Raw genomic sequence first — 230137 nt, 5'->3', positions numbered from 1 at the left:
GCGGAATTGAGGGTCAGCGTGAAGCGGTGCGTGTATTGGGCGGCAGGCCGTATGCGGTGAAGATCGCATCCTGCTGGCCACTCGAGATAAGCTCGTCCAGTGCATTCTGCATGGCGACAATGGTTTTCGCCGGCATAGCCTTGTGGCAGGCAATCCCGTAGGTTTGCCCGTCCAGCAGCATCGCCTTTTCGATCGGCTCCCCGTCCTTCAGCATACTTTCATAGATCTTGACGGAGGTCGGCATCAGGTCGATGCGGCCGCTCTTCAGCTTGCCGAGCGTGATCGCGATATCGGCGGCAAGATCGATGTCGGTAAAGCCGTGTTCCTTGAGGACCCCCACGGCGAAGTCGCCGCGCTGTGCGCCCACGCGCTGGTGGTGGGCGGCCTCCAGCGTCGTGGCGGCAAGTTTGTCGCCCTTGCGTTTGACGATGACCATCTGGTCTTTCAGCAGTGGCTCGACCCAGCGAAACGTCTTGTCGCGCGCACGATTGTGACCGGTGGTGAAGACACAGTGATCCGGTTGCCGCTCCGCCAAGGCAATCGCACGCGCCCAGGGCATGATCTCGATCCGGTAGGAGAGACCGACGGAAGCAGCGATCCGATGGACCTGCTCGACGGCGATGCCTTTAATCGTGTCACTGTCGGTGTAGCTGAAGGGCGCGTACTCTTCCGTGACAAAGGTGACGTCGCCCGCGTTCACTGGTTGCGACAAGAGGGTGGCGATCGCGAACGCAGTGGCAAGCATTTTCACAGATAACATTCCGATTTCCATTCTCATCGATCAGAGGCGCGTGGCCTCCATTGCTTCCGTCTGCTCGGCGAACCTATCCAGTTCGCGCACCAACTCGTCGAAGGGCAGGGGTTCACTGAACAGATAGCCCTGTCCTAGGTCTACGCCCATCTCCTCGAGCGCCTGTCGTTCGATCTCGGTCTCGATCCCTTCGGCAATGACGACGCAACCCATTTGATGCGAAATCATCCGGATGCCCTCAATCAGGGTCCGGCTCTTGGCTGCAATATTCTGTTGGCTGCTGCCCAGCGAGCGCACGAAGGATTGGTCGACCTTGACGATATCCACCGGGAAGCGGTTCAGGTAGCTCAGCGATGAGTAGCCGGTTCCAAAATCGTCCAGCGCGATCCGGCATCCAAGCGCGGTTAGGGCGTCCAGCGTTTGGCGGATAACGGGATTGTCGAGCATCAACACCGCTTCGGTGATCTCGATGACGATGCGCGATGGTATCACACCGTTCTCCAGCAGGAGTGCAGCGAGCCGGTTCGGCAGGGTTGCGTCGAACTGCAGGGGAGAGAAGTTCACGGCAAGATAGCTCTCCGACATTCCGTCCAGTCGCGAAATGGCCGCGAGATCGCGGATTGCCTTCTCCAGGATGACATCACCGATCTTGCCGATGGCCCCGTTTTCCTCGGCCACGCCGATGATCTCAGCAGGTGAAAGCATCCCCTTCTGCGGATGGTTCAGGCGCATCAGCGCTTCGAAACCGGCAACGTGAGCGTCGCGCAGGCTGACGATCGGCTGGAGATAGGCGTCGAACCCGTCCTCGCGCAGCCCCTCTTCAATGCATTGCTCGATTTCCAGCCGCCGGCGGGCGATGTCGACGATGTTGTCGTTGAATACCTGGGCACCATTCTTGCCACCGCGCTTTCGCGCATACATCGCCATGTCGGATTTCTGCAGCAGGTCAGCCGCCGTTGCTGCGTGGTCCGGATAAACGGCGATGCCGATACTGGCGCTGACGTTCAGTCGGCTGCCATTGATGAACACGGGTTCCTTCAGCGCCGAGCACAGACGGGCGCTGATGTCGATGGCGAGTTGTTTTGCATCCGGTGAGAGCAGGAGGACGGCAAACTCGTCGCCGCCGAGCCTCGCCACGACGTCATTGAAGCGCAACTGCTCGCGCAGGCGATTTGCAACCTGGCACAAGACCTCATCGCCGACGGCATGGCCGAGATTGTCATTGATCCACTTGAACCGATCGAGGTCGAGGAACAGGCAGGCGAGTTGCTGATCCTCCAGCTCGGCTTTTCGGATCAACTCGCCCAGCACGGACTCGAACCCCTGTCGGTTGAGGAGCCCAGTGAGGTGATCGGTAATCGCCTGGCGGAGATTGCGGCTTTCGGCTTCCTTCAGGTCCGTGACGTCCGTCATCACCGATAGCGTCGGTTCGGTTCCAGCTTCGTCGATTGGGAGGCATGTTTCGAGCACGAGCACGTCCATGACCGTTGCGTCGGCACGATGAAAACGCACTGTCACTTCGCAAATCCCTGTGCCGTCCGATCCTGCCAGGTGACGATCGCGGTAGACCAGGTGATCGGCGGCGTCTACGAATTTGGTGAAGCTGTGGCCGATGACGGCCTCGCGGCTGTAGCCGGTGGCAACGAGCCAATAGTCGCTGACCGCAGTGATGCAATTGTCCCGATCCGTCGAGAAGAGCATTGCCGGCGTCTTGTTGTAGATCTCGGTCGTGCGCGCATGCGCAAGCTTAAGTTCGTTCTCCTCCTGCTCGAGCCTGTTCTGCATCTCGTTGAAGTTATGGGCGAGATGGCCCATCTCATCGTTCGACGTCCAATCCACATGGTGGCGCGAGCCGAGCCTGCGCGTCGCTTCGATTGCCGCTGTCAGGCGCATAAGCGGTTGGATGATGGTGATGCGGTTGCCAATGATCGCGGCGGTAAACAGCGTGCCGACAGCAAAGAGGAAGATCGCGAAAATCGCCAGTTCGTCGCCGGAGAAGCGAGAGAATGGCCCGTCTTTGGCAATTGAGATCTCCGCGGTGCCGACCCTGCGGATGCCTTCATTGGTTCGATGAAGGATGTCGGCGGTAACGACGGACTGGACTTCGCTTGCTTCAGGCTCGACTTCCGGTTCCCGGATATTGATCAGGCCCGAAGTGTCGCGGATGTGAACGTAGTTTATGTTGGCGCCAGCCCTCAGCGTCTCGACGATCTGAGCTATGCTGTCCAAGTCGAAGTCCCAGATCGGCTTGCCGAGCGCCTGGGCGTTGGCTTGCATCAGCACTTCAGTGTTCTTGAGCCTCTCGCGCGCGACGCGGTCCGACGACAGGACGAGGAAGAAAAAGAAGAGCGGCGCGACGAACACGAGGAGCGCGCCAATGACGATGGCGATGAACCGGCTCTCCACCGAATGCATCTTCATCCCGTGTCCTCCACGGTCTTCTGCACGATTGTTGGCACGATGGCCTTCCCCTGTTCTTTATTTGAGCTTTTCACCTATTTCTTAAATGTTGTTGAAGGGCAGGTGCGGACACGAAAAACCCGCCTCCGTTTCCGAAGGCGGGTTCGATAAGGTAAACAATTGCCGAATGATTACTCGGCCGTTGCTTCGCCTTCAGCTTCTTCTTCCTTGGCAGCAGCCGTGCCGACGATCGTGGCGACGGTGAAGTCGCGGTCAGCGATGACCGGGCTCGTACCCTTCGGCAGCTTGATGTGCGAGATGTGGATGCTGTCGCCGATTTTCAGGCCGTCGAGGTCGACGGTGAGGAATTCCGGAATGTCGTTGGCCGGGCAGTGCAGCTCGACGTCGTGGCGAACGATGTTCAGCATGCCGCCGACCTTGATTCCCGGGGACTTCTCTTCGTTGACGAAGTGAACCGGAACCTGGACGGTGACCTTGCTGTCGGCCGATACGCGCAGGAAGTCGACGTGCATCGTGAAGTCGCGGACCGGATCCAGCTGGTAGTCCTTCGGCAGGACGGAGATCTTCTCGCCGTTGACGTCGATCGTGGCGACCGTCGTCATGAAGCCGCCGGCGTGGATGCGCTGGGTGACTTCCTTCGTCGACAGAGCGATCGAAATGGGGGCCTTCTTGTCACCATAGATGACAGCCGGGATAAGACCGTTGCGGCGAAGTTCACGGGAGGACCCCTTACCAACCCGTTCGCGCGTCTCGGCCTTGAGCTCGTAGGATGCGTGGCTCATAGCATTGACCTTTCAAGTGTTACTGGAGAGTTCCGTCGGGCGCGGCACTGGGCCTCGGCCGTCCGAAACTTGAGGATTTCAGGAAAACCTCATCCACCTTGCCTCCAAGGGTGTCTAGGCGGACGCGCGTCGCATAGCCGACAATGCCGGGAAATGCAAGGGCAGCCGTCTGTCTTGGCCTCGCGGAAGTCTTACACCTTCCGCGCTTTGCGAGCCGCGACAAGGCGGGTCAGTCCCATCATCAGACCGCCTGCAAGCAGTCCCCAAAAGGCGCCGGAAATGCCGCCGAAGCTGACACCCGAGGCCGTGATGAGGAAGGTGAGGGCGGCGGCTTCGCGCGTCTCGGATTCCTTGAAGGCGTTCATCGCCGACCCGGCAAAGGCGCTGATCAGCGCGAGGCCGGCCACCGCCTGGATAAGGATCGGCGGCGCGAGACTGACAAACGCCGTGACTGCGCCGGCCAGCAGGCCGAAAATTACGTAGAAAATGCCGGCATTGATCGCTGCCCAGTAACGGCGGCGGGGGTCGGGATGCGCATCCTCGCCCGCACACATCGCCGCCGTGATCGCAGCGAGATTGACGGCATGGCCGCCAAACGGGGCGCTAAGCAGCGAGAACAGGCCGGTTACGGCAAACAGCGGGCCGGGCGTCGGCTCGTAATTGTTGACCTTCAGCACGGCGATGCCCGGGATGTTCTGCGAGGCCATCGTGACGATGAAGAGGGGCAGCGCAATGCTGACAAGGCCGGCGAGGTTGAAGACCGGCGTGACAAGCTCCGGCTTCGGCAGCAGGTCGCGGGCGACCGCCGCAAGTGCATCCTCGGGAATATCGATGCCAAATGCGAGAACGAGCACAAAGGCGAGGAGGGCGGCCGGCACGGCATAAAGGCGGTTGATCGCACCGACGACGACCCAGGTGACGACGATCGGCAAACCAAACAGCGGATTGAAGGCGATCGCCTTGACCGGCGCGAAGCAGAGGCCGAGCAGGACACCTGCGAGCATCGCATTGGCAAGGGTGGCAGGAATTGCCGCGACCATGCGCCCAAGCGGCTTCCATAGACCCGCGGCGACGATCAGGGCGGCGCACACAAGAAAGCCGCCGACGGCGGCACCGAACCCACCTTCGACGACGCCCGAACTGGCAAGCAGTGCAGCACCGGGTGTCGACCAGGCGATGGAGACCGGCAGGTGCGTCCAGACGCTGAGCATGACCGCGCAAAGACCCATTGAAACCGAAAGCGCCATCAGGCCCGATGCGGCCTGAGCCTCGGTCGCGCCGACGCCCGTCAGGCCGTGCAGCACGACTGCGAAGGAACTGGCGAAGCCGACGAAAGCGGTCAGCAGGCCCATGAAGAGCGCTTGTGCGGAGAAATCGCGTAGCATGGCGTGAGGCGGAGTTTCAGTGGACGGGAACCGCGGTCCTAGCACAACTTGGTGCGGAAACGAAACGGGTGCCGGCGCCAGACTTTTCAGACCGCGCGCCGGGCCAATTCGTTATCGGCGGCATTCGCCTGGACGCATCACGCGGAAATCCGCAGCCCGAGCCTCGCAAGCGTTTGAGAATGTGCGCCGCGTGCCGCCGCGCTCCGCACAGACAGGTGCGAATTCTCGGGTGCAAGCCCGGTTAGGCGCCGGCTCGCGCCGGCATTCGCCGCGATTGACGACCCGAAAGCCCTCGCTCCTCGCCGTGCAGGCGTTGGCGAAGGTTTGCTGACGTCCACCCCGTTCGGCACAGACGGGCGCATATTCCATGGTGCAGGCGCGGCTCGGCGCCGGTTCGCGCCGGCATTCGCCGCGGCTGATGACGCGAAAGCCGTCGTTTCTCGCCATGCAGGCGTTGGCGAAGGTCTGCTGACGCCCGCCTCGCTCGGCGCAGACGGGATTAAATTCCCGCGTGCAGGCGCGGTCCGGAACCGGCTCCCGCCGGCACTGCCCGCGATGGGCGATATCGAAGCCGCGGCTACGCGCCTCGCAGGCGTTGGCAAAGGTTTGGAGGCGACCGCCGCGCTCGCCACAGACGGGAGCATATTCCATCGTGCACACTGAGGGGCTCGGTATCGGCCGTCCGCCGCCGACATAGCCGGGAGAGGTTTCCACAGTACAGGCGGCGACCAGCGGAAGAAAAAGAAGGACTGAGTGCCGTTTGGCTGCACGCCCGAACGCCGGAAGTTTCGCGACAAGCCTCGAGATTCGGTGTCCCATCAGCATCGAAAGCCTCCTTCTTGTTGATCTTCGTCTGTACTTCTGCCGCCGACAGGGCAACGGCCATCGTATACGCATACGAGGTGAATTCGGCGGCCGGTTCAATGGGCTAATATTGAGGATGAGCGCCGAAGCTTCCTTGGCGCCGTCCGCGTATGGAAAGCCTGCCGCTGCCGCGCAGACTGCGCGGCATGCACTCGATCAACCGTTGCCGATTGAGATGTGCTGCCTCAATCGAAGAGGCTGGAAACGGATTCTTCGGCAGCGGTGCGGTTAATTGCTTCGCCGAGCAGGTTTGCCGTCGTCAGCACGCGGATGTTGTGTGCGGACTGGACAGCCGTCGTCGGCTGGATCGAGTCCGTGATCACCAGTTCCTTGAGCTTGGACGAGGTGACGCGGGCAACAGCACCGCCGGAGAGGACGCCGTGGGTGATATAGGCGGTGACGCTGGTAGCGCCGTTCTTCAGGAGCGCTTCGGCAGCATTGCAGAGCGTTCCGCCGGAATCGACGATGTCGTCGATCAGGATGCAGTCCTTGCCGGAGACGTCGCCGATGACGTTCATCACTTCGGACTCGCCGGGACGATCACGGCGCTTGTCGACGATCGCGAGCAGACAGTCGAGGCGCTTGGCCAGCGCGCGGGCGCGTACCACGCCACCGACGTCGGGGGATACGACCATCACGTTCTTCTGGTCGTAGTTCTCCTTCACGTCGCGCGCCAGGATCGGCACGGCGTAGAGGTTGTCGGTCGGGATGTCGAAGAAGCCCTGGATCTGGCCGGCATGCAAGTCGAGCGTCAATACGCGGTCGGCGCCGGCTTCGGTGATCAGGTTGGCAACGAGCTTTGCGGAGATCGGCGTGCGCGGACCGGGTTTGCGGTCCTGGCGAGCGTAGCCGAAGTAGGGGATCACCGCGGTGATGCGGCGGGCGGAGGAGCGCCGCATCGCATCAATCATGATCAGGAGTTCCATCAGGTGATCGTTCGTCGGGAACGAGGTCGACTGGACGACGAACACGTCCTCGCCGCGCACGTTCTCCTGGATCTCGACGAAGATTTCCTGGTCGGCGAAGCGGCGTACGCTGGCGCGACCCAGGGGGACATTGAGATAGTTGCAGATCGCTTCGGCCAGCAGCCGGTTCGAGTTGCCCGCGAAAACCTTCATCTATGGTCCGCCTGTCTGATGGCCTACGAGAATGCTGATGGGCGCCTTTTAGCGTCCCCGGGCGTGAATGCAAGTCCTGTGCCGCATGGTTTTTCCATTCTTTCGCATGTGCAATACCCAGCAGGGTTGGGCGACCGCAATCTGAACCACCGCAGGTTATGCGAGTTACACTAGCCGCCCGTCTGCTCGCGCCAGCTGACATATTCCTGAATCGTTCGCTGGGCTATGGCTTCCATGGTGCTTGCAGGGACTGCGCGCCAGGGATCGCTTGCAGTGGCGTCGACACTGTCCTGCCCCTGGATGCGGTGAAGCCGGCCGCCGGAGCTGTCGAGCACATCCCAGACATAGACGACGGTGGTCTTACCCCTGTCCTGCATCGCGGAAAAATAGCCCTTGAGGATATAGCGGCTGGTATTGTCCGACGAACTCTTGATCGTCAGGCCACTGGCGCGGGCCTGGGCGCCGAGCGTCTTCGAAAGCGGGGTCACCGCCTCGACGGGGGCGCCGATGATCGGCAGGAACCGAATACTGTCACCGTCGGTGGCTGGCGTGAGGGCGGCAGTCTGCGTTGGCTTGGCCGACGTCGGAGCTGTGTTTTCCTGTTCGCCCACGACCAACCCGCCTTCGCCGCTCGCAGTGGGATTGGTCTGGTTGCGGGCCAGCGCATCGGCCTGTGCCTCCAGCGTGCCGCTCGAAGCCGACCTGCCAGCCATGGAATTCGCCTGTGCACTGCCAACCGGCTGGCTGTAGGCGCTGACCTGATTGAGATCGCGTTGGGTGACAGGCGAAGACGTCTGAGTGCCGCTGCCGACGTCGACCTGTGGTATCAGCGCATCCGTGCTGTTGCAGCCCGCAAGCGCTAGGAGAAGGCCGGCCAGAGCCAGCCATGGCTTCAGCTGATGCATCCGTTTCCGTCCGCCGTGCGGGAGGTTGCGTTGTCGCTCCGTTCCCCGGACGAATTTATGCTTTGCAGTGACGTAGCGTGTCAATTGCAGGATTTCGGGTGTGCGCAACCACCTGTCTCACACGCTGATGAAATCAAGGCCGTAGCGCGACAACGCCTTCGGCGTATCGGTCGTCGTCAGGTAGGTCTGGCCGAGCGTCATTGCAGTGTTCGTATCGGAATCCATGATGATCATGTGGACGAACAGCGACATGTCGGGTTGGATTTCCTGTGGATTGCCGACGTGGAACATCTGATGCTCCATCCAGGAGGGGGAAAAGCGGGCGCCAAGCGAGTAGCCGCAGGCGTTCAGCCGGTGCCGCGCGAGCCCGCGCTCGTCCATGATCTTCGCATGGGTGTCGAACACCGTGCCGAACGTATTGCCGGGACGCAGAACCATCTCGATTGCCTGTATCGTGTCGCGGCAGGCGCTGAAGAGTTCGCGGTGGCGGTTGGACGGCTCGCCGATGATGACGGTGCGCATCATCGCGGCGTGGTAATGCGCGCTCACGCCCGCCCATTCGAGGGTGAGCTGGTCGTTTGCGTCGAGCTTTCGCCGGCCCGACTTGTAGCGGCACAGCAGCGCGTCGATGCCCGAGCCGATAATGAACTCATTTGCCGGATAGTCGCCGCCTCCGGCAAGAACCGCACCTTGCATCGCTGCCAGGATTGTCGCCTCGTCGGCACCGGGTCCGATCAACGGCAGAGCGGCGTCCAGCGCGTCGTCGGCAAGCGACGCGGCTTTCTCGACATATGCCAGTTCCGCCGGGCTCTTGACGAGTCGCAGCCGGCTGACGAGCAGCGACGCGTCGACAAGCTCGCCGAAGCTCTGCAACTGATTGTCCAGAAGCCGTGCATTTCTGCCGGTCAAACCGTGCGTGTCGTATTCGACGCCGAGCCGGCAGCCGAGCAGGTCCAGGTCCGAGAGCAGATTCTTCAGGTCCATCGCTGGATCGGCGTTGGCGCGATCGATCCAGATCTCGATCTTGGCGATATTGGATGTCTGTCGCGCCTGCCGCAGATCGGCCGAGCGGGTCAAAAGCACCATGTCGCCATCGGCTTTCACCACCAGCGCCTGGAAGAAGCAGTAGCCGAAAGTGTCATAGCCGGTCAGCCAATACATGCTTTCCTGGGCGAAAAGCAGCATGGCGTCGAGTTTCTCGTCGCGCATCTTGGCGGTCAGGCGCTGCAGCCGGTTGGTGTATTCCTCGCTGTCGAATTGCAGTGCCATGCTTGGCTCCCTCGTCCTGTTCCCGGTCAGTCCCGCAACATGATTGCCGAGATTTGCCGTCCATAGTCGGGCTCGTTGCGGTGCACGGTCCGCCGATAAGAGAAGTAGTCCGCCTCCGTCGGGTAGGTGCAAATATCAAGATTCTCGGCTTCGATACCGGCTTCGGCAAGCCTTTTCAGCGTCAGGCCCGGCAGGTCGAACATGGCGTGGCCCTGCCGTTCGGACGGAGAAAAGAAATCCGCATAATCAGGATTTGTTCCGAGGAAGCGTTCGACGAATTCGGGGCCAACCTCGTAGTGGCGGCGGCTGATCGATGGCCCCAGGCCGGCAACGATCGTCTGCCGGGAGGCGCCGAGGGCTTCCATCGCTGCGATCGTATTCTCCAGCACGCCCGTGAGCGCGCCCTTCCATCCGGCGTGGGTCGCGCCTACAACGCCGGCTTCAGGATCGGCGAAGAGCACCGGTCCGCAATCGGCGGTCAGTACGCCAAGCACGAGGCCGGGCGTTGCCGTGACGAGCGCGTCCGCCGACGGGCGTTCGCCGGTGTAGTGGCTGCCGACGGTAAAGACATCGGGCGAGTGGATCTGATTGACCGTCGCCAGCCGGTCGGGGGCGGTTCCAAACCATTGGCCGACGCGGGCACGGTTTTCGACCACGCGCTCGCGCACGTCATTCGAGCCGAGGCCGACATTGAGACCGGCATAGATGCCGTCCGAGACGCCGCCATGGCGCATGAAATAGCCGTGGAGCACGGATTTTCCGGCGGAACGGGCGATCAACGGGCTCTGGACTGGGGAAAGCACGGCATTCATCCTTCATCGCTTCGAAAGAGTCCCTGGATTGTTGCAGGGCTTCGGCGGGGCTGCGGACAATGCGGCGTCCGATTCAAATCGCGGCGATGTTGACCGCCGTGATCGGGGCTGTCAATCCGCCCGGCGGAACGGTGCCAGCGGCACTTCGGCGCTCGTGACGGCGAGAACCTTGAAGAGATCGCCCATGTTCCCGGCGCCCGAACCCGCCAGTCGCTCGACGTCGGCGATGATCTGCCGTTGCAGATTTTCATCGCGTCCGCGGCCCAGCGCCGAGGCCCGGTCGGCGAGGCCAAGCCCCATGAGAAAGTCCCCCTGGTGCTGCGGACCATGCACGCGCAGCCCAGTTTCGCGGGCAACCTCGGCGAGGCGCTGGAAGTCGACGTGGCTGGTCAGATCCGCCTCGCCGGGATGGGCGAGGGGAGGATCGAAGGCGTGGCGCAGCACGGCCTGCAGCGTGTCGCCAAAACCACTTGCGACATGTCCGTAGTCAATGACCAGCGCCGTTCCACCTTGCATGCGCAAGCGTTCGCTGATCGCCGCCATCACCGCCTCGCGTGCCGGCGCAAATTCGTAGATCGCCCCAGGGCGCTGGTTCCTGTGTCCCTCCGGAAGCAGCGTTGGATCGATGCCGGCGACGCCCGCAGCAAAGGTCAGTTCACCGTCAGCGTCGAGACCGACCATGCGCTCGCGAAAGCCGCTCTGGGTGCGGACGAACTGCCGGATCGGGATCGCGTCGAACAACTCGTTTGCCGCCAGAAGCAGGAACCCGGCCGGCATTTGGTCGAAACTTTCGTGCCAGGTGACGCGTTCGGCGCGCGCGCCGAGCGTCTGCCGTTGCACCGCCTGCAGTCGTTCGCTCGTTTCGATCAGATGGAAGGTGGCATTGTCGTAGAGGGTGGGGGCGAGCCTGGCGATCACGCGCAGCATGTCCGCCATCATCGTACCGCGGCCAGGGCCGATTTCGGCAAAGCGGACGCCCTGCGGCATGCCGTGCTTCTGCCAGGCGTGCACCATGAAGACGCCGAGCATTTCCCCGAACAGCTGGCTGACTTCGGGGGCGGTGATGAAATCGCCTTCGCGTCCGAAAGGCTCGCGCGTGCGGTAGTAGCCATGTTCGGGGTCGGCGAGGCAGAGCGAGAAATAGTCAGTGACGCTGATCGGTCCATTCGTACGGATCAGCGCCTTGATCTTTTCTGCAAGCGGCGTCGACATGGACGGCCTCCCTAAAGCATGTCTCCCGAAAGTGGGAACCGGTTTCGGGACAAAGACATGCGAAACAACAAAGACCTAGAGCATTGCCACCCGCTTGGCGCGAAGCATCGCCCAAAGGCCGAGCGCCAGCATCGGCAGCGACAACAGCATGCCCATCGTCAGCCAGCCGCCGAAGAGATAGCCGATCTGCGCATCCGGCTCACGGAAGAACTCCACGAAAATGCGGCAGAGTGCGTATCCTGCGACGAACAGGCCCGTGACGAAGCCAGGGCGCTTCAGCGCCTTGAACGCGTATACGGCAATGGCAAGGACAGAAAGGAGGACGAGCCCTTCCAGGCCGGCTTCATAGAGCTGGCTCGGATGGCGCGCGAAGGGGCCGGCGTTTGGAAAGACGAAGGCCCATGGCGCACCCGACAGTTTGCCCCAGAGTTCGCCGTTGATGAAATTGGCGATGCGCCCGAACAACAGCCCGATCGGAACGACGGCGGAGACGATATCGAACAGGTTCCAGATCGCTATGTTGTGCTTGCGAGCAAACAGGATCATGGCGATGGCCGTTCCGGTGAAGCCCCCGTGGAACGACATGCCGCCGTTCCAGATCTCGAAGGCGCGCAGCGGATTGTCCACGATTGCTGCGAAATCGTAGAACAGGATGTAGCCGATGCGGCCCCCCAGCACGATGCCGAGTGCGGCCCATACAAGGAAGTCGTCGAGTTGGGCGACCGTCATGGGCGGCGTGTCTTTGGCCCAGAGGTCGGCGCGCGACACCAGCCTTCGGGCGTAGAACCATCCAAGCAGGATGCCGGCGACATAGGCCAGCCCGTACCAGTGGACGGCAACGGGGCCGATCGAAAACGCGATCGGGTCGATGTTCGGGAAGGCCATGACGGCGAGAAGTTCGGCAGATGAGATCAAGGTTTCTGGTCCGGTTGGCTTGGGCGGAAGATGGCGTCCGGCCATGGGATGGTCAAGCGGGATTTGCCATTTCAACAAATGCTCTCAGCGGTTTGCGATGGCACCCGATGCGATTCTTCTTGCATCGAGTGGTTTCAACCCCTACCTCAGAATTCGGACGCGGCACGGGCCGCAAGCTTAGATCCGCAAGCCGAGGAGGGCCGGACCATGACAACCGGAACCAGTCGAATTCTCGACGACTTCGCCAAATTGATGACGGACGCCGCGGGCGCAGCCCAGGGCGTGCGCAAGGAAATGGAGACCGTCTTCCACGCGCAGGCCGAGCGCTTCCTGAACGGGATGGATCTCGTCAAGCGCGAGGAATTCGAGGCCGTCCGGGAGATGGCCGTGAAAGCGCGTGACGAGAATGACGCGCTCCTGAAGCGCATCGAGACGCTCGAAGCGCAACTGGCTTCAGGCAAAAAATAGCTGTTTCCGGCTCTTTCACTTCCGTTACGTGAGGCTGGCGCGATTTTGGTTCGCGGCGGCCTCTTTTTTTGATCATTTTTCGCCCCTGTGGACATCGTTAAAAAAGCCTTACCGCAGAGTCGGTTAAGGTGCCGGGCTGAATCATTTTGGCAACCTCTGTCCACAACATGAGCGACAAAATCGCGGCATGGGGGCTGGTGTCGTGACTCCGCCATTATACACTGATTTTAAATGATGATTCGAAACAGGCGCCGCCAGCTTGGGGCAGGGTTGTTGAGTTAGGCTCTAGCGTCGCCACGCAATCATTCAGTGTTGTTTTCCGGGTGGGTTGCCGCGTTTGTGTCGTGCGTGATCGCGATGACGCGCGCCTCCCGGTCTAGAGGGTGCCGCATGAGCCTGATGGAATTGGAAATCATACGCCAGTCGAACCCGGTCGACATGATCGAGTTTGTCGCTGCGAACAACGACTGGTCGTTCGAACGCTCGGGCGAGGACGAGATCGCCATGACGGTCGAGGGCAAGTGGACCGACTATCATGTCTCCTTCTCGTGGATGGAGGAATTCGAGGCGCTGCATCTCGCCTGCGCCTTCGACATCAAGGTGCCCGAAAGCCGTGTCAATGAAGTCATCCGGTTGCTGTCGCACGTCAACGGCCAGGTGCTCATGGGGCACTTCGACCTGTGGCGGCATGAGGATGTGGTGATTTTTCGTCAGTCGCTGCTGCTCGCCGGCGGCGCCGAGCCGACGAACAGACAGGTTGAAGTACTACTCTCGAGTGCACTCGATACCTGCGAAGCCTATTTTCAGGCTTTCCAGTTCGTCGTCTGGTCAGGTATGGAGGCGCAGGCCGCGGTCGACGCGGTCATGTTCGAGACAGTCGGAGAAGCATAGTCATGAGCGCGGAATCGGTTGGGCCCATCGTTCTTGTCGGGGCCGGCAATATGGGGGGCGCAATGCTCGCCGGCTGGTTGAAGAGCGGCATTGCCGGTTCCTCGGTGCTGGTCCTCGATCCCGGCCCGTCGCCGGTCATGCAGAAGCTGATTACCGACAACGGCGTTCGTCATGAGACGTCTGCTCCCTCGGATCTCAAGGCCGGCGTTCTCTTCATCGCCGTGAAGCCACAGATGATGACTGCCGTTCTGCCGCCGCTGAAGGGGCTCGTTGGATCGAAAACGGTCGTCGTATCGGTCGCCGCCGGCACGACGCTTGCCAATCTCGAAGCACATCTGGGGCAGGCGTCGATGGTGCGTGCAATGCCTAACACGCCGGCGATGGTTGGTCGCGGCGTGACCGGAGCCTTTGCCAACAGCCGCGTCAGTGATGTCCAGCGCGATCAGGTTCACGCGCTCTTGAAGGTCAGCGGCCCAGTCGAGTGGGTCGCGACCGAAGCCGATATCGATGCCGTCACCGCCGTTTCGGGCAGCGGGCCGGCTTATGTCTTCTATCTCGTCGAGTGCATGGCAGAGGCAGGTCGCAAGCTCGGCCTGCCGGCGGACCTCGCCATGCGTCTCGCACGGGAAACCGTCTCGGGGGCTGGTGAGCTTCTTCACCAGTCCCCCGACGACGCTGCAAAGTTACGCCAGAACGTGACCTCGCCGGGCGGCACGACGGCTGCGGCGCTGTCGGTCCTGATGGCCGACGATGCCATGCAACCTTTGTTCGACCGCGCGATTGCCGCCGCGCGCAAGCGCGCCGAGGAACTGGCCGGCTGATTGCCCAGGCGGATCCGGTTTGCGCGTCCTGCAACGCGGGAAGTCGGTCTGCCTTCTGAATTTTGGAGCCATTTATGTCCGAAACCATTTCCTATGCGGATTTCGAGCGAGTCGACATCCGCGTCGGCACGATCGTCGAGGCGGCCGAGTTCCCCGAGGCGCGCAAGCCGGCCTATAAGCTCGTGATCGATTTTGGCCCGGAGATCGGCCTGAAGAAGTCTTCCGCGCAGATCACTGTGCACTATTCTCCGGAACAACTGGTCGGCCGTCAGGTTCTCGCTGTCGTCAACTTTCCGCCGCGCCAGATCGGTCCGGTGCGCTCCGAAGTGTTGACGCTTGGCTTTACCGACGAGGCCGGCGCCATCGTGCTTGCCGCGACGGAGCGCCCGGTGCCGAATGGGGCAAAGCTGCATTGAGGTCGTTCGTCTAGCAACTTCTGAAGTTCCGGCGCGGCATTTCATGAACGAGGATTGAGCTTTGGATTTCGAACTCGTCGCGCGCTTCATACGCGTCTCGTGCCTGCCGCGGGCTGCCCAGGTGGCTCAGGAATGGGAAGCGACCCATGTGGTCTCGCTGCTTGATCCGGAACTCGACGATTGTCACGTGCCGGTCATCGGCACGGCAACCCACCACGTCCTGCGCGTTCGCGACCAGGAAGACCCGGGTGCAACGAACCATTTTCCAGACCTGATCGCCTCTCTGTTCGAAACCTTGCGCCCGATCGCTGATCTGGACGACAGTCGCATCCTCGTCCACTGTCATGCCGGCGTAAGCCGTTCGACTGCGATGGCCTACGCGTTTCTCGCCCATCGCTTTGGCGCGGGCCGGGAAGGTGACGCCTTCGCCGCGCTGTTGATGGTCGTGAACAAGCCCTGGCCGAACCGCCGCATCGTCGAAATCATCGATGCCCATCTCGGGAGAGAAGGGCGGCTTCTCGAACCGCTCGACGCGATGCGCAGCCGGCATCCTTGCCGTCTTGACGCCTATCATCGCTTCAACGCACGCCGCGGCCTGTTCTCGACCTACAGCCGATAGCGAGGGACCGCTTTAGGCGGGAATCCGCACGGTCGCTCGCAAGCCTCCCATCGGGCTGTCCGACAGTGTCACGTTGCCGCCGTGGCTGCGGGCAATGTCGCGGGCGATGGCAAGGCCGAGGCCGGTGCCGGAGGAGTCGAGGTTGCGCGCCTCGTCGAGGCGGAAGAACGGCTTGAACACGTCATCGCGTGAGCGCTCGGGAATGCCCGGCCCATCGTCGTCCACCACGATGGTCAGCCATTTTGCGCTATGACGGGCGTGGACGTGCACCATGTTGGCATAGCGCAGCGCATTCGAAACGATATTGCCGAGAAGGCGTGAGAACGCATTCGGCCGCACCATGACCTCATCCGCGCCGTCGATTTTGCTGGTCAGTTCCTTGTTGTGGAGCTCCGCCTCCATCTCGAATTTGTCGAACAGGTCGCTCAGTCGAAGGCAGCCGACATCCTCCTCGGACTCGCCACGAGCAAACGAGAGATAGCCTTCGAGCATGCTCTGCATGTCCTCGACGTCCTTGTTCAACCCCTCAAGGTCGGAATTCTTGCCGGCGAGCGCGAGTTGCAGCTTGAAGCGGGTGAGTATGGTGCGCAGATCGTGGCTGACGCCGGTCAGCATCGCGGTGCGCTGTTCCATCTGGCGTTCGATGCGTTCGCGCATCAGCATGAAGGCAAGGCCGGCGCGCCGCACCTCGTCGGCCCCGCGCGGGGCGAAGTCGTCGGGCATCTTCTGCCCTTTGCCGAAGCTTTCGGCCGCCCGCGCTAGCGCCAGGATCGGCCGGATTTGCCCGCGCAGGAAGAGGATCGAGATCGTCAGCAGAACCAGCGACGTGCCCACCATCCAGACGAGGAAGATGTGGGTGTTCGAAGCGTAGGTGTGGCTGCGCCGCGCATAGACGCGCAACGTCCGGTCATTGTCCACGAGGATACGGATTTCCACGAGATTGCTGTCGCCAAGCGTGTCGATCCAGAATGGCCGCTTGATTTGCTTTGTGATCTGCTCGCTGAGGATCTGGTCGAGGATGTTGAAGAATGGCTTTGGTCGCGGCGGCGGCAACTCGTGGCCCTTCTCTATGACGACGTTGAGATCCATTCGCTCGCGGGCTATCCGGATGATCTCGCTGTCGTCGCTCTCGTTTGGAAAGGTGTCGATCAACTCTATGATCGCGGCGATGTCCCGGGTGACAGCCATCGACAAGCGCTGCGTGACGAGTTGCCAGTGGCGCTCCATAAAGACGAAGGCAACAACCGACTGCAGCAGCACGATCGGAATGATGATGATCAGGAGCGAACGGGTGTAGAGCCCTGTCGGCAGCTGCCGGCGCAGCCATTTCGCCAACCGCCTCCACCCGGCAAGCGGTGCCCCTTCGATGTCACGCTTGAGATTCTCGTATGTCGTCATGTCGGCAGTACGCCTGTTGTGCTTTCATGTATGCCGTCGCCCCGAAACCGCGCGCTATTCTCGCGGCACGTGTCAGTCGGTACTCAACCTGTATCCGATACCGCGTACCGTCTGTAGCCAGACCGGATTCGTTGGGTCATCCTCGATCTTGCGCCGCAGGCGGTTGATCTGAACGTCGATCGTCCGTTCCCCCACGTCCGTCTCCTCGCCGATCAATTCGTGGCGCGGGATGGTCTCGCCTGCGCGCAGCGAAAACAGCAGCATGATCTCCTGTTCGCGGTCGGTGAGCCGGATCGGATCGCCGCCGCGCTTGAGTTCCTTTCGCACGATAGAAAACGTGTATGGCCCGAACATGACCTGTTCGATCATCGGCGTCTGCGGCTGGGAGTTGCGCTTCAGGATGTTGTTGACCCGCAGCACCAACTCGCGCGGCTCGAACGGCTTTGCCAGATAGTCGTCGGCGCCAGCCTCCAGACCCTCGATGCGTGCCGTGGATTCGGTCAGCGCCGTTAGCATGATGATCGGCACGGTTCGGATCGCGCGAAGGCTTTGGGTCAGTTGCAATCCGCTTTCTCCAGGCATCATCACGTCCATGACGATGAGGTCGAAGTCCAGACCCTGCAGCTTGCGGCGTGCCTCGTCCGCATCGCTGGCCACGGTTACGCGAAATCCCTCGCCAGTCAGGTACCGGCTGAGCAACTCTCGAATGCGTTTGTCGTCGTCGACGACCAGAAGGTGCGCGGCATCGTCGGAGAGCCTTTCATGTGTCGTCATCTCGATCCAGTCCTGCCTTGTCAATCACTTCGCGCGTTCTGCATGCCCTCGAGAAAGCGCGTCACGGCTTTGCGGTCTTCAGCGGACATTCCGTCGAAGGCGCGCGCGATGCGCTGCTGCTGCGGTTCGGCCAGCGCCAATGCGAGTTCGCGACCGGTGTGCGTCGGGTAAAGCCTGCGCTGCCGCCGATCCTCCGGCCCTGCCACCTGTCGAATATAGCCCGAATCGATAAGCTGTTTCAAAACCCGAGCGAGGCTTTGCTTGGTAATCTTCAGCGTATCGAGAAGATCGGCCACCGTCATGCCTGGCTCGCGGTTGACGAAGTGGACGACCCGGTGGTGCGCCCGACCAAACCCGCTCTTTTCCAGGATCGCATCCGGATCGGAGATGAAGTCGCGGTAGGCGAAAAAGAATCCCTCGATGACTTCGAAGTCGATACCGCCTTCGTCGGTCAACGGCTGGTCGAAGAACTCGATCGTGCTCTTGCGTTCCGGCGTTTGTCGTCCCACGCGGTCATTTCCTTTCGTCATCTCAATGTCATGCGCAATATCCGCAAAAATACGTCAGTGTTATTGACATATTTTTACACCCTTGCTACTCGTTCGTCCACAACTTGCCGACCGAGGCAGCCGTCGCAGCGCCGCTTTCGCTCGTGTCCGCAATGCGATCGCCACCGTTTGCAAGCGGTTTCACGCCAGTACTGGTTAGACCCTATCTGGCGGAACAATCAACATCAAGAATGGTGCTTCGGCACCGAGAGGAAGGCATCATGGCAGTTCCCTTTGATCAATTGGAAGGTCAGATCTGGTTCAACGGTGCGTTCGTTGATTGGAAAGACGCGAAGATCCATGTGCTGACGCACGGCTTGCACTATGCCAGCGCGGTATTCGAGGGTGAGCGCGCCTATGGTGGTCGCATCTTCAAGCTGACCGAGCACAACCGTCGCCTGCACCGCTCCGCCGAGATCCTTGGCTTCAAGATTCCCTACAGCGTCGAGGAACTGGATGCTGCCAGCATCGAACTCCTCAAGCGCCAGGGTTTCTCCGAGGCCTACGCCCGTCCGATCGCCTGGCGTGGCTCGGAAATGATGGGCGTCGCGGCGCAGAACAACCGCATCAACGTCGCCATCGCCATCTGGCAATGGGGCAGCTATTTCAATCCGGCGGAAAAGCTGAAGGGCATTCGCCTCGACATCGCCGAGTATCGCCGGCCCGACCCGAACACGGCGCCGTGTGAATCCAAGGCGGCCGGCCTCTACATGATCTGCACGATCTCCAAGCATGCCGCCGAAGCCAAGGGCTATGCCGACGCCATGATGCTCGACTATCGCGGGCAGGTGGCCGAAGCGACGGGCGCCAACATTTTCTTCGTCAAGGACGGCGTCATCCATACGCCGAAGCCGGACTGCTTCCTCAACGGCATCACCCGCCAGACCGTAATCGAGCTTGCGAAGCGGCGCGGCTACCAGGTGGTCGAGCGGGCCATCATGCCGGAAGAGCTTTCCATTTTCAGCGAATGCTTTCTCACCGGTTCGGCCGCCGAAGTCACCCCGGTTTCGGAGATTGGCCCCTATCGCTTCACGCCGGCAACGGTCTGCGAGACGCTGATGAACGACTACATGAAGGAAGTCTATCCGGTGGCTGCTGCGGCGGAATGACCGGGTAAACGAAAGGCGGCAGATCGTAAGCCGCCTTTCTCTTGCGGTTGGAGTATCAGGCCTGCTTGCGGCCAAAGACTGCACCGGCGATTGCCTGAAGTATGCCGCCGCCAATCAGGCCACCGAGGCCGTTGGCGACGAGGTTGGAGAGACCGGCCTCTCCGCCAAGCGCCTGAAGCAGCAGGCCGCCGCCGACACCACCGATGGCGCCGACGATGGTTCTCACGATCATGCTGGTCGCCTGCTGCTTCAATATGGCGCCAACGGCATTGCCCCCGATGGCGCCGGCGATGAGTTGAGTGATGAGTGGCGTCAATGCTTCCATATGCACTCCCCCGTTTGGTCGTGCCGGAAGCGCGTCTTGAGCCTTCCGGCAGTGACACGTGAAGCTGATGCAGCCGGCAGCGTTGTGGCCGACTCGCCAGCGCCGAATCCCTTCAGCAATGCCAGCGTGGTTGCAAAACTTGCACCTGTCAATTTGACCGGGAAGTTGCCCACTGAAATCGTGGGAGAACATAAAAGCGGCCCGTAAACGGGCCGTTTTAACGTTGTTTTACCGCGGGATAGCGAAAGCGTTCCGCTTATTCGGCGGCGTCGTTGAAGACGCCACGGCGGATCTGGTCTTCCTCGATCGATTCGAAAAGCGCCTTGAAGTTGCCCTCGCCGAACCCTTCGTCGCCCTTACGCTGGATGAACTCGAAGAAGATCGGCCCGATCACGGTCTTGGAGAAGATCTGAAGCAGGATCTTCGTCATACCGCCGTTCACCACGCCTTCGCCGTCGATCAGGATTCCGTGCTGCTTCAGCCTGTCGAGTGGCTCCTCATGACCATGAACCCGCTCGTGCGACTTCTGATAGTAGGTCTCCGGCGGACCGGGCATGAATTTCAGACCGTTCTCCGCCAACTGGTCGGTGGCCGCATAGATCTCGTCTGTTCCGACGGCGATATGCTGGATGCCTTCGCCGTTGTACTTGCGCAGGTATTCCTCGATCTGGCTCCTGTCGTCGGTCGACTCATTGAGCGGAATACGGATCTTGCCGCAGGGCGAGGTGATGGCGCGCGAGACGAGGCCGCTCATCTTGCCGGCAATGTCGAAGAAGTGGATCTGCCGGAAATTGAAGAGTTCTCGGTAAAATGCCCACCACTTGTCCATGTTGCCCCGAAAGACGTTGTGGGTCAGGTGGTCGAGATAATAGAAGCCGACGCCCGCAGGTTTTGGGTCGCGTTCGCCGATCCACTCGAACTCGGCGTCATAGGCTGAGCCGTTCTCGCCGTAGCGATCGATGAAATAGAGCAGCGAGCCGCCTATGCCGACGATTGCCGGCGCATCGATGCACTTGTCGGTCCCCTCGTATTCTTCCGCGCCCATGCCGACAACGTGCTTCAGTGCATGCTGTGCGTCGACCACGCGCCAGGCCATCGATGGTGCGCACGGCCCGTGCTTGTAAACGAAGCGGTCGGCGAATGAGCCTTGTTCCGCGTTGAGGATGTAGTTGATGTCGCCCTGACGCCAGACGGAGATGTTCTTTGTCCGGTGTTTCGCGACCTTGGTGTAGCCCATTCGCGCAAACAGTTCTTCGAGCTTCTCAGGTTCTGGATGGGCGAATTCGACGAATTCGAATCCGTCAGTGCCTGCTGGGTTCTCTGCTGTGATTTCGGCCGGCGGGGCATCGTGCGGGAATGGGCCCATGAGTTTTTCCTCCTCGAAAAACTTGATCGAACGCAATTATGCGTCGGATCGCGCGCATGATGCTTGCAATGTGAGTGGCTATTCGCCTTCCGATGCAGTATTTGTGCATAATGGCAGAAGAAGGAGACGTAATCGTGCATCTTGATACGTTCGATCGTAAATTGCTGACGTTTCTTCAACAGGACGCGCGCCTAACCAACAACGAACTCTCCGAGCGCATCAACCTCTCGCCGTCGCAATGTTCGAGGCGTCGGGCGCGGCTGGAGGAGGAGGGGATCATCCGCGCCTACCGGGCCGAACTTGATCGCGAGAAACTCGACCTTGGCATCGTCATTATCGTGACGGTGACGCTCGCCACGCACAACCGGGACAATGCGCAGCGTTTCGGACGCCTGATTTCCAGCCTGCCGGAGGTTTTGGAGGCGTTCTCGCTCACCGGAGAGATGGACTACATCATCAAGGTGGTGGTGCCGAACCTCAAGGCGCTGTCCGCTTTCGTCAATGACGTGCTTTTGCCCCACGAGTCGGTCGCGCACGTGAAGACCGCGATTGTGCTCGACACGCTGAAGGAGACCACGGCACTTCCTGTCTAGCGAATAGACCGGCGGCGTGAACGTGTAACCGTCGGAACAGAATGGCTCGGATGGACATTGTAGGTTGCATGCATGCAGCTTGTCGTACCATCGAGCCGAAGGGACAGGACAATGGACAATCAGATGCTTGCCGAGGCTGGCACCGTGGCTGCCCGCCTGCGTGTTGTGGTTTATGCCTATGCGGCCGCCAACATCGTGGTCGCAGCGCTCCTTCTTTCCACTGTGTCGCCGACACCGGTTGCCCAGACCGGGCAATCGCTTGCGGGCGATGAGATCGCCAGCCTGCGATAGGTTGCGTCTCGATAGACGACCTGTGTTTCGCGAAATCGCGGATGAAACGTGGCATCCCGCCGGCCGAAGCTCTATATGCGATGCAGCAACCAATTCCGAGCGAGGACCCCATGGGCATGCTTCAGGCGGGCATCATTCCCGTCACCCCCTTTCAGCAGAATTGCACGATTCTTTTCGATATGGACACGAAGGAAGGCGTGATCGTCGATCCCGGCGGCGACGTCGAGACCATTCTCGACGTGCTCAAGAAGAACGGCATCACGCTCAAGGCCATCTGGCTCACACATGGCCATATCGATCACGCCGGTGGTGCGAAGGAACTGAAGGAGGCGCTCGATCTCGAGATCATCGGTCCGCACAAGGACGATCTGCCGCTGCTCCAGCGACTGGAGACCCAGGCGGAGAAGTTCGGTGTCGCCATGAAAGTGCAGAATGTCGTGCCCGACCGCTGGCTGGAAGATGGAGACCACGTTTCGTTCGGAGAGCATAAGTTTGAAGTCTATCATACGCCGGGACACGCACCCGGCCATGTGATCTACTTCAACCGTGCCCAGAATTTTGCCCATCTCGGCGATGTGCTGTTTCGTGGTTCGGTCGGACGAACGGATCTGCCCGGCGGCAACGAGCGAGTGCTGCTCGAGTCGATTCGCGACAAGGTGCTGCCGCTCGGTGACGATGTCGGCTTCATTTGCGGTCACGGTCCCGGCGGCAAGATCGGCGAGGAGCGCCTGACGAACCCGTTCCTGCGCGGGATCTGAGAAAGCAGCAGCTATCAAATACGAAAAGGCGGATGGGATGCCATCCGCCTTTTCTATATCCAGTCTTCGGTATCGGCTTAGCCAGCGACGCAGAAGTGCTCCAGGCCGTCATAACCGACAAAGGTGCCGGAGCGCGGATTGAAGGAGCGGTAGGTACCTTCGCAATAGCGATACCATTCGGGGCTCCAGGGCTCGAACGCTGCGACCGGTCGATAGACGCGTCGTACCGGGCGATACTCAGGCTCGACATAGACCCTGCGCGGTGCCCGATACCCGTCGTCATAATAGGTGGGTCCGGAATTGGCGATCGCGCTGCCAACGATCACGCCGGTGACAAGGCCCGCGGCGCCGGCTGCCCAAGCAGCATCGTTGTTGTGGTGGTGATGACGGTCGCGCGCTTCGGCGATGCCGGAGGCGGTCAGTGTCGCTGCGGTAACTGCTGCGGCAAGTGCAACCGTTTTGAAGAACCCGTTCATTGCATACGTCCCTATTTTCGGTCGTCAGGCCGATCGTTGAATGACGAGGAGTCTAGGAACGGGAGGATGAACGCGTGCTGAACAAAAAAAGAGCCCGGCAAAAATGCCGGGCCTGAACGTCATTGAAAATGGAGACCGCCTCAGCCGGCGATCTGCAGATTGACCGCTTTCGGGCCCTTGCCACGGCGATCGGGTTCCGTCTCGTAGCTTACCTTCTGGTTCTCAGCGAGGCCGTTCAGGCCGGAAGCCTGTACGGCGGAAATGTGTACGAAGATATCTGCGCCACCGTTGTCGGGCTTGATGAAGCCAAAGCCCTTTTCGGTGTTGAAGAATTTTACAGTGCCAGTTTCGGCCATGCGTCAGGTCCTTTTCTCTCTGCCCGATATGTTTGGCGGCGGGCAGCATTTCCAGTTTGCCCCGAGGGGCGTGAGGCAGGCAGTTTCGATGTGAGGAAAGGGTCCTGTTTTAACCGCAGCCAGCCAACTGGCGTCCCAAGGAACGCATCAGCAAGGCCGCCCGGAATTTTTGTCGCGTCTCCGGCGCGCTATTATTCAAGGTCTTCCCATGTTCGTAAATTGCCCGAACAGCGGAAGATTGCTGTGTTTATCTTGAATTGGCAAGCAAAAGTTTCAATTTGCTGATATGCCGCCTCACTTCGGCCAGTTTTCAGGCTGTTGCCCAAAAATCTTGCAGAATTTCGGCGAAGTTGTAGGACTAATAGGCGGGCTATATTGGCGATGGATCGCTAATCGCGGGTTAGATCATAGAATTAGTCGACGAATTTTATTCGCATGTTCAGTAATGAGTCATTTATGCAGCCGCGGCGGCGCGTTCCTTGCCCTTCAAGAATTCCGGCACGAGCTCCGTTGCGAGCATTGCCACAAAGATGATGGCGCATCCGGCATAGCCCGCCAGGCTGATGCTCTCGCCGAGCAGGAGCACGCCGAAAAGGGCGGCAAACAGCGCTTCGCTCGACAGGAAGATCGCAGCCTGCGGCGCGGTCGTGTAGCGTTGCGCAACATTCTGGCAGATGAAGGCGAGCCCGCTCGCAAAAAAGCCGGCAAAGAGGATCTCCGGCAAGGCACCCTTGACCGCCGAAAGGCTGATTGGCTCTACCAAAGCGGCAACAGCACAGCCGAGCACGGCACAGACGGCGAACTGCACCATCGACAGTGCCAACGGCCGCCCCGAGCGGCCGGCGAATGTGCCGACGCTGATCATCTGGATGGACCACAGGAGCGCGCAGAGAATTGTCAGCAAATCGCCGACCGTCAACGTCGAGAAGGTGCCGCCGCTTAGGAGGAAAATACCGGCGGTCGACATCGCTGCGGCCGGCCAGATGACCCAATGCGGGCGCTTGCGCAGGATGAACACGGTCAGGATGGGGGTGAAGACGACGTAGAGTCCGGTGAGAAAGCCGGAATTGGTGACCGAGGTGGTGAGCAACCCCACCTGTTGCGAGGCCGCAGCCAGAAAGAGGGCAAGCCCGGTTAACAGGAAACCGATCTTGTCTGCGATGCGGACCTGCGCCTTGGCGCGCTTCTTTTCAGCAAGGGCAAAGGGCAACGCCACCAATGTCGCAACCGCAAATCGCAGGCCAATGAACCACATAGGCCCCAGCGTTTCCATCGCCGTCGATTGCGCAATGAAGCCTACGCCCCAGATGGCACCGGCAAGCAACAAAAGAAAGTTCGCCTGGAGGCGCGTCATGATGGCCCTCGATGTGGGGGATACGGATGCCGATCCGTTAGCAGGCACCCGGAATTTGAGCAAGACCCGAGAGGCGGCACGCAGCCTCCCAGTTCATTATTGGCAGCTTTTGGTTCGCGTTATTGGGAGGAGGGGGCGCGGTAGAGGCGGAGCAACTGCCCGTTGCCTTCGTCCGTCAGTAGAAGCACTGCTCCGTCGGGCGCCACTCTGACATCGCGGAAGCGCCCGTACGCACCGTCAAACATCCGTTCCTCGCCGACGATGGCGCCCGACTCGTCACGCTCAAGCCGCACGAGCATCTGGTATTTCAGCGCGGCGACAAGAAGATTGCCGTCCCACTCCGGAAACATCGCGCCGCGGTAGACGGCGAGCGCTCCCGGAGCGATCGATGGGTCCCAGTAGTAGGCAGGCTGCTCGTAGCCGTCCTTGGCTGTTCCTTCGCCGATCTCAGCACCGGAGTAATCCTTGCCGTAGGTAATGACCGGCCAACCATAATTCTTGCCTGGCTGCGGATAGTTGATTTCATCGCCGCCGCGTGCGCCGTGCTCGACGGTGACAAGCCTGCCGTCCTTGGGGTCGATGTCGATGCCTTGCGGATTACGATGGCCTTTCGACCAGATCTCCGGCAAACCGACATCGTGCCCGGCAAAGGGGTTGCTGCCGGGAATGCTGCCATCGGCATTGATATGCAGGACCGACCCGGCGTGATCGCGCGGATCCTGCGCACGCGCGCGGTCTCCCCGGTCGCCGATGCCGAAGAACAGACTTCCATCCGCGGCAATGGCGATGCGCGAACCGAAATGTTGGCTCTTGCGAGAGGACCTGTTCATCGTGAAGATCTGCCGGAAGTTTTCAAGGCTTTTCTCGTCGGCGGCAAGCGTGGCACGTGCGAGGGCTGTTCCGGTGCCGCCAGAGCCCGGTTTGCTATAGGTCAGATACAGGGTGCGGTCGGTCGCGAAGTTGGGCGAAAGAGCCAGGTCGAGTAGCCCGCCCTGGCCTCGCGCAAACACACGGGGGACGCCATGGATCGGCGCAGACACCTTGCCGTTGCGGATAATGCGCAGGGACCCAGACCGCTCAGTGACGATATAGGCGCCATCCGGGAGAACCTCGACGGACCACGGATGGTCGAGACCCGAGGCCAGCGCCTCGACCAGCAGGCTCGCCTTCTTGCTGGGAAACGCTTGCGGCTCGGCAGCAGTTGGCGTGAGCAGCATCGCATTCAGGATGAGTGCCGCGCCCGCCAGTCGGCTCGTCCGTCTCGATACTCTGCTGATCCCGCTGCTTATCATCCGGTTCTGCATCAATTCTCCCTTCCTACATAATTGAAGCGGGAGACATGCGTTTTCAAGATGCCTGTGCCACGTAGCGGCCGACATTCGAGAATGGGGTGTGCGCGTCTTCAGGCCTCGCTGCGCCAGGGGGCTGCCGATGCTGGCGAGCGGTGCATCCCGCGGCTGAACATCTGGCTGACACCTGCCACAACGATGAACCCTGCCAGTCCGAGCGCGGCCGCCAACCGCTCATCGATCGTGGATGAAGCGTCGTGCTCATTTCTCTTGATGCTCGCAGTTGTCGTCAGGTCGACCGTGGCGTCGGTGTCGGCGTGATCGAAAGCGAGTGACACATGCGTCTCGCCGATTTCGCCTTGCAGAACCGTGGGCGTATCGTCGAAGGAATTGGCTTGGGCGACATTCATCAGGCCGACGATCATCAGCACGCAGGCGGCAAGTGCCGTCACGGTGATGTAGAAGACTGCACGGCCTTCACGTCTCCGATGGTCCCTTGCAGGCTTTTCGTCGTCGATGAACATCTCCCTGTCCCCTGGCTCTCGCGTCCGATGGGCTTGATGCCCGGTTGGGTGGCAGAAGGCACCCGGAAATCGGCGCTAGGGGGACTGAAATGCGGCACGTCCCGACAGTTGTTGTGGTCAAATCATGGCAGTTGCAAATAGTCGAACCGCTTGCCGATTTCCGCGAATACTTCGCCACACTCGCACGTTTAAGGGTGCTCCAAACGGGGCTTGCCAACACGCAACATTGGTGTCGTTGCGAGCCTGCGCCGGGCTTCAGGCGATGCGGCGTCCAAACCGCGGGACGGTTCGCTGCTGCCTGCCCTCGTGCGCGAGGCGCAGGGTGCCGTCTGGTGCGGCGTGTGCCGGGTTCGCGGCCGGACGGCGTGGTTCTTCCGGGAAATCGAGATTGAGGGATGTCGGCACAATCTGCGGCCGGCCCAACAGGTAGCCCTGCATCAGCGGCATTCCTATTTCCCGGCACAACTCGACCTGCGCGTCGTCCTCCACGCCCGGCACGATCGGGCGGATTCCTTCGCGTTCGAGTTGGGCGACGATCACCCGCATGAGCGCGACGCCGGCGGTATTGTCGGCAAACCGATGCACCCAGATGGGATCGAACTTCAAGAAATCGGGGCGAAGACGCGATAGCCGGTTGAGATCGTGATCCGTCGCCGCGTACTCGTCGATCGCCACGAGAAAACCCGCTTCGTGCAACTGTCTGGCAAATCGCTCCAGCACATCCGGATCGTCGCCGGGCAATTCGCGAATTTCACAAGCAATGCTCGAGGGGAACAGGTTCGCCTCGTGCGCCGCAAGCCGCATGCGATCGATTTCCTGGCGGATCGCGTGGGGAGAATCGAACAGGTCGGGCTGCGAATTGACCAGTAAGGTCACGCCCTTCCGCCCCAGAAGACCGGTATTGAGAATGTGAAGGCTGCGACAGAGGCTGTCCACCATCGGCCGGTCCTCTTCATCGATCAGCGTGAAGAAGTCGGACGAAGGGATCGGCATACCGTCGCGGCTGACGCGCACAAGCCCTTCGATCGCCTCGAGTTCGTACCCGAGCTCGCCCGTCTCGCGCAGGATCGGCTGAAGTGCGGACTGGAGAAGGTAGGGACCATGGACGGCTGAAGCGTTACCGTCGTCGTTTCTTATGAGGTTGGCGAATATGCTGCGTTCTGTCATCTGCGGTCATCCGGCGCGTTCCAGCCCTGCCGGTCGCTTCAAAACTATAGTTCTACACACGTTAAACTGTCTTAAAGAATTCCGATCGAATGCCGCCAATCGACGGCTTTACAGGCATTCGATGTGTTTTGGTGAGATGGTGAGGCACGGCGCATTCCCGGCATTGATGACGTCGATGAAACTTATTCATCTGGCCGCCAAATAGCGCCGAAGCGCGCGTTTTTTCGGCGCCGAGCCTTGCAAGGCCCGGCTAGTTTGGCCATAGACCTTACCGTCATGGGCCCTTGAGAGGCGCTCCATGGCCTCACGCTGTCTTTGAACCCGAAAACGGACAACCGACCATGGCCTTTCTTGCCGATGCCCTTTCCCGTGTGAAGCCCTCCGCCACCATCGCCGTCTCGCAGAAAGCGCGCGATCTGAAAGCCAAGGGCCGCGATGTGATCGGCCTTGGAGCCGGTGAGCCGGATTTCGACACGCCCGACAATATCAAGCATGCCGCGATCGACGCGATCAACCGCGGTGAGACGAAGTACACGCCCGTTGCCGGCATTCCCGAACTGCGCGAGGCGATCGTCAAGAAGTTCAAGCGTGAAAACAATCTCGACTACACGCCGGCCCAGACGATCGTCGGAACCGGCGGAAAGCAGATTCTTTTCAACGCCTTCATGGCAACGATGAATGCGGGCGATGAAGTCGTTATCCCGACACCTTACTGGGTCTCCTATCCAGAGATGGTGGCGCTGTGCGGCGGCACGCCAGTTTTCGTAGCCACCACGCAGGAGAACAAGTTCAAGCTGAAGCCGGAAGACCTCGACCGCGCGATCACGCCGAAGACGAAGTGGTTCATCTTCAACTCGCCGTCCAACCCCTCGGGTGCTGCCTATACGCACGACGAGCTTAAGGCGCTGACGGATGTGCTGTTGAAGCATCCGCATGTCTGGATCCTGACGGACGACATGTACGAGCACCTGACCTATGGCGACTTCAAGTTCGCCACCCCGGTCGAAGTCGAGCCGAAGCTCTACGACCGCACCCTGACGATGAACGGTGTTTCCAAGGCCTATGCCATGACTGGCTGGCGCATCGGCTATGCCGCTGGCCCGCTCAACCTCATCAAGGCCATGGACATGATCCAGGGTCAGCAGACGTCTGGCGCCTGCTCGATCGCCCAGTGGGCCGCAGTCGAGGCGCTGAACGGTCCGCAGGATTTCATCCCGGCAAACAAGAAGATCTTCGAAGGTCGCCGCGACCTCGTCGTCTCGATGCTCAACCAGGCCAAGGGCATCGAGTGCCCGTCGCCGGAAGGCGCTTTCTACGTCTATCCGTCGTGCAAGGGCCTGATCGGCAAGACTGCGCCGTCGGGCAAGGTCATCGAGACCGACGAGGACTTCGTCTCCGAGCTTCTGGAAGCCGAAGGCGTCGCCGTTGTCCACGGTTCGGCCTTCGGCCTCGGCCCCAACTTCCGCATTTCCTATGCGACCTCCGAAGCCCAGCTCGAGGAAGCCTGCAAGCGCATCCAGCGCTTCTGCGCCGCCTGCAAGTAAGCGCTTCTCCTGTTCTGAAAAGCCCGCCAGCGATGGCGGGTTTTTTGTCGGGCGGTTTTCAACCTGACGTCAGGTTACGCCATTCGCAATCCGATTCAGCCTTCTTGCATCGAGATTCCAGTCGTTGGCGCAAATATCTGATTTGGCTTGCTAAAGCCCGATCACGGTCAGCATGACGAAGGTTGTGAAGAGGATGAAGTGGGTCATGCCCTCGATCGCGTTCGTCATGCCGTCGTTGAGGTTGATCGCCGCGACGACGAGGGTGATGACGGTCATGACGCTCTGCACCGGCGTCATCGCCATGATGAAGGGTTGGCCGGTGTAGAGCGCGATGGCCTCCATCACCGGCACGGTCAGGATGACGGTCGAGAGCGAGGCGCCCATGGCGATGTTGACGACCGACTGCATCCGGTTGGCAAGTGCCGCGCGCATCGCAGTCAAGATTTCGGGTGCTGCCGAGATCGCCGCGACGATCACGGCCATCAATGCGGGTGGGGCGCCGCTGCCCTCAAGGCCGGTGTTGAGCGTGGCCGCCATCGCCTCGGCGAGCGCGCCGATGACGACGACACCGGCAAGGATGACCAGAATCGAGGGCAGGGCGGGCTCGTCGGCCTCTGGATGCTTGTCGAGTGGCCCGCGGAGGTCCGCGCGCGGATAGGCATAGCTGAAGAAATAGCTGTGCCGGCCAACCTGCAGACGCAGGAAGAGTGTGTAGAGCGCGACCATCGCGCAGATTGTAAAGGCGGAATAGAGCTTCCAGTGCTCATGCGGCACAAATTCGGGCACGATCATCGAGATGCCCATCGCCGTCAGGATCATCACGCCGTAGGTCCGGCTCGAGTCGTCGTTGTACGGCTGCTCGCCGTGGCGCAATCCGCCGAGCAGTGCGGCAAGGCCAATGATGCCGTTGATGTCGAGCATTACTGCTGCGTAGATCGTGTCGCGCACGAGCGTCGGCGATGTCGCCACCTGCATCATGATGCCGAGCACCACCACCTCGACCAGCACCGCCGAAAGGGTCAGGATCATCGTCCCATATGGATCTCCGACCTTGACCGCCAGCACTTCGGCGTGGTGGGCGACTCTGGTGGAGGCAAGGATGATCGTCGCGACGAAGGTGAAAGCGGCAATCAGGGCAACGGTGCGTCCAGCCGCCAGAATGTGGTGTTCCGCGGCGTAGGCGGCGATCGCCACGAGTAGGGAGAGGAGAAGGAGGTGCTCCTGTCTGGCGCGGCGGAGTTTCGTCACGATCGGTTTCCGTGCCTGCGATCAGCGCTTGGCGAACGTCTATCCTCGGAAAGATAACGCTGCTGCAATGATTGGCAACGGGAATGGGGGCGGCTGGGTGGCAAATGCCACCGCGACTGTTTCTAGTCCATTTCGGACATTGGGCACGTCATGGCCTTTGCCATTTGACTAAAGGCGCAGGAATGGAAGCAAATTCGCGCGAGCGAGCCAACTCGGCCGCTCAACCATTAGCGTCATGCGAATGCGCCGCGAAATGTTCGATAAAGGCTTCCGATGGACCGGTCAGAAGGGCTTGATGGGATTGAAGGGTAGCGTCGTCCCAAGACCACCACTGCACCCGGAGCAAAAGAGCTATCTCTTCCGGAGAAAAGCGATACTTGACGACATGGGCAGGATTTCCGACGGCAATACCGTATGGGGGCACGTCTTTGGTCACTACGGCCCCGGCGCCGATAACCGCGCCATGACCGATCGTCACGCCGGACATTATCAGCGCATTGCGGCCGATCCATACGTCATGACCCACCGAAATCGGTCCCTTGGTCGTCACGTTGCTTTCCGTTGAACCGAACACCCGTCGCGCAAGAGGAAATGACGAGATCCTGCTCAAGTCGTGATCTGCCATCTGCACAAACACGACGTGCTCGGCAATGGAACAAAAGCTCCCGATATGCACCTGGCACTCGAAGCTCGATCCATGGAAATGCGCGGGGGTCACGCGGTAGGTATACCGGCCGATCGTGACCCCGCGTGGAAGAGCAGCGGGCTTCTTCCTCAAGCCCAACCATGTTCTCAGTTTGCGAAAGGGTGCCATCGTTACAGTCCGTCGCCTGATGATTGTCGAAACGTGCTGCGCCCTTGCAGGTGGCTCGGTTCGTAAATTATTCCCACATCCATCCACTTGCCACAGAACCTTCATCCGGCTGCATGAGATCCTCGGCGGTTTTGCAGGCGAGAGATGCCGACCGAGCTCTGATAAGACACTGACCTATTTCAGTTGCGGAAGACGACGCAGGCGCCGCCGGCCTTGCGGATCTGGTTGCAGAGGTCATCAGCCTCCTCCCGTGTTTGCCGGCCGATGCGGGCGGTGAAACGGGGGCGGAGACCGAACGCGGGCAGGCGCTCGCGGTGGATGAATGGTTTTTCGGTATTCAGAGGCGGGGGCAGTCGCTCCACCGCCATCGTGAAAAGACGATGGGCGGCCGGTTTGCTGAAGTGGGAGGCGAGCTGCACGCCCCATGGCGCCCAGGTGCCATCGTCAGTCGAATAAATGATCTCCTTCATCTGCCGGCTCTCGGCGAGTGCGATGCAGGCCTCGATGAAGGGCCTATCCTTGTCCAGCGCCAGATTGAGCTTGTCCGGCGGACTGTCCTTCCATTCTTCCGCCGAGTGGGCCGTGATGGCCATCACGTAGGCACGTGTCTCGAAGGGCAGGGTGCCTTTGGCGAGAAAGCTCGTCAGTCCGCCTTCGCCGGCATTATAGGCGGCGGCCGCAAGGCCGAGATTACCGAAGCGGTCGCGCAGGTCTGCCAGATACTCCGCAGACTTGCCGAGGGCATCCAGCGCATGGAAACTGTCCCTCAGACCGCGCAGCTTTGCCGTACCCGGCATGAACTGAGCTATACCCTCCGCCCCCTTCGGACTGACCGCATTCGGGCGGAACAGGCTTTCGCGCCAGATGAGCCGGGCGAAATATTCCGGCGGCAGTGCGTTGTCCAGGGCAAAACCCTCGATCGCCGTGCAGATATCGCGATTGAAGGTCTCCGGCCGCACGCAGAGGCGCGCTCCGTCAGCCAGGTGCGTGGAGTAGAGGCATGGGGGAGGCGCACGCCATTCCGGCTGTGCGAACGCAGTTTGTGGAGCGAGGGGGCTGGCCCCAAGAGACATCGCCAGCCAAGCCGCGTGCTGAAACGACAAGGCTTTCCTGCACGAAGTCCTGCGCCGCCGCTTTTTCGCAGACATCGCTTCGACCCTCGAGGCTCAGACGTTGTCCGAATTGATAGCATCGAACGGGCAGGAGGAGGAAGACCGAATGGCGAAAACGGTCTTAAGCCTTCCTGTCAGAAAGGGCAGGCGCAGTCGCCTGCGTCCGCCCCGAGCGCGCCTAAGCGACGTTTTCCAGCGCTGGATAGTCGGTGTAACCCTTTGCACCGCCGCCGTAGAACGTTGCCTGGTCGGGCGAGTTGAGCTGTGTGTTCTCACGCAAGCGCTCGACCAGGTCCGGGTTGGCGATGAAGAGCTTGCCAAAGGCGACGAGGTCGGCATAGCCGCTCTGAACGGCTTTCTGTGCCAGTTCCCGCTCGTAGCCGTTGTTGACCATCCAGACGGCCTTGCCGCCCTTGTCCCGATATGCCGCCTTCAGCGCAGCATAGTCGAACGGCGCGGATCCCTGCTGGTGGTCGCGTGCCCCGCCCGTTGCCCCCTCGATCAGGTGGATGTAAGCAAGATCGTTTGGCAGGCCCGAAACCACGTGGTTGAAGAGAGGCTGCGGGTCGGGGTCGAAGGCGTCGTTTGCGGGCGTCACGGGCGAGATGCGGATGGCGGTGCGACCGGCGCCGATCTCGCTGGTGATCGCATTCACGACCTCGAACAGGAAACGTGCGCGGTTCTCGATCGATCCGCCATAGGCATCGGTACGGTGGTTGCTGCCGGAACGCAGGAACTGGTCGAGCAGGTAACCGTTGGCGGCGTGGACCTCTACGCCATCGAAGCCGGCGTCGATCGCCGCCCGCGCTGCCTTGCGGTAATCCTCGACAATGCCGCCAATCTCGGAAATTTCGAGTGCGCGGGGCTCGGAGGTTGGCGCGAAGCCGCCGGTGCCGTCCTCGTTGAGGATGTAGGTCTTCGATTTCGCTGTTATGGCCGAGGGGCCGACTGGTTGGCCGCCGTTCGGCTGCAGGCTCGTATGGGAGATCCGGCCGACATGCCACATCTGCACGACGATCCTGCCGCCGGCGCGATGGACGGCATCCGTCACGTTTTCCCAGCCGGCGAGTGCCTCGGGTGTGTAAAGGCCCGGAACGTCGGCGTAGCCCTGTCCCTGCTGCGTGATCGCCGTGCCTTCGGTGATCAGCAGCCCGGCACTGGCACGCTGTTCGTAGTAGGCGACGTTCAGCGTGTTGGGCACCGCCTTCGGCGAACGGTTCCGCGTCAGCGGCGCCATGACAATGCGGTTGGCCAGCTGAATGTCGCCGGCGGCAATGGGGTCGAAAAGACTGGTCATGGGATTTCCTTTTCGGCTGGGAGAGCGAGCAGACGTGGGAGGCGGTTGCTCAGGGAAAAGCGCCTTGTCAGAGCGTCGAGTTGATGTGCTTCAGGAATGCTGCGATCGTTTCCTCGTTTCGCTTGTAGAAGATCCACTGGCCGACGCGCCGCGTGGTGACGAGGCCGGCCCGCTGCAGGACGGCGAGATGGGCCGAAACGGTCGACTGTGACAGGCCGCAGCGTTCGAACTGGCCGGCACAGATGCCCATGTCGAGGGGGTGCTCCTGTGTGCTGAAGTGCAGTTCCGGCTCGCGGAGCCAGTTCAAGATCTGCGTGCGGGCCGGGTGGGCCAGGGCTTTGAGGATTTCGTCCGCGTCCATCGTCGTCTCGCTTCGTCGCATCGCGATGTAGCGATACATATATCGAGAATTGGCGATATTTAAATCACAAGCGCGTGAGTGCGCCAGTGCAACGAAAAACGGTATGGTGGAGCAAGTGCCTCGGGGCACTCGTTTCACCATGTCGTCCTACCCGCTCGCAACGGGCTGGGGATCGGACGTCAGTGCGTTTTTGTGCCCGATCGCATCCGAACCGCGCCAGATGCCCTCTGGAATTCCGCCAGGACGTCAGAATTGTTGCAGAAGGCGACATGGTCGGTTACGATCGTTCCATTGCGGATGCTTCGCCGGCAGGCCGCCTTGTGAGAGCACGCCGCGCAGACGCGCGTCATGTCGTTGAAAGCTGTTCTGTCCTTGTGCTGAAGCGCTTCGGCGTTGATGCCGAGAGCCGTCATCACGTTCCCAAGCTCATCGGCGGCATGTGGTCCTCGTCCGACCACATCGCAAAACTGCTCGGATGTCAGCCCGCAGTCCGCAGCGATCGTACCGATTTCCCTCGGCCCGAGCTGGGTCAGATTGCGAAGCATTTGCGCACTGTCGCGATAACCCTTCCAGCGGGCGGCCATCATTTCGAATACGTGCATCAGCGAGTGGTCCAACATGGCGCTCCTCCCTTGTAGAGGCACTATGTATCCCCCGGCTCCACCTTTCTTTGCGCAAAATCAAGTGGGCGCGGCAAAGCCGTGGCCGAGTGCCATCGGTCATGCCCCACGAGGTAGCAAAAAAAGAGGGCCACAAGCGGAAGCTTGGGCCCTGTAGGTGTGAAGGTAAAAACCTCCAGAGGGGAACAGCCGACGCGGCGGTACTGGGAGGAGAAAACCGCCAAACGCATCGACTGAGGTGGATATGGGGCAGGCGGATCGACATTTCAAGGGAGCGAAATGCCGCATCGCGAAAAGTAGTGAGAAAAGTATTTCGAAGGCAAAAAAAGAGGGCCGCAAGATGAACTTGGGCCCTTTATAGTTGTGAAGGTAAAAACCTCCAGAGGGGAACAGCTGCTGCGGTGGCACTGGGAGGAAAAAGCCACCAAAGTGCATCAGCTGGGTGCGATATGCTGCTTTTCTGGGCAGACATCAATCATTTAATGTGCATGCCAGCCATGCGGTAGGCGCAGACCTATCGATCCAGCCCCGCGTTGCCCGCGTCAGAAGTTCCAGTTGCGCGCTTTCGAGACGATGAAATCGCGGAAAACCTTCAGTTTTGCGGCGTTCTTCATCTCGTGCGGGTAGCAGAAATAGGTGTCGAACGAAGGAACGTCGGCATTCGTGACCAGTTGCAGCAGGCCGGGATCGCGGCCGACGATATAGTCAGGCAGCATCGCGATGCCGATGCCCAGCAGGCAGGCACGCTTGATCGAGGTCAGGCTGTTGATCTGCAACACGGAAGGGCGCGGGTTATCCGAATCGCGACCGGCGATCTGCAGCCAGTTCACATCGAGCAGGTAGTTCGGCGCTGGCTCGCCGAAGGTGATGATCTTGTGGTGGTCGAGATCATCGATCGACTGCGGCTCGCCGTAGCGGTTGATGTAGGAGGGCGCGGCGTAGACGTGCATGTGCACGGTGAAGAGCTTGCGCTGGATCAGGTCCGATTGCTGCGGCTCGCGCAGGCGGATCGCACAATCGGCGTGGCGCATGTTGACGTCCAACTCCTCGTTGTCGAGCAGAAGCTGGACCTGCATGTCCGGATAGAGCGCGAGGAACTCCTGCACCTTATCGGTCAACCAGCCCTGGCCGAGGCCGACCGTGGTCGTGATCCGAAGCTTGCCGCTCGGTTTCTCGGTCGTCTCGGTCAGTTGTACCCGCACGCTTTCGAGCTTCATCAGCACTTCATGCGCCGTGCGATAGAGGATCTCGCCCTGCTCGGTCAGGATCAGGCCGCGGGCATGGCGATGAAAGAGCTTGATGCCGACATCCTGCTCCAGCGCGCTGACCTGACGGCTGATGGCTGATTGTGAGAGGTGCAGCTTGTCGGCTGCATGTGTGAACGAGCCGGCCTCGGCCGCGGCATGAAATATCCGCAGCTTGTCCCAGTCGAGCGCCATTCTTTTTTACTCCCATATGACTTCAAGGCGGGGAACCGCTGGTTTCCCGCCTCGGTTGCTAATGTTCTGTTCCCACTCCCGCGATCGCGGGCCGGAAGCCCGCCTCACGTTTTATTGGCGGCTTCTACTCGGCCGCAATTGCGACAGGCATATGACCTGCCAGGTACTTTTCCGCTTCCAGCGCGGCCATGCAGCCCATGCCGGCTGCGGTCACTGCCTGGCGATAGATGTCATCCGTCACGTCGCCCGCGGCGAACACGCCTGGCACGTCGGTCGCCGTCGAATCCGGCGCGGTCCAGAGATAGCCGTTCGGCTTCTGCTTCAACTTGCCGACGAAAAGCTCTACCGCCGGCGCATGGCCGATGGCCACGAAGACACCATCGGTCGCCATGTCGGTCACAGCTCCGGTCTTGGTGTTTCTCAACCGAACGCCGTTAACGGAGGCGGGCATCGGCGGCTTTGCCTCGGCGCCAAGGTATTCGATTACCTCGTGGTCCCAGATCACTTTGACATTCGCCTTGGCGAACAGGCGTTCCTGCAGGATCTTTTCCGAGCGGAAGCTGTCGCGGCGATGGACGACCGTGACAGACTTTGCGAGGTTGGAGAGATAGAGCGCCTCTTCCACGGCCGAATTTCCGCCGCCGACGACGATCACGTCCTTGTTGCGATAGAAGAAACCGTCGCAGGTGGCGCAGGCCGAGACGCCAAAACCCTGGAATTTGTGCTCGGTCTCGATACCGAGCCACTTCGCCTTGGCACCGGTGGCGATAATCAGCGCGTCCGCCGTCCACTCGGCGCCGCTGTCGGTGCGAACGCGGAAGGGGCGAACGTCGAGGTCGACCTCGGTGACGAGGTCGTTGACGATCTCGGCGCCGACATGCTGGGCCTGCTGCAGCATCTGTTCCATCATCCACGGGCCCTGCACGGGTTCGGCATATCCCGGATAATTCTCCACGTCCGTGGTGATCATCAACTGGCCGCCCTGTTCCATGCCGGCGATCAACACCGGTTCCAGCATGGCACGCGCCGTATAGATGGCGGCGGTGTAACCGGCCGGGCCGGAGCCGATGATCAGAACCTTGACGTGACGGGCAGACATGGCTGCTCTCCTTGGCATAGCTCGCCCGGGCTCCCGGCAAGCGCCGGCGCGGACTGTGTCGATTGTGACGCTCATTTATGAGTGCGGCCTCCCTATATTCAAGGGCAAGGCCGCACTTGCCAACAGGCTTGGCGTAAGCCGCGACATTTTTGTTCATGTTGATGCAATTATCTTATGTTCCTCGGACGTTTCTGGTAATGCGCCCTCTAATCAATCAAGGAAGCAACCCGTGTTTCGCGCCGAACTCGACGCCATCGACATCAAGATTTTGAAGGAACTGCAGGCCGACGGCCGCATGACCAATGTGGATCTCGCCGCCAAAGCCGGCATCTCCGCTCCGCCCTGTCTGCGCAGGGTGCGCAAGCTGGAGGAGGCCGGCATCATCGAGGGCTACCACGCGATGCTGAACGCACCAGCGCTCGGCTTCGACCTCGTCGCTTTCTGCATGGTCGGCCTGAAGCATCAGTCGGAGGCCAATCTCAAGGCCTTCGCCGCCGCCACCGCCGAATGGCCGCTCGTCCGCCAGGCCTGGATGGTCTCCGGCGACAGCGATTTCCTGCTGCACTGCGTCGCCGAAAACCTCACCCGCTTCCAGGATTTCGTCATCGAGGTGCTGACGGCGAACGAACACGTCGACACGGTCCGCACCATGCTGACGATCCGCCAGGTCAAGAAGCTGGGGTTGGTGGAGGTGTGAGGGGGTGCTGTGCTCCATGGCTGCCCTGTGATCCGCGAATGAAAGACCTCACGGTATGCTAACCCCCCAAAATACGTTGATCTGCATTTTTTCCTACAACATGGGGTCAACGCTTGATCGTTGCATCGCGTCGACGCGTAAGATGTGCGCTGGCTTTCCGACCGTCATCATCGACGACCAGAGCGAGGATGAGCAGACGCTTCAGGTCATCGATAGCTATCGTAACTATTTTGACAGGATCTTCGTTTCAGATCAGCCCAAGGCGGGTCGAAAGCATGGAAACCTTTACGACAACGTCCAGAAGATGTGCGCCTATGCCACTGAGCAGGGCTTCGAATATCTGTTTATGGTGCAGGACGACATGCAATTCGTTCGGCGCCTGGATACCGAGATATTGGCACAATACGACCGGATGTTTGCATATGACGACAAGGTCCTTCAGGTCGATCCGCGCTTTCTGCGCAAGGCCTATGACTACGAAATCATTGCCGATTGCAAAGCCTACCGATTCCGGGCCGGCGACTATCGCGGATCTTATGCGGACGTCGGTATCCTGCGTCTGTCTACTCTGAACGCACTGGGCTGGAAGTTCCTCGATTCGGAGTCGGAGAACAAGAGGGCACTCAGCGCTCTCGGTTACCAACGCCTGTTTCCCTTTGCGCCGGTGGTGATGCATGTGCCGTTTCCGGTTTCCTACCGAAACGGTCGCCGGCGATCGTCGCTACTGCCCTTCAACCGCGGCAGCTATTCCTATCATGAGTTGACGCCCAAGGAGCAGCACGCGATGAACACTCGCCCGCTGGAGGATATTCCCTACTTCCGTTCCTATCTCAAACCGAAAAACATGTTGTTGGCGCGGGTGCTCTACCATCTCGTTACGGAAAACTCCGCTCTCCGCTGAGCCTGTTACGAAACGACGTGGAGTGCTGGAACAATGTACGCCTATCTCCGTCAGAAGGTCGAAAAGAAGACCCGAAAAATCATCGGGCATCTGAGGCGGCTTCTCGACATCGAGTACCGTTCCGCTCTCGGCGAACGGGAGCTCTTCGAGCTGTTGGAGGGAAAAAGCGTTGCACTGGTTGGCAATGCCAGTCGGCTCGCTGACGACTGCTGCGGTGAAGACATCGACGCACACGACTTGATCATCCGCTTTAATCGTGCGCCGATGCCAAATGCACGCTCGCACGGTACCCGGACCGACATGATCGCAACGAGCATCCCGCTCGAAAGAACGCTGATGGAAGGCAGGGGCGCGCGCCACCTGTTGTGGATGTCCCCGCCCCAAGATGCAATACCGCGTTGGATCGCTCGTCTATCAACGCTCTTTCTGTATTCGGCGGAGCATCATGGCCGGTTGCGGGAGAGGATTCGCAGTCGACCCACGACCGGCCTGATGGTAATCGAACTTCTTAGCCGTTCTGGCTGCCGTAAAATCGACCTCTACGGGTTCGATTTCTTCGCGAGTGCTTCCCTGTCGGATAATCGCGCCCGCCGGTCTTCTCCGCACAGTGGCGCGGCGGAGAAACGCTACGTCATGGATCTCATCGCGTCCGACCTGCGCTTCTCGCTCAACTAGGGCATGTCCCCGAAAGCGGAAACGGTTTCGGGAAAAAGATACGCAAAAAACCGAAGGCTTGAAATGCGGCCAGCAAACACGAAAGCCACCGTGGTGGTTGCCGAGCTGAAGTACGGGGGCTCGCTTATGCCGTGCCGTTGACGGCTATCTCCTTCAGGCGATCGAAGAGGCGTGCGGTTCGGTTGTGGCTCATCGTAAGTCCGGCGGTGATCGCTCGCTGTTCTTCGTCGGTGAAAGCGAGCTCGTCCGGTGCCTCAAGGTGCGTGGCCACTTGATCCTGCGTGACCAGGCGTCGTTTCCCGAGCCCAAAGTCCTCGAGTAGTGCCTCGATCTTCCAGGAGTTCGAGCCGACGGCAAGAAACGGCGTACGCGTGAAGAGGCAGAAACAGATCGCGTGGAAGCGGCCCGTTACGTGTAGCCTGCCACGCCGCAACGCTGCGATGAATTCCGGCTCGCTGCGGCTGTACAGCACGCGGTTCTCGCTAAGCGCAAAGGCACGGGCGTGCAGTTCAATGTAACCTTGCCGAAGAAGCCGCAGCGGCAATGGGAAATGTGGCTTACTGGGTTTGATCGTCCGCAAAATCGGCAGGAAATAGGCCTCCGGATGCATGTCGCGCAGCGCCAGCAAGCTGGCTGATACGTTGCGTGACACCGAGTCGCCAATCAGTAAGCGATCGCGAACGAGCATGCCTGGTCGCGGCTCGGCGCCAGCGGAAAGCGAGAGATCCGGCACGACATCGACCGAAAGTCCGCTGGCCTCCGTTACCGCCGCGGCGCTTCTCGAATCCCGTGTCGATATCAATGACATTTTTTCCAGATAGCGGCCCCAATGCTCCGGATTGTCCTGATAGAGTGCATTTATCAACGCCACCGGCTTGTTGGCGCGGGCCGGATGGTTGACCACTTTCAGCAGCCTTTCGCCATGGCGGCTGCCATGATGCAGCGTTCCCTCGCCGTTGATGACAATGAGGTCGCTGTTTGCCATGGCTTCCAGGAAGGAACGGTTCTTTTCCCAGTTCGTTCGGACCATGCTACGGGCAAGCACGGTGATGCCGCGAACCGCAAGGTTCGCCTCGATCATGCGCATGACACGGACGCAGCCAAAATGATTGTCACCCCGGGTGTCGTTCAAGATTACTGCGTTCAGGCTCACTCACTGCGTCTTTCGGGTAGATGAAATTGCGTTGGCCGGGCTTGCCCGTCCGGAGTGCTTTATAGTGGCTGCACGGCAGAAACAACGATGCGACGAAATGCTGCGTGCTTGCCATTTGCTCTTCGGTACCCCGTGTTAGGCCGCGATCGGTTGTCTATTGGCCGACGCGCCGCTATAGCGGGCCATGTCGTTTTTGTCCGAACGTCCCTTGCGCCGAACCCTTGTTAAGCTGGCATGCGAGCTGTTCCTCGGCCGGCGTCGGCGGCACGCGCAGCAATGGCTGCCTCATCTCGCCTTCGGAGTGGCCGAAACAGACGGGACGAGGCCGATCCTTTATCGCAACCGCCGTGTGGGTACATTGCGCCCGGCCGCGATCCTGAAAAGTCAGAGCGGCGAAGAGATCTACATCGTCGGCTCGGGGCCATCGGTCAAGGATACGAGGGTCGAAGTCTTGCCCGAGCGGTCGGCAATCCTGCTCAATGGTGCCGTGACGCTGTGCAACGACGCGATTGCCGATCCTCTCGCGGTGGCGGTTGAAGACGAGCGCTTCATCTGGAAACGGTTCGACTTGTTGAAAAGAAAGCTCGCACCGGGCACGATCCTGCTTCTATCCGTTTCTGTCATTCGTGCGATCTGTGAGATCGATCCAGCGTTTCTGCACAATCGGTCGATCATATTGATAGACGACCTGCGGAAACCATATGGCGCCGAAAGGTGCGACTTGCGCGCGCTGGCGCCACTGCCTTTCGTGGTCGTGGATGAGAAAAGAGACGCCGGAATCTCGCTGGATCCGGACCGAGGCGTATTTCAGGGCGGGTCGGTGGCAATTTCCGCGCTTCAGTTCGCAATGTTTTGTCGGCCGCGTTCGATCGGTCTGATCGGTATCGATATTGCCAATGCCGATCAGCCGCGGTTTTACGAGATGGACGGGAACGTCGCATCATCCGGGGTGGTGCGCGGGGCGCCGCGGATTATTGCGCATTTCGTTCTTGCGCAGCAGGTCGCTGGGACTCAAGGCATAGCGATCGTCAATCACTCGCCCCTCTCAGCGCTCATTTCTGCCGGCTTTCCCTACGACGACAACTTTGCGCGCGGTGTTGCCACCGGATAACCGAGTGCTATTCGCGGCCTGCATCAATCTATCTGACGGTGAACAATGATCCTATCTCCGGGTGGCCTTCTGGCTGAGGAGTCCTTCATAGACTTCGCCGAGCGCGCAGGCTTCCTTCTCAAGCGCAAAGTTCGCGTGCACATGCGCCAGTGCTTTTCGGCCGGCGTGGATCGTTGCGTCCGGATTAGTGATGTAGCGTTCTATCGCTGTCGTGAGTGCCGTACCGTCACCGGCGGGCACGACGCTTCCGGTCTCGCCCTCGATTGTCATTTCCGCATAGGCCCCGGCATCCGACGTCACGACTGCCGTCTGCGAGGCCATCGCTTCCAGAGGTGTCAGGCCGAAACCTTCGTTACGCGAGGGGGCGACATAGAGTGTCAGGCGGCGGTACCAAGGCTTGATGTCGTCTACCTCGCCGAGAAAGACGATGCGGTCGGTGAGACCCGCAGCCGCGATCTCGGCCTTCAAGCCGTCGCCGAAAACTGTGTGTTCCGGCGTGATGCGGCCGGAGATCACGGCCGTCCAGTCAGGATAGCGCGGCAGGAGCTCGATCATCGCGCGAACAAAAAGGTCAGTGCCCTTCTGGTGGCGCACGCGACCGAAGCAGCCGACGAGGTATTTTCCGGGCAGGTCCGTTGCCGCGATCGTGTCGTCGGGGCCAGCGGGCGGGTGGAAGCGCTCAAGGTCGACGCCGTGCTGAACGACCGTGTGCGGAACTTCGAGGAACGAGCCGGAGCGGACGCTCGTCGCGATCACTGCATCCATCCGACGGATGAGGAACTTCGTGTAGCGGCTATGGCGGCGCTGGGCGGCGGACGTGAAGAGCAGCTTCAGCGGCATGCGCAGGACGTCGCGCAAGAAGATTCCAGGCAGCATCTCGGTGTTGCGGCGGGCGTGCCAGACGCGATGGCTGCGGCCGGCCGGCAGACGCCAGAGGGAGAGGAGGTCGCGGAAGCGGATATGCGGCAGGTCCGCCGGCAGTCCGGGGCCAAGGGTCGCCACGCGCTGACCAATGGCCCGTTGCATCGGTACCAGTTGGACGATCGTCGAGGTGACGCCGGAAAGGCGCCGCTTGAAGTTCGGCGCGATGACGTCGACATCGGCGATGTCGACGCGTGCCGTGCGCTTATCCATGGAGGCCGTCATCAGAAGGGCATTCAGCCCCAGGTGACGGCGAGGATTTCGTAGGCCTTCGAGCCGCCCGGCGCATTCACTTCGATCGAATCGCCGACTTCCTTGCCGATCAGGGCGCGTGCAATCGGGGAGGAGATCGAGATACGGCCGGCCTTCACGTCGGCTTCCTGGTCGCCGACGATCTGGTAGGTCTTCTCTTCCTCGGTGTCTTCGTCGACAAGCTTCACTTTGGCGCCGAACTTGACCTTGTCGCCGGACATCTTCGACAGGTCGATGACCTCCGCGCGGGCAACGAGATCTTCCAGTTCGCTGATCCGGCCTTCGTTGTGGCTCTGCGCTTCCTTGGCGGCATGGTATTCGGCATTCTCCGAAAGATCGCCATGGGCGCGCGCCTCGGAAATTGCTTCGATGATCCGCGGGCGCTCCTCCTGCTGGCGCCAGCGCAGTTCTTCCTGCAGCTTGACGAAACCGCCCTGAGTCATCGGTACCTTTTCGACCATTTTATCCTGTCCTTCCAATCGCGCCGTCCGGCTTTCCACTGGCACGCACGCAAAATAAAACGGTTTCCGGGGCATTACTCCCGGAACCCGCAGAACTGTTTGAACGGCGCTTATAGCAGAAACCGGCGAACAAAAGCCAGTTTAATCGGTGGTGGCCGACAGGCTATGCAAAGAACAGCGAGGGCTTCCCGTAGCTGTCTGCCTGTGAACCGGCGTCTTTTCCCCGCGATTTTCGTGCAACCACCGGAGAACCTTGGCGGCGTGGCGTGTTGCATGCATTTCTACATGCCGCCGCACCAACGCCGCCCAGGTTACAATTGGGCTCAGAAGTAGCTCTGCAGCGGGTGCACCTCGAGCTGGCCTTCCTTGAGTGCCTTGATCGCCTGCGCTGCGGCTTCCGCGCCGGCCATGGTCGTGTAATAGGGCACCTTCTGCATCAGGGCGGCGCGGCGCAGGGACTTGGAGTCCGAGATCGCCTTCGTACCGTCCGTGGTGTTGATGACGAGTTGGACCTGGCGGTTGCGGATCGCGTCCTCGATATGCGGACGGCCCTCCTGGACCTTATTGACCTTGGTCGCCTCGATGCCGTTTTCGCCGAGGAAGCGGGCGGTGCCGGAGGTGGCGAGCACCTTGAAGCCGATCGAGGTGAGGATGTGTATGGCCGGCAGCACGCGCTCCTTGTCCTCGTCACGCACAGAGACGAAGACTGCGCCGTCGCGTGGCAGGTCGACGCCGGCGCCGAGCTGCGACTTGGCGAAGGCAAGCGGGAAGCTGGTGTCCAGGCCCATGACTTCGCCGGTCGAGCGCATTTCCGGTCCGAGCAGCGTGTCGACGCCGGGGAAGCGGGCAAACGGGAACACTGCTTCCTTGACGGCAATGTGTTTCAGCTTGCGTGGATCGGGCTTCTGACCGTAGGCCGAAATCGCCGCATCCAGCGTCTCGCCGGCCATGACGCGGGCGGCGATCTTGGCGATCGGCGCGCCGATGGTCTTGGCGACGAAGGGCACGGTGCGCGAGGCGCGCGGGTTGACTTCGAGCACGTAGATCGTGCCGTCCTTGATGGCGTACTGCACGTTCATCAGGCCGCCGACGTTGAGCGCCTTCGCCAGCGCCTTGGTCTGGCGTTCCAGCTCGTCGACCATTTCCGGAGAAAGGGTGCGCACCGGCAGCGAGCAGGCCGAGTCGCCCGAGTGGATGCCGGCTTCCTCGATGTGCTCCATGATGCCCGAGACGAACACGCTTTCGCCGTCGCAGAGCGCATCGACGTCGACCTCGACGGCGTTGGTCAGGTAGCTATCAAACAGCAGCGGGTTCTTGCCGAGCAGCGTGTTGATCTGGCCGGTCTTGTCGTTAGGATAACGCTGCTTGATGTCCTCAGGAACGAGACCCGGAACCGTGTCGAGCAGGTAGGTCTGCAGCATCGATTCCGAATGGATGATCTGCATGGCGCGGCCGCCGAGTACGTAGGACGGGCGCACGACCAGCGGGAAGCCGATTTCGGCGGCAACAAGGCGCGCTTGCTCGACCGAATAGGCAATGCCGTTGTTCGGCTGCGTCAGGTCCAGCTTCTGCAAAAGCTTCTGGAAGCGGTCGCGATCCTCGGCGAGGTCGATCATATCAGGTGCCGTGCCGAGGATCGGGATGCCATTCTTTTCCAGCGCTTCGGCGAGCTTCAGCGGTGTCTGGCCGCCGAACTGGACGATGACGCCGATGAGCGTGCCGTTCGTCTGCTCGGCCTTGAGGATCTCGATCACGTCTTCGGCCGTCAGCGGCTCGAAGTAGAGGCGATCGGAGGTGTCGTAGTCGGTCGAGACCGTTTCTGGGTTGCAGTTGACCATGATTGCTTCATAGCCGGCGTCCTTCAGCGCGAAGGCGGCATGGCAGCAGCAATAGTCGAACTCGATGCCCTGGCCGATGCGGTTCGGGCCGCCGCCGAGGATGACGACCTTCTTTTGGTCGGAGATGCCGGCTTCCGAGCGCGTGGCGCCCGCGAACGGGGTCTCGTAGGTCGAGTACATGTAGGCGGTCGGCGACGCGAATTCGGCCGCGCAGGTGTCGATGCGCTTGAAGACCGGGCGCACATCGAGGCTGTTGCGCAGTTCGGCCACTTCCTTCGGCCGCTTTCCGGAAAGCGTGGCAAGGCGGGCGTCGGAGAAGCCCATTGCCTTCAGCATGCGCAGGTTTTGCGCGTCTTCCGGCAGGCCATGCTCGCGGATGCGCGCTTCCATGTCGATAATGTTCTTGAACTGGGCGATGAACCACGGGTCGATCTTCGAGGCCTCGTGCACCTCCTCCGGTGTGAAACCCATGCGCAGTGCTTGCGCCACCATGCGCAGGCGGTCCGGCGTCGGCGTGGAGATCGCGGCGCGCACGGCATTTTTGCCGTCGCCATCCTCGTAGCCGGGGATCTCGATCTCATCGAGGCCAGTGAGCCCGGTCTCGAGGCCGCGCAGCGCCTTCTGCAGCGATTCGGCGAAGGTGCGGCCGATTGCCATGACTTCGCCGACCGACTTCATGGCGGTTGTCAGCGTCGGCTCGGCGCCGGGGAACTTTTCGAAGGCAAACCGCGGAATTTTTGTGACGACATAGTCGATCGAAGGCTCGAAGGAGGCCGGCGTCGCACCGCCGGTGATGTCGTTTTCCAATTCGTCGAGCGTGTAGCCGATCGCAAGCTTTGCTGCGATCTTGGCGATCGGGAAGCCGGTCGCCTTGGAAGCCAGCGCCGACGAGCGCGAGACGCGCGGGTTCATCTCGATGACGACGAGGCGGCCATTGGCGGGATTGACGGCGAACTGCACGTTCGAGCCGCCGGTCTCTACCCCGATCTCGCGCAGCACCGCGATCGAGGCGTTGCGCATGATCTGGTATTCCTTGTCCGTCAGGGTGAGGGCAGGGGCGACTGTGATCGAGTCGCCCGTATGCACGCCCATCGGATCGATGTTTTCGATCGAGCAGATGATGATGCAGTTGTCCGCCTTGTCGCGGACGACCTCCATCTCATACTCCTTCCAGCCGAGTACGCTTTCCTCGATCAGCACTTCCGTCGTCGGCGAGGCATCGAGGCCGGAGTTGACGATCTCGAAGAATTCGGAGCGGTTGTAGGCGATGCCGCCGCCGGTGCCGCCGAGGGTAAAGGACGGGCGGATGATGGCAGGAAGGCCGATTTCGTCGAGCGCCTGCGCGCCGATCGCCATGGCGTGGCTCATGTAGCGCTGCTTGCGGTCGGTCTCGCCGAGGTTCCACTGGTTTTCCAGCTCGTCCAGCGCCTTGTCCAGCGCATCACCGGCGAGTTCGGTCTTGAGCTTCGCGCGCTCGGCCTCATGCACCTTGCGGTCGTGGTCCTTGATCTCGGTGGCGTTGGCGAGCAGCGACCTAGGCGTTTCCAGCCCGATCTTCGCCATCGCCTCGCGGAACAGTGCACGGTCCTCGGCCTTGTCGATTGCGGCGGGCTTGGCGCCGATCATCTCGACATTGTAGCGCTCGAGCACGCCCATACGCTTCAGGGAGAGCGCGGTGTTGAGCGCCGTCTGGCCGCCCATGGTTGGCAGCAGCGCGTCTGGGCGTTCCTTGGCGATGATCTTGGCGACGACTTCCGGCGTGATCGGCTCGATGTAGGTCGCATCCGCCAGCCCCGGATCGGTCATGATTGTTGCCGGGTTGGAGTTGACGAGGATGACGCGGTAGCCTTCCTCCTTCAGCGCCTTGCAGGCCTGGGTGCCCGAATAGTCGAATTCGCAGGCCTGGCCGATAACGATCGGCCCCGCGCCGATGATGAGGATCGATTTGATGTCTTGGCGCTTGGGCATGGCTCTATCCGTTCTCGTACGCTGCGCGAAAAACCGGCCAGGGTGGGAGATCACCGGCCGGGGCGCGAAGGCTATCGTCTTTAAAGGCTAGAAGCGGCTTATAGGCAAATGCCAGCCGGAGAGGAACCCCGAAAATGATGGAAACGGGAGATTCTCCAAAGGTGTTCTTAAACAGGTGTGACGCTACCACCTCCCACTCGCTCGACCGGATGGGCGCTTCGTTATCGGCCGACGACGAGCCCGGCTGGTTAAAGCAACCAACTCGGTACTTTTGCGTTCTGCAAAGACCTTATAAGATGCGTCCGGACATCGTGCAGGAGTGCCGTCGCGGCAAGGGAGTTCGATCATGGAGTGGAAGGGCCGCCGTCAGTCCAGCAACGTCGAGGATCAGCGTGGTGCCGGTGGGGGCGGGTTGGGCAACAGCCCGTTTGGCCGGGGAGGCGGCTTCCGAATCCCGATGGGCGGCGGGCCGCGCCGTGCGGGCGGCGGTCTGAGCTTCGGCACGATCATTTTCCTGGTCGCGCTCTATTTCATCCTGCGGATGATGGGTGTCGACCTGCTGCAGGTGCTTGGCGGTAGCGGCGGGCAGGTGAACCTGCCGGGATTCGAGCAGACCGAAAGCGCGAGCCATGCGAATTCGCCCGCGCAGGAGGAAACCAAGCAGTTCATGGCGACCGTGCTCGCGGAAACCGAGGATGTCTGGAACGGCATTTTCCAGGCGAGCGGCGCCCAGTACGAGGAGCCGAAACTCGTGCTCTTCGCCAATTCGATCCAGTCGGCCTGCGGCTTTGCTTCGTCTGCGTCCGGTCCCTTCTATTGCCCGGGCGACCACAAGGTCTATCTCGACATGGCCTTCTTCGATGAATTGGCCAACCGGTTCGATGCCGCCGGCGATTTCGCCCAGGCCTATGTCGTCGCCCACGAGGTCGGCCATCACGTCCAGAACCTCACCGGAGTCCTGCCGAAATTCAATCGTGCCCGCCAGCAGATGAGCGAGGCGGAGGCCAACGAGATGTCGATCCGCGTCGAGCTGCAGGCCGATTGCTATGCCGGCATCTGGGGCAAATATACCGAGCAAAAGGGATTGCTGAGCGCCGGGGACCTCGAGGAGGCCTTGAACGCCGCGGTCCAGATCGGCGACGACACGATCCAGAAGCGCATGCAGGGCTATGTCGTGCCGGAGAGCTTCAACCACGGCACCTCCGAGCAGCGCCAGCGCTGGTTCAAGCGCGGCTTCGACAGCGGCCGGGTGCAGGACTGCGACACGTTCAGTGTGGGTACTCCCTAAAGCTGACCGTGTGACCACCGCGAGCTGGCCGCGCACGCCGGTGAAACAGCGCAACGGAGCGAGATTTTCTATCGGGAGACTGGTGGCCGCCTCCTGTTGCCACTCTAGTTGGTCGAAGCCCAATTGATGGTTTTCATCACGAAAATTCAAATGTTCACGGATTGTTTCGCGCCTCTTTCTGCATTATGACGCGGTTTCCATGATTTGCCTGCGGCTTTTGCGCTGGGATGCCTCCGATGAACGATGAAAGAAACGTCCGCCGGGGCCTCGGCCTCGTCCTCGTCTTCATGATCATGTTCCTCGATGTTATCGGCATTGCCATCATCATGCCGGTGATGCCGGCGTTTCTGGAACAACTGACCGGTGCGGACATCGGTACGGCGGCGATCGACGGGGGATGGCTGCTGTTCGTCTATTCCGCCATGCAATTCCTGTTCGCGCCGCTCATCGGCAATCTGTCTGACCGGTTCGGCCGGCGGCCGGTCCTGCTCGTCTCCGTCCTGACCTTTGCCATCGACAATCTGATCTGTGCGCTCGCCACAAGCTTTTGGATGCTGTTCGTCGGCCGGGTGCTGGCTGGGATCAGTGGCGCGAGCTTCGGTACGGCCGCCGCCTATATCGCCGATGTCAGCACCGACAAGACGCGGGCGAAGAATTTTGGCCGTATAGGCATCGCCTTTGGTACCGGCTTCGCTCTCGGCCCCGTCATTGGCGGCTTGCTCGGCGAGTTCGGACCGCGCGTTCCGTTCTATGGTGCGGCACTTCTCGCCTTCCTCAACTTTGCTATCGCCTGGGCACTGCTGCCGGAGAGCCTGCAGGAGAAGCATCGCCGCCGCTTCGAGTTCGCGCGCTCCAATCCGCTCGGCGCCCTGAAGCAGATGCGCGGCTACCCCGGTCTCATCTGGGTGATGCTTGTCTTCTTCTGTTACTGGCTTGCCCATTCCGTCTATCCGGCCGTCTGGTCTTTCGTCTCGGCCTATCGTTATGGCTGGTCGGAGGGGCAGATCGGGCTATCGCTCGGCATTTTCGGCGTCGGTGCCGCCCTCGTCATGGCATTCCTTCTGCCGCGGGTCGTGCCCGTGCTCGGCGAATGGCGAACGGTGGCACTTGGCTTGTCGTTCTCGGTACTCGGACTTGCGGGCTATGCGGCAGCATGGCAGGGGTGGATGGTCTATGCGGTCATCGTGATGACGACGATCGAGAACCTGGCCGATCCGCCGCTGCGCTCGATCGCAGCCGCCAAGGTCCCGCCCTCGGCGCAGGGCGAGCTGCAGGGCGCGCTTTCGAGCCTGTCCAGCATCACCACGATCATCGGTCCGCTAATCTTCACGCAGATGTTCGGCTTTTTCACCGGACCTGCGGCACCCTTTTCGTTTGCCGGTGCGCCCTATGCGCTGGCCGCGGTCATCCTGCTGTCGGGCGTCGCGGTGTTCGTCCTGAAGGTTCGGGGGCGACCGGGCGAGGGGGCGGAAGCGGTCGAAGCGGCGACCTGAGGCCTTTTCGTTTCAATGCATTTTTGCCGGAATCGGAGTTCGATCCGGCGATATCCGCTTCAATTTCGCCGAATTCTTTCTCGAAAGAGTGCGCTTTCGCGCCACTTTTACATTTTTGATCGATGAATCAACGCAAATCGATTGATCGGCATGCGCCGATATGGTCGGAAGCGACCGAAAGGTAGCAGAATCATGCACACAATCGCAAAGCGCGAAGACAACAGTTGGGCGGCTCATGTCCGCGCCACGCTCACCCTTGGCGTCCCGCTAGTCGGTGCGCAGCTGGCCCAACTCGGCATCCACACGACCGATGTCGTCATCCTCGGTCGGCTGGGTGCTGCGCATCTGGCGGCGATGGTGCTTGCGGGCCAGTTCTATTTCACCATCTTCATCTTCGGCTCGGGTTTTGCCACGGCCGTCATCCCGATGGTCGCGCAGGCCTATGGCCGCGGCGACGTGGTGTCCGTCCGTCGCTCCGTGCGCATGGGCATGTGGGCGGTACTGCTCTATTCGCTGCTGACTGTGCCGATCTTCTCCTATGCGGAGACCATCCTGCTGTTTGCCGACCAGAAGCCGGAGGTGGCAGCCCTTGCGCACAAGTACTTGGCGATCGCCCATTGGGGCATGCCGCCGGCCTTGCTCTTCATGACCCTGCGCGGGCTCGTCAGCGCGCATGGCAAGGCGGGGATCATCCTGCAGATCACCATCGTCATCCTGATCGTCAACGCCATCTTCGCTTATGCGCTGGTGCTCGGCCATTTCGGCCTGCCCGCACTCGGCATGGAGGGGGCGGCGATCGTCTCCTTCGGCGTAAACCTGCTGTCGTTCATTCTGATCGTGGCCTATGTCCAGAGCCGGCCGGAGATGCGGCGTTATGAGCTTTTCGTGCGCTTCTGGCGCGCTGACTGGCCGGCCTTCTTCGAGGTGCTGCATCTCGGCCTGCCGATCAGCCTGACCATTCTCGCCGAAGTCAGCCTGTTCACCGTTGCCTCGCTCTTGATGGGCTCGATCGGCACGATCGAGCTTGCCGCACATGGCATAGCCATGCAACTCGCCTCGATCGCCTTCATGATTCCGTATGGCCTCGCACAGGCAGGAACTGTTCGTGTCGGCGTGGCGCGCGGTAAAGGCGACCACGTCGGCGTGGTCAGGGCATCGATTTCTGTAACCGTCGTCGCTTGCGTGATTGCTGTTGCCGGCGGGGTGCTCTTTGCGCTGATGCCGACGACGCTCGCCGGCATCTTCCTCGACCGGCAGTCACCTGAGGCGGCCCAAGTGCTTGCCTATGCCGGGCCGCTCGTCGTCATCGCCGGCATCTTCCAGCTTGTCGACGGTCTGCAGGTGATCGCCGCCGGCCTCTTGCGCGGGCTGAAGGATACGCGCGTGCCGATGATCCTGGCGCTGATCGCCTACTGGCCGATCGGATTTGCCTGCGCATGGATTTTCGCCTTTCCCCTCGGCCTGGGCGGCATCGGCGTCTGGCTCGGCTTCCTCTTCGGGCTCGCCGCCGCTGCCGTCATGCTCTGCTGGCGATACTACGTACTACTGTCGCGGGAGGGGCGTGAGCAGGCAGCCTAAGCTGCGGTTCTCTTAGCCGTTTGCAGGCCACCTCGAACGAAAAAGGCCCGGAGCGTGCAACCGCCCCGGGCCTTTCAAAATTCTGCTCTGCCGAAGCGCTCACGCCCGTTCGGGGATCGCTTCTTCGCCCTTCTTCTCGCGCACCAGGTTGATGAAGCGGCGGAAGAGGTAGTGGCTGTCCTGCGGGCCGGGCGAGGCTTCCGGGTGATGCTGTACCGAGAACACCGGCTTGCCGGTCAGCCGCAGGCCGCAATTGGTGCCGTCGAAGAGCGAAACGTGCGTTTCCTCGACGCCCGCCGGTAATGAGTCGGAGGCGACGGCGAAGCCGTGGTTCATCGAGACGATCTCGACCTTGCCGGTGGTGTGGTCCTTGACCGGATGGTTCGCGCCGTGATGGCCCTGGTGCATCTTCTCGGTCTTGGCGCCGACGGCAAGCCCGAGCATCTGGTGGCCGAGGCAGATGCCGAACATCGGGATGCCGGACTTGATCAGGTCCTGGATCACCGGCACGGCGTACTCGCCGGTCGCGGCCGGATCGCCCGGGCCGTTGGATAGGAAGATGCCATCCGGCTTTTGCGCCAGTACTTCATCGGTGCTCGAGGTTGCCGGCATCACGGTGACCTTGCAGCCGAGGCAGGCAAAGAGGCGCAGGATGTTGCGCTTCACGCCGAAGTCGAGAGCGACGATGTTGTACTTGGCGTCGCCGTCTGCGAGGTCATCGAAGCCTTCGTTCCAGACCCAGGGCTCCTCGCTCCAGCGCGAGGATTGGCCGGAGGAGGCCACCTTGGCAAGGTCGAGGCCGACGAGGCCGCTCCAGGCCCTGGCTTCCGCCTTCAGCGTCTCGATGTCGAAGACACCGCTCGGGTCATGGGCGATCACCGCGTTCGGCGCGCCGTTCTCGCGGATCCAGGCGGTCAGCGCGCGCGTGTCAATACCGCAAAGGCCGATGATGCCGCGAGCCTTGAGCCAGGCGTCGAGGTGCTTGGCGGCGCGGTAGTTCGAGGGATCGGTGATGTCGGCCTTGAAGATCACGCCGACTGCGCCGTGACGCGCGGCCGGTGTCAGGTCTTCAATATCTTCGTCATTGGTTCCGATGTTGCCGATGTGGGGGAAGGTAAACGTGACGATCTGGCCGAGATAGGAGGGGTCGGTCAGGATTTCCTGGTAGCCGGTCAGCGCGGTGTTGAAGCAGACTTCGGCCTGGACCTTTCCGGTCGCGCCGATGCCCTTGCCTTCGATCACGGTTCCGTCGGCAAGAACGAGTACGGCCGTCGGCTTTTCGCTGGTCCAGGGGGCGGTTGAAGTCATGGTCATCCCTTTTCCGGCGCGCAGACCGGCTCGCCTTGAAAGGCGTCGGGTCAGCCGCCATTTAATGTCGCAAACGTGGGCGCGCGGAAGTTCCGCGGCAAGGCCACTACATGCAAATTTCGTGCAGGTGCCGGAAAATAGACAAAGCAGGGCCCTCGGTCAACCGCTCCCTGTGAATTGACTGGAAATATAAATCCATTTAATTCAAAGCTTTAGGTGATCAATTTGATCACTTCGGCATTGCTGGTCTATGAGAGCGCACGAACAGGAAGACAAACAGGACGCAAAAGCGACCCGCCAAGACCAGCTGCGGGTGTCGTCCAGCGGAGAATTATGATGCGCGAGCAATTCGCAGAATGCCTCAAGAATGCGCTCAAGGCCAAGGACGCGCGCCGTGTTTCGACGGTGCGTCTGATCCAGGCTGCGATCAAGGATCGGGATATCGCCAATCGCGGCGCCGGCAAGGATCCGGTCGATGATGATGGCATCAAGCAGATCCTGGCAAAGATGATCAAGCAGCGCGAAGAATCGGCGAAGATCTACGAAGACAACGGCCGCCCGGAGCTCGCCGCTCAGGAGCGTGAGGAAATTGCAGTCATCAACGGCTTCCTGCCGGAGCAGCTTTCCGAGGAAAAGGTGCGCGAACTCTGTGCCGGCATCATCAGTGAGACCGGTGCGCACGGCTTGCGCGACATGGGCAAGTGCATGAATGCCTTGAAGGAGCGCTATCCGGGACAGATGGATTTCGCCAAGGCCTCCGGCGTGGTGAAGGACCTGCTGAAGTAATTTCGGTTCAGGTGGCCGGCCTCGATTGCCGACTTTGCCGGGAATTTGGGGCACCGGGTGCTGAAGCTTCTGTCATGATGATGCGGGGGAGCACGCGGCTGAGTTGCCGTTTCAGGCGGCCGGTTCAGCCGTGTCTGCTCACTCCGGATGGGGCTAGGCCCCGGGTGCCGCCACCCCCGACAATGAGGTCGTGGAATGCCATGTCCACGATTGCGTACTTATCTGCCTGGTACTGCAAGTACTCGCGCAACAGCCGCTGCGACACCCAGACCGAGGCTCCCCCGCGTCCCGCGTTCCAGCCGACGTCACCCATCTCGATCGCCTTGTCGAAGAGCCGTTTCACATGGGTACGGGAAATGTTGAAACGGCGCGAAACTTCGTTGACCGAGATGGTGCCGGCGGGAAGCCGCTCAGCCGCAAGTCCGTCGATTTCGCCGCAAGCCTCGATCGATGCGATTAGCTGGTCCATCACCATTCCGCCGGCATTGGTCCAGGTGAAAAGGTCGAAGGCAGGCCCTTGGGTTCGGACCCCGCGCGCGTCGAGCAACTGCCCGGCCACCATCGGCTGCAGGTGGCCGATCATTGCCGGATCGGAGCGATAGCAGTCGGCGCGATTGCCTCCGTCAAGGCCGTCAAGGAGCGACAGGTGCAGTTCGAGCCAGTGCGACATTGATTGATGCGCGACGTCGGTTGTTTGCAGTAGCCGCTTACGGCGATCGCTATGCTGCTCGACCGGATACGCGAAGCCGATATCTACAATCTCCTTGATAAAATCGGCAGCCGTGTTTCTGCTCGCCACGTTTTTTTTCCGTGATGAGTTCAATGAAGCGTGAGGCATATAGACCACTTCCAGCTACGCGCGCATCTTTGGTACAGGCCAGCGCAAAGCCTGCATGGCACATGAGCCAGCGCTGCTGCGACGAGAATAGTGCGCCAACGCGCGGGTCCCCGTCATGGAGTTGCAGGAGCGCCTGCGCGCCCTGCTGGACGGCGGCGAAGAAGCGTGGATCGGCGGCGAGAGCTGAGGAAGAGATCGGCATAGCGGTCCTGAACTGGAAGGCTGCCTCTCTCTTTGCCTGCGTGTGGCGTCCTGTCAATTCAACTTGCGGAGTGGCTTCTCCCACATCGCTTTCGTCTTGCACTGTTGCCCGTCGGGAACTTGTCCTATTGTTGCGCCCGCATCCTTCTCACGATACAGGCTGGCCCGGCCTCCGACGACAATAGAGACGACGTTTCACTATGCGCTTTTCCCCTTCCTTCCTTGACGAGATCCGCGACCGGGTGCCGATATCGGCCGTGGTCGGCCGTCGCGTCACCTGGGACCGGAAGAAGACCAATGTCTCGCGCGGTGATTACTGGGCCTGCTGCCCATTTCACGGCGAGAAGTCGCCGAGCTTTCATTGCGAGGATCGCAAGGGCCGCTATCACTGCTTCGGCTGCGGGGTCTCCGGCGACCATTTCCGCTTCCTGACCGAACTGGACGGCATGAGCTTCCCCGAAGCCGTGCAGCAGATTGCAGACATGGCCGGCGTTGCAATGCCCCAGCCGGACGCCCAGGCCGAGCGGCGCGAGAAGGAGCGCACGTCGCTTCTTGACGTCATGGAAATGGCGACCGCCTATTTTCAGGAGCAGTTGCAGTCGGCAGCCGGCGCGCGTGCCCGCGCCTACCTGCGCGACCGCGGCTTGAGCGGGCGCACCATCGAGACCTTCCGGCTCGGCTACGCGACCGAAGGCCGCAACGCGCTGAAGGAACATCTGGCCGGCAAGGGCGTGCCGAAGGAGCAGATCGAGGCATGCGGTCTCGTCGTGCACGGCCCGGAGATTCCCGTCTCCTACGATCGCTTCCGCGACCGCATCATGTTCCCCATCCTGTCATCGCGCGAGAAGGTGATCGCGTTCGGCGGTCGCGCCATGTCGCCGGATGCGCCGGCGAAATACCTGAATTCGAACGAAACCGAGCTCTTCCACAAGGGCAACGTGCTCTACAATTTCGCCCGCGCCCGCAAGGCGGCCGGCCGCGCCGGCAGCGCCGTGCATGAGGAAAACGGGGTGGGCACGATCATCGCCGTCGAAGGCTATATGGACGTGATCGCGCTGCACCAGGCCGGCATCGAGAATACGGTGGCACCGCTCGGCACAGCGCTGACCGAGAACCAGCTCGATCTCCTCTGGAAAATGACGCCGCAGCCGATCCTCTGCTTCGATGGTGACGGTGCGGGCATCCGCGCCGCCAACCGCGCGGCCGAGCTGGCGCTGCCGCATATCAAGCCCGGTCGAACCGTGCGTTTTGCGCTGCTGCCCGACGGCAAGGACCCGGACGATCTGGTGCGCCATGAGGGGCGCGAACCATTCGATAAGGTTCTTTCCGGCGCAAGGCCGCTTGCCGAGATGATCTGGACCCGCGAGGCCGGTGGTGGCAGCTACGACACGCCGGAAAGCCGCGCCGAGCTGGAGGCGCGGCTGAAGCAGCTTGTCTCGGTGATCGCCGACGAAAATGTGCGCCGTCACTACCAGCAGGACATGCGCGACCGGCTGAATGCTTTCTTCCAGCCTGTGTCCCGGCAGGGTGGGGAGCGACGTAGCTTCGGGGGACGGCAGGGCCGACAACAGGGCGGCCGCAATGCGCCGGTCGGTACCCAGTCGTCGACGCCGTCGACTATTTCGGATGGGCTGGCTCGCTCCACGCTGGTGCGTGGCGCGCAGGAGCTTCCGGCGCTACGCGAGACGGCACTGGCGCTGACCATCGTCAATCATCCGCAGATCCTCTTCGAGGAATACGACGAGGTGGCCGCGATCGAGTTCGACAATCGTGACCTGCAGCGCTTCTGGTCCGCCGTGCTCGGCATCGCCGCAGCGATGGGCGAACGCCTCACGCGTGATCGCCTGATGGAAGAGTTGGAGGCGGCGGACTTTGCCGCGATGCTGAAGACGATGGATCAGCAGGTGCGCAATGCCCGGCTCTGGACCGCCACGGAGGATGCCGCGGCTTCTGACGCCCGCGAGAGCTATCTGCAGGCGCTGGCGCTGCACAAGCGCACCCGCGCCCTTCTGTGGCAGCGTCGCGAACTGGAGCGCGAACTGGCGGAAGCCACCGAGGAGGGCGACGGCGAGCGCGTCCCGCAGATCCTGCGCGCCCTGCAGGAGGTGCAGATGGAAACCAAGCGCCTGGAAAATCAGGAGGCCATCATCGACGGCTTCGGCGTCATGTCCGGCCGCGTCAAGGGGCCGGCAAAGGGGTAGCGGCGAAGCGTATGACCTTTCGCAATCAGCCGCCGTCGGTTCGCGACGTGATAGTCCTCGGATCTGTAATAACACTTTGACCTGCAAGGGAATTTCGGTTCCGCGACTGTCTTCGTGTTGGAGTTCTGCGGAGCGTTCTTGAATATTTCTGATCTTTAATTTAGATGGCGTGTTAAATATCGGCTCAAAAATCTCGTATTTTCGTTGATGCTGTGCTATTGTTCCTTGCCCTCAAAACTGCAAATTCAGTGCCTGAAACGAGAAAGGTTTCGGTTTTTATTGCGGTTTTTCTTTGGGCCTATCTATAAGCGCAAAACTTATCCCAGCCGAGGAAGTTCTTTTGGAGGACGACCATGACGCGTCTCGTTTCAGTTGTACTCGCAGTTGCAGGTATCGGTCTGGCTGGCCAGGCATTGGCCGCGGAAATGGACATGTCAAAACTCACCTGCAAGGAGGTCGGCGCAATGCCGCCCGCCAGGACTCTTGGCGTCGCCATGTGGGTGAACGGCTATGTTCACGGCAAGGCGGGCAATCCGATGATTGATGGTGAAAAAGCGCATGCCAACGCGGAGAAGGTTGTCGCCTATTGCAAGGAGAGCCCCGATACCACATTGGCGGATGCGATAGAGGCGGTCGCCAAGATGTAGCCGAAGATTGTTTCGGTTGGGATGTTGCTACTCTCTGGAGCAGGATGAACCGACCGGCGCACGTGTATGATCTTCTGGCGCTTGCCGTGGGTTGTTGTCCACAAGCGGTAAGCGCCCAGAAGACATTAGCCCTGAATTTTCCGGCAATCACACCGGCAACAGGGCATCAGGCTTTACATCTGCAACGGCAGCGTAGGTGTGTGTTTCCCTCACACCCGGCAATGGCAGAATCACCCGCTCCAGAAAGTCCTGGAACAATGACATGTCGGCGATCCTTGCCTTGACCAGGTAGTCAAATCCACCAATCACCATATGGCATTCGAGGACCTCCGGTGCTTTGGCCACCGCCTCGGAGAAGCGATCAAAGACGTGCGGCGCTGTGTGGTCCAGCCGAACCTGAATGAACACGACCGTTCCACGGCCGATCTTTTGCGGATCGAGGATCGCCCTGACCGCCTTTACATACCCTTCGCGAAACAGGCGCTTGACCCGCTGGCTCGTACCTGTCGGCGACAGGCCGACCCGGGTCGCCAGTTCGAGCGTGGTACGGCGGCCGTCTTCCTGCAGCAACCGCAGAAGATTGCGGTCAATTCCGTCAAGACCATCGAGTTCTGATTTCACGCAAATTATTCCTTTATGAAGTGAATATCGCTCTAAACTAGCGAACAAACCATATTTCAACGCGCACAACGGCGCAATAACTTGCGTTCACTTCAGATCGGGAGGAGGGCGCGGTTGATGACACAAACAACAGGGAACACCAAACGGTTGGCGGTGCTTGCCGGGCTGGCTGTCGTTGCCATCACGGCAGTTCAATTCGTTGCGGCGCGCTTCAGCCTGCGCGAACATTTGACCGCGGCCGATATCGTCAGCCTGCGCTTCACGGGAGCGAGCCTCGTCTTTCTCCCCATTGTCTGGCGAAGCGGTACTGCAAATCTAAAGGCGCTCGGGTGGAGGCGTGGGTGCGTGCTGGCTCTCTTGACCGGGCTGCCGTACCCTCTCGTGATCAACTGGGGTCTGACCTATGCGCCGGCAGCACATGCCGCAGCCCTTTCGCCCGCTTCGGTCGTGTTTTTCTCCTTTCTGCTTTCCCGTCTTGTATTTGACGACAAGATTTCCGGGGCGCGCATCGTTGGAATCGGCGCAATCATGCTCGGGCTGCTGCTCTTCGTTTTTCAAACCGGCATCGATACAGGCAGCGCAATGTTTGGTGACGGTCTGTTTCTTGGATCGGGCATCATGTTTGCCGCCTATGCAGTGCTCGTCCGGCGGTGGGCGCTGAACGCCGTTACAGCGACGGTTGCCGTCGTGTTCCTGTCTTGCCTGACTGTCCCGTTGCTGCATGTTCTTGCACCAAGCGGGCTTTCCGAAGCCTCATTGAACGAGATTCTCACGCAACTTTTCATTCAGGGGTTTCTCGCCGGCGCGGCGTCGATCGTCTTTTACACCTATGCGGTTCGCCAACTCGGACCACAAAGCGCATCACTGTTCATGCCCTGCATACCCGTCGCGACGTCGCTGACAGGGTGGGTCGTGCTGGGCGAAGTTCTCACATCCCTCCAGCTTGTCGCAATCGTCATCCTGACGCTCGGAATGCTCTTCCCGACAGTTCAGAGTTTGGTATTCACCAAGCGGCTCGCAGTAGCTCGCTGAATTTATGGATCATTGAGAGTAGAACCCTCACTCGTCTTCGCCCCGGCCGGCACTTTTCTTCGCCCTGGTCGCGCTTTTGGGCGACATTAGCGCTCTGAACGTAGTCAACAGTTTCGTCGGCCGACATTTCATGGCGGCGATCGCGGACCATATGACGGAATATTTCATCGGACTTAAATCCGGCCAAATGAGGAGCGGCTGGGCGCTGCGGCTGTCGTGGCGTATTCTGTCTTGATGCCGGACGAAAGTTGAGAGGGCCTCCGACAACCAGCAGCAGGCATCGAGCTCTCCCCATCAAGGCCCAACAGGGAGAGGGAGGCGAGGGCAACCGGGAGCGACCTATGTGCAGAAGCATAAAACCCCTGTTCAATTTCGATCCGCCGGCGACGGACCAGGAGATCCACGATGCTGCGTTGCAGTTCGTGCGCAAACTGAGCGGAACGACCAGGCCGTCGAAGCGGAATGAAGCGGCATTCGATCGCGCGGTAAGGTCAATCGCAGAATGCGCCCGCGAACTGCTCGATTCCCTGGAGACGTCGCAACGGCCACGCGACCGTGAGGAAGAAGCCGCGAAGGCGCGCGCGAGGAGTGCCGTCCGGTTCGCGTGATCTGCTGGCAGTCAGGCCGACGAAAGCGTCGCTGGCCAGGCGCAATTTTTCAACGCGGTCGCGAAAGGTCGTGCCTCCTGTTTTGGGCTGGGCCGAAGGTGCGTTGCCCATCTTTCACGCTCCTCAAGCGTCGCAAGAGCGTGGTGTGCTGCATCGACTCCGGTGATACCCATTCGATATGCTGATCCGTCTCGACCGCTTTCAGCCGCGTCAAACGTGTCGGACTTTCGCCGCGCCCGTCCTATGGAAGATCGATCTCACCGTCCACCACGTGGTTGAGGCCGGTGCCCTCCGCGGTCAGCGTCATGCGCACCTTCAGCTTTTTGCCGCCGATCTGCCCCTCGCGCACCGCCTCCTCGATCTTACGCTGTGAGGTGACGCCGACTTCCTTCAGGAACTTGCGGATCGACATGTTGAATGCGTCTTCGCTCATGGCGGAACTCCTCGGCGTCCGTGAGCGAACCGCCGGGCTTGCAATGGACCTCTACACTGGCTCTGCGAAAGCAGAGCCAGTGCGGCGAACTCCGCATGGATTCGCGCCCACTCCATGACCCACAACCGATCGAACCCGCCTGCAACTTGCGCTCGCTCTAGGGCGCATCGGTCGAGAACTTATGTACCGTCGTCGATTTCAGCGTTTCGCCCGGTTTCAGCATCGTCGTCGGAAAGTCCGGCTTGTTCGGCGAGTCCGGGAAGTGCTGCGTCTCGAGGCAGAAGCCGTCCGTCTGGCGGTATTGCTGACCGGTCGGGCCAACAAGCGTCGAATCGAGGAAGTTGCCACTGTAGAACTGGATGCCGGGCTCGGTGGTCGTGATCTCCATGATCCGGCCCGAGCGCGGCTCGTAGACCCGTGCGGCAAGCGAAAGCCCATCACCCGATCGGTTCAGTGCGAAGTTGTGATCGTATCCGCGGCCATAGACCATCTGTGGGTCGCTTGAGCGGATGCGTGCGCCGATCGGCGCCCCTTGGCGGAAATCGAACGGCGTACCGGTCACCGAGGCAAGCTCCCCGGTCGGGATCAGGGTCGCATCGACCGGCGTGTAGCGATCGGCGTTGATCGTCAGGATGTGATCGCCGATCCCGCCCATGCCGTCACCGGCGAGATTGAAGTAGGAATGGCTCGTGAGATTGGCCACGGTCGGTTTGTCCGTCGTCGCCTCGTAGCCGATGCGCAGTTCGTTGTCATTGGTCAGGGTATAGATGACCTGGGCTGTGAGCGTACCGGGATAGCCTTCCTCGCCATCCTTGCTCGTGTAGCTGAGTTTTGCTGCCGCCCCGTTCGCGTCGGTCTGCGGCTCGACCGCCCAGACAACCTTGTCGAAGCCTTTGTTGCCGCCATGCAGGCTGTTTGGCCCATTGTTGGCGGCGAGCTGGTACTGCGTGCCGTCGAGCGAGAACTTGGCGCCGCCGATGCGGTTGCCGTAGCGCCCGATCAAGGCGCCGAAATAGGGGTTCTTGGTTTCGTAGTCGGCGAGTTCCTTGAACCCGAGCACGATGTTGCCGAGCCTGCCCCAGCGGTCGGGAACGTTGATCTCCTTGATGATGCCCCCATAGGTGATGAACTTGACGGACGCGCCCTTGTCATTGGTGAGCGTGTAGAGTTCGACAGCCTTGCCGTCCTGCGTGTTTCCGAATGCGGCCTTGTCCACGGAGCCGGCTCCTGCGTTCGTTCCGTTCAGCAGCACGCCCATGGTCAGCACGGCCGCGCCGAGCACCGGTCTATGCCACGCACGCGATATGTTGGGATCCACCTGCGTCATGGTTTCCTCCCTCGCTAGAGTATGTCTCCCGAACGCGGGAACAGGTTTCGGGAGAAAGACATGCGTGAAAACAGGAGCTAAAGCGCACAAAGCGAATCCATTGGATCGCAAGGCACTTCAGGTCGCTTTCCGACGGCTCGCGCACAAGCCGTTTGGGAAGGGAAATTGTAAACTCATCCGACCGCCAGCGTAAGCGCGTCCTGGTAGAGGTTGTACAACAACACCGTGTAAAAGGCGTGCACGAACCTAACACTAAAGCTTGGCACGCTCCTCGGAGCTGGAGGTGCGCGCCTCGAGTGGAAGAGCAAGGTGACGCGTCGACTGGTTGCGTGTAGACTCAGACAAAATGGAATTTCCGACCTTCCCCGGTTTGAAATTTCGACCGCTCGCACCAGCCGATGATCAGTTCGAGTTCTCATTCCGGGTGAAATGCAAGGTTCTCGGTCCCACCATGCAGTGCTGGGAATGGGACGATCAGTTTCAGCGTGAGGTTCACCGAAAGGAGCACCCAATGGCAAAGAATACGATTTGCCTCTGGTTCGATAAGGACGCCGAGGCTGCCGCTCGCTTCTACTGCGGGATCTTTCCTGACAGCAGGATGGGTGCCGTGCTCCGTGCGCCCAGCGACTACCCGGCAGGCAAGGAGGGCGACGTGTTGACGGTCGAATTCACAGTTGCGGGGATTCCCTGTCTCGGCCTGAACGGGGGGCCCGTGTTCGCACACAATGAAGCCTTCTCCTTCCAGATCTCCACCGACGATCAGGAGGAGACCGACCGCTACTGGAATGCCATCGTCGGCAACGGCGGCCAGGAGAGCGAGTGCGGCTGGTGCAAGGACAGGTGGGGGATTTCCTGGCAAATCACGCCGCGGGTCCTGATGGACGCGCTGGCAGCCGGCGGCGACGAAGCAAAGCGCGCGTTTGATGCCATGATGACCATGAGGAAAATCGACGTCGCCGCAATCGAGGCGGCGCGGCGCGGTTGACGCTCTTCACGTCTTGCGGCCCTAGTTGCTGCCAGGGCGTGTCCGCTCGCTCCCAAGCGGCATATGGCATCAGGAACTAGATGACTGTCCCGCCCAGAAGGGGCGAACCTCATTCAGGCGGAGGGGCCGGCGCCTTGAACAGTGCAGGCGATCATGCTCGCCCACCTGCATCCTCGGACGGACTGCGGCCCTTGTGGCGTTCGGCCCGTGCCCTGTCCATCTTCCCGAACTCGGTCATCACGCTTACCAGAACGCTGGCAGTCCACCCGAATGTGAACAAGCCCGACATCGCTATGATGGGGCCGATCAACCGCCATTGATCCGGCAAGCTGACGACTCCCGTGCCAAGCGTCGTATAACTCTGCAGCACGTAGTAATAGCTATCACGCAAAGAAGGAATGAGTCCCAACGCAAACACGGGGGCGGCCCAGAGCAGCGTTTCTGTGAAGTGTAGAGTTGCCAGAGATCCGATGATCAGCGCAAGCATCCCATCAAGCCGCCAAAGTGGGGTGGTGTCGCTTACGTGAATCCAGCACCTGCTGAACTGCCGGTTGATCGCCCGGATGCCCACGCCGTGCACGAAAATTATGACAATCATTGTCAGAGTGCCGAGGACCAGCTCCAAAACTGGATTCGGCGCTGAAAGTTCGTTCATCGCATGAATCCTCCCAAGGCTCACAAGCGAGCAAAGCTAAGCCGCGCGCCCAACATTTACAAATGGCTGGCCGGCCTGACGTGCAGCGGACACCGTGCAAGACTAGCTATCTTTTGCTCGCAGGGCATGACCGCGTTGTGCGCCTAAAGCAGTCCTCGGCCTTCGTCCGCTTCGCCCCACAACTGGTCATGCTAGAGGAATAGGACTACCAGACACTACGCAACATCATCTCTGCGCCAAGTAGCGCAAGTGCGATCAGAAAACAGCGTTTGAACATGGCGGGGCTGACCGCTCGTCTGATGTACTGGCCCGCCCACATCCCGACCAATGCCGGGACGATAGCAAGTGCAGAAAGCGATAGTCCTTCAATATGGAACGCCCCACTTGAAGCGAGCCCGACGGCAAGCGCAACCGTAGAAACCGTAAAGGAATGGCCGAGTGCCTGAACGAGATCATCCTTTTCAAAACCGAGCGCCTGGACATACGGCACAGCCGGAATGACGAACACGCCTGTTGCACCTGCAATGAGGCCCGTGATCAATCCGATCCCAGGCGAGAGCCAGCATTCATGTCTTGGGTTGATGTGGTAGGATTTTGCGAGCAGCGTGTAGACGGCGTACACAGTGAGCGCGAGGCCAAGCATAAAGGTGCTCAGCCTAGTAGCGCCGCCTGTCAGCATAGACGTACTGGCCAGCGTACCGGCGAAGATCCCTACCGTCATCGTCCAAAGCCGCCGCACGATGCCCATGAAGCTCGGACCAGCTAGCAATTGCCAGACGTTTGTCACGAACGACGGGATGATGAGCAACGATGCTGCCGCAAGCGGTGAGAGCAGTCCGCCGAGAATACCCATCGCAACGGTCGGGAGGCCCATGCCGGCCACACCTTTGACGATACCGGCGGCAAAGAATGTAGCAGTGACAGCGAGCAGCAAAGAGATTGAGAGGTCGTTCATGATCTTTCTCATACGCTCTGCGAGATCATCCACAATGCGGCACTTCCGTAGCCAGCCTTCGCCTAGACCGAAGGCTGGATCAGTTGTAACCTTCCAAAATGCGCTTTGACTTCACTGACCTAAGGCTTTTCCTCGCCGTCGCTGACGCTGGCAGCATCACCCACGGCGCGGCGGACATCGGACTCTCTCTTGCTGCGGCCAGTGATCGACTGCGGGAGATGGAGGCAACGGGGCAGGTTCGGCTGTTGGAAAGGGGTCGCCGGGGCGTAGCTCTGACGGAGGCGGGTGAAGCCCTTTCCCATCATGCCCGCGAAATTCTCAATCAAGCCGCTCTCATGCGTGGAGAGTTAGGGCGCTACGCGAAGGGGATACGGGCGAGCATCCGTGTTGTTGCCAACACAGCGGCCATCGTGGAAGTTCTTCCGGCACGACTGTCGCCATGGCTTGCCGCGCATCCGCAGGTCGATGTTGATCTTCGGGAGCGCCAGAGTCATGAGATTGCACGCAACGTGGCGGCAGGGTTTGCCGACATCGGCGTATTGTCGGATGCAGCCGCTAACGAGGAACTGGTTCTCAAACCCTTTGCGGTGAGCAAGCTCGTAGTGGTGTCGGCCCAGACACATTGGCTCGCGGCTGAAAAAGAAGTCCGGTTCTCCGGCCTCGCTGAAGAATATTTCGTGGGTCTGGAAGGCGGCGCACTGCAAGGTCATATTGACGCTCAAGCTGACAGGCTCGGCGTAAAGCTCCGATGCCGGATCAGGCTGCGCACGTTCGAAGCAATATGTTCAGTGGCAGGTGATGGTGTTGGCGTTGCGGTTGTTCCAGAGACAGTGGCTCGACGGTGCAAGCGAACATGTCGCATTTCCATTACGCCGCTGGTAGACGCATGGGCCCGGCGACACCTCTCAGTGTGCGTCGCCGCTAGCCTTGATATAACCCCGACTGCTCAAAACCTCTTCGACCATCTGGCAAGCGCATGACCTGACGTCTGCTTTGAGCCAGAAGCAGCCGCTGGTGCTTGCTGCCGGACGGCGTGGAACTTCGGTCGTCACCCCTTGCACCGCTGCGCCGTCTGGCGATGATACGCGGGCGATTCCCGAAAGAGACCGATGCCGCCCGAAAGACCCGATCCGCCATTTTCGACCGACCGCCTGTTCGATGCCGCCCGCGCGCCCCTCGACGTGCTCAAGCGTGTCTACGGCTACGACGCCTTTCGCGGCAAGCAGCAGGCGGTTATCGAGCATGTGGCGGGCGGCGGCGATGCTGTCGTGCTCTTTCCGACCGGTGCCGGCAAGTCGCTCTGTTTCCAGATTCCGGCGCTTTGCCGCGATGGTGTCGGCATCGTCGTCTCGCCGCTAATTGCCTTGATGCGCGACCAAGTGGAGGCGCTTAAGCAGCTTGGCGTGCGCGCTGCGGCGCTGAATTCTTCGCTGTCGCGCGAGGAGGCCGTCGCCGTCATGCGGGCGATCCGTTCCGGCGAGCTCGATCTTCTCTATGTCACGCCAGAGCGCATCGTCACCGAGGGGTTCACTGATCTGATCGGCAATGCCCGAATCTCGCTCTTTGCCATCGACGAGGCGCATTGCGTCTCGCAATGGGGCCATGATTTCCGCCCCGAATACCGTGCGCTCGACTGCCTCGCCCAGCGTTATCCCGGCGTGCCGCGGATCGCACTGACCGCGACCGCGGATCCGCACACGCGCGAGGACATCATCGAGCGGCTGTCGCTCGCCGGCGCGAAGGTGTTCACCACCTCCTTCGACCGGCCGAACATTTCCTACGACATCGTCGAGCGCGACCAGCCGCGCCAGCAGCTTCTTCGCTTCCTTTCCCGCCACAAGGATGCCAGCGGTATTGTCTACTGCCTGTCGCGCGCCAAGGTGGAGGACACGGCCGAGTGGCTGGACAAGCAAGGCATCCGGGCGCTGCCCTATCACGCCGGTCTCGACCGCGCCGTTCGCGATGCCCATCAGGATGCCTTCCTGAAGGAGGAAAACCTCTGCCTCGTCGCCACCGTCGCCTTCGGCATGGGCATCGACAAGCCGGATGTGCGCTATGTGGCCCATCTCGACCTGCCGGGCTCGGTCGAGGCCTACTATCAGGAAACGGGGCGTGCGGGGCGCGACGGCCAGCCGTCGGAGGTCTGGATGGCCTATGGCATGGCCGATGTGATGCAGCGCCGCCGCATGATCGACGAAGGGGAAGCGGCCGAGGAGATTAAGCGCGTCGAGCGCGCCAAGCTGAACGCGCTGCTCGCCATATGCGAGACGGTTTCCTGCCGCAGGCAGGCGATCCTTGGCCATTTCGGCGAGGCCCATGCCGGCGGCTGCGGCAATTGCGACACCTGCCGCAACCCGGTCGAAACCTGGGACGGCACGGAGGCCGCAATCACCGCACTCGCGGCCGTCTATCGCACCGGCGAGCGTTTTGGTGCCGGCCATGTCATCGACGTGCTGCTCGGTAGCGTCAACGAGAAGACCGAGCGCTTCGGACACGTCGATATGCCGGTCTTCGGCGCCGGCAAGGCCATTCCCGGCCGTACCTGGCAATCGGTCTTCCGCCAGTTGCTGGCCATGGGCCTGATCCGCATCGACCACACGGCCTTCGGTGCAATGAAGCTGGAGCCCGAGGCCCGCGCCGTCTTCCGCCGCGAGCGCGAGGTCGGTTTCCGCAAAGACCGCCCGGTCTCCGGCCGCGCCAAGGGCCAGAAATCGGCCTCCGCGCGTGAGCGAGCCGATCTTGCCGGTTCCGATCTCGAACTGTTCGAAAAGCTGCGCGCCGAACGCCTGTCGATCGCCAAGGACCTCGACGTGCCGCCCTACGTCGTCTTCCCCGATGCCACCCTGATCGCGCTCGCCAAGGAACGGCCGAGCGACTGGGACGAACTGCTCGACATCCCCGGCATCGGCCAGAGCAAGCGCGAGCGGTTTGGCGAGGCGTTTCTGCGGGTGATCGAGGATTATGCTGGTGAATAGGCGCGGGCTGGGCGGCGGCCGACTGATCCCAACGGGCCCATGGTATCCGAGTATATTGTCCATTAACGAAACGTGGAGGAGAGCAACATGACAGCCTTGAAACTACCTTTGGATGGCGCGTGCCGGTGCGGGCGCGTCAAAATCCGCATCAGCGCATCGCCGCTGCTGACGATGGCCTGTCATTGCAGGGGCTGCCAGCGCATGTCGAGCAGCGCCTACTCGTTGACCGCCGCGATCCCGGCGGAAGGCTTTGCCGTCACGGAGGGCGAGCCGGTCATCGCCGGCGCGAACAAGGAGGCTGGCCATCATTTCTGCCCGGACTGCATGACGTGGATGTTCACGCGGACGCCGGGCCTCGATTTCTTTGTCGGCGTTCGGCCAACCATGCTGGAGGACACGGGCTGGTACAGCCCGTTTATCGAGACCTGTACCAATGCCAAGCTGCCCTGGGCAAAGACGCCGGCGGCGCACAGCTACGACACGTTTCCGGCCATGGAGGAGTTCGACGGTCTGATCGCCGCCTATGCGGCGAGCCAGGTGTGACGCTGCGGTAGCCCGGTCGCCAGCGCGTTTCGCCTTGAACGGTGATCGCGGACAGGATCACCCGGGAGAACTATATGCACCTCCGTTTCCCGGCTGCACGACGGCTGCCGGCATGATAGAACGCCACGATCCTGCCCTCTCGGAGACCTTGCCGATGACCGCCGCCTTCCTCTCCCACTTGCGCAGCGAACTCGAAGACCTGAAGACCGCCGGTCTCTACAAGTCCGAGCGCGTTATCACCTCCAAGCAGGCGGGTACGATCGAGGTCGCTTCCGGCCAGCGCGTCCTGAACTTCTGCGCCAACAATTATCTCGGCCTTGCCGACAGCGAGGAATTGGCCGAGGCCGCCAAGACGGCGCTCGATCGCTACGGCTACGGCATGGCCTCGGTCCGCTTCATCTGCGGCACGCAGGAGGAGCACAAGCAGCTGGAGGCGAAGATCTCGTCCTTCCTCGGCATGGAGGACACGATCCTTTATTCCTCCTGCTTCGATGCCAATGGCGGCCTGTTCGAGGCGCTGCTCTCCGAAGAGGATGCGATCATCTCGGACGCGCTGAACCACGCCTCGATCATCGACGGCGTGCGCCTCTCCAAGGCCAAACGCTTCCGCTATGCGAACAACGACATGGCGGCCCTCGAAGAGGAATTGAAGAAGGCCGAAGGCAGTCGCTTTAAGCTGATCGCCACCGACGGCGTCTTTTCCATGGACGGTATCATTGCCAATCTTCAAGGTGTCTGCGACCTTGCCGAGAAATACGGGGCGATGGTCATGGTGGACGACAGCCACGCCGTCGGTTTCGTCGGCAAACACGGCCGGGGCTCGCCCGAATACTGCGGCGTCGAGGGGCGCGTCGACATCATCACCGGCACGCTCGGCAAGGCGCTCGGCGGCGCCTCCGGCGGCTATACGTCGGCCAAGGCCGAGGTGGTCGACTGGCTGCGCCAGCGCTCGCGACCCTATCTCTTCTCCAACACGCTGGCGCCTGTCATCGCCGCCGCCTCGCTGAAGGTCTTCGATCTGATCGAGCACGGCGACGCGCTGCGCGCCCGCCTTTATGCCAATGCCGATCTCTTCCGCGCCGAGATGACGAAGCTCGGCTTCAGGCTGGCGGGCGAGGGGCATCCGATCATCCCGGTTATGCTGGGGGATGCGGCGCTCGCCCAGGAAATGGCGGCGCGGATGCTTCAGAAGGGCGTCTACGTCATCGGCTTCTCCTTCCCCGTCGTGCCGAAGGGCCAGGCCCGCATCCGCACCCAGATGTCAGCCGCCCACAGCGAGGCTGACGTCAGGAAAGCCATTTCCGTCTTTACTGAAGTGGGACGCGAACTCGGCGTTATTTGAAGAATCTTCTGAATCGCTTGCGGAGATTTCGTCATGTCGAACATGATGCGTGCATTGGTTAAGTCGAAACCCGAAGTTGGTCTGTGGATGGAGCAGGTTCCGGTACCGGAACCCGGTCCGAACGATGTGCTGATCCGCGTGAAGAAGTCGGCGATCTGCGGCACCGACGTGCATATCTGGAACTGGGACCAGTGGGCGCAGAAGACAATACCTGTGCCGATGGTCGTCGGCCATGAGTTCGTCGGCGAAATCGCCGAGATTGGTTCGGCCGTGACGAAGTACCATGTCGGCGAACGCGTCTCCGGCGAGGGGCATATCGTCTGCGGCAAGTGCCGCAATTGTCGCGCAGGGCGCGGTCATCTCTGTCACTACACGCAAGGCGTCGGCGTCAACCGGCCGGGCTCCTTCGGCGAGTTCGTTTGCATCCCCGAGCACAATGTCGTGCCGATCCCAGACGATGTTCCGGACGAGGTTGCGGCGATCTTCGATCCGTTCGGCAATGCGGTGCATACCGCACTGTCTTTTGACCTCGTCGGTGAGGACGTGCTCGTCACCGGCGCCGGACCGATCGGCATCATGGGGGCGATGGTGGCGAAGCGCTCGGGCGCCCGCAAAGTCGTGATCACCGACATCAATCCGGTGCGGCTCGAACTGGCAAGAAAAGTCGGCGTCGACTATGTGGTCGACGCGTCGAAGGAGGACCTCGCCGACGTGATGGCCAAGATCGGCATGACCGAGGGATTCGACGTCGGCCTAGAAATGTCGGGCGCGCCGCCGGCGTTTCGCTCGATGATCGACGCGATGAACAACGGCGGCAAGATCGCCATTCTCGGAATCGCGCCTGATGGTTTCGGCATCGACTGGAACAAGGTGATCTTCAAGATGCTGACGCTGAAGGGCATCTACGGGCGCGAGATGTTCGAGACCTGGTACAAGATGATCGCCTTCGTTCAGGGCGGGCTCGATCTCGCTCCGATCATCACCCACCGCATTTCGATCGACGACTTCCGTGACGGCTTCGAGGCCATGCGGTCCGGCAATTCCGGCAAGGTGGTGATGGACTGGTGAGGGGCAGAAAACGGGCCGCGAATCAGCGAGCGGTGCCGCCCCTTGTCTTTTTCGCGACCATCCCTACATGTTGTGCAGCAACCGCAACCGGCGCCTTTGGCCTTGAAGACCCGAATCAAAGGGTTTTCAGGGTTTTTTGGCGGAAGAGCTTGACGGAACCGAAAATTCTGGGAATCACCATTTCTGGCACAGGTGAGATGGGTACGGCGGATCGGGAAGTCATGTCAATCATGTTACCGAGGCAGCATGTCCGCAGCCTTCGAAGTGAAGGCGCGGTTAATCAGGATTTAGGTTTCATTCCGTTAGGTCAGTGAAACTGGTTGGCAGGGCGCCGGGATGCAGACTGGCGCCGGCGCAGTTCTCAACGGTTTGAAACGGATACTCCAGGAAAGCGAAGAATAGATGGCAACCAAGGTCAAAGAAAACGAAGAAGCCGAAACCGAACGCGAAGGTGCACCGGACGGCCCGCTTCTGGACCTTTCCGATGATGCCGTCAAGAAGATGATCAAGGCCGCCAAGAAGCGCGGCTATGTCACGATGGACGAACTGAACTCGGTCATGCCGTCTGAGGAGGTCACCTCCGAGCAGATCGAGGATACTATGTCGATGCTGTCTGAAATGGGCATCAACGTCATCGAGGACGAGGACGCTGAGGAAGCCCAGGGCGGCGACGACGACGGCGACGACGAAGGCGATAGCGAGGGCGGCGAACTGACCTCGACCGGCGGCACCGCGCTTGCGACCGCCAAGAAGAAGGAACCGACAGACCGCACCGACGATCCGGTTCGCATGTACCTGCGCGAGATGGGTTCGGTCGAGCTGCTGTCGCGCGAGGGCGAAATCGCCATTGCCAAACGCATCGAGGCCGGCCGCGAAACGATGATCGCCGGTCTCTGTGAGAGCCCGCTGACCTTCCAGGCCATCATCATCTGGCGTGACGAGCTGAACGAAGGCCAGACGCTGCTGCGCGAGATCATCGATCTCGAGACCACCTATTCCGGGCCTGAAGCCAAGGCTGCCCCGCAGTTCCAGAGCCCCGAGAAGATCGAGGCCGACCGCAAGGCGGCCGAGGAGAAGGAAAAGGCGAAGAAGGCGCGTACGCCGAGCGACGACGACATCACCAATGTCGGCGGCGACATGCCGGCTCCGGAAGAAGAGGAAGAGGACGACGACGAATCGAACCTCTCGCTCGCGGCCATGGAAGCCGAGCTCCGTCCGCAGGTAATGGAGACGCTCGATACAATCGCCGAGACCTACAAGAAGCTGCGCAAGCTGCAGGACCAGCAGGTGGAAGCCCGCCTTGCCGCCACCGGCACGCTATCGCCCGCCCAGGAGCGCCGCTACAAGGAGCTGAAGGACGAGCTGATCACGGCGGTCAAGTCGCTGTCGCTCAACCAGAACCGCGTCGATAGCCTGGTCGAGCAGCTCTACGATATCTCGAAGCGCCTGATGCAGAACGAGGGCCGCCTGCTGCGCCTTGCCGAAAGCTATGGCGTCAAGCGCGATTCATTCCTGGAGCAGTATTCTGGCGCCGAACTCGATCCGAACTGGATGAAGTCGATCGGTAACCTCGCCGCCCGCGGCTGGAAGGAATTCGCCAAGAACGAGAACGCGACGATCCGCGATATCCGCCAGGAGATCCAGAATCTCGCAACCGAAACCGGCATTTCGATCGCCGAGTTCCGCCGCATCGTCTCGATGGTGCAGAAGGGCGAGCGCGAGGCACGCATCGCCAAGAAGGAGATGGTGGAAGCCAACCTCCGTCTCGTGATCTCGATTGCGAAGAAATACACCAACCGCGGCCTGCAGTTCCTCGACCTGATCCAGGAAGGCAACATCGGCCTGATGAAGGCGGTCGACAAGTTCGAATACCGCCGCGGCTACAAGTTCTCGACCTATGCCACCTGGTGGATCCGGCAGGCGATCACCCGTTCGATCGCCGACCAGGCCCGCACCATCCGTATTCCGGTGCACATGATCGAGACGATCAACAAGATCGTCCGCACCTCGCGCCAGATGCTGCACGAGATCGGCCGCGAGCCGACGCCGGAGGAACTGGCGGAAAAGCTCGCCATGCCGCTCGAAAAGGTCCGCAAGGTGCTGAAGATCGCCAAGGAGCCGATCTCGCTCGAAACCCCGGTGGGCGACGAAGAAGATTCACACCTCGGCGATTTCATCGAGGACAAGAACGCGCTGCTGCCGATCGACGCTGCCATCCAGGCGAACCTGCGCGAGACGACGACCCGCGTTCTGGCGTCGCTGACGCCGCGCGAGGAGCGCGTGCTGCGCATGCGTTTCGGCATCGGCATGAACACCGACCACACGCTCGAAGAAGTCGGCCAGCAGTTCTCGGTCACCCGCGAACGTATCCGCCAGATCGAGGCGAAGGCGCTGCGCAAGCTCAAGCACCCGAGCCGCTCGCGCAAGCTGCGCAGCTTCCTCGACAGCTAAGCATCGGCGCGCCTGCTGGGCAGGTTTGCAGAATGGGATAACAAGCATTGGAAAGCCGGGCCTTGAGCCCGGCTTTTTGCGTTGCGCCCAACTCCTTGCCGTTCTGTTGCCGGGGCTGTCCAAACACGCCTCCTATGCGTTATGCTTGGTGGCGCGGTACTGCCTGTGGTAGTGTTCGCAAGCTTACGAGGCACTGCCGTGCCGGCGCATCCGGCAAATCCAGCCGGCTTTTGAAATATCTGAATGGCGCGTTCTCAGCGACGCGGACAGCATCTCGCATCTCGCAATTCAGCATCTCCCATTCTTCTTGCCAATCCGGATGAAGGGTTGGCACGCCAACTGGAGGTAATCATGGATTTTTCTCGCCGTGCTGTATCTTTCGGCGGACTTGGATTGCTCGCTGCCAGCGCATTGTCGCCTGCCAGCGCAATGGATTTACCGATCGCCGATCCCTTCGATGGGACCAGCGACTTTTGGACGGCTGTTGAGGCCTATGTCTATGGCTACCCGCTCGTCACCATGGAGATGACGCGGCGGGTCGTGACCAATGTCGAGAAGCCCGAGGGCAGCAAAGGGCCGATGGGGCATCTCATTAAGCTCAGGGAATATCCCGACGCCTCCTTTACCGACGTCACGGCGCCGAACGCCGACACGCTCTATACGACCGCGTTTGTCGACGTCGGCAAGGAGCCGTGGATCCTCTCTATCCCGGACATGAAGGATCGCTACTTCCTGTTTCCGATGCTCGACGGATGGACGACCGTCTTCCAGGTGCCGGGGAAACGCACGACCGGGGGAGGGGCGCAGACCTATGTGATCACCGGCCCCGGCTGGGAGGGCAAGGTCCCGGACGGTGTGACCGAGTACAAGTCGCCGACGAGCCTTGTCTGGATCCTCGGCCGCATCTACTGCTCCGGTACCCCGGAAGATTACAAGGCGGTGCATGAGTTGCAGGACCAATGCAAACTGGTGCCACTCAGCGCTTACGGCAAGGAATGGACGCCGCCGCCCGGCAAGGTCGATCCAGACATCGACATGAAGACGGCCGTGCGCGATCAGGTCAACCGCATGGATGCCGTCGAGTACTTCACCCTGCTTGCCGAGCTTCTGAAGACCAACCCGCCGACCGCAGCCGACGCCGAGATGGTCGAGAAACTGGCCCAGATCGGTATCGTGCCGGGCCAGGATTTCGACAAGAGCAAGCTCGACACCCGCTTCGTTAAGCGCATTCCCGAAATCGCCTTCGGCCGCATCATGCTGCATTTCAAGCTCAGCGACGGCGATGTGAAGGACATTAACGGCTGGGGCTATACGACCAAGACCGGCGTGTATGGCACGGACTATCTGCAGCGGGCGCTGATCACGGCCATCGGCCTCGGCGCAAATCGACCGCAGGACGCGATCTACCCGACCTCGCTGAAGATGAAGGAGGGGATGTTCGGACGCGCCTACGAGGGCTCGCACAAGTACGTCCTGACGTTCCCCAAGGGGCAGATGCCGCCCGTGCGCGGCTTCTGGTCCATAACGATGTACAACGACAAGTACTTCTTCGTCGAAAACCCGATCAACCGCTATTCGATCAGCGCGCGGCAGGACCTGAAGCAAAATGCCGATGGATCCACCGATATCTATATCCAGCACGAGTCACCGGGTGCGGACAAGGAATCGAACTGGCTGCCGGCGCCGAAGGACCGATTCCTACTCATGATGCGGCTCTATTGGCCGGATGATAGCCCGCCCTCGATCTTGGACGGGTCCTGGACCATTCCAGCGGTGAAGAAGGTCTAGCGGACGCGACTTGCCGATTTTTCCGGAGCGACGGCGCCGCGGAGGACAGTCCGCGGCGCACGTCGTTTGGATGCGGCCATGTCCTGACCCGACTTGATTTCATCAGGCGTTGCCGCCCATGTTACAGCCGCAACCGGTGCCAAAGGATACCCCATGAAGCTGCAACTGATCCGCAATGCCACATTGAAGCTTGACTATGCCGGCCGCACGATCTTGATCGATCCCTTTTTCGCCCCCAAGCACAGTCTGGAGTCATTTGCCGGCGTCTCGCCGAATCCGACGGTGGAACTTCCTGTTGATATCGATGCCATCCTTGCCGGCGTCGAACTGGTGATCGTCTCGCATCTGCACGAAGATCATTTCGACAGCGTGGCCATGGAGCGCGTACCAAAGGACCTGCCACTCTTTTGCCAGCCGGGTGACGAGGAGACGATCCGGAATGCAGGCTTCACCGATGTGACACCGCTTACTGATCGCGCCACCTGGAAGGGACTGACGCTAACGCGGCGAGTGGGCAGCCACGGGCTTGGGCCGGTGGTCGAGTTGATGGGCTCCGTCATGGGATTCAGCCTGCAAGCGGTCGGCGAGCCTTCCATCTACTGGTCCGGGGACACTGTGCTCTATCCGCCAGTGGAGCAGACGATCCGCGAGACCCGGCCAGACATCGTCATCACCCATTCCTGTGGTGCCCGTTGGGACGGTGATCTCATCGTTATGGATGCCAAGGAGACGGTCTCGGTTTGCGAGATGTCCGGGGAGGCGGTCGTCATCGCGGTCCACATGGAGGCGCTGGACCATGCGACCGTTACGCGGAAGGATCTGAGGAACGCTGCCGATGCAGCGAATATTCCTGCCACAAGGCTTCTGATCCCTGACGACGGTGATGTTCTAACGCTCTGACAACATCGACAGAGCCATGGCGTCGGCACTATTGAAATTACTGCCCGGTCAGCCAAACTGGCCGGGTTCTGTTTTGGGCTTTGGCGATCACGCGTTCCTGAGGAGTGGCGATCGTCACGACGCAGTTGCTACTGGATGATACGACGGATCAGAGAAAGGCTTTGGGAGAACCTTGGATGGGGTGCGATCGTCTCTGTCGCGCTGCATCTGATGATCGCTGCCGTTCTGTTCGTGCGCCTTCCGACGCTGGAGGCGGCGCCGGCGGACGAGGAGAGTATCAGCGTCGAACTCGTACCGCCGCCGGAGGAAAAAGCACCGGAGGAGCCGCCGCCCGAAGAAATGCCGGCCCAGGAGGAAAAGGCTGAAACCCCGCCACCGCCCGAAGAGCAGCAACCTGAGCCCCAGGGCACACCGGCCGCCGACCAGTTGGCGGGCAAGGTGCCCTTGCCAGTCCTGCGGCCAGTTCTCGAGTTCGGCGAAAAGGACACCGGACCCAAGGTGGACGCCAGCGACCTGACCAAGGGCACAGAGCAGCCGAAGGAACAGCCCAGCGAGGAGGCAGTCAAGGAGTCTAAGCCCTTGGAGACCGCTGCAGTCGAAAAGCAATCCGAGCCTGAAAAGCCGACGGTGCCGGAACCGCAGGACCTGCAACTGCCTGAGAATGAGGGGAACGAGCCACCCACTGTAGCGGACAGCGCTGCGGAGACCGACGCCGGGACCTTGCAGCCCGATGACGCAACAAAGAGCGATGCGGCGAAACCACCGGAAAAATCGGAAGCCCGAGAAGATCAGTTAACGGAAGCAAAGCGGATCTTTTCCAAGAATATAACCGACGATCCCGTGGCAAGGACGGCGATGGGGGATCTCCCGCGCGGCACGCGTGTCGAGCAGTTGTGCAGCACCGAGCTTTACGCCCAGCTCAGACATGCCTCGCCACCCCACAATCCGGAACTGCTGCCGTCCTTTCGGCTGTCGCGCGGGACTGTACTCGACATCCGCCGCGCTGCTTTTCGGGCGAAAACCCGATGGTATAATCTGAGCTTCCGCTGCGAGGTCGATTCGGATGCGACCCACGTCGTCTCCTTCGCCTTCGACGTGGGAACCGAAATTCCGAAAAGCGAATGGCGGGGCAGGGGCTTTCCGGCGCTCTAGCTTCAGGACGCCACGGCCGGGCCTTCTAGATTCACACAACCTTCCTTGTTGGCTCATCCCGGCAGGCGTATATTTCTGCTGGGGTTGAGGGCATTTGCCGCCGCGTCTTTCCGACGCGCGCAGGGGAGGTGTGCTATGACCATGTACATCATTCTCATCAATTGGACTGAGCAGGGAATCAAGAACGTGCGGGAGTCGCCGAAGCGGCTCGATGCCGCCAAGAAGGCACTCGGTGACATGGGCGGTTCGTTCAAGGACTTCTATCTGACCATGGGCGACTATGACATGGTGGCCGTCTGCGAAGCGCCAGACGACGCGGTCGCCGCCCGCTTCTGCCTGACGCTCGGACAGGCCGGCAACGTCCGCACGCGCACGTTGAAGGCCTTCCCGGAAAAGGCCTATCGTGAGCTGATCGGCACGCTGGGATAGGGCAAGGGATTGGAGGATCGCGATCTGGAGGGCGCGACGTCGCCCGCCGGCATGAAAGGACCGCCGGAAGTGCCGGCGGTCCAATACGTCATGTTTGATGCCTGTGGTCAGCCTGCCATGCGGAGAGGCTCGGCGGGGGCATCGTGATGCATCTGCGCCGTTCGGAAGCCGCGAATAAGGCTCAACAGAGCGCCGGTATCTTTGGCGAGCACCTCTGCCGAAGCATTGGTCTGCTCAGCCATGGCGGCGTTCTGTTGGGTCGCATCGTCGAGCTGGTTCAGTGACGAGGAGATCGAGCGCAACGTTGTATCTTGCTCCCCCGCGCTGTGCGAGATCTTCGAAACGATCTCGTTGGCGCTGGCGATCTGCTGCGATATGCGTCTGAGGGCATCGCCGGCCTTGCCGACGAGTTGCACACCCTGGTCGACCTGAGACGAAGACCGTGCAATCTGATCCTTGATTTCCTTCGCAGCGGCGGCCGAGCGCTGGGCAAGCTCACGCACCTCCTGGGCGACGACGGCAAAGCCCTTGCCGCTTTCACCCGCGCGTGCCGCCTCGACGCCGGCGTTCAATGCCAGGAGGTTGGTCTGGAAGGCGATTTCGTCGATCATGCCGATGATCTTGGAGATTTCCGCGGATGACTGCTCGATGCTGCTCATCGCTTCGATCGCCCGGGTGACGACAGCATCGCTATCGTGGGCCTCGGTGCTGACCGCGTTGACCTGGTTTGCCGCTTCGCGGGCGCCGTCGGCGGTTTGGCGGACGGCGACCGTCAGTTCGTCGAGCGCTGCAGAGGTTTCCTCAAGGCTGGCAGCCTGCCGTTCCGTGCGCAGGGCGAGTTCGTTGGCGGCCTGACGGATCTCCTCCTTGCTGACGCCGATGTCATTGCTCTTCTGACTGACACGTGCAACGGTTTGCTCCAGCCGGACGATGGCTCCGTTGAAATTCTCGCGAAGGGTTGCGTATTTCGGGCCGAGCTCTCCGCAGCGTACAGTCAGGTCGCCATCGGCGAGCCGCTGGAGCGAGGCGCCAATGGTGGAGACCACATGAGCCTGCAGCTCGGCCTCGGCCTGTTGGCGTGCAGCGTTCTGCTGACGTTCGCCATCGAGTTCGCGTTGCTGTTCCACCTGGCGTGCTGCCAGCGCATGACGATCACGGATCTTTTCCTGGAGCGACTTTGTTGCCCGTGCCATCAGGCCGACTTCGCTGCCCAGGTCCGTATGCGGAATGGCGATTTCGACGTTTTCGTCGGCAACGGCTTCCAGCGTGCTGTGGACGGCCGAGAGCGGGCGGGAAATGCCCTGGACGATGAAATAAGCAAGTGCCAGGGCAGCCATCGTGCCGATCGCGCCCACCACCACTGCTTCGAAAAGCGTGCGGATCACCAAGGCGTCGAGGTCGTCCATGTAGAGACCGGTCGCAACGACCATTTCCCAGGGCTTGAATTCCTGCGCATAGGCGGTCTTGCGGAAATCATCCCCTGCCTGGCCGGGCTTCGTTCCGTAGAAGTCGGTTTGGCCACCGCCGGCCCGGGCCAGCTTGACCAGCTCGTCGCTATACGCATGCCCCTGACTGTCGGGCTTGCCCTTGATGCTCTGCCCGACGCTGCTGCCATCGGGGTGGATCAGCAAGTTGACGTCGTAGTCAAAGGCAAAGAAATAGCCGTCGGGCTCGAAAGTGAGCGCGCCAATCTGGGCGAATGCTTGCTTCTGCGCATCCTTGCGGCTCAATTCGCCCGTCAGTTCCTTGTCGTGATAGGTCTTTAGCAGTGAAAGCGCTGTCTCGACCTCCGTGCGCAACATTTCGTAGCGCTGCTGATAGATCATCAGCGTGGATGCGCGGATCTGGAACAAAGTAGCGATAGAGAAGGCAACCAGCAGCCCGCCGATCAGGAGGAAAAGCTGGGTGGATATGCGAAGGTTCTTCATTGCAAATCGCCGATTCCGAGGGCTCGCGGGCGAGAGACCCGGTGCCGAAGTCTGGATGTCAGGGGGAGGCTATCGGCGCTTCATGCTCCGACTGTTGTCCAGAACTTAGGGCTGATTGCTTAACCAAGCAATAAAAGGGATGGCAGCTGCTGTAACGCCTGTCCGATCTGTAGGTACGGGACGGCAGGCTGTGGATCGATTTGTGAAACGACCCCATCATTGATGGCGACGCCGGGACGTTTCCCGGCGTCGCTTGTCAGGATTGTGCCCGTTATTCGGCCGCGACGATCTTGCCGTCTTCCCACTTGAACAGCGAGAAGCTCGGCGAGGTGAGGTCGCCGGTTTCGCCATAGGTCAGCTTGCCGATGGCCGTCTGGATCGGCTCACCCGACTTCAGCGCGGTGGCGACAGCGGCTGAATCGTCGGCGCTGCCGGCCTTCTCGATGCCGGTCTTGAGCACTTCGACGGCCGCATAGGCGTTCAGCGTGAAGGCTTCCGGCGGAATTCCGGCGGCCTTCAGGACCTCGACCGCCTTTGCGGAATCGGCGCTCTTCAGCGCATCGATGGCGTTGGTGAAGGTCGTTCCGGCCGCTGCGTCATTGGCGATCGCCCAGAGCTCGCTGTTGGACAGGCCATCACCGCCGATGATGGCGGCATGAACCGACATGTCGTGCAACTGGCGGGCCAGCAGGCCGGCTTCCGGGTGGTAGCCGCCGAAGTAGATCACTTCCGCGCCTTCAGCCTTGAGGCGAGTGATGAGCGCGCTGAGGTCCTTTTCGCCGGGAGTGACGCTTTCGTAGAGCACCTCGGTCACGCCGCCGGCGTTGATCCCGGCCTTGAAGGCGTCGGCCAGTCCCTTGCCGTAGGCACCCTTGTCGTGGACGATGGCGATCTTCTTGTCCTTCATGTTCTTGACGACGTAGTCAGCTGCGACGCTGGCCTGCTGGTCGTCGCGGCCGCAGGTGCGCAGCACGTTCGCCAGGCCACGCGCGGTGAGGTCCGGCGCGGTTGCCGTCGGGGTCACCATCAGCACGCCATTCTCGGCCAGGACGTCGGATGCCGGAATCGCCACACCGGACGTCACCGGACCGACCACGAAACGGATACCTTCGCCAACGAGTTGATTGGCGGCGGAAACCCCCTGTTTTGGTTCGCCTGCATCGTCGGTCAGCTTCAGAACGACCTGCTCACCAAGGATGCCGCCGTTCTTGTTGATCTCGGCAACGGCGGCTTCCGCGCCCTTCTTGACCTGATCGCCGTAGGCGGCGACCGGGCCGGTCAGCGGTGCGATAAGACCGATGGTGATGTCGGCGTAAGCAGCGGTGGAGAACAGCAGCGAGGCTGCGAATGTTACTCCGGTGAATTTCTTGAAGTTCATGATCGCGTCTCCTTGGGTGACCCCTTTCGGGCCTGATCAGCCGCTTGCGGCGCGCAGAGAGCGAGCGCACCGAAATGCCGGCCTGCAGTCGGGAGATGCTTTGGCGGTCTTTTTTGTCTCTGAAGCGCCTCCCGACGAAGCGTAACTAGGAAAAATGCCCGTGTTCCGCAATAAAATATCGCGTGAGGTTCGCTTTCACCCTTGGTTCTGTTGTCGCATCCTCCGTTTTTCGCCGCCGGCGGCGCTGGGTGCTTGACTGGGGTACAGGTTTTGGCGGGAACCGCGAGCGGTTTCTGGCACTTCAACAGCGCACTATTCATTCCTTGAGCGCTATACCCACGCAGGAAAAGCGAGGATCAAATGCCTAGGTCACGTTAAGGCCCGAGGACATGCGCTGGCCTTCAGTCCGCGTTGACGGGCTGTTGGAAAATGGCCGGCAATGATAGGAGCGTCTTAACGGTTAACCACTCAGGGTGCCCGCCATCATGGCGAGACCGTCACTCAAAAAAACTAAGAAACCCGACGTTTAATTCTTGCCCCGGGAGCGCGATCGGAGACCATACTACGCAAATCACCTTCGAGAGCGCCAGCTATTCGATAGTCATTATCGTTGATAACGACGTGAGCGCTGAAATCAGAGGTGGTCAATTTCTTCCAGCGATAAATCCTTCAAGGGCCATGGGGTCACCATAGTTTCGACAGAAGATGGGGGTAGCTGCAAAGCTCTAATTTGATCGCTTTCACAAGGTTGCTTCTTTGTCATGAATCCCTCATGTTGTCGCCACATAGTAGGAGATCCGGCATGAAGCGAGTTATCACATTCGGTACGTTTGATGTTTTACACATTGGACACATCCGAATTCTGCAGCGGGCGAGGGCATTAGGGGACCACCTAACTGTGGGAATCTCGACAGATGCAATGAATTTTTCCAAGAAGCAAAAAAAGCCGGTCTACTCCCAGTTCGATCGAATGGAAATCGTCAAGGCGATTGCAGGCGTAGACGAGGTCTTCCTTGAGCACTCGCTTGATCTCAAAGGCGAGTACATCAAAAAGTACAAATCCGACATCCTGGTAATGGGAAATGACTGGGAGGGACGCTTCGATGAATTTAAGGCGTTATGCGAGGTTGTCTATCTTCCTCGAACCGAAGGCATTTCCACAACCGAGTTGCTGGCTGAGATAAGAGCGTCTGCTTCAGGATTGGCATGAGCAACCGAAAGGTCGCATTCGTCGTAAAGAATAAATTCCAAATTGCCCAGTTCCACAATCTAGCTGTCTCTTATCCTGAGGCAGTATATCTTTTGATGGATCGAAAGACGCTATGGAGCGAGTTTCGCCGAGAGGACATATTGGGCTCTTCTATGCCTGTTCGCCTCGTCAACCGGGCCAATGTAGATACGGTTTCGTCAGAGTTTGATGTAATCTTCTTTCAAACGTTGTTCGCTGGCATTGAGAAAGTGCGCACACCGCTCGTGTCCGTACAGTATGGCCTTGCGAAGGAGCGACACAATTATGGCGAGTGGCGCGCGCTTGCAGATCTCAATCTGATGTATGGCGACTATTCAGTACGGCAAGTGCAGCACTTTTCGACTAGCGCAGCTGTAGGGAACCTTAAGTTTGCAGGTTGGGATCCAGATTTAGATCGGAATGACGCAAAGGGGTTGCTTGGTCTAGACAACGGCCGACCGGTCGTTTTGTACATGCCGACCTACGGGGAATTGGGAACTTTCGACGAGCTTGTGGAGCCACTTGGGCGCTTAGTCGGCGAATTTAACATCCTAATCAAAATGCACCACAACAACGAGATGCGAGGCGCGGACTGGGTAGCGACGGCTCGCTCCCATGGAATAGCACATTGTTTTCATGGTGGCGCGGATCAGAGGGCCCTGTTGTCCGCTGCTGATGTGGTCATAAGCGACTATTCCGGCGCGATATTCGATGCAGTCTACGCCAGGGTGCCAGTGGTGTTGTATCAGCCAGACACCGAAAGCAGGCGCGGAGCTCAAAAGTTTGACCTTACGTCGCTGGAGTTCCGGCGTCGGAACGAGCTTGGACTTGTGTTTGAAAGAGCTGAGGACCTGCGTGCAACATTGCATAATGCGCTTAAGCAATCAGTTGAACTAGTCGAGCGGGCGGAACCTATCAGAGCGGAGCTTTTTGTTGACAGCGCCACGGTGGACCCCATCGGTAGATCGCATTCTCTCGTCGAAGATCTTCTCTCTGGCCGGATTCCTCCTTTGACGACGCAACAGCTTTACGTCAGGGACGCAGTGAGGAGGCTCCTTGCCGCTGAGGCGAGGTTGCAGGCGATCGAAAGGCATTCGCTTCTTGGTAAACTCAGAAGAATTATGTCCTGACGACAGGTTCGCCGCCGGGATTGATCTTCCCCCCAAATTTTATCCTGAGTCTTTCCCTGCGAGCTTTGTGCCAAAACCCACTTCAAGACTTTTTTGCTGTGGGGGAGCAGCTATCGATCGCAGCTCTTTACTCTTAACTGTCTTCAAACGATCGGCAATGCGCGAATAGAAGCGTAGTTCATCGAGTTGGAGGATTTCGGTCAGAACGCTGTCGGCTTCAAGTCTTCCTTCGGTGAGAAGCTTCCTCATGTAGAGCCAGCTTTCGCGCACATCGTGAATCACATAGCTGCGCGGGAGGTTTTTTAATTTCGTGTCGAGATAACCGTCATAGTGCGTTTTCTGAGACAGGAAGAAGTCGGCATTGAACACTTTTAGCCGCCTTGGCGAAAAAAGCAGGAGATCGGCGATGTGGTGGCGCAAAGCGTAACCCCTGCCCATGAATATGGCAGGAGCTATGTTGCTAGCTCTCACCTTCTTTGAGCCTAGTATAGCTGCCGCATCGCGCGCGTCTTCCACATTTCGGAAGTTTGCGAACTTCAGTTCTTTTGCCGCACTCAGCGCTCTATGGGCATCTTCGCGCCGGTACTTCAACATGCGGGCGTTAAAGTAAGCGACATCGGTTCTGGATCCGACGAAATCCGCCAAAGCTGAAAGCGTGTCAAACTCGATCGGGTTGGTTCGAACGATAACATCGAATTGGTCGATTTCGCTGCCGCTCGCCAAACCATTCTCGGCGGGGCCAACTATCGCTATTGATTTGTCCTCGATCAAGCGAGCCAATTCCGACGATTGTTGTTTGTGAGGAGGCACAAACGTCCCTGCAAGAAAAGCCTCCGCAGATCGCGATGATGCTACGCTCTTGCCTGCGGTTGCAACGCACCTGGCAGCTTCCGACTTTGCAACGTAGGCGGCCTCTATCAGCCTGCTTCGGAACAGAATCGAATGAGCCAGCATCCAAAAGCCGAAGGGGGCTTCTGGTAATGCACTAGCGGCTGTGCGTACGAGTTCGGCTGCATCTCGAGGCGATATAGCCGCGTCGCCGACCTCAAGCAGGCGGAAGAACTCGTCAACCTTCGCTTGCTTGGCCATGTATCGCGGAAGCCAGCCCGATCCGACCTTATGGGAGATCATCATGGCTCCGAACAAGTCGAATGTCTTCGGCACCGAAAGGCTCGACGCAATTCCATTGCTTGCGTGATGCCCTGTGATCTCCGCCACAATAGGTTTGAGAATATCCTTGGCCGCCAGGTGGTCGCCGGACATCCGTACCTGTTCTGAGTACTTCACCCCGGCTTTGCGGCGCTTCGCCAAAAGGTCCCGGCCGACATTCTTGCGGCCTCCTGACCGAACGATCTCATCGTAGGTGGCGAAAGCAGTACGCCAGTCTCTTTCGGACTCTGCCGCTATCGCGGCTGCACGCAAGTGCTCGACACGTCCATCCCACGGCTTTCGCACAATTGATATGAATTTCGAGATGCCGGCACGAAGTAGACGCATCCACTTCTTTCTGAACAAGGGGCCACTTTTTGTCGTCGTTGTCGCCGGCAAACTTCCCGCCTTCTTGGCTTCAGCCATCACCTCTCAAAGGGAATCATCGGATTTCACGTAACCCTGTGATTCTCAAAGATATGATAGATTGAGTAGTAGTCGCTCCAATTCATTCATAGGTGCTAATTTGCTAACAAAGCAAAAATCGCTCGCAGTTACAAGAGCGCTATGTGTTTCGCCAGTGCTCTCTCCCTATGCGTGCAGAATGATCTAGATGCACGCCGGAGGCAGGGTTGTAACTGGGGCTAAACTGTGTTGATCCAGAACATCCACCGAGGGACGAAACACCCAGCCACGGGATTGGGGTAAGCAATGCAAGTGCTCATCATTCCGTAGCCCTTCGAGGTCATGCAAGCTTCCGATACTCATCTGCATGCGTCGCCGGCGCGATCTGCTTTTCAAGAACCCGCATTTCACACTCGCCGCGAGCCGATGTGGTGTTCACCCCAGATCAGGCGGAGACGTTTGTCAGCACAACGATGCTGCCGACCATGACGGCGACAACAAGCGCCAGAACGCTTTTCAAAATCGAAATAGCCGCCCGCATGCTTCCTGCGGTTTTTTGGTTGGTTGGTGTGAGAGACTGACATTGCGGTACATCGTTGAAAAGAGTGGCGCACCCGACATGCAACCTCTTCCGAGGCGACTTGATATAATTTTGCGTTTTCAACGTCATAGCGACGAGTTGTTGACTGGCGGGATTGTAGACTGTGTACCTTGAGGCGTCAATGTCGTGTACCCGCTGCTCTCAAGGAAGAAGCCCAAGTCGTTGGCCATAAGGAGGGCCGCAAGTCGATCACGTTCAAGGTCTACTCTGGCGGGCCATCGGAAGACCAGAAGCGCAGGTGCGTGGAGGCTGTGAAGTTGCCATCGCCGGTCCCTGTTCACGATGTTGGTGCCGATGCCTAGAGGTGGACGGCTTGACATCCCAGTCGCTTGTCCGCTGACGATGCACGATAATCGCTCAATCGATCCGGCGCAGACTTTCTGCATAGACACCTAAACTGGTGCCCCGGCCGATGACGACGATGCGGCTACCAGATGCGAGGCCCTGTCTGAAGTCGCCTGCGACGCCGCAAACTCGGTCGAAGAGGAACGGAAGCCCTTGAAGTTCAAGCGGGTCCTGGCAGTGTCTGGTGCCGTAATCATCAGCGCGCACCACGGTAAAAGGGAGTTCGACCTGATGGCCCGCGATCAACGCAAGGATCATCGGGCCAGCAAGGACGATGACGTGTTTCCCAATGTAGTACCCGAGCCACGTAATGACTAAGACGCCCCAAGCCTTCGTTGCCTTGCCGCCCTTAACCCTGTGGATGTTCAGCAGGACGAGCAAGAGCAGCACCACCGAGGAGACTAGGCCAGCGGCAATTCCAGGCAGATTTGTCTTGGACGCCCATTCGATCGATGGCAGGAAGGCGAAGCCGAACATCGGGGCGGCAACAGGCAAAAGACCAAGCAGCCACCAGACCGCCAGCACTACCCCGGCGAGTTTGCCAAGCGGCTGACCTGCCGTCTCTTCTTTTGAACCATCCATTGAACAGCACGCCGCACTATCGATGACGTCTCCTATCGACAGCTTTGTGGCACACCACGGGTTGCAACCTCAAGATATAATGAGTGCGATGTTTCATGATTGAGCGAGACGAAAAAGGCATAATCACCCCGCCTCACAAGAACGCATAACTATTCCGACATCTATGCGCCCTGCTCAATTCGCTTGGCGAGCCGTGACAACGTCGAACGTGAGCAGCGGGTCGCCTTGATAATACTGTTCCAGCTCTGACCGCTGGCCAGCATCTGGACGATGGCAGCGTTGCGCTCGGCATCCTCCGGGCGTCCCTTGTAGACGCCATCAGTCTTGGCCTTGGCGATGCCCTGCGCCTGTCTCCGTCTGCGGTCCTCGTATTCCTTGCGGGCGATAGCTGCGAGCATGTCGAGCATCATCCCGTTGATGGCGTCCAGCATCCGGCTCTGGATGTCGTCCTTGTCAGCCGTGGCCATCATCCATGATGTAGGAAGGTCCAAAGCCACCACCTTCACACGGCGCTGCTGTATCTCGGCTTTCAGCCTCGCCCAATCGGCAGCGTTAAGGCGGCTCAACCGGTCCACCTGTTCGACCAGCAGGATATCACCGGGGTGGCAGTCGGCCAGCAGCCGGAACAGTTCGGGGCGGGCCAAGGATGCGCCGCTCTCGTTCTCCACGTAGGAGGCGGCGATCTTCAGGCCACGCTCCGCAGCGAAGCGGAACAGGTCATCCTTCGCGCGACTGGCGTCTTGGTCCTTGGTGCTGGCACGGAGATAGGCGCGGACATGCATGGAAAACCACCTAGGTTCGTTATGGGTGGTTCGCTTATCGACGGTTCGATATGAGTTGTCAATGGGCATTTATCGAACCAGTTCGGCAATAGTTCTTCCGAGGTGTACCTATAACGAACCACGATTTAAGGCGGTCCATGACCAACAGCGTCAGCTCATCCTCGTCCATCTCGCCGGTCTTCAGCTTCTCCTCACCGGCCACGTACATGCCATCCTTGCGGATTGCCGGGAGGACTTCATGACGAACCCAACGGTCGAACGCTTTGGCTTCGGGTCTGGAGCTTGATTGAATGAGCTTGTAGAGACCGGGTTCAGATAGCAACCGGATCGCGGGTGCCCCTCTGCCAGTGATTAGAGATAAGTTTCTTACCTCAAATCGAGTGACGATCCGCTGCTCATCGTCGTCCAGCCGCTTGTAAACCTCGGCCAATCCTGTCGTCCGTCCATAGAGGATGCGGCATACGTCAGCCGCAACGAACCACGGCTGGCCGTCGATCTCGACTACGCGGACGGACTTGGAGAGGTAGGAGAAGGTGGTGAGGTTGGTCATTGGAAGTGTCCTGCTCAGTGCCCCCGTTCAGGCGGCCGGACACTGCCTTGCGATGTGAAATGAAGGGGGGCACGGGGGGATGCGGCGTTGCCGCTTATCTGATTTGCCCTCTCGAAATTTCTCGCCAGATATTCCTACCCCTCCCGGTCCCCTTTCACCTGACGCCGCTGGATGATCTGATAACTGCGCGGGATCGATGGAGGGATCGGGAGGGGTGCATACGGCTATCTGCACAGGCGCGGGTATGCAGATTGCACACCTGCCTATGCAGAAGTCGCTACGTAAGGAGTGCATACCCTGAGGGTCAGAAACCGGGGTCAATCAGCAATTCTTCAACGTCAGCCTTGCTGATGTAGTCGCTGACATTGAACCACGACCTGAAGACCTCCGAGGCACCCCGCCCAAGGTACCGATCAAGGACACGGGCGGCGAGGTCGGGGTTTGTTTGGAGCTTGTTGCCAAACTCCTTGGACAGACGATGCGCCCAAGCTTCGACCTGGGCCTCAAGCCTAGCCTCAAGCTCATCCTGTTCCAAGACGATCTTCCCCTTGTCGGCCTGCAGCATCGCCTTCCGCCACGTATCGATCCCCACGGCGGCATCTCCCAGCTTCTTCATCACGCTCCTCATCGTCGCCACGTGCCTCTCAGAGACACCAGACAGCGATGCCGTGTCCGCCTTGGAGAAGCTACCGGCCTGCACAATCCGCCATGCGAGGTTGTTGCGCTGGTCAGGTGTCATCGGCAGTTTCAGCTTCACATTCGCCTCAGCGGCCACCTTCATGGCTTCCTTGGCGGTCCCCTGAAACCACGTCACGGGGATGTCCTTGCGTTGTTTCTTCTCAAGCTGGAAGCGTTCGTACGCTGCCTTCCGGTGGTGACCATCGACCAGCAGCACATGCTTGCCACAGCGCCAGACCGTGATCGGGTCAAGGTCGGTGCCCTGCTTCAAGGCAGAAAGCAACCCGCCCACGTGATGCTCATCGAAGTCCAGACCCCGCACCTGAAAGACATGGGGGACCAGTTCAATCTGGCTCATCGGCAGCCGCTCAGGTTCTGCGGGGTCATCAGTGTTCGCGGCCCTCATCGCCTCCAGCGCCTCAAGGGCTGGCTTCAGGTCGGCGCTGAACACGTCTTCATTCAATTCTCCGTACATGCGGAAGTTCCTCAAATCGTTGGTCATCATGTTGTTCTTGTTGAATGCATCCCCTGCACCATGATCCCTAAAAGGCGATCTCCCCGAACCGGTGAGGAACGAGGAGACCGTAAGCAGGACTAACGATGAGGGGTTGTTACACCGCACTCCCGGCTATCGGGTTACCATTGAGCGGCTGTGCGGGGACGTTTGTCCTTAAGGATGAGGCAATTCGACAGCGTTCTTTCTCCTAAAGTGCGTGGTAATTGACCGGCGTTCTCTATCCGTAAGTGGTGGGTATTCGAGCGCTGTCCTATATCCCTTAGTGGCGGGTAATTGATCGGCGTTTCCTATCCGTAATCAGGGGGAAATCGATAAGGCAGCCTTGGCTACCGGCTGCCTGCTCTTCCGCCTGCTCGTACTGCTCGGCCCATGCACGGGCAGCGATAGCGGGGTTCGAGAAGTCTGGCAGTGCGGGAGTGATGGGGGTAGACCGAGCCTGCACTTCCAGTTCCTGCCAGCGATCAACCAAACGAGCGGTGAACTCCGGGGAAAGTTGAGCGACGACCACGTAGGTGTCCCGCTTGCCAACCATGTATGCCTTAACGGACTTAGGTCCGAAGCTGGGATTAGGGACTTCCTGCATTGCAGGGAGTGTGATCACGCCACGCTCAGCGAGGCGTTCGATGGTGATCTTCACGTTGTCGTGGCGGCTCTCGACCAGCCGAGCGATCTCAAGGCTGGACATGGTGAGGACGGCGGAAGGCTGGGCGTTGATGGTGATGATCTGGCTCATTGGAAGTGTCCTGCTGTGGGGCCGTTCAGGTGGCCGAGGACAACAGGACCAACACCCATTTGCCGGTGTGAGTGTCGACCGCAGGGCGCGTTCAGGCGCTCCGATAGGCTTGACCTACCGAGGAGATGAGAAACGCAATGTAGGGTCGACACCGAGGAAGGAGGAGATGGCTACTCGGCACCCAGACCGAACGCCTTATTCATCACCCGCGTCAAGACCTTCAGCTTGGCGTGGCGACCTCCATAGTGGTGCTCTCCGGTGCCGGGGTTCAGGTGGCCCATAATCGCGTTCTTGTCGATGGCTGATGCCTCAGCCAAGGAAAGCCGGTCTGCCATGCCGTGACGAAGGGAATGAACCGTGTGTTTCGGCTCGGTGGTCACTTCTCGAATGCGCTTCATCAGGACCGCTGACGCTGTCGTGGGGCCGGTAGGCTTGATATATCGGGCGAATACGTACGGCCCATTTCCCGCCATCGTCAGGGCCTCCCTCGCAGCCGCCAAGGCATCACCCACAAGTGGGACGTCACGGGTTGATGACTCAGTCTTCAGGCGGCGTTCGGGATGAGCAACGATCTTGAGGTGAGGCAGTTCACCTTCCACGACGATGTCCTGAACACGAAGGCCAGTGATCTCGGCAATACGGGTGCCTGTTCCATCCACCAGCCGCCAAAGTAACTGCACGTCCTTCTTGGCCTTGCTCAGGATGATGGCCGTGATCTTGTCCTTGATCACATCGGGGATGGGGTAGCGACTTTCCGATGCAGCCTCGACACTCTTGGGCAGTTCCAGCTTGCTGAACGGGTTGGTGAAGCTGGCTTCCTTCTCGGTGATGTAACAGGTGATCATCCCCTTGAGCGTGTTGAGTTCACGCTTCACGGAGGCTGGCTTGAGACCGGCAGCGATGTAGTGATCTCTGACCTTCTTGGCCGTCTCCCTCGTCCATCGATCCAAGGTCGGCACGGGGTCAAGCGCTGCGTTCACAGCCTCGATGATACGTTCCACGCGCCTGAGCTTCTTCCTGAACTCGAAGTCTGTCCCGTCCAGTTTCTCGGCCACATAGACCCGCTTGGCATCCTCCAATGTCGGGGCTGGCTTGGCGGGCGCGGCACCCATCAGAGCCTGAACCTTGAGAACATCGTCGGGGTTCGTGATCAGCGGGTACCCCGTCTCCGGGTCTTCGGGGTATCGGGCTGCGATGCTCTCCGCGATGATCTCGCGCTGAAAGGCTTCATCCTCGTCCTGGGCTGCCGTCTCTGGGCTGTCGATACCCAAGGCCCTGATCTCGTCCATCAGTTCCCCGTACCGCACTAGCCGCGTCCTGTCGTTCGGGGACTGCTTCCGCTTCTCCCTCGCGAGCGCCTTGCTGGCGATCTCCAGTTCCCTCTCGAAGGCTGCATGAGTGGCTGGATAACGCTTCAGGGCTTCCGGCTTCGACTGTCCAAGTGATGCAACCAACTCGCTCTTGCCGATGAAAGGCTTCAGTTCAGCAGGCACCCTGCGCCGATACCGATAGATGCCACGAACACCTTTAGGCTCCTGAACGTACTGCAATACAAGCCCCATGCGTACCCTTCCATGTACCCGCGTGTGTACCTGATGCGTCGCTAAGGCAATGGAAACGTTGATTATATTCGGCTTTCCGAAGCGGAATGGCGCACCACCGAAGTTCAAAACGCGAACACGTATATGATTGTTGTAACAACATAAATTTACAACGGCCTCCAATCGAGGCGATCAGAGATGCTCTCGGCCAACTTGGGGCGGCCCGAACGTCGGGGCCCGAGGCGGTGCCAGTTGATCTGCAAGCAACCTCGCAGAAAACCGGGATCCGGAGAAATGACTGGACATTGTAAATCGGGTTGGTTACACGCGCGTCCCATCGAGGCATAGCATTATCAAAATGCTATTCCTTTGCTACTATCGTCGCCCTGATTTTGATAGATGCCGATATCCGATGTCTCCATTGCCAGCACCCGATCCGCCGCTTTTCGCGCAGTCTGCCAAAGTAGTGCTAGCCTGCTGTCCACAAAATCAGCAGGCGGCCAAACATCCTACTGTAAGGGCATCTCGGCTAAAAAATTCGCGGGGAATAGTCAATGCCCAATATATAGATCAGCACGGCTTGTTTATCGGACGCCGTCATAATCCGTTTAATAACGTAATCAATGTACTGGCAGTCTAATATCGTATGATAAGGCGGCGTGGGACATCGGATCGCCGCGGCAGAAGGGGAAGCTTATGATCACTCCGGTTATATTATGCGGTGGCGCGGGAACGCGCCTCTGGCCTTTGTCCCGTAAGAGCTTTCCCAAGCAATTTACTCCTCTTGTCGGGAAAGAGAGCCTTTTTACCGCGTCCGTGCGCCGGCTCAACGCGCCAGGCTACAGCGCGCCGATCGTGGTGGCCGGGCCGGATTTCAGGTTCATCGTCAAGGAACAGCTTGCCGCCGCCGGCGTGACGGATTCGGAAATAATGATCGAGCCGGATGGCCGCAACACGGCTCCGGCCATCCTGGCAGCCGCATTGCAATTGGCCGGGCGCGACATCGATACCCTCATGCTGGTCGTGCCGTCCGACCACTTGATCTCGGACGCCGATGCTTTTCGTGCTGCTGTCATGCGCGGTGTACCCGCCGCAGAGGCCGGGCAGATCGTCACGTTCGGCATTTCGCCGACACGTCCGGAAATTGGATTCGGCTGGCTCGAGCCCGACAATTCGGTAGAGGGACCGGCGGCGCCGCTCCGCCGGTTCGTTGAAAAGCCGAACCTGTTAGACGCGCAGGCAATGCTGGAGAGCGGGCACTTCCTCTGGAATTCGGGAATATTCCTGTTCTCTGCGAGAAGCATCCTGGAAGCGTTCGACCGACATGCGGCGGACATGGTGCCGCCAGTGCGACATGCGCTGGATAATGCCACGGCGGATATCGGCTTCCTGAGACTCGATCCCGAGGCGTGGGATGCCGTGATTCCCATCTCGATCGATTATGCCATCATGGAGCAAAGCGAGAACCTGTCAGTCGTGAGCTATTCGGGGCACTGGAGCGATCTCGGCGGTTGGGATGCCGTCGCGCGCGAGATGCCGGCGGATCCGGAAAGCGGCGTCGTCACTGCGGGAGCGGCGACGGCGATCGAGTGCCGCAATTCCCTGATCCGATCCGAAAGCGAGGGCGTGGAAATCGTCGGCGTCGGCCTAGACAACATCATCGCCGTCGCCATGAACGATGCCGTGCTGGTGGCTGATCGCAGCCGCGTGCAGGACGTGAAAAAGGCTGTCGTGGCCTTGAAGGAAAAAGGGGCGCGTCAGGCCGAGACGTTCCTGCGCGACCATAGGCCTTGGGGCTGGTTTGAAACCCTGGCCTTGGGTGATCGCTTCCAGGTCAAGCGCATCGTCGTGCATTCCGGTGCCGCGCTGTCCTTGCAAAGCCATATGCACCGTTCGGAACACTGGATTGTCGTATCCGGTACCGCGCGCGTTACGATCGACGACGCAGTAAGGCTCGTGACCGAAAACCAGTCCGTCTACATTCCGCTCGGGGCCCGGCATCGGATGGAGAATCCCGGGAAGATGCCGATGGTTTTGATCGAAGTGCAGACCGGCGCCTATTTGGGGGAAGACGATATCATCCGCTATGAGGACGTCTATTCGCGAGGCCAGGGCGCAAAAGGATAACCCCTTTTGCCGTTGGCGGGGTGCGACCCGGGGCCGCTTTATTGCGCCAGCAGGGAGTAGAAGCGGTCGCGTGCATCTGCCACGTAACGACTGCTGTCGAACGGTGGGAAGGTGAGCTCGCTGCGCAGGTAGCGTAGCATGCCTTGGCTTAGCCCTTCCTCCGAGTTTTCCACCAGCAACCCGTGCCCGTCCTTTAGCACGTCGCACGGGCCGACGACGTTGGTAGATATGGCGGGTTTTCCGAGATGAAGGGCCTCCAGCAGGACGATACCCTGACCCTCGTAATTCGACGAAAAGACGAAGCAGTCGGAGATCACGATATAGGGAATGGGATTTGCCACCATGCCGATCAGCTTCACGGCATGGGAAAGGCCGAGGCCATCGATCTGGATTTGCAACTCAACTAGCAGCGGCCCGCCGCCGACGATCATGAGCTTGGTATCCGGATATTGCCGATGAACGCGCGCAAAGGCGTTGATGAGCTTGCTGTGGCCCTTTTCGGGAGACAGGCGACCGACAGTGACGAACGTTCTGGAGCCGGAGGCCCAACCTGCGATGTCCTCAGGAACAGGTTCCCGGCTTTTCTGATCGATTTCCTCGGGCACAATGAGGTTGTGGCACGATACGAAGGCGTCCTCGGCGACCCCGGCGATACGCGCTGTGTTTTGCATGTTCAGGTCGGACACGCTGTCACAGGGCGAGATCAGCCTGTCATAGTGGCGATAGAGGTTGATCATGCCCTTGAGGTAGGGGAACCGCGTGACGCGCTCATTTTCCATGTCGTTGTGTAGAAAGATCAACCGCGAGATATCCCGCGGACTTCCGATACCCAGGAGCATCCCCCAAAGCCGGGTATATCCCTCGAAGTTGACGATGGCCGAAAAGCTCGCTTCTCCGAAAACGCGCCGGAACTCTCTTGCCATCGAATGTTCCATGATCGCCCACATCTCCGCGGCCGGAAGCTCGTTTTTCTCGATGAACCGATCGAAGATCCACTGTTCCTCGGGGGTTCTCGATGTGCCGCCTGTCCGCCCGAGGATCTGCACATGAGCGGATAGCTGGTCAACCTTGGCAATATTCTCGTGCTGCTTGCCGACCGGGTCCGCATCAATCACGATCACGGCTCGCACCTCCTGCGGAGCGAGGGAATTGAGCAGACTGATGATGGACGAGGTAATGCCGTTCGGTATGAACGGTCCCGCGAAGAACAGGACCGCCGGCCTGTCCGGCCGCAGTTCCACGTCATGCGATCTGTCGCCGTGGAAAAAGAAGTCGATCGTGCGTCGTGTCGCCTTTCCGTCTTCATGGGGATAGTAAAGATGGGCGGCTTCGTCGGAATGGCGCTGCGGATGTTCGATGGACCTTATGACCTCGTCCATGCTTCTGATGATGACGCCGGGCAATATCGTGACATCGAGAGAAAAGCCGCGCTCGGATGCATACTCATCAAGGTCATAGCAATAATAGGTTATACTTTGATTTTTCGGCATGAAATCGAATGCGATGCTGGAATAGTCGGTCACGAGGTGATCGACCACCGCAAGCAGGTCGTTGGTATCGATCTCGGGAGGAACGGGCTTGATGGCCAGATCCATTGTTCCCAGCAGCCCTTCAATCATGCTGTGGCCCCGGAAGAGAACATTGAAATCCAGTTTTCCCAGTTGTTGTAAATCCTGGACCAGCCGGTCCGTGTCCAGTTGCTTGTTGCCAAGGGTGCCTCGCCAGGTCGGGGCATAGAGCACCGTTCGCTTCTCCGGATCGAGCCCCAATGCCTGTGAAAGCTCCTTCTTCTGAGCTGGCGTCATGTTGAGAGTACGGTCGACGCGAGGATAGCCGGTTTCCGCCAGCCGGCCTGCGAACAACCCGGCGACGTCATAGTCTTCCATCAGGCTATCGGACGTATGCCGATTCGGTGAGATCATGTGGCTGGCCTGCAGGAAATTCCTCGCAGCATTCCTGTGCTCCATGAACTCGCCCTTGATGTGCCTGCCCAGGGTCTTTATCGGGACACCATGCCAAGTGTTGAGGTATTGCTGGCCGTCACGACGGTTGAAATATGCCGGAAAGGTATTGTTGTTGATGAGGTATTTCGCCGTCGCAAGATGGCGGCGATATCCGCTGGATTCCCTTTTCACGACGCAGACGCGGGCATCCGACGCGAGGTGCGCGGGCAGGCGCGAGGTGTCGTTCAGCACCACGATGAAACGATAATCCCGAAAAAAGTCCTCCTTGACGACCTGCTCAAGGATGGCGCGGGGATTGCAGCTGATTGAGGCGCCGTGAAAACTCTCGAAAAGGATCGCGTTCCCCCAAAGCGGTAGGGTTTCCGAGAATTCCACATATTCCGTCGACGGCGTGGGGCGCTTGAAGGTGGGGGTGTTGCCGACCCCGAACGGCCGTCGAAGGATCCGTGATTCGATGAAAGCCGCTGCGGCCGCTTCCAACCTGCCGGACTTCGCGAGGCAGAAGCCCTGGCGAAAGAACAGTTTTGCGGGATAAGCCGAACTGTTGTCGATGGCCGCTGCGTAATGCGCCGCAGCATTGTTCCAATCGCCGATTTCCTCGAATGCGACTGCAAGCTCCTCGTGCGCCGCTCCATCATAGGCGGTGCGGCGCACGAGGAGCTTGAGACGGTCGATCGTCTGCATGATATCGTCGAAGGACCGTGGCGTTGCCGCGTTATCGTTGGCGGATGGTTGGAATGCGAAATCCGCCCGTGCCAGGAACGCCGACACCGCTTGCTCCCATCGGTCTGCCTTCGCAAGCACCGAACCAAGCCGATAGCTCCAATAGTACGGCGGCTCCTCGCTCGCTTCTATCGCCGCCGTGTAGGCGGCGGCAGCCAGCTCCAGTTGGTTCGACCGTTCCAGCACGAAGCCCAGACGATAATGCCAGCTGTCCCTGGCAGGATCGAGGGAGAGCGCATGCCTGTAGGCCTCTATCGCCGCCGGCCAATTGTAGTTCCTATCGTGGGCCATACCCAGCCGATAGTGAAGCTCGGCATCGGAAGGGCTCTCAAGCGATTGGCGCGCAAAACAGGCGGCTGCCATCTCCCAGTTCTCGGTGCGCTGATAGAAGATGCCGACGCCGTACCTCGATACCTGCAGCGTCTTATCGAGTTCAACCGCCTTCTTGTAGGCAGCGTCGCGTGTGTCGACATCACCTGCCGAATGAGCCGCTCTACCGAGCTGGAAAAACCATGCCGCGTCCGTATTTTGCAGGGCGACGGCCGAGCGATAGGCTTCTACGGCCTCGTCCGGTTTGCCCATCGCCTCCAGGGCTTCGCCCAGGCGAAAATGGAGGGACGCACTTCCTGGCGTGAGTTCCACCGCCCGTCGTAGAGACGAAACCTCCTGCCAGCATTTCTTCTGGTTACGGCGCACCTCCGCCAAACGGCTGTGATACGCACCGATCTCAGGGGAGCGCTGGATGGCAGCCTCGTAAGCGGCCGCGGCCTCCGTAAAAAGCTTTAGTTCTTGGAGACATTTCCCGCGGGAGTAGTGCCAAGATGCCCGCGAGTGATCGAGCCCTGTCGCTGTATCATAGAAGAAAAGGGCATCGCCATAGGCTTTGCGATGTAGGAGAAGGGATGCGATCCTGGCATTCCACCCGGGATGATCAGGCCTGATGGCGAGAGCGCGGCGAAAGAGCCATTCCGCCGCGGCCGGCATCCTCACGCTCTGAAGAAAATCGCCAAATATATAAAAAGAATAAGCTGCTATCGCTCGCATTGCTACCCAAACCATCCATGCACCAGACCGTAAAGGTAGTAGCTACTCGCAGCTTTTAAGACAAGGCTTCATCTCCGTGTTGTCTTGGGCTTTTATTTTGTTGAGAGAGAATGACCTGGCCGCACTGCGGCCCCAGGATGATACTTGTTCCGCCTGTGAACATGGGCTAGCTAGTCGCCCGCGTTGGCGTGGCGGGTTGAGTGGATTTTCTGGCCGATCGACGCCTCTTCGCCGTCGCGCGGTGGGCGATATTTCGATTTCTATAGTTTTAGGTGGGAGGGGGACTTGATCAAAAAACAAACGGCGACGATCGTGAATGTCACGGCGGGACAGAGAGCCATTTTAAGCTCCCAGTCCCGATGGTCGACACCAGACGACGAAACCGTCGTTTTCGAGAACTCCGGCAGGAATTTCTCTTTTCATACAGAAAAGAGCGACTTCCCGTATCTCATTGTGGATCTTGAGGGCGTTCATGCCATAGAGAATATAAAACTATTCAATCGCAAGGATGGATTTCAATTCTGCGCACGCAGCATCATCGTAGAAATCTCGATGGATGGGCGGAGTTGGGAGATCATCCATTCGGGAACGGTTCTCTGGGAATCTGCTTTCGTCCTTCCCTTGTCGGGCGCCATGCAAGCCCGCTATGTGCGGCTGCGCTTGAACGAGCGGCAATACTTTCATCTCGAGAAAGTTGAAGTCAATGCCCGGGTATTTTCGGAGTACGGAGGACCTGTAGTGGTCGCAAACCGGGCGGATGGTTTGGGCGAGCGCCTGAACGCGATGCTCAATGCCCTTTGGATGAGCGAACTCTGCGGTGCAGGTTTTCGATTCACCTGGAGCGACCGCTTGGTGGATGACATGACGCACGCCATTGTGCCGGCAACGCGCATGTTCAGTAAAGAATTCCTCGCGGCTCATCTCATTCCCCCACGGGACGGCGAGGGTATCTGGCCCCTGACAGAAATGAAGCGCTCCTTTGACGATATTCGCTGGACGTTATCGCAAACAGGCATGATCGCCAGCCCTCGCGCCATTCTGACTGATGTGGTTTCCGGCGTTCCGGATATGGATTCCGTGTCCGCAATGCAGCGGGCATTCGATAGAATCGAATTTTCGAGTGAGGTGAAACACGCGATATCGGTTGCGCAAAATACGGAGATAAAGCCTAGATCAGTCGCACTTCATCTGAGAAGTGGGGATATAATCTTTGGAGAATATCGCAAGTATCTGAACTATACCTATAAGGGGCTAACACTACCGATAGCAAAGAAAATCGTGCGTCATTTTGTCGACCAAGGAAGGGACGTCTATTTATTCGGACAAGATTCCGAAAGCATAGCGCATATTGCGCATTCGTGCGGCTGTATCGATAGCGATACGCTGAACAGCATAGAAACCGGAAAGATGGAGCGTCATCAAAGAGCTATTTATGACATCGTCCTGCTTTCACGTTTCGAGACGATCGTCGGCGGCAGCAGCGGCTTTTTACGCCAGGCTTCGGCGATCGGGGGCAGCAAGATCGTCAATCCGCAACAGCTTTTCTCGGAATCAGTTCAGCATCTAGCATCGATCTCCGACCTTGCCAAACATGCGTCGATCTATCATCCGATGCATGTAGCTTTCGGATATTGGTATGCTTTTTTCTATGGCCGAAAAAATCGTCAGAGCGGCGAGAATATTGCCGTTTTGGAAAAGGCGATCGAGTTCGATCCGGATAATGAACTCTATTATTACGTACTTTCGTCCTTGCTTGCCCAAAACGGGGATAATCATCGCAGCAGTAACGTTCTACGCGATCTTTTCGAGGCACGGCACGCTAGCGGAAATCTGAAAATCATGTTTAGAATATTCACGGCGCGAACGTTAGGGAAATACAACATTTCCGAATTTTTCAAGCCGATAGAGAATCTTGCCGCGTCCGGAAGCTTTTTCCATGCAGCATTGATTTGCGCCCTTGAGAAGAGCCGGAATAATCCTGCGGCTGCAGAGAAAAATCTGGATTTTTGCAAGCAGGCCGCCGTTCCGAATGTCGCCCTAAAAGATGCTGTTCTGAATTTGCTGGCGTTATGATGCCGTGAGGAGATCCGCGGCTGCCTAGTCTACAGCCACCCTGTCAATCCGGTGCCGACATAAAGGTCTCAATTCCGCCGGCTATTTCCAAGGCATCCACTTGAACTTTCATCCGGTGGTGACTAGAGCCTAGCGAAGGCGATCTTAAAGCTTGTGCGTATTTGCACCACTTCGGGAAGGACAGGCATCGCAATGACAAGAACAGCTCTCATTACCGGCATTACCGGGCAGGACGGGTCCTACTTGGCAGAGCTGCTGCTTGAAAAAGGGTATGAGGTTCACGGGATCAAGCGGCGCAGCTCGATTTTCAACACGCAGCGCATCGACCATCTCTATCAGGATCCGCATGATTCAGGCCTTAAGCTCCATTTGCACTACGGTGACTTGAGCGACACTTCGAACCTGACACGTATTATCAAGGAAGTGGAGCCGGACGAGGTCTACAATCTTGGCGCTCAGTCCCATGTCGCGGTGAGCTTCGAATCGCCGGAATACACCGCCGATGTCGATGGATTGGGAACATTGCGCCTTCTGGAGGCCATCCGTTTTCTTGGACTAGAAAAGAAAACGCGGTTCTATCAGGCATCCACTTCCGAGTTGTATGGTCTGGTTCGGGAAATCCCGCAGCGGGAAACGACACCTTTCCATCCGCGTTCACCCTATGCGGTCGCTAAACTGTATTCCTATTGGATTACCGTAAATTACCGTGAAGCCTACGGAATGTATGCTTGTAACGGCATTCTCTTCAACCACGAATCGCCGAGGCGTGGAGAGACTTTCGTGACAAGGAAGATCACGCGCGGTCTCGCAAACATTTCTCAAAGCCTAGAGAACTGCCTTTACATGGGCAATCTCGACTCTCTGCGAGACTGGGGCCATGCCAAAGACTATGTGCGCATGCAGTGGATGATGCTCCAGAAAGATGAGCCCACCGATTACGTCATCGCAACCGGAAAGCAGTATTCTGTTCGCGAGTTCATACTTTGGTCTGCAACGAGGCTCGGGATAGAACTTATCTTCGAAGGCAGCGGCATCGATGAAATCGGTGTGGTTCGGTCTGTACAGAGCAATGATCTACCTGGTGTTAAGCCTGGGGACGTGATCGTCAAGATAGATCCCAGATACTTCCGTCCTGCCGAAGTGGAAACTCTGCTTGGCTATCCAGCAAAGGCCGAAAAGGAACTCGGCTGGAAGCCGGAAATAACCGCTCAGGAAATGTGTGAGGAGATGGTCGATCACGACCTGGTGGTGGCAAAACGCCACGCTTTCCTTAAGACGCACGGCCATTCTGTGCCTTTCTCGGTCGAAACGTCGCGGTAGGAAGGCTATGAAGCTTTTTCTCAGTGGCGGCTCGGGAATGGTCGGCAGGAACATCCTTGAGCATCCGGATGCCGGTCAGCATACGATCCTTGCTCCGCGGAGAGCGGAGCTTGACCTGCTGGACGAGAATGCGGTTCATGATTTTCTGGCTAGCCACAAGCCAGATATCGTGATCCACGCAGCGGGTACCGTTGGCGGAATCCAGGCGAATATGGCCGCACCGGTTAGATTTCTCAGCGACAATCTCAAGATGGGCATGAATGTGCTGTTGGGCGCCCGGCGGGCGGAGATACCCAAGCTGCTCAATATTGGCAGTTCATGCATGTATCCTCGCGCGGCAACGAACCCGCTTCGTGAAGAAACCATTTTGTGTGGCGAGTTGGAGCCGACCAACGAGGGATATGCACTCGCAAAGATCACGTGTGCCCGCCTTTGCGAATATATCAACAAGGAAGCGCCCTCGTTTCTCTACAAGACGATCATCCCATGCAATCTGTATGGTCGCTATGATAATTTCGATCCGCAAAAGTCGCATATGATCCCCGCAGTGGTACGCAAGATCTCCGAGGCTGTCGAAGCGAAGGCTGATATGGTTGATATATGGGGTACCGGCGAAGCCCGCCGTGAATTCATGTATGCTGGGGATCTGGCAGACTTTGTATTTGCGGCTATCGCGCGCTTCTCAGACCTGCCTCAGAACCTGAATGTTGGCCTCGGCCATGACCACAGCATCCTGGATTATTACCGCACGATCGCCAAGGTCTTGGGATTCAGCGGCAAATTTGTCCATGATCTGTCAAAGCCGCAAGGCATGAACCAGAAACTCGTCGACATCACCGGGCTTGAAGCTTTCGGCTGGAAAGCAACGACATCGCTTGAGAGTGGCATCGCGCAAACTTACAACTTTTATAAGAACGGGAACACTCAATGATCGATCTAGCCCTGGCAACAGATACGTGGGATTACGAAGAATTTTCGGCAATTCAGCGCGTAATCGAGTCGCGTATGTTTTCAATGGGGCCGGAGGTTGCTGCCTATGAACGTCAGTTTGCGGAATTCTTCGGATCCAAATATTCGGTGATGGTCAGTTCAGGTTCGACCGCGAACCTACTGATGGTGGCTGCGCCGTTCTTCACCAAGACCCCAAAATTCCAGAAGGGGGATGAAATTATCGTCCCAGCGGTATCCTGGTCGACGACCTATTACCCCTTCCACCAATATGGCCTGAAGCTTGTTTTCGTCGATGTTGATCCCCACACCCTGAATTTGGATCTGGCAAAGCTGCCTGCCGCGATAACAGAGCGCACCAGGGCGATTTGCCTCGTTAATCTGCTAGGCAATCCGAACGATTTCGCCGCGGTGAAGACGATTATTGGAGACCGAGATATTCTCGTGCTTGAAGACAATTGCGAGTCGATGGGTGCGACGTTCGAAGGGCGTCAGGCCGGCACATTTGGCCTGATGGGTACGTTTAGTTCGTTTTATTCTCATCATATCGCGACCATGGAAGGCGGCTGCGTCGTCACTGACGACGAAGAAATCTACCACATCCTGCTTAGCTTGCGCGCTCACGGGTGGACGCGTAACCTGCCGAAGTTCAACCATGTTACGGGTGAGAAGAGCGACGACCCGTTCGAGGAATCGTTCAGGTTTGTATTGCCTGGCTACAATGTCCGCCCGCTGGAAATGAGTGGCGCGATCGGCAGGGAGCAGTTGAAAAAGCTTCCCGGCTTCATTGACAACCGAAAGCTCAACGGCAGGCATTTCCAGGAAATATTCAGCAACCATCCTTTCCTGCAGATCCAGGAAGAAATCGGTGAAAGCAGTTGGTTCGGCTTTGCTATGACCGTGCGTCAGGATGCAAGCGTTACTCGCGCAGAACTTCTCCAGAGGCTTCGCGATCAGAATGTCGACGTCAGGCCGATCGTCGCCGGGAACTTTGTGAAGAACCCAGTTATCAAGTATTTCGAGTATGCGGTCGCGGGCAATCTGGAAGCTGCAGAGCGCATCGACACAGACGGTTTCTTCATCGGCAACCATCAGACAGACATCCGTGACAAACTGGATGCCGTCAGGGCGTTGTTGAGCTAAGTTACTAGGAAGCAATAGACAACGGGCTTTGAGGACGCCTCGGTAAGTCATCTTCATACACTGGCTGGACTCGCCTTTCACGATGCCTCATCGACTATGGATGCTACCAATAATGATGTTTGGGAATAAGAAGAAGCAGGTTATATCGGTTCGGACTGATGGCTTGGGCGCGCGCCTTACCGCGATGATTCATGGCATGTACGTCGCTGAAGAGTTAGATCTACGGTAATCCCCCCGTTTTTAGCGGGGCCGATCAGTAGAATTTACGCTGCCATTTTCAGTTTCTGCCTCGGCGTGATGCCGCCGATGGCCATATTGGGTCGGTCGATCCTGCACCTCCTTGATTGTTTCGAAGATAGAACAACCCAGCCATTCATGCCGGACCGTCCGGTTATAGCGCTCGATGTAAGCGTTCTGCTGCGGCTTTCCCGGCTGAATGTGCACGATGGTGATGTTGCGCTTCTCGGCCCACGCCATCAGCGTGCCGCTGATATATTCAGGGCCGTTATCGACACGAATTATACCCGGCTTGCCACGCCACTCGATGATGCGGTTGAGGGATCGAACGACCCGCTCGGCTGGCAACGAGAAATCGACCTCGATACCACGCCCCTCGCGGTTGAAGTCGTTGAGGACGTTCAGAGTTCGGAACGAGCGACCGTCAGCGAGTTGGTCCGCCATGAAATCCATCGACCAGGTCCGGTTGGGTCGTTCCGGCACTGCCAGCGGTTCGGGCCGCTCCCGGATCAGACGCTTCCTGGGCTTGATCCTAAGGTTCAGTTCCAGTTCGCGATAGATACGGTAAACCCGCTTGTGGTTCCATCCGAAGCCCTTGATGTTGCGCAGATAAAGGAAGCATAGGCCGAAACCCCACGCCTTCCGGGCTGCCGTCAATCGCAACAGCCAGTCGGCAATTTCTTTGTTCTCGCTGCCGAGCTTGCGTCCATAGCGATAGCAGGTCTGGCTGATCGAGAACGTCCGGCACGCGAATGCCACGCTGACGTCATGGTTCCGAACGGCTGTCACGGCCATCTCCTTGCGTTGAGATGGCTTCAACGCTTTTTTCCAAGAGCTTCCTTCAGAAGATCGTTTCGCGTGCTCAGTTCCGCATACATCTTCTTCAGCCGTCGGTTCTCGTCCTCCATGCTCTTCATTTGGCTGACCATGGACGCAGCCGTGCCTGCCATTTGTAGAAGCTGGCATCGCTCATGCCATGCTCCCGGCACAACTGTGCGACCGGAATGCCATCCTCCGCCTGTGGTCTGCCCCCATCGGGTGATCCGGGTTTAATGTTAGTGCATGCTTGGTTGGGCTGCCACTGCCGGAGTTGACGCCGGGCCATTCTGGCGGGGCCATACGGTGGCTTCGGGTGCCGGTGCTTCGTAGCCTAAGGATGAGTGAGGACGTACGGAGTTGTAGTGCTGCCGCCAACTTTCGATGATGATCTTTGCCTCCTTGAGCGTGTAGAAGATTTCTCCGTTGAGCAGCTCGTCCCTGAGCTTTGAGTTGAAGCTTTCGCAGTAGCCGTTTTCCCAGGGACTGCCCGGCATAATGTACGCCGTCTTGGCACCGACCAGCGCAATCCACTCCCTCAAAGCCTTGGCGACGAATTCCGGCCCATCGGAGACACATCGATGACATCCACCGCCTTCAGCTTTCTCTCGACCCTGATGGCAATGCATTCTCGTGTGAACTCGTCGATCACGTTCAGCATGCGGATTTTCCTTCCGTTGTGGGTGCGGTCCTCGACGAAATCGTAGGACCAGACATGGTTGGTGTGCTCCGGCTGAAGCCGGATGCACGAGCTGTCGTTCAGCCAGAGCCGACCGCGCTTGGGTTGCCTGGAAGGAACTTTCAGCCGCTCACGACGCCATATCCGCTCGACCCGTTTGACGTTCACGATCCAACCTGCCTGGTGCAGCATCGCGGTGATGCGACGGTAGCCATAGCGGCCATATTGGAGGGCGAGCGCCGTGATGTCAGCGGTCAATGCCGCTTCATCATCCGGGGTCTTTGCGATTTTTGCGCTGCGTCGAACGATGCTGACCGAGAACCCGGCATGCCCGTCGTTCGGACACGCCCAGTTCTGCAGTGATATGATCCACGCATGCACGGCGGCGAGCGGGGCTTAAAAGTTTCCCCTGGCAGCCTCCGCCAAGATCATCTTGTCCAGGATCAGATCGGAAACCGCCCGGCGGAGACGAGCGTTCTCGGCCTCCAATTCCTTCAGGCGCTTTACCTGATCGCCCTTCAGGCCACCGTATTCTGCCCGCCAGCGGTAATAGGTAACTTCCGTCACGCCTATCGAACGGATCGCCTCCGCCATCGATTTGCCCTGTGCATTCAGCACATCAACCTGACGAAGCTTCGTGACGATCTCTTCTGCCTTGTGTCTTTTCGCTGCCATTTCAATGTCCTTCTTCGGCTCATAAGCCATACTTCACGAAGGATCACTTTTCAGGGGGGCAGACCAGCCTCAAACGCATCTACACGATGATCGAGGACGGGATCGCTGAAATGGACGACATCCTGCGTGAGCGCATCGCCTCGCTCAAGATCGACCGCGAGCGCATCCAGGCCTCCCTCGATCGCGCCCGGACACATGCCGTGCCTGCCTCGGATATCCCGCCCGCCGTCGTCGAAGAGTTCGGCAGAATGATGCGCGAGAATATTACCTCGGGCGACATCCCCTTCCGTGAGGCCTATATCCAGGCCGTCGTCGATCAGGTCCAGGTCGGGGACAGAGAGGTCAAGATCATCGGGAGCAAGGCCGCTATCCACCAGGCACTAACTGGCAGCAAAAAATTTTGGCCCGGTGTTCGCAGTTTTGAACGGAAATGGCGCACCCGACATGAGAATTGGTGAGCCATTGATCTTCACAGAAGTCAATAAATATTCAACGATCTCAATAGCATACACTAGACATCCGTTACGGCCTCCCTAGCACCGTGTACCTTGCGGTGTCAATTGCGTGTACCGTCGATGGTTGGCCAGAAGCCGCAGAGAGTGGCCGTGAAGGGTGTAACCTCGGGGGGCTGACGAAGGGCAGCTGCGGTGCGTGCGGGGGAGGCAGTGAGCTTACTAGCCCCGTGCCTAGTCGACTTGGCTGATCTCTAGCGACTGAACCGCTTCACGTTGAGGAACGGGCGGGTACACGACAGCAACTGATACTGGACGCTCGCCCGACAGAACTGAGGACAATGCATCGCGCATTCTCTTCTGCGCCACCTCCTCGTCTTGCCAGCCCTGTGGGGCATACGCCCCCCTAAGGACATGCAGTTGCTCAACGGGCCTACCCACTGCCTTCGATACTTCCGACAAGAGATATGCAACCTTGGTCTCAACTTGGTCGACCAGTCTCGGGACAGCCTCAGAATTCAGCCACATGGCATCGTCGAAAGTCTTCATCAAATCCGAGTATCGCTCCATTACGTTCTTATCGCCATAGAAGTGTACGGGCACCAAGTTCAACGCACCGACGAACTCGCTGTTCGTTGGATGGCGGCGGGTCTTCATCATCGTAACGAAAAGCTCTCTGCGCCCCTCGATTGTGGAAGACCTGCTCTGATGCCACAGAGTAATGCCCACCGCCACGATGGGGCCGACCAAAGTTGCAAGAACAACTGCCCAGTCAATGTTCGATAAGTCGATCATCCAGAATCTCCTGATGTTCTCTGAAAGTGAGAATTCATCCGAAGAAAAGCAAGCGGCGGCGGCGCATAAGAAGTTGAAAACACATTATCATCGGGAAAAACAGGCGTGCTCAAGCATTCCGCAACATCCTGAAGACGCTAGACCGGCTCACTCCGAGTTCCGTGACGATGGCGTCTACTGTCTTGCCTTCGGCCTTCAGCCTGCGAATGTCGTCAGCTTTCCGCCGTGCTGTAGGCGCGCGTCCCTGATACTTGCCGTCAGCCTTGGCCTTGGCGATGCCCTCCCTCTGCCGCTCCAGCATCAACTCCCGTTCAAACTCCGCGATGGAGCCGAGCAGGTTCAGCATCAGCTTGCCGGTGGGCGTACCTGTGTCGAGGTTCAACGCCAGCACCTTCAGCTCCACGCGCTTCGCCTTCAGCTTGCTGGTGATGTCCACGAGGTTGGGCATCGAGCGGGCGAGCCGGTCCAACTTTGTAACCACCAGTGTGTCGCCTTCACGAACATAGTCCAGTGCCCTCTCAAGCTCAGGACGCTTGGTGTCCACAGATGAGAGCTGCTCATTGAACACCTTGACGCAACCGGCTGCGGTCAGGTCGCGCAGCTGGGCCTCAAGTCCTGCGGTCTGGTCTGTGGTGGAGGTGCGGGCGTAGCCGATGATGGCGGATGTCATAGTGTCCTCTAGGTGCCAATAGCTTTTAAGAAGTTATGACACTATCAGTTCCAAAAGGCAACACCCACTCATGTGGCACTGTCAGCGGGACATTCCAGAGGGAGTCATACGGGCAGGGTCTATTGGCACCATCAGCAGCAGCGTCAGCTCTTCGTCCAGCATCTCGCCGGTCTTCACCTTCTCCTCAGCCACACACATGCCATCCTTGTGGATCGTGGGGAGGACTTAGCGGGTGACACAGCCTTAGCAAAGCCTGCCGTCTCCTTTGCGCCAGGAGGAGACGTTGTCGCACCTATTACTTCTGCGCGAGTTCGCAGCGTGGTAAGATTCTGGTTTCTTTCGGGTGGCGGGAGTGGAGGCAAAGCAACAACATTCGACGTTCGGATCATGATGGGAGTAACGAGCCATGCCATATCGTCGAGGCGCAGGACTTAGTCGCCGCGAGATGCTCCTGGCCGGGGCGTTCGCCCTCGCTGCGGCTGGCGAATTAACGACCCTGACCAATCTTGCAACCGCCCAAGGAAATGGCGCTACCTTCTCGACGGCAGAGTTGCGCGGACGAACCATCGAGCGGCGCGCGATCGAAGTTGCGATTTGGGGGATGCCGATCGTAAACTTTGACGCCATGCGCCAGGCATTCTTCCGCGATGCGAAGGCGGCGTATGGCGACATCATGTTTTGGTCCAGGCCGGGAAGCTGGAAGCTCCAGTGCCTAACCCCAAACACGAGCGTTCGGTATGTGTTGTCCTTTTTTAACACCCGCGAGACCGGGGCGCTGGTGTTCGAGGTGCCAGCGACTGGAGACGCTACGTTGAACGGCACGATCATCGACGCCTGGCAGGTTCCACTGACGGATGTTGGCATCGCTGGCGCTGACCAAGGCAAGGGTGGCAAGTATCTTTTTCTGCCGCCTGACCATTCCGGCGACCTACCGGCTGGATACATCGCCGTCCCGATGAAAACTTACAACGGCATGGCAGGCTTGCGAGTCATCATCAAAAGCGAAGACGAGGAGTCGGTCCGCAAAGCACTCGCCTACCTCCGTCAGGTCCACATCTATCCGCTCAGCAAGGCAGCTTCGCCGCCGCAATCGAACTTTATCGATATGGCCGACACGGTCTGGGACGCCATACCGCGGTTCGATGAAGGTTTCTACGCAAGCCTCGCCCGCATCTTGAGCGAGGAGCCGATGACGCCAGCTGATACCGGCATGATCTACGCATTGCGTTCGCTTGGCATCGAGAAAGGCAAAGAGTTTCAGCCCGACGTGGCGACCAGCGCTGCGTTGAGAGCGGCAGCTCAGGAGGCCCATGCCTGGTTCATGGACCGGCTCGTGACCTTCGGCGACCCCTATTGGCCAGAGGGGAAGTGGGACGTCGCAGTGCCACCCATCGGACCGCAGAGCGAGTTCACATGGGAGGCAGATGGGGTCTTGGACGTTGACGCCCGCGGCATCGCCTTTTACAGCTTCTTCGCTCCTCCCAAAAATCTCGGCGCTGGCCAGTTTTACTTGGCCGCGTACCTAGACGGGGCCGGTGAGCGGCTGCGCGGCGGTGATACATACCGCTTGAGAGTGCCTGGTGACGTGCCGGTCGATCAATTCTGGTCGGTTACCGTTTACGAACTCGCGACGTGCGCCCTCATCCGCAAGGTCGCCCGCCCGTCGATTGATTCCTTCGACACGAACGCGAAAAGGAACGCCGACGGTTCAATGGACGTCTATTTCGGTCCGAAGGCACCCAACGGCATGGAGGCGAACTGGGTTCCGACGGTCGACGGAAGCGATTGGTTCCCTTATTTCCGCCTCTTTGGTCCGCAGAGGCCGTTCTTTGCCAAGACTTGGCGATTGGGTGACATCGAAAAAATGAGCTGACCGCCCGATCGCTGCAAAGTGGGGCTGAGGTCCGCTGAGGGCCAATAGCTGACGTGAGTCACCAGCTTGTAGAACGGCAGTGCGACAGGCATGGCTGTGGCGGGGCTGATAGTGTCTTGCTCGTTCGAAGTGCGAGGGCCACCGGGGGGAAACTGCCGGTTCCGCTTATCTGATTGGGGGTCAGGAATGCGTGGCTCAAACATTCCGCCCCTCCCAGGCTTCATCGCTGCCAACATGAGCGGCAGGACCAGACGCTTTGCTGGTATGGTGAACGCGAGTGCTTATGCCTGATGGGAGGTCGTTGCGACGGGGTGGCGATTTATGGCCTTCCCTATCGGGATGGACCGAGACACCAGCCGGATGGAGAAATGCTGTAGATGGCCCTGTGGGGACAAGAAAAAAGCAGCGTCCTTGACTGGTCAGTCCTGATGCTAGACCGGCTCTTGCGCCTCACGGCTGAAGACGCTGCGGTCAAGGGGCTTGTAACGGACGACACGGGGGCCATGCGTCTTCGTCTCGCTCACGGTGAACTTCGCGGCTCTCTCGATGTCGTTGATGATCATGCGGGGATGGGTCTCCCCATCACTCCAGACCTCCAGAGCGCCGTGATAGCCTTGCTCGGTCAAGGAGCGGCAAGCGTCATGGGAGGGGTTGTAGGTCTTCGGGATGATCGTGTCACCTTCGAATGAGACTGAATAGGGTTGGCCTCTGCGGTCCAACTTCAGGGGATGGATGGTTATCTTGTGGCGGCTGGTGGTGGTCATGGATGTTCCTTGCGAGGCTGGAGGTGTCACGCTCTAGTCGGTTCTGTTCTGTCGCTGCCGTGGATGTGGATGTGGATGGTGGATAGGCTTCACCAGGACGAAAAAAAGCCCGACGCCCTGTCACGAAGACAAGGGGCCGGGGTCGATCAGGACTGGACAGAGAAGGGAGAGTGTCATCCACGAACATTCTCGACAGTCGAGTGCCCAATAGGGCGATGTTCATGGGGAGGTTAAGGTTACCTTCAGGGGATCGTTAAGGAGACTTGATGTTGAGATAAGACTTCATCATCAACAACATCAGACATCATCAACCACATAAAGATACATCGGAGAGTAACCCTGTTTTCATCAGTCATCCTCTCCTTCGCCTTTATCCCCCTATCCGTATGGTAGGGGTAATCTCCCTTGGTCTTCACGCGACGATGCCAATGCGTCGTGCCGTTTCATCAAGCCGCGCTATTCGTACAGCTTACGCATCGACCAGCCCAGCTTGCTGATCATGGATGGCGTAAGCACAATGCCAGAGCGGTTGGCCCAGACTTCCATTGTCGCGGCCGCGTTGGAGACACGGACGGTGCCGGTGATGGTGGACACCGGGGAGATGAGAAACTCGCTGTTGGGGCGAGACGGGGAAGAAGGTGGCTATTCAACAGTCAGACCAAAAGCCTTCTTCATCACCCGCGTCAGCACCTTCAGCTTTGCGTAGCTTCCCCCATAGTGCCGCTCACCAGTGCCGGGGTTCAGGTGCCCCATGATCGCGTTCTTGTCGATGGCTGATGCTTCGGCCAACGATAGCCTATCAGCCATGCCGTGACGCAAGGAATGAACCGTGTGCTTAGGCTCGCCTGTCACTTCCCGAATACGCTTCATCAGGACCGCTGAGGCTGTCGTCGGGCCGGTGGGCTTGATGTATCGGGCGAAGACGTAAGTCCCCTGTCCCGCCATCGTCAGGGCTTCCTTCGCAGCCGCCAAGGCATCACCCACAAGCGGCACGTCTCGGGTTGATGATTCGGTCTTCAGGCGTCGTTCTGGATGAGCCACGACCTTGAGATGCGGAAAGTCACCGTCCACAATAATGTCCTGAACGCGAATGCCTGTGACCTCGGCAATACGGGCACCCGTCCCGTCCAGTAGCCGCCAGAGCAACTGAACGTCCTTCTTGGCCTTGCTCAGGATGATGGCCGTGATCCTGTCTTTGATCTCATCAGGAATGGGATGGCGGCTTTCCGATGCGGCCTCGACGCTCTTGGGCAGTTCCAGCTTGCTGAACGGGTTGGTGAAACTGGCTTCCGCTTCAGTGATGTAGCAGGTGATCATCCCCTTGAGTGTGTTGAGTTCACGCTTCACGGAGGCTGGCTTGAGACCAGCAGCGATGTAGTGATCTCTGACCTTCTTGGCCGTCTCCCTTGTCCATCGGTCCAAGGTAGGCACGGGGTCAAGGGCGGCGTTCACAGCCTCGATGATACGCTCCACGCGCCTGAGTTTCTTCCTGAACTCGAAGTCTGTCCCGTCCAGTTTCTCGGCCACATAGACCCGCTTGGCATCCTCCAGTGTCGGGGCAGGCTTGGCGGGCGCGGCACCCATCAGGGCCTGAACCTTGAGAATATCGTCGGGGTTGGTGATCAGCGGGTATCCCGTCTCACGGTCTTCGGGGTATCGGGCTGCGATTCCGTCCGCTATCATCTCGCGCTGAAAGGCTTCATCCTCACTTTGAGGGCGGGCCTCCGGGTTCTCAATCCCCAAGGCCCTGATCTCGTCTATCAGTTCCTCGTACCGCTCCAGCCGCGTCCTATCGTTCGAGGATTGCTTCCGCTTCTCCCTCGCGAGCGCCTTGCTGGCGATCTCCAGTTCTCTCTCGAATGCTGCATGGATTGCCGGATAACGCTTCAGGGCTTCCGGTTTCGACTGGCCGAGCGAAGCGATCAACTCGCTCTTGCCGATGAGCGGCTTCAGTTCTGAGGGCACCCTGCGCCGGTAGCGATAGATGCCGCGTTCACCTTTCGGTTCCTGAACGTACTGCAATGCAAGTCCCATGCGTACCCTTCCATGTACCCGCGTGTGTACCCGATGTGTCGCTAAGGCAATGGAAACGTTGATTATATTCGGCTTTCCGAAGTGGAATGGCGCACCCGACAGGATTCGAACCTGTGACCTTTGGAATCGGAATCCAACACTCTATCCAGCTGAGCTACGGGTGCATGCCGCAGGAACGATGGCTCGTCCCGTCCGATGGAGGGTTCTTAGCCTAGGAACGGATCGGCTTCAATCGGCAAAATGCGAAAATCCAGAGCCATGTTCGACGGCGAGGGGACTGTAGCCGAAATGCAAAACGCCGCGCCTGGCGGACGCGGCGAATTTCTTCGGGTGAGGGGCACCTCAAGCCAGTTGCATGGCGCCGGGGCCGGGAATCGCGTTCGGCGGGCATTTTCCAAGGATGATCATGCCGAGCACCTCGTCCTTGGTCACGTCCTGCGTGCGGGCGTGGCCGACGACCTGGCCGTTTTTCATCACTGAAACACGGTCGGCGAGGTCGAAGACGTCGTGGATGTCGTGGCTGATCAGGAAGATGCCGATGCCTTCCCTCTTCAGCTGCTTGATCAGTTCGCCGACTTGCGCCGTCTCCTGGGGGCCAAGCGCTGCGGTCGGCTCGTCCATGATCAAGATGCGGGCGTCGAACAGGATCGCGCGCGCGATCGCCACCGACTGGCGCTGTCCGCCGGAAAGCGCCTTCACCGGTTCCTTGAAGCGCTGGAAGTTCGGGTTCAGGCGCCCCATCACCTCGCGGGCCTTGGCTTCCATCGCCACGTCGTCGAGCGTGCCCCATGGCGTGCGCAGTTCGCGGCCGAGATAGAGGTTGGCGGCGGCGTCGACATTGTCGGCGACGGCGAGCGTCTGGTAGATCGTCTCGATGCCGAACTTCTTGGCGTCGCGCGGGTTGTTGATCTCGGCCGTCTCGCCGTTGATCAGGATCTCGCCGGCATCGCGCCGATAGGCGCCCGAGAGGATCTTGATCAGCGTCGACTTGCCGGCGCCGTTGTGACCGAGCAAGGCCACGACTTCGCCCGGATAGAGATCGAGCGAGGCGTTGTCGACGGCGTGGATGCCGCCGAAGGAGATGGAAATGTTCTTCATTTCCACGAGCGGAGTGCGTTGTTCTGACATTGGTCGAACTCCTTCTTACTTGGCACGCGCGCGATAGATCGTGTCGAGCCAGACGGCGACGACGAGGACCACACCGACAACGATGCGCTGGAACGGGGAATCGATGCCCAGCAGCACCATGCCCGATTGCAGGGATTGCATGACGAGGGCGCCGATCATCGCGCCGGCAATCGTGCCGACGCCGCCGGCGAGCGACGTGCCGCCGATGACCGCGGCCGCAATTGTATAGAGCTCGTCGAGTTCGCCTTGCGCGTTGGTGGCGGCGTTGAGGCGTGCGGTCGAGATTGCGGCGGCGATGGCGCAGAGCATGCCCATCAGCATGAAGATCTTGACCGTGATCCAGCGCGTCTTGATGCCTGCAAGTTCGGCTGCTTCCGGATTGCCGCCGATGGCAAAAACATAGCGGCCGAAGCGCAGCCGGGTGGCGATGAAGGTCATGACGATACCGACGGCGATCGCCATCAGCACGGGAATGGCGATGCCGTGCGAAATCTGCAGGCCACCTTCCGGCCAGGCGATGCCGTTCGCGTCGGCATATTTGCGGGCGATGTTCGTCGGCCAGTAGTAGTGATTGGCAACGGCGACGGCGCCGAGCACCAGAAGGCAGCCCAGGATCGACAGGAAATACTCCGCCCAGACAGGGCGCAATGGAAAGCCGAACCGCTTGCGCTGTTTGCGGGAATTGAGGATGGCGCCAACGATGGCGATGCAGGCGAGGATGCCGACGATCCAGCTTGCCGTTGCGCCGATCGAACCTTCGGTGCCGCCGCCCATCAGGCGGAAGGTCGAGTTCATCGGTGCAACCGTCTGCCCGCTTGTGACGAACCAGGTCGCGCCACGCCAGACGAGCAGGCCACCGAGGGTGACGATAAAGGCGGGAACGTTGAGGAAGGCGACGATCGACCCCTGCAATAGGCCGATCGCTGCACCCACGGCAACACCGCAACCGAGCGTGATGATCCAGATCGCCGGATGCTCGAGGCCGAGATATTGCGGCAGGATCTTCGCCTGCATGACGCCCATGATCATACCGCAGAAGCCGAGCACCGAGCCGACCGAAAGGTCGATATTGCGGGTGACGATGATGAGCACCATGCCGGTCGCCATCACGGCGATGGACGAGGTCTGGACAGTCAGGTTCCAGAGGTTGCGCGGCGTCAGGAACAGCCCGCCCGTGAGGAACTGGAAGCCAAGCCAGATGATAGCGAGCGCGCCGACCATGCCGAGTAGGCGCGTATCGATTTCAGTGGCGCGAAAGAACCGCCTTATAGGATGCTCGTCCGCATTCCGGGCGCGATTTGCCTGGGTAGCATGTGTGATGTCGGCCATGGCGTGCCTTCCCCCACTGTCTTGTTGATTTCGCCGCGTTATTCACCTCGGTTGCCCGGCAGTGCATGCGGCAAGTCTGTTTGATGACGAGAGCAGATGAAGCTTGGCGGAACCAGATTTGAGGATGCTGGCATTGTCCGCGCGCAGCCCACCTTGTGCAAGCGCCGCAACGGAGCCGTTGCGGCGCTTGATGAGGCTCGAGATCAACGCTCGTCGGGTTCCTTACTTGCAGGCTGTAACGTCGCCGTTGACGCCCTGGCAGGCTTCGTCCTTGGAGATCCAGCCCGCATCGATGACGACGTTCAGGTTGTCCTTGGTGATCGGAAGCGGAGCAAGGAAGACCGACTGCATGGCGACGCCCTTCGGGCCACCGGAGAAGCTGGTCACGCCGGCGATTTCTTCCATCTTCTTGCCGCCGGCGAGTTCGGCTGCGATCTCCGCAGCGCGCTTGCCGAGTTCGCGCGAGTCCTTCCAGACCGACACCGTCTGGGTGCCAAGCGCGACGCGGTTTAGGGCAGCCTTGTCGGCGTCCTGGCCGGAGACCGGCACCGAGCCGGCGAGGCCCTGGGCGTCGAGGGCTGCGACTGCGCCGCCGGCCGTGCCGTCGTTTGAGGCGACGACTGCGTCGACCTTGTTGTCGCTCGCCGTCAGGAACTGTTCCATGTTCTTCTGGGCAATCTCAGGCTTCCAGCCGTCGGTGTAGGCTTCGCCGACGTTCTTGACCTTGCCGGCGTCGATCGCTTCCTTCAGCACTTCCATCTGTCCGGAGAAGAGGAAGTCAGCGTTCGGATCGGCCGAGTTGCCCTTGATGAAGACGTAGTTGCCTTCCGGCTTGACCTTGAACACTTCGCGGGCCTGCATGCGGCCGACTTCCTTGTTGTCGAAGGTGATGTAGAAGGCGGCCGGGTTCTCGATCAGGCGGTCATAGCCGACGACCGGAATGCCTTCGGCGGCGGCCTTTTCGATGGCCGGACCGATCGCGTCGGAGTCCTGCGCCAGAACGATCAGGGCGTTGGCGCCCTGGGCGATCAGGGATTCGATATCGGTTAGCTGCTTGGCGGCGGACGACTGGGCGTCAGCGGAAATGTACTTGTCGCCGGAAGCTTCGAGTGCTGCCTTGATGGCAGCTTCGTCGGTTTTCCAGCGCTCTTCCTGGAAGTTCGACCAGGAAACGCCGACGACGAGATCCTTTGCCTGAACTGCGGAATGCAGCGATACGATGACGGCAACACCGGCCATCAGCTTCAAAACGGATTTCATATTGTCCTCCCATGTGGATGCCAGTCGCCCGGGCGAACCTCCCGCCACCGTCGACGACCAGCCACGAAGCACTGCCGCAAATCCTTGCCCTCAAGCTCTCCGGGGATTTTTCTCGACAGTCGAGAAAATAAATGTCAGAAGTTTTTTGGGCTGTCAACAAGGGGGCGGAGGACTTGTAGAAGGCCGCGACTGGTGCTTTGGGAGGAGCATTCGTTGGAATCGCGCAAAGAGATCGGAGCCAATTCATGCTGACGCGATCGAGCACCGAACTGGTGCGTCAGCAGAACAGCGCGCTTGTGCTTTCGAGCCTGCGCCGCCAGGGCGCGATGTCCCACACCGAGCTGTCGGCCCAGACGGGCCTTGCGTCTGCGACCGTCTCCGCGATTACCCATGAACTCGAGCGTGCGCGGATCATCGAGAAGTGCGAGCAGCAAAGTGCAGGCGGCCGCGGGCGGCCGCGGGTACTTTTCAGCCAAAAGCGCGACTGTGGATATCTCATCACCGTGCGCATCTCCTCGGATGTCGTCCAGTACTCGCTCGCCGACTACGGCGGCACGCTGATCGACCGGTTCGAGGAGCCCCGCCAGCATGCCGATCCGTCAACCGCGCGATTCGTCCAGACGCTGCGGGAGGGGTTGAGCAAAGTGGCGCAGCGCTCCGGCCTCGACCGATCTCGCGTGCTGGTGATTTCCATCAGCAGCAAGGGAATCGTGGATCCGTTGAGCGCCCGCCTAGTCTGGTCGCCGGTCTTCGGTCTCGATCCGATCGACTTCGCCGAAGTGTTGGTGGGGGACTGGCAGGCAACTGTTACGCTCAGCAACGAAACGCTGCTCGTCGCTCAAGCGCTCGGGCTGCGGGAGGAAAAGGCTACCGGTTCTGCCCGATCACTGGCCGCTCTTTCGCTCGGACACAGTGTCGGGCTCGGGATCGCGCGGCGTGACGGGGCAGGGGAGTTGCAGATCTCCGCCCCCAACTTCGGGCATATGCTGCACGCAGCGGACGGCAAGCTCTGTCGCTGCGGCTCGCATGGCTGCATCGAAGCCTCGGCCGGCTTCTACGGCATATTGCGCACGGCCTTCGAAGTGCCGCCTGATACGATCCCGGCGAAGTTCGTGCCGCTGGCCGAAATGGATAAGATCGCTCTTCGCGCGCGCCAGGGACATCGCATGTCGGAGTACGCTTTCCGTCAGGCGGGACTGGCGCTTGGCCAGGGCCTGTCGCGCGTGTTCAGCCTCTATGAAAGCATGCCAATCGTCATGACCGGTCCGGGAACGCGTTTCATGGATTTGTTGTCGCGCGGCATCGAGGAGGGGTTGAAGCAGTCGCAGCAAACGCGCCTGCAGGGGATGCCGTCGATTTCAATCGTGTCCGAGGAGGCGACGCTCGTCTTCGAGGGGCATATCAACCGGGCGCTTTCTCAGATCGACCGCACATTGGCGGCCGAGCGGCTCAGCGGGGATGGTTCTTAGCGCTTCAGCTGGCCCGCCTGCCAAAAAATGACCGTGCAAAAAAATGACCGGGCGAGACGCCCGGCCAGTTGCTGGGAGGAAGCTGTCGTCAGCCGATCGAGATCTGCCGCTTTTCCTTCACGGATTTGAGTGCGGCGTCGGCGATTTCCAAAGCGGCCAGACCGTCTGCGCCGGAAGGCGAAAGCGGAGCACTCTTCTCGACCGAGGCGATGAAGCTCGCGATCTCGTTGGCGTAGGCTTCAGTATAGCGGGTCATGAAGAAGTCGTGCAACGGCGGACGGGTATAGCCTTCGCCGTTGGCCACCTCGATGGACACCGGCCGTTGGTTCTCGGCCGAGACCATGCCCTTGGAGCCATGCACTTCGATGCGCTGGTCGTAGCCATAGGTGGCGCGGCGGGAATTGGAGATGATCGCCTGCTTGCCGGAAGCGGTCTGCAGGATCACGGACACGCTGTCATAGTCGCCCGCTTCACCAATGGCCTTGTCCACCAGGACTGCGGCGGTGGCGGAGACCGAGACCGGGTCCTCGCCGAGCAGGAAGCGCGCCATGTCGAAGTCATGGATCGTCATGTCGCGGAAGATGCCGCCGGAGCGCATGATGTAGTCGACCGGCGGAGCACCCGGATCACGCGAGGTGATCGTGACCATCTCGACCTCGCCGATCCGGCCCTCGTCGATCGCCTTGCGCACTGCCATGAAATGCGGGTCGAAGCGGCGGTTGAAGCCGACCATGAGCTTCCCCTTCGTCTCGCCCAGGATCTTGATGCAGGCGCGCACGCGATCGACGTCGAGGTCAACCGGCTTTTCGCAGAAGATCGCCTTTCCGGCGCGCGAAAAACGCTCGATCAGGTCGGCGTGCGTATCCGTCGGCGTGCAGATGACGACGGCGTCGATGTCCTTGGCGACCTCGATCTGCTCGATCGTGCGGACGTTGCAGCCGTACTGGCTGGCGATCGCTTCGGCAGCGGCGGGAAGGGCATCGGCAACGGCAATGAGGACGGCGTCGGGATTGCCCGTCACTGCCTTGGCGTGAACCTTGCCGATGCGGCCTGCGCCGAGAAGACCAAACCTGACAGTCATGTTCCTTACTCTCAATTAGCCGGCCAAAGCGCCGGGCGAGGGGCGGGGAGCGCGCCTACCCGCATTGCGCCCGCGCCGCCGCGGGTGTGAAACGGAACGCGGTTACCGCATTTACAAATGAGCGGAATGCGTAGACCGAATTTGATTTTTGTTGGAATTTTTATTCCATTTGACGGCTCGGCCGTCAAGCGAATTCATGTGGCGCTCGTCCCGGTCGCAGCCGTTTCCTTTCGCTGAAAAACGCCTTAAGAACATGTCGGCCAGAGGAGAGCTGCCCCGTGAAATTCATCGACCCAGACCATCCGTTCTATCGCCCGCTTTGGGTACGGTTGCTGCTGGTCGGTCTGTGTGCCGCCTGGACGGCGATCGAATACTACAACGGCCAGCAGACATGGGGGCTGATCTTTCTCGTCGTCACCGCCTATGCCTTCGCGCAGCTTCTGCTGTTCTACAAGCCCTCTGCTCCTGCCGAGAAGGCACCGGAAGAAGACGGCCAGAAGTAACCTAGCCCTTTAGCCCGAGCGCTTCTTCCGCTTGCATCCGCCGCAGCGTCTCGTCGAGCAGCATGTTGGCGATCATCATCCGGCGTGTCGCGTTGGATCTCAATTCCGCCGGAACACCGTCGGGATGATTGATGCGGGCAAACGCGCGCCGGAGCGCCAAGAGTTGGGCGCGAGTTTCCTTACCAGTCAGCCCGAGATCGGCGGCCACTTCCTCCGGTGCGGTTCGCAGGAGGTGTGACGGAGTGGCGGGGGGAGCGGCAGGCGCTGGATCGCGCTCTTCCTGTGCGCCGTCGCCAAAGATATCGCGGTAAGCCGCAGCAGCGTAAGCCGCTGAGCTCGAACCCATGCCGTCGCCGAATATGGTGAAGGGCGCCGACGGGTTCCGGTGGATTCCGGACAGGCGCTCCCCATTGTCCGATGGCGTGCCGGCCTCTTCCGCCTCCGCCCGCAGGCGTTCCAGCACGCTTTCAAAGACACTCTTGCCGAACACAGTTCCTCCTCAACGGTCAGCGCGGTCGGGAAAGAGCATCCGGGCGCGCTGCAGAATCAGATCATAGAACAGCTTTGCGCTTGGCGGCAGCGCCCGGCCTTTCACCGAGATGAGACTGTACGGCTTGATGTCGATGTCGAAGTCGGTGTTCAGGATGCGCACCTCACTTGGCCCGCCACCGTTTTCCGTGACGAATTCGGCCATGTCGCGGGCGATCGGCGCGATCGCGTTGGAGGAGCAGACGAGTGCAACCGTCAGCAGCAGGGAGGCTGTGTTGACGACCGTCGTCGGCAGCGGCACGTCGCCGGCGATGAACAACTCCTCGACGCGGCGACGCAGGAGCGTGCCGGGTGGCTGGAACACCCAGTCATATGATGGCAGGTCTGAAAGCGACACGACCGGCTTTTCTGCCAGCGGATGACCGCGGCGGGTGATCAGGCAGGCCTTCTCGATGCCGATTTCCTGGACATTGAATAGACGCGGATCGAGGTCGTCGGGCACGCGGGCGATGATGAAGTCATGCTTGGCTGACAGGAGTTCGCGGGCGAGCACATTGCTCGTCTCGATGCGGACATTGACCTCGATGCCCGGGTAGGCGGCGCTGACCTGCTGGATGGCGGGCACGGCGAGGCTGATCGCCGGTGCCGTTACGGTGCCAAGAAACACTGTTCCCCCGGCGCCGGATTTCAGCGCGGTGATCTCCCGGTCGACCTCGTGCAGCTCGAGCAGGATGGTTCGCGCGCGACGCGCGAAGGCCCGGCCGAATTGCGTCAGTTCCACCCCGCGCGAAGCGCGTTCGCAAAGCTGTGCCTTCAGTATTCCCTCCATTTCGGTCAGCATCCGCGAGGCCGCCGGCTGGGAGATGTTGAGCGCTGCGGCAGCAGCGCTGATCTGCTTGTGGTCGTCGATCGCCACGATCATGCGCAGATGATTGAGCTTCAGGCCGGAGCGGAGAAGTCCGAGGCCAAGCTGCTCTTCGCTCGGTTTTTCCGGCAACGGCGTGTCGATGAATTCGATGTCATGCACTTGGAACGCGAGCCTTCCATAAAAATCATATCATTTGGTTTGTTTATACCATTTCAGGTATGCCAATAGAAGTTTATTGTATTTGACAGTTATGGCAATTCGGTGGATTTTGCCTCCAGGTGCGCTCGTGCCCAAGGGAGTGTGAGGCCGGGAGGGGTTATTCCTTTTCCTCCGTTGGAGACCGTCGTCTGCGACAGCGGGCAACGAAGCACTGATCGCGGTCTGGACGCATGGTCGGGCCGGGCAATTTAGGGAGAGACTTGCCAATGAAATTGATCACCTCGCTTCTCGCCGCTGCTGCCATCAGCGTGGCGTCCTTCGCCATGCCCGCCTTCGCGCAGGACAAGGGCACTGTCGGTATCTCGATGCCGACCAAGACGTCGACCCGCTGGATTTCCGACGGCGAGACCATGGAAAAGCTGTTCAAGGAAGCCGGCTACACCCCGGACCTGCAGTTTGCTGACGACGACATTCCGAACCAGTTGGCCCAGATCGAGAATATGGTCACCAAGGGCGCCAAGGTCCTGGTCATCGGCGCCATCGACGGCACGACGCTTTCCGACATCCTTGCCAAGGCACATGACGCCGGCGTCAAGGTCATCGCCTACGACCGCCTGATCCGCGACTCGGGCAATGTCGACTACTACTCCACCTTCGACAACTTCCAGGTCGGTGTCCTGCAGGCAACCAGCCTCGTCGACGGCCTGAAGGCGAAGTTCGGGGACGTCAAGCCGTGGAACGTCGAGCTCTTCGGCGGTTCGCCGGACGACAACAACGCCTTCTTCTTCTATGACGGCGCCATGTCGGTTCTGCAGCCGCTCATCGACAGCGGCGACATCGTCGTCAAGTCCGGCCAGCAGGGCATGGATCAGGTCGGGACGCTGCGTTGGGATGGTGCGGTTGCCCAGGCCCGCATGGAAAACCTGCTGTCCTCGACCTACACTGATGCACAGGTCAACGGCGTGCTTTCGCCCTATGACGGTCTCTCGATCGGTATCCTTTCGGCGCTGAAGGGCGTCGGCTACGGCTCGGGCGATCAGAAGATGCCGGTCGTGACCGGCCAGGACGCGGAGCTGCCGTCGGTCAAGTCGATCCTCGCGGACGAACAGTACTCGACCGTCTTCAAGGACACCCGCGAACTCGCCAAGGTCACTGTCGGCATGGTCAACGCCCTCATGGACGGCAAGGAGCCGGAAGTGAACGACACCAAGACCTATGACAACGGCGTCAAGGTCGTGCCGTCCTACCTGCTGAAGCCGGTTGCCGCCGACAAGTCCAACGTCAAGGACATCCTGGTCAGCTCCGGCTACTACACGGAAGACCAGATCAACAACTGATCGGACTGCTCAATCGGGGTCCGCGATCCGTTGCGGGCCCCTGTTTTCTGCACGAGGAAGCCTGTAGGCTCGCCGTCACTGGCCAAACCCCTCGCCGACTGCCGCTGGAATTGCCTGACCATGGACAACATCATCCTTGAAATGCGGAGCATCACCAAGACGTTTCCCGGCGTTAAGGCGCTCGACGACGTGAGCTTCAAGGTCCGTGAGGGCGAAATACACGCGCTCGTCGGAGAAAATGGCGCCGGCAAGTCGACGCTGATGAAGGTGTTGAGCGGTGTCTATCCGGCCGGTACCTACGACGGCGACATCCACTATGACGGCGAGGTCCGCCGCTTTTCGACGATCTCCGACAGCGAGCACCTTGGCATCATCATCATCCACCAGGAGCTGGCGCTGGTGCCGCTTCTGTCGATTGCCGAGAACATCTTCCTCGGTAACGAGATTTCCAACAGGGGTGTGATCCACTGGCCGCAGACCTTTGCCCGGACCAAGGAACTGCTGAACAAGGTCGGCCTCAATGAGTCGCCCTCCACGCTGATCACCGACATCGGCGTTGGCAAGCAGCAACTCGTCGAGATCGCCAAGGCACTGTCGAAGAGAGTGAGGCTCCTGATCCTCGACGAGCCGACTGCATCCCTGAATGAGACTGACTCCGATGCGCTCCTGAAACTTTTGATGGAGTTCCGCAGGCAGGGCATGACCTCGATCATCATCTCGCACAAGCTGAACGAGATCAAAAAGGTCGCCGACAAGATCACCATCCTGCGCGATGGCGGCACGGTCGAGACGCTCGATTGCCACAAGGAAGACATCAGCGAGGACCGTATCATCAAGGGCATGGTCGGCCGCGACATGGAGGACCGCTATCCTTCGCGTGAGCCTGATATTGGCGAGACGCTACTGGAGGTGAAGAACTGGAACGTCTTCCACCAGCAGCACCGCGATCGCCAGTTCCTGCACGACGTCAATTTCAATGTCCGCGCCGGCGAAGTCGTCGGCATCGCCGGGCTGATGGGGGCAGGGCGCACCGAGACGGCGATGAGCATCTTCGGCAAGTCCTGGGGCCACAGGATCACCGGCGAAGTGACGATGCGCGGCAAGCCGGTCGACGTCAGCACGATCCCGAAGGCGATCGACGCAGGGCTCGCCTACGTCACCGAGGACCGCAAGCATCTCGGTCTCGTTCTGATCAACAACATCAAGCAAAATACGACGCTTTCGAACCTCGAGGCCGTGTCGAAGAACGGCATCATCGACGACCACAAGGAAACGAAGGTCGCCACCGATTTCCGCTCGAAGCTGCGCATCCGTTCGCACTCGATCTATCAGGAGACCGTCAACCTTTCCGGCGGCAACCAGCAGAAGGTCGTGCTGTCGAAATGGCTGTTCACCAATCCTGAAGTGCTGATCCTCGACGAGCCGACGCGCGGCATCGATGTCGGCGCGAAGTTTGAAATCTACACTATCATCAACCAGCTTGCAGCCGAGGGCAAAGGCATCCTGATGATCTCTTCGGAGATGCCCGAACTGCTTGGAACCTGCGATCGCATCTATGTCATGAACGAGGGACGCATCGTCGCGGAGCTTTCCAAGGAGGAAGCAAGCCAGGAATCCATCATGCGCGCCATCATGCGCTCCGGGGAGAAACACTAATGGTCGCCGATACCAGCGCACTCACCACCAAACCGTCCATCGGGGACTATCTAAAGAACAACATCCGCGAGTACGGTCTGTTGATTGCCCTTGTGGTGATCATGCTGCTCTTCCAGATTTTAACCGGCGGCGTGTTGTTCAAACCCGTGAACCTTACCAACCTGGTGCTGCAGAACTCGTTCATCGTCATCATGGCGCTGGGCATGTTGCTGATCATCGTGGCCGGTCATATCGACCTTTCCGTCGGCTCGATCGTCGCCTTTATCGGCGGTATCTCGGCGATGATGCTTGCCAAGTGGGGCTGGCATTTCGCTCTCGTCGTGCCGTTGTGCCTGATCATAGCGGCGGCGATGGGAGCAGCACAGGGCTATTGGGTCGCCTACCAGAAAATTCCTGCTTTCATCGTCACGCTCGCCGGTATGCTGGTGTATCGCGGTCTTACCTATCTCGTGCTTCAGGGGCGTCCGATTGGTCCATTCCCGAAGGACTTCCAGATGCTTTCGACGGGCTTCTTGCCTGATTTTCTTGGCTTCCTCGGGCCGATTTCGTTCAGCACACCGTGGATCCAGTTCCAACAATTCCTGATCGATCCACGCACTTGGCAGGTCAACTGGCCGGAGCCGCAGTTTGTGATGGCGACTTGGACAGTCAACAATGTCTTTGCCCTTGCTATCGTACTGCTGGCGGTAGGCCTCATGATCTATCGTGGCTTCCGGGCCCGCCGGTTGAACGAGCTGCATCATACCGAGAACGAGCCGTTCGGCTTCTTCCTTGCGCAAATGATTATCACGAGCGTCGTCGCCATCGCGCTCGGCTTCCAGCTTGCGAGCTATCGCGGCCTGCCGAACGTCCTCGTGCTGATGGCCCTCCTGATCGTCCTCTATAGCTTTCTCACCACGCGTTCGACGATTGGCCGCCGCATCTACGCGATGGGCGGCAACGAGAAAGCGGCGAAGCTTTCGGGCATCGATACGGAACGGCTGACCTTCTACACCTTCGTCAACATGGGTGCCCTTGCTGGCCTCGCCGGCATGATTATCGCTGCACGGCTCAACTCGGCTACGCCGAAGGCCGGCCTGGGCATAGAACTCGACGTGATCGCGGCCTGTTTTATCGGCGGAGCGTCGGCCTCCGGTGGCGTCGGTAAGATCACCGGCGCGGTGATCGGCGCATTCATCATGGGTGTCATGAACAACGGCATGTCGATCATGGGACTTGGCATCGACTACCAGCAGCTTATCAAGGGGCTCGTGCTCCTCGCAGCTGTGTTCTTCGACGTCTACAACAAGAACAAGGGCTGACCGGCTTTCTGTCGGTCTGCCCGGGCACGTCATCCACGATTGGGCCGCGCGGCGGTCGGACGGCGCGGCCCGGACCGCGTCCATGGCAGAGCATTGCCGACAGGCGCTCGCCGAAATGCAAGGAAGTGAAACATGCTGGTATCGCAGTTGAAGAATGCCGATGGCTCGATCACCGTCGTCGTGCGCGAGGAGGGGGAGGCAGCTCGCGCGGTCAAGGGCGCTGCGAGCCTTCACGCGCTTGCCATGGAAGCAGCCGACGGCGGCAAGAGCCTCAAGGCTGTCATCGAGGCGCATGGCTTCGGGGACACTGTTGACCTCGAGAAGGCCTATGCCGAAGGTCGCCTGCTGTCGCCGATCACCCATCCCGATCCGGCCCACCTGCACTTGACCGGCACGGGCCTGACCCATCTGGGCTCGGCCGCCACGCGCGACGCCATGCACAAGAAGACCAGCGAAGCGGCAGCGGAAACGCTCACCGACTCGATGAAGATGTTCAAGATGGGGCTTGAAGGCGGAAAGCCGAAGCCTGGTGAGAAGGGCGTGCAGCCCGAGTGGTTCTACAAGGGTAACGGCACGCAGGCAGTTGCGCCGGGTGCGGCCCTGACCTCGCCCTCCTTTGCCGAGGACGGTGGCGAGGAGCCGGAAATGGCTGGCATCTACGTGATTTCCTCCGAGGGTATCCCGTTCCGCATCGGCTTTGCCGTGGCCAACGAATTCTCCGACCACGTGACCGAACGGGTCAACTATCTCTGGCTTGCCCATTCGAAACTGCGTCAGGCGAGCTTCGGCCCGGAGATTCGCGTCGGCAACGCGCCAGAGGACATCCGTGGCACTTCGCGCATTCTGCGCGACGGCAAGGTGCTGTGGGAAAAGCCGTTCCTGTCGGGAGAGGCGAACATGTCGCACACCTTCGCAAACCTCGAATACCACCACTTCAAGTACGGCCTGTTTCGCCAGCCGGGTGAGGTTCACGTGCATATGTTCGGCACGGCGACGCTCTCGTTCGGCGAAGGCATTCGCACGCAGGAAGGCGATGTCTTCGAGATTGGCGCCGACGGCTTTGGCCTGCCGCTACGCAACCCCTTGGCAATTGCCAAGGAAGAGACGATCGAAATTCGGCAGTTGTAATGCGCGTGGGCTGTGGAGTGCGGCCCGAAATGTGACAGGAGGGCAATGCCCATGACCATCCACCAGAACCTGATCGCCGGCGAATGGGTCGGCACGGACGCGGTGAAGAACATCAACCCGTCGAACACCAACGACGTGGTGGGCGAATATGCCCGTGCTTCCGCTGATGATGCGAAGGCGGCGATTGCGGCTGCCAAGGCTGCATTTCCGGCCTGGTCGCGCTCCGGTATCTTGGAGCGCCACGCGATCCTGAAAAAGACCGCCGACGAGATTCTGGCGCGCAAGGACGAACTTGGAACGCTGCTCGCGCGGGAAGAGGGCAAGACGCTGCCGGAAGCAATCGGCGAGACGATCCGCGCCGGCCAGATCTTCGAGTTCTTCGCTGGTGAATGTCTGCGCCTTGCCGGCGAAGTGCTGCCGTCGGTGCGTCCGAACATCGGCGTCGAGATCACGCGCGAACCGGTCGGGGTCGTTGGCATCATCACGCCCTGGAATTTCCCGATCGCCATTCCCGCCTGGAAGATTGCGCCGGCCCTTTGCTACGGCAACACCGTCGTCTTCAAGCCGGCGGATCTGGTGCCGGGCTGCGCCTGGGCGATCGTCGACATTCTCCACCGGGCCGGCCTGCCCAAGGGGGTGCTGAACCTCGTCATGGGCAAGGGCTCGGTCGTCGGGCAGGCAATGCTCGACAGCCCGGACGTGCACGCGATTACCTTCACCGGCTCGACGGGGACGGGAAAACGCGTGGCAGCCGCATCCATCGAGCATAATCGCAAGTTCCAGCTGGAGATGGGCGGCAAGAACCCGTTCGTCGTGCTCGACGATGCCGATCTTACCGTGGCCGTCGAGGCCGCCGCCAATTCCGGCTTCTTCTCCACCGGCCAGCGCTGTACCGCCTCGTCGCGCCTGATCGTCACGGAGGGCATCCACGACAAGTTCGTGGCGGCGTTGACGGCAAAGCTGAAGACACTGGTCGTCGACGACGCGCTCAAGACCGGCACGCATATCGGTCCGGTCGTCGACGGAACGCAGCTGAAGCAGGACACCGACTATATCGAGATCGGCAAGGGAGAGGGCGCGAAGCTCGCCTTTGGCGGTGATCTCTTGAAGCGCGACAATCCGGGCTTCTACCTGCAGCCGGCTCTCTTCACCGAGGCCACGAACGAGATGCGCATCAGCCGCGAGGAGATCTTCGGTCCGGTGGTTTCCGTCATCCGGGTCAGGAATTACGAGGAGGCGCTGGCCACCGCCAATGACACGCCGTTCGGTCTCTCCTCCGGCATTGCCACGACCAGCCTGAAGCATGCGACCCACTTCAAGCGCAATTCCGAGGCGGGGATGGTGATGGTGAACCTGCCGACGGCGGGCGTCGACTTCCACGTGCCTTTCGGCGGCCGCAAGGGTTCCTCCTACGGCCCGCGCGAGCAGGGCAAGTATGCCAACGAGTTCTACACCACGGTCAAGACCGCCTACACGCTGGCATGACCAAAGTGCCCCGGCACTGGCGTCGGGGCACCTTTCTCAAGGACGAGTGAAATGAAGAAGAAAGCGGAATGGCCGCGTAGGCTGAGATCACAGGAATGGTTCGGCGGCACGAGCCGGGATGTGATCTATCACCGCGGCTGGCTGAAGAACCAGGGGTATCCTCACGATCTGTTCGACGGGCGCCCGGTGATCGGCATCCTCAACACCTGGTCGGATCTGACGCCGTGCAACGGCCATCTGGGCGAGCTCGTCGAGAAGGTGAAGGCGGGTGTTTGGGAGGCCGGCGGCTTCCCCGTCGAGGTGCCGGTGTTTTCCGCCTCCGAAAACACCTTCCGCCCGACCGCGATGATGTTCCGCAATCTTGCCGCGCTGGCGGTGGAGGAGGCGATCCGCGGCCAGCCCATCGACGGCTGCGTGCTGATGGTCGGCTGCGACAAGACCACGCCGTCGCTGATCATGGGCGCTGCCTCCTGCGACCTGCCTTCGATCGTCGTCACCGGCGGGCCGATGCTGAACGGCTATTTCCGCGGTGAGCGCGTCGGCTCGGGCACGCATCTGTGGAAGTTCTCCGAAATGGTGAAGGCCGGCGAGATGACGCAGGCCGAGTTCCTCGAGGCGGAGGCCTCGATGAGCCGTTCCTCGGGCACGTGCAACACGATGGGCACCGCCTCCACCATGGCCTCCATGGCCGAGGCGCTGGGCATGGCGCTTTCCGGAAACGCCGCTATTCCCGCGGTCGATTCCCGGCGCAAGGTTATGGCGCAGCTCACCGGCCGGCGGATCGTGCAGATGGTCAAGGACGACCTGAAGCCCTCCGACGTCATGACGAAGCAGGCCTTCGAGAACGCCATCCGCACCAACGCGGCGATCGGCGGATCGACTAACGCCGTCATCCACCTGCTGGCCATGGCCGGCCGCGTCGGCATCGACCTGACGCTTGATGATTGGGACCGCTGCGGCCGCGACGTGCCGACCATCGTCAACCTGATGCCGTCGGGCAAGTACCTGATGGAGGAATTCTTCTATGCCGGTGGCCTGCCGGTGGTGCTGAAGCGCCTCGGCGAAGCAGGCCTTCTGCACAAGGATGCGATCACGGTATCCGGGGAAACCATCTGGGACGAGGTCAAGGACGTCGTCAACTGGAACGAGGATGTCATCCTACCCGCCGAAAAGGCGCTGACCTCTTCGGGCGGCATCGTCGTGCTGCGCGGCAACCTCGCGCCGAAGGGTGCGGTGCTGAAGCCATCGGCCGCTTCGCCGCATCTGATGGTGCATCGGGGCAGGGCGGTCGTGTTCGAGGACATCGACGACTACAAGGCCAGGATTAACGACGACAATCTGGACATCGACGAAACCTGCGTCATGGTCATGAAGAACTGCGGGCCGAAGGGTTATCCAGGCATGGCCGAGGTGGGCAACATGGGGCTGCCGCCCAAGGTGCTGAAGAAGGGCATCACCGATATGGTGCGCATTTCCGACGCCCGCATGTCCGGCACGGCCTACGGCACCGTCGTGCTGCACACCTCACCGGAAGCGGCGGTCGGCGGGCCGCTTGCGGTCGTGAAGAACGGCGACATGATCGAGCTCGACGTACCCAACCGTCGTCTGCATCTCGACATTTCCGAGGAGGAACTGGCGCGGCGGCTCGCCGAATGGAAGCCGAGCCATGAACAGGCGGCTTCCGGCTATGCCTGGCTACACCAGCAGCACGTCGAAGGAGCCGACACTGGCGCCGACCTCGACTTCCTGAAGGGATGCCGCGGCAACGCCGTCGGCAGGGACAGCCACTAGCAGAGTTGCTTTTGAGACCGCAAATCGATGAAAAGGCGGGTGAAGACCCGCCTTTTCTCTGATGGTCGCTGTCACGCTTGCAACGGGAACGCGGGCTTGCCCTCCGGCGTGACATTGACACTTGGGTCCGTGCGCGGCCCGAGTTATGTCTTGCCCGCCCGCGTTGAACCTAAGCATCAGCATTTTTGCTTTGACCGCCGGTAGCGGTGGGGCCTATCGGTCGGTCTGACTGCATCACACTGCCGACCGGAGTCTTCATGTCCCCCGATCGCCTGGCTCCGGCCTTGTTCGTCCTGCTCTGGTCCACGGGGTGGGTGGCGGCCAAGTTCGGTAAGACATACTCGGATCCCCTGACCTTCCTGAGCGTTCGCTATGCGACAGCGGCGGTTTTGTTTGTCGTGCTATGCCAATGCTCTGGCGTTCGCTGGCCGCGTGACCGGTCGACGATAGTCCATGCGATCATTTCCGGCGCGTTTCTGCATGGCTTCTATCTGGCTGCGGTTTGGTGGGCTGTCGGGGCGGGCGTTCCGGCGGCATTGTCCGGCATCATTGCTGCGCTCCAGCCACTCATGACGGCGCTGGCGGCGCCCTATTTCATCGGTGAGAAGCTTTCGCTAGTGCAGAAGGCGGGGCTACTGCTCGGCTTTGGAGGTGTCGCCGTCGCTGTGCTGCCGAAGCTCATCGGTGTGGACCACGGCGAAATTCAGACTGTTGCGCTGGTCATCAACGTATTGGGGATGGTTTCCGTCACCTACGGAACGATCTATCAGAAGCAGCATCTGCATAGCGGCGACATTCGCGCAATCGCCACCCTGCAATACATTGGTGCGCTGGTCGTCACATTTCCGCTCGCCTTTCTGTTTGAGCCGTTGCAGGTTCAATTGTCCTGGGGCTTTGCGGCCGTTCTTGCCTGGTCGGTCCTCGCCAATTCCATGGGCGCGATCCTGTTGCTGCTCTATCTCTTGCGCCGCGGTCAGGTGTCGCGCGCAGCTTCGCTGATCTACCTCGTCCCGCCGTTGGCGGCGTTAGAGGCAGCAATTGCCTTCGGTGAGGAACTGACGGCGCCGATGATCCTCGGAACAGCGATTGTTGTCGTCGGGGTCTATCTCGCCAATCGCAAGGACGCGCGGACAGTACCGGCGGAGTAAACTTCGCCTGCCGCACATATGAAAATGGCGGGCCGGAGCCCGCCATCAGGTCGATTCGGGTTGAACGGCTTACGCCTGCTCGCGCCGCTGGCCGTTCGGCTTGCGCGACTGACCGTTGCGACCGCCGTTGTTCTGGCCGTTGCGGCCGCCGCCGTGGTTGCGGTTGCGCGGGTCGCCATGTTTTTGGGCGGGGCGGCCAGGGGCGTGCCGGTTCGGCGCGCCCTCATTCGCCGTCGCATCCTGCCGGCGTTCCTGCCGCTTTTGCGGACGGTCGGAGAAGCCGCGATCAACGATTTCGCCGTCAGTTCGGCCGGCTGCCGGGCGCTGCCCCTGCGCGCCGCGCGCACCCTGGCCCTGCGGCCGTTGCGGGCGTTGACCGCCGTTGCGCTGGCCGCCATTGCCGCGGCCCTTGCGCGACTTGCCGCCGGGGCCGGCAATGTCGGCTGGCGCCTCACCACTGGCTACGGCAATCGAGATGCCCATCAGCCTCTCGATATCGCGCAGCAGGCGAATGTCGTCTGGCGCGCAAAACGCGATCGCGATACCGTCGCGGCCGTTGCGGGCGGTGCGGCCGATGCGGTGCACATAGGCGTCCGGCACTTCCGGAAGGTCGTAGTTGTAGACGTGGGTGACGCCCGGAATGTCGATGCCGCGGGCGGCAACGTCGGTTGCGACCAGGACGCGGATCTCGCCGTCCCGGAATGCCTTGAGTGCCCGCTCGCGCTGACCCTGGCTCTTGTTGCCGTGGATCGAGGCAGCCTTGAAGCCGACGTGGTCCAGATGCTTCATCAGCTTCTCGGCGCCGTGCTTGGTGCGTGAGAAGATCAGCGACAGGCCGTCCGGGTTATCGGTGAGCGACTGCTTGAGGATCTGGGTCTTCTGGTCCTTGCCGGGAACGAAGTGGACGTACTGCTCCACCTTGTCGGCAGCCTTGCCGGGCGGCGTTACCTCAACCTTCATCGGGTTGGTCAGGTACTCGCCGGCAAGCTCGGCGATCAGTTTCGGCATGGTGGCGGAGAACAGCAGCGTCTGCCGGTTCTTCGGCACGAGCCTGGAGATCTTGCGCAGGTCGTGGATGAAGCCGAGGTCGAGCATCTGGTCGGCTTCGTCGAGGACGAGGTAGCGGCCCTGCGTCAGCGTCACCGCCTTGCGGGCGACGAGGTCGAGCAGGCGGCCGGGCGTGGCGACGAGGATGTCGGTGCCGCGCTCCAGCATCTGCGACTGTTTGTTGATCGATGCTCCGCCAACGACGGTTACGACGCGGAGCGGCGTCTTCTTGACGAAGTCGCGCAGGTTGTCGGCAATCTGGTTTACGAGTTCGCGGGTCGGGGCGAGTACGAGTGCACGAATGTTGCGCGGATCGGGGCGACGGCCTTCGGCCAGCAGCCGCTCGATCATCGGCAACCCAAAGGCGGCTGTCTTGCCGGTGCCGGTCTGGGCGAGACCGATCAGGTCGTTGCCGGCGAGCACCAGCGGGATCGCCTTTTCCTGGATAGGGGTCGGCTTGTCGAAGCCGAGCGCCTCGAGGGAAGCAAGAACATTCTTCGACAGACCGAGGTCGTGAAAAGTAGTCAAGTCAATAGCCTTTCGGGGCGCCAAACGCATCGGCCGGACGGGCACCATGCCGATCCGGTTTCGTCTGGCGTCAAGAACCCCGCGTGATTTGGGAACTTGTGGTTGATAAAGTGGTCAGGCGCAGTCTTCCGCGCGCTGGCGGAACAATTCACTTGCGCGCATCCTTCTTCCGCGATCCAATCGGGGTCTCGCAGGGCTCGCTCACGCGGCGGCCGGAAGGTGACGCTGGTCCCATGTCGGTTTTTTGGGCCGGAAAGTCAAGTACAGTTTTCGCAGTTGCAACATGGGCGTGCCACTAGAGATGGAGGGAACTTGGGCCGTAGCCTTGCGTTGCACCGGGGTGAGACACTGCGCATCGATGCCGGGGGCCGTGGCACGAAACTGTCGCGACCGGAAGCCGCCAGGGAGTGAAAACGATGACAAACACTTGGATTCTCGCTGCCGATGGTAATCAGGCCCGCCTCTTGAAGGGCATCAACTTTCTCAAGGACGGGCAAAAGAGCCCGGAGCAGGAGATCTTCCGGAGCGAGCCGAAAAGGGCGCAGGACATCATGAGCGACAAGCCCGGACGCAGTTGTGCCTCGCACGGGCCGGGGCGCGCGGCCATGGAGTACACGAGCGATCCGGTACGCGATGAACAGGAGCGGTTCACCGCTGAAGTGGCGGAAAAGCTGGAGTGCTATGCCGATGCCGGCGCCTTTGATCGTTTGATCGTCTGCGCTGCGCCCCAGACACTCGGTGCCCTGCGCTCGATGCTGGGCGCCAAGTCGCGTGAAAAGACAACTGCGGAGATCGACAAGGACTTCACGAATCTGCCCACCGAGAAGCTGGTTTCTTCGGTGCGTTCAATCATGTTCGAGTAGCCGCGTTCCGCATACCTCCTTTGCCTAAATTGTCGCGCCTCGGCGCGGCTTGATATCGTCGCGCTTCGAACTCCGGGGAGGCCGAGCATGCGGACGCGTCAAGCCTTTGTTCTATCCATCTTGTTTCTCTGTCCCTTCACTCCGGCAAAGGCCGAAACGCCGGTCGAGCGGGGCAAGTATCTGGTGCAGTTCGGCGGCTGCAACGATTGTCATTCGCCGGGATATTTCTTCGGCAAGACGACTCCCGAGACTTATCTTTCTGGCTCCGATGTCGGTTTCCAGTTACCTGATGGAACCTTTGTTGGTCCCAACCTCACGCCGGATGACGAGACAGGACTTGGAAAATGGTCGGAGGCCGAAATCATCACCGCGCTGCAAACGGGTGTCCGGCCGGATGGTCGCGTGCTCGCCCCAATCATGCCCTGGCATGCCTTTGCCAAACTGACGAAGGACGATGTCGCAGCAGTCGCCGCCTTTCTGAAATCACTGAAACCGGTTCGCCACAAAGTTCCGGGTCCGCTTGGCGCCGGTGAGAAAGCTCCCTTCCCGGTGATGACGATCATCGTCCCGGACGCCAAATGAGACGCAGCCGGGGAGGCTATGAGTCCGACTGCGGGCTGCATTCGGACCTGCGCTTGGCGACGAAGGCGTCGAGTTCCTCCTCGATTGCCGAATCGAGCGGTGGCCGCTCGTAGGTATTCAGCTTTTCCTTGAACACGCGGCTGGCATGATCAAATGTCGTCGGCCGGCCGGCCTCAGACCAGGCCTCGTAGTTGCGCCGATCGGAAAGAATCGGCGAATAGAAGGCGGTCTCGCAGCGAACGAGCGTGTGTGGCGTGACGAAGTAATGGCCGCCGGGACCGGTCTCACGAATGACGTCAAGGGCGAGTGCCTCGGTGCTGACATCGAGTGGCGTCAGGAACTCTGCCACCATCTGCAGCATGTCGACGTCGAGGATGAACTTCTCGAACGATGCGGTGAGCCCTCCTTCGCTCCACCCTGCCGCGTGCATGATGAAGTTCCCGCCCCCCTGCGTCAGGGCCCAGAGCGAGAAGGCCGCCTCGTAGGCAGCCTGCGCGTCCAGCGCGTTGGAGGCGCTGGTGTTGGAACTGCGATAGGGCATGTTGTACTTGCGGGCCAGCTGGCCGCCGGCGATTGCAGCCCGCATGTATTCCGGTGTGCCAAACGCCGGAACTCCGGTCCTCATGTCCACATTGGACGTAAAGCCGCCATACATCACGGGCGAGCCCTTCCGAACCATCTGTGTGAAGGCGATGCCGCACAGTGCCTCGGCGTTTTGTTGGACAAGCGCGCCGGCGATCGTCACCGGGGCAGTCGCACCGGCAAGTGTGAACGGTGTAACGACGACGACCTGGTTGCGCGAAGACATCTCGATGATGCCCTGCAGCATCGGCCCGTCGAGACGCAAGGGCGAAGAGGTGTTGATGTTGGTGAAGGCCGATGGTTCGCGCTCCATCTGCTCCATCGTGATGCCGCGTCCGATGCGGGCGATCTCTATGCCGTCGATTGTGCGCTGGCGGTCCAGCGCGTAGACGTGGAACACCTTGTCCGTGAGCTTTACCAGGTCGGACAGGCAATCCAGGTGTCGGATCGATGCGTCGATATCGACCGGCTCGACCGGATAGCCACCGGTGGTGTGGATGATGTCGTAGCACTGGGCGAGCTTGACCAGCTTGCGAAAGTCCTCACGGTTGCCTGCACGCCTTCCGCCTTCGCGATCGGTGACGAAAGGGGCGGAGGCGACCTGCGCAAAGGCGAGGTTGTTGCCGCCGATCTCGACATTGCGCAGCGGATTGCGCGCATGCATCGTGAATTCAGGCGGAACCGACGCCATCATATGCATGATCAGCCCGCGATCGAAGCGAACGCGGTCGGTGCCGGGCGTCACATCGGCACCAGCTTCCTTCATCCGTTCGCGCGCCTCCGGCAGGATGATGTCCATGCCGACTTCTTCAAGGATGGTCAACGAAGCTTGATGGATCGCCTCCAGGGCGTCCTCGGAAAGGACTGTCGATCGTGCCGTAGAATTGGTGAGGTTCAGATACTTGGAGCCGCCCGGGGATTTGCGTTGACGTTCGAGGGAACGTCCGCCGGACCGCCTGCGGTGCCCTGTGGGTGCCTCGGAGGCTTGCTTTCCAAGGTGCAGATCCAGATTTACAACGTCACCCATCGTGTTGCACCGATTGTCATTGGTTGCGGAAGATATTGCCATATCACGTCCAAAGACGATCGGTCATTTGCGACAGCGGAGTGTCTGGACGGACATCGGTTCACGGCAATTCTGGGGTGTGTTGATGCAACCCGGCCGCGCATGGACAATAATCCATTAACCATCTGTTCAATTCCTGCGTGCTATTGCCGAGTGGGAATCTCCCTCGTCCGGGAAGCGTTGTGTGGCTGAAATCGAAGATGATCCGCTGATTGCTGCTTGTGAGCGTATCCGCTCGCAGAAGTCGCCTGCTTATATCAAGAGCAGCGAGATGCGATACGTCGCCGTCAACGCGGCCTTTTGCGAGCTATTCGGGTTCAGCCAGGAGGACGTCGTTGGACGGAGCGACGACGATATCGGCGAGACCGAAGGTCACGAAGACAGGAGTGAGCACGAGCGCCGCTGCTTGGTGTTCGGCAGTGACGAGACGGTGCGCTACCGGCACCTGCAAAGTGGCGCAAGCTTCATCATCTCAGTACGGCGCCAGCGGATTTCCGCCGAACTCTCGATCATCGTCGGCACTTTCATTCCCGCCAACGAAGCCCTTGTTGGCCGTGTCGATGCGCTCGCCCGCGGCGCGGGGATCTCGTTTGGCAGGAATCCGGCAGCGGAGGCACTCGACCTGATCGTCACCGGCGGTGGCGAGAATTCGCCCCAGCCTCTCGCGGCGAATCCCGCAGCGGACGCGGCTTCGGCGGAGTATGTGCTCGACGCGATCGGCACGGGTGTCGCGATCTTCGATCAAAGCGGACGTCTGACGCACGCCAACCGTGTCATGCGTGAATTCTACCGTGCCCTTGTCGGCGACCTCCCAGACGCCGCGCTCGACATGCGGACGCTTCTCTGCGCCATCCATGACGTCGAGACACCGGATGTCGACCCCGCGGAACGCGAGACCTGGATCGAACAGCGCCTCGCCGAATACGATCTGCCACTTTTCGAGCGCGTCAGCCGGACGATTGCCGGTGGCTGGATGCGGCTGGTAACGCAGCGCCGTCCCGATGGCACACTTGTAGCGCTGCGCTCCGATGTCACCGCGCTGAAGGAAAGCGAAGGGCGGCTGCGTCAGCAGGGCCAGGAGATTGCTCTCTATCGCGCGCTTCTCGATGAGCTCCCTGTCGCAACCTACGTGCGCGACGAGAACCAGCGGCTGGTGTTCGCAAACCGTGCCTTCCTCGATCTGATTGGGGCGACAGCAGCAGACATCCTCGGGAAGACCACGGTGGAAATGTATCCCAAGCAGGGAGAGCATTTTCGCGTCGCGAACCAAAAGGTGCTCGATACCGGTGAGCTCAGCGAGTGGGAGTTCGAGTTCTGGCGTCCGGACGGGACTGTTGTGCCGACCATCTCCCGCGCCTATCGAGTCACGTCGGCCGATAGTCGCAACTATCTCATCGGCTCGATGACGGACACGACGCTACTCAAGCGACGGGAAGACCAACTGATCGAAGCGCGCCATCAGGCCGAGGCGATCAAGTCCGATCTCGAGAGCATCGTCGCTTCGCTTCATGTCGGTATCGTCGTGGTCGACGAGGACTCGACGATCGAGCTTGTGAACGGCGCGTACGAAAGCTTGTGGGATGGCGCTCTGCCGCAATTGCAGGGCAAGCCGTTGTCCGACCTCCACCGCTTCAAGCGGGAGCAAGGCGAGATGATCGAAATGCAGGAGGGGGTCTGCGATGCCGATCACGAGACATGGCTTCGGCGTGTCCGCGATGGCAGTTTCCCCTCGCGCGAAGTGAGTTATGCCAACGGCAGAACGTTGATCGAGTCAGGTCAACCCATATCAGGCGGCCGCTGCCTGCTGACCTATATCGACATTACCGATCGCCGCGCGCGCGAACGCGAAGTGCTGGAGACGCGCAGCGCCCTGGAGGAGGTGGGCAGCCTCGTGAAGGATGCGATGTCGGCGATGGGCCAAGGCCTGCTCATCATCGACAACGGTCGCATCGAGCTTGCCAATGAAGCGCTGTTTTCAATGTTCAGCGCGCCGCCCGCCATGCTCCAGCCAGGGGCTCTGGTCGCCGACCTGATCGAAGACAGCGCCCGGCGCGGAATCTATGGCCACATCGGCGACCAGCGGGTCGAGGCGCGTGATTTCTTTGAGACATTGATGCGTGACCGACCCACACCCATCGTCTTCCGCAGCGGCAGGGGTGTCTGGTTGCAAATGGAAGCGCGGCCGACCGAGCATGGCCGTATCGTCCTCGTCTATTCCGATATCACCGAGCTGAAGGCGCGCGAGGACGAGCTGCGACAGCTTGTCGTGCGCGCCGAAACTGCGGACAAGGCGAAGTCGGAATTCCTTGCAAACATGAGCCACGAAATCCGCACGCCGATGAACGGGGTTCTCGGCATGGCCGAGCTGCTGGCAAAATCGAATCTCGACACCCGCCAGAAGACCTTTATCGACATCATGACGAAGTCCGGCCATGCGCTGTTGACGATCATCAACGACATACTCGATTTCTCAAAGATCGACGCTGGGCAGATGAGTTTGCGAAAGACGCCGTTCAATCTCGTGGAGGCCGTTGAGGACGTCGCGACGCTGCTTTCGGCAAAGGCAGCGGAAAAGGACATCGAGCTCGTCGTGCGCGGTGCGGCCGATATTCCGGCTGTCGTTGAGGGTGATGCGGGACGGTTCCGTCAGATCGTGACCAACCTCGTGGGCAATGCGGTGAAGTTTACCGACCATGGTCACGTTCGGATCGACATGTCAGCGGCGGGGCTGGAAGACGGCAGGGTCGGGATCACCTTGCGCATTGAGGATACCGGCGTCGGAATTCCTGCAGATAAGCTTGCTTCGGTGTTCGAGAAATTCTCGCAGGTCGATTCTTCCTCCACCCGCCGACACGAGGGGACGGGATTGGGCCTCGCAATCACGGATGGGCTCGTCAAGCTTTTCGGTGGAACGCTTTCTGCGGAAAGCACGGTTGGGCAGGGATCGGTTTTCACTGTAAATCTGCCCATGGAGGTTGAGCAGGCGGATGCGTCGAATGTAGCGGTACCCGTCAACGTTCGCGGCGCGCGCGTTATCGTCGCTGACCGCAACGAGGCCACACGCGAGGTAGCGCGCGAACTGCTGACGGAATGGGGCTTCGATGCAACAGCAGTTGCCAATGCCGAGGAGGCGCTTGCGTTGCTTTCAGCGGCGGCGGCCATCGAGATCACCGTGGAAGCGGCCATCGTTGACAAGAACATTCGCGACGCCGGCGGACGCCACCTGATCGAGGCGATCCGCGAGGATTTCCCCGCCACCGCCCTTATCGCACTTTCGGCGCTCGGCGAACCGGCACAGGGGGGCGGGCTCGATACGATTGAAAGCGATGGGCACCTGATGAAACCGATCCGCGCGGGGCTGTTGCGCGAGACGGTGTGCGAGGTGATCCGCTCCGTTCGTCAGCAGAAGTTCGCGAACCTCACGCGGGCAATCAGCAGCGATCATTCCGCCATTGAACTGCCGCAGCCATCCGACGCTTCGACTTCGGAACCCATCGACGTTCTGGTTGCCGAGGATAACGAAGTCAACCAGATCCTCTTCCGGCAACTGCTGGAGGCTTCAGGCGTCAGCTACGAGCTCGTGGCCGACGGCGCCCAGGCCGTCGAGACCTTCAAGCGGCGAAAACCTCGCATGATCCTGATGGACGTGTCGATGCCGGTGATGAACGGCCATCAGGCGGCGCGTGCCATCCGCGATATCGAAGCGGATACCGGCGAACGGACACCGATCGTCGCGGTCACGGCCCATGTCCTGGACGGCGACCGTGAGGCGTGCCTCGCATCCGGCATGGATGATCATCTGATGAAGCCGATAAGTTTCGATCGGCTGGAGGAAACGGTGCAGCGCTGGCTGAAGCTGGACGAGCGCGCTCCTAAGCGCTCGACAGTGCATTGAGGCGAGGCTCTACGCCCGCTGGCCGCACAGCATCTCGCGTTTTCCTGCAAAGCCGGGCCGGCGGTTCACGGTGAAGCCGGCGGCGGCAAGGTTACGGCGGACGAAGCCCGCCGCGGCATAGGTGGCGAAGGTGCCTTCGGCGTTCGTGTGCGCAAAAATCTCACGCATTAGCTCGGCCGACCACATGTCCGGATTGCGCGAAGGCGCGAAGCCGTCGAGATACCAGGCATCGAATGCAAGACTGCTGGCTGTGAGCCTCTCGAACGCCGGACCGCAGATCACTGTCAGCCGTGTCTGATCGTCGAGGGCAAGGGCGATCTGGCTTTCACCCTCTGGCGCTTCGGGCCAGAGCGAGGTGAGCGCCTGCCGCTCGGTGTCGATCTCCGGCCAGTGGGAGAGGGCGCGGTCGATCGCAACGCGCGTCAGCGGGAAACGTTCGAACGAGACGAAATGCAGGACGTCGCCGGCAGGACGGGCCAGACGCCATTGGCGCCAAGTCTCGCAGAGATTGAGGCCGGTGCCGAAGCCCAACTCACCGATCGCAAGACCTCCGCCCTCAGCCCAGCGACCGGGCAGTCCGTTGCCATCAAGGAAGACGTGGCCGCATTCCAGCCGGCCATCGGTGCGACAATAAAAATGATCGCCATAGGTCTGGGAATAAGGCATATCGCCCTCATGCCAGTCGAGGGTCAGTCCGCTCGGTGCGGAGGCGGTTTCAGGAGCGTTCTCAGCCATGCCATCAGTCGATAGTCGCGCGCGCTCCGCCGGTCAACCGGTGCCGGACGTCCTGGTGGTCGGCGCAGGTGTCATGGGTCTTTGGGCCGCGGTCATGGCGGCGCGGGCGGGACTTTCCGTGGTGGTCCTGGAACGGGACCGGGTGGGAGCAGGCGCCAGCGGCGGTCTCCTCGGGGCACTGATGCCGCACCAGCCGGATCGTTGGAATGCCAAAAAGCAGTTCCAGCTACAGGCGCTGGTGTCGCTGGAAGCGGAAATAGCGCGTCTGGAAGCGGAAAGCGGCCTTTCGACGGGCTATCGTCGAACCGGGCGTCTGATGCCGCTCGTTGCCGACCATCATCGCGAGCGCGCGCTCAAGCATAAGATTGATGCGACGACGGCCTGGGCGCTCGGCGGCAGGACCTTTTCCTTTGACGTTCTTGACGCGTCTCCCGTTCAGGATTGGCCTGCGGCGGAAGCGATGCCGGCTGGTGTTGCGTTCGACAGCCTTTCCGGCCACCTCTCGCCGCGCCGCTTGCTGCAAGCGCTTCGCGCCTTGCTGGAGGGGATGCCACGGGTCGAAGTCCGGGAGGGAGCAACCGTCGTCTCGATCGATCCGTTGGCTCGCACGGCACTCCTTGCCAATGGCGAGCGCATTGGTTTCGGGCACATCGTTCTTTCGGCTGGTGTTTCCAGTTTCGATCTCTTTTCCAGCCTCGGACTGCCGCTGGCTCGTGCGATCGGAACTGCTGTGAAAGGGCAGGCAGCTCTTTTCAGGGGCGACATCGATCCGGAACTTCCAATCATCTTTGATAGCGGCACCTTTGTCGTCCCGCATGAAGACGGGTACTGCGCCGTCGGCAGTACCAGCGAGGACAGCTTCGATGATCCTGCTTCGACCGATCAGCTTCTCGATGATGTTGTCACCAGTGCCTGTCGCCTCGCGCCGGTTTTGCGAACCGCGACACTTATCGAGCGTTGGGCCGGTCTGCGGCCGAAGGCGATCGGACGGGAGCCGATGGTCGGGCTACATCCGGATTTTTCCGCGGTCAGTCTGCTCACCGGCGGCTTCAAGATAAGCTTCGGCATCGCACATGAATTGGCCCGCCTCGTCGTATCGGAGATCGGCGGCAGCCCGGTCGAGTTGCCGCCTGCCTTCACCGTTGCGGTGCATCTTGAAGCAGCGCACCGCAAGATCTGACCGTTACATCCAATGCGGCACGCCGTAATAGTCGTGGATCAGCTTGCCGTTGCGGCGGTTCCATTCATATTCCGCGTCGCTGTTGTAGTGCGGGGCTGTCTCGACCTGCTCCTTCGTCACATCGATCCGGTAGCCGCCAAGGCCTTCGTCATAGCGAAGCTTGCTCCACGGCAAAGGATAGTGATCGTGGCCGATGCCCAGGAAGCCGCCGAAGCTCAGCACCGCGTAGGAGACGTGGCCGCTGCGCTTGTCGAGGATCAGGCGCTCGACCGAGCCGATATGCTTGCCGTCCGCGCCGTAGACAGCTGTCCCCTCGACCTTGTCGCTTGCAATCAGTGCCTCGGTTTCCCTGATGTTTGCATCCTGCGGAATCATGGTTTCACTCCTTTTTGTCGTTCCTGAAGAGCAACGCATCGTTGTGTCGGTTGTTCCGCGGCGGTCGAAGTTGCAAGAGCGGCGCTTCATCATCGCTCGGCTGCCGATGCCTTTAGCCTAAGGCTTGGGATAGGTTGGATTTCGCCTCGACTTTCCGGTCGTGAATGCTACCGTTCGGCCAAATATCCAAGGTGAAATCATGTCCGAAAAGAACTATCCGCGCGATCTCGTTGGCTACGGCCGCACGCCGCCGAATCCTCTGTGGCCCGGAGGCGCGCGCATCGCTGTGCAGTTCGTCGTCAACTATGAGGAGGGCGGCGAAAGCTGCGTTCTCGACGGGGATCCGGCTTCCGAATGCCTGCTGTCGGAAATCGTTGGCGCGCAGGCCTGGCCGGGTCAGCGCAACCTCAACATGGAATCGATCTACGAATACGGTTCCCGCGCCGGTTTCTGGCGGCTGTGGCGGCTGTTCACCAGCCGGGATGTGCCGGTAACAGTGTATGGCGTGACACTTGCAATGGCCCGCAATCCTGAGGCCGTTGCCGCCATGAAGGAGGCAAACTGGGAGATCGCCAGCCACGGCTATCGCTGGCTGGAATACAAGGACGTTCCGGAAGAGGTTGAGCGCCAGCATATCCGTGACGCCGTGAGGCTCCATACCGAACTGACAGGCTCCCATCCGCTTGGCATGTACCAGGGCAAGCCATCTGACAACACGTTGCGGTTGGTGATGGAGGAGGGCGGTTTCGTCTACTCCTCCGATTCCTATGCCGACGATCTGCCCTATTGGGTGAAGGGGCTGAAGGACGAGCCGTTCCTGATCATCCCCTATACACTTGAGACGAACGACATGCGCTTCGCCACGCCGCAGGGCTTCAATTCCGGCGATCAGTTCTTCACCTACCTCAAGGACGCCTTCGACGTGCTCTACCAGGAGGGCAAGGAAGGCAGCCCGAAAATGCTCAATATCGGCCTGCACTGCCGCCTCGTCGGCCGTCCCGGGCGCGTTGCATCGCTCGCTCGCTTCGTTGACTACGTGCTGTCGCACGAAAAGGTCTGGGTGCCGCGCCGCATCGATATCGCTCGTCACTGGCACGAACATCACAAACCGAAGGCCGGAGCATAAGATGAGACGCGAGGACTTCGTCGCCCGCTTCGGCGGCATCTTCGAGCACTCTCCCTGGATCGCCGAGCGGGCGTTCGATGCCGGTTCCATCGTGGAGCCGCTGACGGCCGAGGGCGTGCATCGAGCGCTGGCCGCGCAATTCCGGTGCGCCACCGGCGAGGAACAACTCGGCGTTCTGCGTGCTCACCCCGATCTCGCCGGCAAGCTGGCGATTGCTGGTGAATTGACCGAGGACAGCCGCAAGGAGCAGGCGGGCGCCGGGCTCGATCGGCTGAGCCCCGAGGAGCACGCCTGGTTCACCAAGCTCAACACGGCTTACGTCGGGAAATTCGGCTTTCCGTTCATCATCGCGGTCAAAGGCTTGACGAAGAATGATATCCTCGCCGCCTTCGAGACGCGGATAGAAAATGGTCGCGAGCAGGAGTTCGAAACAGCCAAGGCGCAGGTCGGGCGGATCGCTCTCTTGCGGCTGACGTCCTTGCTCCCTGGAGATGAGAATGCCTGATATTGACTCCGCGAACGACAAGCCCGTTGCGCTTGCGATCCGCCCGTTGACCAAGGAAGCCTTCGCACCTTTCGGAACGGTGATCGAGGCCGATCCCTCGACCATGCGCCATATTAACGGCGGCACGACGGAACGCTACCATGCGCTGGCCGAAGCCGATGTGACGGGCGACGATGCGCGCGTCATCATCAATATCTTTCGCGGCAGCCCGCGCGCCTTCCCCTATGTCGTCGACATGATGGAGCGCCATCCGCTCGGCAGCCAGAGTTTTTCGCCGATCGACAATCGTCCCTGGCTCGTCGTCGTGGCCGAGGATGATGGCGGACGGCCCGGTATGCCCCAGGTGTTTCTGGCCAATGGCCGGCAGGGTGTGAGCTATCGGCGTAACGTCTGGCATCATCCGCTGATGGCGATCGGCGCTGCCAGCGATTTCCTCGTTGTGGACCGAAGCAGCTCAAGCGACAACCTGCAAGAGTTCTTCTACGACAAGCCCTTTGTTATCGAACATCCGGGAGTGACCGAATGAGCAAGGCCGGGCGCCTGACCACCCATGTTCTCGATACGGCCCTTGGCAAGCCCGCCGAAGGACTGACAATCGAGCTTTTCTGGCTGGAAGGCAACGAGCACCAGCGTATCACGACTGTGAAGACAAACGCGGACGGTCGCGTCGACGCCCCGCTTGTCGAGGGCATAGGTTTCATGGCCGGAACCTACGAGCTTGTGTTTCATGCGGGGGATTACCTGCGTCGCGCCGGAGTGGACCTACCCGAACCCGCCTTCCTCGATCTCATCCCCTTGCGCTTCGGGATTGCTGACCCCTCCAGTCACTACCACGTCCCGCTGCTGCTCTCGCCCTACGGCTACTCGACCTATCGGGGCAGTTGATAAGAGTAAGTGGTTGTTCCAGGCCGGTAGCGGCGCAATTTGCAGCGTCTGCAGCTACAGCCTTGCCTCTGGCTCCAGCAGCGCCTTCAAGATCGTTGGCAACAAGCTGGTGTTGAACAAGGCGCTCAACTATGAGACCGCCCAGAGCCACACCGTCAGGCTGGTCGCAACCGACGGCAGCAAGCTCTCGTCCACAACGACCGTTAAGGCCGGTGTCGCCGATGTGCTCGAGACGATCAAGGGCACTAGCAAGGCCGAGACGCTGAAGGGCGGCATCGGCGCCGACAAGATCGACGGCTACGCCTGCAACGACGTGATCTCCGGCGGCTCGGTGATGACAAGACCTGGGGTGGTCTCGGCGCGGACAAGCTCATGGGCGGCGCGGGTGCCGATACCTTCGTCTTCAAGGCGAAGGCCGAGTCGATCTCGACGGCGCGCGACACGATCTACGACTTCTCGAGCAAGCAAGGAGACCGTATCGATCTCTCGGGCTTTGATGCCTACGAAGCGAAGGCCGGCATCCAGGACTTCAATTTCATCGGCACGAAGGGCTTTTCCGGCAAGGCGGGCGAGCTTCGCTACGAAACGAAGGCCAACGACAGCTACGTCTATGCCGATACCAACCGGGACAAAAAGGCTGATTTCGTCCTCCACTTTGACGACAAGATCAGCTTCGTGACGGGCGACTTCCTGTTCTAGGTGCAGTCGGCCGGTAATTCGGCCACGCAACAATAAGAAAGGCCGCAGCGAGAAATCGCCGCGGCCTTTAGTTTGGGAGAGGCTCGGAATGCGATGCCTATCGTGTCTCCCGCGATTTTGCCGATCAGAGGGTGGCCTTCATCGCCTTGCCCGCCACATAGGTTTCTTTCACGGCCCGGTCGTCGCCGACCGTTTGCAGGAGGAATAGCTCGTCCGCGAGCGAGCGGACCACTTCCATCCTGAGGGCCATCGACGGCGTGGCGGATGCGTCAAGCACGACGAGATCGGCGTCCGTGCCCGGCTCCAGCGTGCCGATCCTGTCGGAGAGCGACACGGCTTCCGCGTTGCCGAGCGTCATGTGATAGAAGCTCTCGAACGGGTTCAGACGCTCGCCGAGCAACTGCTGGATCTTGTAGGTCTCGTCCAGCGTCTTCAGCATCGAATAGCTCGTGCCGCCGCCGACATCGGTGGCGACCCCGATGCGCACCGGCTTGTCGCGGCGGGTAAGCGCCTTCAGCGGAAAGAGGCCGGAGCCGAGGAACAGGTTGGAGGTCGGGCAGTGCACGGCGACGGCACCCGCCTCGCTTATCGCATCCGCTTCGCGGTCCGAGAGATGGATACAGTGGCCAAACAGGCTCTTGGGGCCAAGCAGCCCGTAATGCGCATAGACATCGGTGTAGTCGATCGCGTCGGGATAGAGCTGGGCCGTGTAGCGGATTTCCTCGTCGTTCTCCGACAGGTGCGTCTGGATATGGAGATCGGGGAACTCGCGCGCGAGCAGAGCGGTCGCCTCCATCTGCGCCGGCGTCGAGGTGATGGCGAAGCGGGGGGTGATGGCGACGTGGTTGCGGCCCTTGCCGTGCCACTCCTCGATGACCACACGGGTCTCGTCGTAGCCCATCTCTGGTGTGTCGAGCAGACCCTGCGGCGCGTTCCGGTCCATCATAACCTTGCCGCCGATCATGCACATGCCGCGTCGCAGCGCTTCGGCGAAATAGGCGTCGGCCGAGGCCTTGTGCACCGAGCAATAGGCGGCCGCCGTCGTTGTGCCGTGGCGGATCATCTCGTCATAGAAATGTCGGGCGATGCGGGCCGCATGCGCCGGCTCGACGAACCGGCACTCTTCCGGAAACGTGTAGGTGTGCAGCCATTCCAGCAGGTTGGCGGCATAGGCGCCGATCACCTGCATCTGTGGGAAATGCACATGCGTATCTATAAAACCCGGCATGATGAGATATGGCCGGTAGTCGATCTCCTCGGCATCGGCGGGCGCGCCCGCCCTCACATTGGCGTAGTCGCCGATGACGACGATCCGGCCGTCCTCGATCAGAAGGCCGCCGTCGCTTTCGTAGCGATAGCTGCCCGTATCGTCGATGCCTTCGGGCCTGCGTACGAACGTCAGCAGGCGGCCGCGCAGGAGTTTGGTCGTCATTGTGTCGTTTCTCCATAGACCGCGCTCTCATACCACGCGGTCAGCACGCGACGTTCCTCGGGGGTGACGTCGGTCACATTGCCGGGCGGCATCGCATGGCTGCGACCTGCCTGCAAATAGATTTCGCGCGCAAGGCTCGCCACTGCCATGTCGGTGTCGAGGATCACGCCTTTGGGCGCCGCCTGCAACCCCTCCCAGACGGGCTCGGCTGTGTGGCACATGCTGCAGCGGCTGGCGACCACGTCGCGGGCGGCGGGGAAATGCGCATCGGTCGCAAACTTCTGGAAAACCGGAACTGGGGCGACGGCCTGTGCCGTCTCACCAGTCAGGACTTTCGGCACCGTTGAGAGCCACGTGATCAGAATGAACAGCAAGGCGGTCGCGAGCCATGTCCAGGTCGGACGGCCCTTGCGGGCGTGGGTCGTGTTGAACCAGTGCCGGATCGTCACGCCCATCAGGAAGACCAACGCCGCGATGATCCAGTTGAAGGCGGTCGCGAATGCCAGCGGATAATGGTTCGACAACATGAAGAAGATGACGGGCAGCGTCAGGTAGTTGTTGTGTAGCGAGCGCTGCTTGGCGATGACGCCGTATTTCGGATCGGGCATCCTTCCGGCGATCAGGTCGGCGACGACGATCTTCTGGTTCGGGATGATGATGAAGAAGACGTTGGCCGACATGATGGTGGCGGTGAACGCGCCGAGATGCAGAAAAGCGGCGCGGCCGGTGAACACCTGCGTGTAGCCCCACGCCATGGCTACCAGCAGGATGTAGAGCAGGATCATCAGACCCCACGTGTTCTTGCCGAGCGGTGACTTGCAGAGAAGGTCGTAGAGGATCCAGCCAAGCGCCAGGGAGGCGAGCGAGATCGCGATTGCCGTCGGGGCGGAAACATCAAGCACGTGCCGGTCGATCAAAAAGAGTTCGGCGCCGCCGTAGTACACTAGGCAGAGCATTGCGAAACCGGAGAGCCAGGTGACGTAACTCTCCCATTTGAACCAGGTCAGGTGCTCGGGCATCGACGCCGGCGCGACCAGATATTTCTGGATGTGGTAGAAGCCACCGCCGTGCACCTGCCATTCTTCGCCATAGGCGCCGGGGGGCAGGTGGGGGCGCTGCACAAGCCCGAGATCGAGCGCGATGAAGTAGAAGGACGAGCCAATCCAGGCGATTGCGGTGACCACGTGCAGCCAGCGGACGGCAAATACTATCCACTCCCAGGCGATGGCGTATTCATACATGCGTTGCCCCTCTTATTCGTTCGCATCGGCACATTGCGAGAAAACCGCACAGGAGGGAAGGGGAACGGTGGCGGGTTCCACTGCTGAGCGTCAGTCGATGAAGGTTGGCGCCTCGGAGCGCAGCCAGTTGCGGAACAACCTGATCTTGGGAATGTTGCGCCGGCTTTCCGGATAGACCAGCCAGTGCGCCTTGCCGTCGGCACAGGCGATGTCGAAAGGCTGGTAGAGCCGGCCGAACGCCACGTCGTTGGCGAAGAATTCGGGGTTCAGCATGGCGACACCATGGCCGCCCATCACTGTGTCCGCCTCCAGCGTCTGCGTGCCGAGATAGGTGTGCGGCCGGTCGCTGAGATCGACGCCGGGCACGCCTGCTTCGGCAAACCACTGCACCCACCAGGGGTCTGTCGGGTCGAAGATCGGCAGCTTGAGCAGATCCTCCGGCTTGTGTATGCCGCCGACACTTGCGGCCAACTTCGGGCTCAGCATGGGCGTGAAGGTCAATTCCATGATGCGATGACGGGCGAGCCCCGGCCAGTTGCCATCGCCGTAGCGGATCGCCACATCAACCGCCTCGCGGGAAAAATCGACCAGGTGCTGATCGGTGAGCAGGCGCACGGCGACGGTCGGGTGCTGCAGGTGGAAGGAGCCAAGGTGCGGCGCCAGCCATCTCGAGGCCATCGTATAGGTCGCGCTGATCACCAGCGTGCCCTCGGCATCGTTCTGTAGGGAGGCGAAGGCGTCGCTCAGGATGCCGAACGCCTCGGCGACCTTCGGTGCAAGGCGCTGGCCGATTTCCGTCAGCACGATCTGTCGCGGACGCCGCAGGAAAAGTGGTTCGCCAAGCAGATCCTCCAGCAGCTTGATCTGGTAGCTGACGGCCGTCTGCGTCATGCCGAGGTCCTCGCCGGCCTTCGTGAAGCTGCCATGGCGAGCCGCGGCGTCGAAGACGCGCATCGCATTCAGCGGGAATTGTCGCGCCATTTTCATGGATAAGCTCTCTTGATGCGTCCAGTCGGATGTTCGATTGGAATTCGAGCACTTCACGGCGCAAACTGCAAGCAAGTTAAACGCTCACCCATGAGGTGTCATTATGTCTTGCCAGGATACAGAATTTACTCACCAGACCCTTGCGACCCCGTTCGACCGGTGGATGCGCGCCATTGTCGACGCGCTTCTGCCGCCCTTGCGCCACCGCGCTCCGCGGCTCGACGTTGAAGCTTTGCCCGATCACCTGAAGCGGGATCTGGGATTTCTGGATGGTCGGATGCCTCCCTGCGAACGCGACTTCTGAAGGGCTTGGGCGGCAGCATGGCCGTGACCTCTCCCTTCTCCCCCGTGGGGGAGAAGGGTCCAGCATAGCGAGGTGATAAATGGGATCCAGCTCACCGCCATGCTGTAATGCCCGGTAAGCCGGCCTTGTGCGCCACCTTATCCTCACTGATGGAAAGAGGCAGGCGCCCGGGCTCAAACCCTCAAATATCCTTCAGCCTCTCGACCGCCATCAGCACCCGTTCCGGCGTCGCCGGCGCATCGAGGCGCGGGCATTGGCGATAGTCCGCGACGCTAGCCACCGCCATGGACAGCGCTTCCAGCACCGAGATCGCCAGCATGAAGGGCGGCTCGCCAACCGCCTTGGAGCGGCCGATCGTCTGCTCGGCGTTTTCCGACCACTCGGCAAGGTGCACGTTGAAGATCTTCGGCCGGTCGGAGGCGAGCGGGATCTTGTAGGTCGAGGGCGCGTGCGTGCGCAGGCGCCCCTTGTCGTCCCACCACAGTTCTTCCGTTGTCAGCCAGCCCATGCCCTGCACGAAGGCGCCTTCGACCTGGCCCTTGTCGATCGCCGGGTTCAGCGAGCGGCCGACGTCGTGCAGGATGTCGACGCGATCGACCTGGTATTCGCCCGTCAGCGTGTCGATCGACACTTCCGACACGGCGGCGCCATAGGCGAAGTAGTAGAAGGGCGAACCGATGCCCTTGGCACGGTCCCAATGGATCTTCGGCGTCTTGTAGAAGCCGGCGGCCGAAAGCTGCACGCGGGCGTGATAGGCCTGCCGGATGAAATCGGCAAACGGGATCAGCGCATCGCCGACGCGAACATGATGCGGCACGAAGGCGACCTCTTCCGGCGGGACGTTCCACTTTCCCGCGGCGAAGGCGACAAGACGTTCCTTGATCTGACGGGCCGCATCAAAGGCGGCCATGCCGTTCAGGTCTGAGCCGGAAGACGCGGCGGTGGCTGAGGTGTTCGGCACCTTCGCCGTCGTCGTCGCGGTGATCTTCACCTGCGCGATGTCGACCTGGAAGGAATCCGCCAGCACCTGCGCCACCTTGGTGAACAGGCCCTGGCCCATCTCCGTGCCACCATGGTTTAGGTGGATTGAGCCGTCCTGGTAGACATGCACCAGCGCGCCGGCCTGATTGAACCAGGTGGCGGTGAAGGAAATGCCGAACTTGACCGGGGTAAGTGCTATCCCTTTGCGGATCACACGGCTCGTGCGGTTGAAGTCGAGGATGGCTGCGCGGCGGGCCTGATAATCAGAGGAGTGTTCCAACTCGTCGACGATGCGGCCGACGATGTTGTCCTCGACCGGCTGGTGATAGGGCGTCAGGCTGCGCTCCGAGCCCGCCTCGCCATAGAAATTGGCCTTGCGGACCTCCAGCGGATCCTTGCCGAGCGCGTAGGCGATTTCCTCGATGATCCTTTCGCCGCCGACCATGCCCTGCGGTCCGCCAAAGCCGCGGAAGGCGGTGTTGGAGACGGTGTGGGTCTTCAGCGGCTGCGAGGTGAGCTTCACATGCGGGTAGAAGTAGGCGTTGTCGGCGTGGAACAGCGCGCGATCGGTCACTGGGCCGGAGAGATCGGAGGAAAAGCCGCAGCGTGCCGCGTAGTTCGCCTTTACTGCGAGGATCCGCCCGCCGTCGTCGAAGCCGGCCTCGTAGGAAACGAGGAAATCGTGCCGCTTGCCGGTCGCGCCCATGTCTTCGTCGCGGTCGGGACGGAATTTTACCGGTCGCTTCAGCTTCTTGGCGGCGATCGCGGCAATGGCGGCGAACTGGTTGGACTGGGTTTCCTTGCCGCCGAAGCCGCCGCCCATGCGGCGCACCTGCACGGTTACCGCATTTGATGGCACGCCGAGCGCGTGGCCGACCATGTGCTGGACCTCGCTCGGATGCTGGGTCGAGGACCAGACGGTGACGTCGTCGTCCTCACCGGGGATGGCGAGCGCGATATGGCCTTCGAGATAGAAGTGATCCTGGCCGCCGATCCGCACCTGCCCGTCGATGCGGCGAGGTGCCTGTGCCAGCGCCGCGTCGGCGTCTCCGCGCGAGAGCGTCAGCGGATCGGTGACCAGTTGTGCGCCGTTTTCGAGCGTGTCTGTGACATCGGTCCAGTGCGGCAGGTCGCGGTACTCGATCTTCGCCAGCAGGGCCGCCCGGCGCGCCGCTTCGCGCGTCTTGGCGATCACCGCGAAAACCGGCTGGCCATGAAACTCGACCTTGCCTTCTGCCAGCACCGGTTCGTCGTGCCGGCCGGTGGGGCTGATGTCGTTGACGCCGGGCACATCCGCGCCGGTCATCACCCAGACGACGCCGCGGGCGACGCGTACGGCGGAAAGGTCCATTGACACGATCTCGGCATGTGCCCGGTCGCTCATGCCGAGCGCGGCATGCAGCGTGCCCTCCGGCTCCGGCATGTCGTCGATATAGTCGGCGGTTCCTGCCACGTGCTTATGGGCGGAATCATGTCTGAGCGGCGCATGCATCGGCGCTGAGATCGTCTTGCGGTCTTCAAAGGTCGAGCGGTCCATCAGGCAACCTCCTCGAAGCGCGCCAACTGCGCCGGTTCACCGGACGTTTCCAGGAAAAACCGGGTCAAGAGGTTCTTCGCCGTAAGCGTGCGGTAGTCCGCCGACGCGCGCCAATCGGTGAGCGGGGTGTAATCCTGCTCGAAGGCGGCGCGGGCGTCCGAGATCGTCTCTTCCGTCCACGGTTTGCCCTTGAGGAACGCCTCGACATGGCTGGCGCGCTTCGGCGTTCCGGCCATCCCGCCGAAACAGATGCGCGCTTCGCCGACGCGCCCGTTTGCATCCAGCGCAATCCGGAAGGCGCCGCAGAGCGCTGAAATATCCTCGTCGCGGCGCTTCGAGACCTTGTAGACGGCGAAGTGCTCGCCTGCGGGCAGGTTCGGAACGAACAGGCTTTCGACGAACTCGCCGGGGCGGCGGTCCTGCTTGCCGTAGGCGATGAAGAACTCTTCGAGCGGCAACTCGCGCCCGCCGGAGGCGGAACGCAAGGTTACCCGCGCGCCGAGTGTGATCAGCGGTGGCGGCGTGTCGCCGATCGGCGATCCGTTGGCGATGTTGCCGCCGATCGTGCCCATGTTGCGGACCTGCTCGCCACCGATGCGGGCGATCAACGGGCCTAGCGCCGGGACGAGGTCGGCCAGCGCTTCGAAGGCCTGCGTGTAGGTCACGCCGGCGCCGATCGTGAGGCCTTGGGGCGATTGCGAAATCGCCTGCAGTTCGGGCAGGTGATTGATGAAGACGACCGGGTCGAGCTCGCGCATTTGCTTGGTCACCCACAGGCCGACATCGGTGCAGCCGGCGACGACGGTCGCCTTCGGTTCCTGCGCCAGCACCTCTGCCAAGTCCGTGTTGGAGGCGGGTACGATGACCCGGTCCCCCGGCGTGCCGAGCCGGATCGTCTCCTTCGGCGCCATTGCCGCAAGCTTTTCCTTCACCTGCGCGCGGGTGCGCTCGATCGGGTCGAAGACCGCACTCGGCCGCGCTTCGGCGATCGCTTCGGCCGCCTTCACGATCGGCTCGTAGCCGGTGCAGCGACAGAGATTGCCCTGCAGCACCCGTTCGATCTCCGGCCGGCGCGGCCGGTCGTTCGACAGCCAGAGCCCATAGAGCGACATGACGAAGCCCGGCGTGCAGAAGCCGCATTGCGAGCCGTGGTGATCCACCAGTGCCTGCTGCACGGGATGCAGCGCGCCGTCGTCGGAGGCAAGATGCTCGACGGTTACAATGTGGGTCGCGTTCATCGAGCCCAGGAGCCGGATACAGGTGTTGACGCTTTCATAGACGAGGCTTCCGTCAAGGAGCCTGCCCACCAGCACCGTGCAGGCGCCGCAATCGCCTTCCGCGCAGCCCTCCTTCGTGCCGGTCAGCCGGCGATGGAGCCGAAGCCAGTCGAGAAGCGTCCGCGTCGCGGGGACGTCATCAAGGGTCACGTCCTCGTCGTTCAGGATGAAGCGGATGCTGCCGGTCGCATTGTTCATGTCCAATCTTCTTCCCCGTCCTACTGTGCCGTCCAGCCGCCGTCGATGGAGATGTGCGTGCCGGTGATCGAGCGGGCCTCGTCGCTTGCCAGGAACAGTGTGGTGGACGCCACCTCTTCCACGGACACAAACTCCTTGGTCGGCTGGAATTTCAGCATGACGTCCGACTTGACCTGCGCCTCGCTGATGCCGCGCGCGCGCGCCGTGTCGGGGATCTGCTTTTCGACGAGCGGCGTGAGCACGTAGCCGGGGCAGATGGCGTTGACGGTGATGCCGTTTTCGGCGACTTCCAGCGCCACGCTCTTGGTCAGACCCATGATACCATGTTTCGCCGCCACATAGGCCGCCTTGAACGGCGAGGCGATGAGGCCGTGGGCCGAGGCGATGTTGATGACGCGGCCCCAGCCTTTTTCCTTCATGCCGGGGATCGCTGCCCGGATCGTGTGGAACGAGCTCGACAGGTTGATCGCGATGATCTGGTCCCATTTCTCGACCGGGAAGTCTTCGATCTTCTCGACGTGCTGGATGCCGGCATTGTTGACCAGGATATCCACGCCCCCGAACTCGGACGCGGCAACCGCCATCATGTCGGCAATCTCGGCGGGCTTGGTCATGTCAGCCGGGTGGAAGATCACCTTGCCGCCGCCGAGGCCTTCGAGGCGCTCGCGAATGGCTTCCACTTCCGTGAGGTTGCCAAGGCCGTTGGCGACGACATTGGCGCCGCTTTTCGCAAAGGCGGTGGCGATCGCAAGGCCGATGCCGCTGGTGGAGCCGGTGACGACGGCTGTTTTCATGTCTGCTCTCCCAATTCACTCCGGCGATTCGAGCGATCGGCTCGTTTTGCCACCGGCAGCCTACGCGCAAAGAACAGGCGGTTGCAATCGCCATGTCAATGCCTTGAGAGCGATGGTATCCTGACGTGGAATTGCGCTTTACTTTCCTTTCGCATTCGTTTTGATGTCGTATTGAAAATTCCGAAGGGTCGTCGGGAGCGGCCTGTCGCAGTTGGGAGGACTACATGGGCGGCTACATTCTCGCGATTGATCAGGGCACGACCTCGAGCCGCGCGATCGTGTTCGACGGCAACCAGAAGGTCGTCGGCTCCGGCCAACGCGAGTTTGCGCAGCTCTTCCCCAAGTCCGGGTGGGTCGAGCACAATCTTGAGGATATCTGGGAGAGCGTGGTCTGGTCGGCGCGCGTGGCACTCGAACATGCGGGGATCGGCGCCTCCGATCTTGCCGGCATCGGCATCACCAATCAGCGCGAGACCACTGTGGTCTGGGAGCGCGAAAGCGGACGATCGATCCACAATGCGATCGTCTGGCAGGACCGGCGCACCGCAAGCCGTTGCGAAGAGCTCAAGAAGCGGGGCCTCGAAGAGACCTTTACGGCAAAGACCGGGCTGCTGCTCGACCCCTATTTCTCCGGCACGAAACTGGCCTGGATCCTCGACAACGTCGAGGGCGCACGGGCACGGGCGGCGCGCGGCGAACTTTGCTTCGGCACCATCGACACGTTCCTGATCTGGCGGTTGACCGGCGGTAAAGCTTTTCGGACCGACGCGACCAATGCCAGCCGCACGCTGATGTACAACATTGCGACCAATGCTTGGGACGACGAACTCCTGGATATCCTGAATGTGCCGAAGGCCATGCTGCCGGAGGTGCTCGACTGTGCGGCCGATTTCGGTATCAGCTTAAGGGAGCATCTCGGCGCTGCGGTGCCGATCTTCGGCGTTGCCGGCGACCAGCAGGCGGCCACGATCGGTCAAGCCTGCTTCGAGCCCGGCATGATGAAATCCACCTATGGCACTGGTTGCTTTGCGCTTTTGAATACCGGCGCTGACATGGTGCGCTCGAAGAACCGGCTGCTGACGACGATTGCCTACCGGCTGAACGGCGAGACGACCTATGCCCTCGAAGGCTCGATCTTCATCGCCGGCGCGGCCGTACAATGGCTGCGCGACGGGCTGAAGATCATCAGCGCCGCGCCCGAGGCAAGCGATCTGGCGGCGAAAGCCGACCCGATGCAGGACGTCTATCTGGTGCCCGCCTTCACCGGTCTCGGTGCGCCGCATTGGGATGCGGAGGCGCGCGCTGCGATCTACGGCATGACCCGCAGCACTGGTCCTGCCGAGTTCGCTCGCGCGGCACTGGAAGCCGTCTGCTACCAGACGCGCGATCTGCTCGACGCCATGCACGGCGACTGGAAGAACGGCGATAGCGATACCGTCTTGCGCGTCGATGGCGGCATGGTCGCCTCCGACTGGACGATGCAGCGGCTCGCCGACATCCTCGACGCGCCGGTCGACCGTCCGACGATCCTGGAGACGACAGCGCTCGGGGCCGCCTGGCTTGCAGGGCATCGCGCCGGGGTATGGCCGGATAAGGCCGGAATTGCAAAATCCTGGGCGCGCGACAGGCGCTTCGAGCCGCAGATGGATGATAAGACCCGCGCCGCAAAGATTGCCGGCTGGCGGGACGCGGTGCGGCGGACGCTGAGCGCAGGGTAGGGGACGAAGCCAAGCCCCTTCCTCAAAAATCGGCCAGCAAGGTGCAGATAGTAGCTGCAATTGTGCGAAGCAAAACCGAACAGCCCGAGGAACTGGACCGACAAGGCGCTCCAACCCGTATCAGCAACAACCCAGCGAGCTCTTCTGGACCTCGCTTGCAAATGCTATGTGTCGGCTATGCACCCATCCCCGACCCTTGTTGCAGGCCGATCCTGCGGAACCTGCACGCTTTGTTGCCGGCTGCCCGATATCGATCTTTTCGATAAACCGGCGAACGCCTGGTGCCGATATTGTATCGAGGGCAAGGGCTGTTCGATCTATGCGGATCGGCCTTCGGTATGCCGGGATTTTCTCTGTCTCTGGATGACCGACGAAGGGCTCGGGGAAGCGTGGGAGCCATCCCGCTCGCACATGATGATCTACCGGCAGGGGCCTCAGGTTACGGTGCTTGTCGACCCTGATCATCCCGACATCTGGCGGAGCGAACCATACCATACGCAATTGCGGACGTGGGCCAATGAGGCCGAGCCCAACGGCGGCTATGTCATCGTCTTCTGGCAGGACGACGTGTTCAAGATCTGATCCGGGAGAGCCATCTATCAAAAATCAAAAATAATCCGATGCGCCCTGTCGACATCGGCGTTACTCCTACGTCTTTCCAACGATGGGAGTGACCGATGCTTTACGCCGTGCTTTGCTACAATTCCGAGGAAGCCGTCTCTGCCTGGAGCAAGGAAGAGGAAGACAAGGTGATGTCTGACCTCGCCGCGGTGGAGAAGAAATACGCCGCCGCCGGCAAGCTGGGACCGGTGGCGCGGCTGATGCCGACCACGGCAGCGACGACGCTGCGCAAGGCACCCAGCGAGAGCTTCGTCATCGACGGTCCCTTTGCGGAGACAAAAGAACAGTTCCTCGGCTTCTTCCTCGTCGATGTGGAGACGCTCGAGGAGGCGATCGCGTTCGCCAAGGAACTTGCTGTCGCAAATCCCGGCGCCGGAGCCTATGAAATCCGGCCGCTGCGGGTCTTCAAACCCTTTGGAGCGCTGGAGCCGCTGTGAGCGAACTTGGCTGGATAGACCTTGCCCTGACCTCCGCCCGCCCGCAGGCGATGGGCGCGCTGTTGCGCTACTTTCGCAACCTGGACCTCGCGGAGGAAGCGTATCAGGAAGCCTGCCTCCGGGCGTTGAAGACATGGCCCGACAAGGGGCCGCCGCGCGATCCTGTCGCCTGGTTGATCTTCGTCGGCCGCAATAGCGGGATCGACCATTTGCGCAAGCGGGCGAAGCAGCAGCCGCTGCCGCCTGAAGAGTTGCTATCCGATCTGGAGGATACAGAGAGTGACCTTGCCGAGCGGCTGGACGGCTCGCATTATCGCGATGACATCCTGCGGCTCCTGTTCGTCTGTTGTCATCCCGACCTGCCGGCGACGCAGCAGATCGCGCTGGCGTTGCGCATTGTCTCCGGCCTGTCGGTCCGCCAGATCGCCCGCGCCTTCCTCGTCTCGGAGGCGGCGATGGAACAGCGGATCACGCGGGCGAAGGCGAAGATTGCCGCAGCCGGCCTGCCGTTCGAGACACCGGACGCTGTCGCGCGGAACGAAAGGCTGGGTCTTGTTGCCGCGATGATTTACCTCGTCTTCAACGAGGGTTATTCGGCGGGCGAAAGCCGGAAGGCGGAAACGCCCTTTTGCGAAGAGGCGATCCGGCTTGCAAGGTTGCTCTTGCGGCTCTTTCCTTCAGAACCGGAGATCATGGGTCTGACCGTCCTGCTTCTCCTGCAGCATTCCCGCATGAAGGCGCGGTTCGACGCGAACGGCCAGATCGTGCTTCTGGAGAATCAGGATCGCAGCCTGTGGGACGTACGCATGATCCGCGAAGCGCTGGCGCTGCTCGATAAGGCCATCCGCCACCGTGCGCCCGGTCCGTTCCAGATCCAGGCGGCGATTGCTGCACTTCATGCCCGTGCGAAGCGGGCGGAGGATACCGACTGGGCCGAGATCGATCTGCTCTATCAGTCGCTCGAACGCCTCCAGCCCTCGCCGGTGGTGACGCTGAACCGCGCCGTGGCGTTGTCCAAGCTGCAGGGTCCGGAGGCCGCGCTGACACTTATAGATCCGCTGGAGGAGCAGCTTTCCGGCTATTTCTATTTCTATGGGCTGAAAGGCGGGCTTCTCAAGCAACTCGGCAGGGTCCGCGAGGCGCATGAGGCGTTCGAACGGGCGATCGCGCTGGCCACGACGCCGGCGGAGGCTGCGCATATCCGCCAACATCTCGATTGCCTGACGCGCGACATGGCGACGGGCGCATAGATTTTGCGGCGACGTGTCGGATGGCCGATGCTTCGCTCGTCCTCGATACGAACCAACCCAACGAAATCCAGCCGAGGAGCCAGAACATGGACCAGATTGCCGAGATCAAGCCCGCAAATGAACGCGAACTGGTGCTCACCCGCGTCCTGAACGCCACGCCCGCCCAACTCTTCAAGGCCTGGACGACGCCTGAACTGATGACGCAGTGGTTCGCGCCGAAGCCCTACGAGACGCCCGTCGTTGAGATCGAGCCGCGCGACGGCGGCAAATTCCGTACGGTCATGCGCGGACCGAACGACTTCCAGATGGACTCGACTGGTGTGCTGCTCAAGGTGGAGAAAGACAAGCGCCTCATCTTCACCGATGCGTTCGGCCCCGACTGGAAGCCAACGGAAAAGGCCTTCTTCACCGCCGAGATCCTCTTCGACGACCTGGGTGGCTGCAAGACCCGCTACACCGCGATCGCCCGCCATTGGAGCGTGGAAGACTGTCAGCAGCACGAAAAGATGGGCTTCCACGAGGGATGGGGCCAGGTCGCCACGCAATTGGAAGAGGTGGCTTCGAAACTCTGACGATAGAAGGGCATAGCCGTCGCGGTCTGCCTATCCGGCCGTAATCCCGGCCTTGAGCCGGGATCCAGCCGTGCCGCGTCTGCGGCGCGGAAAATCTTTGCACGCAAGGACTTATGCGGGGCTGGCTACCAGATCAGGTCATGATGGGTGCAGTTTTTATTAGAAGTCTAAGCCGTCGGCCCGCGGGCGGAAGGATGGCTACTTCCAGATGTTGAAACGCTCCTGCATGTAGGCGACGCTTCGCCGGTTGGCTTCCTTGCGGTTGGCGCCTTCTATCGTCGAGTGATAGAGCGAGTCGATGTCGTGCGCGGCCGTCGTCGCCGGCTCCTCGATGCCGGCCGGCAACCAGATCGGGATCCCTTTCCAGGCGAGCAGACCTGACAGCCATACGTCGTCCACTGTCCAGACTTCGTCGGGAATCCTGTAGGCTGTGTCGTCGAAGAATTCGGGCCGCACTACTACGCCCCCCAGCCCTTGCAGGATATCGACGTAGCCGGCCTTGGCGATCGGGCGGCGCATTGGACGCGGCCGTTCAAGGCGAAGGATAGCGGAGGCAACCTTGTGCAACAGCCGGCGCGTGCGAAGCCCGGGATCGAGCTTGGAGGCACGCTCGGCCTTGGGCTGGAATGGCCCCGACTTTCCCCGACCGGCAGGTATGTGTTTTCCGTTGAGCGCCACGCATTCACCGGGGCGTGCTGCCTGCGCCGCAAAAAGATCACCAGCCCAGGTAGGCGAAAAGATCTTGTCGTCGTCGCAGAACAGGATCTGCGCCGGCTGACCGCGCAGCTCTCGCGCCGCAAAGAGTACCTTTGAGGCTGGTCCGAGGTCCTGGTCCGTCCGTACGATGGTGATGCCCTCCGGCACCGGGGGCACAGTGCCGTCATGTTCCGGGAAACGGCGGTAGCAATGCGGGATAAAGAGCCGGATTTCGTCGACCGGTTCGCGTTGCCTCACGAGACTATTCAGTGTCGGCGCGAGCAGACCAAAACGGGGCGGGATGGTGGAGAGCGAGATGATGCGCAACGGCAGTTCCTGTATTGAGGAGCAGGCCGATAGAAGCAACCATTTGGCAGCTTGTAAAGGCGCTGGTCCAGTCCGCGTGTCTGCGCAACTCCGCTCGCATAGAGCAGACCTAAGTTATCCGATTGAAAACGCTTTGTTTCAATATCCGCCCCTTTCCCGGCTCGCCGCGCGTTCATATCTCTACGCGAACTGACAATCCGGAGCGCACCCATGGAACTTGGCCTTCATACCTTTGCCGACGTCGATCCCGCAGCCGCCGACAGGGGGAGGGAAGGAGAACGCCGGTTGAAGCAGCTTCTCGAAGAGATCGAGCTTGCCGACCAGGTGGGGCTCGATGTCTTCGGTATCGGCGAACATCACCGGCCGGACTACGCTGCCTCGGCGCCTCCTGTCATTCTCGCGGCTGCCGCGGCCCGGACGAAGACCATCCGCCTTTCCAGCGCCGTCACCGTGCTTTCCTCCGACGATCCGGTTCGTGTCTTCCAGCAATTCGCGACGCTGGATCTCCTGTCGCATGGCCGAGCGGAGATCATGGCGGGCCGTGGCTCGTTCATCGAGTCTTTTCCGCTATTCGGCTACAATCTCGACGATTATGACCAACTGTTCGAGGAGAAGCTCGATCTGCTGCTGGCGATCAACGAGGGCGAGAAAGTCTCCTGGCGCGGCGAATTGCGCCCGCCCATCCCCGGCCTTGGTGTCTATCCGCGGCCGTTGCATGGAAAGCTGCCGATCTGGATCGCCGTCGGCGGAACGCCGCAGTCGGTTGCGCGTGCCGGTGCTTACGGCCTGCCGTTGGCGCTTGCGATCATCGGCGGCACGCCCGCGCGCTATGCGCCGCTCTTCGACCTCTATCGCGAGGCCGCCCGCAGGGCTGGGCAGGATGCGTCAAAGCTGAAGACCAGCATCAACGTGCACGGTTTTATCGCCGATAAGTTCGACGTCGCCGCCGACCAGTTCTATGGCCCGCAATCGGCCGTCATGAACCGGATTGGCGCCGAGCGCGGCTGGGGGCCGACGAGCCGGGCGCAGTTCGATCTGGCGACCGGACCGGAGGGGCATCTCTTCCTCGGCGACCCGGAAACAGTAGCGCAGAAAATCGTTGCCCATCACAAGATCTTCCGCAACGACCGGTTCGTGCTGCAGATGGCGATCGGACTGATGCCGCATGACCAGATCATGCGCGGGATCGAGCTCTACGGCACCAAGGTAGCGCCACTGGTGCGCAAGGCGCTTTCCGAACAGGACGATGAAAGGGGCGCTGTCTGAGCGAATGGCGTTGTGTAGCGCGCCATGATAAGGAAGCCGCCGAAAGCGAGATCAGATGACACTGAACAACGATGAAGACCTGCGCGGCATGCAGGCGATCGGCCGCCTTTGTGGCAATGTGCTCCAGCACATGGGCGCCTCTATCCGTCCCGGGATGACGACGGCCGAACTCGACTTGATCGGCCGGCGCATGCTGGAAGAGGCCGGCGCCCGCTCGGCTCCGGAAGCCTGCTACGAGTTCCCCGGTGCGACCTGCATCAGCGTGAACGAGGAAGTCGCCCACGGCATTCCCGGCGACCGGGTGATCGCCGAAGGCGACCTCGTCAACATCGACGTTTCCGCCGAACTCGACGGCTACTTTGCCGACACCGGCGCCTCGTTCACCGTCGGCCGCGTGGCGCCGAACCTCGATCGCCTCTGCCGCGACGGCAAGCGGGCCATGTGGGTTGGCCTGAAGGAAGTGAAGGCGGGCAAGCCGCTTTCGGCGATCGGCAACGCGATCGGCGACTTTGCCCGAAAGAACCGCTACACGTTGGTCAGCAACCTTGCGAGCCATGGCGTCGGCCGCTCCCTGCACGAGGAACCGTCTGAAATCGCCACCTGGCCCGATCCGCGCGAGAAGCGGATGATGACGGACGGCCTCGTCTTCACCGTCGAACCGTTCCTGTCGCTCGGGGCTCAATGGGCGGAGAACGGCGACGACGACTGGACGCTGTACAGCGATCCCCGTGCTCCGACGGTCCAGTTCGAGCACACGGTTGTGGCGACGAAAAACGGCCCGTTGATCCTGACGCTGCCGGGGTAGGGCCGCACGCCGGTATCCTTCAAGAAAAAATCGGCGACTCATCAGAAATTGTCGTTTGTCGGTTCGTGCTGCGCTGCAATAGCCTGCTCCCATGCTGCACGTTTCCAAGCCGTCCGTCTCCCATCCGCTGCTCGTCGCGATTGCCGGAGCGGTTACCCTGGCTTCCGTGATGGGATTCGGGCGGTTCTTCTACACGCCGGTGTTGCCGGCGATGATGGCGGATCTTCATCTCGACCCAGCCGAGAGCGGGCTCATCGCCGCTGCCAACTTTGCTGGGTACCTCGTCGGCGCCATTCTGGCCGCCTATGGCTGGGCGGCAGGGCACGAGCGGCGGCTTGCGCTTGTAGCGCTTGCCGCGAATACCGCCCTGCTTGCTGCCATGGGACTTGTCAGCAGCATTCCGCTCTTCATCGCCATCCGCTTCCTCGCGGGGTTGGCGAGTGCCTTCGGGCTGGTGTTTACGTCCGGGATCGTCCTTTCCCATGGACTTGCTGTGGGCGATGCGCGCGTCCCAGTTATCCACTTTTCCGGTGTCGGCGCCGGAATCGCGCTCTCATCGTTGCTGGTTCTGGGGCTTTCCTCATTCGATCCGGGCGGATTTCCGCTATGGCGGCTGGAGTGGCTCTTCGCGGCAGTGTGCACGGGCTTTGCACTCCTTGCAGTTGGCTTGCTCCTGCCGCGCACGGCTGCCGAGGTGTCTTCCCTGCCGGAGCCGCCGCTTCGCTGGACGCGTCCGCTTGTCGCCCTGGCGTTGAGCTACGGCCTGTTCGGCATTGGCTACGTTGTCACCGCAACCTTCATCGTCGCGATCGTTCGCGAAGGCGGCGCAGATCCGGTTCTCGAAGCGCTGACCTGGTTCATCACCGGTCTGACGGCGGCGCTCTCGCTTGCCTTCTGGAAATGGCCGCAGCGCAGGCTTGGCTTACTAGGGGGATATCGGGCCGCGCTTGTACTGGAGGCGCTCGGGGTGGCCGCCACCGTGATCCTGCCGATGCCATATTCGGTTCTGGCCGGCGGCGTGCTGCTCGGTGCGACCTTCATGGTGATCACGGCCTACGGGCTGCAACTCGGCCGCGCCCTGGCGCCGGAAAGTCCGCGTCGCTCCCTGGCGACAATGACGGCCGCCTTCGGTGTGGGGCAGATCATCGGGCCGCTGGCGGCTGGTTGGCTCGCCGCAGGCAGCGGCAGCTACGTTCTTCCGAGCCTGCTGGCGGCTACAATCCTGGCGATCGCAGCGGTGGTCACGTTGCCCGCAGGTGGTGAAGGTTCTATTAAATCTCCGTAATGGAAAGCGCCAGCGATTGTTGCGGTGGGGAAACTGCACTAGTTTCCGGCCGAACCGGAACGGACAACCCGTTCCCGCAATGAGAGACCACGGCCTTGCTTCACTCCTTCTTTCCCGACCCGAAGAAATTCTTCCTTTCCGCCCTTCTTTGGACGGCCGTGGTTGTCGCCTTCTGGTATCTGTTCGGCGAAAGTGTCGGCACCGCGCTAGGCCTGCCGCCACTGGCGGAGGGTCAGGAGCCGCCGATCGGTCTCGGTCATTTCTTCACAACGGCCTCGATCTGGTTCTACATCTACTTCATCGCGTCGATGGCGGTGTTCTGCCTGTATTGGCAGATCCGGGCGACCAACCAACCGTGGCGCTTGTGGTCCGTCTGGGGGTCGGCCTTTCTCATCTTCAGCGTCTACTTCTCCGTTGACATCAGCGTGGCGCTAAACAACTGGCGCCGTCCGACCTACGACCGGATCGTTGAGGCGCTGAAGGCGCCGAACACCGTGAGTGCCGAGGAGATTTACGGCTACGTCTCCATCTTCTTCCAGCTTGCGACTGTTTACATTGTCGCTGCCGTGCTCATCGCCTTTTTCACCAGCCACTATGTTTTCCGCTGGCGCAATGCGATGAACAACTTCTATGTCTCGGTCTGGCCGAAAGTGCGCCATATCGAGGGTGCCTCGCAGCGTATCCAGGAAGACACGATGCGCTTTGCCAGCACGGTCGAGGGGCTCGGCATCCGGCTCGTCGATTCCTTCATGACGCTGATTGCCTTCCTACCCGTGTTGCATGCGCTCTCAGCAAGCATCAAGGACCTGCCGATTGTCGGCTCCATTCCCTATCCGCTGGTCACGGCGGCAATCTTCTGGTCGATCTTTGGCACGGTGATGCTTGCTTTTGTCGGCGTGAAGCTGCCGGGGCTGGAGTTCCGCAACCAGCGTGTCGAGGCGGCTTACCGCAAGGAACTGGTCTATGGCGAGGACCACGCCGACCGCGCGCAGCCGCCGACGGTTCGCGAGCTGTTCGACAACGTCCGGAAGAATTACTTCCGGCTCTATTTCCACTACATGTATTTCAACGTCGCGCGCTATTTCTACCTTCAGACGGACAACATCTTTCCGCTGTTCCTGCTGGTGCCGTCGCTCGTAACTGCCAGCATCACCTACGGGCTGTTTCAGCAGATTCAGGGAGCATTCTCGCAGGTGACGAGTTCATTCCAGTATCTCGTCAATTCCTGGCCGACGGTGATCGAGCTGATCTCGATCTACAAGCGTCTGAAGGCATTTGAAGCTTCGATTGACGAGAAGCCATTGCCGTCCATCGACGAAGAGTTCATCGCCGCCGGCGGCGTCGAAGAACTGGCACAGTAAGAGAGGGTCAGAGCCCTTCGGAGGTGGTTTCGACCGCCTTCGCCCGCTTCGTCATTATGTCCATCGCTTCGCGATGGCTGACGCAGGCGACATCGGGCTTGCTGCATGTTTCTGTGAGGAAACGGTCGAGCGCGCGCCAATAGGCGCCGCCGTTCATCTCGACGAAATGGAAGCCGAGCTGGAGTGGAATGCGCTCGCCGGAATACTGCTTCTCGAAGGCGGCGCGATAGGCAGCGAGCGTCCGTTCCTCGTAGGTCGCGCTATTGCCGACGTCCTCCTTGCCGCGTGAATGGCGGACATAGAGGTTGTAGTCCATCGCGACCACGGGTCTGGCCGACGGACCTTCCGGAATGAGCGGCAACGCGAAACGGACAAGGCCGTCGCTCTTCCCCGGAACTGTAGGCCCCTTCGACACCGGGCTTGCGTCGTAACCGAAGCCGAAGTCACGGAGCGCCTTGTCTAGTGCGGGGCTCGAGGACAGATAGGGGGCGCGAAAGCCAACGACGTCCTTCTCGACGAAGTCCCTCCATTCAAGCGGCTCGCGCTCTTCCACGCCCGCATTCTTCCAGGCGTCGCGCAGTGTATTGCGGAAGAAATCGAACTCCTGCGCCCAGTCATCCGCGCTCCATTTGGCGCCGTCGAAATGGCCGCAGGCATGGCTCCCGAGATCGTGACCCTCGGCGCGGGCCTGCCAGATATGGTCGAGCCGTGTGATCACGTCCGAATTGTCCGGGGCAAAGCCGACATTGGACTTGCCACGCTTTTCGTGTGGCGCCTGGTAACTCTTGCGGTTCTCCTTCGTCATCAGGAAGGTGCAGGAGAGGAAATAGGTGAAATGGGCGCCTGTGCGCTTTGCCATTGCCCGGCTCTTCTCCCACAGCTTGTTGTCGTGCGCGCCGTCGAAGGAGACGACCACGAGTTGTTCCAGCTTCGTGTCCGCTTGATCGGCGTCGTTTGCAAGGGCTGGAAAACTGGTGAGGGAAAGGGCGAGGAGGGAGGAAAGGCCTGGACGAAACATGGGTACCGCGACTATTTGCAAAGGGGGGCTTCATCCTTCGCGAATGCGGCAAAGCCATGTTCCCACTGGAAATTTCCTGGGGGTAGCGCTATCCCATGGTTACGGTTGCAGATCGGAATTCATAGACGGAAGGCGGATTTCCATGGCTTTGCTGGTTGCCGGTATCATTCTTTTCATTGCCACACATCTCGTTCGCCCCTTCGCGCCGGGATTGCGCGCAGGGTCAATTGCCACCCTAGGCAAGCCGGCTTTCATGGCGATCCACGGCATCGTCTCGCTGCTCAGCCTCGTCATGATGGCCTACGGCTTCGTCCAGGCGCGCGAGACCGGCGGCACCATGCTCTACCAGCCTCCGACATTCATGACGCACATCACGCTGACCTTGATGGTGATCTCGGCGATCTGTCTCGTCGCGGCCTTCCTGCCGGCTGGCTACATCCGCACGAAGCTGAAGTTCCCGGCTGTCGCTGCGATCAAGGCCTGGGCATTTGCGCATCTGCTTGCCAATGGCGAGAGCTATTCCGTGCTGCTTTTCGGTGCGATCCTCGCCTGGGCGATCGTCCTTCAGATCTCCTTGAAGAAGCGGGTGACCACGGGGGAGGCGACGCTGCCGGTATTCGTTTCCGTCCGCTACGATCTGATTGCCGCGGTCCTTGGCCTAGCGCTCTACGGTCTGATTGTGCTGAAGCTGCATGAATGGATCATCGGCGTCGCACCGCTGGTGCTCTGATTGCAGGCAGGGCGGAGGCCGAATTCGCCGCTGCCCCCTTACAACGCGCCAAAAATCGGGTAGAAGCGCGAAATCTGATCATTTGTGAAAGCCGGACCGAGAATGGCAAACCAGGACGACAGCTTTATCCGCGAAGTCAATGAGGAACTCCGCTCCGACCAGATGCGTGCCATCTGGCGGAAGTTCGGGCGCGTCCTGATCGGCGCGGCCGTCCTCCTCGTGCTTGGAACCATCGGCAAGGTCTCTTACGAATACTGGCGGGAGACAGAGGCCTCTGCCGCCGGCGACAGGTTCCTGTCGGCGCTCACCCTGATCCGCGAGGACAAGAAGGAAGAAGGGCAGAAGGAACTGGCCGCGCTGGAAAAGGACGGCTTTGGTGCCTATCCGGTGCTAGCGCGGATGCGCTCGGCCTCGCTTCTGGCGGAAAATGGCGATACGGCCGGAGCGGTCGCAGCCTTTACCGCGATCGCCAAGGACGGTGCGATCCCGCAGGCGCTGCGCGATGCCGCCCGCCTGCGCGCGGCCTACCTTCTGGTCGACACGGCGTCGTACGAGGAAGTCTCGGCCGAAGCCGAACAAATGACGAACCCGGCCAGCGCCATGCGCCATTCCGCACGCGAAGTGCTCGGGCTTTCGGCCTACAAGCACGGCGACTTCAAGCGCGCCAAGGAATGGTTCGAGCAGATCACGGGCGATGCCGAAAGCCCGCGCAATGTCGCCAATCGCGCGCAGATGATGCTCGATCTCATTACCGCCAGCGGCAAGGCCTCCTGACGCCGCGTTCCAAGCGGCTCAACCGGAATGGAACGTCCCATGAGCTTCACCGTCGCCATCGTCGGGCGCCCCAATGTCGGCAAGTCCACGCTGTTCAACCGGCTGGTGGGCAAGAAGCTCGCGCTCGTGGACGACACGCCGGGCGTGACCCGTGATCGCCGTCCGGGCGAGGCGCGGCTTGTCGACCTGCGATTCCGCGTGATCGACACCGCTGGCCTCGAGGAGGCAGCACCCGAGACACTGCAAGGTCGCATGCGTGCCCAGACTGAAGCGGCGATCGACGAGGCGGACCTTTCCCTTTTCATCGTCGACGCCAAGACGGGGCTGACCCCGGTCGACCAGGCGCTGGCTGAGATGTTGCGCCGGCACGGCAGACCGGTCGTTCTGGTCGCCAACAAATCTGAGGCACGCGGCTCGGACGCCGGCTTCTATGACGCCTTCACGCTGGGCCTTGGCGAGCCGACGCCGATTTCCGCCGAACACGGCCAGGGCATGCTCGACCTGCGCGACGCTATTGTCGCCGCGATCGGCGAGGAACGCGCCTTTCCGCCCAAGGACGATGAGGCCATTACGAACGTCGACCTGCCGCAGACCGCTGCCGTCGAGGGTGAGGCCGAGGAGGAAGAACCTGCCTACGACGAGACCAAGCCGCTGCGGGTGGCGATCGTCGGCCGTCCGAACGCCGGAAAGTCGACGCTGATCAACCGCTTTCTTGGCGAGGACCGGCTTCTGACCGGCCCCGAGGCCGGCATTACTCGCGATTCCATTTCCGTCGAATGGGACTGGCGTGGCCGCACGATCAAGATGTTTGATACCGCCGGTATGCGCCGCAAGGCGAAGGTGCAGGAAAAGCTTGAAAAGCTGTCGGTCGCCGACGGCCTGCGTGCGATCCGCTTTGCCGAGACGGTGGTGATCGTCTTCGATGCCACGATCCCGTTCGAAAAGCAGGACCTCCAGATCGTCGATCTCGTGCTGCGCGAGGGACGCGCCGCCGTACTCGCCTTCAACAAGTGGGACCTGATCGAGGATCCGCAGGCAGTGCTTGCGGACTTGCGCGAAAAGACAGAGCGGCTTCTGCCGCAGGCACGTGGCATCCGGGCCGTGCCGATTTCGGGCCAGACGGGCCGCGGGCTCGATAAGCTGATGCAGTCGATCATCGATACCGACCGTGTCTGGAACCGTCGCATCTCGACGGCGAAGCTGAACCGCTGGCTCGAGGCGCAGCAGATCCAGCATCCGCCGCCGGCCGTCTCCGGTCGTCGACTGAAGCTAAAGTACATGACGCAGGTGAAGGCCCGCCCGCCGGGCTTCATGGTTTCCTGCACCCGTCCGGATGCGCTGCCGGAATCCTATATTCGCTACCTCACCAACGGCCTGCGTAACGATTTCGGTTTGCCGGGCGTGCCGATCCGCATCCACTTCAAGGCGTCGGAAAACCCGTTCGAGTCGAAGAAGAAGCGCAGAAGTTAGCCCCTACCAGAGGACGGAGTGCGGCACGAATGCCGCGATCCTGTGGTCTTGCGAGACGAGCATCAGCGGCTCACACAGCGCCTGCGCGATCAGCATTCTGTCGAACGGGTCGTAATGCTCGATTGAGAGTTGCTCCGTTGCCACCGCATGCTCCGGTTTGATGTCGAGCAGATTGTAGCCGGCTTTCCGGAAGTAACGCATCCCATCTTCAGCGTTGAACGGAGGTGTTTGCTTTCGCTTGAGAGCGAACTTGATGGCAATCTCCCAAAGGCTGGCGACTGATACGAACACCTCGTTTCTCTCATCCGAAATCGCCTCTGCCGCAGCAGGGGAGAGCGCTTCCGGAGATGCGATCGCCCATATGGCCGCGTGGGTATCGAGAAGAAGCCTCATTCCGGTCTGGTGCCGAACAGCGTGGCGACCTCGTCATCGAGTGCATCGAAATCCTCAAGCGCCATCTTCGGGAACTTGCCAGCCATGAGGCCGAGGCGCTTGTGTCCTTTTTTCTCAGTGGCAATCGGCACCAGGCGTGCGGCAGGGCGACCGTTCCGCGCTATAATGATTTCCTTTTCGACGCCAGTCTCAACGTCGCTTACGAGTTTGGAAAGGTTCGTCTTGGCGTCGAGCATGTTGACGGTAAGCATGTCCTTGTCCCTGGCTAACCCTGGCTAATATAAGCGAGCCAACAAATGACGACAAGTGTTACCCGATCGCGGGTGGCAGCTTGTCCTTCGCCACCAGCGCGCCGTGATGCTGGATAACGGCGGCGGCCAGTTCTGCGGCGAAGCGGGCCGAGGAGGGGGCGTCTCCGGTCACGACGTAGCCGGCGAGGAAGCCGCCGTTGAAGCTGTCGCCGGCACTGGTCGTATCGACGATCATCTCGACCTTGGCAGAAGGGACATGGGTATTCGTCTCGCCGAAGGCCAGCGTGGCGCCGTCTGCGCCATCCTTGACGACGAGGTCCGCGACACCGAGCGCGCGGTAACGCGCGATGGTTTCCGAGATCGACGTATCGCCGAAATGGGTTGCTTCATCGTCGAAGCTCGGCATCACGAGCGTGGCTGCACGCGCGCCATCGCTGATCGTTTCGCGCATGCGCTCGGCGCTGTCCCACAACCGCGGGCGAATGTTGGGGTCGAAGGCAACGAGCTTGCCGGCTGCCTTGGCGCGGCGAAGTTCGGAAAGTAGCGTGTCGACATCTTCCGGCGGCAGGATCGCCAGCGTAATGCCGGAAAACACGATTATGTCGGAGGCCTCGACCGCGTGACGCAGGCGATCTGGATCGCGTGCGAGCAGTTTCGCCGCCGAGGCCGATCGCCAGTAGGAGAAGCTTCGCTCTCCATCATTCAGGTGGATCATGTAGAGGCCGGGTGAGCGGTCATCGATGCGTGCGATTTTGTCCGTGCCGATGCCGTGCTGCTTGATGAAGGCCAGCATCTCCTCGGAAATCATATCGGTTCCGACGGCCGTGAAATAGTCGACGGACCAGTCGGCAGGCAGGAACAGGCGGGCGTAGTAGGCGGTGTTGAAGGTGTCGCCTGCGAAACTCTTTCGCATCAGGCCGCCGTCCGCCTGCATGAGTTCCACCATGCACTCGCCGATGGAGAGCAACCGTCCTGCCATTCTTCCCGCCCCCTAGAGCATGTCTCCCGAAAGTGGGAACCGGTTTCGGGATAAAGACATGCGTTAAAACAAAGACCTAAAGCGCGACATGCAGATCTGAAAGATCGCTGCGCTTTAGTTGCGTCGGAACGAGGAAATACTGTCAATAAGTGTGCGGGGCAAGGTGATACCGGCGCTGCTGGCGCGCCAGCGGGCGGTGGCGCGGGCCTCACCCGGCACATGTACCCCGTATTCCCTGGAAAGCCGCTGAAGCTGCCGTGCAAGGCGGTCTTCAAAATCACTTGCGAGAAACTGCGGAGCGATGGCGAGAATGAAAAGACCGGCTCCTGGGCTGTCGCTGCCGGTCCGGAAGTCCGGCGCATCAAGGGACCAATTGGCCCCGGTCAATCCCGCTGCCAGTACTTCTATCATCAGCGCGATGTTGGCCCCACGGGCGCCGCCAAATGCGAGCAAGGCTCCCGTGATCGCCTCGTTCGCATCCGTTGTCGGATTCCCGGCCGAGTCGAGTGCCCAGCCCTCTGGGATGGTCTCCCCTAGTTCTGCCGCTTGCCTGACCTTGACGAACGCGGTTGCGCTGGAAGCCTGGTCGAGGAGGAGCGGCGGGCCGTCTGCGCGTGGCGCGGCGAAGGCAATCGGATTAGTGCAATAGACCGGCTTTGTGCTGCCGCCAGCTGCGATCAGCGCTGGTCCGTTGGTTGCTGCCAACGCAACGAGACCGGCATCGGCAAGTCTGGCCGCGTACCAGCCGAGTTCACCGGTCGTATAGCTCGACTGCGACGCATAAAGCGTCAGGCCGAAGATGCGAGCCTTGGTGACTAGCTCCTCAAAGGCCAGGTCAAAGCCCAACTGAGCGATGCCGCTTCGGCAATCGCATTTCATCAATGCGGGGATCGGCGAGGTTATCAACGGCTCGGCACGGCCGTCGATGCGACCGCTGGCAAGCGCATTCAGATAATCGGGCAGATGGGCAAGGCCGAGCGCAGGCTTGCCGGCTGCCTCTGCATCGACGATCGCTTTTGCAAGCGAGCGCGCCAACGCCTCGCTTGCGCCTGAACGCAGCAGGGCCGTGGAGGCAAGCACAGAGATTTCCGGCAGGGTCAGGACAACGGTGCGGTCAGGCATCTCAAGGTCTCCCGCTCCGGAGGCGGCTCCGACAGTCGGGGCCGCGGCTTCGAACGGCGGCATCATCCGATCCCCTGTAAGCTACGTCAACCGCAAGAGGTGACTGTCAGGGTGCTCGCGATTGCGGAACGCTTGGCTGCGCTGCAGTTGCGCGCCGGGGCTCTCGCCGTACCGTTTACGCCTCTGCCCATCCCCGCTACACATTGCGGACAACGACATCAGAGGAAATCGCCATGACCACTTCGAAGAAGGTTGCGTCCGAATGGTGGCGCGGCGCTGTGATCTATCAGGTCTATCCACGCTCCTTTCAGGACACGACCGGCGACGGCATCGGCGACCTCAAGGGGGTAAAGGCGCGGCTGCCGCACATCGCCTCGCTCGGGGTCGACGCGATTTGGCTTTCGCCCTTCTTCAAGTCGCCGATGGCGGATATGGGCTACGATGTTTCCGACTATTGCGATGTCGATCCCATGTTCGGCACGCTTGCCGAATTCGACGAAATGCTGGGCGAGGCGCATCGCCTTGGGCTCAAGGTCATCATCGACCAAGTGATCTCACATACGTCAGATCAGCATCCGTGGTTCAAGGAAAGCCGCGCGAGCCGCGATAACGACAAGGCCGACTGGTATGTATGGGCCGACCCGAAGAAGGACGGCACGGCGCCGAACAACTGGCTTTCGGTCTTCGGCGGCCCTGCCTGGGAATGGGATGGGGTACGCCGGCAGTACTACATGCACAACTTCCTCGCCTCGCAGCCGGACCTGAACTTCCACAACCGCGAAGTGCAGCAGACACTGCTCACAGCGATGCGCTTCTGGCTGGACCGCGGCGTCGATGGATTCCGCCTCGACACAGTGAACTACTACTTTCATGACGCGGAGTTGAGAGACAACCCACCGCATGAGCCGGACTCCGAGGCTGCCGGTCTCGATGCGCCGGAGACAAATCCCTATGGCATGCAGTTGCACCTCCACGACAAGACGCAACCGGAGAACGTTGCGTTCCTGAAACGGGTTCGCGCGCTGCTCGACGAATACAGCGGTCGCGCATCGGTTGGCGAAGTTGGAGATGGAGCGCGCTCGCTGAAGACGGTGGCGGAATATACCGGCGGCGGCGACAAGCTGCACATGTGCTATACCTTCGACCTGCTCCACCCCGATTTTACCGCGCAGCACATCCGAGATTGCGTAGAAAATTTCCAAAAGGCCGTCACCGACGGGTGGGTGTGCTGGGCCTTCTCCAACCACGACGTCGAACGCCACGTCAGTCGCTTCATGAGGGTACCGGAGGAGCGGGAACGTCTCGCCAGGCTTGCGATTACGCTCCTGTCGACGCTGCGCGGTTCGATCTGTCTCTATCAGGGCGAGGAACTGGGGCTGCCTGAAGCCGAACTCGCCTTCGAGGATCTTCGTGATCCCTATGGCATCCGCTTTTGGCCGGCCTTCAAGGGGCGTGACGGGTGCCGCACGCCGATGCCCTGGCAGGCAGGCGCACCGCATGCGGGCTTCACCGGTGGCCGCCCGTGGCTGCCTGTACCGGACGAGCAGGTGCGGCTTGCCGCCGATACGCAGGAACAGGTTGCTGGCTCGGTGCTCAATCACTACCGCGAGACACTCGCCTTCCGGAAAGCGCATCCCCCCCTCCAAGACGGAGGCATGGAATTCTTGAATTCAAATCAGGACATTTTGGCCTTCATCCGCGAGAAGGGCGGAGAAAAGCTGCTCTTCGTGTTCAATCTGACGCGGGAGAAGATCAAGTTCTCGCGGCCGAAGGACATGGAAAAAGTGGAGCCGCTGGAGATGCCCGGTTTTTCTCCGGTATTTGACTACGGTGTCCTCACCCTCGCGCCGCTCGATGCTTTCTGCGGGAAATTGTCTTGAGCGCTAAGGATCGCTTTCGTCTCACCCGATCAATGTGAACCGATCAACATCCACCATGCCGCGATCCGAAATCTTGAGGTGCGGGATGACCGGAAGCGGCAGGAAAGCGAGTTGGAGGAAAGGCTCCTCCAGTGTTGCGCCGAGTGCAAAAGCTGCCTTTCGCAGATGGTGCAGCGTGTCGCGCACGGTCTCATAGGGCTCGAGGCTCATCAGACCAGCTATTGGGAGTGCGATTTCGCCAGTCACCTTGCCGTCCTCCACCACGACGAATCCTCCACGGATCTCGCCAAGCCGGTTCGCCGCCAGCGCCATGTCGTCTTCGCTGACGCCGACCACGCAGATGTTGTGGCTGTCGTGGCCGACGGTGGAGGCGATCGCGCCCTTCTTCAGGCCAAAACCCTGGACGAAACCGTTCGCGTGATTGCCGTTCTTGCCGTGACGCTCGATCACCGCGACCTTGATGATGTCGCGAGAAAGGTCGACTGCCGTTTCGTTACCCTTGGACGGCAGCCGGTAGCGCCGGTGTTCGGTAATGATCTTGCCCGGCATGACGCCGATCACCGGGGTCTCACCCTCGCTGACTGGTACGGCGAAATGCGATGCCTTGACCGGCCGCGCCTTGACGCTGTCGAGACCGACCGGAGCAACTGGCTTGCGACGTGAAAACAGCGCGTCGGTGACGCGAAGTCCACCGGCGAACACCATCTCCGCCCGGCAGTCCTCCAGCGTGTCGATGACGACAAGGTCGGCCCGCCAACCGGGTGCGACGAGACCGCGATCCCTCAGGCCGAAGGCTTTCGCGGCGGAAATCGACGCGGCGCGATAGACGGCGAGCGGCGCCCGGCCATGCGAGATCGCGGTGCGGATCATATGGTCGAGATGGCCCTGCTCGGCAATGTCGAGCGGGTTGCGGTCGTCGGTGCAGAGCGCGATGAACGGCGAAAGCCGTTCGGTGAAGAGGGGGAGCAGCGCCAGGAGGTCCTTCGACACCGAACCTTCGCGTATCAGGATGTGCATGCCCTTGCGGATCTTCTCCAGCGCTTCGTCGGCGGTGGTGCATTCATGATCGGTACGGATGCCAGCGGCGAGATAGCCGTTGAGGTCGCGCCCGGAGAGCAGTGGCGCATGTCCGTCGATGTGCCCACTCTGGAATGCCTCCAGCTTGGCGAGGCAGACGGGATCCTTGTGGATCACGCCCGGAAAATTCATGAACTCGGCAAGCCCGATCACCTTCGGATGGTTGCGAAATGGCAGGAGTTTTTCGATCGGAAGATCGGCGCCGGAGGTCTCCAGATGCGTCGCCGGCACGCAGCTCGAAAGCTGCACGCGGATGTCCATGACCGTCTGCTCGGCCGACTCCAGAAAGTATCGGATGCCCTCGGCGCCCAGCACGTTGGCGATCTCGTGCGGATCGCAGATCGCCGTCGTCACGCCGTACGGCAGCACGCAGCGGTCGAACTCGTGCGGGGTGACAAGCGAGGACTCAATATGGAGATGCGTGTCGATGAAGCCGGGCACGACGATGCGGCCGGAAATGTCGATCTCTTCGCGTCCCTCGTAACCCTCGCAGATGCCGACGATGCGATCACCGCAGATGGCTACATCGGAAGCGACGAGTTCGCCCGTCACCAGATCGAAGAAATGGCCGCCCTTCAACACGATATCGGCCGGCGCGCGGCCCGTGCCCTGGTCGATCAGGCGCTCCAGCTTCGTCTCCATCCTATTTCCTCCGCTGCGATTCCGTCATTTGAGACAGCCTATTCCTTCAGTCCCGAAACGGGGAGGGGTGAAAGCCGCCATGTCTTTCCAGTCGCGCGCTTTTGCACGAATGATCCCGGCGCAACGGTCCTTCACATCAACAAATAAGGCGGCCAGGGACCGCCTCATCTGATGTTCCTGCCCCGCCTTGAGGCTCAAGATCCGAGCGGTCCGCGGGCGCGTCGCCTCAGATGTTGTTCTGCAGCACCTCGCGCAGTTTGCCGAACAGTTCGTCGATCTCGCCCTTTGTGATGATCAGCGGCGGCGAAAGCGCAATGATGTCGCCGGTCGTGCGGATCAGCAGGCCCTTCTCGTAGGCCTTGAGGAAGGCGTTAAAGGCGCGTTTCGTCGGCTCGTCGGCGATCGGGGCCAGCTCGATCGCGCCAATCAGGCCGATGTTGCGGATGTCGATCACGTTCGGGCAGTCGCGTAGCGAATGCAGCTGCTCTTCCCAGTAGGGCGCAAGCTCGGCTGCGCGTGTGAGGAGGCCTTCTTCCCTGTAGGTATCGAGCGTGCCGAGGCCGGCGGCGGACGCAATCGGGTTGCCCGAATATGTATAGCCGTGGGCGAACTCGATCAGATGCTCCGGACCGGTCATGAAGGCGTCGTGGATCTCGGAGGTGACGAAAACGGCGCCCATCGGGATGACGCCATTGGTCAGGCCCTTGGCCGTAGTGATGATGTCGGGCTTCACTTCGAAGAACTGCGAGGCGAAGGGCGCGCCGAGGCGGCCGAAACCGGTGATGACCTCATCGAAGATCAGCAGGATACCGTACTTGTTGCAGATCTCGCGGATGCGCTGCAGATAGCCCTTCGGCGGAATCAGCACGCCGGTGGAGCCGGAGACCGGCTCGATGATGACGGCAGCGATGGTCGAGGCATCGTGCAGCGCGACCAGGCGCTCCAGATCGTCCGCCAGTTCCGCGCCGTATTCCGGCTGGCCCTTGGTGAACGCGTTCTTTTCCGGCAGGTGGGTGTGACGGATATGGTCGACGCCGGCGAGCAGGGTGCCGAACATCTTGCGGTTGCCGACGATGCCGCCGACGGACATGCCGCCGAAATTGATGCCGTGATAGCCGCGCTCGCGGCCGATCAGGCGGGTGCGGGAGCCTTCTCCCTTCACGCGCTGATAGGCAAGGGCGATCTTGAGTGCAGTGTCGACCGATTCCGAACCGGAATTGGTGTAGAAGACGTGGCTCATACCCTCGGGGGCGATGTCGACAAGCCGGTTGGCGAGTTCGAAGGCCTTGGGGTGGCCGAGCTGGAAGGCCGGTGCGTAGTCCAGTTCGCCTGCCTGCTCGCGGATTGCCTCGGTGATCTTCGGTCGGCAGTGGCCGGCGTTGACGCACCACAGCCCCGCCGTTCCGTCCAGCACCTGCCGTCCGTCATGCGTCTGGTAGTACATGTCCTTGGCGCTGACGAAGAGCCGCGGCTCCTTCTTGAACTGCCGATTGGAGGTAAACGGCATCCAGAAGGCGCGCAGGTCGTTGGGGGTATTGAGGCGATTGGACATTTCGGTCTCCGTGGCCTTGGGTGCGGGGCGGGTTGTGGGTGCTGCGGACCGGGGCCATCCCGGCGCGAGGCAGGCATTTTTACCTATTGGTCAAATTATCGAAGCAACCAGCACCGTCAAGCCGGGGGACCCGTCTGACAAAAGAAAACGCCCGGCGGAGAGGTATCCGCCGGGCGCTTGCATGGGATCTGGCTTGTTCAGGCGTAGCGGAGCTGCCTGTTTTCTTGCGGCTCGGCCTCGCCATAGATGCTGTCTAGCGCTTCAAGGATCGTCAGAACAGCGTCCGACTTGCTGGAATAGTAGATCGTCTGCGCATCGCGTCGTGTGGACACAAGGTTCTGCGCCCGGAGCTTGGAAAGGTGTTGCGACAGCGCCGACTGGCTGAGCCCGACCCTCTGAGCGAGTGCGCCGACGGCGATTTCTCCACGGACCAACACCTTCAAGATGAGCAGCCGCTTGGGATTGGCCATAGCGGACAGAAAGTTTGTCGCAACTTCTGCCTGTGTCTGCTCGTCTTCAGAAAAAGGGTCCATTCGCAACTCCATTAGCGCCAATCACTTCAATATGTGCGGTTCCGTACTCTATGACTGTTAGCATATAAACAATACCAAACACATCAAGTGGCCAGAAATGGGGGTAGGGCGTGGTTTTCCTACCGCCAGCAATCAACCGTTTGTCGTTCGGGCCTTCGTCAGCAGATCGGCAAGCACTGTGCGAAGGGCACCAGCATCGGAAATTTCTGTTGAAAATTCAAGGCGTTCTAGCTGGTCACCGGCTGAAAGGTCGATGCCAGCGGCATCGATTCCGGAAATAGACCAGTTTCCCTCTTTTGCGCCGCAGTAGTGGCTCGCATATATGCCAGCCGCCTCTGCATGCTCACTATTCATGTGTTCGATGGCGCCAGACTCGCGTTCTGCCAGCGCTTCGCGGGCAGCAGAGCGAATCAGCAGATCGTCGGCGGTCAGCAGGTAGGCCTTGCCGAAGCCGCCGTTCAGGTTCGCCCGCAGCGGCACGAGCCGGAAGAAGGTGAAGTCGGGAAAGTCGACATAAAGCTTCGCCTTGGGATGGCGACGGACGAAGCGCTCACGCAGCCGCGCATGTTGCTCGCTGCCGCGCACGACTTCGGAGGCCTCCGTGATCACTGTCAGTCGTGGGTGGGCGAGGGGGTCGCCCTTGCCGGGCTCTCCGGCAAGCAGCGACGAGCGGGGATCGGTGCGGAGCGCCCGAGTATGAACGGAAAGTGCTGAGACGAGAATCACGGGCACGCCGTCGATGTCCATGCCCGTCAGCACGCGGCTGGCAAAGGGACTTCCCGTGTCTGGTTCGAGCACAGCCAGAGCAGCGCTACGCGAAGAGCGCAGCAGTACACGGGCGAGCGTGCGGGCATCGTCATCCGTATCGCGCAAAACCTTCGGCGCGTCCTTCGGTTCCTCAGCCATGGCAACTCCTCGAATGGTTGTTGTTTCCATCTGGAAACGGCCAACAGCCCCGAAAGTCAAGACGTCTTTCGGGCCAATCCTCACGCGGTAACGCGCGTTCGGGTCACTCGCGACGGCGATGCCGGGTCAGGCTTTCCACCACGTTCTGGGCGTTGATCATGCCGACGACTGCGCCGTTCTCGACCACGCCGATGCTGCCGGGCTGGCGAGCCATCGCGTCGAGAATATCGACGAGCGGCGTTTCCGGCTTGGCCGTGGCGGTGACACCGACGGCGGGGCCGCTCAAGCCCGGGTGCATGACATCGCGGGCCGTCAGCATGTTGATCGGGTTCATGTTCTGCACAAAATCGGCGACATACTGGTTCGCCGGATTCTTGACGATATCCTGCGGAGTGCCGCACTGGATGATGCGTCCGCCTTCCATGATCGCGATGCGGTTGCCGATGCGGAAGGCCTCGTCGAGGTCGTGGCTGACGAAGATGATCGTCTTCTTCAAGCGCCGCTGAAATTCGAGCAATTCGTCCTGCAGGCGCGTTCGAATCAAGGGATCGAGCGCGGAGAACGGCTCGTCCATCAGAAGGATCGGTGCGCCGGTGGCAAAGGCGCGGGCAAGACCGACACGTTGCTGCATGCCGCCAGAAAGCTCGTTGACCTTGCGACCTGCCCACTGGGTCAGGTTGACGAGGTGAAGCTGTTCCTCCACGCGCGCCTTTCGCTCGGCATCCGGCATCCCTGCCAGTTCGAGACCGAAACCTACATTGTCGGCAACCGTGCGCCATGGCAGCAGCGCGAACTGCTGGAATACCATGGAAACGGTGTGCATGCGGAAGTCACGTAACGACTTCGATGAACAACGGTACGGGTTGATCGGGCTACCGGCGGTGTTGACCTGAACTTCACCGCGCACAACCGGCGCCAAGCCGTTGACGGCGCGCAGCAGCGTTGACTTTCCCGAGCCGGACAGACCCATCAGTACCAGGATCTCGCCCTCGTTGATCGAGAGCGAGGCGTCGGCGACGCCGAGCACGAGGCCGGTTTCCTTACCGATTTCGTCGCGGCTCCTGCCGGAATCGATCATCGCGATGGCGCGTTCAGGCTTTTCGCCGAAGATGATGTCAACGTTCTTGAAAACGACGGCCGCGCTCATTTGCCTTCTCCTTCATCGGACGAACGGAAAAGGCGATCGAGGATGATGGCGAGGATGACGATGCACAGCCCGGCCTCGAAGCCCATGGAGATGTTCACGGAGTTCAGCGCTCGTACGACCGGTACTCCGAGCCCCTTGGCGCCGACGAGTGCGGCAATGACCACCATCGACAGCGACAGCATGATCGTCTGCGTGAGACCGGCCATGATCTGCGGCGTGGCAAAGGGAAGTTCCACCTTGCGAAGAACCTGCGTCGGCGTAGCACCGAAGGCCTGTGCCGCCTCGACCAACGAAGGTGGTGTCGAGATGATGCCGAGCCGCGTCAGGCGGATTGGTGCGGGGATGGCAAAGATCACCGTTGCGATCAGCCCTGGAACCATACCGAGCCCGAACAGGATGAGGGCAGGGATCAGGTAGACGAAGGTCGGGATCGTCTGCATCAAATCGAGGATCGGACGCAGAGCGGCGTAGAACCAGGGGCGGCGGGCGGCGGCGATCCCGAGAGGAACACCGACGACCATGCTGACACTAGTCGCGGCGAGCACGAGTGCCAGTGTCTCAGTCGTCTCCTTCCAGTAGCCCTGGTTCACGATCAGGAGAAGGCCCAGAAACGTGAAGAGCGCCACGCCGAAAGACCGGCGGAGGTACCAGCACAAGGCAGTGATCAGGGCGATCATTGCAAGGGCATAGGCGAATTTTCCTCCGTCGCTTGCAAATGGCCCCTGCAGTACGAACAGGATTGCATCGATGCCGCCCTGCAGCACCACCTTCAGCATATCGAACAGGCCCTTGCCGTTGGTGGTCAGCCAGTTGACCGCCGCCTTTGCCCAGGGCCCGATGGGCAGTTTGATGTTCGTCAGCCAATCCACGGGAGCGTACCTGCCTTCAATGGGCGTTGACATATGATGCCACGCTCCCTGCGCTAGCCGGAAACGGTCGCATAGGATGCGCGGCGGATCTGAAGTTCAATAGACTACCGAAGCGACAAGGCGCCTTCTCACGGCGCACCAAAATGTCGCGATCAGAGGAGGCGGGAGGTTTCCTTCCCGCCTCTTATGCTGCGCCATCAAAGGCCCAGAGATGTCTTGACGGCGGCCAGACCTTCACTGCCATCCTTTGCCGTAACACCGGCCAGCCAGGGCTCGATCACTGCCGGATTGGCCTTGAGCCATTCGGTCGCGGCCGTGTCGGGTGCCTGTCCGTCGTTGAGGATCTTGCCCATGATCTCGTTTTCCATCTGGAGCGAGAACTTAAGGTTCTTCAGCAACTGTCCAACGTTCGGGCATTCAGTCGTGTAGCCCTTGCGAACGTTGGTAAGCACCGTCGCGCCACCAAAGTTGGGCCCGAAGATGTCATCGCCGCCGGCAAGATAGGTCAGCTTGAAGTTCGCGTTCATCGGATGCGGTTCCCAGCCGAGGAACACGATCGGCGCTCCCTCCTGCTCGGCGCGCGCGACCTCGGCGAGCATGCCCTGCTCGGAGGACTCGACAACCTCGAAGCCCTTCAGATCGAACGTGCCCTTGTCGACCATGTCGATGATCAGGCGGTTGCCGTCATTGCCCGGCTCGATGCCGTAGATCTTGCCGGCAAGCGCATCCTTGTGGGTGGCGATGTCCTTGAAGTCCTTGATGCCGAGCTCGGCGCCCTTGGCGTTCGTCGCAAGCGTGTACTTCGCGCCTTCAAGATTCTCGCGGACAGTTTCGACCGTGCCAGCGTCGCGGAACGGCTTGATGTCGTTTTCCATGGTCGGCATCCAGTTGCCGAGGAAAACGTCGATGTCGTTGTTCGCGATCGACGTGTAGGTCACGGGCACCGAAAGTACGGTCGTCTCGGTCTCGTAGCCGAGGCCCTTGAGGACCGCCGATGCGGTCGCGGTGGTCGCGGTGATGTCCGTCCAGCCCACGTCGGAAAAGCGGACCTTCCCACAGCTTTCGGGTTCTGCGGCCAATGCGCCGGATACACCAAGCGCAAAGAGCGAGACTGCCGCGAGGGCGGACATCCTAAAAGTTGAGTTCGATTTCATGTTTCCTGCTCCCCATTTTTGTTCTGATAGATAAGCCAAGCATCAAAAACGTCATTGTTCAAGCACTTTACGATGCTCGCACCGGTGTCAGGGACCTAGTTTATTTCACGCCGTTTCGCAATCGCGCGCAAGAATGTCGCTGTGAACGATGCACGCGAAATTCTGTGATTTTTGTCAGTTGGCGTCTGGAAATCGGGCCTCGTCCGGGCCAGAACGAGGGCGGAGACAATCATGGCCAAGCTTTACTTCCATTACGCGACAATGAACGCGGGAAAGTCAACGATGCTGTTGCAGGCATCGTACAACTACCAGGAGCGCGGGATGCGGACGGCGATCTTCATCGCCTCCTTCGACGATCGCGCCGGAACGGGGCGCATCTCCTCGCGTATAGGGCTGCAATCGGACGCCATCGCCTTCGACGCGAGCGATGATCTCTACGGCATGGTCGAGACGCTCAGCGCGGACGGGGCGGGTGCTGTGGCCTGCGTTTTCGTGGATGAGGCCCAGTTTCTGAGCGAGGAACAGGTGTGGCAGCTTGCCCGCATCGCCGACCGCCTATCCATCCCGGTCATGGCCTATGGGTTGCGCACCGATTTCCAGGGCAGGCTTTTCCCAGGGTCCTATGCGTTGCTCGCACTCGCCGACGAGTTGCGGGAGGTGCGCACCATCTGCCATTGCGGGCGCAAGGCGACGATGGTCGTCCGGCTCGATGCAGAGGGGAGGGTGGTCAAGCAAGGTGCGCAGGTCGAGGTGGGCGGAAACGAGAAGTACGTCTCCTACTGCCGGCGTCACTGGGAAGACACCATGCGCGCCGACTGAGTACCGATCGGATGACGCTTTGCCGCATGGCCTGTTGCTCCTGTCGCGGTTTAACTACCGGAAATTGAACAGAAAGGAAAATACGTGAAGATCACTTTAGCTTCCGCCCTTCTCATTCTTGCGACTGCAACGGCTGCGCAAGCCGATGGTGATGCGACGGCCGGCAAGACCGTTTTCAAGAAATGCGTCGCCTGTCACACCACCGACCCGGGCAATCGGGTCGGTCCGTCCTTGGGCGGCGTGGTCGGCCGGCCGGTGGCTTCGGCGGACGGGTTCAAGTACTCCAAGGCCATGCAGGAGTTCGGCAAGGACAAGGTCTGGGATGAAACTGCCCTCTCTGAATTCCTTGCTGCACCGCGGGCGACGGTCAAGGGAACGTCGATGGCGTTCGCTGGCCTGAAGAAGCCGCAGGACATCGCCGACCTTCTCGCCTTCCTCAAGGATCCAGCGGCGGTAAAATGATCGCTTCGCCGTCGGGCCAAGAGGTGCCGACGGCGAAACCTGCTCTCAACAAAAAAATACATGTCTACCGGGGCTTGCACGCTCCGCTCCACTCCCCACATCATGTCCTGCCGGTCTCCGGCGAGGGGCAACCGCTCACGGCTGTTGGGCGGCTCGCGTCAGGCGAACAAGCCGGTCGATGCGCGTCGACCATGTGCAAAGGGGAGCAGTCATGGCCACACTTCAGAATTTCGATGCGGAGATCGAGAAGACCCGTCAGGTCGTCGATCAGGTCCGCGGCAAGTTGGAGCAGACCGGCGTTGTGCTGGACCAGTTCGCCAAGGCCGACACAAAGCTTGGCGATGCCAATTTCGATATCGAAAATGCGCGCATTCAGGATGTCCTGGCACAGCAGAAGGTGATGGAGGCCAACATCGCCGACCTGATCATCGGGCTGGAGGACGCCACCAATGTCTTCGGCTCCGAGTTCGAGAGCATGAAGAGCTACACGGCTTACGAGAAATTCATCGGCATCTTCTCCAAGCAGAAGATGCAGCGCATGCGCACCGACCGTGTTCGCAACATGTCACTTGCCGGCAACCTGCAGGAACTGCTTTCCAAGTCCGACACGATCGTCGGCATCCTCAAGGAGCAGAAGTCCATCCTCGACAGCCGCTACAAGACCTCCGAGGCAAGTCTGGTCCAGGTGATCGAGCGGCGCAAGCAGACGATGGCCAATCTGGAGGCGACACAGAAGCGTATCGAGGAGTTGAACCCGCAGCTTCTCGATATCGAAAACCGCATCGCGGCCTCGACCGATCAGAAGACGCGCACGCAGCTTGAGGGCGAGCGCTCCAAGCTTGCCACCGAATACAATGAAAGGCAGGCGAAGGAGCAGGAACTGCTGGCCGAAAGCCAGACGCTGGAACGCTACACCTCGATGTTCCAGACCTTCGTGGATTCGCTGAACAACCAGATCGCCGCCCAGAACACGCTGATCAACAAGCTGACCATCGATACCGAACAGCGCATCGTGCTCTACAAGGCGCTCGAGGATTCGCTGAAGACGGCAGCGCAGCAGGACGTCGCCCACCGGATCAATACGCTGGGAAGCAAGGTCGATACGGCGGCGGAAGAAACGATGGCCGGTATTGGTGCCGCAGCCCAGAAACATATTGGCGACCTTCTCGAGATGCACGAGAAGAACATGCTCGCCACCCAGGACATCCAGCGCCGCAAGAAGCTCGCCGACGATGCCTTCGCCCGGCGCTTCCAGGAGGTCATGGATAAGCACAACGCATCGAATTACGTGCAGACGTGAGGTCAATTGCCCCGATGGGTCTAAGCCCTGTGAATGTGCCCCTCACCCTGGCCCCATCCCCGCAGGCGGGGAGAGGGGATGGAGGCAGCGCGGCTCGGGCCTTCGCACCGCTTGCAGGGCGAAGGTGCCGGCAGGCGGATGAGGGGCAGCCATGAAAGCCGCTGCCGACAGCGCCGTTGCGCAATACTTCACCTCCATCCGCGCCGCACTCGGCGGCCTGGAGATTTTTCTGGCCGACCGCAACTCGCCACTCTACCAGCATGGCGTGATCGGCGAGGCGATCATTCCCTATCTTGAGCGTCTGAAAGCTTCCTTTGCCTGCTGGGAGAACCGGATCGGTTTCGTCGACCAGTTCCGTATTTCGCGCGCCGAGAGCGGCTTCCCGGTCTACCAGAACGTGCTGGAGCTGGAGAACGACCGCAAAAGCGCCGACAAGCGCCTGGCAGAGATTCCCGGCGCGGATGCGCTGCGCGGGGAGATGGTCGATTTTATATTGCGGAGCAAGGCATTTCCGACCGAGTTGCAGACGCGGATGGCCGAGCGCATGTATCTGCAGCAGATCGGCAAGGGCGAGATCTTTTCGCCGTTCATCCTGCCGGAAACGATCCGCGTCGCAGTCAACCCGAAGACGATGCGGCCCTATTACGTCGTCAGTTGGGGCGCTTTCGACGGCGTGAGTACGCTGCCGATGGTCTACATGGCGATGGTCGAGGATTCGTCCGAGAAGATCGTCGAAACGCTGGTCACATCCGACGGCAAGCTCAATCCGGATGTACAGATCGATCTGCCCGTCGGCGGCCTGCTCAATCCGGAGTTTGCCAGCCGCTTCGACGATTTTGCCCTGAAGAACAGCGCCTACTCGCTCTCGCCGGTGACGATCGCGACCAATCTCGACAAGGATTTCGAGATGCTGCATCCCAAGCAGCTACGTCGCATCGTGCTAGGCCCTTTCTATTCGGCCGACATTACTGAGAACAACGAAAAAGTCCGAGAGATACTCTCCAAGGTCCGCAAGGTCGAGAACGCCTGGCTTTTGACCTGGACGATCCAGGAAGTGTTTTCGCAGGCTGAGCGACCGGCCAAGCGCGGCTTCTGGAGTTCCACTCCGGCGCAAGAGGAGTTCTTTGTCGATACCGCCAATCTCGAGGCCACGCGCATGGGGGTCAGCGGTTACGAGAAGCATGCGCTTGTCCCGCACGACGCATACCAGGCACTCTATGCCGCCGGCGAGGCGGAAGAGATCTTCGGCGACTACAAGGTGCACGTGATTTCTCAAAACCAGGTGATCAGCGAGGTTTGATGCCATGAGTCTGAACGCCGGCCTGACCATGATCCCCGAAAGCGATATCGCAAAGCACCAGGCGGTCGCGCAGGCGATGGTGACGCGGCTTGTCATCCTGGAAGCCGACGGTGGTCCGGCAAGCACGGCGATTTCGGGAACGGGGCGGCGCTTCGTTTCCACCGTCTCGAGCGGCGGCATGCGGCGCACGCGCGAGGTCGAGCTATCCAAAACGATCGCGTTGATCCGCCCGACTGACCCCCTGTTGTCGCCGGCGCAGCACCAGCTTCTCTATCGTTCCCGCCGCGGCATCGAAATCGCGCTCGCCGTTGCCGACGTGTTCGCGCGGCAGACGGAACTGGAGCAACTGCAATCGAGGAATACGACGGCGCCGCTTGCAGGCGAGGAAGCAACTCGCTTCAAGGCGCTGCTCTCGGCCGCGGCTTACGTCGCAGCCTTCACCTTTGCCGCCTATCTTGGTGCGACCTTGCCCGGGGAAGGCGAGCCGGCGGAGGACACGGACGCGCCTGACTACTTGTTCGAGACGGCACAGGACGCGGTGAAGAGCCTCGTGGCCGGCCTCGACCGCAGCATCGCCGGGGCCGCGGACGACACAGCGCTGATCGCGCGGGCGCGGGCCTTCGCCCGCGTCGCGCTGGAGGGGCTAATCCTTCGCAGGGCGCGATTCACCGGCCTTTCCACCTTCGATAGCGCGCATATCCGCATCGAGCAGGACGACTTCACCATCAACGGCTTCGACGTGGCGCCGGGACAGAAGCGCAAGCTCCTGTCGATGAGCTTCAAGAAACCGAACGAGATCGTCGGCAACCATATCGCCAAATACCAGGCGATGCGGCTTGCCAAGATGCTGATGGCCTACGATTTCGAGCGGCAGATGAACCCGTTTGTCGAGCTCGGCGGTTTCCTCTTCACCTTCATCGGTGACGGCATGCCGGGCACCGGCAAGACCATGCTGATCCAGATGCTGGCGGGGCTTCTGGACGACTACTGCCGCATCGCCGGCTATCCGTTCCACTACGAGAACTTCGGCGTCGACCAGATCTCGTCTTACCAGGGCAAGTCCGGGCAGAACTGCAAGGAGTTCGTCAACAACGTCGTCAACCCGAAGGCGATCGGTTTCGGCACGATCGACGACGTCGACCAGGTCGCGGCGAAACGCTCAGACGACCGTGCCTCGGCCGGCCAGCACGAGGTGACGGCGGTCTTGATGGAGAGTTTTGCCGGCGCTTCGACAGTCGTGCGCGGAAACTGCACGTTCGGCATGTTTTCCAACTATCCCGAGAATGTGGACGATGCGCTTCGCCAGCGCGCAGGCGCCCGCTGGCTTGTCGACGGACCGCAATCGGAGGCGGACTATATCGATATCTTCGCGATTCTCGTCGGCAAGAACCATTCGATCCCGCTGGGCGAGCATGCGCTGCTCGCCGGTCAGGAGATCAAGCAGGCGGTCTCGACCTCCTATGGCCAGCATTCCCGTCCGCAGGAAGACGGGTTGCTCGCGGTCTGGGAGCGCTACGAGAAAGCGCACAGTAAACTGGAAACGCTCGCGGATGTCGGCACGTATCTGCACATGATCAAGGAGGCGGAACCCCGCTTCACCGGCCGGGCGATCAAGAACATCACTGACGCGATCAAGATGCGGGCCATGGACGTCGACTTGCCGGACGAATGGTTCGCCACCCCGGAAGCGTTCATGCACAAGTCCTATGACGAGAAGACGCAGATGATCGAGGCGCTGCGCGGCCCCATCACAATGGAGATGGTGCTGCAGGAGATCAACCGCTACGCCGACAGCGAATTCCGCTATTCCGACAAGTCCGACGACGCCGCCGTTGCCGAGATCATCCGCCGCGAGCGCCAGCGTGAACGGGCAATCCGCGAGATCGAGACGATGAAGGCCGATGGGCGGTGGGACGCTGATAGATGAAACGCCTCCTTGAAGCCGAGCTTATCTACGGGCGGCTGCTCGACGTGTCCGAGCCGCATCTGGTCGAGCGCTACAACAAGGCGCTTGAGGCCTTCGGTCTGCCGCGGACGAACCTCAAGCAGTTCAGCATCGATATGACCGGCTTTGCGCCGGAAATCGCCGATGAACTCGGCGACCGCGACTATCTCGATCCGAACCGGGTAAACCGCCGCTTCATCATCCTGACGCCCGATCAGGTCGAGTTGCCGGTCGTGCACACGAGCTTTTCCAACACCGCCGCCCTGATGCACGAGTTCTTCAACGCCAATGCGCGCGCCATCAATGCGATCACGATACGCGACGCGCTCTATGGCGAGATCGAGGACACCGTCTCGGTCGTCAACGACGTCGACGACCTGCTCTCCATCAACGAGGTGCGCTTCCGTGTCTTGTCGGCGGAGGATCTGCTCGACAAGGCGACCGAGCTTCGCACGCTCGTCGATCGGCTCAGGACCGTGCCCGACGCCTGGTCGGACGACGAGATGCTGAACAGGATGGTGGAGCTTGCCAAGCAGGCGGGCGACATTCGCCAGAATGCGCTGGTTCCGGACCAGCTCGTCTTCCGTCATGAGGCCTTTTGGGCCAATCACTTCGGCGGCGTCTATGTCTTTCTGGACGGCAATCAGACGACGGTGATCTGCGACCCGTCCGTGCCCGGGTTCCGGCGGTCACGTCCCTGGCAAGTGAGCTATATCGCGCTGGACGATTACCAGCGCATCTTTGCGTTCCTGGCGTCGACGAAACGGCTTGAGTTGCCGCGCGCCTCGTGGGTCGAGGCGTCCGGCCTGTTGCAGCATCGCGCCGACATGACGATCACCAATCTGGTGAACCGGGAAGACCCGCGGGCGGACCTTGCCAAGGCCGACCGCATCTGGTTGCAGACATGGATGCATCGCAATGCGGCGCTGATCGCCGAAGATGGCGCCTACCCCTTCCTGCAGGAGGCGTTGCGCATCATAGCGGCGACGGGCGAGATCCGGATGAAGGACGTCGATCCATGGGGCCGTTTTCTGCTGGTGCGGGCGTTGCCGGACCATCCCGACCAATGGCTGGTCAACCAGCTGATTTCGCAACTGACCCCGTTCGATTTCGTCTCCCGCTTCGTCTTCGACAAGCAGGGCTTTTACGATAGCTACGAAAAGTTCAGCGAAAAGTTTCGGGAATTTGTGGTTGAAACGTTGACGCGAACCTATCTGAAGGACAAGCCTGCCTTTCGGCAGAGGCTCTATGGTATTGGAGAGGACAAAGGTAATGCTTGACCCGATCGTCGCGTTTTTTCAGCGGATCTTCGCCGCCATCGGGCGCGGAATCGGGCTCGTCATATCATGGCTCGTCTGGCCGTTTGTCGCCGCGGCCAACTGGTATCGGCAGCGCGCTTGGATCATCAAGGGGCCCATCGGCATTGCGCTCCTCGCCCTCATCGGCCTCTACGGCTACTTCATCTGGCAGACGCAAGCCTGGAACGGCTTCAACATCGACTACGTCAACGCCTATAACTACTCAGCACGCAAGAACGATGCGGGCCTGCCGGTCAAGGTTGCGGCGGGCCAGACGGCACCTGCAAACAAATGCGAGCCCTCGGCGATCGTCGGCGTGACAGCCGACCTGATCGACTTCAACGTGAACCAGAACGCCTGGGTCTCGTCGATGATCCTCTACAAGCTCGGCTTCTTTGGCCTTGACTGGGACGACACGCCCTGGCTCGACAACAAGGCGTCGTTCCAGCGCGGCGTGAACCAGGCCATTCGCCGAACTTCGGTGGAGCTCGTGGACACGCTCGGCCGCGTGCGGGGCACCTCTGGCGTAAACGCTGAATTGCAGGCGGCGCGCGGCAATATCCAGTTCGATGAGGAGACATGGTATTTCGGCCTGAGCCCGTTCGGCCCGAAGACGCCGACCCCGAGCTTTTACCGGGCGGCGATGCGGGATCTGCACAAGTTCAACGATGCGCTGACACAGTGCAACGCCACCTTTGACGCCCGCTCCGACAACCTCGTGCAGTTCCTCGACCGCATTGCCAACGACCTCGGCAACACGTCGGCAATCATCCGTGAGCGTTCCGAGTTTCACAACGGCGGGTGGTTCGACACACGCGCGGACGATCGCTTCTGGTTCGCCTACGGCCAGCTCTATGGCTACTACGGAATTCTGTCCGCCGCCGGTGCCGATTTCGACGCTGTGATCACGCAGCGCGGTCTGACGCAGATCTGGGCGGAAACCGTCAAGCAGTTGCGCGCGGCGCTGAACATCCAGCCGCTAATCATCTCCAACGGCCGCGAGGACGGCTGGATCATGCCGACGCACCTCGCCACCATGGGCTTCTACATCCTGCGCGTCCGATCAAACCTGGTCGAGATGCGGGATATCCTGGCGCGCTGAGAACCAGTTGAAACGGTCGAGCGGCGTCGGGCCCACGGGGCCGGCGCCGTAGAATGCTGGCAAACCATCGATCGTCGTAAACAGGATTCCTTCCGTCTCCCCGGACTTGATCCGGGGTCCAGCCGCGCTGCGTCTGCGGCGCGAAAGAATCGATTGCGCTTGAGGAATTTCTGGATGCCGGATCAAGTCCGGCATGACGGACAACGTGGAACGCCGCTTGACGCAATGAGGCGGCGGGGTAAGCTTCAAGAGGCCGCCCACATGGAGTCGTCGCCTGGCGGCTTACACCGGCAGCCAACCGGTGCTCTTGACCTCTTCCATCACCGCGTAGGTGTGTGTCTCGCGTACACCTGGAAGCGAGAGGAAAACGTCGGAGAGGAAGGTGCGGTAGGCTTCCATCCCCGCGACGCGTGCCTTGACGAGATAGTCGAAGCCGCCGGCGACCATGTGGCATTCCATCACATTGTCGCTTTGCTTGACGGCCTCGGCAAATGAATCGAACACATCAGGGGTGGTCCGGTCCAGTTTCACCTGAACGAAGACAAGCAGATTGCGGCCGAGGCGCTCGGGCGAGAGAATCGCCATGTAGCCGGTGATGTAGCCGTCCCGCGTGAGCCGTTTGACGCGCTCGGCCGTGGCCGTCGGCGAAAGATTGACCTTCTCAGCCAGCTCGATGTTCGTCAGGCGGCCTTCCTGCTGCAGGGCCCGGAGTATTTTCCGGTCAAGTCGATCGAGTTCCTTCATGTTTCCCTATCGATATTCTTTTCTGGCAAATGAATGGGCGGCAATTGGCACGAAGAATGGTGAAAGTCACTTCACAATTTCGCACAATCCGCAACAGCCCTGTCTGTGTAAGCCGAGAGGTGCCGATTGTTGCAATGCAACTCTGCCGATTGTCGTTTTTAGCCCATCGTGCGGCAAATTCCAGCGTGGCGTCCTTCAGACGTTCAGGTACTAATTGGGTGCCGCTCAGTGGACGCCGCCAATTACCGGTGTCCGCTGAGCGATTCTGCGCCGGATGCGGTGCCGTTGCTCGCGATGGCTGCAACGTAAGAACCACAATGAAAGGGCGGCGCACGATCGCTCTAGCTGGAGAGGAAGCAGCACAACCATGACCGAGGTCAAATCCGATATCGAAATTGCCCGTGCGGCGAAGAAAAAGCCGATCCTGGAGATCGGCGCCAAGCTAGGGATCCCGGCCGAGCACCTGCTTCCCTATGGGCATGACAAGGCCAAGATCAGCGCCTCGTTCATCGCGGACCAAAGAGAAAAGAAAGATGGCAGGCTCATCCTCGTCACCGCGATCAACCCGACGCCTGCCGGTGAAGGCAAGACGACGACCACCGTCGGCCTCGGCGACGGTCTGAATCGGATCGGCAAGAAGGCTATCGTATGCATCCGGGAAGCCTCGCTCGGCCCCTGCTTCGGCGTGAAGGGCGGCGCTGCTGGCGGCGGTTACGCACAGGTCGTGCCGATGGAGGACATGAACCTCCACTTCACCGGCGATTTCCACGCAATCACCTCGGCTCACAATCTGCTGGCGGCCCTGATCGACAACCACATCTATTGGGGCAACGAACAGAATATCGACATCCGCCGCGTCGCCTGGCGCCGTGTGATGGACATGAACGACCGGGCGCTTCGCGACATCGTCTGCTCGCTCGGTGGTGTCGCCAACGGCTATCCGCGCGAGGGTGGCTTCGACATCACCGTCGCCTCGGAGGTCATGGCGATTCTCTGTCTTTCGAACGACTTGAAGGACCTGGAAAAGCGTCTCGGCAACATCATCATCGGCTACCGCCGCGACAAGAGCCCGGTTTTCGCCCGCGACATCAAGGCCGATGGCGCGATGACCGTTCTGCTCAAGGATGCGATGCAGCCGAACCTGGTGCAGACGCTGGAGAACAATCCGGCCTTCGTCCACGGCGGCCCCTTCGCCAATATCGCGCACGGCTGCAACTCGGTGGTTGCGACCAAGACAGCACTGAAGCTCGCCGACTACGTCGTCACCGAAGCCGGCTTCGGCGCCGACCTCGGCGCGGAGAAGTTCTTCGACATCAAGTGCCGCAAGGCCGGGCTGCATCCGGATGCCGCGGTGATCGTTGCGACGGCGCGTGCCATGAAGATGAACGGCGGGGTGAAGAAGGAAGACCTCGGCCATGAGAACGTCGAGGCCGTCCACAAGGGCTGCGCCAACCTCGGCCGCCATGTGCAGAACGTGAAGAAGTTCGGTGTGCCGGTCGTGGTGGCGATCAATCACTTCATCACCGACACCGATCGCGAGATCCAGGCGATCAAGGACTATGTCGCCACGCTCGGCGCCGAGGCAGTCCTGTGCAAGCACTGGGCGCAGGGATCGGCCGGCATCGAGGAACTGTCACGCAAGGTGGTCGAACTCGCCGAATCCGGACATTCGCAGTTCGCGCCGCTCTATCCGGACGACATGTCGCTCTTCCACAAGATCGAGACGATCGCCAAGGACATTTACCACGCCGGAGAGGTGATCGCCGACAAGTCGGTGCGCGACCAGCTTCACGCCTGGGAAGCGCAAGGCTATGGACATCTGCCGATCTGCATGGCGAAGACGCAGTATTCCTTCTCCACCGATCCGAACCTGCGCGGAGCGCCGGAAGGGCACACCGTGCCGGTCCGCGAAGTGCGGCTTTCGGCCGGTGCCGGCTTCATCGTCGTCATCACCGGCGAGATCATGACCATGCCGGGCCTGCCGAAGGTGCCGTCCTCGGAGAAGATCTTCCTCAACGAAATGGGTCAGATCGAGGGGCTGTTCTGACCCGTAGTTCCACTGCAATAGGAAAGGCGCCGCGACGAGGTCGCGGCGCCTTTCGCATTTTCGCCAAGGATGTCAGAAGCTCTTCGTCAGCGAAAGGCGGAACGAGCGTCCCGGCTCGCTGTAGAAGTCGCGGCTCGCCTCCGTAGTGTTGTCGGGCACGCTGATCGCATCCCAGTACTTCTTGTCGAAGATGTTGAAGACACCGGCCTGGACGCGGAGACCCGCCATCTGTTCCGGCTCCCACCATGCGGTGGCATCGACGATGCCGTAGCCGGGCGCCTTGAAACCGCCGTCGCTCACCTTGTTGCGGGCACCGGCCGTCGTCAGCGAGACATCGGATCCCCAGGTCTCGGCCGCATAGCCGAGGCCGATGATGGCGCGCAGCGGGGCGACCGAGTTCAGGTTTTGGTCCGTGTCGGTATCCTTGCCGTGTGCCCAGGCAACCGACCCCCATGTCCGCCATTCATCAGTGAAACGCCACTCACCCGCAAATTCGACACCGTAGATTTGCACGTGCGCGAGGTTCTCGTAGCCGGTAACGCCTGCAACCGGATACTCGCCGCCGGGCGGTACGAGCTGCACCATGTCGATGAAATTACGGTAGTAGTTGTTGAAGACGGTCGTCGAGACTGTATACGCGTCCGAAACATAGTTGGTGCCGATTTCGAAGCCGTTGCTGGTCTCTGTTTCCAGATCCGGATTGCCGATGCGGGCGTAGGTGCCCGGCGCGCCGAAGTTCTGGTAGAGCTCCGTCGCCGTCGGCGCGCGGAAGCCTTGGGACCATTGGGCGTACAGCTCCAATTCTGTGTTGGCCTGCCAGGCCGCCCGAAGCTTCGGCGAGAAGCGGGAATCGCTGGCCGAGTTCAGATAGGCCGCATCGAAGTTCGGACTTGCCTCGTAGGCCGCCGTCGACTTCGGCGAATGGCGATACCAGTCAAAGCGCAGGCCCGGCGTCAGCGTCAGACGGTCGTCCATTAGTCTGATGTCGTCCTCGACATAAAGGCCCAGCGCAACACTATTGACGTCCGGCATGTCGGAGGCGTTGGAGTGCAGGAACAGGCAGGACGCAAAAGGAGGCAGCGGTCCATCTGGGCAGTTATCCTGCCCCCAGGAGTACTGATGCGTCTTCTGGTCGTACAACTCGCCGCCGAAACGGAAGTTGTGCTCTATGCCGCCGAGCTCGACCGCCTTTGCCGCATCGCCGTTGATGCCATAGGTGGTCTGCTCGATCAGGTTGTCGCGCTTGTAGACACCAAATGGAAAGGCATAGGGGCTCCCTACGGGGCCTGCAGGCAGGCGGAAACCATCGGTCGTGCTGTTGAGCCCTTGCCTCTGCCAGTAGGTGACGACGCTGGCTGCGTCCAGCCAATCATTCCCATCAGGCGAGATGAAGTCGTAGGAGGCCGAAACGCGCTTGCGGTTGACCTCCTCGCCTGTGTGCAGCGATCCAGGTTCGTATGCGGCCGTCGTTGACCGCATGTTGTCGGTGTCTTCGTCTAGATTGAAGATTTCGCCCGTCAGGCCGAAGCGATGGCCGCCATCGATGTACTGATGGATCTTGGCAAGCACGTTGCCCTGATCGAAGTCCATCGGGTTTGGTTCGGTCCTGCTCAGGCCATAGCCACCGATATCGCCCTGATTGTCAGTTTCATGGCCCTTCTTGTAGCCGCCCTGGATCATCAACCAGGTGTCATTGTAACGTCCGGCCAGGGCTGCGTTGGCGCCCACGCTTTCATTTGCACTGTCGTAGGTGGTTTTCGTCAGGGCGCCGAAATTCTTGCCGTCGGCAATCAGATCCTCCGGGTTCAGTGTCCTGAGGCCGACCACACCCCCCAGCGCGCCGGAGCCATAGCGGCTCGAGTCGGTGCCCTTCGTGATATCTATGGCGGAAAGGCTGTCGAAATCGAATGCGTTCAGACCGCCGACGGCGGAATCGCGCGGATCTGCTAGCCATGGCACGCGGATGCCGTCGAGCGTGGTCAGCACGCGATCGGTCTGGAGCCCGCGAATGTTGATGCTGTTGTTCTGCGTATTGAAGTTGACGCCGGCGTCAATGCGCCGGGAGAAATCCTGGAAATCGGTGATCATGCGTTCTTCGATTTCGGCCCGGTCGGTCGTTTGGGTGAGCGGGGAAAGTGCTTGCGGGTCGCTCGCCCCCTCGACTGTGATCGTGTCCAGGTTGGTCGCTTGATTTGCCGAGGCGTTCGTTGCCTCCTGCGCAAGAGCGGATGCTGCGCCGAGCGCGATCGCGATGGCCGTACCGGCCAGCAGCGTTCTGGTCAGCGGCGTATTCGAAGTCATGTCGTATACCTCTGAAAATGCATGCGAATTACCGTCGCGCATCGCGGCGGCGATGCGCGTGAGGTTTTTAATTTCTGGATTCCGTCGCGAAGGAAGCTCCGCGGAAGGTGTTATAAATATGGACTAAATGAGTCAAGTTTAAAAATGACTTTTAAAGTCAAGTTTACGCGGGTCGTCGAAAAACAGGCGGCGGCTGCCCGATTGTCACCGGCCAAGACCGCGCGGGCGTCGACGGTCGCTGTGTTTCGTCAGGCCGATGCGGAGCGACAAGCGTCACGAACGCGCGGCGGTCCGTTTGCCTAATCGTAGGGGCCGAGATAGTCCCCCTTGCCGATTTCCAGGCCATTGTGGCGGAGAATGTCGTATGCGGTCGTGACGTGGAAAAAGAAGTTCGGAAGCGCGAATTCCAGCAGATAGTTTTCGCCTGAAAACGTCACCTTGAGCTTGCCGACATTGAGGACGACCTCACGGGTTTCGCTTCCTTTCATATCGGCTTCCCGGATCGAGTTCAGGTAGGCGATGGTGTTGTCGATGCGCGCCTTTAATTCTGCAAACGTTGTTTCCGTATCGGGAAAGCTCGGCGCATCGGTGCCGGTCAGCCGCCCCAATGCATTTTTCGCGGTGTCGCTGACACGCTGGATCTGTGCCGAGAAGGGCAGCATGTCTGGAGCCAGCCGCGCATTGATGAGCACTTCCGGGGCGATCTTGTTTTCGCCCGCGTAGGCTTGCGCCTTGTCTAGAAGTGTCGACAGTACCGTAAGGCCGCGAACGAAGACCGGAACGGACAGGCGATGCATGGAAAGAGGCATGGTGGCGATCCTTGTCGATACTGGTAAGCCGGTGATCCGGTTTTTCGCCACGCAGATCAAGATAGGTCAATCGTGGGAATTTTGCGCCTGCTGTCTACCAACAATATCTATATCCATTCGCCCGCTTTTTGACGTCGAGATGCAGATGGGTTTCGTGTGCGGCGTCGCTGCCCGGATCGAGGACTGTGGTGAAATACAGACAGGCAGTGGCAACCGCGGCACGCTGCAGCGCGCCCTCGGTTGACGCATCCTCCTCGCGCGGCGCGATCGCAAGCTGACTGCCGTCCGAAAAGGCAAATGCCGCGATGTCGATCGCGTTGCCGAACGCATGCTCGGAGATCTTTCCGTTCGGTGCGCCATTGCGGTTGCGGCAGACGTAGGCGGAGGCCTGATCCAGCCCGACGAGCCGCTTATCCGGCATCGCCGCCTTGGTCGCGGGAACGATCGCTTCGCGGGTCCACCGCTGAAGCTGGAGTGCCGTCTCGCAACGCAATGTCGCTTCGGGCACGATCTCGATATCGGGAGTAAGGCGCGAGACCGTGACCGGTCGTGCAATGCCGCAGCCGTTCTTCGGGTCGATCCGCTCTGTAACCTTGACGACGGCGCCCGCCGATCTCAACTCGGCAATGCAGGCGTCAACGACGGTCGCACGTTCCTCCATGAGCGGCGGAGGCGGTGGTTGTAGTTCCTCTTTTCGCAGTTCCTCGGCCGGTGGTGCCGCGTTGTCCGGTTTGACGTTCTTCTGCACAGGCCGCGCAACCGGCACGGGACCTTCCTGAGGGAGGGTCATCCCAGTCAGTAATATGCACGCGATGAGGGGGGGAACTGATCGTAGGTCTATCTTTTCGCTCCATCTTGTCCGTGCCAACGGTCAGAAAAGAACGCTCATGCATGTTTTCGGTTCCACGGCTATTGCCGGTTAGGCACCCGCGCCGTGTCCGCGCTCGGAGCCGGGCCGTGCGCGCACGCAGGCAACGAGAGTCTCGGTCAGTTCCCGCACCCGCTCGATCAGGCGTCCACTGCCGCATCCTTCATCGTTGGCGATTATGTCGAGAAAGAAGGAGATAAGCGCCTGCGCTTCATCGGCATTTGAAGGCGAGTGCTGCAAAATGGCATCAAAAGTATCCGCTGCTTGGCGGTCGAGAGCGCGAAATTCAGGGGTGTCGTAGTCGTCGATCCCGTCAAGCAGGCGTCGCTGCAAGCGGCGAAAATGAGCAAGTTGGCATGTCACCATGCGTTGGCAGTTCCTGGATCTTGATGAGATTTAAATCGATCTAGTTGCAGCATGTCAGGGCCTGCAAAGCATAACCATCCCCAGATTTGGCGAGGCTTCTGAGCTGATTTCTGCCGCAAATGTCGCAATCAGAACTATGGGGCGCTGGCGTTCTCGTCGTGGGAAAAGGCCGTTGCGTTCACCTGCGCTTCGCGCTAACAATTCGGCCGATGACAAACGTACGCAACATCGCAATCTGGTGGTGGGCTCGCTGAAAGCGGCCTCGACCAGTCATGCGTGATTGACACGACAAGCCGCCCGGAACCCTCGAGGCGGCTTTTTCTTTTTCGGGCCGTTTCATCCGGGCCGAACAGGAGAGCAGGGGAATGGTGACGAAACTTCTTGACGATGGCGCCGAGACCTACGAAACGCGCGGCGGCATCGCCGTGACGCGCCGGCGCCGGGCTGCGGACTATGCGAACGCGATTTCGGGTTATGTCGACAGGCTCGACGAGCATCGCGGCGCGGTCTTTTCCTCGAACTACGAATATCCGGGCCGCTATACCCGCTGGGACACGGCGATTGTCGATCCGCCGCTCGCCATCACCTCCTTCGGCCGAAACGTCTGGCTCAACGCCTACAATGAGCGCGGCGAAGCGCTCCTCGACATCATCGCGCCGTGTCTTGCGAAGGTGCCGGAACTGACGCTCGGCGCATCGACGCCGCGTCGCCTGGACCTCAAGGTCAATGAGCCGGATCGCGTCTTCACCGAAGAGGAGCGCTCCAAGATCCCGACGGTCTTTACGGTCTTGCGGGCGGTGACGGACCTGTTCCATTCGCCGGAGGACTCCAGTCTCGGCTTCTACGGTGCCTTCGGCTATGACCTCGCCTTCCAGTTCGACTCGATCGATTTGAAACTTCCGCGTCCAGAAGACCAGCGCGATATGGTGCTGTTTCTTCCGGATGAGATCCTGGTCGTCGACCACTATGCCGCAAAGGCCTGGATTGACCGCTATGACTTCGCCAAGGACGGGGTGACGACGGAGGGGAAGAACCAGGCGATCGCGCCGGAACCGTTCCGCACCTCCGATACCATCCCGCCGCGCGGGGACCATCACCCCGGCGAGTATGCCGACCTGGTCGTCAAGGCGAAGGAGAGTTTCCGCCGCGGTGACCTGTTCGAGGTGGTGCCGGGCCAGAAGTTCTATGAACGCTGCGAAAGCAAGCCGTCGGAGATTTCCCGGCGCCTGAAGGCGATCAATCCGTCGCCCTATTCCTTCTTCATCAATCTCGGAAACCAGGAGTATCTCGTCGGCGCCTCACCGGAGATGTTCGTGCGTGTGTCGGGCCGCCGCATCGAGACCTGCCCGATTTCCGGCACGATCAAGCGCGGCGACGACCCGATCGCCGACAGCGAACAGATCCTGAAGCTTCTGAATTCCAAGAAGGACGAGTCGGAGCTGACCATGTGCTCCGACGTCGACCGCAACGACAAGAGCCGCGTCTGCGAACCTGGTTCCGTCAAGGTCATCGGCCGTCGGCAGATCGAGATGTATTCCCGCCTGATCCACACGGTCGACCACATCGAAGGGCGCCTGCGCGACGACATGGACGCCTTCGATGGCTTCCTGTCCCATGCGTGGGCAGTAACGGTGACAGGCGCCCCGAAGCTGTGGGCGATGCGCTTCATCGAGGCGCACGAGAAGAGTCCGCGGCTGTGGTACGGTGGTGCGATCGGCATGGTCGGCTTCAATGGCGACATGAACACCGGGCTGACGCTGCGCACCATCCGCATCAAGGACGGCATCGCCGAGGTCAGGGCAGGCGCTACGCTCCTGAACGACTCCAATCCGCAGGAAGAAGAAGCGGAAACCGAATTGAAAGCATCCGCCATGATTGCAGCCATCCGTGACGCCAAGGCCGGGAACGCGGCCAAGTCTCAGCGCGACGTCGCCTCTGTCGGCGCCGGCGTGAACATCCTTCTCGTCGATCACGAGGACAGCTTCGTTCACACGCTGGCAAACTACTTCCGTCAGACCGGCGCGACCGTGACGACGGTGCGCACGCCCGTTGCCGACGAATTGTTCGACCGCCTCAAGCCCGATCTCGTCGTGCTCTCGCCCGGCCCCGGCAGCCCTAGGGACTTCGACTGCAAGACAACGATCAGGAAGGCACGCGAGCGAAGCTTACCGATCTTCGGCGTCTGCCTCGGATTGCAGGCGCTGGCCGAGGCCTATGGCGGAGAACTGCGACAGCTCGCGATCCCGATGCACGGCAAGCCCTCGCGCATTCGCGTGCTGGAGCCTGGTATCGTCTTTTCGGGCCTCGGCAAGGAGGTCACGGTCGGCCGTTACCACTCGATCTTCGCCGATCCCGCGACGCTTTCGCGCGATTTCGTCATCACCGCCGAAAGCGAGGATGGCACGATCATGGGGATCGAGCACTCCAAGGAGCCGGTGGCAGCTGTGCAGTTCCATCCGGAATCGATCATGACGCTCGGCGGGGACGCGGGGATGCGAATGATCGAGAACGTGGTTGCCCATCTGGCGCGCAAGACGAAGACGAAGGCTGCATAACCCAATCAGCCTTTGACATCTCGGCCGTTTCGGTCGATAGAAACCCCGAAAGAGCCGCCTGCGCGAAACCCCGCGCGGGCGGTTTTGCGTTGATGAGCGCGGTTCTTGCAATTCGTTTGCATCCGCACAGGAGCGAGCATGGCTACGAACGGAAACCCAACCGTCAATCGACTGGCGCTGATCGGCATTCCGCTGGCCTTCTTTGTCATGGGGTTGAAGTTGCTCGCCTGGTGGGTGACCGGTTCCGTTGCGCTTCTGTCGGACGCGCTCGAGTCGACCGTAAACGTGATCGCTGCCGTTCTCGCCTGGTGGGCGATTCGTTATGCGGCGCGGCCCGCCGATGCCACACACCCATTCGGGCACCATAAGGCCGAGTACTTTTCCGCGGTCATCGAGGGTGTTCTTATCGTCGTCGCCGCGCTGCTCATCCTGCAGGAGGCCGTGCCGAAGCTGCGGGCGCCGACGCTGCTCGATCAGCCGATTCTCGGTCTTGCGATCAATCTTGCTGCTGCGCTGATCAATGCCGGCTGGGCAACGATCCTGATCCGGGCAGGCCGCCGGCACCGTTCGCCGGCATTGAGCGCAGACGGACACCACATCCTTTCGGATGTGGTCACTTCTGCCGGGGTGCTGGTCGGACTATTGCTGGCGCTTGCGACAGGTTTTGCGATCCTCGATCCGGTCATGGCGATCCTTGTCGCCTTGCACATCGTCTTTCAGGGGTGGAAAATCATCTCCAGCTCAGTGAGCGGATTGATGGACCATGCGGTGGAACTGGACGAAGAGACGGCGATCAAGCATGCAATCGCCACCCATGCGGAAGGCTCGCTTGGCGTCCACGACCTGAAGACACGAAGGGCCGGACCGGCAACCTTTGTCGATTTCCATCTGGTGGTCCCGGCCAGCATGGCGGTTGGCGATGCGCATGAGATCTGCGACCGGCTGGAGGCGGCGATCGAGGCCATTCAGCCCGGTGCACAGATCGCCATTCATGTGGAGCCGGAGACGGAGAGGGCGCACGGCATCAAGGTACAAGTGGAAAGGGCCAAGCCATGACCAAGACTGACGTTTCAAACCTGTCGCAACTCGGCCGCAACGTCGAGCTTCCGGCGAGCCCGGAGGAGGCGGTGCTGGAAAAGGTGCCGAGCGGGCATGAAGGAACCGATTTCGTCGTCCGCTTCACCGCGCCGGAATTCACCTCGCTCTGCCCGATGACCGGCCAGCCGGATTTTGCCCATATCGTTATCGACTACGTGCCGGACGGATGGCTGGTCGAATCAAAATCGTTGAAGCTCTACCTGCACTCCTTCCGCAACCACGGCGCCTTCCACGAGGATTGCACGCTCGATATCGCCAAGCGGCTGGTGAAGCTGCTTTCGCCAAAATGGCTGCGGATCGGTGCCTACTGGTATCCGCGCGGCGGAATCCCGATCGATGTGTTCTGGCAGACCGGCGCGCCACCGGAAGGGGTGTGGCTGCCGGACCAGGGGGTTGCGCCCTATCGCGGGCGCGGGTGAGAGACCTCGCCGAAGACCGGTACCGTCCGATTGCCTTGCCTGTAACGTGACTGTGCTGCGCACCAGGGGGAGTGCGCAGCACAGAACGCGTCAATCCGAAGAACCGGGCTCTATTCGATCGGTGCATCCGTCGCCTCAGAGCGTACTGTCAATCTTCCGTGCACTGGAAAGTGCGCAGAAAATCAAGCGCTTGGCGCTAGGCGTGCGAATGCGGATGGCGAAAGTCCCAGACTGCCCAGGCCGACAGTGCGGCGGTGCAGATCCCGAGGATCACGTGAGTCCACATCGCACTGGTGTTGGCCATGAAGCCAAGCAACCAGGGCGACACGATCAGCCACAGGCCGACCACCATGTTCACCCATTCCTCCCATTCTGCGAAGGCCGAAAGGGTCATGATCGCGAAGCCGCCGAGCACGATGCCGGCGATCCAGGCGTTCCAGCTCGGCGTCGCATCGGCGACATAGCCTATGACCCAGGGAGAAAGAAACAGGCAGACCGCCAGGAGCAGGGTGACCAGATCCTGACTTCTCCGACCGGACATGAGATTCATCATCGCAACCTCCATGAGGCACTCCGCCGTGCGCAATTGCACGGTTAAATATTAGGGTACTCTAATAATTATTTCCTTCAAGATTCATGAGGGTTACGGGGCGATCACGGGTCCGTGTGGAGATGCCCTCTTCGTATGCGGGTGCGATCGACGGATGTGGGATCGTGTGAGGGGCATTTACCCTGTTTGCCGCTGACCTTGGCGCCCTCTATCGCCCGGCCGGCGTTTTGTTGCATTGTCTTGACGACTGAGTCGCATTATCTGACTGCGGCAAGGATTTTTGAGACGACAGGCGGAGAGTTGCCGATGAACGACGAAGAAGACGACAAGAAGACCGAGCTGCCGCTCGGCAAGGAAACCGAGGCGAACCTGTTCAAGTCGCGCTCGATCTTCATCTATGGCGGCATCACCCAGGAACTGGCGCAGAAGGTCTGCTCGCAGCTCGTGGCGCTTGCCGCCGCCAGTGACGAAGACATCCGCATCTTCGTCAATTCGCCCGGCGGCCATGTCGAGTCCGGCGACAGCATCCACGACATGATCAAGTTCATCAAGCCGAAGGTCTGGGTGATCGGGACCGGCTGGGTGGCTTCCGCCGGCGCGCTGATCTACGTCGCGGCGCCGAAGGAACAGCGCCTCTGCCTGCCGAACACGCGCTTCCTGCTGCACCAACCGTCCGGCGGCACGCGCGGCATGGCCTCCGACATTGAGATCCAGGCCCGCGAAATCATCAAGATGAACGAGCGGCTGAATAAGATCTTCGCGGATGCCACGGGGCAGGCAATCGAAAAGATTGCCAAGGACACAGACCGCGACTATTGGCTCTCCGCAAAGGAAGCCTTGGAATACGGCCTCGTGTCGCGGATCATCTCGTCGCAAGCCGAGATCTGATCCGGCCCGACGCTAAACGACATCAACGCGCTTCCGTCCTCGCGGCGGAAGGGCGTCTTGTTATCAAGGGTCTCAATAGAAGCCTGGCGGACCATAGTCTTTCATGCCAACTGAACGTGCATAGACACAATAGTCGTATTGGTCGCTGCTCGGGCCGCCATATTGCCGGAAGCAATAGTTCCGGGCGTCCAGCGTCGCCTGGCTGACCGGCGCGGCGGACTGACAACCCACCAGCATGACAAGCAGTGTCACAACGACATATTTCATCGCCCAACTCCCAAATATCCTCCACGACGGACGACCCAAAGACTAACGCCGGAACGCGTCCTGTACAAATCATCTCGCGCAAGGCTTGCGCCACAGCGGCGACACAGCTATAAGCCAGCCCATGTTGAAGACCAGAAGCACCATCGTTGAACGCATTTCGCGCAGCCAGCAGGCTGCCCGCGAACGTTCGCGCAGCTTCTCCTCGCTCCTTCTTCTCGGCCTTACGCGCGGTTGCCGGGTTCTTTGAGGAGCGCCCGGTGGCCGAAAAGCCTACCGGCGCAAGTGCTCCTCGCATCACCCCTATTGTAAATTCGCCCCGGACCCTCAGAAGGTCAGCTTTCGCCGTCGTCAAGCGTGCTTCGATCCGCTATGACGCTACCTGAAAGCCGGGATGACGAAGAGACGAGCACATGACCGTAAAGACCCATACTCCGAAGCAAGGCATGCCGAATGCGGCGGCAAAGTACCAGCCCTATCCGCAGATCAGCATTCCGGACCGTACCTGGCCGAGCAAGATCATCACCGAAGCGCCGATCTGGTGTTCGGTCGACCTGCGTGACGGCAACCAGTCGCTGGTCAATCCGATGGGTCACGACCGCAAGGCCCGGATGTTCCAGCTCTTGCTCGACATGAACTTCAAGGAAATCGAGATCGGCTTCCCGTCTGCCTCGCAAACTGACTTCGACTTCGCCCGCTGGTGCGTCGAGGAGGGCAACGTCCCCGACGACGTCTCGTTGCAGGTGCTGGTCCAGTGCCGGCCCGAGCTGATCACCCGCACCTTCGAGGCGCTGGAAGGCGCCAAGCGCCCGATCATCCACTTCTACAATTCGACGAGCGAACTGCAGCGCCGCGTCGTCTTCTCAAAGGACGTCGCCGGCATCAAACAGATCGCCACCGACGCTGCGAAGATGATCATGGACATGGCGGCCGAGGCCGGTGGCGACTACCGCTTCGAATATTCGCCGGAAAGCTTCACCGGCACAGAACTCGAAGTGGCGCTGGAGATCTGCAACGCCGTCACCGAGATCGTCCGTCCGACGGCTGAGAACAAGCTGATCATCAACCTGCCGTCCACGGTCGAGATGGCGACGCCGAACATCTATGCCGACCAGATCGAGTGGATGTGCCGCAACCTCGACAATCGCGAAAACCTGATCATTTCGCTGCATCCGCACAACGACCGCGGCACCGGCATCGCCGCCACCGAACTCGGCCTGATGGCGGGGGCGGACCGCGTCGAGGGTACGCTGTTTGGCAACGGCGAGCGCACCGGCAATGTCGACGTCGTGACGCTGGCGCTGAACATGTATACGCAAGGGGTCGACCCCAAGCTCGACTGCACCGACATCGAACGTATCAAGGCCGTCTACGAGTATTCCAACGAGATGGTCATTCCGGATCGCCACCCTTACGTCGGCGAACTGGTCTACACGGCGTTCTCCGGTTCGCACCAGGACGCGATCAACAAGGGCATGAAGGCGATCAAGACGGCCAACAAGCCGATCTGGGAGGTGCCCTACCTGCCGATCGATCCGCAGGACGTCGGCCGCACCTACGAGGCGATCATCCGCATCAACTCGCAGTCCGGCAAGGGCGGCATCGCCTATATCCTGCAGCAGGACCACGGCATCAACCTGCCGCGCAACCTGCAGGTCGAGTTCCGCGAGGACATCCAGCGCATCACCGACGAAGAGGGCGTCGAGCTACCCTCGAAGCGCATCTACGAACGTTTCCTTGAGCGCTATGTCACCCAGCCGGACGCTCGGCTGCGCTTTGTCGATCACCACACCTATCCTGACACGACCCGCAAGGGCGTGCGCATCGTCGCAGCTGAGATCACCGACAAGGGCGAGACGAAAAAGATCGAGGGGCAGGGGACCGGACCGATCGACGGCTTTATCCATGCGCTTTCGGTCTATACCGGCGTGGAGATGTCGGTCGTCGACTACTCCGAGCATTCGCTGCAGCAGGGCTCGAACGCGGCTGCGATCGCCTATGTCGAGATCGAACATCCCGGCGGAAAGCTGTTCGGCGTCGGCATGAACACCAATATCGTCGCCGCCTCGCTCGAGGCGATTGTGTCAGCCGCTAACCGGGTTCTGGAGGAATCCGCCCGCTGATCGCGCGGGTGGGCTTGAAATCAATAGGCCGCGCCGGATTGCCGGGGCGGCCTTTTGTTGATTGCAGCACGTTGCCGTAGCCTTAGATCGCCTGCGCCACCGCCTTGGCGATCGCTTCCAGTGCAGGGTCTGACGAAGGACCGACGACGACATATGACGCAGAACCGTTCTGCCAGGCGATAAGGCCGAGGTCGTCGCGAATGCTGTCGGTGAGGTCGCTCTTCTCCGCAACGGGGTCGCTCTTCTGGAAGTAGATGGAAAAAATCTGGCCATCTGCGTCCTTGTAGAGAAGTTGCGCGGTCGGACTGCCGGCTGCGACGAGAAGTCGGGCGCCCTCGAAGGCAAGTCCGCTGGCGGTAAGGTCGGGAATTTTAAACTCCATACCAACAGCCGAGGCGAGCCATTCGGTAATGTGCTGGCCTTCCGATGGCGGGACTTCCGCCAGGTGGCGGGTTTGCCGCGCGTAGATGCGATGAAGACCGGCGATGTCGTCCAGCCAGTCTCGTGCTTCGACCGTCTGCACCGGCGTGGCCGCAGGTACGTGCCGGGTGCCGAGCAGGTAGCCCGCGCTGCCGCTGGCCAGGAGCAGTACCAGCCCGGCGGCACCAAGACGAGCCCAGCTTCCAAAAGGCGTTACGTCCCTGACAGGCTGTGCCGGAGGCAGACGTCCTGCACTCTGCCCACCTTCTATTGTGGCCAACTTGATGTTGCGGACGAGATCAAGCGGCACCGGTTCGTGCAGCATGTCCTCGAACGCCTTGCGTCCCAGGTCGCTGCCGAGTTTGAGCCGGTTGAAGAGTGTGCGCGCCTTCTCGTCGTGCGCAAGAATTCCGTCGATTTCTCGTACTTCCGCATGCGGTAGCTGCCCGTCCAGATAGGCTGACAAGCGCACTTCGAGCGGGAGACCCTGTGTGCTTTCCAAAGCTCAGGTCCTCCTTTCTGTCTGTTCTGAAATCATGGCGGCAAGCCTAATGCGCGCCGTCGAAAGCCTGCTCATGACGGTACCGATCGGGATTCCGAGAATATCCGCGGCCTCGCGGTAGCTGTGACCTTCCACGTTCACCAGCAGGAACACGCTCGAAAGGCCTTCCGGCATCGTCATGATCAGTTTGTGCAATTGCTTGGCGTAGACGGCTTTGTCGGCCGACGCCTCTATTCGCAGATCGTCCTGTTCGGAGAAGTCAACCGTGCCAGAACCTGTGCGGACTTTCCGTTTCCTGACTTCGTCCACCCAGAGATTTCGCGTCATGGCATAGATCCAGCTCTCCAGCCGTCCTTCCCCGTTCCAGAGGTGGCTCCGGGTAATGGCGCGCTCACAAACTTCCTGAACGAGATCGTCGGCATCGCTGGCATTTCTTGTCAAAGTCATGGCAAAGCGGCGCAGCTTCGGCAAAAGACCAACCAATTCACGCCGGAATTCATTCGATTCTGCCGTGGGACGCATTGCTCTTCCAAGGAACGTTCGAGATCAGACCAATATTCGCTGCAATCCTGGCCGCGATCATTGATATGGAACATTTGTGCCTCGGTCTGCAAGCGCGCGGCAGATGGAAACGGAAGTTTCCGGTGCTTTCGGCGTTACTGTCGGGGAACGGTCTCTGCGAGGATCGACGCCGCGACAACGCCGTCGATCCTCCAAGTGGCGGGTGAGGCTCGTCAGTAAGTGCTGCGATCGCCACCGAGCGACTGCAGGAGGGACTTATACGCCCAACTATTCTCGCCGCCACGGTCACGGATTTCGACGAGTTGTACGCGTGCCCCCTGGATATCGCCTTGGGCGATCAGTGCCTGGCCCATGTAGGAGCGGGCGAGGATGTAGTTCTCATCCTTCTGCAGCGCTTTGCGATAGTACGTCATGGCGCGATCGATCTGACCGAGCTTGCGGTATGCGAAGCCATAGTAATTGAGAATGCGCGGATCGTTCTGGTTTTCTGCGGCCTTCAGCGCGTTGAGAGCGTTACTGTACTGTCCGGCATAGGCAAACTCCCGCGCCGCTTCGTAGAGTATGTCGTCCGGCTTCAGTTCGGTTTTCTTTTGCGTGCCGTTCTTCTTGGAATTGGCTCTGATCTGGTTCGGTGTGAGGCACATTTTGCGCTGCGGGCTCCAGACCTTGCCATTCGTGCATGTCGTGGTCGTTGGGGTCGGGCTGGGCGCCGAGCCGCCGCCGCTGTCGGCAGCGAATGCGACGCCAGTCGGCGCAAGTACCAGAGCAAATGATGTGGCGAAAATGATGCGGGTCAGGGACATCTTCAATCCTTCCACGGGTAGTCGCCGATAGCGGAGGAAGGCGTATCGCTCGAAGGTCGATCTCGGCCCGCGTTGCGAAACGCATCCAGAAGATTAGACGAAGCCCGAAGGTCCTTTATTCCCCTGTGTGGAGGCGCGTCGTTTCGGCAAGCACGACATCCTCGCCCAGTTCGTCCAGCGCATAGCGCTCGCGCATGAGGTTCCAGCGTCCCGGTTCTCCGGAAATCTCGAAGATATTGTAGGCAGCGGGTGGTTTGTGCCCGCCAGGCCCTTGCGAAGCCGATGCGATGCCGACCACCGGGACCGGGCCGGCGGGGCTGCGCAGCCAGTACACGGTGTTGAGGTGCGTATGCCCGTGCAGCACGAGTTCCGCTCCGCCCGAGGAAATCGTTGCGGCAAAACGGCGAATACCGATCATCCGCTTGTGGAGCGAGGTCGCTCCGCGGATCGGCGGGTGATGGATCATCACCACGCGAAACAGCCCTGCCTTGCCGGCAGCCCGCAGCAGATTGACGGTTTCGCGAGCCTGGCGCCTGCCGAAGTAGCCGCTCGCCGCAAACGGCGGCGTCGCCACGGCTGTTGAGCAACCAATCAGGGCGACATTGCCGCGCACGCGCATGTAGGGGAACATCGAACGACCCTCGGTCCATTCTGCCGGTGCATCGTCGCCCCGCATGTAGGGATACCAGGCTCGTGTTGAGCGCTCATAGGCGCCAGGCACGTAGGCGTCGTGGTTGCCAAGCACGACCGAGACGTTCTCGGGGGTTCCGACGCCGGGAAGCCAACGTGCGACAGCGTCGATTTCGCCGGTGGCGGCGAGATTGACGAGGTCGCCGGTGATGGCGAGGTGGTCCGGATTGCGGCGCTCCAGATCGTCCAGCAACAGATCAAGCGTGTTGGCAAAAAGGTGCCGGCGACGATTGCTGTGCCAGTTGATGAACCCGGTGATGCGCTTCGACGCCAGTTCCATGACGGAAAGCGCAGGCAGCGGGCCGAGATGGACGTCGGAGATATGGGCGAGACGGAGCATGGCCTTCCTTAGACCGAGTCAGGGGCGGAAGGAAATGCCGCACACCCGGATTCGTTGCCGAACGAGGCAGGTCGCCTTTATTGCGCGTGGACAACGGTACCGTATTTCAGAGGGTGCCTTGATTCATGTCTCCATTGAGGCAAAGCCTGTCGATCGTGGCTGGGTCGCGCAATCGACGAGGTGAGGCATGAGCAGCAAGAGATCGCCGGAAAAGCGAACCCTCTGGGCTCGCCTTGTGACGCTCGTGATGCACGGCTACTTCGCCTACGCGCGTGGCATGACGCTCGGCGTGCGGGCTGCGTGCTTTGATACCGAGGGGCGCGTCTTCCTCGTGCGCCACAGCTATGTCCCCGGCTGGCATCTGCCCGGCGGCGGCGTCGAGAGACACGAGACGGTCCCGCAGGCGCTGGCCAAGGAGATGCGCGAGGAGGGCAACCTTGCGGCGGTCGACCCGCCAAGGCTGTTCCATGTCTACTTCAACAGGGGAACGAGCAAGCGCGACCACGTGCTGTTCTACATCTGCGAGAACGTGCGCCAGAGCGGGCCGAAATTGCCCGACCGGGAAATCCGGGAGGCCGGATTCTTTGCCCTCGATGCGCTGCCCGAAGGGGTGACGCCCGCGACACGGCGCAGGCTTGACGAAGTGGCCGGCCGGTCGCAGCCGGCCGACATCTGGTAATCTCAGGCAGCCAGCAGCCGCTCCCGCCCGTGGGGTGCGGCGAGGTCGAGTTCCGGCCCGACCGGAACGATCCCCGTCGGATTGATCGTCAGGTGGCTGCGGTAGTAGTGCTGCTTGATGTGGGCCATGTTGACCGTATCGGCGACGTCCGGCACCTGATAGAGGTCGCGCAGGTAGCCGGACAGGTTCGGATAGTCTGCAATGCGGCGGATGTTGCACTTGAAGTGGCCGACATAGACGGCGTCGAAGCGAACGAGCGTCGTGAACAAGCGCCAATCGGCTTCCGTGATGCACTCGCCGGTCAGATACCGCTGCCGGCCGAGGCGCTCCTCGAGTTCGTCCAGGGTCGCAAAGACACGGACGACGTTTTCCTCGTAGGCTTCCTGGGTCGTTGCGAAGCCGGCCTTGTAGACCCCGTTGTTTACGGTGTCGTAGATCCGCTCGTTCAACGCGTCGATCTCGTTACGCAGATGCGCTGGATAGTAGTCGTTGTGCGAGCCGGTGATCCCGCCGAAGGCAGAATTGAACATGCGGATGATTTCCGCCGACTCATTCGAGACCATGCGGTTCTGCTTCTTGTCCCACAGCACCGGGACCGTGACGCGGCCGGAATAGTGCGAATCGGCTTTCACATAGACCTGCCAGAGCGCATCGACACCGAAAAGATGATCGACCGTGCCGCCGCTTTCGCCCTTGAATTCCCAGCCCTTCGACAGCATCACCGGATCGACGATCGAAACGGTGATCAGGTCTTCGAGCCTCGTCAGCTTGCGGAAGATCAGCGTGCGGTGCGCCCAGGGGCAGGCAAGTGAGACGTAAAGATGGTAGCGGCCTGCCTCAGCCTTGAAGCCGCCTTCGCCAGTGGGCCCGGGCTCGCCATCAGGCGTGATCCAGTTGCGAAACTGCGAGGCCGCCCGCTTGAAGTGACCTTTGGTCGCCGCAGTGTCGTACCAGACATCATGCCAGATGCCGTCCACGAGCCTTCCCATGCCGATCTCCTTCCGGTTTCGTCTTACCGTCTAGATAGGTTTAACGATCGGAGGCGAATAGACACTATTTTCTGAACAGTGCGTTTTGGGCTTTGACAGGCGGCATTTTTCTGCTATCCGCGCTGGTCAAGATATTCGTGCCGTAGTGGTGCGAAGAGGATTTCGGTTCTGACGATGTTTTTTGCAGGAAACCCGCGACGACGCTGATGCTCTCAAACGCCTCCATCGAGGCGAAGTCATCTCCTATTGTCTCGCATACGGTTCCTGTTCTCATGCACAAGCACGACCTCGTCTACCTGACCGAAGACGCGTCTCATGACGCCGCCATCGAACACATCAACGAAGAAGCCTTTGGCCCGGGACGGCATGTGCGCGCCGCAGCGCGGATCCGCGAGCAAGGTCCGCATGACCGGTCGCTTTCCTTCATCTGCGCCGACGACGGCGAGACGATCGCTTCGGTGCGGATGACGCCGGTAAATGCGGGCAGCGTGAAGGCACATCTGCTTGGCCCGCTCGCCGTCCGGCCGTCGCATAAGAACAAGGGTATCGGCCGGGAACTCGTCCGGATTGCAGTCGAAGCAGCCAGGCGGAAGGGCTCGGAAGCGGTCATCCTTGTCGGCGACCCGCCCTATTACGGCCCCCTCGGCTTCGAAAAGGTCGCCTACAATGCCCTGACCTTCCCCGGTCCCGTTGACCCGAAGCGGGTACTGGTCGTGCCGATCGCCGCCGACACGCACGAACGGCTGCAGGGCGAGATCGGCTGGCGGCCTGAACACGCTGCTGTGGAGGTCGCGTCGGACCTGCAGCCGGCTCCCGCGCATTGCGTCGCTTGATCATTTTTGTTGCCTTCTACCCTGCATATCCAGCAGGGAATGGATTGCTTGCTGCCTTGCGAGGAACGTGGAGGGGACATGCAGCCGGTTCTGGAAGGACAAAACGTAAGACTGAGAACCGCGTCTGCCGAGGATGCAGACACACGGTTTGCGCTTGGTAATCACAGCGCGATCCTCAGGATGTACGGCATAGGCGAGAATGCGGAGCGCCGCGCATCCATGGCCATCGGGATCTTCGACCCCGCTTGTCTCGGCACGGGGCTGGGAAGCGAAGTAATCGGGCTCGTTCTCCGGCACGCCTTCGCTACGTTGCGACTGCACCGGATCTCCATACGCGTCCTCGCTTTCAACCGGCGCGCCATCCGTGCCTACGAGAAGTCCGGCTTCGTGGAGGAGGGCAGTGAACGGGAAACCGCGTTCATCGACGGGGCCTGGCATGACGATGTGATGATGGGGATCCTCGACAGGGAGTTTGCTGTCAGCCAATGACTGCATCGGCTGACGCTGGCAAGCCTACCGCCCCTCGCGATACCACATGGCAGACAGTGCAAGCAGCAGCAGGCCGACGCCGGCAAAGCCGGCAAAGAGCGGCAGGCTATCCACGCCCTTGAGCGCTGTTTCACTCGTCATCCGGAGCGAAAGCCGCTGGGGATCGGAAGCGCGCACCGAGCCGGAGACCGGCAGCAGCGGCGGCAGGTCGAAATTGCCTTCGGCATCCGCCAGACGGCGCACGACACCCTTCGTCTTGTCGGCGAGCGGCTTCAGCGTTTCCGTTGTCGAGATCGTCGCCTTGAATTCGGGTGCATCGACCGCGCCGACATGGGCGAGCGCCGTCAACCCTTCGTTCTCGATCTCGAAGAGGCCGGTCTCGGCCGTCTTGACCTCGGCGCGGTAGAGGCCGGGGCTATCCTCCTTCAATTCGACGGAACTCGTTTTGCCCGAAGGCAGCTTGATCATCGCCGGTCCCGGCGCCTCCTTGATCGTCTGGCGTGTGATCTCCAGCGTCCGACCGAAGGCACGCGCCGTCAGCGCTTCCTCCTCGAGCGCCGGCTCCTGCATCAGCCAGTGGGCGGTGCGGCGGTAGAGCGAAACGTGCGGGCCGCCCCCTTCGAAGTCGCGCGCCCACAGCCAGCCTTGATCGGAGAGCAGCATGGCGACACGTCCCTTGCCGTGCCGATTGAGCACGAGAAGCGGGTTATTGTCAGCGCCTTGCATGACGACGCTGCCCTGCGGCGGGGCCACGTCAACCGTCCGGAACCAGCGTCCCCAGTGCGGCGGCTCGTCCAGTGCCCCTTCCAGCCCGCGTGTAACCGGGTGTTTCTTGCCCTGTTCGGACAGCCGCGGATAGAAGGCCTTCTCGTTCATCACGCCGGTGGGGGTGGCGGGGAGGACGACCGACAGCGGCGTGTAGGCGATGGAATCGCTGCCGGCGTGCTCGGGGCCAGCTGCGATCAGCAGCGCTCCGCCGTTTTCCACATATTGGGCGATGTTGTCGTAGTAGAGGATCGGCAGCACGCCGCGATGCTGGTAGCGATCGAAGATGATCAGGTCGAATTCGTTGATCTTGTCGACGAACAGTTCTCGCGTGGGAAAGGCGATCAGCGAGAGTTCGTTGATCGGCGTGCCGTCCTGCTTTTCCGGCGGCCGCAGGATGGTGAAGTGGACGAGGTCGATCGCCGTGTCGGACTTCAGCAGGTTGCGCCAGGCGCGTTCGCCGGCGTGCGGCTCGCCGGAGACGAGCAGCACGCGCAGGTTCTCGCGAATGCCATCGATCAGGTGGACGGCGCGGTTGTTCGCTGTTGTGATCTCGCCCTGAAGCGGCTCGACGGCAAATTCCAGCACGTTGTTGCCGCCGCGCGGCACGGTGAAGCGGAACGGCGTCTCCGCTCCCGGCGAGGCCGTTTCCGATGCGATCTCTTCGCCGTTGAGGCGGATCGTCACCCGCGCTGACGTTCCCGGTCCCTTGCCGTCGTCGGTGACCCGGAACTTCAGCTCCTGCGGTTCACCGACGATGCCGAAGCGCGGGGCGTTGAGAACTTCGATGCGTCGGTCGAATTCGTCCGGTCGGCCGGTGATCAGGCCATGCACGGGGGCGTCGAAATTGGTGAAGGCGGCGGGGTCGGGGATGTCGTGCACCTGCCCGTCGGTCAGCAGGATCGCGCCGCCGACGCGCGAGGGCGGAACATCGGCAAGCGCAGCCGTCAGTGCGTCGAACAGGCGGGTTGACGGTGTGTCGGTGTCCGGATCCTCGCCTGCCTCAACGATGCGGGACTCGATGCGCGGAAAGCGGGCGAGGCGCGCCTTGAGTTCCTCGACTGCCTTGCCCGTCATCGCCGTTCGGTCAGCGCTCTGCTGGCTCTGGCTGCGGTCGACCACGACGGCGACCACCGTCGGAAGCGCTTCCCGTTCCTCCTGCATGATCACCGGATTGGCGAGCGCCAGCAACAGCAGCGCCAATGCGACTGTACGCAGCGCCGCGCCGCGCAAGCCACGCCATAGCCCAATGGCGGCGAGCAGCGCGGCGGCTGCCATGAGAAGCCCAATGACAAGCCAGGGAAAGAGCGGTGAGAAAGCGATGCTCATGTTACTGACCCAACCGTTCGAGAAGGGCGGGAACATGCACCTGGTCTGCCTTGTAGTTGCCGGTCAGCATGTACATCAGGATGTTGACACCTGATCGGAACGCGTGTTCGCGCTGCACCTCGTCGGGCGGAACCGTCGGCAGAAGCGGCATGCCGTTGGCGTCGATTGCCCAGGCGCCGGCGAAGTCGTTGCCAGTGATCATGATCGGTGTCACACCATCACCCGCCCGCGCCGGCCGGTTCGGATCTTCCTTGTGATCGAGTTCGGCTTCGACCCACAGGTGGCCTCCAGCATAGCGGCCGGGGAAATTCGTCAGCAGATAAAAGGCCTTCGTCAGCACATGATCTGCCGGGACGGGTTCCAGCGGCGGAATGTCTAAATTGGCGAGTATCTCGCGCAGCCGCTGCGTATTGGGGCTTGCTTCGCTGTCGTTTTCAATCGAGGCGAACTGGTCGCGGGTATCGAACAACACGGTGCCGCCGTTGCGCATGTAGGCGTCGATGCGGCTGATGGCGGCTGGTGTCGGCATTTCGGCGCTCGCGCTCACCGGCCAGTAGAGCAGCGGATAGACGGCAAGCTCGTCGGTCGCAATGTCGACACCTACCGGTTCACCGGGTTCGAGCGTCGTGCGGTAGGTGAGAAATTCCGTCAGGCCCGCAAGCCCGCGTTCGGAGACGCGATCGACGTCGCTTTCACGGGTGACGACATAGGCGAGATGGGTCGTATCCAGCCGGGCGAACAGCGTATCATCATCGGGCTTGGCGTCATCTGCGAGGGGCAACCCGGGTGACAGGGCCAACAGCCCAAGAGACAGAGTGAAGGTGAGGGCGAGGGTGGCGGCTCGCGCTGGTGCCCGAGAAATATTGCGGGTGAAGGCGCCGCTCATGAACAGCACAATCAGGCAGTCTGCAATCAACAGCAGCGTGGCAATCAAGAAGAGTACTGGCTTGAGGGATTTCTCCACCTGACCGATCAGGTTCTCTCGCGTGATCGAGAGGTCGGCTGTGGCCCGAAGCTGCACCAGCTTCTGTCCGGCCGGAAACAGGTTATGGGCGACAAATCCGTCCTGCGAGCCGTAGAGGCCGGGGGGATTGTCCTCCGTCGCATGGTTCTTGCCCGCAACTGCCGGATCGAGCGGCTTGGCCTCGCCGGTGTCTGTGGAAAGCGTGCCGACGGCCGTCAGCAGTCGGAACGGTGGAAGGCGCTGACCATTTGCCTGGTCAGTTGCCGCGACGCCGCCGCCTCGCGAAAGCTGCACGCTACGCCGCAGCATTTCGACGAAATCGCCCGCCAGGGGCAGGTTCGACCAGCCTGTTTCAGCACTGACATGGAAGAGGACGATGCGGCCCGCCCCGACCTTGCCGGTCGTCACGAGCGGTGTTCCATCGGCCAGGTTCGCCCAGGTCCGCTCGGGAAGATCCGGCGTCGGCTCGGCCAGAACCTGGCGCTTGACCAGCACGTCGTTCGCGCGCGGCATGCCAGCGAAGGGGCTTGTGGGCGGATAATCGGCGAGCGGCTGCGGCTCTGACCAGGAAAGGGCGCCGTCGAGTGCCCGCTCGCCCTTTCTGAGCATGACCGGCACCAGGGGATCATCGGCGGGGGCCGCGGCAAGGCGGGGGCCAGCGAAGCGGATCAGCATGCCGCCGGCTTCCAGCCATTTCTTCATCGGCGCGTAGGTTGCCTCCGGCAGGCGGCCGATGTCGGCCATGATCAGCACCGAGGGGCGCTGCTCGAGAAGCTCGGGAATGGCGGTGGCGAGGTCGGAAACGCCGGGATGGATCAGGTCCGAATACGGGGTGAGCGCCTTTTCGATGTAGTGCAGCGGCGATAGAAGGGGTTGGCTTGCATCCTGCGTCTCGCCGCTGAGAATAGCGACACGCCGGCGGCGGAAACCGTCGTCGAGCAGATAGGTGGCGCCGGCCGTCGCAAGGCCATCGACCGTGATGTGGGCGAAGTCGTTGCGTAGTTCAAAGGGTGCCGTGATGCTGCCGGTCCCAGTCGACGCGCCGGCCTTGAAGGAAATCGTGCCGTTGCCGATCGGCCGGCCGCGCGTGTCATGGGCGGTCAGCGCCAATGTACGGGCTTCACGTGTGGAAAGCCGGCTGGCGTTCACGGTCATTGTGTCTGCGTCGTTGTTGGCGCCGGTGAGGGCGACGGTGGCTCTGCCATCCCCTTCGATCAGGCGGAAATCGGCTGGTTGCAACGCCTTTAGCGCTGCCAGCGTCCCGTCACTGTTGTCGCTGTCGTCGCCGGCGATCCCGTCTGAAAGGAAAGCGAGCGTGCCCGGTGTCGTGCCCTCCAATGCCGTCGTCAATGCTGCAAGCGCTGTTCCACGGCTTGCGGGTAGCGGCCGGGCCTGGGCCGCGGCGAGACGCGTGCGAGCAGTTGCCGCGTCAGTCGGCACGGCATCGTGTCCGCGCTCGACAGTGAAGATTATCGAAATGGGCAGGTTGCGCGCTTCAGCATCGTCGATCAGGGCGGACGCTGTATCGACGCGCCGCTGCCAATCTGCGGCCGAGGCCCAGCTGTTGTCGATAACGAGCACGAGGGGACCGGATGTCGAAAGCGTGTTCTCCCGTGGGTTCAGCACGGGATCGGCAATCGCGAATATGACGGCGGCCGCCATCAGCATGCGCAGCAGCGTCAGCCACCAGGGGCTGCGCGCCGGGGTCTCCTCGCGCTTCAGGATCGACGCAAGGATGCGGAATGGCGGAAAGGCCTCGACCACGGGCCTTGGCGGCGTCAGGCGCAGGAGCCACCAGATTGCCGGCAGAAGCACGAGGGCCGTAAGCACGGCGGGATAGGCGAAGGCTAGGCTGCTCATCGGTGTGCCCCCGCGGCCCTCATCGCCGGCAGACCGGAGAGGTACATGTGGGCGGCGACGATCGCTTCGGAGGCGAGATGGTCGGTGCGATGGGTGACGAAGCTCCAGCCAAGATGGCGCAGGTGGTCGGCGAGGACGGCGCGACGGGCCTGATAGGCGCGTGCATAGTCATCCCTCAGCGTCTCTGCCCTGCCGGCGGTCAGCTTCTGCCCGGATTCGGGATCGGTGAATTCGGTGCGGCCGGCATAGGGGAAAAGCTCTTCCGCGGGGTCGGCGATTTCGATCACATGGCCGCGGAAGCCTCGTTTTGCCAACGGTCCGAGCCGCTCCATGACTGCATCCGGCGGATCGAGGAAGTCACCGATCATGACGATGTCGCTCGAACCGCGGATCATGTCGGTCGGCGGAAGCCCGTCGGCGAGCGCGCTGTGGGCAAGCGCGGTCGCGAGCCGTTCGGCCGCATTGCGGGCCGCGATCGGTTCCATGACGCCCGGGCAGCCGATCCGCTCGCCCGAGCGTGCGAGGATTTCGGCAAGAGCCAACATGATGACCAGCGCGCGGCTCTCTTTGGATACCGCGCCGAGGCTCGACCTATACATCATCGAAGGCGAGAGATCGGCCCAAAGCCAGATCGTGTGGGCGGCCTCCCATTCGCGGTCGCGTACATAGGTGTGGTCGTCGCGAGCCGAGCGACGCCAGTCGATCCGCGACAGGCTCTCACCGTCCACGTAGGGGCGGAACTGCCAGAAATTCTCGCCGATGCCACGCTTGCGCCGCCCGTGCCAGCCTGCAATGACCGTGTTGGCGAGTCGTCGCGCTTCGACGAGGCAATCCGGTATCAGCGCCGCGCGCGCCTGTCCCCGCGACAGGACTTCGGCTGTCGGTGTGCGTCGGACGATCTCGCCGATTGCGGGCATGGCATGCTCCCCGTCAGCCGCGGGCCTGGTTCACGAGCGAGGCAATGACGTCGCGCACGGTCGTCCCTTCGGCACGGGCTGAGAAGGTCAGCGCCATGCGGTGTTGCAGCACAGGCTCGGCCAGCGCCAGCACGTCGTCCACGGACGGTGCGAGCCGGCCCTCGTAGAGCGCGCGTGCCCGGGCGCACAGCATCAAGGCCTGGCCGGCGCGCGGACCGGGTCCCCAGGCGACCTGCTTGTCGGTTGCCGCATTGCCGTTGCCGGGGCGGGCGGAGCGGACCAGCGCAAGGATCGCGTCAAGCACGGTCTCGCCGATCGGCATTTGGCGGATCAACGACTGGATTTCCTGCAGGCGTGCGCTAGTGATGGCCCGACCGGCCTGCGCCTCGGAAATGCCTGTCGTTTCAAGCAGGATGCGTCGCTCTGCGGCGAAGTCAGGATAGTCCACGTCTACCTGCAGCAGGAAGCGGTCGAGCTGTGCTTCAGGCAACGGATAGGTGCCCTCCTGCTCCAGCGGATTCTGCGTTGCCAGCACGTGGAACGGGCGCGGCAGGTCATTGGCGCGGCCTGCGACCGTGACGTGATACTCCTGCATCGCCTGCAGCAGCGCCGACTGCGTGCGCGGAGAGGCGCGATTGATCTCGTCGGCCATCAGCAACTGGGTGAAGATCGGGCCGGGCACGAAGCGGAAGGAACGCTTGCCGTTTTCGTCCTGATCCATCACCTCCGAGCCAAGGATATCGGAGGGCATCAGGTCCGGGGTGAACTGGATGCGACTTGATGAAAGGCCGAGCACGGTGCCGAGTGTCGCGACAAGCTTTGTCTTCGCCAGGCCCGGAACGCCGACGAGCAGGGCATGACCGCCGGACAGAATGGCGAGCATCGTCTGTTCGACCACGCTTTCCTGGCCAAAGATCACCTTGCCGACTTCCTTGCGCACCAGCGCGATGTCGGCGAGCGCATGCTCGGCGGCGGCGATTACGGCTTTTTCGTCAAGGCCTGCTTCGGGGGATTTTGCGACGCCCATGGTCGTCTCCAGATGCCGGTTTTGCACTCCGGCAATACTGCCGGTCGAATGTTGAGCTTATCGGCTGATGTGCTGCTGACAAGCGGCTTTGAAATGACTATCTCGTGTCTCCAGACTGAGATAGGGGCAAACCGGGACAGAACAATGGCTAAGGGCGAATTTCAAGCGACGGGTGACGCCGCTGGACTGGCGGCCCTGATCGCACGGGCGGCCGCCGACAAGGGTGGGCAAAACCGCGGCCTGCCGCCGGTGGAGAAGTGGAATCCGCCAGATTGCGGCGATATCGACATGGAGATCCGCGCCGACGGGACGTGGTTCTACATGGGCACGCCGATCGGCCGGGCGCCTTTGGTGCGACTTTTTTCCACGGTCCTGCGCCGCGACGAGGATGGAAAGATCTATCTCGTAACACCTGTGGAAAAGGTCGGAATCCGGGTCGTCGACGCGCCTTTTGTCGCCGTCGAGATGAGCGTACAGGGCGAGGGTGAGGCACAGAAGCTGACCTTTCGCACCAATGTCGGCGATGTCGTCGAGGCCGGAATCGAACACCAATTGCGTTTCGTCATTTTTGGCGAAAACAATGAGTTAAAGCCCTATCTTCATGTACGCGGACGACTGGAGGCATTGGTTTCCCGTTCGGTGATGTACGACATCGTCGCGCTCGGAGAGACGATCGTTATCGATGGTAAGCTGATGTTTGCCGTGCGCTCGGGGGGATCTGTCTTTCCGATCATGCCGGCTGCCGATCTGGAAGCACTGTCACGATGAGCTTTCCCCTCTACAGCGCCGCGGAGTTCCGCCGCAGGGCCATGGTGCAGTCCTTGACGCTGCACCCTGAAGATTGGCGGGAGAATGGGGATGCCAAGCTCAATCCCATGACGATTGCACATGTCGAGGGGATGAAGCTGAAGGACGCCGCCGTGCTGATCGCGGCGGTCAACGACGGCGACGATGCGCGCCTCATTTTCACGCAGCGCACCGCGACGCTTCGCAAGCACTCCGGCCAGGTCGCCTTTCCGGGCGGGGCGGTGGACGAGGGCGATCGCGACATGGAGGAGGCTGCCGCGCGCGAGGCCGAAGAAGAGATCGGGCTCAATCGTCACCTGGTCGAGACGGTAGGGCGTCTCCCGGACTACATGGCGCTGTCCGGATTCCGCATCACGCCAGTCTTGGCGGTGGTGCAGCCTGGATTTTCCCTCCACCTCAACCCGGACGAGGTAGATGAGGTATTCGAGGTGCCACTGTCCTTCCTGATGAACCCGGCCAATCATGAGACGGGAAGCGGCGTCTGGCTGGGTGCCGAGCGGCACTATTATCGCATGCCCTACGATGGGCGAAACATCTGGGGCATCACCGCAGGGATCGTCCGGGTGATCTACGAAAGGCTCTACGCATGACATCGGTGGCGGATCAGGACTGGTTCAAGGATCCGGCACTCCAGCGGGTTCTGACGCTTCTCAACGCCGATGGCGGTGAGGCGCGGGTGGCCGGTGGCGCCGTGCGCAACAGCCTGATGGGGATGCCGGTCAGCGATGTCGACATTGCCACCACACTTGTACCGACCGACGTGATCGCCCGTGCCAAGGCCGCCGGCGTCAAGGCCGTGCCGACCGGGATCGAGCACGGTACGGTGACACTCGTTGTGGATCGGACCCCGTTCGAGGTCACGACGCTTCGCCGCGACTTGGAAACCGATGGTCGTCGCGCGCAGGTGGCATTCGGAACGAACTGGCAGGAAGATTCGGAGCGGCGCGATCTCACGATCAATGCGCTCTATGCGACCGCCGACGGCACGGTGATCGATCTCGTCGGCGGTCTGGCTGATATCGAGACCCGTACGGTGCGCTTCATCGGCGACGCGGACCAGAGGATCGCGGAGGATCACCTGCGGATCCTGAGGTTCTTCCGCTTCTTTGCCTTCTACGGCAACGGGCGGCCGGATGCGGATGGCCTTCGCGCCTGCGCACGGGCAAAAGGAAAGCTGGCGTCGCTTTCGGCCGAGCGCGTCTGGTCGGAGACGAAGAAGCTGCTGACCGCCCCCGATCCATTCCGCGCCCTCCTTTGGATGCGCCAGTCGGGCGTGCTTACGGAGATCCTGCCGGAAACGGAGAAGTGGGGAATCGACGCCGTTCCGGCCCTCGTTGCCGCCGAGGCTGCGTTCGGTTGGGCGCCCGATGCGCTGCTGCGGCTTGCCGCGATGGTGCCGCCGGATGCGGAGCGCCTCGCCGCCCTGTCGGCGCGCCTGAAGTTTTCCCGCGCGGAAGCGGCCTTCCTGCTTCAGTGGGCCGGTGCCCCCGAAATTCCAACGACGCTCGCGGAGACAGCTTTCGACCGCATGCTCTACCGTAACGGCTCGCAGGGGCTCACGGTTCGCCTGAAGTTGGCATTGTCCTCGGCTCGGGCAAAGGCGGAAGGCGATCCGCAGGCGATGGCTTTTAGCGGCCTTTGCCAACGGCTGCTTGCACGTGCCGAACGCTGGTCCAAGCCGCCATTTCCGCTTTCCGGCGCGGATGTCTTGGCAGCCGGCGTACCGGCCGGCCAGAAGGTCGGTGAAGTCTTGGGATCATTGGAAAACGAATGGGTCGAGAGCAATTTCCACCTCGACCGGGCGAGCTTACTCGCCCGGCTGGCGAACCTTGCGAATTAGGGCTATTCGGCGCCTGTGCTTCAATGCGCTTTAAGCGCTTTCGACTTTCGGCTCGTCGACGATCCGCGCCTTGATGTTATCGACCATGTTTTCGCGGATCACCGTCTCACCATGCGTATCGCGCATGTGCTCAACGACGCGCCGTACCACTTCCGCATCATTTTCGGCGCGTGTATGCCATGCGCAGCCAGGCACTAGCGTTCCGCATTCAAACAGTCTCATGGCATGCCTCCCTTGTAGTCTTTCTTGATTGAAGTTTTGCCGCGATCCCACGAGGTTCAGACGAAACGGCTCGATCGTCGCACAACGCCGGAAATGGGAACGCGGTTGAAGCGACAATGTTCCATTCCGCTCGCCCCGCAGCGCACTCCAGTCGTGTCAGCCGAACTTGCCCTCGGGCTTTGCCCAGGCGTCAAAGCAGGCGGATGACCGGTACTTTGCATCCTTGGACGGATATGGCGAGCCGGTGTCGGCCAGCTGGCGGCGAACCTGTTGCAGAAAATAGTCTCGCGGCAGGTCACTGCCGCTTTCGAGGCGCATTTTCTCGGCGATCCGATTGAGTAATTCGGCGCTGTGAAGGCCGTGCTCCGAGTCGCTCGACACGCCGGCAGTCGCATTCGTCATGATAACCCTCCTCCGATGGAACCATGCCGGAGGAGCGTATCATGAAACGGATTAGGGCGATATTCGAATGGCCTGTCCGAACGACCTAGAACGCGTTACGGCCAGCGGACGACAGGGGGGAGGGACGATAGGATCGACTCGACATTGCCGCCGGTCCTCAGACCGAAGATGGTGCCGCGATCGTAGAGCAGGTTGAACTCCACATAACGGCCTCTCCGTATGAGTTGTTCGTCGCGATCTTCTTCCGTCCAGCCATTGTTGAAGTTCGAACGCACGATCTTCGGATAGACCAGCCCGAACGCCCTGCCTATATCCTGAGTGAAGGCGAAATCCGCTTCCCAGCCGCCGGCCTCCTGGGGAGAGTGCAGCCAGTCGTAGAACACGCCGCCAATGCCGCGCGGTTCATTGCGGTGCTTGAGGAAGAAGTACTCGTCGCACCAGGTCTTGAACTTCTGGTAGTCGGCGACCGGATGCCTGTTGCAGGTGATTTCCATGGCGCGGTGGAAGAGGACCGTATCCGGATCGGCTTGCACCCGGCGGCGACCAAGCATCGGCGTCAGATCCGCGCCCCCGCCGAACCAGTGGCTGGTCGTGACCACCATGCGGGTGTTCATGTGCACGGTCGGAACGTTGGGATTGATCGGATGCGCAATCAGCGAGATGCCGGACGCCCAGAAGCGCGGGTCTTCGCTCGCACCGGGTATCTGTCCGCGGAATTCGGGAGAGAATTCTCCGTGGACGGTCGAGGTGTGGATGCCGACCTTCTCGAAGACGCGGCCTTCCATCATCGACATGCGCCCGCCGCCGCCTTCGCCGTCCTCGCGCTGCCAGTCGCGACCGATGAAGCGGCCTGGCGCACGTTCGCTGAGGGGACCCTGCAGTTCGTCCTCCAGCGTCTCGAATGCCGAGCACAGCTGGTCGCGCAACGCCTCGAACCAGGTGCGTGCACGCGTCTTTCTGTCGTCGATGTCATCCGGCAGGCCCTTCGGCAGGTCCGGTCTTTCCATGGTCTTTTCCTAGATGTCTGGCCGCATTTTACGGCCGATTCGCCTTTTCGTCACACTTCCCATTTTTCGCCGGCAGTTGGCAACCACACCTGGCGAGCAGAGAATTCGGTAGGACTCGCCAAAACCCATGCGACATCCTATCTTTGCATCATGAATGTGCTGCCGGAGGACATCTGAATGGCGCGTATTCCAGGCCCTCCGCCGCTCGATGGACTGAGACGGCGGATCGAACAGAGCAGGCGCGAACGTGGGGGCGGGCAGGAAAAAGGCCACTTCATCCGCGAGACCTACCGCCTCGAGCGCGGTGCTGCGCGCCAGAAGGCGCGCGAGTGGTTCGATACCTGGCCGAAGGCGGCCTATTGGACCGAGGTGGAGAGCTGGCGCCCGCTTGAAGGTGACAGAATAGAGTTCACCATGCGGAGGCTGCCGAGCGCGGATTGAAAAACAGTGCATCGGATTCATCATCCTCCGGGTCTGCTCGCCTTCCTCGCATCCCCGCCGGTCATTTCGCCCACAGGGCGGCCAGGATTGCATTGACCCCGAACCTGTTGCCCCGTAGTTTGCGGCGCATCTGAAACAGCTGAAAGGTGCCGGTTCGAGAAATGCGTCCGGCGAACACCGCTTGTTCGAACTCGCGATTGCATTTGTTCTTATCGTCATCAACGGGCTTTTTGCCCTTTCCGAACTCTCCATCGTCTCATCGCGGAAAGTCCGCCTGAAGACGCTTGCTGCGCAGGGAAAGAGAGGGGCAGAAGCCGCCGTTCGCCTTGCCGACAATCCGGGAAAATTCCTGTCCACGGTGCAGATCGGCATCACGCTCGTCGGTATCCTCGCCGGCGCCGTCTCAGGTGCCGCACTGGGCGTGCGCCTCGGCGAGATCATGCGTGACTCGGGCGTGCCGAACTGGCTCGCCGGCCCGCTCGGCTACGGTGTCGTCATCACACTTATCACCTATCTATCGGTGGTCGTCGGCGAGCTTGTGCCGAAGCATGTTGCCTTGCGAAACCCGGAGCGCTTCGCCTGCATGGTCGCGCCCGGAATGGCGCTGCTTGCGAAGGTGGGCGGCCCGTTCATCTGGCTGCTCGACGGCTCCACACGGCTGATCTTTCGCATCTTCGGCTTGCACGAAACGCCGGAGAGCGTCGTCACCGACGAGGAGATCAAGGCCGTCATGGCGGAGGCCGAGGCGGCTGGCGTCATCGAAAGCGGTGAACAGAGCATGATTGCCGGCGTCATGCGTTTCTCGGACCGCGAAGCGCGAGGCCTGATGACGCCGCGCAAGGATGTCGACTGGATCGATCTCAGCGACAATCCGGCCGAAATTCGCCAGCAGATCTTCCAAAGCCCGCATTCGCGCCTTCCCGTCGGAGAAGGGGGGATCGAATCTATCATCGGCATCCTGCAACTCCGCGAGCTTCTCCCCGCGGTCTCCTCGGGCGCGCCGTTCGATGTCAGGGCCTATATCCGCCAGGCGCCGGTCATTCCTGACAGCATGGACGCGATGCGTGTGCTTGAAGCGCTGCGATCCTCCGAGGTGCCGATGCTGCTCGTTCATGACGAATACGGCCACTTCGAGGGGGTGCTGACACCCGCCGACGTTCTGGAAGCGATCGCCGGAGTGTTCCGCTTCGATGTCGGAGAGGGCGAGGAGGACGACTATGCCGTCCAGCGCGCCGACGGCTCCTGGCTCATATCCGGCTCCATGCCGATCGACGAGTTGGCGGATCGCTTTGGCCTGTCGCTCCCCGACAGTCGAAGCTACCAGACCGCTGCCGGCCTGATCATCGACGTGCTGCAGCACCTGCCGGTCACCGGAGAAATCGTCCAGACTCAGGGCTGGCAGTTCGAGGTGGTGGACATGGATGGACGCCGGATCGACAAACTGCTTGCCAGCAAGGTCGAATAGGGCAGCACCGACGGCCCGGACGTGCCAAGCGGAATCCGCGCTACGCTCAAGGGTCGATCAGCCGCGCACCTGTGCCGCTCTTGCCGAGCTCGTCATCCGGGTTGCGCAGGGGGCAGTCTTGCATGGAGAGGCAACCGCAGCCGATGCAGCCTTCCAGGTGGTCGCGTAGTGCCGTTAGTCGTGCGATGCGCTCGTCGAGCCCTTCGCGCCAGGTGCGGGACAGCGTCCGCCAGTCTTCCGCAGTCAAGGGCCTGTCATGCGGCAGCGCCGACAAAGCATCGGCAATCTCGGTGAGCGGGATGCCGGTCTTCTGGGCGACCTTGATCACGGCGACGCGGCGGAGAATTGAGCGCGGATAGCGACGCTGGTTGCCGCGGTTGCGATTGCTGCGGATCAGCCCCTTGGCCTCATAGAAATGCAAGGTAGATACCGCGACTTCGCTGCGTTCGGCGACTTCACCGACGCTTAGCTCCCTCGCTGGCAATTCCCTTTGATTTTTTTGCATTTACGTTGTTGACCTCAATATTGCTTGAGGTTTTATAGCATTGGCTCCACTCGATTGAAACGCTGGAGCCGACACCTATGAATGACAACATCCGCATCGCGATGATCTACGGCAGTGCCCGCGAAGGGAGGTTCTGCGATACGGTCGCGAACTGGCTCCTGTCCGAGTTGGACGGGATGGGCGGCTTCGACGTCACCGTCCTCGATCCGGCAGAATTGAGCTTTTCCGCGAGCGGTCCGGACGAACATTCTGCCGCAATCATCGAAGCCCGGCTGGAAGAGGCAGACGCCTTTCTGATTGTCGTGCCAGAGTACAATCACGGCTATCCGGCCGTCCTCAAGGCGATGATCGACAGCACCTACAAGCCCTGGCACGTCAAGCCGATCGCCTTCGTTTCCTATGGCGGAATTTCCGGCGGCTTGCGCGCCGTCGAGCAGTTGCGCTTGGTCTTCAGCGAACTTCACGCCGTGACGATCCGCGACACAGTCAGCCTTGCCCATGTTGGGTCGTTGTTCGATTCGGAGGGGAACCCGATGCGCCCGGCGCAGATGAAGGGGCCTGTGATTGTCATGATGCGCCGGTTGCTCTGGTGGGCGCGGGCGCTCAGGACAGCGCGGTGGGAATCAGTCTATGACAGTGCGGCGGCTTGAACTGGGACTGATCGCGAGGAGGGTTTCAGCCGAAACCCGTCTGCCGCAGTGCCTCGCCGGCGATCATCGCAGCCGACATGGCGATGTTGATGGAGCGCTGCCCCTCGACCATCGGGATCAACACACGGGCATCGGCCTTCTCGTGGACATGGTCCGGCACGCCGGCGCTTTCGCGACCGAAGAGCAGGATATCGTCCGGCCGATAGGCGAGGTCGACATAGGGCATCGCGGCTTTCGTGGAAGCGAGCACAAGCCGCCGACCGGTTCCGGTGCGCCATTCTTCGAAGCGGTCCCACGTGACGTGCCGGGTGAGCGCGACGGCTGCGAGGTAGTCCATCCCGGCGCGCTTCAAGCTGCGGTCGGAGATGTCGAAGCCGGCAGGTTCGATAATGTCGACACCCACGCCAAGGCACGCCGCGAGCCTGAGGATCGTACCGGTGTTGCCGGCGATGTCCGGCTGGTAGAGGGCGATGCGAAGAAGCGGCATACGCACGCCCATAGCGCAAAAGGCAAGGGATCCAAAGTTATTCCGACATGCGCGCCTTGGTCGGCCGCAAAACGATCGGCGCGGCTGAGTTGTGCTGATCCGGCAACAGGGGGGGTGCGAATGATGCATTTTTGGGCAGGACCCTCTGGCGAAAATCCGTAATTCAGGGTAACAAACGTCATCTTCAACGCGAGAACAGGGAGGCCTCCATATGGATACAGCATATCGACCACGCCTCCTTGGCGGCATCGTCCCCCGTCTCGCTTAGGCGTTCGACGCTTTTCCTGACTTTGCATTTTCAATCGACAGCGTACGGCCTGGTGTGCCGTGCCAAGGTCCCCCGGGTAAACTGACAGGCCTTGCGCGCTATCGCGGCAAGTCGAGCTTGCGGCTCCCGGGAATTTTTTGGAGAGAGAACCACCATGTTCGGCTGGTTTGAAAGCAGACTGAATCCGTACCCTTCCGAGGAGCCGACGCTTCCGCCGAAGGGACTCTTTGCCTTTTGCTGGCACTACACCCGCACGGCCGCTCCCTGGCTGGTCATCATGGCGATCCTGACGGCGCTGATCGCCGTTGGCGAAGTCATGCTGTTCCAGTTCCTCGGCAACATCGTCGATTGGCTGTCGAGTGCGGATCGCGCAACCTTCCTCGAGACCGAGAAGACGCGGCTTTTCTGGATGGGGGCGATCGTGCTGATCGGCCTGCCGCTCGTCGTGGCGCTGGATTCGCTGATCATGCACCAGGTGCTGCTCGGTAACTATCCGATGATTGCGCGCTGGCAGATGCACCGCTACCTGCTTCGCCAGAGCATGGCCTTCTTCGCCAACGAGTTCGCGGGCCGCGTTGCCACCAAGGTGATGCAGACGGCGCTTGCCGTTCGCGAGACGATGATGAAGATCCTCGACGTGTTCGTCTACGTCGTCACCTACTTCGTCACCATGATCGCGGTCGTGGCGACTGCGGATGTGCGGCTCGTCTTACCCTTGATCATCTGGCTCGCCATCTACGTGGCGATCGTCTGGTACTTCGTTCCGAAGCTCAGGAAGATCTCGTCCGATCAGGCTGATGCCCGCTCGATGATGACCGGCCGGATCGTCGACAGCTACACCAACATCGCGACGGTGAAGCTGTTTTCGCATGCCGGGCGTGAGGAGGCCTACGCCCGCAACGGGATGGACGAGTTCCTGCAGACGGTGCATCGGCAAATGCGCAAGGTGACGATGTTCCACGTGCTCGTCTACCTGAACAACTGCGTGGCGCTGTTTGCCATCTCTTCGCTGTCGATCTGGTTCTGGCTGAACGGGGCGATCTCCGTCGGTGCGATCGCGATCGCCATCGGCCTTGCCATGCGCATCAACGGCATGTCGCAGTGGATCATGTGGGAAGTCTCGGCGCTCTTCGAAAACATCGGTACCGTCTATGACGGCATGGGCATGATGACGAAGGCGCACGACATCACCGACCATGAGGCGGCCAAGCCTCTTGCCGCCAAGAAGGGTGCAATTGCCTTCGAACACGTCGGCTTCCACTATGGCAAGAACAAGGGCGTCATCGACGACCTGTCGCTGTCTATCAGGGCGGGCGAGAAGATCGGCCTCGTTGGCCGTTCCGGTGCCGGCAAGACGACGATGATGAACGTGCTTCTGCGCTTCTATGATCTGGAGAACGGCCGGATCACCATTGATGGGCAGGACATTGCTGAGGTTACGCAGGACAGCCTGCGCAGCAGGATCGGCGTCGTGACACAGGATACGTCGCTCCTGCACCGTTCGATCCGCGACAACATCGCCTACGGCCGGCCGGAGGCGAGCGATGCGGAGATCATCGAGGCGGCCAAGCGCGCCAATGCCTGGAGCTTCATCGAGGATCTCATCGACCTGCAGGGCCGGCAGGCGCTCGATGCGCAGGTTGGCGAACGCGGCGTGAAATTGTCCGGTGGCCAGCGCCAGCGCATCGCGATCGCCCGCGTCTTCCTGAAGGATGCGCCGATCCTGATCCTCGACGAGGCGACCTCGGCACTCGACTCGGAAGTCGAGGCGGCGATCCAGGAGAACCTGTTCGCGCTGATGGAGGGCAAGACTGTCATCGCGATTGCCCACCGGCTGTCGACGCTGACGGAGATGGATCGTCTCGTCGTGCTCGACAAGGGCCACATCCATGAAATGGGTACCCATGCCGAGCTCGTCGCCCGCGGCGGCATCTATGCCGACCTCTGGAACCGCCAGTCCGGCGGCTTCATCGCCGACGACGAAAAGGCGGAAGCAGCAGCGGAGTAACAAGCAGATCGAGCCCTTCCCGGCCGGTGGCGGGGAAGGCACCTTTCCGAACTTTAATTTGCCGCACCCCGGAATCGGCCTATATCTTCCCCCATGGTTCTGCGCGCGATCTTTTCCTATTTCGAGAACTGGATTAAGCCCTTCGCGCGGGCGGACGATCTGCGGCCGCCCTCTGGCCTGATTGGATTTGCCTGGTTCTACGTGCGGCAGGCGCCCGGACCGTTCGTTGCGATGCTCATTCTCGGCGGGCTGACGGCGGCGATCGAGGCGGCGACCTTCTGGTTCGTCGGTCGGCTCGTCGACATCCTCGGCACAGTTAAACCGTCCGACGGATGGTCCGGCCTCATCGCCGGGCACGGATACGAGCTTCTTACGATGCTGCTCCTGATCGGTGTCGTCCGGTTCTGCATCACCTTTCTGACGGCGCTGTTCGACCAGCAGGTCATCACGCCCGGTTTCTACAATCTCGTTCGCTGGCAGTCCTACGCGCATGTCGCTCGCCAGTCGCTGTCCTTCTTCCAGAACGACTTCTCCGGCCGCATCGTCACCAAGGTCTGGTCCGCGGGGCAGGCGACCGGCGACGTCATCACCTCCTTTATGGAGAGCATCTGGTTCGTGACGATCTATGCAGCTTCGACGCTCGTTCTGATCGGCGGGCTAGATCTACGGCTCGCCGCCGTCGTCGGCGTCTGGATCGTCATCTTCGCTTTTCTGGCGCGCTTCTTCGTGCCGCGCATCCGCTACCATTCGAAAGAATCGGCAGAGGCTGCCTCCATGTTGAACGGCCGCATGGTCGACGCCTATTCGAACATCCAGACGCTCAAGCTCTTCGGTCGCGACGACGTCAACGATCGCTACATGCTGCAGGGCTTCGAGACCTATCAGGCGACGATCCTGCGGTTTACGCGTTTTCTGACGGGTGTCCGCGCTTCGCTGGGGCTTCTCTCAGGAATCATGATCGTCAGCATGGCGATGCTGTGCATCCACCTGTGGCTGGCTTCGATGATCAGTGCGGGCGCGGTCGCCTTCACAATGGCGCTCGTTTTGCGGCTCAACTTCCTCCTCAACCGCCTGATGACCCAGCTCAACAGCATCATGCGTAACATCGGCACGATCCAGAATTCCGCCGAGCTGATCTCGCAGCCAATCGGGCTTGTTGATCGGCCGGACGCCAAACCGCTGGTCGTGACAAAGCCGGAGGTTCGACTCGAGAACATCCGTTTCCACTACGGGCGCCCATCGGGCGTGATCGAGAACCTGTCGCTGACCATTCGCCCCGGCGAAAAGGTCGGTATCGTCGGTCGCTCGGGCGCGGGCAAGTCAACGCTCGTCAACCTCCTTCTGCGCTTCTACGATCTCGAGGGCGGTCGTATTTTCGTTGGCGGTCAGGATATCGCCGCGGTGACGCAGGAGAGCCTGCGCGCCAATATCGGCATGGTCAGCCAGGATACCGCCCTCCTGCATCGCTCGATCCGCGACAACATTCTCTTCGGCAAGGCGGATGCCTCCGAAGCCGAGATAGTCGCTGCCGCCAGCCGCGCCGAGGCCAACGAATTCATCCTGGGTCTCGAAGATCAGCGCGGCCGGAAGGGCTATGAGGCGCATGTGGGGGAACGTGGCGTTAAGCTGTCCGGCGGACAGCGCCAGCGGATTGCGATTGCCCGCGTGATGCTGAAGGACGCGCCGATCCTCGTGCTGGACGAAGCAACCTCGGCGCTCGACTCGGAGGTCGAGGCGGCCATCCAGTCGAACCTGGAGAAGCTGATGCACGGAAAGACAGTGCTGGCCATCGCCCATCGTCTCTCCACCATCGCTGCGCTCGACCGCCTCGTCGTCATGGACCGGGGCCGGATTATCGAGCAGGGGACCCATGCCGAACTTGTCGCACGGTGCGGGCTTTATGCCGAGCTTTGGGCCCGTCAATCAGGCGGATTCCTTGCACGTGATGAAGCCGCGGAATAGACGAAACGCAATGTAGGCCACTTTGGCGGCGTTCGTCGCTCCGCCTGGCGCGGGATGCCCGCTTCAACAATGAAATCGCACGCCTGGCTTTTCCCGCGACATTGTGCCCACCCGTGCTTTCCAAGGCTGGACATAATTTCCGTTCGAGCTTAGAACGCGGCCGATTGGCGGGAATCTATGGCCGCATTGTGTCCGGTTCTCGGCTCCATGAGGTTAATGCGGTAACCGCAAGACTTTGCGTGAGAGGATGGTCAGGCCGTGAGCGAACACGACACAACAAGCGGGACCGCGGGCGAACCCACGCGCCGCGATTTTCTTTACATTACAACGGGGATGGCCGGTGCGGTCGGCGTGGCGGCATTCGCCTGGCCGTTCATCGACCAGATGCGTCCGGATGCTTCGACGCTTGCGCTTGCATCGATCGAAGTCGACGTTTCCAGCCTTGAGCCGGGCATGTCGCTGACGGCCAAGTGGCGCGGCAAGCCGATCTTCATCCGCAACCGCACGGACAAGGAAGTGGAAGAAGCCAAGGCTGTTCCGCTTGCCGACCTGAAGGACCTGAATGCGCGCAACGCGAACGTTGCGGCCGATGCGGAAGCTACCGACCTCGACCGCTCCGCCGGCGATGGCAAGGAAAACTGGATCGTCATGATCGGCTCGTGCACCCATCTCGGTTGCGTGCCGCTCGGCCAGGCCGGCGATTTCGGTGGCTGGTTCTGTCCCTGCCACGGCTCGCACTACGACACGGCGGGCCGTATCCGCAAAGGTCCGGCGCCGGAGAACCTCCACGTGCCGACCTTCTCCTTCGTTTCTGACACAGTCATCAAGATCGGTTGAGGGGAATACTGATTATGAGTGCTGAGCATTCCACATACCAACCGACGACCGGTATCGAGAAATGGGTCGATTCGCGGCTACCGCTGCCACGCATGATTCATGACAGCTTCGTCTCCTATCCGGTGCCGCGTAACTTGAACTACAGCTACACCTTCGGTGCGATGCTGTCGGTCATGCTGATCGCGCAGATCCTGACCGGCATCGTTCTGGCCATGCATTATGTCGCCAGCACCGGCGAGGCGTTCAACTCGGTCGAGAAGATCATGCGCGATGTCAACAACGGTTGGCTGCTGCGCTACATGCACGCCAACGGTGCGTCGTTCTTCTTCATCGCCGTCTACCTGCACATCGCCCGTGGTCTCTACTACGGCTCCTACAAGGCACCGCGCGAAATCCTGTGGATCCTCGGCGTGGTCATCTACCTCCTGATGATGGCGACCGGCTTCATGGGCTACGTTCTGCCTTGGGGTCAGATGTCCTTCTGGGGTGCGACCGTTATCACCGGCTTCTTCTCGGCCTTCCCGTTGGTGGGCGAGTGGATCCAGCAGTTCCTGCTCGGCGGCTTTGCTGTTGACCAGCCCACGCTGAACCGCTTCTTCTCGCTGCACTACCTGCTGCCCTTCATGATCGCCGGCGTCGTCGTGCTGCACGTCTGGGCCCTGCACGTGACCGGCCAGACGAACCCGACTGGCGTCGAGGTCAAGTCCAAGACCGACACCGTTCCCTTCACGCCCTATGCGACGATGAAGGACGCGTTCGGCGTTTCGGTCTTCCTGATCGTCTTTGCCTGGTTCATCTTCTACATGCCGAACTACCTCGGCCACCCGGACAACTACATCCCGGCTGACCCGCTGAAGACCCCGGCACACATCGTTCCGGAATGGTACTACCTGCCGTTCTACGCGATGCTGCGTGCGATCACCTTCAACATCGGCCCGATCGACTCCAAGCTCGGCGGCGTTCTGGTGATGTTCGGCTCGATCATCATCCTGTTCTTCCTGCCCTGGCTCGACACTTCGAAGGTCCGCTCGGCCGTCTACCGTCCGTGGTACAAGCTGTTCTTCTGGCTCTTCGTCGCCAACTCGATCATGCTTGGCTGGCTCGGCGCCATGCCCGCAGAAGGCATCTACGTCATCCTTTCGCAGCTCGGCACGCTCTATTACTTCGGTTTCTTCCTCGTCATCATGCCGGTTCTCGGCCTGATCGAGACCCCGAAGCGCATTCCGAACTCCATCACGGAAGCGGTTCTGGAACAGAAGAACGCCAACGCAAAGCTGGCCAAGGCCTGATCGCGACGCGACGAAAGGAACCGAACAAAATGAAAAAGCTTCTTGCAAGCATTCTGTCGCTCGCAGTCGTCGCCGGCCTCGGCGTATCGATCGCCACCGCACAGGAGGACCATGCCGCAGCCGGTGGTGCGGCGGCGGAGCACGCCACCCCGCACTATCCGATCAACAAGCCGCGCGAACAGGACTGGTCCTTTGCCGGTCCCTTCGGCAAGTATGACAAGGGCCAGCTGCAGCGCGGCCTGAAGGTCTACACCGAAGTCTGCGCCGCCTGTCACTCGATGGACCTGGTCGCCTTCCGCACGCTGGAAGACCTTGGTTACTCGGAAGAACAGGTTAAGGCGTTCGCGGCAAACTACGAAGTCCAGGACGGCCCCAATGCCGACGGTGAAATGTTCACCCGCAAGGCCGTGGCGTCCGACTACTTCCCGTCGCCGTTCCCGAACCAGGAAGCGGCTGCGGCTGCCAATAATGGCGCGGCTCCGCCGGACTTCTCGCTGATCGCGAAGGCGCGCGGTATCACCCGTGGCTTCCCGCAGTTCGTCATCGACATCTTCACCCAATACCAGCAAGGTGGACCGGATTACATCTACTCGCTCCTGACCGGTTACCAGGATCCGCCGGAAGGCGTCGAAGTCGCCGAGGGTACGCACTACAACCCGTACTTCGCGAACTCGGCCACGCTTGCCATGGCCAGTCCGCTCTCCGACGACCAGGTCACCTATGACGATGGCGCGCCGCAGACGCTCGACCAGTACGCGCACGACGTTTCGGCGTTCCTGATGTGGGCTGCCGAACCGC

Annotated in this window: 205 protein-coding genes, 1 tRNA gene and 4 pseudogenes (1 of these 210 running past the window's edge); 101 read left to right on the top strand and 109 right to left on the bottom strand. The window is 60.8% G+C overall.

Annotated features, from left to right (window positions below; all coding sequences use genetic code 11):
• Positions 1-13: 13 nt before the first annotated feature.
• From IB238_RS11715 to lgt, 12 genes and pseudogenes are all read right to left on the bottom strand, one after another.
• Positions 14-760: an ABC transporter substrate-binding protein gene (locus tag IB238_RS11715; protein WP_246723536.1), complete on the bottom strand. Its 747-nt coding sequence runs from the start codon at positions 758-760 to the stop codon at positions 14-16.
• A 21-nt stretch (positions 761-781) separates the two neighbouring features.
• The gene (locus IB238_RS11710) at positions 782-3172 is read right to left on the bottom strand and encodes an EAL domain-containing protein (protein ID WP_246723535.1); all 2391 of its coding nucleotides are present in this window, start codon (positions 3170-3172) and stop codon (positions 782-784) included.
• A gap of 170 nt (positions 3173-3342) precedes the next feature.
• On the bottom strand, positions 3343-3954 hold the full coding sequence (locus tag IB238_RS11705) for a 50S ribosomal protein L25/general stress protein Ctc (RefSeq protein ID WP_192246381.1): 612 nt from the start codon (positions 3952-3954) through the stop codon (positions 3343-3345).
• A 191-nt stretch (positions 3955-4145) separates the two neighbouring features.
• Positions 4146-5339, bottom strand: a complete 1194-nt coding sequence (locus IB238_RS11700) for a benzoate/H(+) symporter BenE family transporter (protein WP_192246379.1) — start codon at positions 5337-5339, stop codon at positions 4146-4148.
• Positions 5340-5450: 111 nt separating this feature from the next.
• Positions 5451-5570 (bottom strand): annotated as a pseudogene (locus IB238_RS25040) (protease inhibitor); the annotation flags it as partial.
• Between the two features lie 27 nt (positions 5571-5597).
• A pseudogene (locus IB238_RS11695) lies at positions 5598-6071 on the bottom strand (Kazal-type serine protease inhibitor domain-containing protein); the annotation flags it as partial.
• Between the two features lie 317 nt (positions 6072-6388).
• Positions 6389-7321: a ribose-phosphate pyrophosphokinase gene (locus tag IB238_RS11690; RefSeq protein WP_192246374.1), complete on the bottom strand. Its 933-nt coding sequence runs from the start codon at positions 7319-7321 to the stop codon at positions 6389-6391.
• A 170-nt stretch (positions 7322-7491) separates the two neighbouring features.
• The gene (locus IB238_RS11685) at positions 7492-8226 is read right to left on the bottom strand and encodes a hypothetical protein (protein WP_192246372.1); all 735 of its coding nucleotides are present in this window, start codon (positions 8224-8226) and stop codon (positions 7492-7494) included.
• A gap of 117 nt (positions 8227-8343) precedes the next feature.
• Positions 8344-9495 (bottom strand): Xaa-Pro peptidase family protein, encoded by a 1152-nt coding sequence (locus IB238_RS11680; protein WP_192246370.1) that lies wholly within the window; start codon positions 9493-9495, stop codon positions 8344-8346.
• Between the two features lie 26 nt (positions 9496-9521).
• Positions 9522-10307 carry a peptidoglycan editing factor PgeF gene (pgeF, locus tag IB238_RS11675; protein WP_192246368.1) on the bottom strand — a complete coding sequence of 262 codons (786 nt, stop codon included), beginning with the start codon at positions 10305-10307 and terminating at the stop codon, positions 9522-9524.
• A 111-nt stretch (positions 10308-10418) separates the two neighbouring features.
• Complete coding sequence (locus IB238_RS11670) at positions 10419-11519, bottom strand: class I SAM-dependent methyltransferase (protein ID WP_192246366.1); 1101 nt, start codon at positions 11517-11519, stop codon at positions 10419-10421.
• A 75-nt stretch (positions 11520-11594) separates the two neighbouring features.
• Positions 11595-12434 carry a prolipoprotein diacylglyceryl transferase gene (gene lgt / locus IB238_RS11665; RefSeq protein WP_192246364.1) on the bottom strand — a complete coding sequence of 280 codons (840 nt, stop codon included), beginning with the start codon at positions 12432-12434 and terminating at the stop codon, positions 11595-11597.
• 207 nt (positions 12435-12641) lie between these two features.
• Between lgt and IB238_RS11660 the strand changes: the two genes are divergently transcribed.
• From IB238_RS11660 to IB238_RS11640, 5 genes are all read left to right on the top strand, one after another.
• Positions 12642-12902, top strand: coding sequence for an accessory factor UbiK family protein (locus IB238_RS11660; protein ID WP_192246362.1), 261 nt, complete (start codon positions 12642-12644; stop codon positions 12900-12902).
• A 390-nt stretch (positions 12903-13292) separates the two neighbouring features.
• Positions 13293-13793, top strand: coding sequence for a YbjN domain-containing protein (locus tag IB238_RS11655; protein WP_192246361.1), 501 nt, complete (start codon positions 13293-13295; stop codon positions 13791-13793).
• 2 nt (positions 13794-13795) lie between these two features.
• Positions 13796-14614, top strand: a complete 819-nt coding sequence (proC, locus tag IB238_RS11650) for a pyrroline-5-carboxylate reductase (protein ID WP_192246360.1) — start codon at positions 13796-13798, stop codon at positions 14612-14614.
• A gap of 74 nt (positions 14615-14688) precedes the next feature.
• The gene (locus IB238_RS11645) at positions 14689-15030 is read left to right on the top strand and encodes a tRNA-binding protein (protein WP_192246359.1); all 342 of its coding nucleotides are present in this window, start codon (positions 14689-14691) and stop codon (positions 15028-15030) included.
• A 61-nt stretch (positions 15031-15091) separates the two neighbouring features.
• Positions 15092-15649 (top strand): dual specificity protein phosphatase family protein, encoded by a 558-nt coding sequence (locus IB238_RS11640; protein ID WP_192246358.1) that lies wholly within the window; start codon positions 15092-15094, stop codon positions 15647-15649.
• A gap of 12 nt (positions 15650-15661) precedes the next feature.
• On the opposite strand, the gene IB238_RS11635 is transcribed toward IB238_RS11640, so the two are convergent.
• From IB238_RS11635 to IB238_RS11625, 3 genes are all read right to left on the bottom strand, one after another.
• Positions 15662-17047 (bottom strand): ATP-binding protein, encoded by a 1386-nt coding sequence (locus IB238_RS11635; protein ID WP_192246357.1) that lies wholly within the window; start codon positions 17045-17047, stop codon positions 15662-15664.
• Positions 17048-17119: 72 nt separating this feature from the next.
• Positions 17120-17821: a response regulator transcription factor gene (locus IB238_RS11630; RefSeq protein ID WP_192246356.1), complete on the bottom strand. Its 702-nt coding sequence runs from the start codon at positions 17819-17821 to the stop codon at positions 17120-17122.
• Positions 17822-17841: 20 nt separating this feature from the next.
• The gene (locus IB238_RS11625; RefSeq protein ID WP_348648253.1) at positions 17842-18297 is read right to left on the bottom strand and encodes a MarR family transcriptional regulator; all 456 of its coding nucleotides are present in this window, start codon (positions 18295-18297) and stop codon (positions 17842-17844) included.
• 290 nt (positions 18298-18587) lie between these two features.
• Between IB238_RS11625 and IB238_RS11620 the strand changes: the two genes are divergently transcribed.
• Complete coding sequence (locus IB238_RS11620; protein ID WP_192247707.1) at positions 18588-19478, top strand: branched-chain amino acid aminotransferase; 891 nt, start codon at positions 18588-18590, stop codon at positions 19476-19478.
• A gap of 55 nt (positions 19479-19533) precedes the next feature.
• Here IB238_RS11620 and IB238_RS11615 read toward each other — a convergent pair whose 3' ends face one another.
• Both IB238_RS11615 and hppD read right to left on the bottom strand, forming a co-directional pair.
• Positions 19534-19803, bottom strand: a complete 270-nt coding sequence (locus IB238_RS11615; protein WP_192246352.1) for a hypothetical protein — start codon at positions 19801-19803, stop codon at positions 19534-19536.
• A 256-nt stretch (positions 19804-20059) separates the two neighbouring features.
• The gene (hppD, locus tag IB238_RS11610; RefSeq protein WP_192246349.1) at positions 20060-21169 is read right to left on the bottom strand and encodes a 4-hydroxyphenylpyruvate dioxygenase; all 1110 of its coding nucleotides are present in this window, start codon (positions 21167-21169) and stop codon (positions 20060-20062) included.
• A gap of 110 nt (positions 21170-21279) precedes the next feature.
• Between hppD and IB238_RS11605 the strand changes: the two genes are divergently transcribed.
• The 3 genes from IB238_RS11605 to IB238_RS11595 all read left to right on the top strand — a co-directional run bounded on the left by IB238_RS11605 (position 21280) and on the right by IB238_RS11595 (position 22811).
• Positions 21280-21762, top strand: coding sequence for an Lrp/AsnC family transcriptional regulator (locus tag IB238_RS11605; RefSeq protein WP_192246348.1), 483 nt, complete (start codon positions 21280-21282; stop codon positions 21760-21762).
• 111 nt (positions 21763-21873) lie between these two features.
• A complete protein-coding gene (locus IB238_RS11600) occupies positions 21874-22053 on the top strand; it encodes a hypothetical protein (RefSeq protein WP_192246346.1) in 180 nt (59 codons plus the stop codon).
• 116 nt (positions 22054-22169) lie between these two features.
• Positions 22170-22811: an MBL fold metallo-hydrolase gene (locus tag IB238_RS11595; protein ID WP_192247704.1), complete on the top strand. Its 642-nt coding sequence runs from the start codon at positions 22170-22172 to the stop codon at positions 22809-22811.
• Positions 22812-22888: 77 nt separating this feature from the next.
• Here the strand turns inward: IB238_RS11595 and IB238_RS11590 are convergent, their stop codons facing one another.
• From IB238_RS11590 to IB238_RS11565, 6 genes are all read right to left on the bottom strand, one after another.
• Positions 22889-23287, bottom strand: a complete 399-nt coding sequence (locus tag IB238_RS11590; RefSeq protein ID WP_192246344.1) for a BA14K family protein — start codon at positions 23285-23287, stop codon at positions 22889-22891.
• A 140-nt stretch (positions 23288-23427) separates the two neighbouring features.
• Positions 23428-23643, bottom strand: a complete 216-nt coding sequence (locus IB238_RS11585; RefSeq protein WP_192246342.1) for a cold-shock protein — start codon at positions 23641-23643, stop codon at positions 23428-23430.
• A 454-nt stretch (positions 23644-24097) separates the two neighbouring features.
• Entirely contained in the window at positions 24098-24997 is a 900-nt protein-coding gene (locus tag IB238_RS11580; RefSeq protein ID WP_192246340.1) for a DMT family transporter, read from the bottom strand.
• Between the two features lie 119 nt (positions 24998-25116).
• The gene (locus tag IB238_RS11575) at positions 25117-26214 is read right to left on the bottom strand and encodes a PQQ-dependent sugar dehydrogenase (RefSeq protein ID WP_246723641.1); all 1098 of its coding nucleotides are present in this window, start codon (positions 26212-26214) and stop codon (positions 25117-25119) included.
• A 185-nt stretch (positions 26215-26399) separates the two neighbouring features.
• Positions 26400-26810, bottom strand: a complete 411-nt coding sequence (locus tag IB238_RS11570; protein ID WP_192246336.1) for a hypothetical protein — start codon at positions 26808-26810, stop codon at positions 26400-26402.
• Positions 26811-27065: 255 nt separating this feature from the next.
• Entirely contained in the window at positions 27066-27977 is a 912-nt protein-coding gene (locus IB238_RS11565; RefSeq protein ID WP_192246334.1) for an EAL domain-containing protein, read from the bottom strand.
• 341 nt (positions 27978-28318) lie between these two features.
• Here IB238_RS11565 and IB238_RS11560 point away from each other — a divergent pair, with 341 nt between their 5' ends.
• Positions 28319-29521 carry a pyridoxal phosphate-dependent aminotransferase gene (locus IB238_RS11560; RefSeq protein WP_192246332.1) on the top strand — a complete coding sequence of 401 codons (1203 nt, stop codon included), beginning with the start codon at positions 28319-28321 and terminating at the stop codon, positions 29519-29521.
• Positions 29522-29671: 150 nt separating this feature from the next.
• Here the strand turns inward: IB238_RS11560 and IB238_RS11555 are convergent, their stop codons facing one another.
• The 8 genes from IB238_RS11555 to trxB form a co-directional block, all read right to left on the bottom strand.
• Positions 29672-30769 carry a calcium:proton antiporter gene (locus tag IB238_RS11555; protein ID WP_192246330.1) on the bottom strand — a complete coding sequence of 366 codons (1098 nt, stop codon included), beginning with the start codon at positions 30767-30769 and terminating at the stop codon, positions 29672-29674.
• Between the two features lie 220 nt (positions 30770-30989).
• A complete protein-coding gene (locus IB238_RS24965) occupies positions 30990-31583 on the bottom strand; it encodes a CatB-related O-acetyltransferase (RefSeq protein WP_210333481.1) in 594 nt (197 codons plus the stop codon).
• Positions 31584-31762: 179 nt separating this feature from the next.
• Positions 31763-32656, bottom strand: coding sequence for a lytic transglycosylase domain-containing protein (locus tag IB238_RS11545; protein WP_246723640.1), 894 nt, complete (start codon positions 32654-32656; stop codon positions 31763-31765).
• A gap of 217 nt (positions 32657-32873) precedes the next feature.
• Positions 32874-33992, bottom strand: coding sequence for an alkene reductase (locus IB238_RS11540; protein WP_192246326.1), 1119 nt, complete (start codon positions 33990-33992; stop codon positions 32874-32876).
• A gap of 67 nt (positions 33993-34059) precedes the next feature.
• A complete protein-coding gene (locus tag IB238_RS11535; RefSeq protein WP_192246324.1) occupies positions 34060-34353 on the bottom strand; it encodes a metalloregulator ArsR/SmtB family transcription factor in 294 nt (97 codons plus the stop codon).
• A 179-nt stretch (positions 34354-34532) separates the two neighbouring features.
• Positions 34533-34973 (bottom strand): DUF6455 family protein, encoded by a 441-nt coding sequence (locus tag IB238_RS11530; protein ID WP_192246322.1) that lies wholly within the window; start codon positions 34971-34973, stop codon positions 34533-34535.
• 542 nt (positions 34974-35515) lie between these two features.
• A complete protein-coding gene (locus IB238_RS11525; protein WP_192246320.1) occupies positions 35516-36412 on the bottom strand; it encodes a LysR family transcriptional regulator VtlR in 897 nt (298 codons plus the stop codon).
• 124 nt (positions 36413-36536) lie between these two features.
• Complete coding sequence (trxB, locus tag IB238_RS11520; RefSeq protein WP_192246318.1) at positions 36537-37511, bottom strand: thioredoxin-disulfide reductase; 975 nt, start codon at positions 37509-37511, stop codon at positions 36537-36539.
• Between the two features lie 229 nt (positions 37512-37740).
• Between trxB and IB238_RS11515 the strand changes: the two genes are divergently transcribed.
• The 3 genes from IB238_RS11515 to IB238_RS11505 are packed head-to-tail and all read left to right on the top strand — an operon-like array spanning position 37741 to position 39784.
• The gene (locus tag IB238_RS11515) at positions 37741-38208 is read left to right on the top strand and encodes an Lrp/AsnC family transcriptional regulator (protein WP_192246316.1); all 468 of its coding nucleotides are present in this window, start codon (positions 37741-37743) and stop codon (positions 38206-38208) included.
• Positions 38209-38263: 55 nt separating this feature from the next.
• A complete protein-coding gene (locus IB238_RS11510; protein ID WP_192246314.1) occupies positions 38264-39109 on the top strand; it encodes a glycosyltransferase family 2 protein in 846 nt (281 codons plus the stop codon).
• 33 nt (positions 39110-39142) lie between these two features.
• On the top strand, positions 39143-39784 hold the full coding sequence (locus IB238_RS11505; RefSeq protein WP_192246312.1) for a glycosyltransferase family 29 protein: 642 nt from the start codon (positions 39143-39145) through the stop codon (positions 39782-39784).
• Between the two features lie 124 nt (positions 39785-39908).
• Here the strand turns inward: IB238_RS11505 and IB238_RS11500 are convergent, their stop codons facing one another.
• The gene (locus IB238_RS11500) at positions 39909-40916 is read right to left on the bottom strand and encodes a polysaccharide pyruvyl transferase family protein (RefSeq protein WP_192246310.1); all 1008 of its coding nucleotides are present in this window, start codon (positions 40914-40916) and stop codon (positions 39909-39911) included.
• A 370-nt stretch (positions 40917-41286) separates the two neighbouring features.
• On the opposite strand from IB238_RS11500, the gene IB238_RS11495 reads away from it, so the two are divergent.
• Positions 41287-42048, top strand: coding sequence for a glycosyl transferase (locus tag IB238_RS11495; RefSeq protein WP_348648227.1), 762 nt, complete (start codon positions 41287-41289; stop codon positions 42046-42048).
• Positions 42049-42099: 51 nt separating this feature from the next.
• Here the strand turns inward: IB238_RS11495 and IB238_RS11490 are convergent, their stop codons facing one another.
• From IB238_RS11490 to carB, 3 genes are all read right to left on the bottom strand, one after another.
• Positions 42100-43182, bottom strand: a complete 1083-nt coding sequence (locus IB238_RS11490) for a glycosyltransferase family 4 protein (RefSeq protein WP_192246308.1) — start codon at positions 43180-43182, stop codon at positions 42100-42102.
• A 23-nt stretch (positions 43183-43205) separates the two neighbouring features.
• The gene (gene greA / locus IB238_RS11485) at positions 43206-43682 is read right to left on the bottom strand and encodes a transcription elongation factor GreA (RefSeq protein WP_192246306.1); all 477 of its coding nucleotides are present in this window, start codon (positions 43680-43682) and stop codon (positions 43206-43208) included.
• A 323-nt stretch (positions 43683-44005) separates the two neighbouring features.
• The gene (gene carB / locus IB238_RS11480; protein ID WP_192246304.1) at positions 44006-47488 is read right to left on the bottom strand and encodes a carbamoyl-phosphate synthase large subunit; all 3483 of its coding nucleotides are present in this window, start codon (positions 47486-47488) and stop codon (positions 44006-44008) included.
• 346 nt (positions 47489-47834) lie between these two features.
• Here carB and IB238_RS11475 point away from each other — a divergent pair, with 346 nt between their 5' ends.
• The 3 genes from IB238_RS11475 to IB238_RS11465 all read left to right on the top strand — a co-directional run bounded on the left by IB238_RS11475 (position 47835) and on the right by IB238_RS11465 (position 51847).
• Complete coding sequence (locus IB238_RS11475; protein WP_192246302.1) at positions 47835-48776, top strand: neutral zinc metallopeptidase; 942 nt, start codon at positions 47835-47837, stop codon at positions 48774-48776.
• 236 nt (positions 48777-49012) lie between these two features.
• Positions 49013-50269 carry a TCR/Tet family MFS transporter gene (locus tag IB238_RS11470; protein WP_192246300.1) on the top strand — a complete coding sequence of 419 codons (1257 nt, stop codon included), beginning with the start codon at positions 49013-49015 and terminating at the stop codon, positions 50267-50269.
• Positions 50270-50461: 192 nt separating this feature from the next.
• The gene (locus tag IB238_RS11465; RefSeq protein ID WP_192246299.1) at positions 50462-51847 is read left to right on the top strand and encodes an MATE family efflux transporter; all 1386 of its coding nucleotides are present in this window, start codon (positions 50462-50464) and stop codon (positions 51845-51847) included.
• 99 nt (positions 51848-51946) lie between these two features.
• On the opposite strand, the gene carA is transcribed toward IB238_RS11465, so the two are convergent.
• Entirely contained in the window at positions 51947-53155 is a 1209-nt protein-coding gene (gene carA, locus IB238_RS11460; protein ID WP_192247693.1) for a glutamine-hydrolyzing carbamoyl-phosphate synthase small subunit, read from the bottom strand.
• A 336-nt stretch (positions 53156-53491) separates the two neighbouring features.
• Between carA and IB238_RS11455 the strand changes: the two genes are divergently transcribed.
• Positions 53492-53941 (top strand): GatB/YqeY domain-containing protein, encoded by a 450-nt coding sequence (locus IB238_RS11455; RefSeq protein ID WP_192246297.1) that lies wholly within the window; start codon positions 53492-53494, stop codon positions 53939-53941.
• Positions 53942-54065: 124 nt separating this feature from the next.
• On the opposite strand, the gene IB238_RS11450 is transcribed toward IB238_RS11455, so the two are convergent.
• Complete coding sequence (locus IB238_RS11450) at positions 54066-54740, bottom strand: hypothetical protein (RefSeq protein WP_192246295.1); 675 nt, start codon at positions 54738-54740, stop codon at positions 54066-54068.
• Positions 54741-55180: 440 nt separating this feature from the next.
• On the opposite strand from IB238_RS11450, the gene dnaG reads away from it, so the two are divergent.
• A complete protein-coding gene (gene dnaG / locus IB238_RS11445; protein WP_192246293.1) occupies positions 55181-57181 on the top strand; it encodes a DNA primase in 2001 nt (666 codons plus the stop codon).
• 353 nt (positions 57182-57534) lie between these two features.
• Positions 57535-57828, top strand: a complete 294-nt coding sequence (locus IB238_RS11440; RefSeq protein ID WP_192246291.1) for an HdeA/HdeB family chaperone — start codon at positions 57535-57537, stop codon at positions 57826-57828.
• 147 nt (positions 57829-57975) lie between these two features.
• Here the strand turns inward: IB238_RS11440 and IB238_RS11435 are convergent, their stop codons facing one another.
• Positions 57976-58449 carry an Lrp/AsnC ligand binding domain-containing protein gene (locus IB238_RS11435; protein WP_192246289.1) on the bottom strand — a complete coding sequence of 158 codons (474 nt, stop codon included), beginning with the start codon at positions 58447-58449 and terminating at the stop codon, positions 57976-57978.
• Positions 58450-58566: 117 nt separating this feature from the next.
• Between IB238_RS11435 and IB238_RS11430 the strand changes: the two genes are divergently transcribed.
• Positions 58567-59481 (top strand): DMT family transporter, encoded by a 915-nt coding sequence (locus tag IB238_RS11430; protein WP_192246287.1) that lies wholly within the window; start codon positions 58567-58569, stop codon positions 59479-59481.
• A 341-nt stretch (positions 59482-59822) separates the two neighbouring features.
• Entirely contained in the window at positions 59823-60089 is a 267-nt protein-coding gene (locus tag IB238_RS11425) for a DUF2277 domain-containing protein (RefSeq protein WP_192246286.1), read from the top strand.
• 241 nt (positions 60090-60330) lie between these two features.
• Here the strand turns inward: IB238_RS11425 and IB238_RS11420 are convergent, their stop codons facing one another.
• Positions 60331-60522 carry a DUF6494 family protein gene (locus tag IB238_RS11420; protein WP_192246284.1) on the bottom strand — a complete coding sequence of 64 codons (192 nt, stop codon included), beginning with the start codon at positions 60520-60522 and terminating at the stop codon, positions 60331-60333.
• 157 nt (positions 60523-60679) lie between these two features.
• Positions 60680-61849: an aldose epimerase family protein gene (locus IB238_RS11415; RefSeq protein WP_192246282.1), complete on the bottom strand. Its 1170-nt coding sequence runs from the start codon at positions 61847-61849 to the stop codon at positions 60680-60682.
• Positions 61850-62360: 511 nt separating this feature from the next.
• Here IB238_RS11415 and IB238_RS11410 point away from each other — a divergent pair.
• Positions 62361-62834, top strand: a complete 474-nt coding sequence (locus IB238_RS11410; protein ID WP_192246280.1) for a VOC family protein — start codon at positions 62361-62363, stop codon at positions 62832-62834.
• A 151-nt stretch (positions 62835-62985) separates the two neighbouring features.
• Here IB238_RS11410 and IB238_RS11405 read toward each other — a convergent pair whose 3' ends face one another.
• Together IB238_RS11405 and IB238_RS11400 are read right to left on the bottom strand one after the other, a co-directional pair.
• Positions 62986-63489: an ion channel gene (locus IB238_RS11405; protein ID WP_192246279.1), complete on the bottom strand. Its 504-nt coding sequence runs from the start codon at positions 63487-63489 to the stop codon at positions 62986-62988.
• Between the two features lie 205 nt (positions 63490-63694).
• Positions 63695-64444, bottom strand: a complete 750-nt coding sequence (locus IB238_RS11400; protein WP_192246277.1) for a sulfite exporter TauE/SafE family protein — start codon at positions 64442-64444, stop codon at positions 63695-63697.
• A gap of 98 nt (positions 64445-64542) precedes the next feature.
• On the opposite strand from IB238_RS11400, the gene IB238_RS11395 reads away from it, so the two are divergent.
• From IB238_RS11395 to IB238_RS11350, 10 genes are all read left to right on the top strand, one after another.
• Positions 64543-65424: a LysR family transcriptional regulator gene (locus tag IB238_RS11395; RefSeq protein WP_192246275.1), complete on the top strand. Its 882-nt coding sequence runs from the start codon at positions 64543-64545 to the stop codon at positions 65422-65424.
• Positions 65425-65553: 129 nt separating this feature from the next.
• On the top strand, positions 65554-67419 hold the full coding sequence (gene recQ, locus IB238_RS11390; protein WP_192246273.1) for a DNA helicase RecQ: 1866 nt from the start codon (positions 65554-65556) through the stop codon (positions 67417-67419).
• A gap of 87 nt (positions 67420-67506) precedes the next feature.
• On the top strand, positions 67507-67962 hold the full coding sequence (locus IB238_RS11385) for a GFA family protein (RefSeq protein ID WP_192246271.1): 456 nt from the start codon (positions 67507-67509) through the stop codon (positions 67960-67962).
• Between the two features lie 154 nt (positions 67963-68116).
• Positions 68117-69304 carry a glycine C-acetyltransferase gene (locus IB238_RS11380; protein WP_192246269.1) on the top strand — a complete coding sequence of 396 codons (1188 nt, stop codon included), beginning with the start codon at positions 68117-68119 and terminating at the stop codon, positions 69302-69304.
• Positions 69305-69337: 33 nt separating this feature from the next.
• Entirely contained in the window at positions 69338-70372 is a 1035-nt protein-coding gene (gene tdh / locus IB238_RS11375) for an L-threonine 3-dehydrogenase (RefSeq protein WP_192246267.1), read from the top strand.
• A gap of 402 nt (positions 70373-70774) precedes the next feature.
• Positions 70775-72823: an RNA polymerase sigma factor RpoD gene (rpoD, locus tag IB238_RS11370; protein ID WP_192246265.1), complete on the top strand. Its 2049-nt coding sequence runs from the start codon at positions 70775-70777 to the stop codon at positions 72821-72823.
• A 351-nt stretch (positions 72824-73174) separates the two neighbouring features.
• Complete coding sequence (locus tag IB238_RS11365; RefSeq protein ID WP_192246263.1) at positions 73175-74611, top strand: DUF1254 domain-containing protein; 1437 nt, start codon at positions 73175-73177, stop codon at positions 74609-74611.
• A gap of 153 nt (positions 74612-74764) precedes the next feature.
• Positions 74765-75511 carry an MBL fold metallo-hydrolase gene (locus IB238_RS11360; protein WP_192246261.1) on the top strand — a complete coding sequence of 249 codons (747 nt, stop codon included), beginning with the start codon at positions 74765-74767 and terminating at the stop codon, positions 75509-75511.
• Between the two features lie 135 nt (positions 75512-75646).
• Positions 75647-76663, top strand: a complete 1017-nt coding sequence (locus IB238_RS11355) for a DUF930 domain-containing protein (RefSeq protein ID WP_192246259.1) — start codon at positions 75647-75649, stop codon at positions 76661-76663.
• 135 nt (positions 76664-76798) lie between these two features.
• Positions 76799-77092, top strand: coding sequence for a GYD domain-containing protein (locus tag IB238_RS11350; protein ID WP_192246257.1), 294 nt, complete (start codon positions 76799-76801; stop codon positions 77090-77092).
• Positions 77093-77199: 107 nt separating this feature from the next.
• Here IB238_RS11350 and IB238_RS11345 read toward each other — a convergent pair whose 3' ends face one another.
• Both IB238_RS11345 and IB238_RS11340 read right to left on the bottom strand, forming a co-directional pair.
• Positions 77200-79020: a methyl-accepting chemotaxis protein gene (locus IB238_RS11345; protein ID WP_192246255.1), complete on the bottom strand. Its 1821-nt coding sequence runs from the start codon at positions 79018-79020 to the stop codon at positions 77200-77202.
• 271 nt (positions 79021-79291) lie between these two features.
• A complete protein-coding gene (locus IB238_RS11340) occupies positions 79292-80398 on the bottom strand; it encodes a branched-chain amino acid ABC transporter substrate-binding protein (RefSeq protein WP_192246253.1) in 1107 nt (368 codons plus the stop codon).
• A gap of 802 nt (positions 80399-81200) precedes the next feature.
• On the opposite strand from IB238_RS11340, the gene IB238_RS11335 reads away from it, so the two are divergent.
• Positions 81201-81608, top strand: a complete 408-nt coding sequence (locus tag IB238_RS11335; protein ID WP_192246251.1) for an adenylyltransferase/cytidyltransferase family protein — start codon at positions 81201-81203, stop codon at positions 81606-81608.
• Positions 81605-82756, top strand: coding sequence for a CDP-glycerol glycerophosphotransferase family protein (locus tag IB238_RS11330; protein WP_192246249.1), 1152 nt, complete (start codon positions 81605-81607; stop codon positions 82754-82756). The genes IB238_RS11335 and IB238_RS11330 overlap by 4 nt, the downstream gene beginning before the upstream one ends.
• A gap of 39 nt (positions 82757-82795) precedes the next feature.
• Here IB238_RS11330 and IB238_RS11325 read toward each other — a convergent pair whose 3' ends face one another.
• From IB238_RS11325 to IB238_RS11295, 7 genes are all read right to left on the bottom strand, one after another.
• On the bottom strand, positions 82796-84331 hold the full coding sequence (locus IB238_RS11325) for a hypothetical protein (RefSeq protein ID WP_192246247.1): 1536 nt from the start codon (positions 84329-84331) through the stop codon (positions 82796-82798).
• 937 nt (positions 84332-85268) lie between these two features.
• On the bottom strand, positions 85269-85838 hold the full coding sequence (locus IB238_RS11320) for a hypothetical protein (RefSeq protein ID WP_192246245.1): 570 nt from the start codon (positions 85836-85838) through the stop codon (positions 85269-85271).
• 161 nt (positions 85839-85999) lie between these two features.
• Positions 86000-86620, bottom strand: a complete 621-nt coding sequence (locus tag IB238_RS11315; RefSeq protein WP_192246243.1) for a recombinase family protein — start codon at positions 86618-86620, stop codon at positions 86000-86002.
• A gap of 58 nt (positions 86621-86678) precedes the next feature.
• Positions 86679-87170 carry a BRO family protein gene (locus IB238_RS11310; RefSeq protein ID WP_210333480.1) on the bottom strand — a complete coding sequence of 164 codons (492 nt, stop codon included), beginning with the start codon at positions 87168-87170 and terminating at the stop codon, positions 86679-86681.
• Positions 87171-87474: 304 nt separating this feature from the next.
• On the bottom strand, positions 87475-88350 hold the full coding sequence (locus tag IB238_RS11305; RefSeq protein ID WP_192246241.1) for a ParB N-terminal domain-containing protein: 876 nt from the start codon (positions 88348-88350) through the stop codon (positions 87475-87477).
• Between the two features lie 274 nt (positions 88351-88624).
• A complete protein-coding gene (locus IB238_RS11300; protein ID WP_192246239.1) occupies positions 88625-89098 on the bottom strand; it encodes a Rha family transcriptional regulator in 474 nt (157 codons plus the stop codon).
• Between the two features lie 170 nt (positions 89099-89268).
• Complete coding sequence (locus tag IB238_RS11295) at positions 89269-90660, bottom strand: tyrosine-type recombinase/integrase (RefSeq protein ID WP_192246237.1); 1392 nt, start codon at positions 90658-90660, stop codon at positions 89269-89271.
• A gap of 675 nt (positions 90661-91335) precedes the next feature.
• Between IB238_RS11295 and IB238_RS11290 the strand changes: the two genes are divergently transcribed.
• Entirely contained in the window at positions 91336-92766 is a 1431-nt protein-coding gene (locus IB238_RS11290; RefSeq protein WP_192246235.1) for a mannose-1-phosphate guanylyltransferase/mannose-6-phosphate isomerase, read from the top strand.
• Positions 92767-92804: 38 nt separating this feature from the next.
• Here IB238_RS11290 and IB238_RS11285 read toward each other — a convergent pair whose 3' ends face one another.
• Complete coding sequence (locus tag IB238_RS11285; protein ID WP_281414440.1) at positions 92805-96437, bottom strand: CDP-glycerol glycerophosphotransferase family protein; 3633 nt, start codon at positions 96435-96437, stop codon at positions 92805-92807.
• Positions 96438-96782: 345 nt separating this feature from the next.
• Here IB238_RS11285 and IB238_RS11280 point away from each other — a divergent pair, with 345 nt between their 5' ends.
• From IB238_RS11280 to IB238_RS11265, 4 genes are all read left to right on the top strand, one after another.
• A complete protein-coding gene (locus tag IB238_RS11280; RefSeq protein ID WP_192246231.1) occupies positions 96783-98570 on the top strand; it encodes a discoidin domain-containing protein in 1788 nt (595 codons plus the stop codon).
• Positions 98571-98762: 192 nt separating this feature from the next.
• Positions 98763-99890, top strand: coding sequence for a GDP-mannose 4,6-dehydratase (gene gmd / locus IB238_RS11275; protein WP_192246230.1), 1128 nt, complete (start codon positions 98763-98765; stop codon positions 99888-99890).
• Positions 99891-99897: 7 nt separating this feature from the next.
• Positions 99898-100821 (top strand): GDP-L-fucose synthase, encoded by a 924-nt coding sequence (locus tag IB238_RS11270; RefSeq protein ID WP_192246229.1) that lies wholly within the window; start codon positions 99898-99900, stop codon positions 100819-100821.
• Positions 100818-101981 carry a DegT/DnrJ/EryC1/StrS family aminotransferase gene (locus IB238_RS11265; RefSeq protein WP_192246228.1) on the top strand — a complete coding sequence of 388 codons (1164 nt, stop codon included), beginning with the start codon at positions 100818-100820 and terminating at the stop codon, positions 101979-101981. The genes IB238_RS11270 and IB238_RS11265 overlap by 4 nt, the downstream gene beginning before the upstream one ends.
• A 263-nt stretch (positions 101982-102244) precedes the next feature.
• Here IB238_RS11265 and IB238_RS11260 read toward each other — a convergent pair.
• Positions 102245-103272, bottom strand: a pseudogene (locus tag IB238_RS11260) (IS3 family transposase).
• A gap of 1 nt (position 103273) precedes the next feature.
• Positions 103274-104388 (bottom strand): annotated as a pseudogene (locus IB238_RS11255) (IS3 family transposase).
• 110 nt (positions 104389-104498) lie between these two features.
• Here IB238_RS11255 and IB238_RS11250 point away from each other — a divergent pair.
• Complete coding sequence (locus IB238_RS11250) at positions 104499-104846, top strand: hypothetical protein (RefSeq protein WP_192246226.1); 348 nt, start codon at positions 104499-104501, stop codon at positions 104844-104846.
• A 228-nt stretch (positions 104847-105074) separates the two neighbouring features.
• On the opposite strand, the gene IB238_RS11245 is transcribed toward IB238_RS11250, so the two are convergent.
• Together IB238_RS11245 and IB238_RS11240 are read right to left on the bottom strand one after the other, a co-directional pair.
• A complete protein-coding gene (locus IB238_RS11245) occupies positions 105075-105635 on the bottom strand; it encodes a DUF6680 family protein (protein ID WP_192246224.1) in 561 nt (186 codons plus the stop codon).
• Between the two features lie 109 nt (positions 105636-105744).
• Positions 105745-106305 (bottom strand): recombinase family protein, encoded by a 561-nt coding sequence (locus tag IB238_RS11240; protein WP_192246222.1) that lies wholly within the window; start codon positions 106303-106305, stop codon positions 105745-105747.
• 406 nt (positions 106306-106711) lie between these two features.
• Here IB238_RS11240 and IB238_RS11235 point away from each other — a divergent pair, with 406 nt between their 5' ends.
• The gene (locus IB238_RS11235) at positions 106712-108178 is read left to right on the top strand and encodes a DUF1254 domain-containing protein (protein ID WP_192246220.1); all 1467 of its coding nucleotides are present in this window, start codon (positions 106712-106714) and stop codon (positions 108176-108178) included.
• A 431-nt stretch (positions 108179-108609) separates the two neighbouring features.
• Here the strand turns inward: IB238_RS11235 and IB238_RS11230 are convergent, their stop codons facing one another.
• The 6 genes from IB238_RS11230 to xylF all read right to left on the bottom strand — a co-directional run bounded on the left by IB238_RS11230 (position 108610) and on the right by xylF (position 114693).
• Positions 108610-108942: a hypothetical protein gene (locus IB238_RS11230; protein ID WP_192246218.1), complete on the bottom strand. Its 333-nt coding sequence runs from the start codon at positions 108940-108942 to the stop codon at positions 108610-108612.
• A gap of 642 nt (positions 108943-109584) precedes the next feature.
• On the bottom strand, positions 109585-110976 hold the full coding sequence (locus IB238_RS11225; protein WP_192246216.1) for a tyrosine-type recombinase/integrase: 1392 nt from the start codon (positions 110974-110976) through the stop codon (positions 109585-109587).
• Positions 110977-111063: 87 nt separating this feature from the next.
• Positions 111064-111140: transfer RNA gene (locus IB238_RS11220), tRNA-Arg, on the bottom strand.
• Positions 111141-111318: 178 nt separating this feature from the next.
• Complete coding sequence (locus tag IB238_RS11215) at positions 111319-112104, bottom strand: ATP-binding cassette domain-containing protein (protein ID WP_192246214.1); 786 nt, start codon at positions 112102-112104, stop codon at positions 111319-111321.
• Positions 112105-112119: 15 nt separating this feature from the next.
• Complete coding sequence (locus tag IB238_RS11210; RefSeq protein WP_192246212.1) at positions 112120-113433, bottom strand: sugar ABC transporter permease; 1314 nt, start codon at positions 113431-113433, stop codon at positions 112120-112122.
• 222 nt (positions 113434-113655) lie between these two features.
• Positions 113656-114693: a D-xylose ABC transporter substrate-binding protein gene (gene xylF / locus IB238_RS11205; RefSeq protein ID WP_192246210.1), complete on the bottom strand. Its 1038-nt coding sequence runs from the start codon at positions 114691-114693 to the stop codon at positions 113656-113658.
• Between the two features lie 245 nt (positions 114694-114938).
• Here xylF and IB238_RS11200 point away from each other — a divergent pair, with 245 nt between their 5' ends.
• Positions 114939-116162, top strand: a complete 1224-nt coding sequence (locus IB238_RS11200; RefSeq protein ID WP_192246208.1) for an ROK family transcriptional regulator — start codon at positions 114939-114941, stop codon at positions 116160-116162.
• 88 nt (positions 116163-116250) lie between these two features.
• On the opposite strand, the gene iolG is transcribed toward IB238_RS11200, so the two are convergent.
• Positions 116251-117243 (bottom strand): inositol 2-dehydrogenase, encoded by a 993-nt coding sequence (gene iolG / locus IB238_RS11195; protein ID WP_192246206.1) that lies wholly within the window; start codon positions 117241-117243, stop codon positions 116251-116253.
• 278 nt (positions 117244-117521) lie between these two features.
• Between iolG and IB238_RS11190 the strand changes: the two genes are divergently transcribed.
• Positions 117522-117746: a hypothetical protein gene (locus IB238_RS11190; RefSeq protein ID WP_192246204.1), complete on the top strand. Its 225-nt coding sequence runs from the start codon at positions 117522-117524 to the stop codon at positions 117744-117746.
• A gap of 1 nt (position 117747) precedes the next feature.
• Here IB238_RS11190 and IB238_RS11185 read toward each other — a convergent pair whose 3' ends face one another.
• Both IB238_RS11185 and IB238_RS11180 read right to left on the bottom strand, forming a co-directional pair.
• Positions 117748-118236 carry a hypothetical protein gene (locus IB238_RS11185; protein ID WP_192246203.1) on the bottom strand — a complete coding sequence of 163 codons (489 nt, stop codon included), beginning with the start codon at positions 118234-118236 and terminating at the stop codon, positions 117748-117750.
• 9 nt (positions 118237-118245) lie between these two features.
• Positions 118246-119253 carry a LysR family transcriptional regulator gene (locus IB238_RS11180; protein ID WP_348648252.1) on the bottom strand — a complete coding sequence of 336 codons (1008 nt, stop codon included), beginning with the start codon at positions 119251-119253 and terminating at the stop codon, positions 118246-118248.
• A 275-nt stretch (positions 119254-119528) separates the two neighbouring features.
• Between IB238_RS11180 and chvE the strand changes: the two genes are divergently transcribed.
• The 7 genes from chvE (at position 119529) to IB238_RS11145 (ending at position 129108) form a co-directional block, all read left to right on the top strand.
• Positions 119529-120599: a multiple monosaccharide ABC transporter substrate-binding protein gene (gene chvE, locus IB238_RS11175; protein WP_192246201.1), complete on the top strand. Its 1071-nt coding sequence runs from the start codon at positions 119529-119531 to the stop codon at positions 120597-120599.
• Positions 120600-120719: 120 nt separating this feature from the next.
• Complete coding sequence (mmsA, locus tag IB238_RS11170) at positions 120720-122255, top strand: multiple monosaccharide ABC transporter ATP-binding protein (RefSeq protein ID WP_192246199.1); 1536 nt, start codon at positions 120720-120722, stop codon at positions 122253-122255.
• Entirely contained in the window at positions 122255-123556 is a 1302-nt protein-coding gene (gene mmsB / locus IB238_RS11165; protein ID WP_192246197.1) for a multiple monosaccharide ABC transporter permease, read from the top strand. The genes mmsA and mmsB overlap by 1 nt, the downstream gene beginning before the upstream one ends.
• 132 nt (positions 123557-123688) lie before the next feature.
• Positions 123689-124684 (top strand): AraD1 family protein, encoded by a 996-nt coding sequence (araD1, locus tag IB238_RS11160; RefSeq protein WP_192246195.1) that lies wholly within the window; start codon positions 123689-123691, stop codon positions 124682-124684.
• A gap of 51 nt (positions 124685-124735) precedes the next feature.
• Positions 124736-126169, top strand: coding sequence for an aldehyde dehydrogenase family protein (locus IB238_RS11155; protein WP_192247671.1), 1434 nt, complete (start codon positions 124736-124738; stop codon positions 126167-126169).
• Positions 126170-126220: 51 nt separating this feature from the next.
• Positions 126221-127960, top strand: a complete 1740-nt coding sequence (gene araD, locus IB238_RS11150; RefSeq protein WP_192246194.1) for an L-arabinonate dehydratase — start codon at positions 126221-126223, stop codon at positions 127958-127960.
• A gap of 257 nt (positions 127961-128217) precedes the next feature.
• Entirely contained in the window at positions 128218-129108 is an 891-nt protein-coding gene (locus IB238_RS11145; RefSeq protein WP_192246192.1) for a DMT family transporter, read from the top strand.
• Between the two features lie 69 nt (positions 129109-129177).
• On the opposite strand, the gene IB238_RS11140 is transcribed toward IB238_RS11145, so the two are convergent.
• Positions 129178-130683, bottom strand: coding sequence for a DEAD/DEAH box helicase (locus tag IB238_RS11140; RefSeq protein WP_192246190.1), 1506 nt, complete (start codon positions 130681-130683; stop codon positions 129178-129180).
• A 416-nt stretch (positions 130684-131099) separates the two neighbouring features.
• On the opposite strand from IB238_RS11140, the gene IB238_RS11135 reads away from it, so the two are divergent.
• Together IB238_RS11135 and IB238_RS11130 are read left to right on the top strand one after the other, a co-directional pair.
• Positions 131100-131546: a host attachment protein gene (locus IB238_RS11135; RefSeq protein ID WP_192246189.1), complete on the top strand. Its 447-nt coding sequence runs from the start codon at positions 131100-131102 to the stop codon at positions 131544-131546.
• Positions 131547-131633: 87 nt separating this feature from the next.
• Positions 131634-132128, top strand: a complete 495-nt coding sequence (locus IB238_RS11130; protein WP_192246188.1) for a c-type cytochrome — start codon at positions 131634-131636, stop codon at positions 132126-132128.
• Positions 132129-132144: 16 nt separating this feature from the next.
• Here IB238_RS11130 and IB238_RS11125 read toward each other — a convergent pair whose 3' ends face one another.
• The gene (locus tag IB238_RS11125) at positions 132145-133737 is read right to left on the bottom strand and encodes a trimethylamine methyltransferase family protein (RefSeq protein WP_192246187.1); all 1593 of its coding nucleotides are present in this window, start codon (positions 133735-133737) and stop codon (positions 132145-132147) included.
• A 223-nt stretch (positions 133738-133960) separates the two neighbouring features.
• On the opposite strand from IB238_RS11125, the gene IB238_RS11120 reads away from it, so the two are divergent.
• Entirely contained in the window at positions 133961-137671 is a 3711-nt protein-coding gene (locus tag IB238_RS11120) for a PAS-domain containing protein (RefSeq protein WP_192246186.1), read from the top strand.
• 9 nt (positions 137672-137680) lie between these two features.
• Here the strand turns inward: IB238_RS11120 and mnmD are convergent, their stop codons facing one another.
• Positions 137681-138406, bottom strand: a complete 726-nt coding sequence (gene mnmD / locus IB238_RS11115) for a tRNA (5-methylaminomethyl-2-thiouridine)(34)-methyltransferase MnmD (protein ID WP_192246185.1) — start codon at positions 138404-138406, stop codon at positions 137681-137683.
• Between the two features lie 40 nt (positions 138407-138446).
• On the opposite strand from mnmD, the gene IB238_RS11110 reads away from it, so the two are divergent.
• Entirely contained in the window at positions 138447-139586 is a 1140-nt protein-coding gene (locus tag IB238_RS11110) for an FAD-dependent oxidoreductase (protein ID WP_192247668.1), read from the top strand.
• A gap of 3 nt (positions 139587-139589) precedes the next feature.
• Here the strand turns inward: IB238_RS11110 and IB238_RS11105 are convergent, their stop codons facing one another.
• Positions 139590-139961: a PRC-barrel domain-containing protein gene (locus IB238_RS11105; protein ID WP_192246184.1), complete on the bottom strand. Its 372-nt coding sequence runs from the start codon at positions 139959-139961 to the stop codon at positions 139590-139592.
• A gap of 199 nt (positions 139962-140160) precedes the next feature.
• Here IB238_RS11105 and puuE point away from each other — a divergent pair, with 199 nt between their 5' ends.
• The 5 genes from puuE (at position 140161) to IB238_RS11075 (ending at position 143176) form a co-directional block, all read left to right on the top strand.
• A complete protein-coding gene (gene puuE / locus IB238_RS11100; protein WP_192246183.1) occupies positions 140161-141087 on the top strand; it encodes an allantoinase PuuE in 927 nt (308 codons plus the stop codon).
• Between the two features lies 1 nt (position 141088).
• Complete coding sequence (gene uraD, locus IB238_RS11095; RefSeq protein ID WP_192246182.1) at positions 141089-141592, top strand: 2-oxo-4-hydroxy-4-carboxy-5-ureidoimidazoline decarboxylase; 504 nt, start codon at positions 141089-141091, stop codon at positions 141590-141592.
• Positions 141585-142118 (top strand): ureidoglycolate lyase, encoded by a 534-nt coding sequence (locus tag IB238_RS11090; protein WP_192246180.1) that lies wholly within the window; start codon positions 141585-141587, stop codon positions 142116-142118. The genes uraD and IB238_RS11090 overlap by 8 nt, the downstream gene beginning before the upstream one ends.
• Complete coding sequence (gene uraH, locus IB238_RS11085) at positions 142115-142477, top strand: hydroxyisourate hydrolase (protein WP_192246178.1); 363 nt, start codon at positions 142115-142117, stop codon at positions 142475-142477. Before IB238_RS11090 ends, uraH begins: the two co-directional genes overlap by 4 nt.
• 303 nt (positions 142478-142780) lie before the next feature.
• On the top strand, positions 142781-143176 hold the full coding sequence (locus IB238_RS11075; protein WP_281414460.1) for a M10 family metallopeptidase C-terminal domain-containing protein: 396 nt from the start codon (positions 142781-142783) through the stop codon (positions 143174-143176).
• A 124-nt stretch (positions 143177-143300) separates the two neighbouring features.
• Here IB238_RS11075 and guaD read toward each other — a convergent pair whose 3' ends face one another.
• From guaD to IB238_RS11045, 6 genes are all read right to left on the bottom strand, one after another.
• The gene (gene guaD, locus IB238_RS11070) at positions 143301-144608 is read right to left on the bottom strand and encodes a guanine deaminase (protein WP_192246174.1); all 1308 of its coding nucleotides are present in this window, start codon (positions 144606-144608) and stop codon (positions 143301-143303) included.
• Positions 144605-145849, bottom strand: coding sequence for a urate hydroxylase PuuD (gene puuD, locus IB238_RS11065; RefSeq protein ID WP_192246172.1), 1245 nt, complete (start codon positions 145847-145849; stop codon positions 144605-144607). The genes guaD and puuD overlap by 4 nt, the downstream gene beginning before the upstream one ends.
• 90 nt (positions 145850-145939) lie before the next feature.
• Positions 145940-146836, bottom strand: coding sequence for a LysR substrate-binding domain-containing protein (locus IB238_RS11060; protein ID WP_192246170.1), 897 nt, complete (start codon positions 146834-146836; stop codon positions 145940-145942).
• Between the two features lie 485 nt (positions 146837-147321).
• Positions 147322-149658 carry a xanthine dehydrogenase molybdopterin binding subunit gene (xdhB, locus tag IB238_RS11055; RefSeq protein ID WP_192246168.1) on the bottom strand — a complete coding sequence of 779 codons (2337 nt, stop codon included), beginning with the start codon at positions 149656-149658 and terminating at the stop codon, positions 147322-147324.
• Positions 149658-151133 carry a xanthine dehydrogenase small subunit gene (gene xdhA, locus IB238_RS11050; RefSeq protein ID WP_192246166.1) on the bottom strand — a complete coding sequence of 492 codons (1476 nt, stop codon included), beginning with the start codon at positions 151131-151133 and terminating at the stop codon, positions 149658-149660. The genes xdhB and xdhA overlap by 1 nt, the downstream gene beginning before the upstream one ends.
• A gap of 20 nt (positions 151134-151153) precedes the next feature.
• The gene (locus tag IB238_RS11045; protein ID WP_192246164.1) at positions 151154-151927 is read right to left on the bottom strand and encodes a 3-hydroxybutyrate dehydrogenase; all 774 of its coding nucleotides are present in this window, start codon (positions 151925-151927) and stop codon (positions 151154-151156) included.
• Between the two features lie 224 nt (positions 151928-152151).
• Between IB238_RS11045 and glpK the strand changes: the two genes are divergently transcribed.
• The 5 genes from glpK to IB238_RS11020 all read left to right on the top strand — a co-directional run bounded on the left by glpK (position 152152) and on the right by IB238_RS11020 (position 156525).
• Positions 152152-153645, top strand: coding sequence for a glycerol kinase GlpK (gene glpK / locus IB238_RS11040; protein ID WP_192246162.1), 1494 nt, complete (start codon positions 152152-152154; stop codon positions 153643-153645).
• A gap of 363 nt (positions 153646-154008) precedes the next feature.
• On the top strand, positions 154009-154227 hold the full coding sequence (locus IB238_RS24555; RefSeq protein WP_246723531.1) for a hypothetical protein: 219 nt from the start codon (positions 154009-154011) through the stop codon (positions 154225-154227).
• A 95-nt stretch (positions 154228-154322) separates the two neighbouring features.
• The gene (locus tag IB238_RS11030; protein ID WP_192246158.1) at positions 154323-154703 is read left to right on the top strand and encodes a YciI family protein; all 381 of its coding nucleotides are present in this window, start codon (positions 154323-154325) and stop codon (positions 154701-154703) included.
• Positions 154700-155953, top strand: coding sequence for an RNA polymerase sigma factor (locus IB238_RS11025; RefSeq protein ID WP_192246156.1), 1254 nt, complete (start codon positions 154700-154702; stop codon positions 155951-155953). Before IB238_RS11030 ends, IB238_RS11025 begins: the two co-directional genes overlap by 4 nt.
• A 20-nt stretch (positions 155954-155973) precedes the next feature.
• On the top strand, positions 155974-156525 hold the full coding sequence (locus tag IB238_RS11020; protein WP_246723530.1) for an SRPBCC family protein: 552 nt from the start codon (positions 155974-155976) through the stop codon (positions 156523-156525).
• Between the two features lie 198 nt (positions 156526-156723).
• On the opposite strand, the gene IB238_RS11015 is transcribed toward IB238_RS11020, so the two are convergent.
• Entirely contained in the window at positions 156724-157548 is an 825-nt protein-coding gene (locus IB238_RS11015) for a glycosyltransferase family 2 protein (RefSeq protein ID WP_192246154.1), read from the bottom strand.
• Positions 157549-157758: 210 nt separating this feature from the next.
• On the opposite strand from IB238_RS11015, the gene IB238_RS11010 reads away from it, so the two are divergent.
• The 4 genes from IB238_RS11010 (at position 157759) to sbmA (ending at position 162265) form a co-directional block, all read left to right on the top strand.
• Positions 157759-158814 carry an LLM class flavin-dependent oxidoreductase gene (locus IB238_RS11010; RefSeq protein ID WP_192246152.1) on the top strand — a complete coding sequence of 352 codons (1056 nt, stop codon included), beginning with the start codon at positions 157759-157761 and terminating at the stop codon, positions 158812-158814.
• 55 nt (positions 158815-158869) lie between these two features.
• A complete protein-coding gene (gene map / locus IB238_RS11005; RefSeq protein ID WP_192246150.1) occupies positions 158870-159619 on the top strand; it encodes a type I methionyl aminopeptidase in 750 nt (249 codons plus the stop codon).
• A gap of 91 nt (positions 159620-159710) precedes the next feature.
• Complete coding sequence (locus IB238_RS11000) at positions 159711-160904, top strand: YbfB/YjiJ family MFS transporter (RefSeq protein ID WP_192246148.1); 1194 nt, start codon at positions 159711-159713, stop codon at positions 160902-160904.
• Between the two features lie 95 nt (positions 160905-160999).
• Positions 161000-162265, top strand: coding sequence for a peptide antibiotic transporter SbmA (gene sbmA / locus IB238_RS10995; protein ID WP_192246146.1), 1266 nt, complete (start codon positions 161000-161002; stop codon positions 162263-162265).
• A 7-nt stretch (positions 162266-162272) separates the two neighbouring features.
• Here the strand turns inward: sbmA and IB238_RS10990 are convergent, their stop codons facing one another.
• The gene (locus IB238_RS10990; protein ID WP_192246144.1) at positions 162273-163283 is read right to left on the bottom strand and encodes a polysaccharide deacetylase; all 1011 of its coding nucleotides are present in this window, start codon (positions 163281-163283) and stop codon (positions 162273-162275) included.
• Positions 163284-163425: 142 nt separating this feature from the next.
• Here IB238_RS10990 and IB238_RS10985 point away from each other — a divergent pair, with 142 nt between their 5' ends.
• The 3 genes from IB238_RS10985 (at position 163426) to der (ending at position 166257) form a co-directional block, all read left to right on the top strand.
• On the top strand, positions 163426-164013 hold the full coding sequence (locus IB238_RS10985; protein ID WP_192246142.1) for an NnrU family protein: 588 nt from the start codon (positions 163426-163428) through the stop codon (positions 164011-164013).
• A 102-nt stretch (positions 164014-164115) separates the two neighbouring features.
• Positions 164116-164787 carry a tetratricopeptide repeat protein gene (locus tag IB238_RS10980; protein ID WP_192246140.1) on the top strand — a complete coding sequence of 224 codons (672 nt, stop codon included), beginning with the start codon at positions 164116-164118 and terminating at the stop codon, positions 164785-164787.
• Between the two features lie 39 nt (positions 164788-164826).
• A complete protein-coding gene (gene der / locus IB238_RS10975; protein WP_192246138.1) occupies positions 164827-166257 on the top strand; it encodes a ribosome biogenesis GTPase Der in 1431 nt (476 codons plus the stop codon).
• Between the two features lie 3 nt (positions 166258-166260).
• On the opposite strand, the gene IB238_RS10970 is transcribed toward der, so the two are convergent.
• From IB238_RS10970 to IB238_RS10955, 4 genes are all read right to left on the bottom strand, one after another.
• On the bottom strand, positions 166261-166650 hold the full coding sequence (locus IB238_RS10970; RefSeq protein WP_192246137.1) for a type II toxin-antitoxin system VapC family toxin: 390 nt from the start codon (positions 166648-166650) through the stop codon (positions 166261-166263).
• Positions 166647-166901 carry a type II toxin-antitoxin system prevent-host-death family antitoxin gene (locus tag IB238_RS10965; protein ID WP_192246135.1) on the bottom strand — a complete coding sequence of 85 codons (255 nt, stop codon included), beginning with the start codon at positions 166899-166901 and terminating at the stop codon, positions 166647-166649. Before IB238_RS10965 ends, IB238_RS10970 begins: the two co-directional genes overlap by 4 nt.
• Positions 166902-166959: 58 nt before the next feature.
• Positions 166960-167880, bottom strand: a complete 921-nt coding sequence (locus tag IB238_RS10960; RefSeq protein WP_192246133.1) for a sugar kinase — start codon at positions 167878-167880, stop codon at positions 166960-166962.
• 114 nt (positions 167881-167994) lie between these two features.
• Entirely contained in the window at positions 167995-169002 is a 1008-nt protein-coding gene (locus tag IB238_RS10955) for an Ldh family oxidoreductase (protein WP_192246131.1), read from the bottom strand.
• A gap of 233 nt (positions 169003-169235) precedes the next feature.
• Between IB238_RS10955 and IB238_RS10950 the strand changes: the two genes are divergently transcribed.
• Positions 169236-170882 carry an alpha-glucosidase family protein gene (locus IB238_RS10950; protein WP_192246129.1) on the top strand — a complete coding sequence of 549 codons (1647 nt, stop codon included), beginning with the start codon at positions 169236-169238 and terminating at the stop codon, positions 170880-170882.
• 21 nt (positions 170883-170903) lie between these two features.
• Here IB238_RS10950 and ade read toward each other — a convergent pair whose 3' ends face one another.
• The 7 genes from ade to IB238_RS10915 all read right to left on the bottom strand — a co-directional run bounded on the left by ade (position 170904) and on the right by IB238_RS10915 (position 178762).
• The gene (gene ade, locus IB238_RS10945; RefSeq protein ID WP_192246127.1) at positions 170904-172601 is read right to left on the bottom strand and encodes an adenine deaminase; all 1698 of its coding nucleotides are present in this window, start codon (positions 172599-172601) and stop codon (positions 170904-170906) included.
• A 226-nt stretch (positions 172602-172827) separates the two neighbouring features.
• A complete protein-coding gene (locus IB238_RS10940; protein WP_192246125.1) occupies positions 172828-174153 on the bottom strand; it encodes an aspartate aminotransferase family protein in 1326 nt (441 codons plus the stop codon).
• Between the two features lie 197 nt (positions 174154-174350).
• Positions 174351-174686: a metalloregulator ArsR/SmtB family transcription factor gene (locus IB238_RS10935; RefSeq protein WP_192246123.1), complete on the bottom strand. Its 336-nt coding sequence runs from the start codon at positions 174684-174686 to the stop codon at positions 174351-174353.
• A gap of 132 nt (positions 174687-174818) precedes the next feature.
• Positions 174819-175592, bottom strand: coding sequence for a HugZ family protein (locus IB238_RS10930; RefSeq protein WP_192246121.1), 774 nt, complete (start codon positions 175590-175592; stop codon positions 174819-174821).
• A 103-nt stretch (positions 175593-175695) separates the two neighbouring features.
• Positions 175696-176739, bottom strand: a complete 1044-nt coding sequence (choV, locus tag IB238_RS10925; RefSeq protein WP_192246119.1) for a choline ABC transporter ATP-binding protein — start codon at positions 176737-176739, stop codon at positions 175696-175698.
• Positions 176736-177608 carry a choline ABC transporter permease subunit gene (gene choW, locus IB238_RS10920; RefSeq protein ID WP_192247662.1) on the bottom strand — a complete coding sequence of 291 codons (873 nt, stop codon included), beginning with the start codon at positions 177606-177608 and terminating at the stop codon, positions 176736-176738. Before choW ends, choV begins: the two co-directional genes overlap by 4 nt.
• A 197-nt stretch (positions 177609-177805) precedes the next feature.
• Complete coding sequence (locus tag IB238_RS10915; protein WP_192246117.1) at positions 177806-178762, bottom strand: choline ABC transporter substrate-binding protein; 957 nt, start codon at positions 178760-178762, stop codon at positions 177806-177808.
• 231 nt (positions 178763-178993) lie between these two features.
• Between IB238_RS10915 and IB238_RS10910 the strand changes: the two genes are divergently transcribed.
• From IB238_RS10910 to IB238_RS10880, 7 genes are all read left to right on the top strand, one after another.
• Entirely contained in the window at positions 178994-179581 is a 588-nt protein-coding gene (locus IB238_RS10910) for a thymidine kinase (RefSeq protein ID WP_192246115.1), read from the top strand.
• An 84-nt stretch (positions 179582-179665) separates the two neighbouring features.
• Positions 179666-180043, top strand: coding sequence for a cytochrome c family protein (locus tag IB238_RS10905; RefSeq protein ID WP_192246113.1), 378 nt, complete (start codon positions 179666-179668; stop codon positions 180041-180043).
• A gap of 211 nt (positions 180044-180254) precedes the next feature.
• On the top strand, positions 180255-181343 hold the full coding sequence (locus IB238_RS10900; protein ID WP_192246111.1) for a hypothetical protein: 1089 nt from the start codon (positions 180255-180257) through the stop codon (positions 181341-181343).
• A gap of 151 nt (positions 181344-181494) precedes the next feature.
• Complete coding sequence (locus IB238_RS10895) at positions 181495-182643, top strand: hypothetical protein (protein ID WP_192246109.1); 1149 nt, start codon at positions 181495-181497, stop codon at positions 182641-182643.
• Between the two features lie 4 nt (positions 182644-182647).
• On the top strand, positions 182648-184570 hold the full coding sequence (locus IB238_RS10890) for an AAA family ATPase (RefSeq protein WP_192246107.1): 1923 nt from the start codon (positions 182648-182650) through the stop codon (positions 184568-184570).
• Entirely contained in the window at positions 184567-185868 is a 1302-nt protein-coding gene (locus tag IB238_RS10885; protein ID WP_192246105.1) for a DUF6638 family protein, read from the top strand. The genes IB238_RS10890 and IB238_RS10885 overlap by 4 nt, the downstream gene beginning before the upstream one ends.
• Complete coding sequence (locus tag IB238_RS10880; RefSeq protein ID WP_192246102.1) at positions 185861-186988, top strand: DUF2333 family protein; 1128 nt, start codon at positions 185861-185863, stop codon at positions 186986-186988. Before IB238_RS10885 ends, IB238_RS10880 begins: the two co-directional genes overlap by 8 nt.
• 282 nt (positions 186989-187270) lie before the next feature.
• Here IB238_RS10880 and IB238_RS10875 read toward each other — a convergent pair whose 3' ends face one another.
• Positions 187271-187732 carry an Lrp/AsnC ligand binding domain-containing protein gene (locus IB238_RS10875; protein WP_192246100.1) on the bottom strand — a complete coding sequence of 154 codons (462 nt, stop codon included), beginning with the start codon at positions 187730-187732 and terminating at the stop codon, positions 187271-187273.
• 367 nt (positions 187733-188099) lie between these two features.
• On the opposite strand from IB238_RS10875, the gene IB238_RS10870 reads away from it, so the two are divergent.
• Positions 188100-189779 (top strand): formate--tetrahydrofolate ligase, encoded by a 1680-nt coding sequence (locus IB238_RS10870; RefSeq protein ID WP_192246098.1) that lies wholly within the window; start codon positions 188100-188102, stop codon positions 189777-189779.
• A gap of 72 nt (positions 189780-189851) precedes the next feature.
• Here the strand turns inward: IB238_RS10870 and IB238_RS10865 are convergent, their stop codons facing one another.
• Positions 189852-192080 carry a TonB-dependent hemoglobin/transferrin/lactoferrin family receptor gene (locus tag IB238_RS10865; RefSeq protein WP_192246096.1) on the bottom strand — a complete coding sequence of 743 codons (2229 nt, stop codon included), beginning with the start codon at positions 192078-192080 and terminating at the stop codon, positions 189852-189854.
• Between the two features lie 21 nt (positions 192081-192101).
• On the opposite strand from IB238_RS10865, the gene IB238_RS10860 reads away from it, so the two are divergent.
• The gene (locus IB238_RS10860; protein ID WP_192246094.1) at positions 192102-192383 is read left to right on the top strand and encodes a hypothetical protein; all 282 of its coding nucleotides are present in this window, start codon (positions 192102-192104) and stop codon (positions 192381-192383) included.
• Here the strand turns inward: IB238_RS10860 and IB238_RS10855 are convergent.
• The 3 genes from IB238_RS10855 to IB238_RS10845 all read right to left on the bottom strand — a co-directional run bounded on the left by IB238_RS10855 (position 192380) and on the right by IB238_RS10845 (position 194090).
• On the bottom strand, positions 192380-192889 hold the full coding sequence (locus IB238_RS10855) for a DUF1993 domain-containing protein (RefSeq protein WP_192246092.1): 510 nt from the start codon (positions 192887-192889) through the stop codon (positions 192380-192382). The two genes, IB238_RS10860 and IB238_RS10855, sit on opposite strands and share 4 nt — an antisense overlap.
• Positions 192890-192983: 94 nt before the next feature.
• The gene (locus IB238_RS10850) at positions 192984-193655 is read right to left on the bottom strand and encodes an extensin family protein (protein ID WP_348648226.1); all 672 of its coding nucleotides are present in this window, start codon (positions 193653-193655) and stop codon (positions 192984-192986) included.
• Positions 193656-193808: 153 nt separating this feature from the next.
• Positions 193809-194090, bottom strand: coding sequence for a hypothetical protein (locus IB238_RS10845; protein ID WP_192246088.1), 282 nt, complete (start codon positions 194088-194090; stop codon positions 193809-193811).
• A 398-nt stretch (positions 194091-194488) separates the two neighbouring features.
• Between IB238_RS10845 and IB238_RS10840 the strand changes: the two genes are divergently transcribed.
• The 3 genes from IB238_RS10840 (at position 194489) to queF (ending at position 198195) form a co-directional block, all read left to right on the top strand.
• Positions 194489-196678: an anthranilate synthase gene (locus IB238_RS10840; protein ID WP_192246087.1), complete on the top strand. Its 2190-nt coding sequence runs from the start codon at positions 194489-194491 to the stop codon at positions 196676-196678.
• 138 nt (positions 196679-196816) lie between these two features.
• On the top strand, positions 196817-197734 hold the full coding sequence (locus IB238_RS10835) for a cation diffusion facilitator family transporter (protein ID WP_192246085.1): 918 nt from the start codon (positions 196817-196819) through the stop codon (positions 197732-197734).
• Entirely contained in the window at positions 197731-198195 is a 465-nt protein-coding gene (queF, locus tag IB238_RS10830; RefSeq protein WP_192246083.1) for a preQ(1) synthase, read from the top strand. The genes IB238_RS10835 and queF overlap by 4 nt, the downstream gene beginning before the upstream one ends.
• A gap of 196 nt (positions 198196-198391) precedes the next feature.
• On the opposite strand, the gene IB238_RS10825 is transcribed toward queF, so the two are convergent.
• A complete protein-coding gene (locus IB238_RS10825) occupies positions 198392-198748 on the bottom strand; it encodes an SPW repeat protein (RefSeq protein WP_192246082.1) in 357 nt (118 codons plus the stop codon).
• A gap of 303 nt (positions 198749-199051) precedes the next feature.
• Here IB238_RS10825 and IB238_RS10820 point away from each other — a divergent pair, with 303 nt between their 5' ends.
• Positions 199052-199633, top strand: a complete 582-nt coding sequence (locus IB238_RS10820) for an ATP-dependent Clp protease proteolytic subunit (RefSeq protein WP_192246080.1) — start codon at positions 199052-199054, stop codon at positions 199631-199633.
• A 72-nt stretch (positions 199634-199705) separates the two neighbouring features.
• Here IB238_RS10820 and IB238_RS10815 read toward each other — a convergent pair whose 3' ends face one another.
• A complete protein-coding gene (locus tag IB238_RS10815; RefSeq protein ID WP_192246078.1) occupies positions 199706-199900 on the bottom strand; it encodes a hypothetical protein in 195 nt (64 codons plus the stop codon).
• 410 nt (positions 199901-200310) lie between these two features.
• Between IB238_RS10815 and leuA the strand changes: the two genes are divergently transcribed.
• Positions 200311-202020, top strand: a complete 1710-nt coding sequence (gene leuA / locus IB238_RS10810) for a 2-isopropylmalate synthase (protein ID WP_192246077.1) — start codon at positions 200311-200313, stop codon at positions 202018-202020.
• An 82-nt stretch (positions 202021-202102) separates the two neighbouring features.
• Here the strand turns inward: leuA and IB238_RS10805 are convergent, their stop codons facing one another.
• From IB238_RS10805 to IB238_RS10790, 4 genes are all read right to left on the bottom strand, one after another.
• Positions 202103-202942 carry an anti-sigma factor gene (locus tag IB238_RS10805; RefSeq protein WP_192246075.1) on the bottom strand — a complete coding sequence of 280 codons (840 nt, stop codon included), beginning with the start codon at positions 202940-202942 and terminating at the stop codon, positions 202103-202105.
• Positions 202943-202945: 3 nt separating this feature from the next.
• Positions 202946-203464, bottom strand: a complete 519-nt coding sequence (locus tag IB238_RS10800; RefSeq protein WP_192246073.1) for an RNA polymerase sigma factor — start codon at positions 203462-203464, stop codon at positions 202946-202948.
• Between the two features lie 212 nt (positions 203465-203676).
• A complete protein-coding gene (locus IB238_RS10795) occupies positions 203677-204267 on the bottom strand; it encodes a tetratricopeptide repeat protein (RefSeq protein WP_192246071.1) in 591 nt (196 codons plus the stop codon).
• 115 nt (positions 204268-204382) lie between these two features.
• The gene (locus tag IB238_RS10790) at positions 204383-205297 is read right to left on the bottom strand and encodes a metallophosphoesterase (RefSeq protein ID WP_192246069.1); all 915 of its coding nucleotides are present in this window, start codon (positions 205295-205297) and stop codon (positions 204383-204385) included.
• 187 nt (positions 205298-205484) lie between these two features.
• Here IB238_RS10790 and IB238_RS10785 point away from each other — a divergent pair, with 187 nt between their 5' ends.
• Entirely contained in the window at positions 205485-205976 is a 492-nt protein-coding gene (locus IB238_RS10785) for an NUDIX domain-containing protein (RefSeq protein WP_192246067.1), read from the top strand.
• Positions 205977-205978: 2 nt separating this feature from the next.
• Here the strand turns inward: IB238_RS10785 and IB238_RS10780 are convergent, their stop codons facing one another.
• Positions 205979-206965 carry a glutathione S-transferase family protein gene (locus IB238_RS10780; protein ID WP_192246065.1) on the bottom strand — a complete coding sequence of 329 codons (987 nt, stop codon included), beginning with the start codon at positions 206963-206965 and terminating at the stop codon, positions 205979-205981.
• A gap of 206 nt (positions 206966-207171) precedes the next feature.
• Between IB238_RS10780 and IB238_RS10775 the strand changes: the two genes are divergently transcribed.
• Both IB238_RS10775 and IB238_RS10770 read left to right on the top strand, forming a co-directional pair.
• Positions 207172-207798, top strand: coding sequence for an N-acetyltransferase (locus IB238_RS10775; protein WP_246723529.1), 627 nt, complete (start codon positions 207172-207174; stop codon positions 207796-207798).
• Between the two features lie 78 nt (positions 207799-207876).
• A complete protein-coding gene (locus tag IB238_RS10770) occupies positions 207877-208287 on the top strand; it encodes a GNAT family protein (RefSeq protein ID WP_192246063.1) in 411 nt (136 codons plus the stop codon).
• 24 nt (positions 208288-208311) lie between these two features.
• On the opposite strand, the gene IB238_RS10765 is transcribed toward IB238_RS10770, so the two are convergent.
• From IB238_RS10765 to IB238_RS10750, 4 genes are read right to left on the bottom strand one after another with little or no spacing between them, the layout of a single operon-like run.
• The gene (locus IB238_RS10765; RefSeq protein ID WP_192246061.1) at positions 208312-210381 is read right to left on the bottom strand and encodes a hypothetical protein; all 2070 of its coding nucleotides are present in this window, start codon (positions 210379-210381) and stop codon (positions 208312-208314) included.
• A gap of 1 nt (position 210382) precedes the next feature.
• Positions 210383-213205, bottom strand: coding sequence for a DUF4159 domain-containing protein (locus tag IB238_RS10760; RefSeq protein ID WP_192246059.1), 2823 nt, complete (start codon positions 213203-213205; stop codon positions 210383-210385).
• Complete coding sequence (locus IB238_RS10755) at positions 213202-214122, bottom strand: DUF58 domain-containing protein (protein ID WP_192246057.1); 921 nt, start codon at positions 214120-214122, stop codon at positions 213202-213204. Before IB238_RS10755 ends, IB238_RS10760 begins: the two co-directional genes overlap by 4 nt.
• Before the next feature lie 13 nt (positions 214123-214135).
• Positions 214136-215149 (bottom strand): MoxR family ATPase, encoded by a 1014-nt coding sequence (locus IB238_RS10750; protein ID WP_192246055.1) that lies wholly within the window; start codon positions 215147-215149, stop codon positions 214136-214138.
• A gap of 144 nt (positions 215150-215293) precedes the next feature.
• Here IB238_RS10750 and IB238_RS10745 point away from each other — a divergent pair, with 144 nt between their 5' ends.
• Genes IB238_RS10745 through IB238_RS10735 form a run of 3 tightly spaced genes read left to right on the top strand, consistent with a single transcriptional unit; the run spans position 215294 to position 217796 of the window.
• Positions 215294-215917, top strand: a complete 624-nt coding sequence (locus tag IB238_RS10745) for a DUF1285 domain-containing protein (protein WP_192246053.1) — start codon at positions 215294-215296, stop codon at positions 215915-215917.
• Positions 215914-216546, top strand: a complete 633-nt coding sequence (locus IB238_RS10740) for a CoA pyrophosphatase (RefSeq protein ID WP_192246051.1) — start codon at positions 215914-215916, stop codon at positions 216544-216546. Before IB238_RS10745 ends, IB238_RS10740 begins: the two co-directional genes overlap by 4 nt.
• Positions 216543-217796, top strand: a complete 1254-nt coding sequence (locus tag IB238_RS10735; RefSeq protein WP_192246049.1) for a CCA tRNA nucleotidyltransferase — start codon at positions 216543-216545, stop codon at positions 217794-217796. Before IB238_RS10740 ends, IB238_RS10735 begins: the two co-directional genes overlap by 4 nt.
• 30 nt (positions 217797-217826) lie before the next feature.
• On the opposite strand, the gene IB238_RS10730 is transcribed toward IB238_RS10735, so the two are convergent.
• From IB238_RS10730 to hemF, 3 genes are all read right to left on the bottom strand, one after another.
• Entirely contained in the window at positions 217827-218018 is a 192-nt protein-coding gene (locus tag IB238_RS10730; RefSeq protein WP_192246047.1) for a DUF1059 domain-containing protein, read from the bottom strand.
• A 156-nt stretch (positions 218019-218174) separates the two neighbouring features.
• The gene (locus IB238_RS10725) at positions 218175-218420 is read right to left on the bottom strand and encodes a hypothetical protein (RefSeq protein WP_192246045.1); all 246 of its coding nucleotides are present in this window, start codon (positions 218418-218420) and stop codon (positions 218175-218177) included.
• A 95-nt stretch (positions 218421-218515) separates the two neighbouring features.
• The gene (gene hemF / locus IB238_RS10720; RefSeq protein ID WP_192246043.1) at positions 218516-219427 is read right to left on the bottom strand and encodes an oxygen-dependent coproporphyrinogen oxidase; all 912 of its coding nucleotides are present in this window, start codon (positions 219425-219427) and stop codon (positions 218516-218518) included.
• Positions 219428-219604: 177 nt separating this feature from the next.
• Between hemF and IB238_RS10715 the strand changes: the two genes are divergently transcribed.
• Together IB238_RS10715 and IB238_RS10710 are read left to right on the top strand one after the other, a co-directional pair.
• Positions 219605-219868 carry a hypothetical protein gene (locus tag IB238_RS10715; RefSeq protein ID WP_192246041.1) on the top strand — a complete coding sequence of 88 codons (264 nt, stop codon included), beginning with the start codon at positions 219605-219607 and terminating at the stop codon, positions 219866-219868.
• Positions 219869-220049: 181 nt separating this feature from the next.
• Positions 220050-221333: a hemolysin family protein gene (locus IB238_RS10710; protein ID WP_192246039.1), complete on the top strand. Its 1284-nt coding sequence runs from the start codon at positions 220050-220052 to the stop codon at positions 221331-221333.
• Between the two features lie 46 nt (positions 221334-221379).
• Here IB238_RS10710 and soxR read toward each other — a convergent pair whose 3' ends face one another.
• Complete coding sequence (gene soxR / locus IB238_RS10705) at positions 221380-221838, bottom strand: redox-sensitive transcriptional activator SoxR (RefSeq protein WP_192246037.1); 459 nt, start codon at positions 221836-221838, stop codon at positions 221380-221382.
• 77 nt (positions 221839-221915) lie between these two features.
• Between soxR and IB238_RS10700 the strand changes: the two genes are divergently transcribed.
• Positions 221916-222488: an NAD(P)H-dependent oxidoreductase gene (locus IB238_RS10700; RefSeq protein WP_192246035.1), complete on the top strand. Its 573-nt coding sequence runs from the start codon at positions 221916-221918 to the stop codon at positions 222486-222488.
• 25 nt (positions 222489-222513) lie between these two features.
• Here the strand turns inward: IB238_RS10700 and IB238_RS10695 are convergent, their stop codons facing one another.
• Positions 222514-222975, bottom strand: a complete 462-nt coding sequence (locus tag IB238_RS10695; RefSeq protein ID WP_192246033.1) for a tRNA (cytidine(34)-2'-O)-methyltransferase — start codon at positions 222973-222975, stop codon at positions 222514-222516.
• A 422-nt stretch (positions 222976-223397) separates the two neighbouring features.
• Here IB238_RS10695 and IB238_RS10690 point away from each other — a divergent pair, with 422 nt between their 5' ends.
• From IB238_RS10690 to IB238_RS10670, 5 genes are all read left to right on the top strand, one after another.
• A complete protein-coding gene (locus tag IB238_RS10690) occupies positions 223398-225251 on the top strand; it encodes an ABC transporter ATP-binding protein (protein WP_192246030.1) in 1854 nt (617 codons plus the stop codon).
• Positions 225252-225344: 93 nt separating this feature from the next.
• Complete coding sequence (locus tag IB238_RS10685; protein WP_192246029.1) at positions 225345-227213, top strand: ABC transporter ATP-binding protein; 1869 nt, start codon at positions 225345-225347, stop codon at positions 227211-227213.
• A gap of 258 nt (positions 227214-227471) precedes the next feature.
• Positions 227472-228050 (top strand): ubiquinol-cytochrome c reductase iron-sulfur subunit, encoded by a 579-nt coding sequence (gene petA, locus IB238_RS10680; RefSeq protein ID WP_192246026.1) that lies wholly within the window; start codon positions 227472-227474, stop codon positions 228048-228050.
• A gap of 14 nt (positions 228051-228064) precedes the next feature.
• Positions 228065-229339, top strand: coding sequence for a cytochrome b N-terminal domain-containing protein (locus IB238_RS10675; protein WP_192246024.1), 1275 nt, complete (start codon positions 228065-228067; stop codon positions 229337-229339).
• A 29-nt stretch (positions 229340-229368) separates the two neighbouring features.
• On the top strand, positions 229369-230137 hold the 5' portion of the coding sequence (locus IB238_RS10670; protein WP_192246022.1) for a cytochrome c1. It continues 110 nt past the right edge of the window; the window shows 769 of its 879 coding nt (coding positions 1-769); its start codon is at positions 229369-229371; its stop codon lies beyond the right edge, outside the window.

This window comes from Rhizobium sp. ARZ01 (genome assembly GCF_014851675.1).
In the GTDB taxonomy this organism is placed as follows: domain Bacteria; phylum Pseudomonadota; class Alphaproteobacteria; order Rhizobiales; family Rhizobiaceae; genus Mycoplana.
The sequence above is the reverse complement of the archived record's forward strand: the minus strand, read 5'-3'. Positions and strand labels throughout refer to the sequence as shown.

Bases quoted from the DNA above. Each gene is read 5' to 3' on its own strand.
- IB238_RS10795 (WP_192246071.1), bottom strand. From the start codon at position 204,267: ATGTCCCTGACCCGCATCATTTTCGCCACATCATTTGCTCTGGTACTT.
- IB238_RS10870 (WP_192246098.1), top strand. From the start codon at position 188,100: ATGACCGAGGTCAAATCCGATATCGAAATTGCCCGTGCGGCGAAGAAA.
- IB238_RS10915 (WP_192246117.1), bottom strand. From the start codon at position 178,762: ATGAAATCGAACTCAACTTTTAGGATGTCCGCCCTCGCGGCAGTCTCG.
- IB238_RS11335 (WP_192246251.1), top strand. From the start codon at position 81,201: ATGAAGCGAGTTATCACATTCGGTACGTTTGATGTTTTACACATTGGA.
- IB238_RS10770 (WP_192246063.1), top strand. From the start codon at position 207,877: ATGCAGCCGGTTCTGGAAGGACAAAACGTAAGACTGAGAACCGCGTCT.
- proC (WP_192246360.1), top strand. From the start codon at position 13,796: ATGAGCGCGGAATCGGTTGGGCCCATCGTTCTTGTCGGGGCCGGCAAT.
- IB238_RS10750 (WP_192246055.1), bottom strand. From the start codon at position 215,149: ATGGGCGTCGCAAAATCCCCCGAAGCAGGCCTTGACGAAAAAGCCGTA.
- puuD (WP_192246172.1), bottom strand. From the start codon at position 145,849: ATGTATGAATACGCCATCGCCTGGGAGTGGATAGTATTTGCCGTCCGC.
- IB238_RS10695 (WP_192246033.1), bottom strand. From the start codon at position 222,975: ATGCCGCTTCTTCGCATCGCCCTCTACCAGCCGGACATCGCCGGCAAC.
- IB238_RS10725 (WP_192246045.1), bottom strand. From the start codon at position 218,420: ATGACGAATGCGACTGCCGGCGTGTCGAGCGACTCGGAGCACGGCCTT.
- IB238_RS11660 (WP_192246362.1), top strand. From the start codon at position 12,642: ATGACAACCGGAACCAGTCGAATTCTCGACGACTTCGCCAAATTGATG.
- IB238_RS11090 (WP_192246180.1), top strand. From the start codon at position 141,585: ATGCCTGATATTGACTCCGCGAACGACAAGCCCGTTGCGCTTGCGATC.
- guaD (WP_192246174.1), bottom strand. From the start codon at position 144,608: ATGACGACCAAACTCCTGCGCGGCCGCCTGCTGACGTTCGTACGCAGG.
- IB238_RS11325 (WP_192246247.1), bottom strand. From the start codon at position 84,331: ATGGCTGAAGCCAAGAAGGCGGGAAGTTTGCCGGCGACAACGACGACA.
- IB238_RS10895 (WP_192246109.1), top strand. From the start codon at position 181,495: ATGAAAGCCGCTGCCGACAGCGCCGTTGCGCAATACTTCACCTCCATC.
- IB238_RS11575 (WP_246723641.1), bottom strand. From the start codon at position 26,214: ATGCTGCTCACGCCAACTGCTGCCGAGCCGCAAGCGTTTCCCAGCAAG.
- IB238_RS10755 (WP_192246057.1), bottom strand. From the start codon at position 214,122: ATGCCCGCAATCGGCGAGATCGTCCGACGCACACCGACAGCCGAAGTC.
- araD1 (WP_192246195.1), top strand. From the start codon at position 123,689: ATGCTGGTATCGCAGTTGAAGAATGCCGATGGCTCGATCACCGTCGTC.
- tdh (WP_192246267.1), top strand. From the start codon at position 69,338: ATGTCGAACATGATGCGTGCATTGGTTAAGTCGAAACCCGAAGTTGGT.
- IB238_RS10985 (WP_192246142.1), top strand. From the start codon at position 163,426: ATGGCTTTGCTGGTTGCCGGTATCATTCTTTTCATTGCCACACATCTC.
- IB238_RS11300 (WP_192246239.1), bottom strand. From the start codon at position 89,098: ATGAGCCAGATCATCACCATCAACGCCCAGCCTTCCGCCGTCCTCACC.
- IB238_RS11145 (WP_192246192.1), top strand. From the start codon at position 128,218: ATGTCCCCCGATCGCCTGGCTCCGGCCTTGTTCGTCCTGCTCTGGTCC.
- IB238_RS10700 (WP_192246035.1), top strand. From the start codon at position 221,916: ATGAATGACAACATCCGCATCGCGATGATCTACGGCAGTGCCCGCGAA.
- IB238_RS11330 (WP_192246249.1), top strand. From the start codon at position 81,605: ATGAGCAACCGAAAGGTCGCATTCGTCGTAAAGAATAAATTCCAAATT.
- IB238_RS24965 (WP_210333481.1), bottom strand. From the start codon at position 31,583: ATGGCACCCTTTCGCAAACTGAGAACATGGTTGGGCTTGAGGAAGAAG.
- IB238_RS11270 (WP_192246229.1), top strand. From the start codon at position 99,898: ATGAAGCTTTTTCTCAGTGGCGGCTCGGGAATGGTCGGCAGGAACATC.
- IB238_RS10970 (WP_192246137.1), bottom strand. From the start codon at position 166,650: ATGAGGCTTCTTCTCGATACCCACGCGGCCATATGGGCGATCGCATCT.
- IB238_RS11570 (WP_192246336.1), bottom strand. From the start codon at position 26,810: ATGTTCATCGACGACGAAAAGCCTGCAAGGGACCATCGGAGACGTGAA.
- IB238_RS11345 (WP_192246255.1), bottom strand. From the start codon at position 79,020: ATGAAGAACCTTCGCATATCCACCCAGCTTTTCCTCCTGATCGGCGGG.
- IB238_RS11400 (WP_192246277.1), bottom strand. From the start codon at position 64,444: ATGAACGACCTCTCAATCTCTTTGCTGCTCGCTGTCACTGCTACATTC.
- IB238_RS11630 (WP_192246356.1), bottom strand. From the start codon at position 17,821: ATGACGACACATGAAAGGCTCTCCGACGATGCCGCGCACCTTCTGGTC.
- araD (WP_192246194.1), top strand. From the start codon at position 126,221: ATGAAGAAGAAAGCGGAATGGCCGCGTAGGCTGAGATCACAGGAATGG.
- IB238_RS11600 (WP_192246346.1), top strand. From the start codon at position 21,874: ATGGACAATCAGATGCTTGCCGAGGCTGGCACCGTGGCTGCCCGCCTG.
- IB238_RS10990 (WP_192246144.1), bottom strand. From the start codon at position 163,283: ATGTTTCGTCCAGGCCTTTCCTCCCTCCTCGCCCTTTCCCTCACCAGT.
- IB238_RS10840 (WP_192246087.1), top strand. From the start codon at position 194,489: ATGGTGACGAAACTTCTTGACGATGGCGCCGAGACCTACGAAACGCGC.
- IB238_RS11135 (WP_192246189.1), top strand. From the start codon at position 131,100: ATGACAAACACTTGGATTCTCGCTGCCGATGGTAATCAGGCCCGCCTC.
- IB238_RS11465 (WP_192246299.1), top strand. From the start codon at position 50,462: ATGCACACAATCGCAAAGCGCGAAGACAACAGTTGGGCGGCTCATGTC.
- uraH (WP_192246178.1), top strand. From the start codon at position 142,115: ATGAGCAAGGCCGGGCGCCTGACCACCCATGTTCTCGATACGGCCCTT.
- IB238_RS11545 (WP_246723640.1), bottom strand. From the start codon at position 32,656: ATGTCTCTTGGGGCCAGCCCCCTCGCTCCACAAACTGCGTTCGCACAG.
- ade (WP_192246127.1), bottom strand. From the start codon at position 172,601: ATGGAGACGAAGCTGGAGCGCCTGATCGACCAGGGCACGGGCCGCGCG.
- IB238_RS11315 (WP_192246243.1), bottom strand. From the start codon at position 86,620: ATGCATGTCCGCGCCTATCTCCGTGCCAGCACCAAGGACCAAGACGCC.
- hppD (WP_192246349.1), bottom strand. From the start codon at position 21,169: ATGGGCCCATTCCCGCACGATGCCCCGCCGGCCGAAATCACAGCAGAG.
- IB238_RS11410 (WP_192246280.1), top strand. From the start codon at position 62,361: ATGGCAAAGAATACGATTTGCCTCTGGTTCGATAAGGACGCCGAGGCT.
- IB238_RS10910 (WP_192246115.1), top strand. From the start codon at position 178,994: ATGGCCAAGCTTTACTTCCATTACGCGACAATGAACGCGGGAAAGTCA.
- IB238_RS11045 (WP_192246164.1), bottom strand. From the start codon at position 151,927: ATGAAAACAGCCGTCGTCACCGGCTCCACCAGCGGCATCGGCCTTGCG.
- queF (WP_192246083.1), top strand. From the start codon at position 197,731: ATGACCAAGACTGACGTTTCAAACCTGTCGCAACTCGGCCGCAACGTC.
- IB238_RS11245 (WP_192246224.1), bottom strand. From the start codon at position 105,635: ATGATCGACTTATCGAACATTGACTGGGCAGTTGTTCTTGCAACTTTG.
- IB238_RS10960 (WP_192246133.1), bottom strand. From the start codon at position 167,880: ATGGCAGGACGGTTGCTCTCCATCGGCGAGTGCATGGTGGAACTCATG.
- IB238_RS11240 (WP_192246222.1), bottom strand. From the start codon at position 106,305: ATGACATCCGCCATCATCGGCTACGCCCGCACCTCCACCACAGACCAG.
- puuE (WP_192246183.1), top strand. From the start codon at position 140,161: ATGTCCGAAAAGAACTATCCGCGCGATCTCGTTGGCTACGGCCGCACG.
- dnaG (WP_192246293.1), top strand. From the start codon at position 55,181: ATGCGCTTTTCCCCTTCCTTCCTTGACGAGATCCGCGACCGGGTGCCG.
- iolG (WP_192246206.1), bottom strand. From the start codon at position 117,243: ATGACTGTCAGGTTTGGTCTTCTCGGCGCAGGCCGCATCGGCAAGGTT.
- IB238_RS11590 (WP_192246344.1), bottom strand. From the start codon at position 23,287: ATGAACGGGTTCTTCAAAACGGTTGCACTTGCCGCAGCAGTTACCGCA.
- mnmD (WP_192246185.1), bottom strand. From the start codon at position 138,406: ATGGCTGAGAACGCTCCTGAAACCGCCTCCGCACCGAGCGGACTGACC.
- IB238_RS11365 (WP_192246263.1), top strand. From the start codon at position 73,175: ATGGATTTTTCTCGCCGTGCTGTATCTTTCGGCGGACTTGGATTGCTC.
- IB238_RS11705 (WP_192246381.1), bottom strand. From the start codon at position 3,954: ATGAGCCACGCATCCTACGAGCTCAAGGCCGAGACGCGCGAACGGGTT.
- pgeF (WP_192246368.1), bottom strand. From the start codon at position 10,307: ATGAATGCCGTGCTTTCCCCAGTCCAGAGCCCGTTGATCGCCCGTTCC.
- IB238_RS10950 (WP_192246129.1), top strand. From the start codon at position 169,236: ATGACCACTTCGAAGAAGGTTGCGTCCGAATGGTGGCGCGGCGCTGTG.
- IB238_RS10935 (WP_192246123.1), bottom strand. From the start codon at position 174,686: ATGGACCCTTTTTCTGAAGACGAGCAGACACAGGCAGAAGTTGCGACA.
- IB238_RS11440 (WP_192246291.1), top strand. From the start codon at position 57,535: ATGACGCGTCTCGTTTCAGTTGTACTCGCAGTTGCAGGTATCGGTCTG.
- IB238_RS11430 (WP_192246287.1), top strand. From the start codon at position 58,567: ATGACACAAACAACAGGGAACACCAAACGGTTGGCGGTGCTTGCCGGG.
- IB238_RS11595 (WP_192247704.1), top strand. From the start codon at position 22,170: ATGCTTCAGGCGGGCATCATTCCCGTCACCCCCTTTCAGCAGAATTGC.
- IB238_RS11030 (WP_192246158.1), top strand. From the start codon at position 154,323: ATGCTTTACGCCGTGCTTTGCTACAATTCCGAGGAAGCCGTCTCTGCC.
- IB238_RS11535 (WP_192246324.1), bottom strand. From the start codon at position 34,353: ATGGACGCGGACGAAATCCTCAAAGCCCTGGCCCACCCGGCCCGCACG.
- IB238_RS10880 (WP_192246102.1), top strand. From the start codon at position 185,861: ATGCTTGACCCGATCGTCGCGTTTTTTCAGCGGATCTTCGCCGCCATC.
- recQ (WP_192246273.1), top strand. From the start codon at position 65,554: ATGCCGCCCGAAAGACCCGATCCGCCATTTTCGACCGACCGCCTGTTC.
- IB238_RS11615 (WP_192246352.1), bottom strand. From the start codon at position 19,803: ATGGAAGCATTGACGCCACTCATCACTCAACTCATCGCCGGCGCCATC.
- IB238_RS11565 (WP_192246334.1), bottom strand. From the start codon at position 27,977: ATGACAGAACGCAGCATATTCGCCAACCTCATAAGAAACGACGACGGT.
- IB238_RS11605 (WP_192246348.1), top strand. From the start codon at position 21,280: ATGGCAGAAGAAGGAGACGTAATCGTGCATCTTGATACGTTCGATCGT.
- mmsA (WP_192246199.1), top strand. From the start codon at position 120,720: ATGGACAACATCATCCTTGAAATGCGGAGCATCACCAAGACGTTTCCC.
- IB238_RS11310 (WP_210333480.1), bottom strand. From the start codon at position 87,170: ATGACCAACCTCACCACCTTCTCCTACCTCTCCAAGTCCGTCCGCGTA.
- IB238_RS24555 (WP_246723531.1), top strand. From the start codon at position 154,009: ATGACCGACGAAGGGCTCGGGGAAGCGTGGGAGCCATCCCGCTCGCAC.
- IB238_RS11200 (WP_192246208.1), top strand. From the start codon at position 114,939: ATGCTGACGCGATCGAGCACCGAACTGGTGCGTCAGCAGAACAGCGCG.
- IB238_RS11350 (WP_192246257.1), top strand. From the start codon at position 76,799: ATGACCATGTACATCATTCTCATCAATTGGACTGAGCAGGGAATCAAG.
- IB238_RS11355 (WP_192246259.1), top strand. From the start codon at position 75,647: ATGATACGACGGATCAGAGAAAGGCTTTGGGAGAACCTTGGATGGGGT.
- xdhB (WP_192246168.1), bottom strand. From the start codon at position 149,658: ATGGACCGCTCGACCTTTGAAGACCGCAAGACGATCTCAGCGCCGATG.
- IB238_RS11710 (WP_246723535.1), bottom strand. From the start codon at position 3,172: ATGAAGATGCATTCGGTGGAGAGCCGGTTCATCGCCATCGTCATTGGC.
- IB238_RS10900 (WP_192246111.1), top strand. From the start codon at position 180,255: ATGGCCACACTTCAGAATTTCGATGCGGAGATCGAGAAGACCCGTCAG.
- carA (WP_192247693.1), bottom strand. From the start codon at position 53,155: ATGACTTCAACCGCCCCCTGGACCAGCGAAAAGCCGACGGCCGTACTC.
- leuA (WP_192246077.1), top strand. From the start codon at position 200,311: ATGACCGTAAAGACCCATACTCCGAAGCAAGGCATGCCGAATGCGGCG.
- IB238_RS11295 (WP_192246237.1), bottom strand. From the start codon at position 90,660: ATGGGGCTTGTATTGCAGTACGTTCAGGAGCCTAAAGGTGTTCGTGGC.
- IB238_RS10745 (WP_192246053.1), top strand. From the start codon at position 215,294: ATGGCTAAGGGCGAATTTCAAGCGACGGGTGACGCCGCTGGACTGGCG.
- der (WP_192246138.1), top strand. From the start codon at position 164,827: ATGAGCTTCACCGTCGCCATCGTCGGGCGCCCCAATGTCGGCAAGTCC.
- greA (WP_192246306.1), bottom strand. From the start codon at position 43,682: ATGGTCGAAAAGGTACCGATGACTCAGGGCGGTTTCGTCAAGCTGCAG.
- IB238_RS11490 (WP_192246308.1), bottom strand. From the start codon at position 43,182: ATGGATAAGCGCACGGCACGCGTCGACATCGCCGATGTCGACGTCATC.
- IB238_RS11655 (WP_192246361.1), top strand. From the start codon at position 13,293: ATGAGCCTGATGGAATTGGAAATCATACGCCAGTCGAACCCGGTCGAC.
- IB238_RS10775 (WP_246723529.1), top strand. From the start codon at position 207,172: ATGCTCTCAAACGCCTCCATCGAGGCGAAGTCATCTCCTATTGTCTCG.
- IB238_RS10800 (WP_192246073.1), bottom strand. From the start codon at position 203,464: ATGCGTCCCACGGCAGAATCGAATGAATTCCGGCGTGAATTGGTTGGT.
- IB238_RS11010 (WP_192246152.1), top strand. From the start codon at position 157,759: ATGGAACTTGGCCTTCATACCTTTGCCGACGTCGATCCCGCAGCCGCC.
- IB238_RS11320 (WP_192246245.1), bottom strand. From the start codon at position 85,838: ATGGATGGTTCAAAAGAAGAGACGGCAGGTCAGCCGCTTGGCAAACTC.
- IB238_RS10885 (WP_192246105.1), top strand. From the start codon at position 184,567: ATGAAACGCCTCCTTGAAGCCGAGCTTATCTACGGGCGGCTGCTCGAC.
- IB238_RS11405 (WP_192246279.1), bottom strand. From the start codon at position 63,489: ATGAACGAACTTTCAGCGCCGAATCCAGTTTTGGAGCTGGTCCTCGGC.
- IB238_RS10675 (WP_192246024.1), top strand. From the start codon at position 228,065: ATGAGTGCTGAGCATTCCACATACCAACCGACGACCGGTATCGAGAAA.
- IB238_RS11385 (WP_192246271.1), top strand. From the start codon at position 67,507: ATGACAGCCTTGAAACTACCTTTGGATGGCGCGTGCCGGTGCGGGCGC.
- IB238_RS11690 (WP_192246374.1), bottom strand. From the start codon at position 7,321: ATGAAGGTTTTCGCGGGCAACTCGAACCGGCTGCTGGCCGAAGCGATC.
- IB238_RS10940 (WP_192246125.1), bottom strand. From the start codon at position 174,153: ATGTCCAATCGCCTCAATACCCCCAACGACCTGCGCGCCTTCTGGATG.
- IB238_RS11560 (WP_192246332.1), top strand. From the start codon at position 28,319: ATGGCCTTTCTTGCCGATGCCCTTTCCCGTGTGAAGCCCTCCGCCACC.
- IB238_RS11060 (WP_192246170.1), bottom strand. From the start codon at position 146,836: ATGAAAATGGCGCGACAATTCCCGCTGAATGCGATGCGCGTCTTCGAC.
- IB238_RS10825 (WP_192246082.1), bottom strand. From the start codon at position 198,748: ATGATGAATCTCATGTCCGGTCGGAGAAGTCAGGATCTGGTCACCCTG.
- IB238_RS11585 (WP_192246342.1), bottom strand. From the start codon at position 23,643: ATGGCCGAAACTGGCACTGTAAAATTCTTCAACACCGAAAAGGGCTTT.
- IB238_RS11105 (WP_192246184.1), bottom strand. From the start codon at position 139,961: ATGATTCCGCAGGATGCAAACATCAGGGAAACCGAGGCACTGATTGCA.
- IB238_RS11290 (WP_192246235.1), top strand. From the start codon at position 91,336: ATGATCACTCCGGTTATATTATGCGGTGGCGCGGGAACGCGCCTCTGG.
- IB238_RS10685 (WP_192246029.1), top strand. From the start codon at position 225,345: ATGGTTCTGCGCGCGATCTTTTCCTATTTCGAGAACTGGATTAAGCCC.
- IB238_RS10765 (WP_192246061.1), bottom strand. From the start codon at position 210,381: ATGAGCATCGCTTTCTCACCGCTCTTTCCCTGGCTTGTCATTGGGCTT.
- IB238_RS11530 (WP_192246322.1), bottom strand. From the start codon at position 34,973: ATGTTGGACCACTCGCTGATGCACGTATTCGAAATGATGGCCGCCCGC.
- IB238_RS11000 (WP_192246148.1), top strand. From the start codon at position 159,711: ATGCTGCACGTTTCCAAGCCGTCCGTCTCCCATCCGCTGCTCGTCGCG.
- IB238_RS10715 (WP_192246041.1), top strand. From the start codon at position 219,605: ATGGCGCGTATTCCAGGCCCTCCGCCGCTCGATGGACTGAGACGGCGG.
- IB238_RS10930 (WP_192246121.1), bottom strand. From the start codon at position 175,592: ATGGCTGAGGAACCGAAGGACGCGCCGAAGGTTTTGCGCGATACGGAT.
- IB238_RS10820 (WP_192246080.1), top strand. From the start codon at position 199,052: ATGAACGACGAAGAAGACGACAAGAAGACCGAGCTGCCGCTCGGCAAG.
- IB238_RS10740 (WP_192246051.1), top strand. From the start codon at position 215,914: ATGAGCTTTCCCCTCTACAGCGCCGCGGAGTTCCGCCGCAGGGCCATG.
- IB238_RS11125 (WP_192246187.1), bottom strand. From the start codon at position 133,737: ATGGGTGACGTTGTAAATCTGGATCTGCACCTTGGAAAGCAAGCCTCC.
- IB238_RS11265 (WP_192246228.1), top strand. From the start codon at position 100,818: ATGATCGATCTAGCCCTGGCAACAGATACGTGGGATTACGAAGAATTT.
- IB238_RS11685 (WP_192246372.1), bottom strand. From the start codon at position 8,226: ATGCATCAGCTGAAGCCATGGCTGGCTCTGGCCGGCCTTCTCCTAGCG.
- map (WP_192246150.1), top strand. From the start codon at position 158,870: ATGACACTGAACAACGATGAAGACCTGCGCGGCATGCAGGCGATCGGC.
- chvE (WP_192246201.1), top strand. From the start codon at position 119,529: ATGAAATTGATCACCTCGCTTCTCGCCGCTGCTGCCATCAGCGTGGCG.
- IB238_RS11475 (WP_192246302.1), top strand. From the start codon at position 47,835: ATGGAGTGGAAGGGCCGCCGTCAGTCCAGCAACGTCGAGGATCAGCGT.
- IB238_RS11715 (WP_246723536.1), bottom strand. From the start codon at position 760: ATGTTATCTGTGAAAATGCTTGCCACTGCGTTCGCGATCGCCACCCTC.
- IB238_RS10860 (WP_192246094.1), top strand. From the start codon at position 192,102: ATGCGAATTACCGTCGCGCATCGCGGCGGCGATGCGCGTGAGGTTTTT.
- IB238_RS10790 (WP_192246069.1), bottom strand. From the start codon at position 205,297: ATGCTCCGTCTCGCCCATATCTCCGACGTCCATCTCGGCCCGCTGCCT.
- IB238_RS11210 (WP_192246212.1), bottom strand. From the start codon at position 113,433: ATGGCCGACATCACACATGCTACCCAGGCAAATCGCGCCCGGAATGCG.
- IB238_RS10785 (WP_192246067.1), top strand. From the start codon at position 205,485: ATGAGCAGCAAGAGATCGCCGGAAAAGCGAACCCTCTGGGCTCGCCTT.
- IB238_RS11420 (WP_192246284.1), bottom strand. From the start codon at position 60,522: ATGAGCGAAGACGCATTCAACATGTCGATCCGCAAGTTCCTGAAGGAA.
- IB238_RS11470 (WP_192246300.1), top strand. From the start codon at position 49,013: ATGAACGATGAAAGAAACGTCCGCCGGGGCCTCGGCCTCGTCCTCGTC.
- IB238_RS10780 (WP_192246065.1), bottom strand. From the start codon at position 206,965: ATGGGAAGGCTCGTGGACGGCATCTGGCATGATGTCTGGTACGACACT.
- IB238_RS11670 (WP_192246366.1), bottom strand. From the start codon at position 11,519: ATGTCGACGCCGCTTGCAGAAAAGATCAAGGCGCTGATCCGTACGAAT.
- IB238_RS11455 (WP_192246297.1), top strand. From the start codon at position 53,492: ATGCGCGAGCAATTCGCAGAATGCCTCAAGAATGCGCTCAAGGCCAAG.
- IB238_RS11235 (WP_192246220.1), top strand. From the start codon at position 106,712: ATGCCATATCGTCGAGGCGCAGGACTTAGTCGCCGCGAGATGCTCCTG.
- xdhA (WP_192246166.1), bottom strand. From the start codon at position 151,133: ATGAACAATGCGACCGGCAGCATCCGCTTCATCCTGAACGACGAGGAC.
- IB238_RS10735 (WP_192246049.1), top strand. From the start codon at position 216,543: ATGACATCGGTGGCGGATCAGGACTGGTTCAAGGATCCGGCACTCCAG.
- IB238_RS10890 (WP_192246107.1), top strand. From the start codon at position 182,648: ATGAGTCTGAACGCCGGCCTGACCATGATCCCCGAAAGCGATATCGCA.
- IB238_RS11360 (WP_192246261.1), top strand. From the start codon at position 74,765: ATGAAGCTGCAACTGATCCGCAATGCCACATTGAAGCTTGACTATGCC.
- rpoD (WP_192246265.1), top strand. From the start codon at position 70,775: ATGGCAACCAAGGTCAAAGAAAACGAAGAAGCCGAAACCGAACGCGAA.
- IB238_RS11155 (WP_192247671.1), top strand. From the start codon at position 124,736: ATGACCATCCACCAGAACCTGATCGCCGGCGAATGGGTCGGCACGGAC.
- choV (WP_192246119.1), bottom strand. From the start codon at position 176,739: ATGAGCGCGGCCGTCGTTTTCAAGAACGTTGACATCATCTTCGGCGAA.
- IB238_RS11645 (WP_192246359.1), top strand. From the start codon at position 14,689: ATGTCCGAAACCATTTCCTATGCGGATTTCGAGCGAGTCGACATCCGC.
- mmsB (WP_192246197.1), top strand. From the start codon at position 122,255: ATGGTCGCCGATACCAGCGCACTCACCACCAAACCGTCCATCGGGGAC.
- uraD (WP_192246182.1), top strand. From the start codon at position 141,089: ATGAGACGCGAGGACTTCGTCGCCCGCTTCGGCGGCATCTTCGAGCAC.
- IB238_RS11505 (WP_192246312.1), top strand. From the start codon at position 39,143: ATGTACGCCTATCTCCGTCAGAAGGTCGAAAAGAAGACCCGAAAAATC.
- IB238_RS10690 (WP_192246030.1), top strand. From the start codon at position 223,398: ATGTTCGGCTGGTTTGAAAGCAGACTGAATCCGTACCCTTCCGAGGAG.
- IB238_RS11425 (WP_192246286.1), top strand. From the start codon at position 59,823: ATGTGCAGAAGCATAAAACCCCTGTTCAATTTCGATCCGCCGGCGACG.
- glpK (WP_192246162.1), top strand. From the start codon at position 152,152: ATGGGCGGCTACATTCTCGCGATTGATCAGGGCACGACCTCGAGCCGC.
- IB238_RS10865 (WP_192246096.1), bottom strand. From the start codon at position 192,080: ATGACTTCGAATACGCCGCTGACCAGAACGCTGCTGGCCGGTACGGCC.
- IB238_RS11285 (WP_281414440.1), bottom strand. From the start codon at position 96,437: ATGCCGGCCGCGGCGGAATGGCTCTTTCGCCGCGCTCTCGCCATCAGG.
- IB238_RS11340 (WP_192246253.1), bottom strand. From the start codon at position 80,398: ATGAACTTCAAGAAATTCACCGGAGTAACATTCGCAGCCTCGCTGCTG.
- trxB (WP_192246318.1), bottom strand. From the start codon at position 37,511: ATGTCTGCCCGTCACGTCAAGGTTCTGATCATCGGCTCCGGCCCGGCC.
- IB238_RS10875 (WP_192246100.1), bottom strand. From the start codon at position 187,732: ATGAAGGAACTCGATCGACTTGACCGGAAAATACTCCGGGCCCTGCAG.
- IB238_RS10855 (WP_192246092.1), bottom strand. From the start codon at position 192,889: ATGCCTCTTTCCATGCATCGCCTGTCCGTTCCGGTCTTCGTTCGCGGC.
- IB238_RS11225 (WP_192246216.1), bottom strand. From the start codon at position 110,976: ATGGGACTTGCATTGCAGTACGTTCAGGAACCGAAAGGTGAACGCGGC.
- IB238_RS10760 (WP_192246059.1), bottom strand. From the start codon at position 213,205: ATGAGCAGCCTAGCCTTCGCCTATCCCGCCGTGCTTACGGCCCTCGTG.
- IB238_RS11540 (WP_192246326.1), bottom strand. From the start codon at position 33,992: ATGACCAGTCTTTTCGACCCCATTGCCGCCGGCGACATTCAGCTGGCC.
- IB238_RS11230 (WP_192246218.1), bottom strand. From the start codon at position 108,942: ATGACCACCACCAGCCGCCACAAGATAACCATCCATCCCCTGAAGTTG.
- hemF (WP_192246043.1), bottom strand. From the start codon at position 219,427: ATGGAAAGACCGGACCTGCCGAAGGGCCTGCCGGATGACATCGACGAC.
- IB238_RS11305 (WP_192246241.1), bottom strand. From the start codon at position 88,350: ATGACCAACGATTTGAGGAACTTCCGCATGTACGGAGAATTGAATGAA.
- IB238_RS10955 (WP_192246131.1), bottom strand. From the start codon at position 169,002: ATGCCTGACCGCACCGTTGTCCTGACCCTGCCGGAAATCTCTGTGCTT.
- IB238_RS10980 (WP_192246140.1), top strand. From the start codon at position 164,116: ATGGCAAACCAGGACGACAGCTTTATCCGCGAAGTCAATGAGGAACTC.
- soxR (WP_192246037.1), bottom strand. From the start codon at position 221,838: ATGCAAAAAAATCAAAGGGAATTGCCAGCGAGGGAGCTAAGCGTCGGT.
- IB238_RS11395 (WP_192246275.1), top strand. From the start codon at position 64,543: ATGCGCTTTGACTTCACTGACCTAAGGCTTTTCCTCGCCGTCGCTGAC.
- IB238_RS11510 (WP_192246314.1), top strand. From the start codon at position 38,264: ATGCTAACCCCCCAAAATACGTTGATCTGCATTTTTTCCTACAACATG.
- IB238_RS10815 (WP_192246078.1), bottom strand. From the start codon at position 199,900: ATGAAATATGTCGTTGTGACACTGCTTGTCATGCTGGTGGGTTGTCAG.
- IB238_RS11525 (WP_192246320.1), bottom strand. From the start codon at position 36,412: ATGGCGCTCGACTGGGACAAGCTGCGGATATTTCATGCCGCGGCCGAG.
- IB238_RS11215 (WP_192246214.1), bottom strand. From the start codon at position 112,104: ATGTCAGAACAACGCACTCCGCTCGTGGAAATGAAGAACATTTCCATC.
- IB238_RS10965 (WP_192246135.1), bottom strand. From the start codon at position 166,901: ATGCTTACCGTCAACATGCTCGACGCCAAGACGAACCTTTCCAAACTC.
- IB238_RS11020 (WP_246723530.1), top strand. From the start codon at position 155,974: ATGGCCGATGCTTCGCTCGTCCTCGATACGAACCAACCCAACGAAATC.
- IB238_RS11680 (WP_192246370.1), bottom strand. From the start codon at position 9,495: ATGGCACTGCAATTCGACAGCGAGGAATACACCAACCGGCTGCAGCGC.
- gmd (WP_192246230.1), top strand. From the start codon at position 98,763: ATGACAAGAACAGCTCTCATTACCGGCATTACCGGGCAGGACGGGTCC.
- IB238_RS11635 (WP_192246357.1), bottom strand. From the start codon at position 17,047: ATGACGACATACGAGAATCTCAAGCGTGACATCGAAGGGGCACCGCTT.
- IB238_RS11415 (WP_192246282.1), bottom strand. From the start codon at position 61,849: ATGACGCAGGTGGATCCCAACATATCGCGTGCGTGGCATAGACCGGTG.
- IB238_RS11380 (WP_192246269.1), top strand. From the start codon at position 68,117: ATGACCGCCGCCTTCCTCTCCCACTTGCGCAGCGAACTCGAAGACCTG.
- IB238_RS11580 (WP_192246340.1), bottom strand. From the start codon at position 24,997: ATGACGCGCCTCCAGGCGAACTTTCTTTTGTTGCTTGCCGGTGCCATC.
- IB238_RS11130 (WP_192246188.1), top strand. From the start codon at position 131,634: ATGCGGACGCGTCAAGCCTTTGTTCTATCCATCTTGTTTCTCTGTCCC.
- IB238_RS10730 (WP_192246047.1), bottom strand. From the start codon at position 218,018: ATGAGACTGTTTGAATGCGGAACGCTAGTGCCTGGCTGCGCATGGCAT.
- IB238_RS11250 (WP_192246226.1), top strand. From the start codon at position 104,499: ATGGACGACATCCTGCGTGAGCGCATCGCCTCGCTCAAGATCGACCGC.
- carB (WP_192246304.1), bottom strand. From the start codon at position 47,488: ATGCCCAAGCGCCAAGACATCAAATCGATCCTCATCATCGGCGCGGGG.
- xylF (WP_192246210.1), bottom strand. From the start codon at position 114,693: ATGAAATCCGTTTTGAAGCTGATGGCCGGTGTTGCCGTCATCGTATCG.
- IB238_RS11700 (WP_192246379.1), bottom strand. From the start codon at position 5,339: ATGCTACGCGATTTCTCCGCACAAGCGCTCTTCATGGGCCTGCTGACC.
- IB238_RS10835 (WP_192246085.1), top strand. From the start codon at position 196,817: ATGGCTACGAACGGAAACCCAACCGTCAATCGACTGGCGCTGATCGGC.